Raw genomic sequence first — 230686 nt, 5'->3', positions numbered from 1 at the left:
ACTTCCATATTCTCGATATTTAGATAGTTTAAGTTTGTTATTACCAAATAACGCGTGCTCAAATGCAATCTTTTTTATTTGCTGTCCGCTATGATTGGATTGTACCCTGATTGCTGATAGCTTTTTCTTCCAGGCAGCCAAGTTGGTATCAGTAGTATAATCGAAAAATACGGTAACGTCCTTAGTTTTGATCTTGGAAATCAACTGTACAGTATTGCTATAAATGGGTTGGTTAGTGATATATTCATTCGTACCGCAACCACAATTATTAAATCCTGGCCCTCCAGTACCTCCTCCCATATTCCGTTTTACAAATTTCTGAGATTCGATTACCTGATAGGAATATTCGTATTCTTCATATTCGAATACAATGGAGTCTTTATGTGGTGTTATTATTTTTATGAGCTTCCATGCTACACGTGCCGCCATAGCATTAAATGCCTGTGCATAGTATTTACCATTATGCTGCACACTATTATAATCGTATTTAGCCCCAAAAAAATATTTGACCCCTTTATCATCTACGATCATAAAGCTATCCAGGTGATTATTGAGTTTTTTGATCTTTACCTTACTGTGTTGCTTATCAGGATAAAAGTTACCGGTTTTAGTAAGGATCATTCCATCGCTTATACCTGGTAAGGTATAGTAGTAATTGTCTGCCGAAAAATCCCTTATCCCGCCTGCAATCTCTTCGAACAAGGTTTGATTATTGTGTGAAGTTGAGTGCGCATTGATGTTGTTTATGTAAGATGGATCCAGGCGGTATAAATTATTTATGAGATCATCTTCATCTATCAATCCATTTACCTTCCTGTTTATACTTCCGCCAACATTCAGGGACCATTTCAGTCCCACAGAAGAATGCACATCATCGAATTTAACGCCTGAGGCCTGGTAGCTAATACTTATAGGTACTGAGACACCATCAAGTGCGACTGTATATAAATTAAACTGGATATCCGGCAAACCCGATCCAGTGTTAATGGGTATGTTACCATAAGCCCCCAGCGAAGCATTTTCGGGGATTCCTTTAAGTACATTCCTGTAATCAAAGCTATAGCTGAAAGCATCGTTGTTAATTCCAGGTTGCGCATGCAAGACGAAGGAGTGGCTAATACAACACAGCAAAAGGAGAATAAGTCTGGTTTTCCTCATAGCGATCTTAGTTTAAGGTAAATGGTTAGACCATGAATTTATGTAAATCGCCCGATCAAAAAAAGAACAAACCGATATTCGCGCAGAATCAGGTATTAAGTGTGCAGGTTTGGGCCAAATTCGTGCAGGGGCAGTAACAAAAATGCCCCCGCTATCGCGGAGGCATTTTCTTTTATTTCTTATGAAACCCTTCCTGCTATGGGTTTGGCTGCATGTTGGGGTTAGCATTCAATTCAGCACGCGGGATGGGCAGCTGGAATTTAGGGCTTCCTACCGGCAGGTTGAGAGCAGAAGCCGGGGGCAGTGATCCTCCGCCACTGGCCTGATCACCTGAGTTGGGACGCGCAACAGGCAGATTTAGCCTTTTCAGGAAGAACAATCTGTCGCCTTCACCAAACAGTTCCAGCCTCCTTTGTTTGTAAATCTCGTCCAGCAGTGCCTGGCCTGTGAGGTTCAGGTTAACAAAGCCTGTATAGCGACTTGCCATCAGAGTATTGAGGTCGGCAAGGGCGCCCACCGGGTTGGCATTCTTGTATTTCGCCTCTGCCCTGCTCAACAATACTTCAGCTGTTCTAAGCACTTTACAATCAACAATGTTCAAACGCCCAGACAACCGGCGGGCATATTTGATCACATGGTTGTAAGGTGTATTGATGTAGTTACCTGTCAGGAAATACGCTGCTTTCCTCACATCATTTGCTGCATATTGTGTGAACAATTCATATACCGGTGCAAATTCGGAGCGGTATTCATTGTTAGTAAGCTGCTCATATTGAACTCCGATCGTAATATTATCCTTCTCCGTCATGCGGATCTTAAATAACACACCCTCTTCTTTATCGTCAACCCATATGTCTTTGAACGTAGTAAGCGTCCCCAAATTACTGTTGTACTTTAACGAGCTATCGGCCCATTTGGTAGTGTTGGCCCAGTCGGCCATATGTAAGTAAACCCTGCTCAACAAACCTGCTACCGCTGCCCTGTTGAGGCGCATTGTTTCAAAAGTTTGCTCTTTATTCAGAAGGTTTATTTTGGCATAGGCCAAGGTAAGGTCATTGACAATTGAGTCATACGTAACTTTCAACACAGGGCGGGCAGGCTTCAGCGAGAAATCAATGCCTGTCAGGTAAGGCATACCCAGGTCGGTGTTTGGATCTGAATTCGCATAGATCTTCGAATAAACCCTTGCCATATCGAAATGCACAAGTGCGCGAACAGCACGGGCTTCTGCTTCTGCATTGTTTTTAAAGGCTCCATCCGGCAGGTTATTAATATTGGTTATAATACCATTAGCGCGTCTGATGATATTATATCCATTTCCAAATAATCCAGAAGTAGCTTCTGCCGTGTACTGCCACAAATAATAGTTGGCCCCTGTACCACGTCCCGTTGAGTTTCTAATAAGGTTGTCTGCCACCAGATCGCCGAGTACAATCCATTCACCGCCGGTGTAGGAACCAGAAGTAACAAACCCTTTGTACATACCCCGTATTGCGTTGGTGAAATCGTTTTGTGTAACAAATGCCTGGTCTACCGGCAACTGGTTATAAGGATCCAGCTCCAACCTTTCTTTTTTGCAGGAGGTGAATAACCCTGTAGCCAAGGCTAAGGCCGATGTATATGTTAATATCTTATTCTTCATGTTTTGTTAGTTTAGAAAGTGACTTCAATACCTACTGACATTGTTCTTACCTGGGGATAAGAATAGAGTTGTCCAAGCCCCGGCACCGTGTTTAAAGATTCACCGTTACCAAGACCTACTTCAGGATCTCCTTTGTAGTTGGTAATGGTGAACAGGTTCTGTCCAGACACATACAATCTAACATTCTGTGTTTTTATCTTCTTCGCGATGTCAGCCGGGAGTGAATAGCCTAACTGGATATTGCGGAAGCGGATGTAGTCACCTTTCTGTAACCACTGATCGGTAACCTGTGAGCCAGGGTTCCAGGAAGCCAGCGGCCTTGGCAGGGAAGCTGTCTGTCCGGCTGTTTTCCAATAGTCAAAAGCGCGTACATCCATATTGTAGCCACGGTTTTGATATACGTTCAGGCGGTCTCTTTCCTGGTAGTTGTAGATATAGTTGCCACCGGAGTAGTAGAAGTCGGTAGTCAGTGAAAAGTTCTTGTAAGATACATCGACGCCGAAGCTACCATAGTAGCGGGGATCGGGCGCTTTGTTGTCCAGGAACACAGTATTGTCACCACTATAAGTGGTAGTGATCTTACCGTCTTTGTCGAGGTATTGTGGTGCGCCTGTTTGAGGATCAACACCTCCCCAACGAACGAGGTAATAGTTATAGAATGGTTTTCCTACCGATAAGCGGGCAGTAGTTACTGTAATGTCCTGATTATTGTACAGCTCAGTTATTCTATTACGATTGAAAGTACCACTTGCCCTTACTGTAAGTGTCAGGTTTTTATTGCTGATCACATCGAAAGCTGCAATGGCTTCAATACCCTTATTTTCCATTTCACCAATATTCTCCAGCCTTGTACCGAAACCATTGGTTTGTGAGTAAGGCACGTTCAGCAGCAGGCTCTTGGTTTTTTTGTTGTAGTAATCAACCGAACCTCTCAGGCGTCCTTTGAATGCTTCGAATTCCAGGCCAATGTTATAGGCCTCGGCTTTTTCCCAAGTGAGGCTATCATTGCGTACCTGCTCTGGGAATGTTGCCAGCAGATCTGAATAGGAGTTCACTGAATACAATTCGTAGAAACGGTAGTTACCAATGCCGAAGTTACCGGTGGTACCGATAGAACCTCTCAGCTTCAGGACATTGATAAAATCAACTTTAGAGAAGAAGTTTTCCGATGCAATGTTCCAGCCGAGACCTGCACTCCAGAAAGTACCATATTTATTGTCATCACTGAACCTGGAGGAACCATCACGCCTGATCGATGCGTTTGCAAAGTATTTATTATTGAAATCATAATCGGCCGTTGCAAACAGCGAAGCCAATGTCCAGTCGGTACGGGCTGTACCGTAGGATGTATTGGAGGCACCGGAATTCTGTGTAGTTGTGCTTGGAGAAGCGAATCCCTTCGAACCCATGGTATAGCTCTTGAACTTATCGCTGGTATATTCAGTACCGATCAATACACGCACATTGTGATCATCGGCAAAGGTATTCTGATAAGTGGCTGTGTTGGACCATACGTAGTTAAAAGTCCTGCTGCCATTGTCAATCTTGGAACCGGGGGCTAATGGATCACCCACTACCTGATCGAGGTAAGAACCGGGCCTTATGAATGATTCCCTTTCAAAAACGTTGTAGGTCAAACCGAGGTTGGTTTTCAGGGTAACATTTTTAATGAGTGACAGTTCAGCAAACATATTGGAAACGCCCATTACTGTCCAGGTATCTTCCGGATTGTTCTCGATGGCTTCGAGGATCGGGAAACCCGCGAAGAAACCAGTCAGGTTGTAGTTGGAAGTACCTGCCAGGTAAGGAGGTTCGTACGGGTTGTAGGCGTACATGGCATAGAAGGGGCTTTGTGCGTTGTAGCGATCACGCAGGAGTGAGTTTTGCGTATAGGCTACCGTTAAGTTGTTACCCACTTTTATCCAAGGCGTAGCCTGGTATTCGATATTGATACGGCCTTGTGTTCTGTTGAACTTGGAGCGCAGACCAATACCTTCTTCATTATATCGTTGCAGGGACATGTAATAGCGCAATTTTTCCGCACCGCCACTGAGGCTGATCTCATGAGTCGTTACTGGTGCATCACGCAGCAGGATGTCCTGCCAGTTGTTGTCGCCATTCACTTTGATCGCATCATCGATCACCAGGTCGAGCTGTTGTTGGGTGAGGTTATAAAAATTAGTGGTTCCCACAGGCAGTTGCCCCGCTGTTACGAGTCTTGCCATAGCGGCTCTGGCATATGAGTTACCGTTGGCGCCGTTGGTAGCGCCAGCATCTTTACCGATGTTGTATTCCCACTGAAACTTTTGACGGGAGTTCATCATGTCGTAATTGTCTGGTGTTTTGGACTTTACGGCATAGTTGAAGCGATAGGTAAGCTGAGGTTTACCCGCCTTACCTCTTTTAGTAGAGATCAGGATAACGCCGTTGCTGGCGCGGGAACCATAGATGGCCGAAGCAGAGGCATCTTTCAGTATGGAGATGTTTTCAATATCGTTCGGGTTGATGGCATTGAGAATATCGGCCGTTGTAGGCACACCATCAATTACATATAACGGGTCGGAGCTGGCGTTGATGGAACCGGTACCACGGATACGAACATAGGCATTGGCGCCTGGACGTCCGTTTACGGAAGTGATCTGAACACCGGGCGCTTTACCCTGCAGTATCTGGTCGATGCTGGCGATGGGAATACCGGTTACTTCTTTTCCACCAACGGTGGCAACAGACCCTACCAGGCTTGATTTTTTTACGGAGCCATAACCTACTACTACCACTTCCTGCAGATTGCTTTCTGCAGATTTCAGTTGTACAGCTATGGTTGATTCTGAACCTATCGACACTTCCTGGGTAGCTTGTCCGATAGCGGAGATCACTAAGGTTCTTGCAGAAGCCGGTACGTTGAGGGAGAAGTCACCGTCGGCATTGGTGGTGGTGCCTGTTGAGGTACCCTTGATGGTTACTGATGCATTTTGGACCGGTACGCCTTTGTCGTCCGTCACCTTACCGGTGATGGTACGGCTTTGGGCTAATACCTGTACAGTCAGCATGAGTATGCTCATGGCGAGCAATAGCATTTTTCTCATGTACAATTAATTTTTGTTTGTTTAGTGTTAATGGAAAAGACGCTACCTCAGGTAGCAGTAAGCCACCTGTGCAGTACGTTTATAATGATTATTGACAGCCTCTTTTTGCCACTAACGGATCAGCTAATAACAAGCACATTTATGGTTATGCGCTTGCATTCCTGCTCAGTCAGCAACAAGGGGAGGGGTCAATAAGATTGGTTGAGATTTCTGCCTTTCGTATAAAAGCAGCAATGGGCATACGTTTCGCTTGTGGTCAAGCCATGCCTGTTTACCGGAGGAAACCTTGGGCAATAGTTTTTTTCTCATACTTGTGACTAATCGTTCAAACGAAACCGGCCATTAGCTGGCTTACATTTTTATTGGACAACAAATATATAGTGTCCGCTGCTTACAATTTTTAGTTTTAATGTCATAAAAGACAGAAGTGGTTTTTTAGTCGACAAACAGCCATGGCTACCCGCCTTTTCGTATTTGTGCTAAAACATTCTGGATCAAATGAAAATGCTCCTGGCAAAAGAGCATTCTTATCACATTCTTATCTTGTTATTTTTTTGATCGTTTATTTTCTATTCAACTTTTTTTGTGGCAAGTCATAGCTCATTTGTCTCAATCTTTGTTGCACAAAGCATGACTGGTATGGGCATAAAAAAACATTGCGGGGATAAACCCCGCAATGTTTTTTTAGCGATTTAACTATTCGCTGATAATCTATTTTCCTACAATCATATCAAACTCTTGTTCGTAGAAGGCTGCGCTTCCCGGAGCTGGATAGTTGTTTACAATGATATCTACGTACAGGGTGATCTTGCTGTTGCAGGCAGAGAATTTGCTCACTTTGCCTGGTGAAGTGCGGATCATGAATGGCTGACCTGCAGCATATTCCTTATTGGTTTGTTGCAACGGAATGTTCACGATCGTGTTGTTAGGATCAGACCAATCGAACTCGATGTTTACAGCTCCGAAGTAATCCCACAGGTTAGCGATTGTACCGGTAGCTTTTTTAGTAACGCCTGCCGGATGAACCAGGCCAGCAACGGTTACGCTGTAAGGTCCATAAGAACCACCGCCTTCCATAGTACCAGGATAGGTGCCGTTCATTACTGTGATGGCTGAGATATCACCATCGAAGCAAGGACCGCGCATCAACAGTTTGTATACGTTGTTGGCGAGCAGGGGATCGATACCAGACTGGATGGTAAATACCAGGGTATCTTTGCGACCGCCCGTGTATTGACCATATACACCTTTAACGGTGATCGTTCCTTCTGTTTTACCAGCAGGGATGGTAACGGTATTGCTTGTTAAAGTGTACTGCGTGCCAGCCGTTGCACCTGTAGGAGAAGTAACGGTAAAGTTGATCGTTCTGTCAGCATCTGAAACAGTAGTAGTACCCAACTTGATCGTGAAATCAGGAGGAGTAGCAGTCAGGAGCTGATAAGTGCCACCAGTAGCAAAGTTAAAGTGAGCTTGTGCCGGGGGTATGGTTGTTTTTTCTTTTTTACAGCCAGCTACCAGGTAGCCCAAACCTGCCAGCAGCAGTAAAAAACAACTTATTCTTTTTATCATAATAAACGATATTGATATTATTAAATAAGTATCAGGTTATTGCCTGTAAGTCGGATTCTGGATCATGTTCTCATTGGCCAGGATCTCAGAATTCGGAATAGGATAATAATAAACCTTGTCGGTAGGATTTAACAATACGGCGCCCAATGCGTTTTCAGCATCTATTGCCAGCCTTGTTACCGGTAATAATTTGCGACGCAGGTCATGCATCCGTTGAGCTTCAAAAGCCAGCTCTTTAAACCTTTCATCCAGTACCGCATTTACGAGGGCATCTTTGCTGCCGAAAGTTTGGTTGGCATAGCCGGTGATCCTTGCAGCACGCAGTGCATTCAGGTCATCCCCACCCAGGCCAAGCTGTGTTTTTTCAGCGTAAGCTTCAGCTCTGATCAGGTACATTTCAGCCGTTCTAAACACCTTGATGTCTGCACGACCTTCCTCAGCCGCAGTTCCACCGATGTATTTGCCTACAGAATACCTGTTACCGCCACGATCTAACACCGTGCTGGCAAGGCGTACATCTGTAGCAGCGAACATGGTGCGCAGTTCATTAGATACTCCGTACATGATCTTGGCCTGAGAGCGGTCATAATAGGAATCACCAAGACGAGCCTGGTTGGCTGTTCTCTTATGCTTCCATACTACTTCCGCATCAGATTGGTCTGTCCAAATTTGCGGATACTGTGTCCTGGTTGCAAGCGGCAAAGCATTGATCACCTTGGTAGCGGCAGCGATGGCAGCGTCCCAGTTCTTCTCATACAAAGCTACCCGGGCCTGCATAGCGTTTACAGCTATCAGGGTAATACGAGTGCGATCGCCAAAGCTTGCCGGAATAAGACCAGCAGCGGCTGTAAGATCCTGGTTTACTTTCGTAAACACTTCACCCACTGTAAGACGGCTGGGCTTTTGAATGGTAGCTACTGTGCTATAAGGCACGCCCAGTGAACCTGATTGCAGGTTTTCTGCAAAGTTGATCAGCAGTTGAAATTCACAGAAAGCCCTCAATGCCAGCGCTTCGCCTTTGATCCTGCCTTTTGTGGCTTCTTCTGTAGCATCTTTACCGGTTATTTTATCTGCAGCGGTAATAACACGGTTGGCACGGTCAATGCCGAATGCATAACGTCCCCAAGTTGCGGTTACATCCCCGTTACCCGGATCTGTTTGCCAGCGATAAGCGATCACACCACGACCGGTATTGTTTTCCAGCGGCAATGTAGCTTCGTCTGAATATAGAGAAGTAGCATAGATCTCTGCATCGTATGATCCGTTGATGTTTGCATATGCACCCACCATGCCTTTATCGAGGTTTGGAACGGTTGTGAGTGCAAGGCTCTCTTCAACCGAGTCCGTAGGAAATATTTCCAGTTGTTTTTTGCAGGAAACACCTACTAAGGCCAAACCTGCAATCCATAATAATCTATTCATCTTCATATACTGAATTTTTTCTTAGAAGGTTAAATTAATACCGAAAGTGAATGACCGTTGTGCAGGATATTCAAACTGTGCGATGTTGTTGCTATCCTCCGGATCAAAGCCTCTCCAGCTGGTCCAGGTATACAAGTTTTGCGCCTGTACATAGATGGTAGCATCTGTAAATACATTGATCTGCTGCAGGTATTTCCTTGGTATATTATAGCCAACATTCAAGTTTCTGAACCTGATATAAGATGCATCCTGGATATCTTTTGAAGAGAACTGACGGGCAGTTCCGAACTTCTGGATATCAGTGATGTCACCTGGTTTTCTCCAACGATTCAGCATCCTGGTAGATTGGTTGCTGGTAGCAAAAGAAGGTGTTTCGTTGAAGAAGTCTTCGTTATTGTAACGTTTGTTACCGCCGGCAAAAGAGAAGAAAGCTTCTACATATACACCTCTGTAATTAAGGCTGGTATTAAAACCACCATTGTATTTGGGCAGGTAGCTGCCAAACTCTGCAACGCTCTGGTTGGCGCTGTTGTAAGAAGTGGTAAGAGAACCATCTCTGTTATAGTACAGTGGGTTACCTGTTGCAGCATCAACACCACCCCATTTCGGGATATAGTGTGTACCGAAAGGCAAACCTACGCGCACCATTGAAGTACCCTGAACAAACTCATTTACCTGACCCAGGCTGGTGATCTCGTTGGAGTTGAAACCAGCATTACCACCTACTGTCCACCTAAAGAAATTATTGGCCACCACATCTCCGCTCAGGTTTACTTCTACACCACGATTGCGCATTTTACCAGCATTGAGTTGTAATGAACCAGCACCAGAAAATGCAGACAATTGCTGACCAATGAAGATATTGTCAGTGAGCTTATTATAAAACTCAACAGTACCTCTGATCCTTGAGTTCAGCAGACCGAAATCGAGGCCAATGTTGGTAGTAGTTGTGTATTCCCAATCGTAATCAGGGTTTGCCAATTGGTTTACTGCAAAACCAGCTACGCCATTATAAGGAGTTGAATTTGTATACAGGGCAGGATAACCAAATGATATGCCGAAAGGGCTGGCAGATCTACCATAGCTGGCTCTCAGTTGCAGATCATTTACAAAATCCAGCGGTTCCATAAAGTTCTCCTTCGCGATGTTCCAGGAAGCACCGAAGGCATAATATCCAATGGACCTGTTCTTTTCAGGAACTGTAGAAGAACCGTCTATCCGGTAGCTTCCGTTGAAAGAGTATTTACCGTCATAAGTATAACGTGCAATACCGATCACAGACTGGAGGAACTGCCTATCTCTTGAACCACCAACTGTAGGAATAAATCCTGAAGCAGAGCCGGCAGTAATAGCAGCGGGCGTATTAGGTAATAATGGGTTCAATCCGAAGCCTGCGTAGTTAAAGTTCCTGGCTGTATACTTATTAGCTTCCACTAAAGCTGTAAGATCAAGCTGGTGCTTTTCAGCAATTGTCTTATTATAGTTCAGACCAGCGTTACCGAATAAACGAATAGTCCTCGCTACGCTTTCAGCAAAAGATCCCTGGTTACCAGCTACCTGACCACCTGTGTAAGTGGTAGGATCGATAAAACGATCTGTCATCAATTCACGGAAATCGAGACCCAAAGTGGAGATAATTGACAAGCCGTCTATGATCTTATAGCGGAAGTTAGCGCCTAATACAGCTTTGAGCTCATTTCTCTTACTGGTAGTGGATAATAACCTTTCGAGGGCAGTAGTACCTTCGCGTTGGTCATATACCAGCGTACGGGCAGGGTTGCTAGGCAATAACGGATTGGCTGCACTTGGACCTGTTGAAAGACCTGGGTGTACCAATACGCCATTTATATAAGGCACCTCATAGGGCAGTGCATAATAAACAGACGCAAACGGGTTGGTTACGGCTGTTGTATTTTCACTTTCAATGAAGCTGCTGCTAGCATAGTTCAAGGTGCTGCTGATGCCTACGGTCAACCTGTCTGTCTTAAAGTCAACATTCGTTCTTAATGAAATCCTTTCAAGGCTTGAACGAAGGGCAACACCCTCCTGCTTGAAGTAGTTCAAAGAAGAATAAAAGCTGGTGCGTTCGTTACCGCCAGTTGCACTAACCTCATGTTCTTGTGTTTTACCGCGACGGAAGAAGATATCTTCCCAATCGGCATTTGTATTGCCAAGGCTGTCTCTTACTCTGTCATAAGCTACGAGGGTTGCTTCAGGCAATCCTGCGTTGGCTGGATTTTTTCTGGAGAATCTCCAACCTGGTCCGATGTTCAGACCATTTTCAGCGCCTACTTCTTCTTCATACTGGATACGCTGTTTGGAATTCAACATATCGAACTTAGGTCTTGTGCGATCGGAGAAACCCAATTGTGATTTCACACCTAAAGTAAGCTTACCACCGGTTTTACCTCTTTTGGTAGTGATCACAATTACGCCATTAGAACCGCGGGAACCATACAATGCTGTAGCTACCGCATCTTTCAATACGTCTACAGAAGCGATGTCACCGGCGCTCAATGCAGAGAATGCGGCTGCCTGGATAGGAACTCCATCCAGGATATATAAAGGCTGAGTGCCACCGCTGATAGAAGTAACGCCGCGGATGATCACGTTGGCTGCAGCACCGGGCTGACCGGAACCGGCAGTAGAGTATAAACCAGCAGCACGACCTTGCAGAATCTGGTCAAGGCTGGCCTGGGGCACCTGGTTGATGGCCTTTGCTTCAACTTTGGAAGCCGCACCAGCGTACTGGGAGCGTTTTTGGTTTCCATAACCAGTTACAACCACCTCATCGAGGCCTTTTCCTTCTACTGTCATTGAAACAGTGAAAACGGTCTTGCTACCGAGGGAGAGGTCCTGATCGGCATAACCAATTGCAGAAATAGCGATGCTTTTAGCAGATGCGGGAACTTTGAATGAGAATGATCCATCGGCACTTGTAGTAGTACCTAATGAAGATCCTTTAACTGTAACAGACGCTCCTACTACCGGTGCACCGGCTGCATCTGTTACCTTTCCTGAAATCGTTCTTTCCTGTGCCTGTGCCACCATCTGACCTAACATCAGTAGGGCGCATAGCAACGTACATAGAATTTTCCTCATGAACGTTGATTTTGATTTTATGATAAAAAGAGATTATTAAAATTGTCTTAAAACAGGGACACCTACTGATCGTTGTTTGCTGCTTTTGAACCTAATTATTCTCTGTTTTTGCTGATCTTATCATGAATGCCTGAACATATCGGTAAATCCTGTAATTCAATAGATTGCCCGTGTTGCTACTACACAGAGACCCTGGTACCTGCAGCTTTTACCTGCCTATACAATTTGTATTATTAATAGCTGATAAGGAAAATAAGTCCGTGAGGGGTGGTTTTACGGACATAAGTGGAGGCAAAGCTTTTCTCATATAAATAATGGGTTTAAGCACTGGGGTAATTGGTCATAAACAGTTGTTAAAGTTGTAAAGATATTATCAACACCTCTAAAAAATAGTATTTTCCGAAATTAAAATAGATAACATTAGGATAATACCCACTTTTGGGTATGTGCTTGCTAAAACACATTAGCATTGATTTCGCTATGATGGCGCTTCAAGATAAGAACAGGCTAAGAAGCCTTATTTCCTGCGCTCTTTTTTGACAAAACTCATGAGCAATGTGGGCAGGAAAATAAGGTTGGTGAGGGTAGCCAGCACCAAGGTCAGTGAAGTAAGCCAACCCAATGCCTGCGTGCCGCCAAAACCGCTAAAGCAGAAGATCACAAACCCCGCTATCAACACCAGTGATGTATAAATAATACTGATACCTGTCTTATGGATGGTACTGATCACAATCTCCTGCGCTGATTTGTCACTGTTTTGTAATTCCTGTTTATAGTTGACCAGGAACCGGATGGTAATATCGATGGCGATACCAAGCGCCACAGAAAATACCAATACGGTAGAAGGCTTGATGGCAACACCTGTCCATCCCATTACGCCCGCCGTGATCACCAGCGGAATAACGTTGGGCACCAACGAGCACAGCAATATTTTAAAAGACCTGAACAGGTACAGCATGCAGAGAGCGATCAGGAGGAAAGCCCATCCGATACTTTCTTTAAGTCCGTTGATGATAAATGCACTGCCCTCCAGGAAGGTAACCGTAGTACCGGTGAATTCAACTTTGTATTTAGTGGTATCGAACAGCTGACCGCTTTTTGCTTCTATATTGCTGATGAGCTCCGGTAAACGCTTGCTGCCTACATCGGCCATGTTAACGCTGATGCGGGTACGCTGGCGTGTGGTATCCATGAAGCTGCTTACTATCCGGGTAAGGTTATTCGCTTTACCCGTGCTGTCGCCTGATTTAGTAGCGAGGTACTGGGCCAGGAAGCCAATGTCGAAGCTGGTGGGCAGTCCATACTGCAGGCTATCGCCTTCATAATAGGCCTGACGGGCAAACTTCAACCCTTCTACTATCGAAAGCGGGCGGGCCATTTCGGGTTGTGCGGCTATATAGGCCGACAGGGAATCCATTTTACCGAATGTTTGCAGCATGTTGGCGCGAAGACCATTCTTTCTTTTAGTATCTACCACTATTTCCAGCGGCATCACTCCTTTGAAGTGCTTTTCGAAGAATTTGAGGTCTGTATATATCTTATCGGTCTTGGGCAGATCATCCACCATAAATCCTTCGGAGCGCAGGCGCAGAATGCCCATCACCGCCACCACCAGCAGCACGCTGGTAAACGCATAGATGGTTTTGCGGTGGCTCACCGACCATATTTCCAATCGGTCTAATACAGAAAGCATCCACTTGTTATCGAGGTAACGGGTGTGCCGGGGTTTAGGCGGCGGCAGGAAGCTCAGCATTACCGGGATGAAGATGATGGAAATAAAGAAAAGGGCCATAATGTTGATGCCGGCTACAAAGCCAAACTCTTTCAACACCGCGCTTTTGGTAAGTGCGAAAACACCAAAGCCAATAGCAGCTGCAATGTTACAGAACAACGTAACTATGCCCATACGGCTGATCATTTCTGTGAGGGCCGTATATTTTCTTTCAGCCGGATCGGCTATGCCTGCTGTATCATTCCAGGCCGTATGGAATTTATTTAAGAAGTAAATACAATTGGGTATACCGATCACCACTACTAATGGTGGAATAAGTGCATTCAGGATCGTGATCTTGTAGCCCATCAGCACCATAGTGCCGAGGCTCCACAGCACACCGATGATCACCACTGCCAGCGACATCCCCATCGCACTAAAGCTGCGGAAGGAGATGAGCAGCAATATGGCGGAAAGTATAATAGACCCGAGGAGAAACCACTGCATTTCGCGGGCTACCTTGGTCGCAATGTTAGTACGAATGAGTGGAAGTCCACTGTAATGCATTTCCACGGAATGCTTTTTTCCAAAAGCATCGCCTACTTCTACCACTTTTGCCACTACATCATTTCTCTTTTTCGAGTTGAGCACATCCTTATTGATACGAATAGCCATCATGTAGGTATTCGTCTCCGGATTATAGAGAAGGCCCTGGTAAAACTTCAGGCTGCGAAATATGGCGGCGCTGCTGTCGATGGTGGCCTGAGAGAGACGTCCGGGCGGAAATACCAGGGAGGCGTTGAGTTTTTCGGCAGCTGAATCCCTGAGCAGGTTGCTGGCTGCCGGCACACTCAGCACATCTTCCACGGCTTCCACCTTTTTCATATCGGCCGCGAGGGCTGTATAGTCGTTGAATATTTTTTCTGTGAAGAGTTGATCGGTTTGCACACCTATTACCAGCAGGTTGCCGTCTTCGCCAAATTGCTGGCGGAATGCCTGATAGGTTAGGTACTTGGGATTGTCGGTAGGTATGGCCCGCGTGAATTCATAACTCAATTGCACTTTGGAGGCGTAGTAGCCGAGGTAGGCGGTAACTGCTAATAATATACCCAGTAACAACCAGCGAAATCGCAGAATGAATCTTGCAAGGGTTCCCCACATGAGTGATCAACAATTTAATGAAGAATAATAACGGTCAAAACTCACTTAAGCGTATGTTTTGGGAGGCAAGCCCGGTGGTGGGCGAGGCTCGGCTTCGGCGAGCGAGGCAAAGAAACTTAATTTGAAGGGATTAATGAAGTTTTCCCGGTTTTAATTCGTGCTGGCATTCAATTAACTTTGAATATTATGCCGATCCGCATTTTCGTTTTCTATTGCCTGGTATCGCTGCTTCCCGCTCATGTATGGTGCCAGGCGCCGCCGGTGGGGCAGTGGAGGGATCACTTACCTTATCATCAATCGATTCAGGTAGCAGCCAGTGCCGATAAAATATGGTGCGCCACGCCCTGGAGCCTGTTCTCCATCGACGTTTCCGACAATTCCATCGAGCGGTTCAGCAAAACAAACGGTCTCAGCGAAACGGGCATCACCGCCATTGGCCTTCAGCCAACGGGTAATAAACTGGCCGTGGCTTATTACAACAGCCGGGTAGATGTGTTGCAGGGTAATGACATTTACACGATCGATGCCATCCGGACCTCGCCGGTGACTGGCGATAAATCTATTCATCATATTTTAATGCGCGGGCAGGAAGCTTTCCTGAGCACCGGCATCGGTATTATCGTTATCAACCTCGACAAGTACGAAGTCAAAGACACGTATATTATCGGCGGCACAGGTAATAAGGTTCCGGTGCAGGCTGTAGCCGCAGATGCGCAGTTTTTTTATGCTGCTACCGCCGAAGGGTTAAAGAGAGCTCCTGTTAGCGGCAGCAACCTGGCCGATTTCCGCAACTGGCAAAACTTATCGGGCAGCAATGGATTGACTACCGGCGAAGTGAGCTCCATCGCAGTTTGGGACAACAAGCTGGTAGCACTGAAGAACGATTCTGTGTTTGTATCCACCAATGGTAACTGGCAATTTCTATACGCCAATGAATGGCGCATTCAGCACCTCGATGTTTCGGGTAATAAGTTATTGCTGAGCGAAGAACTCAATACAGCCGGAAGGGTAACGGTACTTGCTCCGCAGGGCACTGTTGACGAGCGTATTCAACATATTTCTTTTACGCGCCGCCCCCGGCAGGCTATTTTCGCCGCCGATCATTACTGGATTGCCGACACGCTGTCGGGTTTATCGCAATATGCTTCCGGCCGATTCGAATCTTTTGTGCCTAATTCCCCCTACTCTATCGCGACAGGACCATTACAAGTAGTCAATCATACACTTTGGGTTGGCGCCGGCGGCGTTACTGCCAACTGGCAGCCTACCAATAACAAAGATGGTTTGTATTCATTCAGCAACGATAGCTGGACCAACTTCAACGGCAACTCTATTGCAGCACTGGATAGTTTCCCGGATGTGGTATCGCTGGCAGTAGACCCATTGGATGAAAGTGTGTGGGCGGGTTCTTTTGGTGGGGGCCTGTTGCACATCAAGCCTGATCGTACGCTGGAGCTTTTCAAACAAAACTCGCCACTGCGGCCTGCTTATTTTTCACCCGGCAGCTATCGCGTGAGTGGTTTGGCTTTTGATACGGAGAATAATTTATGGATCGCTAATTATGGTGGTCTGCAAAATATAGCTGTGCGCAAGAGAGATGGCAACTGGCGTTCTTTCTTTGTACCTTATTCTGTTCCTGAAAGTGGTGTTGGCCCCATCATGATCGATGATGTGAATCAAAAATGGATCATTGGCCCCAATGGCAATGGCCTGTTTTGTTTCAACCACGGTCAATCGATCGATAACCCGGGTGATGACTTGTGGAAGTGGTACCGCGCCGGAAAAGGCAATGGCAACCTGCCTGATAATAATGTATTGAGTGTTGCAAAAGATAAGAGTGGTTTCATCTGGGTGGGCACCCGCCAAGGCATCGGTATTATTCAATGTCCGCAGGAAGCTTTTTCTCCCAACTGGTGTGAAGCTATTTTACCCGTGGTGCAGCAGGATAATTTTGCCGGCTATTTGTTTAGTGATGAGCAGGTGCAATGTATTGCAGTAGATGGCGCAGATCGTAAATGGATCGGCACTAAAAACGGCGTGTGGCTGATCAGTCCCGATGGCGCCAAAACCCTCTATCGTTTTACGGCTGCCAACAGTCCGCTGTTGAGTGATGATGTGCAACAGATCGCTATCGATGGCAATAGCGGTGAAGTTTTTTTCGCGACCAATAAAGGCATGTGCTCCTTCCGCAGCACCGCCACGGAAGGCGCCTCATCGAATAGTAGTGTATTGGTGTTTCCCAATCCTGTGCCACCCGGTTACACCGGCACTATTGCCATACGTGGTGTCGCTAACAATTCGATCGTGAAGATCGCTGAGATGGATGGCCGGCTTGTTTATCAAACCAGGGCGCTGGGCGGGCAGGCTGTATGGAACGGAAAGGATTACAAAGGGCGCACCATCTCTACAAGTGTATACCTCGTTTTGGTGAGCGACGATAATAAACAGGAGAAAACGGTTGGTAAAATTGTATTTATAAAAAAATGATCCACTCCACCAAAGGTATTGTATTGAGAACCGTGAAGTATGGCGACACGAGCATGATCGTGACCATCTATACTGAGTTGTTCGGTATTCAATCGTACATGGTGAATGGGGTGCGCGCTTCTTCTAAAAAGGGACCAGGCAAAGCGAATTTGTTTCAACCCTCCGCCATCCTCGACCTTGTGGTGTATCACAATGAACTCAAGAACCTACAACGCATCAAGGAATTCAAGTGGGGCCATATCTATCAGCACCTGTTCTTTAATGTGGTAAAAAATTCGGTAGCGCTGTTCATGGTAGAGTTGCTACAGAAAACATTGAAGCAACCTGAAGCCAATACCGATCTATTTCATTTTATTGAAGATGCTTTCATTCACCTCGACGAAGCTGATGAACAGGTGACGGCCAACTTCTCCCTTTTCTTCGCTTTACATCTTACCAGCTTTTATGGTTTCCGGTTTAGTGATGAATATTCTGAAGAGCATGCTTTCCTCGACCTGCAGGAAGGAGAGTTTGTGCGGGAGCATCCTATCCATCCTTATTTTCTGCAAGGACAGTATAGTTTTATCACTTCGCAACTGCTGAAAGTAATGCAGCCGCATGAATTGAAAGAGGTACGGCTAAACCAGGAAACAAGAAGGATCTTATTACAAGCTTATCAAACTTTTTATGCTTTGCATGTGCCTGATTTCGGGGCCATGAAAACGTTGCCGGTGTTGCAGGAGGTACTGGGATAATTATAATAACCGTTGTACTTCGGAAAGGTCATTTGACAACAGTAAAACGCCGGGTGTTTTTCCTTTTTCAAAGCTGCCAAACTGTTCCTGGATGTTCAGGGCTTTTGCGCCATTGAGGGTAGCCCATTGGAGTAATTCCTCAACAGGTATCTCCGGATAATGCTGCCGCAAAGTATTGATCTCTGCCAGGATGCTCAGCTGGTGGTTGGAAGCAAGACTGTCGGTGCCCAGCACGATATCGACTTCGTACCGGCGCAACAATTCAACATCGGGCAGCCCATTACCGATATACAGGTTGGCATTGGGACACAGGCAAAAATAGCAATGCGGAAGTATTGCCTGCCGCTTTTGAATAAACTGCAGGTCCTCTTTATCGGTCATTACATTATGGACCAATATCAGCGAGCGCCTCCCGCCAAACCAGGAAAGGCTGGTTTGCAGGCTGCTATTGCCAGCGGGCCGGTAGAAGGAAATATCCAATCCAAGCGCCTCATATAGGCGTCTGAAACCACCGGTTCCTGTTCTGATAAATGCTTCTTCATCCCTACTTTCCTGGTTATGCATCGTGAGCAGATCATCATTATCCCCAAAATCTGTTATAAGTTCAAATAGAGCAGGTGAAACTGAATAGGGGGCATGGGGCACTATAGTAGCGCGGCCAACTATTGCTTCTCCCGCTGTCTCGAATTGCTCCCAGGTGTTGATGGCCGTATTGAACCGACCGTGGGCGGTGGCCGCGACAAAGCCGGTGGCCTCTATAAAGTTTTGGTAATGCAGCCGTTGCCGTTGTTTTTGAGGGATGGTATTGGGCGTGTTGCAAATATCCCCTACCGCCACAATGCCATTTTGGAGCATGGCTGTTTCGGCGGCGTCAATGGCCGACAATACCTGCTCTTCCGCCACAAACCGGCGCCCCATCACACCCAGCAGGAAATCGATCATGCCGGTACCGGGCGCTATCACGTCTTTCAGGTGGCTGAGTTCCAGGTGACAGTGGGCATTGATGAACCCGGGGGTTATGATACCCGGCAAGGTTTGCACCTCATCTCCCGCCTCAGCAGCCGGAACAATGGCCTCTATCCTACCTTTCTCATCAGTTATCAATACCTGGCCGGCCAATAGCTGGCTACCCGTAAATAAATGGTCGGCAATGAATTTTCTATACCTCATGTAAGCGTTGAAACGATTAACTTTGCAAACCCTTTTTTAAAGAGTCGAGTGTCGAAAGTTTAGCGTTGGGAGTTAACAACCACCGCTTCTTAAAGTCTCATAGAAACTTAACTTTCAACTTCCTGGCTCTACAGGGCATAAAAATACAGCAAACATGTTAGACAAACTGGAAGCGATCAAGGCTCGTTTTGAAGACCTGGGTGTAGCGTTGACCAACCCTGCTATTGTAAGCGATAACAAGAAGTTTACAGAGCTGAGCAAGGAGTACCGCAGCCTGGAAAAGATCGTTACAGCCCATACTCAATATAAAGAGGTGTTGAATGACCTGGAAAGTTACCGGGGCGCCATGAAGGGTGATGACGAGGAGCTGCGCGAGCTGGCCAAGGAAGAACTGCCTTTGCTGGAAGAAAAGAAAGAGAAGATGGAGGCTGATATTCGTCAACTGCTGATACCGAAAGACCCGCAGGACCAGAAGAATGTGATCCTCGAGATCCGTGGAGGAACGGGAGGTGATGAGGCCAGTTTATTTGCCGGTAATCTGCTGCGTATGTACCTTCGTTATTGCGAACGGAGGGGCTGGAAAACAGCTATCCTGAGTGAAACGGAAGGAACTGTAGGTGGCTACAAAGAGGTGCAGCTGGAAGTGGTGGGCGATGATGTGTATGGCACCCTGAAATTCGAAAGTGGTGTTCACCGCGTACAGCGGGTTCCTGATACAGAAGCTTCGGGCCGCGTGCATACTTCAGCTGCTACAGTGGCTGTGATGCCGGAAGCTGAAGAGGTGGATTTCGAATTGAACCCCAACGATGTAAAAATGGAAACCGCCCGAAGTGGTGGCGCCGGTGGACAGAACGTAAACAAAGTAGAAACTAAAGTATTGCTGACGCATATTCCGACTGGTACTGTAGTAGTTTGTCAAACGGAACGCTCCCAGCTGGGGAACCGTGAGAAGGCGATGCAGATGCTCCGTACCAAATTGTACGAAGAGCAGGTACGCAAACAGGAAGATGAAATAGCCCGGCACCGGAAGAGCCTTGTAAGTACAGGCGACCGGAGTGCCAAGATCCGCACCTACAACTATCCGCAGGGCCGGGTAACTGATCACCGTATTGGTCTGACCGTTTATAACCTCGACGATGTTATGAATGGCAATATCCAGGAGTTTCTCGAAGCGCTGCAGTTTGCAGAGAATGCAGAGAAGATCTCCAAGCAGAACTAACGGTCAGCGTATCAACATTAAGTCATTACCGCCTCGATTCATATAGCATTTTGTGTTTGGGCTGATGCTGCAAACATGTTCTGTATATTCCCCCATGTATACAGGCTAAGATGTATTTCATTTCATCATTTTAAATATTAACGCTTATGTTGGACAATCTTATCAACCTGGTACGTGAGCAGGCAGGGGATGCCGTTATCAACAATCCTACGGTTCCCAATGACCGTAATGAGGAAGTAATTGCTGCCACTGGCGAGTCAATGGCAGGCGGCCTGCAAAATATCCTTGCTTCAGGCGGTTTAAAGGATGTACTGAAATTGTTTGGCGGCCAGGATCAGGCTACAGCCGGTAATCCAGTGGTACAGAACCTTTCAGGAGGTGTCATTCAACAGTTGATGAACAAGTTTGGCTTCGACCAGCAATCAGCTAATGGCATTGCAGGCAACCTGGTACCGGATGTTTTGCAAAAGCTGGTGAGCAAAACGAATGATCCCAACGACAGCAGCTTCGACATTCAGGGTATTTTCAATCAGCTTTCGGGCGGCAAATCTCAAAGCATTAACATTCAGGGCTTATTGGGCAAGGTAACGCAAGGCGGACTGGATAAAGATGGTGACGGCGATACTGATCTGCAGGATGTGATGGCTATGTTCTCGGGTGGTGGACAGGGTGGCAACCTGTTAGATTCGGTGAAAGGTTTGTTCTCTCGTTAACGATGGGTTAATATAACCAGGAGGTTTAATATTCTTTTAATAGAATGGACTATAAAAACCAGGCAAAATAGCCTATTACTGGCCGTTTTTGCTACTGCTGAATGTTAACATTTTGAAAAAATCGATGCGAGGGAGTGGAATATATGCGCGGGGGTCGTTCCTTTGTGATGTCAAGTAAACAAGCTCTTTTCTTTCGATCTTCTCGCAAATAACTGGTCCCAGGTTTTAAACCTTTCTTAACGGTGGGGATCATACCAGTGGCACCGGTTTTGCGTTACTATATTTGAAGTTCTTTTATAAAGACTTTTATAAAGCAGTCAATTTTCTCATAAGCAGTTAGTTTTGGTTACGGCCCTTGTTTCTACAAGGGCCATTTTTTTGCAATAAACTGTATATCAATTCTTAGCTAATCTCCGGGGAACCCATAGGAACAGGAAAACCAGGGCAATTATGGCACCTGCAGTGTCTGCCACTATATCACCTCTGTCAAAACTGCGTAGTGGAATGAAGTAAAACTGTACATATTCAAGGACAATTCCCAATGCAATGCTCAAAACGGTCCATAGTATAGTCAGCTTGCGCCAGTTGGCCGGCTGTGCTGATCCAAAGGCATAATAGCCTCCCCAAAACAGTACGATGCCGCCAAAAAGGCCCACATGCACTACTTTATCGAAGTGGGGAATATTGAAGAAGCTACCGTTGCCGGGCAGGGCAGAGCCGGGTATACACAACAGGCCAATAGTCAAAATGGTCCAACTGATAGGGAATAGTTTCCGGGAAGAGAGTCTTTGGATTAGTGATAGCATACTGCCCGAAAGATAACCATGATTTTTAGGATTTGAAAACTAAACCGGCTGCCTTTTGAGGGGCAGCCCGGCTTTTATTATGTTTTTGTAAGGGAGCCTTTTATAAAGGCGCCTTTGTTCGCCCTGAAGACTGCATTTTTTCCAGGGTGGGTGATTGGGTGCCACCTTTCTGTTCGATGGTGATGGCAAAGGCGTCGGCTTTCTTCGTGTTCTCCATTTTCAGGATCACGTTGTTCTGGAGCGAGTCGAATACACCCAGGCTTTTGGGCTGACCGTCGATGAGGGCCCACAGTTGGTATTGCTCATTGGAGGGCAGCCGGGGCATGTTCTTAACCATGATGTAAACAGCTGAGGAGGCTGAATCCCAGAATACATTGGCTGAAGATTCGGGGGTTGCTTTGGAGCCCACCATGTTGACCACTGTTACATTTTTGTCTTTGATGAGGTTTTGTTCATCAATGATCTTGTTGAGGGTACCTTCTGATGAGTCGAGTCTTGTTTGCAGATCTTTGTTGGCTGCCCGCAGTTCATTGGACTGGCTGTAGAAGCGGTAGGCAAACCAACCACAAGCAATTAGCAATACCACAGAGGCCGCGGCCATAAAACGCAGACCACTGTTTTTTCGAACAGGTGTGTTTGAGTGTTGTTCCATTGTGATGACTTTAGATTGATTTATAGAAGGGTTCTGAATTGCTTCTAAAAATCCGTCCTTAACCTGTCGCGGTGGTACAACCGCATTTTGCAAAGCAAATTTTTCGAGTGCATCTTCGAAAGCTTTGCGTTCGGCAATAAGCTCGGGGTATTGGGTGCAGAGCCGTTCAAACTCGGCACGCTCGGCCGGGTCTGCCTGGTCCAATACATAGCTTAGTACTATGCCACTTGATATGTAATCTTTTATATTCACTTTAAAAATCCCCTTAGTTGCGTCAGTGCGGCCCTGATCCGTGTTTTAACAGTGCCTAATGGAAGGTTTTCCATGTCGGCAATTTCCTCATGTGTGTATCCTTTAAAATATGCCAGGTCGATCAACTGCCGCTGGTCCTCTTTCAGTTCCTTCAATACTTTCCTGAAGCCGATATTGTCGACATTCACTTGGGTAACAAGTGCTACCAGGACGTCTTCTCCCTGGTTGTCCATAGGCTGATTTTTCCGGTCGTTCTGATAGGTCTTGGAACGCAGCGTGTCGATAGAAGCATTACGGGCAATGTTCAGCATCCACGTAAACAATCGTCCTTTTGTGGAGTCGTAGCTTTCAATCTTTCGCCAGATATTGATAAATACGTCCTGCAACACATCGTTGGCAAGTTCTGAATCGTTCAATATCTGTAATATAATACTGTATAAAGCGCCTGAATAATGATCGTAGAGATAACCAAAAGCCTTATTATCCCTGTTCTTAAGCAGGGAGACCAGTTCCTGTTCCGTGTATGTAGGAATGGCGCTCAAATGTGTGTTTTACCCGAAGAGTAGCTCTATAATAACGAAAAAAGAGTGGAATTAACCACTCTTTTATAAACGAAATTAGATTCTCCTTGGATTTCTAAGCGCCAACTATTTTTCCGTAAGCGGCTGCATCCAGCAATCCGTCTACATCTGCGGGGTTGCTAACGGTCAGTTTTACCATCCATCCTTCGCCATAAGGGTCGCTGTTTACCAGCTCGGGAGACCCCTCCAATGCGGGATTTACGGTAGTAATTGTACCAGCTACAGGCAGGAAGAGGTCGGAAACGGTCTTAACCGCTTCTACTGTCCCAAACACTTCTTCGGCACCCAACGGCTTGCCCACGGTATTAATGTCCACATATACAATATCGCCCAATTCGCCCTGTGCAAAATCTGTAATGCCTATCGTTGCTGTATTGCCTTCCAACAAAACCCATTCGTGGTCTTTTGTATAGCGGAGATTAGCTGGGATGTTCATGCTGTTGATTTTTGTGCTGCAATATTAGGAAAAAGTCCGAAGCACCAAGTCAGAAATCTGTTGGCGCAATCGGGGGTATCAATGTCTTTTCACCAGCCTTGCTTTAATGATCCGAACGTCCTGCAAAGGCCGGTCGCCACCCTGGCGGCCGCTTGTGGGTACGGTAGCAATGCTGTCGACCACCGGCAGTCCTTTTATGACCTCTCCAAAAATGGTATAGTTCTGATCGAGGTGGGGGGCGCCACCGAGCGTTTTATATACTTCGCGGTGGGCGAGCGGCAGTTTCCGGCCTTTCAGCCTGAACTTTTCTACCGAATCGAGCCCCACATCCGTAAAGACCTTTCCCTGTACAATATAGAACTGGGCACCACTGCTGGCCCGCTGGGGGTTCACATCGTCGCCCGTACGGGCAGCGGCCAGCATACCTTTTTTGTGGAACATACTCGTCCTGAACTCAGCCGGGATGGTATATTCCGGGCCGCCGTCGCCATAGGTCTCTCCCTTTACCGGCTTTTTGCTGTTGGGATCGCCAGCCTGTACCATGAAGTTTTTGATAACCCGGTGAAACAAAATGCTGTCGTAAAACCCTTGCCTTACCAGTTTGAGGAAATTATCGCGGTGGAGCGGCGTACTGTCCGACAACCGGAGGATCATGGTTCCTTTATCGGTGACCATCTCTACGTCTTTACGGACATCTTTCTTACGTAAACCGTTTCCCAACCAGGGATTGCAGGAAGCCACCATTGCAGTCAGTCCTGCGAGTATGAGTAATTTGTACATCGAGAATTAGCTGTTGGCTTTTAGGTGTTAGCTTTTAGTGCCTTTGCTTCGCTAACAGCTAATGGCTAAAGCCTAACGCCTGAACATGTTAGCGGTGCACGGAAGGATTACTGGAACCCATTCTCCTGAAAGTATAATAAAATATGGTCTTTCAGAAAATTTTCCTGTTCTATCATGTTGAATTCCGGCAGGTTCTTCAATTGTTTGAAGTGTGGCCAGCCATCTTCATCCACCGCCTCCAGCTCATAATAGCCGCTTTGCGATAGCAGGGAGCATACTGCCACGTGCATGAGGTCTTGTTTTTGTTCTTTGGTAAACTTGGGCCGTATATCTCCAAATTCCTGTATCCCGATCAGGAATAAGATCGTTTCCATATCGGGCTTTTTCCCGAACCGCTCTACCAGGCTGGCTTCCAGTGTCCACCAGCGCGACTGCAGATCATCCTGTATTTGCATGGCGCAAAGATAAGAAATGCGAGTCGTGCGTGGTGAGTAGAGAGTAGTGAGTGGGGCGGTAGCTTATTTTTGTAGAAATTTCACAAAGCCATGATTATTACAAAAGACGGGTATTCTATTTCCACGGACAAAGACACATTAAACATTCCCTACATTCATTCATTTCTCAGTACTACTTATTGGGCCGAAAACATTCCAGTGGCCATCGTAGAACGATGCATAGCAGGTTCGCTGTGTTTTGGGGTTTATAAAGGCGGACAGCAGGTTGGTTTTGCCCGCGTGATCACAGATAGCGCCACGTATGCTTACCTGGCCGACGTATTTATCGATGAAGCAGAACGGGGCAAGGGGCTGTCCAAATGGCTGGTAGAAGTGATCATGAAACATCCGGAACTGCAGGGCCTCCGCCGGTTCGAGCTACGTACCCGTGATGCACATGGGCTGTATGCCCAGTATGGGTTCAAACCCATCGACAATCCGGATAACTATATGTCTATCGCCTTTCCCAACATATATAAACAGTCTTAGAGTTATCTTTGCCCACAAATTTTGTATTGCGATGTTACAGGTAACATTTATTCGCCAGCAAACCGAGCTGGTAAAAGAAAGATTGGCCGTTAAGAATTTTAAAGAGTTGCAACTGGTGGATGAGATCATTTCGCTGGATGATGAACGTAAAAAGCTACTGCTGGAATCGGAAAACACGCAATCGAAATTAAACGCCTCCGCCAAAGAGATTGGCGCCCTGATGGCCAAAGGCCAGAAAGCCGAAGCGGAAGCTAAAAAGCAAGAGGTGGCCACCTTAAAGTCGTCCCTGCAACCTATTGCCGACAGACTGGCCGTTGTGGATCAGCAATTGAACGATACCATTGTAAGATTGCCCAACCTGCCTTCGGCTAAAGTGCCCAAAGGCAAAACACCGGAAGAAAATGTGACGGTGCGTGAAGGCGGTCAAAAGCCTTCATTGCACAATGGCGCCGTTCCTCACTGGGACCTGGCTAAAAAATACAACCTCATCGACTTTGAGCTGGGCAACAAAATTACCGGCAGTGGCTTTCCCGTGTATATTGGCAAAGGCGCCAAACTGCAGCGGGCATTGATCCAGTACTTCCTGGATTATAATACGGCCGCCGGCTATCTTGAAGTGATGCCTCCGCATATGGTGAACGAAGCTTCTGCTTTCGGCACCGGTCAGCTGCCCGACAAGGAAGGCCAGATGTATTTTGTAACAGAGGATAAGTTTTACCTGATTCCCACTGCGGAAGTACCGGTGACGAATATTTACCGCGATGAGTTGATCAAAGAAGCTGATCTTCCTGTGAAGATGACTGCTTATACACCTTGCTTCCGCCGTGAAGCTGGCAGTTATGGCAAGGACGTGCGTGGCCTGAATCGCCTGCACCAGTTTGATAAAGTAGAGATCGTACAATTGGTACACCCCGATAAAAGCTATGAGGTATTGGAAGAAATGGTGAACCACGTAGAAAAGCTACTGCAATCGCTGAACCTGCCTTACCGCATCCTCAACCTCTGTGGTGGCGATATGGGTTTTGCTTCAGCGCAAACATACGACTTCGAAGTGTTCAGCGCTGCCCAGGAAAAATGGCTGGAAGTAAGCTCTGTATCCAACTTCGAAGCGTATCAAACCAACCGTCTGAAAGCACGTTTCAAAGACAGCAACGGCAAGAATCAGCTGCTGCATTCGCTGAACGGTAGCTCACTGGCCCTTCCCCGTATCCTGGCCTGCCTGCTGGAGAACAACCAGGCAGAAACAGGCATACAATTACCAGCTGTGCTGCACAGTTATGTTGGATATACATCTATCAGTTAAGTGCTTTAACATTCAGTTTTAGTTAACATAAATCTGTGTGAAAGGAAGTAAGGTCTATACTTTACTTCCTTTTTGCTTTACATATTTGCATCAAACTAAAACGCACACGTATGAAAAGAAAAGTTCTACCCTTTCTTACTCTTGCTATTATTTCCACCACTTCTCTTACAGCACAAATCAAAAAAGGTGATTTATTATTGGGCGCTTCTGTTGGTTTTAATCGCAACGGCAGCAGTAATTATGCGAGCTCTAACAGCAATATCTCTCCACGCATTGCTATTGGGGTAGGCAACAATTCAGTATTGGGGCTCAAGACCAGTTTGGGATATTATACCTCCAAAAACGACAACCTTAATGACAAACTAACTAACTTCAATGTAGTCGGGTCCATATACTGGAGAAAGTATATGTCGATAAAAAACAAGATTGGCTGGTACCTGGAACCCAGCGCAGGCGTAGGTACTGGCAGAAGTGTAAACAAGAATCCCAATGGTGAAACGAAAAGTACAGTAGCCACCTATACTGTTGATGTAGTACCAGGCCTGTACTATCAAGCACTGCCTAAGTTATTTATCAATGCCGATTTTGGTGGATTGGGCTATAGGCATGACAGGAACAAAAGTGCAGGGAATCCGGTAGGCAAATCATCGAGTGTACGTTTTGACCTCCTCAACAATTTCACATTTGGTGTTGACTTCGTATTGTAAAATATACCAGGCGCTTTGGCAGACACATTTTAAACTTCTTGCAAGTTCTATAGTCCGACTGTCGAAGCGCCTTTCTACTTATGTGCTTACCTCTGTAATTATATTCTACCGTATCAGCATAAAGGTGCCTTTTTTCTCATGCACCTGACCGGCAAAGTCTTTTCCTTTAACCATCCACACATAGGTACCTGTAGGTTGGGGCTGGCCATTGATGGTTCCGTCCCATCCATCTTTTGAGCTGGTGCTGTTATATACCAATTGGCCGTAGCGGTTGAAGATGCGGAAGAAATAGATTTCAGTAATACCCGGGGCCGTTACGCGGAAGCGGTCATTGCGCCTGTCGCCATTGGGTGAAAACGCATTGGGCACATAGATAGCCGGCCCTTTAAACACTTTGATGTTGATGGTATCCATAGTAGCACAGCCCATCGGTGTATAAGCGGTGAGCACATAGGAAGTGCTTTTTTTGATCAGCGCCACGGGGTTAGCGATGTTGGGATCACTCAGCCCATCCGCTGGCGACCAGCTATAGAATATACCACCTGAACCATTCAACGGCAATGGCTGGTTATCGGTAACCAGGGTATCATTACCTGCAAAGGCGCGGGTCTCATAAATATTGATCGTTTCGTCTATTGTATCGGAGTGACAGCCGTTATCGGCCACTGCATATAGCTTCACATTAAAGGGGCCGCCTTTAGTATAGGAATGGTAAATGCTGGAGGTACTGTCCCTCGTGCCATCGCCCGGCGCCCAATACCATTGCCGTATAGGGATAGCAGGAGAAAGATTGATGCCGGTAAACAGTACCGGCACGCGGAAGCAGGTATCGGAAAAAGTCATGTCTACCTGCGGCGAAGACGACATTTGCAGTGGCTGGCTTACCGGATCGGATACACATCCCTCTTTCGTTCTCACCTGCAACTGAATCGTATGCTGTCCCAACGTAAAAGGTTGTTGATACCCCGGAGTGGTATTGGTCACAACTGTTTGCCCATTATCGATGTTCCAGTTCCAGTTATTGATACTGCCATAATCTACTTTGGAGGCATCCTTCAATGCTACTATTTGCTCATTACAGTAAGGGGGCGGCGGTAATTCAAACCCCGCCACGGGCTTAGAGCCTACTATGATCTTCTGTTTAAACGTATCGGACACACAGCCATTATTGCCCAGGATATTCAGCTTCACCTCATAGTTGCCGGGCGCAGGATATACGTGAGGAGGAGGCGTTTGCACATCAGCCGTAGTGCCATCACCAAAATCCCAAAACCATTTTACAATGGTGCCAAAGGAAGCGGAATTATCGCTGAACTGTATAGGTGTAGGGAAGCAGGTGAGTTGATTGGCGCCGAGCGCGAATCCCGGGTTGAGCGATGTACAAAAACGCTGGCGGTTGAAAGAACCACCTGTACCGGCTGTAAATCCCCAAAACACAAGCGGATTATTGCCGAATACGTTTGGCACCAGGTCGATGATGGCCTGTACCCTGTCTACCCCATCTATCTGGGCCGACAATGTTTTGGTGGTAGCGTTCCATATTACACGGAAAGTGTGCCATTGCCCGTCTTCTATATTGTCCCTGCCGGAGATGGCAGATACAGGACCGGCCAGGTTATTGGCCGAGGTATGGTTCATATCTCCATCGCGGTTGATAGAAATATGATCATAAGCAGGATCATTGTGGTTACCATTTTGCCAGGTATCGATGGGAATACCAATGGAAGGCGTAACGCCGCCAAAGCCCATCCCTTCGCCAGTGGTACCTACGCTGATATCGATGTTCTGTAATACGAATACCATCCCATCGGCCCCATCCGCATCGCGGGAGCCGAGGTTGATGTTGAACTTATAATCGAATGATTGATTGAGGTCTATTTTATTCTTGTTCCAGACAGAGCCGGATTGGGTAGTTTGTTCGTTGGTCAGCGTGTAGCAGTTACAATTCTCGCTAAAAGCTGATCCATTAGTGTGGTAGGGATTGACAGGTTGTGCCATCAGCACATTACTGAAACATAGCAATAGCAACGCATATAGCAGTCGAGACCTCATATAGCAGATATCCCCCGAACAGATTAGTGTTAAATTACATTCATGTGCCCTGACATAAAGAAAACACGGCCTGTCCAGTAACGATCAGACCGTGTTTCTTTTTTTGATCATTCGCCGCTTTTACACGGTATCATGATCTTAGTAAGCCAAAAACTTATATACTACATACAGCTACCCGCCCCATGACGGAGTAACCGGTTAGTTATTCCCAACCTTGTTTTGCAACACCAGCTTGAATGGCAGCCAGTGCTTTTTCCTGACCCAGCAGGGTAGTCAGCTTGTTACCTTTACCATCGTGACCTTGTGCCATATAAGCCCCTTTCGCGGTTTTGGTGATCACTGCATCCTGAATAGGAACTCCTTTCTCTTTGGTCTTAACATTGTATGCGGTCAATTGTACATCTGCCATAATAAAACATTTATCGGTTAGTAAAATAAACTTATCTCTTCAAAAATGTGACCGGTTTGGGCTTAAAAGATCAATAAATATACAGCTTTTTATAATACAGCCTTATACGTATTGATTTTCAACCATTTGAAATAATCATTTACTTTCTGCCGTTTTTCGGGTGAAAGGTTTATTTTGATGCATCATAAGTCAAAAACAACCCACCAACATGAAAAACGTTATCCTGCAACTGTTGGCTGTGGCAGCCCCCTTCTTCCTTTTTGCCCAGCCTCAAAAGTCCCTGAATGCTTTCAGCAAGGTAAGCCTGGCCGAAAAACCATTTACCGTCATGGGTACTTTTGTGGGGTATGACCCCGCAGTTGATTCCTTCCAGTTCTGCAAAGTCGTCTATAACCACCTATATAAAAATGACCAGCAAAACCATGTGGGTGAAGTTGATAAGAAGGGCAACTTCAGCATTACTTTTCCGCTCAATCGTCCACAGGAGATCATGTTCCTATTTGGCGAAGAGCTGGTTATGTTTTACGCGGTACCCGGCAGTTCCCTGGATATAAAACTCGATCTGCCCGCGGTTAAAACACTTGCCAAACTGCCTTACGTTGAACAACTCAAGCAGCGCGAGCCTATGACCTTTGCCGGCCAGTATGCCCAATTCAATAAGGAGTATAATGCTTTCCGGCCAACCCTTAATACAATCCTGAGCTATAAAGTCCATTATGATCTTATAGACTCGCTGGATCAAATGGCCTATAAAAGATACCGCCTCGATGTTATGGATCGCATGTTGCAGGCGCTTGCCAGCTTCAACGAGAAGAACAATACCAGTTCAGAGTTCCGGCAACTGATGACCCAGTATATCCGCTACTATGCTGCCGAAGACCTGCTTCGTTACCACTGGATGCACGGTATGGTAAAAACAAGGCGGCCAGAGACTAAGCTGACACCTGAATACATGAGCTTTTTAGAAACTATGCCGGTAGACAATGAAGAAGCAGTGATCACGGAGACCTACAGCAACTTTTTAAGAGAATATGCCAGCTTCTATAAAACACAAGTACTTACCCCAAGAACCTCCGTAGACGACCAATATTTCATTGCTTACCTGAAACAGCATGGAACAGCAGTCTCTGCAGAAGAGCAGCAAGCTGTAGAAACACCGGCTGCCAGCAGAAATGCAACGCAACAACAACTTGCCGATTCCTTCATTAAAAAGCATGTCGCAGCCAGAAACGAATTGATCTCCACGATGAACTTTAGCCGTTCACTCGACTCGCTGGAAGCAGCCCTGCGCCCCGGCGTAAGCAGAGACCTGTTGTATGCACGGATCATTACAGGCTTTTTAAACGATTGGCGTGCACCTCTCGATGAAAATGAAATGAATCAACTATCCGGCGAGATGACCAATGCGGATGTGAAAACCCAGATCAAACGAGACAATCAACGCTTACGCGATGTGCTGGCAGGCAAAATGAGCAATGCCACTCATGTGCGCACTGCCCTGCAGGTAAACAGCGATAAGTTCTTTGATGAACTAATGAAACCCTACAAAGGGAAAGTTATCTATATCGATTTCTGGGCACCCTGGTGTGGCCCTTGCATGGGCGAAATGCCTGATTCGAAGGAATTGCAAAAAGAGCTCGCAGGCAAGGATGTAGTATTTCTCTACATTGGCATCAGTTGCACCAAACAATCGTGGGAGAATACGATCAAAGACAAGGGCATCGAAGGCGAGCATTACTTTGCCAATGACAGAGATGGCAAACTGCTATCTGAGAAGTTCAACATCTCAGGTATTCCACATTATGTGCTGGTAGATAGAACCGGTAAAGTAGCCGATGACCGTGCAATGAGGCCCAGTGATAAAACCAAGCTGCTGAGAAAAATCAATGGCTTGTTGAAATAAATACCTGATAGTTTTTCCCTAAACAAACGAGGCGGCACTTTTGAATGTGCCGCCTCGTTTGTTTGAAATCCAGCTGATTTCTTCGTTACCATTATCTTAAGCTGCTGGCATCCACGCGTGATGGCGTATCCTTACCAGCCACAATAGAAGTAGAACTGATGGCGATGGCCTTGATAATCTCTGTCATGTTCTTCATATCCAGCGTCTCAAATTCATCATCGAGCGTATGATAGAATTTTTCGCTATCCATTTTAGAAGTAGAGATCGTGTGTGCCGGAACACCGAGACGCGCCAGTGTTGCATTGTCTGACCGGTAGAACAACTGCTGCTGGGGATAAGGATCGGGATAGAACTTAAAGTTGGAACCTTCCAGGTTCTTCTCCAGGATCTTTCCCATGTCTGTCTTTTCATACCCGGTGATGAATGCAGAATTGTTACCCCATTTGCTATCGGTACCGATCATTTCGATATTGAACATCGCCATTACTTTAGCGGGATCGTATTGCTCTGAAAAATATTTTGAACCAAAACCGCCGGACTCTTCCGCAGTAAAGGCGGCAAATATGATGGTGCGCTCATTATTCTTTTGCTGTGCAAAGTAATGCGCCAGCATGATCACCGCTGTGGTGCCGGCAGCATCATCATTAGCCCCGTTATAAATAGAATCCTGGGCCGCATTGGGTTTGCCAATACCGAGGTGATCATAGTGACCAGAGAAGATCACGTATTCTTTCTTCTTACTTTTACCAGGCAGAATACCTACCACATTCTTCAATGGCATATTGGTCACTTCCTGGTTGAACTCGATAGCATAAGTAGCAGGTTCTTCAACAGTAAGCACACCAATGATATTGGCTGTGGGCGGAAAAGAAGAAGAGCGGCGCTTCAGGTTATTGAACATACTTCTGGCAGCAGTATCCACCACCAACAGATAATTGCCGGAAGTTTTTGTCAGTCGGGTATATACAGCATACAAGCTGTCTTTGCTTGCTTTGACTATCTTATACTTTGATTTCTGGGTGATCTTCAGCTTTGACTTTGCAGTTACGCCGATGATATCTTTCTCTTCTACCGGCTTGCCATTGAGCGTGCCGGACGCCGACAGGAACTTTGTGCGCAGCATAGCAAATTCCTGCAGGTACGACCCACGCTTTACAGGCTTCAGGCCGGCCTTCTTAAACTCCGAAGCGATGAAGTCAGCAGCCTTGTCGATGCCGGGCGTAAATGGCTTACGGCCTCCCATATCGTCGGCAGACAATATGCGCTCCACGCGTGCTACCTCAGTTTCATTGATGATTTGGTCGATGGATTGTGAATAACCAAGGCGACCCATAGCAATAAGGGCCGCAGGTAATAGTAGTTTCTTAATCATGCAGTAAATATAGGCGTTAAGGTGTATGCACCAGGGATTACAGGCTCATCATTTCTTTGAACTTCACGGTCTGCCTGCGACTTACCTCGATCTTTTCACCGCCCTTCAATTCCAACAGCAGGCCGCCATTGAAATAAGGTTCAATTTTATCGATGAGGCGAAGGTTGACAATATGTTTTCGGTTGGCCCGGAAGAAGGTTTTCTCATCCAGCCTTTCTTCCAGCGCATTGAGCGATTTCAGAATGAGTGGCTTGTTGGGACCAAAATATACTTTGGCATAGTTGCCCACACTTTCAAACAGGCGGATATCCGACAGCTTCACAAACCAGCAGCGCTCTCCATCTTTCACAAACACCTGGTCGCTTTCACTCAATATGGAGCGGTTCATATTCAGGGGTATGGGACTGGCATCTCCGCGCTCGTCCTGCATGTGCAGCTTCTGAATAGCATCCGCCAGGCGCTTGGGCTCCACAGGCTTCAGCAGATAATCCAGTGCGTTCACCTCGAAAGCTTTCAGTGCATATTCATCGTAAGCGGTGGTAAAAATCACGTTGGGCGTTCTGTCCAGTTCGGACAGCATATCGAAACCTGTTTTACCAGGCATTTGAATATCCAGGAATACGAGGTCCGGATTAATGTGTTCGATCTTCTCGATACCCTCTCCTGCATTAGCTGCCTCTGCTACCACTTCGATCTCCGGAAACTCCATCAACAGCTTTTTCAGTTCATTCCTTGCCAGTCGTTCGTCGTCGATAATAATCGCTTTGATCATACGTCCATTTATTTTATTTCAACAGGAATTAGCACCCTCGCCTCTACCAGTCCATCTACCTGCTTGATCTCAAAGTTAGCTTTTTCACCAAATAATAGTTGCAGCCTGTTTTTGGTGCTGGACAGGCCAAAACCATCGCCATTCATGTGCCCGTTGAGGGAACCGGAGTTCAGTACAATGAGTTCATGGAAGTCGTTCTTGAAATCGGAAACCACTTTTACAATACCACCGCTAATCTGCTTGCCAATGCCATGCTTGATGGCGTTCTCCACCAGCGTTTGCAGCATCATGGGCGGCACAGGCTGGTCGAGCGTATCTTCATCGATCTGGTACTCTATACGCAGGCGATCTTCAAAACGGATGTATTCAAGCGCGAGGTAATCTCTTACTATGTTCAGCTCTTTCTCGAAAGGAACTGTTTCCAGCTTTTCGGCCTGCATGCTGCTGCGCAGGATATTGCTCAACTCGGTGATGGCATTCCTTGCCCGGTTGGGATTCTCGTCGATCAGGGCGCGTATGCTATTGAGGGCATTGAAAATGAAATGCGGATTGATGTGGGACTTGATGGTCTTCAGCTCCAGTGTTTTCACCAGTGCTTCCAGCTTCAAAGTATCCACCTGTTGGCGACGGCTTTTCTCGATGTAGTGGTAGAAATAATAAAGCAGCGTCCAGGGGATCATGAAGATACCGATGTTCAATACATTGGCGAAGAGCCGGGTGGAGAAGTCGAGCTTATTCTTGTTCTCAAATTGGAAGATCTCGTACGCCCCCAACACCAGCAAGCCATACAGAATACTGGTAATGATCACAGCGGCACCCAGCCGGGTAGCCATCTTTTCGATGGGCAGCAACAACCAGTTGGTGCGTTTAAGAAACTCCCGCAGTATATGGGTGCTTGCAATACCCGACACTACATAAATGAGTATCCGGTACAGGTACGCATTGGATATTTCTTCTTTGAACGTAAAAGCATAAAACAACATGGAAAGACCTACCAGGCCCCAGCCACCTATCTGGCAAAGCCAGTAATATGAATTTCTTTTCGCCATCTCAGAATTTGGGTCTTAGCAAATCTATACATTTGGTTAGCCCTCCTATGGTATTTTGGATATATGGCTTAAAAGCCGGGCTATCGGCAGACTCATTATACCCACTTTCCTGTATTATGCATCCCATCAGGCTAATAATCAACACAATACATAAATATCCGGGTTATAAAGTAGCCTTTGCCTGTGATGGTGCCAGCCCCCGGCGGCAAGTTACCCGCCACAAAAGCCGGAAACCCTGAATTTCAAGCCATAAAGTAGTACTTTTGATACATAAATTTTCTCCCGATGGAAATTGCTCCCGGCCCCTTGCTCAAAATGATCCAATCACCGGCAGATGTAAAACAACTCAGCAGAGAACAACTGCACCAGTTGTGTGACGAACTGCGTCAATACATCATTGATGTGGTGAGTGTTCATGGGGGTCACTTTGGCGCCAGCCTTGGCGTAGTAGAACTGTCTGTAGCGCTCCACTATATTTACAACACTCCTTACGATCAGCTGGTATGGGACGTAGGCCACCAGGCTTATGGCCATAAGATCCTTACCGGCCGCAAGGACAACTTCAGCACCAACAGGAAGTATAACGGCATCAGTGGTTTTCCTAAACGCAGCGAAAGCGAATACGACACGTTTGGTGTAGGTCACTCCTCCACTTCTATCTCTGCCGCACTGGGCATGGCCATGGCCGCCAAGTACAAAGGCGAGAACCGCAAGTCGGTAGCTGTGATCGGCGATGGCGCCATGACGGCTGGCCTGGCGTTCGAAGGAATGAACCATGCAGGTGTAACCGATGCTGACATGTTGATCATCCTGAATGATAACAACATGAGCATCGACCCCAACGTAGGTGCATTGAAAGAATACTTGACTGACATCTCTACCTCACATACCTATAACCGCCTGAAAGATGACATCTGGAAGGCCTTGGGCAAACTGCCGGTAGGAAAGAACTTCTCCCGCGACATGGCCAGCAAGCTGGAGCACAGCATTAAGGGATTTGTGAACAAGAGCAGCAACCTGTTTGAAGCACTGAAGCTCCGCTACTTTGGTCCTATCGACGGACACAATATCACCAAGCTGGTTGATACTTTACAGGACCTGAAAAAAATACCCGGCCCCAAACTGTTGCACATCGTAACCGTAAAGGGCAAAGGATATTCACTCGCTGAGAAAGACCAGACCAAGTGGCATGCGCCCGGTCTGTTCGATAAGATCACTGGCGAGATCTATAAGAAGACTTTCGAAACCAAGCAGCCACCCAAGTACCAGGATGTTTTTGGTCATACGATCATCGAGCTGGCCGAGATGAATAAAAACGTGTTTGGTATCACACCGGCCATGCCTTCCGGCTCCTCCCTCAAATTCATGATGGAGAAAATGCCTGACCGCGCTATCGACGTAGGTATCTGCGAGCAACACGCCGTAACCCTCAGCGCTGGTATGGCCACGCAAGGCTTGAAAGTATTCTGTAACATCTATTCTTCCTTCATGCAGCGTGCCTACGACCAGGTGGTGCATGATGTAGCCATACAAAAGCTGCCCGTTATCTTCTGCCTCGACCGTGCAGGACTGGTAGGAGAAGACGGACCTACGCACCACGGTGCATATGACATTCCTTTCTTCCGTTGTATACCCCACATGGTGATCAGTGCGCCGATGAATGAAAGCGAACTGCGTAACCTGATGTATACAGCCCAACTGGAGAGCAACGAAACCCATCCTTTCGTGATCCGCTATCCACGCGGAGAAGGCGTGATGCCCGAATGGAGGACGCCTTTTGAAGAAATAACAATTGGTAAGGGCCGAAAGCTGAAAGACGGAGACGATATTGCCATCCTTTCACTGGGACATCCCGGCAACTTTGTAACCACAGCCATCCGCGAGCTGAAGACAGAAGGCTTGAATCCCGCGCATTACGATATGCGCTTTGCCAAGCCACTGGACGAAGCCATGCTGCACGAAGTATTCAGCAAATTCGAGAAGGTAGTTACCGTTGAAGACGGCACTATCGTTGGAGGATTTGGCAGCGCTATATTGGAGTTCATGGCACAACATAACTACCGCGCCACCGTGAAGATGCTGGGCATCCCCGACCGCCTGGTAGAACACGGCACGCCCAAAGAACTGCACCGCGAATGTGGCTACGATGCTGCAGGCATCGCGAAAACGGTTCGTGAAATGATGAAAGACAAGGTAACAGTAGGGTCGCTGCTGCAATAACATTCAGAAATCTTTAACAGCACTTTACACCCGTTCATTTATGGAGGGACGTTATAATGGCATCTGATGAGGTGTCATAACCCCCTTCCTGCATGAAACGTTTATTGCTCCTTTCGCTCGCTATAATAGTACTGTTCCTATTGGGCAGCGCCACCTGGTATTATACCAAAATGAAGCCTGTTTACAGGACAGTTAACCGCGACATCAGTGCCACGCTCCGTAAAAAACTGCTGCTCAAACTGGAATCGCGCGCAGCCAAAGCCAGGGAATACGCTATCCGCAATAAATACAATACAGACATTTGCTTTTTGATCGATATGAGTATCGAGTCCGGCAAGAACCGGTTGTTTGTATACAACCTGAAGAAGGACTCTATCACCGATGCCGGGCTGGTAACTCATGGCCGCTGCAATGAAGACTGGCTCAACGGCCGCCGCTATGGCAACGAAGTGGGTTGCGGTTGCACCTCACTGGGTAAGTATAAGATAGGAGCTGCCTACAAAGGCAAGTTTGGCCTGGCCTATAAACTACACGGACAGGATTCTACCAACAACAATGCATTTAAAAGATTCGTGGTACTGCACTCACACGGATGCGTACCCTACGGAGAAGTGGACCCATATCCTATTTGCCAGAGTGATGGCTGCCCTACTGTGGCACCGGCTTTCTTAAAGAAAATGGCCGCAACGATAGATGCATCGCCACGGCCAATACTGTTATGGATATTTGAATGACCACATTGTCACCCTGAGCTTGTCGAAGGGCTTCGACGGGCTCAGCCTGACATCAATAATCAAGTATTCCCATTTTTCCAATCTCATACTTCCTGATCGCTTCCTGGATCTCTTCAAAACTATTCATCACAAAAGGTCCATAACTAACAACCTTCTCTTTCAAAGGCTCTCCGCCAAAAACAATAAAGTCAACATCACTGGTGGCGGAAAGAACGAGCTGATCACCATCGATATGAAAGTCGACCAACTGGCCGGCAGTCACATCCTGTCCTAACAATTTAATTTTTCCATCCAATACATATAAAGCCGAAGAGTACGAATTATCAACGGGCAAGGTAAACAAGGCGCCGGCTTTCAGTTTCACATGGTGCAGGAACATAGGCGTATGCGTTGCAATGGGAGAAGATTGCCCATTATAACTGCCAATCAATGTCTTTACCCATACACCATCGCCGGATTGCCCGGGCAACGTTGCAGCAGCATAGTGCCGGAAAGAAGCATCCAGTGTTTTCTTATCAGCCGGTAAGTTGACCCAGATCTGTAACAACTGTACAGTACCGCCTTGCTTCAAAAAAGCGGGGGTAGGACCTTCTGAGTGAACAACACCATTACCGGAAGTCATCCAGTTGATATCGCCACCAGTCGCTACCTGGTCGTGCCCCTTGCTGTCACGGTGAAAGAACTCACCATCCAGCAAATAGGTCACTACTTCAAAGCCGGCATGTGGGTGAGGCGCCAACCTCACTTCGGAACCAGCTTTCAATACACTAGGTTTCATGTGGTGAATCAACAGGAAGGGATCTACCTGTCTCAAAGTACGGGTAGGTAAAACGTTCTTGATCTTGAACGGACCTACCATCTCATTGGTCGCATCAATGATTTGCGACACCGTTCTGGTAGTCATAAAAACTCCTTTTTTTGGTTAAATAAAGCAATAACAATACAATTGGCGTTTAAACACCAACTATTGTACCCATTCGGTTATGGCAGTATTAAGGGAGTATTTTAGGCCGTTTCGTCAGTAGACGGCTCTTCGTCAGACGGTTCGTCAGCAGAGGGATAGGTATCGCCAAACAAACCGCCAATAGGCGTTTCTTCGGCAGAAGTGTCCTCAACGGCAGAAGGAGGTTCAAGCCCCAGCGTTTTTGCATCCCAAACGGGATCTTCTTCGCGGTTCTCGTTGAATTCAAGAATAAAATTATTGCGGCCTTCACCTACCATCAGGGTCATGTACTTCATTTGTACCAACTCCAGGATGGAAAGGAAAAGGAAAATAGCATGAATGCGGTCCTCACAAACCTCAAATACCTTTTCAAAAGACACTACCTTTTCCTTCTTCACACTACTCAGCATAAACTCACGGCTGCCCTCCATGGTATAGTTATACCTTACCACGGTGTGTACAGGCTTCACGGCATTGCGCTGCTCCATCTTCTTCATCACCCGCTCAAAGGTCTTCATCAGCTTGAACAATGTGATCGTTTGGATCTCAGTGCCCTCACCGGTTTCTTCACCAATGTGCGACAACTCTTTCTGGAGGTTACCACGCCTTACCATCAACATGCGGATGGCCTCCATTTCGGCCATCTTTACGGAAGCTTCTTTAAAGCGCTTGTATTCAAGGATCTTGTCGATCAGTTCCTGGCGGGGGTCGATCTCATTACCCTGCGCATCCAGTTCCTTGCGTGGCAACAGCATCTTGGCTTTGATACGCATCAGGGTGGATACGAACAAGATGAACTCGCTCGATAATTCAATATTCAATTCACCCGATCCATGGATATAATCCAGGAAATCCTTGATGATCTTGGTAATAGGTATATTATAAATATCCAGCTCATCCCTTTCAATAAAGAATAACAGGAGGTCGAAAGGGCCTTCAAACTGCGGCAACTTGATCTGGTAGCTGGATTGATTCACTGAGTATAGTTTTAATAGTCGGAAAGACCGGAAGTCCGGAAGACCGAAAGAAATACAGTAATTACTTACCGACTTCCGGACTTTTCTGACTTTCGGTCTTTCAACCCCGCTTCCGCGGCCGACAAATGTAAGGAAATCCCTGATTAGAATTTGGCAGAAAAACCCACAGCCAGCAGCGACCTTATCTGGGTGCCGGCAGACGTTTTATTGGGGCCAAATTGCCGCACATCATCGTCATATATAAGATCAAGACTATAAGTAACATTCAGAAACTTATTCACTTTCATTACGATGGCATTGGTCCAGAACACATCCACGTTCTGCGGCTTGGCGCTGACCTTATCCACCTGCAACTGATCGGGCCCCGTGGGGGTAAAACGATACGTTGCCAGGTAGTTGGAATACAGGTCAAGACGGCTTTTGTACGACACATTCTTCAATATCTCCTTATTGAAGTTCACGGAAGCATAAGCGCCCGCTTCAGCTTTTACTTCACGGGCGGGATCCACACCATAAAAGGTGGACAGCGGCGCTTCGAAACCACCACCATCGGCGCCCGGATCACCGGCCGGATAGTAATAACTCTTGGGCTCATTGGTTACGATCACCAAACGCGTAGAGATAGGAGAAACGAAGATGCTGAAATAGTCTACAGGATGCCAGTCGATACCCGGCGCTACCACCAGGTAAGCAGGAGCGAAGAAACCTGATATCCTGCGTTTGTATCCTTTGCCACGGTAGTTATAATCGAAACCGTCATAGAACTGTGTCCTGAAGTTGACGACACCTGCCACACTTATTTTATCAGTCAGTTCATAACCGGCTTTGCTATACAAGTCTATCTTATCATCGGTCTTACGGTTACCTAAAGAGGTGGTATTCACCATGGCATATCCCAGGTCAAGCGTGTTGTCCCAAAAGAACTTCCCCGACTTCAGGTTGGCAAAGACACTCAGGTAAGCCGCTGTGGAGAAGGAGAACTTTTCTGCACCGGCAGCCCAGTTCCTGCTACCACCCTGACCTACGTTGAGAGAGAAAACGCCGCCCTTCTTCCAACCCGATTTGTGGGCTGTATCGGAAGCCAGTTTTTTCTCGGATTGGGCTTTCATATCCTTGACACCTGCATCCTGGGCCCAGGTGGCCAGAAAGGACACACTGAATACCGTTAGTAAGAACGATTTTCTCATAGTTAAGTAGTTTGGTTAATTAGAATAAGGCTATTCTGAAGATACTCAAAATGCAGGAGAAACGATAACCCTTAGCCTTTTTTCTTCAACTCGTCGCGTATCTCCATCAACAGCTTTTCGCTTGTGCTTGGTGCTGGAGGTGCAGCTGGTGCAGCTTCTTCTTTCTTCTTCATCCTGTTGATACCTTTGATCAGCAAGAACAACACAAAGGCTATGATAATAAAGTTCAATACAGCAGATATAAACAAGCCGATCTTTACCGTACCAAGCACTGTAAAATCTTCCAGCCTGGTTAGGTTAGCGGCCTCTAATGCAGGTTTCAGAATCAATGGCGTTATCACATCATCAACGAGGGAGCTGACTATTTTTCCAAAAGCAGCGCCTATGATAACACCTACGGCAAGGTCAACTACATTGCCTTTCATTGCAAACTCTTTGAATTCTTTCATCATGCCCATAATCAGTTGTTTTAAACGGTGAGGAGAATAAAAACTATTGCAAATTAACTATTATATATAAGAGGGTTCAATGATACCCATTTACCCCTCTTTCTTCAAACCAGGAAACTGCATATTTAGTTTCTGCATCGTATCCAGCAGTGTCGAAGCAATCACATATTCCTTGTACCAGTTCTGATCGGCGGGTACAATAGTCCAGGGGATGTCACTACAGTATTCAAAGCAATCTTCATACGCCTTCCGGTAATCATCCCACAACTTTGCTTCTGCGAAATCATTTTCGTTGTACTTCCATTGTTTGGTACGGTCATGAATACGTTCCTGCAACCGCTCCTGCTGTTCTTCTGGAGATACATGCAGGTAGAATTTCAATATCTGTGTATTGTTATGTTCTTGCAACAGCTTCTCGAAATCGTTGATGGCCTTCATCCGTTTTTTCGCCATCCCGTCATCGATCCATTTATGTACACGCGTGATCAATATGTCTTCATACTGTGAGCGGTTAAAGACCTGTATCATGCCTTTGGCAGGTGCAGCTTCATGTATGCGCCACAAAAAATCGTGGCTCAATTCCTGGGCAGTAGGGGTTTTGAAGGATTTGACAGTAATGCCCTGCGGGTTCATGGAGGTGAATACATTGCGGATAACACCATCTTTGCCACTGGCATCGAGCCCCTGGATGATCACCAGGATGGCATGTTTGGATTCGGCATACAACAGGTTCTGCAAATCATCCAGCTTAGCCAGTATTTGCTTCGTTTTCTCTTTGGTGCTCTCCTTGTCTAAGTCTTTAGGTGCCCTCGTGGAAATATCGTCCAGCCTGATCCTGCCCATAGGTTACTGTTTGGTACAATTAAGGTATTATATTTTACTCTTATAAAAAAAGACTTGTATACACAAAAAAGCCACTCCATAATGGAGTGGCCAATATTATAATCTCAACTTATAGAATAATATCTATACAGTCATGATCTCTTTTTCTTTAGCAGCAAGGTGCTTATCCACGAGGGTGATATACTTGTCGGTGCTGTCCTGTATGCCCTTTTCAGCATCCTTGGCAATATCCTCACTCAGTCCATTCTTTTGAAGCTTCTTGATCTGCTCCATAGCATCACGGCGGATGTTACGGATAGCGACCTTGGAATGCTCACCCTCACCCTGCGCCCGTTTTACAAGTTCTCTGCGACGCTCTTCTGTTAAAGGCGGCATGAACAGGCGGATGATATTACCATCATTTTGTGGAGTGATACCAATATTGGCATTGATGATGGCGCGCTCGATAGGTTGCAGCATATTCTTTTCCCAGGGCTGAATGTTCAGCGTACGCGCATCAGCCACGGTAATGTTTCCTACCTGGTTGATGGGCGTGGGCGTTCCATAATAATCTACTACGAGACCGTCTACCAGGTTAGGGTTGGCTTTACCTGCCCGCACCTTGATCAGTTCAGTTTCCAGGTGATTAATGGCCTTGTCCATGGCTTCCTGGGCCTGTTCTTCAATAATATTTAACTCGTCTGACATAATGTATGAATAATTGATTGCGCTGCAAATGTAGGAAGAATAAAGAATTCAGGCGTTAGCTATTGGGTATTAGCCCTTAGCTAAAGGCTAAAAGCCAATCGCTAATACCCTTCTCTAATTTTTTTGCTCTAAGATCGTGTCCTTGGTAAGCGGTACGATCCGGGATTTCTTGTTTTCGGGGTCTGTGGTGCGTGCCACAAACAGGCGGGGCTTCGGACGGGTATAATATAAAGCGGCAATGCCGGTAAAAAAGGTGAGTACAATAGCCAGGATGATCCAGGTACAGCCCGAATCGCGGAAGGCATAAGCCAACACAACAGCCAGCAGGTTGATCGACACCAGTGTTAAAGTAATAGCGCGGTGCGAAAGGCCTTTATCCAGTAACAAGTGGTGAACGTGGTTGCGGTCGGGGCTGAAAGGAGAGCGGCGGTTTACGATACGGATAGCAAATACCCGTAATGTATCCAGTAGTGGGATCATCAGGATGGCGAATCCGATGGCCGGTGAAGGCACGATAGGATAGGGCACATTCACTGCATTGGCCACCTCGATGAACTTCACCACCAATATAGAATTGATCAACCCTATCAATAGCGACCCCGTGTCGCCCATAAAGATCTTGGCAGGGTGGAAATTAAAGATGAGGAAAGCAGCCAGACTACCAGCCAGCCCAAAAGCCAGGATGGAATAAGCCGGCATATTCACCTGCAGGAAGTAAAAGCCAAAAACCACTGTAGCCATCAAGCCAAGGCTACCAGCCAACCCGTCGATACCATCAATCAGGTTGAAAGAATTGATGATCACAATAACTGTAAAATAAGTCAGCAGCAGGCTAAAAGACTCCGGCAACTCATGGATGCCCATGAAACCGTGCATGCTTCTGATCTGTACATTGCCCTTATAAATGATCAGGAAAGCGGCCAATACCTGGCCAATGAATTTCTTTATAGGAGAGATGACGAGTATATCATCTTTTAAACCGAGGAAAAAGATCACGAAACTGGCAGCGAGGAAATATTGAAATTCCGGAGAACCGTGAAACTGAATGGCAATGAGGCACGCCATCACAAAGCCGGCAAAGATGCCGAGGCCTCCCAGTGAAGGAATTGGATTCTGATGGATCTTCCGCTCATTGGGAAGATCAAAAAGCTTCTTTCTTTCCGCTACGGTAATAATTACCGGAATGGCTAAAAATGTGATCGTGAAAGAAATAGCTATTGATAGTAATACATCGAACATTTAGCCTGGTTTTGGTGACCAAATTTATCTACGTGCTGCTAATCCGGGCCGTTGGGGGCAAATTTGGTGCCGGCAGCAAAACTACGGCCTATTTCCGAAATAACAACTTATGTTATAGCTACTTTATTGTAAATAAGAAAGTTTGAGATATAAAAAACAATAAAAAAATCAGTCCCATCAATGGGTCAAAAGTAAATTCATGTAGTTTTGCTTCCACATTTAAAGACCAGCTTATGCCCGCATTAAAAGACATTGCTTCACAGATCAGGCGCGATATAGTTCGAATGGTTCATGGTGCTGCCAGTGGCCACCCCGGAGGTTCCCTCGGTTGTACAGATTACTTTACAGCTCTCTTCTTTAAAGTAATGCAGCACAACCCGCAATTCAATATGGACGCCACCAACGAAGACGTTTTCGTATTGTCCAATGGCCACATCTCCCCCGTATATTACTCTACATTAGCCCGTGCTGGCTACTTTGATATCAAAGAACTGGCCACCTTCCGTAAACTGGACTCCAGGTTACAAGGTCACCCTGCTACCCACGAGCACCTGCCCGGCATTCGTATGGCCAGCGGTTCCCTGGGTCAAGGTATGAGCGTAGCCCTTGGCGCTGCCCTCACCAAAAAACTGAACGGAGAGAAAAACCTTGTGTACTCTTTACATGGTGATGGTGAGTTGGACGAAGGTCAGAACTGGGAAGCCATCATGTTTGCAGCCCACCATAAAGTAGACAACCTGATTTCTACAGTTGACTGGAACGGCCAGCAGATCGACGGACCTACCAAAAAAGTAATGAACCTGCTCGACCTGGGCGCTAAGTTCGACGCATTTGGATGGGAAGTGATCAGGCTCGAAAAAGGCAACGATCCGGAAGAAGTAGCAGCTACACTGGAAAAGGCCAAAACATTCGTAGGCAAAGGCAAGCCGATCGTTATCCTCATGACCACTGCAATGGGTGCCGGCGTAGATTTCATGCAAGGCTCTCACGAATGGCACGGTATCGCTCCCAACGACGAACAACTGGCCAAAGCACTGGCTCAGCTTCCTGAAACACTGGGAGACTATTAATAATAGCCGCAATCACTAAGTAAGGATTGCTTATCAAATAAAAAACCGGAATGCGAAGTGTAATTCGTGTTCCGGTTTTCTCTTTTAGAGAGGTATACGGTTTTTCCTCGTTGCCTTCCTGCCTCGTTGCCTCTAACTCTTCAACTCTATCGGCTGCAGCGCCGCCTTACGCGAAGGGAACCAGGATGCTGTCAAAGCGATGATAAATACGGTGGCAACAATCAGCAAGAAGTCGCGCGGCACCAGCTGAACGGGATAATAATTGATCAGGAACGTCCCCCCTTCAAGTTTGATCAACTCAAACTTCACCTGCAGCCAGCAAAAGATCACGGCCAGGATAATGCCGGTAACGGCGCCGATCCCTGCCAGCAACAACCCTTCACTCAGGAATATCTTTTGGATCATCCCGTTATTAGCACCCATTGCCTTCAACACCTGGATATCTTTTTGCTTTTCCAGCACCAGCATGGTCAAACCACCAATCATGGTAAAAGCAGCAACGATCAACATCAAGGTCATAAGACCATAAATGGCCCACTTCTCCAGCGTCATCACACTATACAGGCTTTTATTCTGCTCATACCGCGTTTCCACCACATAATTATTATTACCGAAGATCTGCCGGATACTTTTTGCGACAGCATCCCCTTTATTTTCATCACTCAGCGCAATCTCGATACGGCTCACTTCATTATCTTTCAACGCCAGCATCTGGCGCATGAAATCGATATTGGTAACAGCATACTTATTATCGATATCAGCCTGGATAAAGAAAGTGCCGCCGGTAATGATATTGGCCGCAGCAACAGAACCATACAAGTCGGCCACATTAACCGATTCACCGCCTTTAAATATATAAGCAGTGATGGGATAAAGATTCTTATCCGACTCGATCTCCAAAGCCCCTTCCACACCATTGCCCAATACGATCACGGGCCTGTCGGCTGTGCCGGTAGTGTATTTACCACGGATGATCTTCTGCGCCACGCCCGTTACCTGCTCGTAGCCATCATCTACCCCCTTGAGCAAGACAGGCACCTGGATATCGCCATTCTGCAGTAAGGTCTTTTCCTCTATAACACGGGAATAGTGTGTCACATCCTTTACACCCGACAATTGCTTCAACTGTTCAGGCGAGACAAGAATAGTTTTATTACCAGCTTTGGGAGAAATCAGCACGTGCGGATAGAAAGAAGAATACAAGGATTTGACCAGCCCTTCAAAACCATTGAACACACTGAGCACAACGATAAAAGCAAACGTGATGCTCATAATGGCCACCATGCTGATCCATGCTATGACATTGATCGCATTGGTCGACTTCTTTGCTTTAAAATAACGCCAGGCGAAAAGAAAATTCATTTTCGGATGCAGGATTTAGAATTTCGGATATTGCCGTGCTCTGCTGACCACTCACTATTCGCGCCCTTCTTCCTTCTTCTCGTCGTTGATCTTCTTAAACAGGTCTTCCATCTTGAACACATGGTCCAGCGTATCGTCCAGGTAAAACTTTAATTCAGGCATACGGCGCAGCTGTTTGCCTACCCTGAGGGATAGCTCTTTTTTGATCTCCCAGGCCCTTTCCTCTATTTTCTTCAGGGCAGCCTGCGGATCACCTACCTGGAACAAACTCAGGTAGATACGGGTCTCCAGCAGGTCGGGCGTAATCTTCACGGAAACGATCGACACCATACCCCCATTGATCATGGTAAGCCCCAGCCGCTGAAATATAGCATTCAATTCTTCGTTTAAAAGGCCGGCAATCTGCTTTTGTCGCTTCCCTTCTTGCATATCATTAACGATTTAATCGTTGTAAAATTAGTTACTTTGCGCTGTTTATGGCCATTCCGGGTACAGAATAGCACCAATAACCGATGAAAAAGAGGTGAAAGACAGGCCAATGACGATATTATCTGATCTATTTTAACATTTCATGAAGCGATTTTCGACGATTCTCTACTACCTCCGGGACCAGAAAGGACAAATGGCCTTATACTTTTTCTATAACTTCCTATCTATAGTTTTTTCGCTCGTTTCCCTGGGTATGCTGGCCCCCTTCCTCCAGATGCTGTTCGCACCCGATCAGATCGTAACCCAGGAGCCGGTATTTGAATTCAATTCCACCGGCATTATGAATTACCTGAAGTACACGCTGGGGAAACTGATCACAGAGCATGGACAGGAACGTGCATTGGCTATTATATGTATTGTATTGATTGTTTCGATTCTCTTCAAAAATTTGTTCATCTATCTTTCTTACCGGGTGATCATCCCGCTTCGCAACCGGGTAATGACGAGGTTCCGCGCCGATATGTTTACACAGATCTTGCACTTGCCCATTGGCTTCTTCACCGAACAGCGTAAAGGCGATATCATTTCGCGCATGAGCAATGATATGAACGAGATCGAATGGAGTATCATTGGCACCATGGAAGGTCTGATCCGTGAACCACTCACCATCCTGATCATTTTAACCAGCCTCATATTTTTAAGCCCTGTACTTTCCCTGTTCCTGGTAGTATTACTGCCATTGATGGGATTCATTATCGGCCGGGTAAGCCGCAGCCTTAAAAAACAATCTACCGTAGCCCAGGAACAACAAGGATTGTTGTTATCCGTACTCGATGAAACCCTGACCGGCTTACGCGTTATCAAAGCGTTCAACGCAGAAAAGCTATTGAGCAACCGCTTCTTTGATACCAACAATTTTCTTAACCAGGTGCGGGTGAAAATGGCGTTCCGACGTGATCTTGCTTCACCACTGTCAGAATTCCTGGGTGTATTGACCCTGAGCTGTATACTATGGTTTGGCGGCAAGCTGGTATTTGATCATACCATCGAATCAGCAGCATTCATTACCTACGTGGTATTCTTCACCCAAATCATTAACCCCGCCAAATCATTATCAACAGCCTTCTACAATGCACAACGCGGATCTTCAGCCATACAACGAATAGAAGAGATACTCAAAGCTACCAACACTGTTAGCGAATCCCTCAACCCCAAACAACTTACCAGCTTTAAGCATAACATTGAATTCCGTAACGTAACCTTCAAATACGAGGACGTTACCATCCTGGACAACATCAACCTCACCATCGAAAAAGGTAAGACCATCGCCTTGGTAGGCTCATCTGGTGCGGGTAAGTCAACCCTGGCCGACCTGGTGCCCCGTTTTCACGATGTGACCAGTGGAGAGCTGTTGATCGATGGGGTGAACATCAAAGAATATTCTCTGCTTTCGCTGCGCGACCATATGGGCATCGTAACGCAGGAACCCATCCTGTTCAATGATACCATTGCCAATAATATTTCTCTGGGCAATCCGGTAGCTTCGATTGATGAAATTGAAGAGGCGGCCCGCATTGCCAACGCCCATGATTTCATCATGAGCAAAGACGAAAATTACCAAACCAATATTGGCGACCGCGGCGGCAAATTGAGTGGTGGAGAACGTCAGCGCGTAACCATTGCCCGCGCTGTTTTAAAGAACCCGCCCATCTTAATATTGGACGAAGCCACCTCTTCGCTCGATACAGAAAGTGAGCGACTGGTACAAGATGCCATCAACAAGATGATGGCCAACCGCACCAGCATTGTGATCGCCCACCGCCTCAGCACCATTCGTCATGCCGACGAAATTATCGTACTGCAAAAAGGTAAGATCGTAGAGCGCGGCACCCACGATCAACTAATCGACCAGGACGGCTTTTACAAAAGGCTCGTAGATATGCAGGAAGTCAAGTAGAGTAGAGAGTCGCCAGTCGTGAGTTCAGGGTCTATTTATAGAAACAAAGACATAGCAATACTAAAAAAGCAACACCGAAAGTGTTGCTTTTTTATTTAATGATATCGTTGTTGAAGTAAACGGGCTCTGAACTCTCTACTCTGAACTCACAACTTACTTCTTCGGAAGAGCGTACAAATTGAAATGCGTCCAGTTCGTCATATCCGTACGCTGAATAGGCTTGGTTTCAGCCTTGCTATCGAAATCGGCAAAGTAGAAAAGATCATACCCCTTATCAGCAATCACATCATACAGTTCGTTACGCTCTTCTTTAGTCAGCTGCGTAAACACTTCTGAAATGATCACGGGTTTGTATTTTACAATAAGGCCGGCAATAGATTTAACGATCTCCTTATCATACCCCTCCGTATCGATCTTGATGAAAGAAAGCTTGTCGAGCCAGCTACCGTAATTCTTCTCGAGGTACTGTTGCAGGTTCACACCCTTCACCTTTTGAGACAAGGTAAAGTTGCCATGCTTTTTATCAGCCTCGGAGCTGATGCCGCCATTGCTGTAAGAAGCTTCAGAAGAGCCATAATAAAACTCCCCGTCCTCATCAGAAATAGCATAAGGCAACGCTACAATATTGGTTTTATCTTTATTTAAACCAGCGTTGTTTTCAAGTACTTTAAACACGTGCGGATTGGGATCGAAACCCAATACCAGTCCTTCCTTACCGGCAGCCAGCCCCATGGGCACGGTGGTATCGCCCGTGTTGCCACCAATATCGATAGCCAGGCTACCCTTAGGAATAAAACGCTTAAAGAAATCCACCTCAGTTTGCGTGATCACCTTTTCACCAGTCAATGGATTCATCCAATTGCCAAACTGTATCGTGCCCTCATCTGCCAACTGGTAATTCGATACCTTAATCGGGTATTCGCTAAACACCCGGCGCGCCTTTTTACGGGCAAAAGATTCTCTCAAATATTTGAATATCATAATGGTTCGTCTTGTTTGGGTAGCGACAAAATTAGGGCAAATTTTCCGTACATTCACCGCTTCAATATTTCCATTACATGAGAAAGCAAATTCTATCAGGCACCGCTTGCCTGCTGCTATTGACGGCAGCACTTTCATCAACAGCTCAAAAGAATTTCACGTACGACCAGGTATTCAAAAATGCGTCTCCCAATATGACCAAACCACTCCCCTCGATCCGGGGATGGGTAGATGATGACCACTACATCGAATTACAAAAAGACGCAGCAGGGAAAACGATCTTCCTCGCCGTAGAAGCGAAAACAGGCAAATCAAAAACGTACGAAGGACAGGTTCCTTCCGAACCACGCCAACAGGCAATGCCCGCTATCGGCATTTCTGACGCCCGCAACATTACCATTTCACCCGACGGAAAATGGGTGGCCTATACAAGAAAAGACAATAACCTCTATGCCATGGAGCTGGCCACCAAACAAGCGGTGCAGTTCACCAAAGATGGCTCAGAAACGATCCTCAACGGATATGCATCCTGGGTATATTATGAAGAGATTCTCGGCCGCGCCAGCCGCTATAAAGCATTCTGGTGGAGCCCCGACAGTAAACGTATTTGCTACATGCGCTTTGATGATGCTAAAGTACCAGTGTTCCCCATTTATGTACTCGATGGTCAGGATGGCTACCTCGAAAACGAGCGTTACCCCAAGGCAGGAGAAAAAAATCCGGATGTAAAAGTGGGTATCGCCAACATTGAAACTGGCGCTACCACATGGGCTGATTTCAATCCGAAAGACGACCAATACTTCGGCGCCCCTTTCTGGACACCCGAAGGTCAGCTGTGGGTACAATGGATGAACCGCGGACAGGATAACCTCGTTATCTACAACATCGACTTTGCCAGCGGCGGCAAAAAAGAAGTATACAACGAACAACAAAAAACATGGATCGACCTCGACGAAGGCAGCCGCATCGAGTTTCTGTCTGCCGGCAAAGGCTTTATCCTGAAAAGCGATAAAGACGGTTGGGAAAACCTGTATTACCACGATGCTACCGGCAAACTGATCAACCAGATCACCACCGGCAACCTGTGGGGCACTTCCATCACCAAAGTAGATGAGAAAGCAAAAGTCATCTACTTCAGGGCACGCAAAGAAAATTCTGCCCGCTTCGACTTCTACAAAGTAGGGCTCGATGGTAAAGGCTTAACCCGCCTGAGCTTTGGAGAATATTCCCACGACCAGATAAACCTTTCACCCAACGGAAAATACTTCATCACAACCTATTCCAATCTGTCTACCCCCACCACGATGGCGCTGGTAGATGGCAAAGGAAAGCTGATCCGTACACTGGGCGATACTAAAGGATCCGATTTCGATGCCTACACAGTACCTAAAACAGAACTGGTACGTGTAAAATCAGGCGATGGTGTGTTCGACCTGCCGGTAGCGATCACCTATCCTATCAACTTCGATCCCAACAAGAAATACCCTGTAATCATCAGCATCTACGGCGGCCCCAATGCAGGCACCGTGTACGACCGTTGGAGACCTGCCGGTGGCGCAGCACAATGGTGGGCACAGGAAGGCGTGATCCAGGTAGCATTCGACAACCGCAGCAGCGGCCACTTTGGAAAAGTAGGGTTGAATTACATCCACCGCCAGCTCGGCAAATGGGAAATAGAAGATTACATGACCTGCGGCAAATGGCTGCGCAAGCAAGCATGGGTAGATACAACAAAAGTAGCTATGACCGGCGGCAGCTTTGGCGGTTACATGACCTGCATGGCCCTCACTTATGGAGCTGATGTATTTACACATGGTATTGCCAACGCATCCGTTACCGACTGGCATTTCTATGATACCCATTACACCGAGCGTTTCATGGATACGCCCAAAGAAAATCCTGAAGGCTACAAGAATACAGCAGCAGCAACCTATGCTGAAAAATATAAAGGATTGTTGCGCATCGTACACGGCACTTCCGACGACAACGTGCACATGCAAAACAGCCTTACCCTGATCGATAAATTACAAAACCTGGGTAAGCACTTTGAGTTCATGGTATATCCCGGAGAAAGACACGGCATTGGTGGCAACAACATGAAGAAAGGTCAGCACAACCGCAACGAGGCTTATGCCTTCTGGTACCAGTACCTGCTGAATAAACCGTTACCAGCAGCTTTCACTGGCACTACTACACCCCAGAGAGGATTCTAAGACAAAAACAGTATAACAATACAGGCCCTATAGAATGTGCTATTCTATAGGGCTTCTTTATTTAGAATTAGTCAGCACATACAACTTAGGGTAACTATACAAAAAAGTATTTCCGCCGTCTTTATACAATGCATGCAAATTCCCTTTAAAAACAGCTACCGGCGTATCCTTCCCGTTCTGATCGATCTTCCGCAGTGAGTTATCAGTCAATCCAAAAAGTATATTACTGCTGCTATCAATGATCAGGTTCGTGGCAGTATGAGCCTTTAGATCATACTGACGCAAACGCCTACCACTGTAAACAGCGTACGCCGATATACGCCTGCTCTCTTTACAATACAATACACTATCCCGCACAACCATTGAATTATTCCACACACCAACCTCCTTATCTACCATCGTTCTCCAGAGCTGTTTGCCATTACCGACATCGAAAGCCGTCAAAAACTGTGGCATCCGTACACCTGTCGACAACACAAAGATCATGTTGCCCTGCGACCCACAAAATACCAGGCTGCCCAAACTATCCTTCACCGGGACCTCCCAGTTTAATTGCCCACTTGAAGCAGCAACAGATTGAATACGCTTGTTATCCAGAATACAAAACACACTACTATCATGCAGCAATAGTTGTCGCATATTCATCTCCCCCTGCTGAGGATTCGCCCACAATGGCTGCAAAGACCGTGTATCAAAACATTTGAGCCCTGTACCCTTTTCCTGTAAAATGACAGTATTTCCATATCGCACCGGATTGGTCGTACACTTGTTTTCCAATTTCAATATCCTGTAATTGCCCAATGAATCGATAACATATACAGAGTCGGACGATGTAGGCATCACATATTCACCGGCAGATGTAATAACACCTTTATAGCCTCCCATTCCCTTTATTCTAATAGACCAGACAAGCGTGTCTTTTTCCAGGGAGTAACACTTGAGCGCATAACTTCCATTAGTCTCCATGGCCTTGTAATACACCAACCCATTGTTGACACACAAAGAATGCTCATCGGCAGTACCAGGCAGTTTATATTCCTGCTTAGACTCTATAGACAGGAAGCGATCGGCGCTTTTGGGAGTGGTGCTGCCGCAGCTATACAGGCAAATGGAGGCAACGACGAAGAATGAATAATAAAAAAGTCTCATCGGTCAAGGTTATTATTTGTCAATTCCATCCTTGATTACAATAACCGCAAATTCCATAAAAGCCCCACACATAAATCCAGAACTTGTACATTTTAAGCCCCAAACGAACCCTTTTCCTATAAGATAAGCTCACAACTCACCGTTCACAACTCACTATTCCGCCCCTTAATCCGACAACTCGATGGAAAAACCTTCGCCTGCCGACCCTCCTGCTGCAATTTGCAGCCATGTCACAGCTAACCTATACCATTATCACAGGAGCCAGCTCTGGTCTTGGCAAAGCATTGGCTATCCAATGCGCCAAAGCAGGCATGAACCTTATCCTCATCGCGCTGCCCGGAGGCCACACCTCATCAGTAGCAGAAACGCTTGCTATCAGCTACGGCGTCTATGTACATGCATTTGAATTCGACCTTACCGACAGCACCATACTGCGGCAACAACTCGACTACATCAGAGGCCGCTTCAGCATCAACTTCCTCATCAACAATGCAGGCATCGGTGGCACGGCTTCCATCCGCGAAACATCGGCAGAGAAGATTGACCAGATCATCCAGCTGAACGTACGCAGCACTGTCCAGATCACCCACCTGCTGCTACCCAACCTGCTGGAACATCCACGCAGCTATATCATGAACATTTCCAGCATGGCAGCCTTTACGCCCATTGCCTACAAAACAGTGTATCCGGCTACCAAGGCATTTATATCCTCCTTCTTTCACGGCTTGCGTGAAGAACTGTCGGGCACAGGACTATCTGTTAGTGTAGTATACCCTGGCCCCATCATGACCAACTCCAACACGAGCCGGCGCGTTATCAGTCAGGGTATCAAAGGCAGGATGGGACTATTACCCACCTCAGTAATCGCCCGGATAGCCCTGCGTAAAACAATGGCCAACCATCCCATCATCATACCGGGCATTATGAACAGGTTCAACCTTATGCTGATGAGGTTACTGCCGCTGGGATTAAAACTAAAGATCGTATCGAGAGAAGTGAGAAAAGAAATACAATACTCCCCCGCATAAACCCCATGAAAAAGATACTGATCACAGGCGCCAACGGCTTCCTTGGTTCCAACCTAACCCGCGAACTCTTCAGGCTTGGCTACGAGATAAAACTATTGGTACGTCCCGGCGCCAACCTCAAAGGCCTGGATGATATCCCTGCCGCCGTTTATTTCGGCCACATCGACAATGCAGCACAGGTGAGCGAGGCAGTAGCAGGATGCTCCATCGTGATCCATGCGGCCTCTATTACGGACCAATGGGGCATTGGCTTTGCTGAATACGAAAGGATAAACTTCACCGCCACCCAATACATGGTAGAAGCCTGCCTCCAACACAACGTAGAAAAGTTCATCTACGTAAGCACCGCCAATACCATCGAGCCCGGCAGCAAAGAAAACCCCGGCACAGAGCTCAACGGCTTCTCCCTCTTCAAAGCCAACTCGGGCTACATCAACACCAAATACCTCGCACAGCAATATGTGCTGGAACAAGTGCAGGCCCGGCAGCTACCCGCCATTGTAGTAAATCCTACCTTTATCATCGGGCCCAACGACAGTAAGCCCAGCTCAGGCAAGCTCCTGTTATACGGATTAAACAAGAAGCTCTTGTTCTATCCACCCGGCGGAAAAAACTTTGTATACATCCACGATGTATGCCACGGAATAGTGAGCGCATTGACGAAAGGACAAACAGGCAACTGTTACCTGCTGGCAGGGCATAACCTTACTTACCGGGAATTCTTTAGCTTGCTGAACAGCATAGCACGGCAAAAGAAGATCATGATCAAAATACCGGCACCCGTACTGAAACTGGCAGGTATGATCGGCACCCTGAAAGCAGCGATCACCCGCAGGCCCGGCAAACTTACCTGGTCGGCAGCCTACCTGCTAAGCCTGGATAATTACTACTCAGGCCAAAAAGCAGAACGAGAGTTAGAGATACGCTATACCCCCATGGAAACAGCCATCAGCAAAGCATTGAACTGGTTCAAGGAAAACCATTATTACTAACACATGGATTTCAGCCGAAGCGAAAAAATATTCAACAGCCGAACCTTCCGCTACCTGTCGCGGGCACTGGTACTATACCTGTTCAGCACCATTTTCAAATCTTTCGACCTGACCTTCATCCATGATATAGGCACCTTCAACCTGCGTTCGCAGGTATTCAGCCTCTTTTATATCCTGTTGGGATTGCTGGTTTGGGAAGGCGCAATCCTCCTCTCCAAATACATGGAAAGGCGCAGACACAACATCCACCCCATCGGACGGCTGGCGATCGTATGCGGCAGCCTCATCCTGTATGGTCTGTTAGCTTCCCTCGCATTCGGGTTCGTATATGGCATCATTGACATTGTCTTCTTCAACCGTTATGAAGCATGGCAAAGCTTTACCGCCGTTAGCTACAACATGCTGGCAGGCACCTTCCTCTTCTACATGATGATCCTTTCCTTCAACGGGATCGTATTCTATTACAAAGGCTGGAAAGAATACCAGGTACAGACAGAGCGCCTCATGCGCGAAAACATACAGGCCAAGTACGATGCCCTGCGCAACCAGATCGACCCCCATTTCTTTTTCAACTCCCTCAGCGTACTCACCAACCTCGTATATAAAAGCGCCGACCTGTCGGCCGACTATATTACCCAGCTCGCCAAGATATACCGGTATATCCTCGATAAAAAATTTGAGAACCTGGTAACTATACAAACCGAACTCGACTTCCTGGAATCATACCTCTTCCTCATCGGTATCCGTCACCAGAACAGCATCCGGTTCAGCGCAACCGTCGATGAACGAGCCCGTACCAAAGGCATGATACCACCAGCCACCCTGCAAATGCTCATCGAGAATGCTATTAAACACAACCGTTTCTCCATCAATGAACCGTTGGAGATTACGGTAACAAGCGAAGGCGGATTTCTGCTGATCAGTAATATTGTACGAAAAAAGTTCAACCCTGAACCATCTTCCGGGATCGGACTTGAAAACATCAGGAAGCGCTATGAGCTTTCCAGCGGACAAGGGATCACCGTTACCCAGAACAGTGACACATTCACCGTAAAAGTGCCTATAATAGAACAACCATGAGAGTAGCCATATTTGAAGACGAAGTACACAACTCAGAGCGGCTGGTGCAGCTCCTCAAAAAGTGTGACCCTGCTATAGAAATCATTGCCGTGATCGATTCGGTGGCAGCAGGCATTGAATGGATGGAGCAACACAACACTGCCGACCTGATGATGATGGACATCCAGCTCTCCGATGGCAACTGCTTTGAAATATTCAAACAAACAGACGTCAAGACACCCATCATATTCACGACAGCCTACGACAACTTTGCCTTACAGGCGTTCAAGGTCAACAGCATCGACTACCTGATGAAGCCGATAGATGGAAAGGAGCTAAAGAAAGCATTGGACAAGTACCAGCAGTTTAAACCCGTAGAGCGGCCTGTGATCGATATAGCCTCCATTGCTGAAGAGTTTATGAAGAGAGATAGTACGCGGTTTATTGGCAGGCTCAACAACCAGCTCATATATGTGAAGGCAAAAGACATTGCTTACCTGCAATTCATAAAAGGCGTTACCTATGCAACGACCAACAACAACCAGAAGCTACCATTGGATTATTCACTGGACCAGATAGAAAAGATGCTCGACAAGCACCTCTTTTTCCGCATCAACCGCCAGTTCATTATACAAATAGACTCTATAAAGAAGATACTTACTTATTACAACAGCAGGTTGATCCTGCAATTGCAGCCCGATGCAGGCACAGACGTGATCATCAGTCGCGAACGCGTAGCCGATTTCAGGAGCTGGCTCGAAGGGAGGACGTGAAACGTCAGAGGTGAAACGTGAGACTGTAAACCAGAGAGCGAAATCACCATATCACGTCTCACTTTTCACGTCTCACGCCTCCCGATCTCATCACACTCCCCTTCTATAAAACGAAAAAAGGTCGCTTTTCAGCAACCTGTTTTATAGGCTAATAATGTTAATTACACATTATTTATTCATCATCTGCTTGGCTTCGATGCTCAGCGTCGCGTGCGGTACAGCTCTCAACCGGGCCTTGTCGATCAGCTTTCCGGTTACACGGCAAATACCGTAAGTCTTGTTCTCGATACGCATCATCGCCTTCTCCAGGTGATCAATATAATTGATCTGGCGGCTGGCCATCTGGGCAAGCTGTTCCCGCTCCATGCTCATGCTACCATCTTCCATGGTCATGTAACGGTTCTCAGTTTCATCTCCACCCATTTCATCCTTGCGGGTAATCAAACCCTGCAGATAAGAAAGCTCTTTCTTAGCCTGCTCCAGTTTCTTTAAGATCAGTTCTCTGAACTCTCCTAATTCGGCATCGCTGTAACGCATGGTTGGTCCTGTTTGAGTGTTTTCTGGTTGATCCAATACGGATTTCGTGAACTCCGGCTCGTATTTACGAACCGTTTTAGTTTTAATCTCAGGTATTACAACCTTCACTGGTTTAGCGGGCACGGCCGGCTTTTTGGGCGGCGGTGGGGGCGGAACCGGATCGGGCTTTTTTACTTCTTCCTTCGGTACTTCGGGTTTCTTTTCAACTTTCACGGGTTCTGGAACAATTTTCTTCACTAAAGGCTTCGGTTCAGGCTTCGCCGCCACTTTGGGGACAGGCGCAGACTTGGCAACAACCACAGGTTTGGCAACCGGCTTCGCTACAGGAGCAGCTTTACCGCCATTCGATTTAGCAGGCTTAGGCGCCGGCTTTGCAGTCTTGACAGCTGCTTTAGGCGCAGGCTTACTAACCTTAGCAGCAGGTTTGGCAGCAGGCTTCTTAGCCGGCGCTGCCTTCTTAGGTGCAATCGTTTTTTTAGCTGGCTTAGCTGCTTTCTTCTTGGTTGCCATACTCTTAGGCTTTTTTTGTAACGTACACTTTTAGTGAAATATCGTTGACCTCAATTTCAGTGCCATTGGGCAATTCAGGTACCAACTCCAATGTATCTGCCAAAATTTCGGCGCAAATATAGTTATTAAATTGGGCTATAGACTGCTGTAGATCCTGGTTTTCGGTTACCTGTACTGCAATCCTGTCAGTCAGCTCATAGCCATTGTCTTTACGGATTTTTTGGATACGATTAACCAGTTCGCGGGCATTGCCTTCGTTGATCAACTCGGGGGTTACGGTTACGTCGAGTGCTACGGTCAGAGAGTCCTTGTTAGCGACCAACCAGCCGGGAATTTCCTCACTGGCGATCTCCGTTTCATTAACCTGTAATATTAAGGGTTCGTTATCAATAAACAATGAGATAGAGCCTTCTTTTTCTAACAAAGAGATCTGATCCTGTGTAAAACTTGCCAAAGCGGCAGCTACGGCCTTCATTTTCCCCCCCAGCTTCTTGCCCAGGGCTGTATAATTAGGCTTGATCTTCTTTTTGATGAATCCGGTGTCCTCCGTCAGATACTGGATCTCTTTCACATTTACTTCGCTCTTGATCAGGTCTTCCACCCGTGCTATCTGCTCTTTTATTGCCGGATTGAATACCGGGATCAGCACTTTTTGAAGCGGTTGCCGCACTTTGAACTTCGAAGTCTTCCGGAGCGACAAAACGAGTGACGAAATGTCCTGCGCCAGCTGCATCCGCTCCTCCAAAGAGCTGTCGATAGCCGCCTCATTCACCTTGGGATACAAGGCATGGTGGATCGATTGTTCCCCATTCCGGCCGGTAACCGCATTCAGGTTCCTGAACAGCATATCGCTGAAGAAAGGCGAGATCGGCGCCATCAGTTTGGAGATGGTTTCCAGGCACTCATACAGCGTTTGATAGGCACAAACCTTGTCGAGCTCATACTCTCCTTTCCAGAAACGGCGGCGACAAAGACGCACATACCAGTTACTAAGGTGCTCATCCACAAACTCTTCTATCACACGGCCGGCCTGTGTAGGCTCATAATCGTCCATATACTCACCCGCCTTCCTGATCACCGTGTTCAGTGAAGAAAGGATCCAGCGGTCGATCTCAGGACGTTGCTCCAGCGGAACATAAGCTTCCTTGAAGGCAAAACCGTCTACATTGGCATATAGCGCAAAAAACTGATACGTATTATATAAAGTACCGAAGAACTTACGCTGCACCTCCTTGATACCCTCCATGTCAAACTTCAGGTTATCCCAGGGAGAAGCATTCGTGATCAGGTACCAGCGGGTAGCATCGGCGCCAAACTTATTGATGGTCTCGAACGGATCAACCACATTACCCAGGCGCTTACTCATCTTGTTGCCGTTCTTATCGAGCACCAACCCGTTGGAAACGCAGGTTTTATAAGCCACTCCACCATACAGCAGTGAAGAGATGGTATGGAGCGTATAGAACCAGCCACGCGTTTGGTCAACCCCTTCCGCGATGAAGTCAGCCGGGTAGTTCTGGTCGAAAGGCGCCTTGAACGGGCGTGGGTCGCCAGCCGCCAGCTTATCATAATCCAGGCCCCACTGCGCATAAGGCATGGCGCCACTGTCGAACCAAACGTCGATCAGATCGGGTACCCGCTTCATGGGCTTGCCCGAAGGGCTCACCAGCACGATTTCATCCACATAAGGCTTGTGCAGGTCCAGGATGCCCTCGTGCAGGTAGTGCTTGTTCACATCACCTCCCAGCACCTCGTTGGCCTTCTTGATCTCGGCATTCAGCTCACCGATTGAGCCGATACAAACCTCTTCCTGCTCATCTTCTGTCCTCCACACGGGCAACGGTGTACCCCAGAAACGGCTACGGCTCAGGTTCCAGTCCACCATATTCTCCAGCCAGTTGCCGAAACGGCCCTCGCCGGTAGATTTAGGCTTCCAGTTGATGGTCTTATTCAATTCCACCATCTTATCCTTCAGCGCCGTGGTTTTGATGAACCAGGCATCCAGCGGATAATACAATACAGGCTTATCCGTACGCCAGCAGTGAGGATAGTTGTGTTCGTATTTCTCGATCTTAAAAGCACGGTTCTCTTTCTTCAGCTTCACGCAGATGTCGACATTCACATCCACGTAGTTCGGATCATCCTTATAATTCTTTACATAACGATTACTGAACTCACCCAAACCATTCACAAACTTGCCCTGCTTGTCTACCAGCACCAGTTTTTCACGCTTGCCGTATTCATCGATATAAGTGAAGTAACCAATGCCATACTTTGTACCCACACGATAGTCATCGGCACCAAAGTCAGGAGCCGTGTGCACGATACCCGTACCATCTTCCGTAGTCACAAAATCACCCACCAGCACCTGGAAAGGCTGGGGATTAGGCATGCTATAACTGATCGACTCCGGTGAATTGGCTTCATAAGGCAACAACTGCTCATAGCGGGCGCCCTCGATAGCTTTACCCTTGAACTCGGTCAGTATCTTCCAGGGCAACAGTTTATCACCTTCCTGGTAAGCACTGAAATCAGCTGTTTCCCCTTCAGGCTTGAAGTATTTGCCCAGCAGGTCTTTGGCCAGTACAATGTTTACCGGCAGGTGCGTATAAGGATTGAAAGTTTTTACCAGCACATAATTGATGTTGCCACCCACCGTCAGGCCCAGGTTGGAAGGCAGGGTCCAGGGAGTGGTCGTCCACGCCATGAAGAACACCTCGGAGCCATCGACTGCCGATTGCTGATTGCCGATTGCCGAAAACAGAAACTCCGTCTTCTCATTCTTCACCGCCTTAAACATCGCCACCGCCGAAGTATCCTTTACCATTTTATACGTACCCGGCTGGTTCAGCTCATGCGAGCTTAAACCCGTACCGGCAGCGGGCGAATAAGGCTGGATGCTTACGCTCTCATACAGCAGGCCCTTTTTATAAAGCGTGCTCAATATCCACCACAGCGTTTCAACATACTTATTATCGAACGTGATATATGGATCATTCAAGTCTACCCAATAACCCATCTTGCGGGTAATGTCATCCCACTTGTCCTTGTAGCGCAATACCGCTTCCCGACACTTCTGGTTGTATTCCTCAACGGAGATCTTCTTACCGATATCCTCTTTGGTAATGCCCAATTCCTTTTCCACTCCCAACTCGATCGGCAAACCGTGGGTATCCCAGCCACCCTTCCTTTTTACCTGGAAGCCCTGCATGGTCTTGTACCGGCATACCAGGTCCTTCAGCGTACGGCTGATAACGTGGTGAATACCAGGCATTCCATTCGCACTGGGCGGCCCCTCATAAAACACGAAGGGAGTAGCACCATCCCGTACGGACATACTCTTTTCAAAGGCCTGTTGCTCATTCCACAAAGCCAGTATTTCCTGCTCCATGGCAGGCAGATTCAGATGCGAAAACTCTCTGTATTTGGACGACATAATATTCTTGGCGTAAAACCGGGTAAAATGTAGTTAAAAAGTGTGCAAAGTTACAGAAATATACCTATATAGGAGCCTCTGTTCGATCCTTGTATCAGGGATGTGCCAACCATGTGTCAAATACCCCCTTTTACCAATGAAGCACACATGTTTGACACATGCCTCACACATGGACGAAACCATTTTTGCAAAAGGTTCACTTTTTAGAAAATATATTTTGAAGCGCGGATGAGCAGGTTCTAATGCAGGTTCAGCCAGTTTTTCAGTAATTTTAAGGTAACCAGCGCTGCATGAGAAAGCTACGCCTGGCTACCCTTGTGGTAGTCATAACCTTATCCTGTTATTCATCCGCATGGGCCGATACCTTTATGGTAACCAGTGCCCTCGCGTCCGGGGCTGGCAGCCTCCGGGAAGCTATTGAAAAAGCCAACGCCAACGGCACCACCGTTACCGATTATATCCTCTTCGACCTCCCCACCCGCCGCGGCCCCGTTACTATCTTATTGAATCCCAATATGCCACTCCCGGGCCTCACGTCCAACATCATCATCGACGCCAGTTCACAACCGGGCGATCCTTTAGGCGCCACGAGTGCTAAAGTAGCAGTAGCCATACAGGGTTTCTTTTCCAATGATAACAATGACCATTACATCTTCCAGGCCAGCAATGCCACCAATATCCAGATCTACGGTTTCTTCCTTTGGGCCCAGGTCGGCGACCGGAATACGGGCATGCCGCCAACAAACCTGTATGCTATCCACCTGCGCGCCTGTAGCGAGGTGATCATCGGCGCCCCGGGCAAAGGCAACCTGATCAGCGGCTGGAAGCGAGGCGTATCTACCGAATACTTCCGGGGGCAGGCAAGCCACCACATTACCGTTCAGTCCAATACGATGGGCGTGAATACCGACGGCATTTCGACACTCCTCGTTGCCGGCACCCGCCCTGGCGATCCCGGCACGCCCGCCACCAACCAGTATGGCGTCTACTTCGACCGGGCTACCGACATCTTCATAGGAGGTGAGGCACCCGGACAAGGCAACTCGATCAACGCACAAAATGACATCTTCTGCACCGGTCACCCCGATCCCGCCATCAACGACAGCATACTCATCATCAACAACAAGCTGGGCATCGATATCAATGACGATATGATAGCCGCCAACTCACAGACAGGCATTACGGTGCAGGATTATCAAAAACTCAACTCTACCAACAGGGCAAACGCCGGCCTCCTTATCCGCAGGAATTACATAGCCGGCCGTTCACGCTTCAATGCCATCTCACTGGCCAACATACAAAGCTATTTCGCCATCGAACAAAACCTCCTAGGTGGTGAAAAGCGCAATGTCCCCTTCCGGAACACCACACTGGAATCAGGCATCATGATCATCAACTGTCCCGCAGGCATCATCGGTGGCACGGCGCCCGGCAATGAAAACTATATCCGCTATTGCAGCCGAACCGCCCTGATGCTCAGCAGCACCTCCAACATCACTTTCCGCTACAATAGCACTTACTGCAACAACCAACAGCCGATCACCATCAACAACTGGGCTGCCGCCAACGGAGCAAGGCCACAACCATTCATTACGATCAACGGCCTCAACCAGGCCACAGGCACTATACGCGGTACAGCACTACCCGGTTCCATTATCGATCTTTTTGCAGATGATAATTGTCCGGGCTGCGAAGGCAAAACACATCTTGGCCTGGTAATTACTGCCGATGCCAGCGGCCAATGGACCTTTACTGATCCTGCGCTCACCGGTAAAAGCATCGTAGCTACCGCGACCGATGTACAGGGAGCTACTTCAAAATATTCAGCACCACTAATAGAAGACGCCAACGTACGTATCACGGGCGTCAGTTGTACTGCCTTGGGAGCCATATGTGGCGTTAAGATCATCAGCGGAGCAGAGTGGGAGTGGAGAGATGAAGCAGGAACAGTAGTGAGCCGCGACACCTGTCTTAGCAACGTACCTGCAGGCACCTATACTTTGTGGCTGCCTGTTGGCACAGGCACCTGCGAATCTACCTACACTTTCATCGTTCCGGATAATTCACTCAACATCGACTCGAGTGCCGGCATCGTCATCACCAATGCACGATGCAATAAAAACAATGGTTCCATCTGTGGCATCAACCCCGTGGGAGCAACAAACTGGGGATGGGAAGACGCCGCCGGTAATTTCATCACCACAGCTGCCTGTCTCAGAAATGTATTACCAGGCCGCTATCGCTTCAGGGTAACCGATGGAGCCTGCGACAAATACACCCGCTATTATACGATTACCAATACTTCGCCCGACGTAGATGCTGCCAATCTGCAAACAACAGCGACTACTTGTAGTCAGCCCAACGGTTCCATCAGCGGCATTACCTTATCGGGGATGAGCTTCTCGTCCCTGCAATGGATAAATGAAAATAGAAATATCGTAGGCACTGCTGCCGATCTTGCAAACATACCTGCAGGCCGTTATAAGCTCATTGCATTGGATAATACAGCAGGTTGCGGCGACTCTACCGATTGGATTAGCATAACAGCTACACCGGCACTTGCACTAAACACCACCACAGCACAGATCAGCAATGCTACCTGTGGACAAACCAATGGTAGTATCCGCAACATTACATTCACGAATCCCGATGGAATGGTTGCCACAATTTGGGTAGATGAACAAGGAACAGTAGTAGGCAACAACCTTGACCTGCAACCAATAAAAGCAGGAAAATACCGGTTGAAAATAAAAGACAGAAGCACTTGCGACACATTGATATCATCAGTCTTTGAAGTATTGGGCTATGCGCCTGCAGCATTGCTGGTAACACAGGCAATAGAAAAAGATGCAACTTGCAATCAACCCAATGGCAGCATCCAGATCAACCAGCTCAACAACAATGCTACACTGTATACTTTCCGTTGGTTACTGGATAGCGTTACCCAAATCGGGTCAACACTTTCAATTTCCAACCTGAATCCGGCCACCTATCATCTCATAGCTATCGATGCCAACGGTTGCGGGCAATCGATCTACAAAAAAATAATTCGCATGCAGCCCCTTCCGGCCATGAATGAAGACAGGGCACTTATACAACCCGACAGATGTGGATTTGGCACCGGTAGCATTACGGGCATCACTGCTACCAGTGCTGCCGGAGCTCTGCAATATCAATGGTTTAACAGTAATAACCAGGTAGTAGGGCAGCAGTCAATCATCAGCAATTTGCATGAAGGAAACTACCACCTGCTTATAACGGACATAAATGGCTGTGAGCTACGTAGTGCCGACTATGCTATTACACAGGTTATCAGCACCTTACCGGCGCCCCAATACGACAACATCACCATAGCCCGGCATACAGATGGCATCCTGAAGGTGAAGAATCCACAAGCAGGCGCCACCTATATATTATATAATGCAGCAACGAATACAGTAATTGAAGAAAATCAAACTGGCATCTTTACAGTAAGAAAAGTTCCGGAGGATACGCATTATTATATAGCGTACAAAGCGGGCCCTTGCAACAGTGACCGTGTACGGGTAAGCATCAAGGTCATAGATATGACCAAATTAGATATCCCTAATACGTTTACACCCAACAACGATGGCATCAACGATGAGTTCCGCATCCATATTACAGGGTACTTCAAACTAAATGGATTGAAGATCTTCAACCGTTGGGGACAGTTAGTGTTTGAGACGAAAGACCCCAACTTTGTGTGGAATGGGAAAAAAAATGGACACAATGTCCCTGTAGCAACTTACTACTGGGTCATTGAAGGAATTGATCTAAACGGTAAATTTTTGCGCCAGGCAGGCTCTGTTACATTGATTCGTTAAAAAGACATTAAAAGCCTTAACAAATCTTATGATTGAAAAAATGTTTTTCGTCAAACATCACATTTGGCATAATTTATGGAAATATATTTCACGTTACGATGATACAGTAACTGCAATTAGTGAAGAGTAGAGAAGGTGGTTTTTACGAAAAGAAATTGCAGCAAATTCTAAGAAGATTTACTGTTGTTATTTAAGATATTTGATTTATTTTTATAATGCATTACATGAAAAACCTTTTCTACGGTTTAGGGTTTAGGGGTTAAAAAGGGGAGTATTCCTGCTCCCCTTTCCTTTCAAAACTCTACAGGCGTCGGAAAGGTTTTTCTCTTTTATATTCTTCCCGTTTTTCTTAATCCCATTATCTTATTGTCTTTCAGTTGATTACCTGTAATTGCCAGGCATTTTGTGCTTTGGTGTTGCAAAGGATATTCAACAAAAGCAATTAAATAGTTAAGGCCGCCCGTAAGCGGCCTTAACTATTTATATCTAAAGAAGCGAATTACTTTGACAATATCAATCTGCTAAATCATTGACAATCAGATAAGAATCAAAGATTCCGGCTTCTTCTCTCGTTGCCTCGATGCCTCAAAGGACTTCGACGCCGAACTCACTTCTTTTCCCGCAAATACTTGTAGATTTTGATCGCACTCATCAGTACGATCACAAAGAGGATCAAACCTGTAATGCCCCACACAAAGCTGAGACTTTGCTTTACCACCACCAGCATTACGATCGCTACCAAAAAGATAGTAGCTACTTCATTCCAGATGCGCAGCTGCTGCGAAGTGAATTTAAAAACACCACGTTGTTGTTGCTTGAAAATAGCATGTAATGAAAAATGATAAGCATATAACCCAACAACAAATACTAATTTAATAATGAGCCACGAGGGTGTTACACCGAGCAGATACCATGTAGTAGTGCCCAGTATTAATGTTAATACAGCAGATGGCCACGTGATGCCATACCACAGGCGTTTCATCATAATGCCAAACTGTTCCCTCAATGCATCCCTGACCGGCTCAGGCTTTGCAGCCACTTCTGCATTATAGATGAACAACCGTGGCATGTAAAACATACCCGCAAACCAGGTTACAATAAAAATAATGTGGAGCGCCTTGATGTATAAATACATAATGCTATTGATCAATTAAACAGCCTGGTCCAACAAGCCCTTCAACGCTTTCACCCAGGCAGGATGTACATTCAAACAAGGGATCAACGTAAACTCCTCACCACCTGCATGTAAAAATATTTCTCTTCCTTCCTCACCCATCTCTTCCAAAGTTTCCAGACAATCACTTACAAAAGCAGGACAAAGTATCGCTAACTTCTTGATGCCCTCCTTAGGCATTTCGGCCAATCTAACAGCTGTATAAGGCTTCAACCATTCATCACGCCCCAGTCGCGACTGAAATGAGAAACTAAACTTCGAAGTAGGAATTTGTAAAGCCTGCGCCACGCGATTAGTAGTCACAATACACTGATGCCGATAACAGGTCTTGTGCGCTTCAGAATCTACTGCACAACAATTGTCCGACTTCAGGCAATGCTTTCCGGTAACATCACTTTTATGAACATGCCGTTCAGGAATACCATGATAACTGAATACAACATGATCGTACTCCTTTTGCAGATAAGGCTTGATGCTCTCCACCAATGAGTCGAGGTAAGCAGCGTCATCATAAAAAGGAGGAACAACAGTCAACTTAAAAGAATACTTCCCCTTGCGGTGCATTTTCTTTGCATACTCTACCGCCGTTTCATAACTCGACATAGCATAGTGCGGATACAGCGGCACCAATACCACTTCCTCCAGGTCAGGTTGCTTTTGCAGCAATTCATCATACGCCGTCCAGGGAGCAGGGCTGCCATAACGCATAGCCAGCGCCACGGGCTCATCTACCTGCGCCTGCAATGCCTGCTGCAGTTGCTTGCTGATCACAATAAGCGGAGAACCATCTTTGGTCCAGATACTCTTGTATGCTTCGGCCGATTTAGGAGCACGAAACGGAACAATAAGCCCTTTTACCAGCAATGCACGCCAAAGTAGCGGCGTATCAATGACCCTTCCATCCATCAGAAACTCATCCAGGTACCGGCGTACATCCTTTACTTCAGTAGAATCCGGAGAACCAAGATTCATCAGAACAATGCCTCTTTTAGTTGCACTCATATCGATAAAATAGTTTGCAAAAGTAATTCAGTAAGCTGCCCCAACAATTATTTTTTCCTGACCACAATAACATCAAAACCACATCATCCTGTACAAACGACTGTTCGTATCACTTAACATTCCCACACCCGGAAACGTTTGCATCCAATCATTTCATTCGCCCGAAAACTTATCCCATGGCTAATTTCGGTATACATATCACCAAAAACGGTTGACTTTTCTCACCCATTTATGTGACACTAATCAGCAGGTAAAATGACAGAGGAATGACAGATAGATTAGGTGGTTGACGCTTGCGAAACTAACTTTGCGATGTCAATTCTCTGAACCATATTCCACATGCACGGACATAGTAGCAAAGACATATCAAAGTTTTTTATAGCCGGGATCAACTATAAGAAAACCGATGCAGCGATCAGGGGCCAGTTTGCGATCAACGATGAACAATACGCCTCCCTCCTTGCCCTCGCACCGTCTTATGGTTTACACGAACTATTTGTTCTTTCTACTTGTAACCGCACCGAAATATATGGATTCGCCGAACATGCAGGACAACTCATTCAGTTGCTTTGCGCACAAACCGAAGGCGACCCGCAAACATTTTCCCAATTAGCTTACGTTAAAAAAGGCCCCGAAGCAGTAGAACACCTCTTCGCAGTAGGCGCCGGGCTCGATTCCCAGATCCTTGGAGATTATGAGATCGTAGGCCAGTTGAAAGTAGCCGTAAAGTTTGCCCGCGAAAAAACATTTGTAGGCACCTACCTCGACCGCATGGTCAACGCAGTGCTGCAAACATCCAAAGCAGTTAAGAACCACACAGCCCTCAGCGATGGTACGGTATCCGTTTCCTTTGCTGCTGTACAATACATCAAACAAAAGTTCAATACCCTCGCGGGTAAAAAGATACTGTTGCTGGGAATTGGTAAGATTGGGCGTAGCACCTGTAAAAACCTGGTAGACTACCTCGAAACTACCGCCATCACCCTTATCAACCGCACCCCGCAAAAAGCCGCAGAACTGGCCAACGAACTGGGCCTCCAACATGCCCCCATCGACCAGTTGGCCGATTACATCGACAATTCCGACATCATACTGGTGGCCACCAACGCGGCACACCCAACCATATTAAAAACGCACCTCGAAGGCAAGACAGATAAACTGATCATCGATCTGTCTATCCCCTACAATGTAGAGATGGCTGCTCAGGATTTACCCAATGTACATTTGGTAAACGTAGATGAACTATCAAAACTGAAGGACGAGACACTGCAGAAACGTGAAGCGGAAGTTCCCAAAGCCAGGCTTATCATCGATGAGCACATGGCCGAGTTCATGGACTGGTTCGAAATGCGCAAGCACGTACCGGTATTGAAAGCGGTAAAAACCAAATTACAGGAAATCCAGGCATTCCCCCTTTACCTACAGGGCCTTTCTCCCGTTTCAACAACCTGCACCATCGATGCTGATGCAAAAATTCAGCGCGTGATCAACGGCATGGCTTCCAAAATGCGCCAGGTAAACCAACGTGGCTGCTATTATATTGAAGCCATCAATGAGTTTATTGCCACGGGTTCTAACTAATTTTGCGGCATGAAACAAGCGATTCGCATCGGCACCAGGGAAAGTCAACTGGCCGTGTGGCAGGCTATGCAGGTAAAAGAACTGCTGGCAGGCCAAAACGTAGCAGCCGAACTGGTATACATTAAAAGTGAGGGAGATATCGACCTCAAAACCCCATTATATGAAATGGGCGTACAAGGCATCTTTACCCGTAGCCTCGACATTGCCCTGCTCAACAACCGGATAGATATTGCCGTACACTCTATGAAAGATGTACCCACGCAATTACCTGCCGGCATCATCCCCGCCGCCGCCCTCAAACGCGCCTCCTGGAAAGACCTTTTAGTATACAAAGGAGATTGGCAGGAACTAAGCAGCCAACTCGGGTACGCTGATGGCCAGTGGACGAACCCACTCACAACTCACAACTCACAACTCACCATCGCCACCAGCAGCATCCGCCGCAAAGCCCAATGGCTCAACCGCTACCCACAACACAACATAGATAACCTGCGTGGCAACGTAAACACCCGCCTCGCCAAAGTAGCAGAAAGCAACTGGAACGGCGCCATCTTCGCCGCCGCCGGCCTCGAAAGAATTAACCTGCGGCCCGAACAATCCATCGAACTCGATTGGATGTTGCCCGCACCCGCACAAGGCGCCATCATGGTGGTGTGCAGAGCCAAAGACAAGGAGATCGCGGACATTTGTGCCGCATTCAATGACGCAGACACTGCATTGTGTACCCAAATAGAACGCGACTTTTTAAGAGCCCTGTTGGGTGGATGCTCTACCCCCATCAGCGCATTGGCAGAAGTGAAGAATGGACAAGTATCTTTCCAGGGCAATATTCTCTCAGTAGATGGCAAACAAAAAGCCGCTATTGAAAAAACAATAGCTTTTGATGCAGCCACCGGAGCAGGAGCTCTTTTAGCAAAAGAACTGTTGGCCAATGGCGGGCAGGCAATAGCAGATGGCATTCAGAAAAAAGAGGTAACCAATTAATATGGCTCACCACACCATACTCAGCACCAAAAAAATGGATCCGGCGCTCAAAGCAGCCATGGAACAAAAAGGTGTGGAAGTATTGGAAGAGGAGTTCATTACTACCAAAACGATACTGACCATGGCCAAATACCAGGAGATATGGCCATGGATAAATACCAAGAGCGACATTACGATAGTGTTTACGAGTCAACACGCAGTAGCTGCTGTAGACAAATATTTACATGGAGGCGATGCCTTGTACGTACCTGGTCATTGGAATGCATTCTGCTTAAACGGCGCTACGAAGGAAGCAGTAGTGCAATTGCTGTCCGAAGAGCAGATCATCGACACAGCATCCAATGCCACCGAACTGGCCGCGAAGATCATTGCCAACGGTCAACACAAACAAGTGGTATTCTTTTGCGGCAATCAGCGACGCGATGAACTACCACACCTGTTAAAAGAAGCCGGTATGGAAGTAATAGAGATAGTCGTGTATGAAACCATTGCCACACCAGTGTTGACACCTAACAATATTGATGCGGTATTATTCTTTAGCCCAAGTGCTGTAAAGAGCTTCTTTTCGATCAATAGCCTGAAGAAAGACACTGCCTGCATTGCTATCGGTGACACCACCGCAGCAGCGATAGGCGAGTATACAAGCAATAAAGTAATCACCAGTGAAGCACCCACCCAGCAAAAGATGCTGGACAGTGCCTGGCTTTACCTACAAAATATCGATTTACATAAATAGCAAGAACCTATAAATATGACATCATCCATCCAGAACACATCAGCAACAACAGCAGGCACGAAATTGCAGAATGACCTGATATTACGCACCCTGCGCGGAGAACAAACAGAACGTACACCTGTATGGATGATGCGTCAGGCAGGCCGCTACCTGCCGGATTATATCAAGCTCCGCGAGAAGTATTCTTTCTTCGAACGTTGTGAAACACCTGAGCTGGCCACAGAGATTACGCTCCAGCCCATCGACCAGATAGGTGTAGATGCCGCTATCATCTTCTCCGATATATTGGTGGTGCCCAAAGCCATGGGACTGGAAGTACAACTGCTGGAAGGAAAAGGCCCCTTCTTACCTGATCCCATCAAACAAGCCAGCGACCTCAACAGAATACACATTCCTGATGTACAGGAAAAGCTGGGTTACGTATTCGATGCCCTGCGCTTAACAAAAAAAGAACTCAACGGCCGCGTGCCCCTCATCGGTTTCGCCGGCGCTCCCTGGACCTTGCTGTGCTACATGGTACAAGGCAAAGGCTCCAAAACATTTGATGACGCAAAAGCATTCTGCTACACCCAACCCGAAACAGCCCATCGCCTCCTGCAGATGATCACTGATACGACGATCGCCTACCTGAAAGAACAGGTAAAAGCAGGTGCCGATGTAATACAGATATTCGATAGCTGGGGCGGCTTATTGAGCCCCGCCGACTTTGAAAACATTTCACTCCGTTATATCCGCCAAATTGTGGCAGCATTGAAAGAAGAAGTGCTCACCATCGTATTTGCGAAAGGCGCCTGGCACTCACTGGAAGGGATGGCTGCCACCGGCGCACATGGCCTGGGTATCGACTGGTGCATCACACCGACCCTCGCCCGTCAGTTGGCAGGCTCCAAAATAGTATTGCAAGGAAACTTCGATCCTGCCAAACTGTTGTCGCCCATCCCCGTCATTGAGCAGGAAGTGACACAAATGTTGCAGGCATTCGGTGGCCACGGACACATTGCCAACCTGGGGCATGGTATTTTACCGAATGTTCCGGTAGACCATGCAAAAGCCTTTGTGAATACGGTAAAGAACTACCGGCACAAAGCATGAACTAAAAACATGCGCACATGAAAGCACAACTTGTAAAGTATATAACCGGATTTGCAATCCTGTGTTTATCATTCACCACAACAGTTGCCCAATCACGAAAAGCATTGGGCCTCTGTCTGGAAAATTATGAGTATCCCTTTCCGGTACAATACATCAGCCTCACCATACAAGGCCAGCCGGTAAAGATGGCCTACATGGATGTGCAGCCTGCCAGTGCCAATGGCAAAGTAATATTGCTGTTACACGGCAAAAACTTCAATGGCGCTTACTGGCGGCAAACAGCACAGGCATTGACAGAAAAAGGATACCGGGTAATCATCCCCGATCAGATTGGCTTTGGCAAATCATCCAAGCCCACTGCCATCCAATATACTTTTCAGTTGCTGGCGCAAAACACCAAAGCATTACTGGACACTTTACAAATAAACAAAGTATCAATACTGGGGCATTCCATGGGAGGCATGTTGGCAACACGCTTTACGTTGATGTATCCCGATAAAGTAGAGAAGTTCATCCTCGAAAACCCTATTGGCCTGGAAGATTGGAAACTGAAAGTGCCTTACCAACCGGTTGAAACATGGTACCAGTCAGAATTGAAACAGAACTATAATAGCATCAGGCAGTACCAGCTCGACAATTACTACGGTGGCCAATGGAAACCCGCTTATGATGAGTGGGTAAACCTGTTGGCAGGCTGGACCCTGAGCCCCGAATACAACCGCATCGCCTGGAATGCCGCCCTTACCTATGATATGATCTTTACCCAACCGGTGGTATACGAGTTTGAACAGATTAAAGCGCCTGCCTTATTGATCATTGGCCAGCGCGACCGTACGGCACTGGGCAAAGCACAGGCGCCGGAAGCAGTAAAGAAAACACTGGGCGATTATCCTGCATTGGGCAAGCAGACCCGTGATAAAATAAAGAACGCTAAACTGGTGGAACTGGACAATGTGGGACACCTGCCCCATATCGAAGCCTTCGACCGGTTTATACAACCCCTTTTGCAATTTCTTCAATCATGAGCACAGAGACAACATCCACCGCAAGTATCAAAGAGAACTGGATAAGTTATGTCCACGACTTGCAAAACCGTATCTGTCTTGGCCTTGAACAAGCCGATGGAGAAGCAACTTTCAAAGAAGACGAGTGGCAACGCCCCGAAGGCGGCGGTGGCAAAACAAGGGTCATTGCAAACGGTAAAGTATTTGAGAAAGGAGGCGTGAATACTTCCGTTGTCTTTGGTCCGGTTACTGACCTCATGCGCACACAACTCAAGATCAACGGCGACAACTGGTTTGCCTGTGGTCTCTCACTGGTGCTGCATCCCAATAATCCATTTGTGCCAACTGTACATTGCAACTATCGCATGTTTGAACTGTACAACGCCAATGGAGAAGCCATTGACCGGTGGTTTGGTGGCGGCACTGATCTTACACCTTACTACCTGATTGAAGAAGATGCAAAACACTTTCACGGTACTTACAAAGAAGTATGTGACCGTTTCGACACTGCCTTCTACCCCAGGTTCAAAAAAGAGTGCGACGAATATTTCGTGAACAAACACCGCAATAATGAGCGCAGAGGCATTGGGGGTATCTTCTACGATTACCAGCGTCCTAATGCACAGCAGGATGTTGATTACTGGATGAACTTTGGCAAAGCGTGCGGAGATTCATTCTTACCAGCATACCTTCCCATTGTTGAAAAAAGAAAGAACACACCTTACACCCCAGCCAATAAATACTGGCAGGAAATCCGCAGAGGGAGATACACCGAGTTCAATCTCGTACATGACAGGGGCACTATCTTTGGCCTCAAGACCAACGGACGCATCGAGAGCATATTGATGAGCCTGCCCCCAACCGTACGATTTGACTATAATTACCAACCTGAAGCGGGATCAGAAGAATATAACCTGCAACAAGTATGTTTGCAGCCGGTTAATTGGGTCTAATAATTGCCGGTCCCGGAACACCCCGGAACCTTAAAATATAAAGTATGTACTTACAAAGAAGAAACAGGATACTGCGTCAATCACCAGCCATCCGGTCATTGGTAGCAGAAACCATCCTCACACCGAATGATTTTATCGTGCCGTTGTTTATCGTGGAAGGAACAAACGTGAAGGAAGAGATTTCCTCTATGCCAGGCTATTACCGCCTGAGCCTGGACAATACGGTGAAGGAAGTGAAAGAGCTCTGGAACATGGGTTTGAAAAGCGTATTGCTTTTCATCAAATGCAAAGACGAGCTGAAAGACAATAAAGGAACAGAAGCAGTAAACCCACAAGGTTTAATGCAAAGAAGCATCAGGGCTATCAAAGATGCCTGCCCGGATATGTTGATAATGACCGATGTGGCACTGGACCCCTTCTCTTCTTTTGGACACGACGGTATTGTAGAGGGAAGCGAGATCGTGAACGACGCCACAGTTGAAGTGTTGGCCAATATGAGCGTGAGCCACGCACAGGCAGGCGCCGACTTTGTAGCCCCCAGCGATATGATGGACGGACGCATTGGCGCTATCCGTCAGGCGCTGGAAGAAAACGGCTTTACAAAAACAGGCATCATGAGCTACAGCGCCAAGTATGCTTCCTGTTTTTATGGTCCCTTCCGCGATGCACTGGATTCTGCACCCGGCTTTGGCGATAAGAAAACCTACCAGATGGATTACAGCAATCGCACAGAAGCCATCAAAGAAACACTGATGGATGTGCAGGAGGGAGCAGATATTGTGATGGTGAAGCCAGCATTGGCTTACCTCGATATTATTCGTGAAGTAAAGAACAATGTAGATATTCCCGTGAGCGCTTACAACATCAGCGGAGAATACGCCATGATCAAGGCTGCTGCCAAAATGGGCTGGCTCAATGAAGACAAAGCCATCCTTGAAACCCTAACTGCCATCAAGCGTGCCGGCGCAGACCTGATCGCCACCTATTTTGCCAAAGACGCAGTGAGGCTGATTGGCTAAGAGCAACAACGACAATCCGATCTAACAATTATTACCGAATACAGAGCCATACCATGAGCATCAACAAAAGCATCGAACTATTCCAACGTGCCCAGCAATCCATACCCGGCGGCGTTAACTCTCCTGTACGTGCCTTCAAAAGCGTAGGAGGAACACCCTTATTCATAAAGAAAGCTGAGGGACCTTATCTGTACGATGCAGATGACAACCGGTATATCGATTATATCGCTTCCTGGGGCCCCATGATCCTGGGCCATGCCTATGCACCGGTGATCAAAGCCATCCAGGAGCAGGCTGTGTATTCAACTTCTTATGGTGCTCCCACCGAACTGGAGATCAGGATGGCAGAGCTTATCAAAAGCATGGTGCCCAATGTAGACCTGATCCGCATGGTGAGCAGCGGCACCGAAGCCTGCATGAGCGCCATCCGCGTAGCACGTGGCTACACAGGCAGAAATAAGATCATCAAGTTTGAAGGCTGTTATCATGGCCATGCCGACTCATTCCTGGTGAAAGCCGGCAGTGGGGTAGCCACCTTCAATATTCAAACCGTGCCCGGTGTAACAGCAGGCGTGGCAACAGACACACTTACCTGTGCTTATAACGATCTGGCTGCCGTTGAGAAACTGGTCAGCGAACACAAACAACAAATAGCCGCCATTATCATTGAGCCGGTAGCCGGTAATATGGGTTGTATCTTACCAGCCCCTGGTTTTATCGAAGGGCTGCGAAAAATATGTAACGAAGAAGGTATCCTGTTCATCTTCGATGAAGTGATGACAGGCTTCCGTCTGGCTAAAGGCGGTGCGCAAGAACGTTTAGGCGTTGATGCCGATCTGGTAACGTATGGTAAAGTGATTGGAGCAGGCATGCCCGTAGGCGCCTTTGGAGGAAAGAAACATATTATGGAAGTTGTTTCTCCTTTGGGCAATGTATACCAGGCAGGAACATTGAGCGGCAACCCCATTGCCATGATCGCCGGCTACACGCTACTCTCTATTTTAAATGAGCAGCCACAGTTACTACAAGAGATTGAAGACAAGACTATTTACCTCAGAGATGGACTCAATAAAATATTGGCAGCTTCCGGCACACCATATGTGATCAACCAGCTGGGCTCTATGATCAGCATTCACTTCAGTGATCACCCGGTAACTGACTTTGCATCGGCAGCATCTGCCAACAATCAATTATTCAACAAGTTCTTCCATGCTATGCTGAAAAGAGGCGTTTACCTGCCTCCTTCAGCCTTTGAAAGCTGGTTCCTCAACAATGCATTGACACAGCAAGACCTCGATGCCACTTTACAGGCAACGAAAGAAAGTCTCACAGAGATCTTATAACGGAGAATTACAGGGAAGCATTTAAGATACTGCCCGAATCAAGAAGGGAATTAACACCACTCATCAGGGAGGAAGAGGAGCGCAATGCGTCCAGGTGGCGTTCATGGTGAAGGTCTGTTCCTAACAGATTGATGTATTTCTTTTTGATAAGATAATGAGCCAGGTCATTAGTCCCTTTACCGTAATAACCGGTAAGCGATAGGAGATTTAGTTGAAAGTGACAACCTGCCTCTTTCAGCTCATCATACATCTCTTTATTGGATACCAGGTAACTATAACGTTCCGGGTGAGCAAGAATAGGTTTATACCCTTTTATCTGCAATTCGAATAAAGTCTCCTTTAAGTTTCTGGGAGGAGCTATAAATGAAAACTCTACAAGCACCCAATTATCCTTTATCGTGAGCAAAGGAACATTCTGCTCAAGCAGCCTGTCGAAATGATCATCCAGGAAATATTCGGCCGCCGCCCGTATGGGAGTATTTAGTCCGTCTTGTTGCAACGCCAGTTCCAGCTGCTTATGAGCGTTGCCAATAATGGTAGCATCATTCTGATGCACATCCCACATAATATGGGGAGTAGTAATAAAACGACGGTAGCCTAACTGTTGCAACCCCTTCATCAGCATGAGAGAAGTAGCATCATCAGGACTACCGTCATCGATCCCCGGCAACAGGTGCGAATGCATATCTGTACCCAGGGCACTTAGATCAACATTAACAGCGCTCTTTTTTTTGAAAATAGAGAACATGCTACTGTTACAGATAATTAGTTTGGCGGAAAATCAATATCATTATTGGGCTACAGCTTCAGCCTTTTCGAATTCCTTGTATACGTTCTTAATACCTTCATACAACCCGATCTTTGCTTTCCAGCCCATGCTATGCAACTTCGTTACGTCCATCAGCTTACGGGGAGTTCCGTCTGGCTTGCTAAGATCATGTTGTATCTCACCTTTATAACCCACAATATCCTTCACCATCAGCGCCAATTCCTTGATCGTGACATCATCACCTACGCCCACATTCACCAATCCTTCTTCATTATAGTTTTGCATCAGGTAAAAACAGGCATCAGCCAGGTCATCTGCGTGCAGAAACTCGCGGCGAGGGCTTCCTGTTCCCCACATTACCACTGCCGGATCATTTTTCACTTTAGCCTCGTGGAATTTGCGGATCAGGGCAGGCAATACATGTGAGTTGTTAAGGTCGTAATTATCATTAGGGCCATACAGGTTAGTAGGCATCACAGAAATGAAATTGCAACCATATTGAGCCCGGTAAGCATCACACATTTTGATACCAGCGATCTTTGCAATAGCATAAGGCTCGTTGGTTGGTTCCAGCAAACCAGTCAACAGGTAATCTTCTTTCAGCGGCTGCGGCGCCAGTTTGGGATAAATACAGGATGATCCAAGGAACATGAGCTTTTTAACACCCTGCACATAAGCAGCGTGGATCACATTGCTCTGGATCATGATATTCTCGTAAATGAAATCGGCTCTGTAAATATTATTAGCCTGGATGCCGCCAACCTTGGCAGCTGCCAGGAAAACATAGTTAGGTTTTTCCTGCGCAAAGAATTCATCTACAGCCTGCTGGCTACGCAGATCGAGCTCTTTGGATGTACGTACAACCAGGTTGGTAAAACCTTCAGCTTTCAGTTTACGAACAATCGCTGAACCTACCATGCCGCGGTGACCTGCTATATATATCTTATCTGACTTATTCATAAGTTGAAAAAGCTTGTAATACCTACAAAATTAGCTCAATTATTATTCAAACTGGTTACGCACATAATAGCCTGAATCCTTCAGCAGCACCTCTTTTCTGAACAGCTCCACATCATTGGCAACCATCTCTTTAACCAGGCCAGCCAGATCATATTTAGGTTTCCAGCCCAGTTGGGTTTGAGATTTGGTAGGATCACCGATCAGCAGGTCTACTTCTGTTGGACGGTAATAGCGGGCATCTACAGCCACTACCTCTTTACCGATTTCCACCTGGAAGTCAGGATTCTTGCAGGCAGTAATAACACCCACCTCTTTTTCATCCTTGCCTTTGAATTCTACCGTGATACCTACTTCGTTGAAGGCCATGCGTACAAACTCGCGTACAGGAGTAGTCACGCCGGTAGCAATTACATAATCTTCAGGTTTAGGTTGTTGCAGGATCAGGTACATAGCCTCTACATAATCTTTGGCATGTCCCCAGTCACGCTTGGCATCGAGGTTACCCAGGTATATTTTATCCTGCAATCCCAGGGCGATCTTCGCCACACCACGGGTGATCTTACGGGTCACGAATGTTTCACCACGCAGCGGAGATTCGTGGTTGAACAGAATACCGTTTACGGCATACATATCGTAAGCCTCACGATAATTCACCGTTATCCAGTAAGCATACATTTTTGCTACCGCATAAGGAGAACGAGGGTAGAAAGGAGTTCTCTCAGATTGAGGGATTTCCTGCACCTTTCCATATAATTCTGAAGTAGAAGCCTGGTAAATCTTGGTTTTTTTAGTCAGACCCAGTAAACGCACGGCCTCCAGGATACGCAACGTACCAATACCATCGGCATTAGCAGTATACTCAGGAGTCTCAAAGCTCACAGCCACGTGGCTCATAGCCGCCAGGTTATATATTTCATCAGGTTGAGTTTCCTGGATGATCCGTATCAGGTTGGTGGAATCGGTAAGATCACCATAATGCAGTTTCAGCTGCACGTTTTTCTCATGAGGATCCTGGTAAAGGTGGTCGATACGTTCAGTATTAAACAGCGAACTTCTGCGCTTAATACCATGTACAATGTATCCTTTCTTTAACAACAGGTCGGTTAAATAGGCTCCATCCTGACCGGTAACGCCGGTGATCAAAGCTACTTTTGGCATAGTGTTTATCTGGTTATAAATTGAATGATCTTACGCATAGGTTTTAACCATGTCGTAAAAAAATATGGTTTCAGCTCATTGAGGGTCCAGGCCTTCCTGTCTTCCCTGTTGGCCCGCAGCCTGTTCTTCAAAGATGCATTACTCATACCCCCAGCCCGCATTTTCACCAATACATGAGGCACATAACTTGCGCGGGCATTATAGCGCACCAGGATGCGAAGCATCATTTCATAGTCGGCTGCAGATCGTAAATCAGTGTTGAAAAGTCCTACCGCTTCATATATCTTCCGCCGAACAAAGAAGGTCGGATGCGGGGGCATCCAGCCATAATAAAAATATTTTCGTTTGTATCGGCCGCTTTTCCAGTTACGGGTGACAACATAAACGTCATTTTTCTTAACATATTGCAAGTCACCATATACAACATCTACAGAAGGGTCATTAAAAGCAGCCATCACTTGCGAAAGCACTTCCCCATTGTCGTAAAAATCATCCGAATTCAATATACCAACCACCTCTCCGGTGGCCATTTGTATGCCTTTATTCATGGCATCGTAAATGCCTTTGTCCTTTTCAGATACTACCCGTGCCACATGCGGGAACTCGTTTACGATATCCAGGGTATTATCCTTCGATAGCCCATCAACAATGATGTGCTCGACGGGCTGATAAGATTGCCCGGCAATACTCGTCAGGGTGTCTCGTACAGTAGAAGCACTATTAAAAGTGGCAGTAATGATGGTTACTTTCATATTAACCATTCCTTGTGATCACACAATTCTCCAATACCAACATATCCATATTGGTTCGAAGGAAACATTCAAGCGCGTTTTCAGGAGAGTTTACAATGGGCTCATTTTCATTGAAGGAGGTATTGAGCAGAATAGGAACGCCCGTTTTCTTGCGGAAAGCATCGATCAGCGCATAATAGCGGGGAGTGACTGCCTTGTCTACCGTTTGCAGGCGGCCTGTACCGTCCACGTGCGTTACAGCAGGGATGGAGGCATGCTTTTCCTGTTTGATGGGAAACACTTTCTCCATGAAAGGCACATCATCATTCACTTCAAAATACTCTGAAACATATTCTTTTAAAATAGAAGGAGCAAAGGGACGGAAGCTTTCCCGGCGTTTGATCTTCGAGTTCAACAGCTCTTTGGCATCCTGCCTGCGCGGGTCGGCCAGGATAGAGCGGGCACCCAATGCCCGGGGGCCAAATTCAGCCCGCCCATTGAACCATCCCACCACGCCAGCATCGATTAAACGGTTGGCAACTTTTTCATATAACTCTTCATCTGAATAACGGGTATAAGCAATATTCCTCGACTTCAGGTATGCTTCGATAGCTTCATTGGTAAACCGGCTGCCGGTATATGCCGACCAGATAGGCGTCGCCCTCGGCTGGTGCAGCAGTTGATTATGAACATACAAAGCAGCCCCCATGGAGATGCCGGCATCATGACCCGCCGAAGGAATGTACACCTGCTTAAAGCCGGTATTGCGGGTGATCTTACCATTAGCTACTGAATTCTGTGCCACCCCACCGGCAATACATACGGTAGATAAACCGGTCTTCTTCTGCAGATGATTCAATATATGGAAGATCAACTCTTCGGTGATCCGTTGTATGGATGCCGCCATGTCTTTATGGTATTGAGAAAGCGGCTCTTCCTTTTTACGGACAGCACCAAATTGTTCTTCCATGTAGGGAGAATAAAGAGGGGCCACTACAGGAATATGGTCGTCGCCATACGAAACGATCCCCTGCTTGCCCGAACGGAAATATTTAAGGTTCAAGGTAAACAACCCATTACTGTTATCAAAGCAAAGCACATCCCGCAGCTTATCGACATATTTGGCCTCCCCATAAGGCGCCAGCCCCATCACCTTGTATTCATCACCATAATGCGGGAAACCCAGTAACTGCGTAAAAGCCGTATAAAACAGACCTACCGAATGAGGGAAGTCTACAGAATCCAACACCTCGATCTTATTTCCTTTACCTACACCGATCATAGTAGTGGTAAAGTCACCAGATCCGTCGATAGACACCAGGGCTGCCTCTTCAAAAGGAGAAGCAAAAAAGGCAGACGCCAGGTGGCTCCGGTGGTGCTCTACCTGGTGTATCTTACTTTTGATCACCGCTTTATCAGGTGCTCCCTTGAACATCATGAACTCATCTTCCAGCGACGACACCTTACGCGCATTCTTAAGGCGATCAATTACTGCATTCCAACCACCACCCGGGTTCTTTAGCAGGTACAAGATCTTATTGCGGAATTTTGCAGAAGGATCGCGACCAATAGCAATATGATCTACCTCGGCCAAAGTAATACCTGCTTCATCGAGGCAAAACTGCACAGCCATTGAAGGAAAGCCCGCCCAATGTTTAACCCGGCGAAAACGTTCCTCTTCCGTAGCAGCAATCATAATTCCGTCCTTAAAAATAGCAGCTGAAGAGTCAGCGTGGTAAGCATTAATTCCAAGTATGTACATCTCTTAGTTAAATAACTTTTGATAAATTATTTTTAGCTCTTCTTTATTGATCGTGTTCTCAACATGTTGCCAGGCAGCCAATGACCATTGATCATATTCAGCCTGTTTAAAACCAATAGCCATTTGCAATGCCGCTACAAATTGCTGCGGTTCTTGCAAAGGCAGGTCCCAACCAGCCTTCACAGCCTGCAGGTTTCTCCACGGAGTCTGATCACTGATCAATACCGGTTTACCACCCGCCAGTGCTTCAAAAATGGCATGCCCAAAGTTTTCACCCTGCGTAGGGAGGCCCATAATATGATGTTCAGCAATAATGGCTGGCAAATTACTATTAGGTATTTCGCCTTTGAAATCAACCTGCACGCCTTCCGGCAACGATGCTGCCATTTCCCTGCAACGGACAGCATAAGCCTTATCCTCTTCACTGCCTACCACCGTCAATAAAACATTTCCCTGCACCTGTTGCAGACACTCCAGTAAGAAATCAAGATTCTTGATGGGATGCAGCCGGCCTATGAAAATGACTTTTAACTCTCCGGGCTTTTTAAGCAAGCTGCCTGTGTAGGGAGGCACATAACCCGGCCAGTTGGGAGCCAGCAGCCCTTGAGCGCCGGCACCAAATACCTTTTTTATATCCGCATACTCGGTCGCATCCGTTGCCTGAAAGTCAATATGCCGGTGAAAACCAAGTATTTTAAACACACGCAGGTAAATCTTCTTCTTTGTTGATTTGAACTGAAGAGCACTTCTCCTCAACATACCTCTTGGCGCCAGTACCACCTTTGCATTCCACTGATTACGTCTGCTCACCAGCAAAGGATAGATCGTGAAAAACTTCGAGAACATGCTGTTGAGGTAAATAACGGTAGGCCTCAGTTCGTCAATCACCCTGGTAACCGTCGACATATTAAGAAGATCGGGCGTGCAATAAAAGACCTTTACCCGCTCATCATACGGAAGCCATTTATTTACCTGAACGCCCTCATAAGGAGCGGTAGCCCCCAGGTCTCTGTCGCCTGTGAAAACATATACATCACAATCATGCTGCATATGCTTTGCAAAGTTCACAGCAGAACGGATTGGTCCGCCGGCCTTATAACCAGGGTCGAACCAATCTATAAATACCAATACGATCTTACGCACAACCTTTACTTAAGAGGAAATAAAAATCAATTGAACCCATTCTTCTCCATCCAGTATTCCAACACCACAAACAGCCACAATTCCATCCATCTCACTTCCGGGTCACCTTTCTTAAAACGTGCCCAATAATCCAACAGCGGCTTCCCTTGTATAAAATCACGCTGAGCCATCCGTTGCAGGCGCAGATCGCAAAAATCATGCAGTTCGCGCTTCATCCACACAGCCCAGGGAAACAGGAACCCTTGCTTACGGCGGTGAACGATCTCTGGAGGCAATAACCCCTGCAAAGAATCCACCAGCAAGCTTTTCGGAGTATGAGGGAACTTCAGATCATCAGGAATACCCAGTACATAAGTAACAAGGTCATGATCAAAAAATGGCTCACGAACCTCAAGAGAAACCGCCATACTCATCTGGTCGGTATCTTTCAGCAAGGTATGTTGGGTATATCCAAGATATTCAGCAATAGAAACCTGGCTCAATGCAGGAAACTTTTCAAAACTGCCATTCAGGCCCTGCAGGTTCTGTTCAAGCGCAGTGGTGCCACTCAGATGAGTCAACTTTGATAGTAATGATGGGGAAAATATCCTCCTGAATTCAGGATAAAAAGAGGCGATCGAACAGGAGGGAGCCCGCAACAATTGCTGCAGCCTGCCTGCTTTGTTAGACCCCTTGAATGAATAAGCAGCAGCAACCAGTTGGCGCGCCAAACCAGCAACGCCCCATACCTTATTAAACTTTCTTAACTGCAAATATTGACTAAAGAATGGATAACCGGCAAATAACTCATCACCTCCTACCCCCGATAATGCAACAGTGAGTCCACTTTGCCGGATGGCTTTCGATACCACATAAGTATTGATACCATCTCCGCTGGGAGTATCCATAGCATCCAATGCATTGGTAAGCTCATCGAGAAAAACCGAAGGCTTCAGCAATACCTGGTTGTGACGGGTATTAAACTTCCTGGCTATTTGTGCGGCATACTCCGATTCATCAAATTCTTTCTCACTAAATCCTATGGTAAAAGTGTTTGGCCTGGATTCACTTACCTCTGCCATCAAGCCAACTACAGCACTTGAATCGATCCCCCCCGACAAGAAAGCACCGATAGGTACATCACTTACCAGCCGCCGTTCTACCGAGTTCCTTAACAGATTACGAATATTTTGCAATACCTGCTTCCTGTCGTGATAGTCCCCCCCGGTATCAGTAGCCTTGATATCCCAATACTTTTGAGTGCTTGCTTTTTTACCGCGAATGGTAATACAGGAACCAGCATCAAGCTGCACAATATTTTCAATCACCGATAAAGGAAAACCCACTGATTGATAACTCAGAAACTCCCTCACTGCTGCCGTATTAAGTCTGGCAGGGACAAGACCGCTGGCCAGAATACCCCTTATCTCAGAAGCAAAAAGAAAATACTCATCATTTATAAAGTAGTAAACCGGCTTTACGCCCATGCGATCCCGCGCAATAAACAACTCTTCAGTCACAGTATCCCAGATCACAAAGGCAAACATCCCTTTCAAATAAGTAAGGCTGTCTACCCCCCACTTTATATAAGCAGCCAACAGTACCTCTGTATCGCCATTGGTGGTAAATGGGTAATCTGTAAGCTTGGCTTTGATTTCCTGAAAATTGTATATCTCACCGTTGAATACAACCCTGTAACGTCCTGTATGATCAGCAAAAGGTTGATTAGCTGCATCAGACAGATCGATAATGGAGAGCCTGCGATGACCCAATGCAATCCGGCCCTGCACATAATCATTATGAGCATCTGGTCCGCGATGCGCCATGGCATCTGTCATTTTTTTAATAACAGACTGCTCAGGCACGGGCCTATTAAAATAAAGGATACCGGCTATGCCGCACATGTGGTAATAATGATGTTATGGAAATAGATAGGCGGCAGGATATTGGCATCAACTGGCCAAAGCCGCTTTCCTTCTTCTGGCCTTTATGAATGAATTGGTGGTAAACAGGCACACCAATATATAGGCGCCAAGAGTAATATTAAATAAGAGATTGTATTTCTTTAAACCAAGACTACGGAGAGAATAACTATCCGTTTTTTCCTTACCCATCGTCCAATACAGTATGTTTTTGATCAGGGGCATCAAAACCGGGATTTTGTCCCAATTAGTATAGCGTACCCCTTCGTACCGATAAGACATATCATAATCGACAGGCAACTGACTGCTATAATTAGCCCAATCCGACTGTACATCAGCAAAACTGGCCAACTCTCCGTTTAGTTTTCTGAAAAAAGTATTAAACGAGGCATCTAAAATAGCCCACCCGTAAGAGGTTTTGGCTTCGATCAGAATATGCCCTGCATTTTGACCATTTACTGTCATTTGCGGAAAGCGCACTTCAATATTCATTTCTTGTAACAAGCGCCCTAACACGTAAGCGTTGCTACCACAGGCGCCCTGCCCCGTCATCAGATCAAAACTCACAGGTTGAATATAACTGGCTTTTATTCCTTTCACCGGATGCTGACCAAATATAGCCGCCCTTTCTACACTCAACTCATGTACCAGGCGTACACTCCTGGTAAGAATACTGTCTTCCGTTGGAGCGGCAACTGAATTTTGGATATAAGCGGCTAAAGAGGAAAAAAGCCTTCGTTCGTATTGTTTTTCGGTATAGAAGTGTAAGAGACATGCAATAAGAAACCCATTCAGAAAAATAAGTATATACTTTTTTCTTCGTACAAGAAATGAATTCGGCCGGATTATGCGATGAATGAATTTCATGAGATAGCGACAATGCACATATTGGATTTACTGTCGGTATCGGATTTAGGAGTAGCACAATCGTACCTCTAAGCATAGCACAATAATGGTTGAGCATCAATGTGAGATGTAAAATTGCGTTCTGCATAATTACTAAAAAATAACCGGGCGTATTCAATCTATAATTAAAATAACATTAAAGAACAGACTATATTTAAATAACTGAAGTGAAACTTGGTTTCAACTGCTGCAATAAACTTTCAACTTCGGTTATGACTCGTATTGGTGATATATCCTGCATGCATATGTTATTTTTACATGTTTCGCTTAGGCACAGCGAACAGTGAACATCCGGGCTTCTAAAAACCCGGTTAGAGGGATTGTCAGGCGGAAACCACTTTCCCGGAAAATCGCGTGAGCTAAATAAAGCAATAGTAGGCGTACCAACTGCGTAGGATAGGTGCATAGGGCCGGTATCATTGCTGATGGTCAAACAGCATTTACTCAATGCCAACGTGCTTTGTATCGGTGTAAAATACCCGCAACAGTCAAAAATATTTTCCATCCCTTTGAATGCAACTGTTAATGCCTTGTCCTCTGGCCCGCCAACCAAAATAATATGATAATCTTTATTGAAGTGATCAATTACCGCTTTAAAATAATGGATCGGCCACCGGTTTTGCGGGCGCTTAGCCCCTACCACCACCGCAATATTTTTTCGCTTGTCGCTAATACCCTGCTTTTCGAAATACTCATCTACGTATTGCTGGTCAGCTTGTTGAACATACAGCGGGAAATCATTATCATTAACCTTAATGCCATTTTTCGTTAACAACGTATTCAAACGCGTTATTTCATTTTCAAATGCAATAAACTTCTCTTGCGTTTGCCGCCAATAATTAACCTGCGACTTCTCCCAGCCAAAACCACTGCGGGCAACGAATCGGAAAAAAAACATATCCCGGATCAATCTGAAAAAGGTAATACCCGTTTGCGGCAGATAAATGATAGTATCATACCTTTTTTGCCGCAATATAGAAAAGAGGCTCTTTTTACTATACCCGAAATAGTCAATAATAGAGTCGTAACTGGCCGGATTCAATAACTTTTCCAGTGTAACGAGGTTTGCTTTACCGGCATTAGCCAATATATCCAGTTGCGCTGTTGGGAACTGCCTACGGATAGCTATTATCGCAGGCATAGCACACAAATTGTCTCCCAGAGAGCCAGTTCTAAAAACAAGGATCCTGCCCGGCGCTTTGGGTTTATTAAATAAGAGCTTACGAAAAACATTGACTACCCAATTGCTTACACGGTAATCCGCTAATACAATCCATAATTTAATGGCTGCACCCAGAGATCTTTTTTCGCTGCTGACTCGCACTAATAGATATTATTTCTTATACAACCACCGCTGGATCCGGGGAAATATGGTTCGGCTTATCGCCCAAAACACCAGGAAAGTGATCAACAACCGCCCTATTACAATGATCCCGTCCGATTCAAAAGAAGTAAAGTTGAATAAACAAACATTGATTAACGCGTAACGAAACAGGATATTCAACGAAGAAAAATTATACAATACCCTGTATATCATTGTTACAAAAAGAGCGATCAACGCCAGCGGTATTACCATACCGATATATCCAAAATCAATGTAACAATCTGCAAAGTATCCAATACCAAAAGAAGTTCCTTTGGTATAACCACCATAATTTAATCCCGTGTACTTATTGGTTTTCTGGGTAGCATCGAAAATAGGCTTATTAGGAAAGAGGATCCTCGGCAGCAGAATAAAGCCAAGGTTGCTGGCCCAAAGCTTCCCATTCTCATGAGGTAGTATTTTAGGTACCCGGTCCATGGTACGCGCCAGGTGGAAAATATATTGCACCCGGTATAGTGTTATCATTATAGCAAACTGATACCGCTGCGCAGTAAGGCCCGACACCTCCTCGCCAATCTTACTAAGCGCATCCTCCCGGCTCACCACCACCACCTGTTGTTTTTGCCCCCCACTCACATACTTACGATAATCGCTTTTTATAGCCGACCAAGTTACCCCCATGAAGCCAAGCAACAACATTACGATCAACGAGTAAAAGATCTGCCGCAGTTTAATAGTTGCGATAAAAGTGATCGCCAGGATAATGACGATCAGAATTACCTGCTTAAAGCTGGAAAAATAAGAATACAGAGAAGTGGCAAACTCATAAACGATCATAATGCCCAGCACAAGCCGGTTCTTCTTATTAAGCCATGCTACATACCCATATACCAGGAAAAATATCCATTTGAGAGAAGATAAAGTAACGAGTATCTGGGTCAACCCACTGGAAGCTCCCAGAATAAAGCCGATTGAACTGAGAAAAAGCGTAGAACCTAAATAAAGGAACAATATCTTCCTTTCATTGATCCTCGAAGCCTCTTCTGCGAGCTTTTGACGCGAAGGCACCGGCAGATTCTTAACACCCCTTGAAACGATTGCTGCCATCGCCAATAGCCCCAGGCAACTCACCACAACAGCAATATCAGCATGAGGCGACAGAAAATTAATGTCTACCCCCCGCACATTCATCCACACCACATACGCTATGATCTGTGTCCATTGCATCACAAAAGCAAACAGCAGGACACCAGGCCGGTTATTACGCCACAACAATAAGAAGATCAGGATAAGAGTAGACATGCAGGTAAACAGGTAAACCCCATTCTTCAGCATGAGCATGCTGCCACATAGAAGCAATATCAGGGAAATAACAGACCATGATATCTTCCTTTTCTCCTTGATTGCTACATTCATACGTTCTTTTCTATTATTTCAGCGTTATCCCGGAAAGGAGAATTGTATCTGGCGCGTTGAAAGACGCGTTGCCTCAAAAAACTAAACGTTAGTGCTCCCATATTGTCAAAAGCAGCCAAAGACCCATAAAACCGGGAAAAAGTTTTAAACCGGCCCTTCAGCAAAGCTTTTACCATTAACGTATAATAAAACAACAGCTTAAAATTACGCAATAGCTGGCGGCCCTCCACCCGTTCATCAGGACTCACATAACCAAGCAGATAATCATATACCTGCAGGTCTTCTTTTAAATGAAAAACGTAATACTTCTCTTGCCGGCTAAGCTGATTTTTATGATCCCGCAATTGTATCAATGGCTCATTGATGAATCCCGTCTCATGGTCACGTGCAAGCCTTACCCACATGTCGAAGTCGCCACTTATCTTCATGCCCTCATTAAATAATCCTACTTTATCTACAGCAGCCCTGCTTAAAGTTACATTAGCAATATTACCGGCGATAGAACCCGTATAAAAAGCGATCCGGCTATGTAAAGTAGTTGAAACGATCTCAGGAGTCCGGTCTACGACTTCCTGATTCATAAATGCACCATCACCATCGATATAATGCCTGCCGGAATAGCTAAAACCAATTTGAGGATATTGTTGATGAAAACTAACCGTCCTCGCCAGGCACCCAGGATACATAATATCATCCTGCGACCAAAGTTTGATAAGAGAAGACGTGGAGTTTTTGATCAGAAAATTAAGATTATAAAAAAGTCCTCTATTTTTTTCGTTCCGGAATAGCTTGACACGTGTATCCTGCAGTGAGTTCAGGTAGGCCCAGCTTTCATCGGTGGAGCAATCATCTAATATATAGAAGGCAAAATCCCGAAATGTCTGATTCAATACAGACTCTACTGAAAGCTTCAAATACTGCCCGCCATTATACACAGGCAATATCACAACTATTGGATGCATCTATACAATCCTTTTTTTACTGACATATAAAATCCTGTAAACCTTTGCAACAATGTACAATTGATCGGTTTTAACCTCATGGAGTGTACTCACTTCTCAACTTTTAGAATGGAATAAATAGAGTTCGTGATCCCAGTAAAGTTCCATGAAAGTATAAGGGCTTCAGAACGCTTACCCATCGGCTTAAAGTTCGAACACGCTTTCAACAACTGCTCGTATAAAGCATCAACACTTCTATTAGAAAAGATATATCCGTTTTCGCCAGATTGGATGAGATCAATGGCGCCTCCCACCTTATCGCTGGCAATCACAGCACGGCCTGCCGCCATGGCTTCATTAAGTGCCAGCCCCCAGGTTTCGCCTGGTCCAACAGAAGGAAGAAGAAAAATATCGCCCAGCCTATACACAACAGGCATCAATTGTTGATTTTGAAAATCCAGGAATCGGACATTGGATAACGCAGCAGCTTCTTTTTTAAGCTCCTCCTCCAATTCCCCATTCCCTACCAGTAAGAACTTTAACCTTATATCACTTACCCTGGCAGCTACTTTTAAAATTATACCAGGATTCTTTTTAGGTTCCAGCTTACCGGCAAATAAAACAACGATGTCGTCGTCCTTGAATCCCAGCTCCTTTCTCCAATCCCTTGCACGCAAAGCATAATCCCCTTCTTCATCTATAAAACGACTATTATCTATTGCATGAGGAGAAAAAACAAGCTGATTGTCCTTCAGCCCCAGTGCTTTGAAGTACGCCTTATTATTAGTCCCAACATACAACGCATGATCGATATGCCTGTATACCCATTTCAGAAAAATGCGCCGAAGGAGTTTTTTTATACCCGTCTGTTCATCCAACAGGGTAGAATCACCCCTGAAAAGAACAGGGACTTTCCCGTGGAAAAAACGCATGGCGCCCAAATGACTCTTGAAGCTCCAGCCAAATACCAGAATGGCCTCAGCTTTCCAGGCCACAACCTCAGAGATCAATGAAGGATTGATGATCCCTTTAAAATGATGGGTGCCGGGATCTGTTGATATATTTTTTACAAAAGTATACTCATAGCCATCTAACAAAGGGATATCCCATTTAATGACTTTCCCGAAACCAGGGTCATGATTATCTCCTTTCGCAGACTGTTCCCAGGTGTAAAAAACCTTGACTCTTACTCGCCCGGTTTGAGCCAGCAACCGGAACCAGGGTGCGTTGTATTGAATAGGGTGTGAGGTAATAATAGCAAGCCGCATATCAACAGGGAATACAAAGTACCATGTGAGGAACACCTTCAACTTTATTGAAGTCTTCCCTTGACCGTATCTCATTCTTTATATCAGGCATCTCATGCAAAAGCAATCCCTTATAATTATACTTTTCAAAAAACAACCCGGCGGCTTCTTTTGTCTTTGGCCCGTGCAGTTCAAGCAATATGACAGGCCGTTTTTCTTTAAATACGCGATCCCCGTTGTGTAGTGCGAATTCTTCAGCGGACTCCAGATCAAACTTTATAAAATCAGGCATATCAATTCCCCTTTCAAACACCAACTCATCTACCCCACTACAAGCCACCTTCGATAAACTAAGCTCAGCCGCAGACTCACGGTAGTTTTTCCCCAGTCCATAAGGCCCTGAAGAACCCTGCAAATTATTCACAAACTGAAGCTCGGTATGATCAGGCCCAACCGCCAGATAATGGATGTTGACATTGGACCATTTGTTATTTCCGGGTAAAGCCTTCAACGTTTCATAGTTGTCAGCCGATGCCTCAAACGTATGCACCTTACCCTTTTCACCAGCTATCTTTCTGAAAGTAGCTGTATAATAGCCTACATAGGCGCCACAATCCCAAACCACATCTCCAGGCTTAATGTATTGATCAAACTTGACCCGGTCAAAGATCCATTGATCATAATTACCTAACCAATAAGATCCATTGACCCGAACATCCAATCGGAGTATTGCTCCTTTGGCAGGTCCTGACATTACCCTCAAATCACTGAACCCATTCTTTTTTGGCACAAGCAAATACACCAATTGCTTTACGGCAGTCTTAATCATGGACATAAATAATATTTTGTAGCCTTTATTTAATTTTCTAATGCAATTTTATTTACTAACCTGTAGGCTAAAGCCAATACAGTAAGCGTAGGATTCGAATGTGAAGCAGTCGGAAACACAGCAGCACTGCACACATATAGATTTTTATGTCCCCATACCTGCAGGTCCTTATCAACCACACCATTGCTTGCAGCGCCACTCATCCGCGCTCCTCCCATGTGATGATTGACATCAGTCAAACAACTTTCCCAATCAGGATTGTCCTTTGTGATATAAGCCTCGGGCTTTACTTGCCCAAGAGAAAGCCGGCTTATTTCCTCGCCAAGTACAGTAGACATCCTCATGACGGTATCCCAGGCTTTATGATTTAACTTCCAATTGATCAGCGCTTGTGGAATACCAAACTGATCACGTTTTTCTGATAGCCCAATATAGCTATCTCGTATAGGCTCTTGCTCCAGCATCAATACCAAACTTCCGTTCGCCCGGTGTTTATAAACAAAATGACCGGAAACATATGCGAAAGCGCTAAACAAATAACTGTTCGCACTCCCCGCTAACGTTTTAACAGAGCCTATTTTACGGCTTTGCATGAACCGTCTTATTTCTGCATACGGATCGAAACTTTCGCCAGGATAATCAAACATAATACTCGCCGACCCGTTCAACACCCGATTCTGTTGTTGCAACCCTTCCGCAGCACTTATCCTTATAGAATATTTTCTCCCGCCTTTTACATGCGTATTGAATAATGACTGTAGCCTGTAAGGATGCTTTGTTACCACCGTACCCACCTTAATACAAGGATGATCCATAAAACACTTACCCAACCAACCGGAATGATTCCCGATACCGCTGGGAGTCTGGTGTCTGTTACTTAAAAGAATACGATTTGTTTCAATACCACCGGCCGCAATGATTAACCTATGAGCCTTGATAACATACACCTTCTGCTTGAAATTGCTGACCTCAATGCTTTCAATCCCTGCGGCTGCATCAAAATTAATCCTGGTCAATACGGCATTGTATACAACAGTGACGGATGTTTTCAGTTGCTCCCAATACAATTGTTTAAAATTGGGCTGTGGTGCCCACTTGGAAAAGTGATACTTTAATAGCTCATCCTTAAAAGGAGGCTTCTTGATACCAAACAAGTTCAAAATATCATCTTCATAATCTTTAGTATCGATCTTCATGAACTCATTGGCCTTCGTATAATAATCGTGCAGGTCATTGTATGTGATCGGCCACCCACTGTTATTCACCCAATCCCTGATCGTGAAATCCAATGGAGAAAAAGGAAGAGACTGCCCGCCCCAGGCAATCGTAGTGCCACCAATTGCCCGCTTACGGCCCCAAACAGCGTTTGATAAATTCTTACCCGTTTGTTCTACCGTATTCAATTCCTGCCGCTGTTCATCTTCCGAAAAATGTCCGGATTCTAATAACAATACCTTTTTCCCTTTCTTCGACAATTCGATGGCCAATAATATACCGGCAGCACCGGCGCCTGTAATGACAACATCGAACAGAACATCCTGCGAAAACTGAATAGGCTCGTTATTTAAGTCGATAGCTGGCATCCAAAAATCAAATTACTATTGCGTGTTAGTGTTGAACCCTTCCAGGTTCTGCTTCAATATTTCTATTCTTCTTGTCGAAAAGATCAATTTACTATTCAAAGGATCTTTTGCATACGTAGCAAGCCGGTGCCCTCCTGCATACTGAGTAGTCTTAGCTCCAGCTTGCTTATGCAAGCCTTTCATACAACTATGCAAAAAGTGTTGCTTACCGGGAAATAGCTGCAGGAGCTGCGCCCCACCATCACCAGCTTCGTATTGCAAAACATCCCATTTGCTTAGTTCCTCAGGTTTTTGAGTAAGCAGGTTATGGCTATTGGTTGCCACTCCCAGAAAACGGATGATCCCTTGTTGTCGTCGGTCAAATAAATATTCCCTGGCAGCAGGCTCCAGAAAACCCGGAAGTCCTTCATGCAGGAAATAATAATCGATATAATTTGTTCTTAACCGCTGTAAGCTTTGTGTCAGGCTATTCCTGACATCTGCGGCTGATATACTTCGATAAGATAGCAATTCCGGAGGCGCATCATCCACCGGCAACTGTTGAACAGCAGGAGCCTTTTTAAGCGCTTTCCGGTAGTGATTTAATGTTAAGGCTATAGTGGCCGGAACAGTCAACCGCTTAATAGCGCCCAATCCAAATTTGGTAGTGATCGTTACCCGATCCCGCTTGTTCTTTATAAACCGGCCTGTAATATCTTCCGCATATCCCTGTCCATACAGGGGTGCTGTATCGAAATGGGTGATGCCACCATCGAATGCTGTTTCCAGCAACCGTATCACAGCCCCATAACTCTTCATGCTTGTTATGCCGGCAGTCCCAAACCCCAACTTATGACGCAGGTCAGGCATAAGCTTGATCTAATAAGTTTGCGAGTGTATGAGTGACAGAGGCTGCAGAGTATTGTTCTAAAGCATCCATTTTAACAGATGCAGGACGAAAACCCTTTATCCAGGATGTATATGCTTTATAAGTTTCAATAAATCCTTGAGGTAATTCGTCCAAATGCTCAGGGTCGATAGGATAGCAAATCCCGGCACCCGTACTTTGTATAACCTGTAAGGCAGTTGAATCTTTATGCAAAAGCGCCAGCAATGGCTTGCCGGACAATATGCCCTGAAAGACCTTCGAAGGCGTGTAATGCCTTTCCGTGCTTCCTAATATAAAAATACCACTGGCGATGTTCAGGTGCACCAACACATCCAAATAAGGAATACGTTTAGGATACTCGAATATGACCTTACCCCACAATCCATACCGCTCAGCCAGTAGTTTTATATTATACCCTTCAGCATCATCAGGCGTTTTACCTGTACCAATGAAATGGATTTCCAGGTTTTCAAAAACATCAGGGACCGACGATATGGCCGCGAACATTTTCTCGAGCGGCTCATAAGCCTTGGGCAGCATAGCGCCAGCATACACCAACTGCAGCTTGTCAGGCTTTGCGTCAAATAAGTAAGGCCGCAATCCGAGCTCTTTTACCTTTTCATGGTCCCTCTTCTCACCACCGTAAGGCATGGCGCCAAACACACAGGTTTTGATCAAATGAGGATTACGCTCTTTAACACCGGTATAATAACCCTCAGCGACACCGGTTATCAGCGAAGCATTTTTTACAGCAATGGGTTCCAGCCAGCCAGCCAGTTTAGTACTGAACCAATGGCGGGAAAATAATTTGTCGCTTCCTGGAAAACGATGCACCCACGGATCGATATAGTCTATCCCATACGAAACACCTGTTGAGGCATGAAGCCATCTTCCCAGCAGCGCCACATAAAATGAGGGAATAGGGATATATAGAAAGTCGATCTGATGAGATCTGATGATCCTTTTTGCCTTTTTATATAACTGAAAAAAAGAACGCAAACCAATATCTCCTACTACACGGGGGCGACCGACCTTAAATGCTTTTACCTTTTCAATAAGTAGGTCATCAGGCAACAGCCTGGCAAGATTGGGATCCAATGCCTCCTCATAATAATCCTCGTGAACAGTTAACACAACTGGCTTCCATCCAAATGCAGGAAGGTGCTGAGCAAACAATCTTGAACGATGAACCGCCGCCAGGTTAGAAGGAGGGAAATGCGGAGATATGATCAATACATTTTTCAAATTAAAGCTCATTCTTCACCGCTCTGAGTACACGTTTTATCTTTTTGGACAGCCCGTTCCCAAAACTTCCAAGGTTCTTTTGTTGCCTGGAAACAAAATAAACTGCTCCATCACCAAAGTACTGTACCTGCACAGTTGCCAACCCTTCAAAATCTTTCTTTGTCCAGTGAGAAACGTGGTTCTCATACTCACTTTCATACAACTTTTGCTCAAAGAAATCAAGCGGAGTCGAGATCAGCACACTACTTCCCTGCGATAAAAAGTGCTGCAGCATAGGGATTGTAGCCGCCTTTTCAATATGCTCGATGATATCGATCATGATAATCAGCTCATAACGGGGAAGCTGTTTGTATATCTCCAACACGTTGCCGAAATGAATTTTATTATAAAAATGATCGAGATGTGGCAACATCAGATCAGGATCAACCTCTACAGCATCGATGGAGATGTTGCTTTGCTCCTTCATCTTTTTAGAAGGGTCCAGTCTCTTCTTACTGTCAATACCAATATATTCATGCAATAAAAACCCATATTTCCCGAAACCTTTTCCGATATCGAGGACGGTACCAGGACGGATCGTAGAAATAAGATTCACTATACATGGTATTTGACTAACAAACGACGAAGCCATAAAAAGTAATTATTAATGTTAGGTTTGGTATATAATGACTGAACCCCTAATTAAGTACAACACGCACCTCCTTCAATAGCAACTCTTCCTCCATCTCCCAGTTGTATTTTGCCTTCGCTATAGAGTAAGCCTGCTGACGGCATTGATACAAATAATCCCGGTCACGATACAAGCTGTCCAGATATCCCGCAAGTTCATGAGGATTGTTATAAGCATATAAATATCCGATCCCCGGGTGCTGGCCCATAAATAAACGTTGCGCTTGTGTATCGGATGCCAGTACGCAGACGCCTGACGTGAGATACACAAAAAGCTTATTGGTCAGGCATTTGTCCCTGTTTTCGTTATGAGGCACCTCAGCCGCCATGCCAATATCATAAGAGGCAGCGATACCGAACAGATCATCGGCTGGCACAGGTGGCAAAAACTGAACAGATTCTTTCCGGACAGCCAAGTTACCGAGCTTTTGCCGGTACTCATCTGAACAATCACCTATAAGATGGAAGCAGATGTCACAATCAGGAAGCAGGTTAATGGCCTCAACAATAGTTTCAAGCCCTCTGTTCTCACCTACAGTTTGAGAAAACCAGAACAGGTGCAAACCCTTATTCGTTTTCTTTACAGGCTGCTGTAAAAACGATCGCTCAAATACATTATTGATAACGGGAATAGGCTTGTTAACAAAAGATTGATAAGCTTCCGCGATAAGAGGAGAAGCAGCTATGAGGTAGTCGCAGGCAGGCAGGTATTTCTTTTCGAGATATACTGCCATAGCATGCAGGGGATCCGCTGGGTCGAACTGACCACTATAAAGATCTTCAAGATCAAATCCACAGGCGCCCTTGTATTTACGAGCAGCCCATACGGCAGGCGCCAATGCTCCAAGATTATGAGCGATGTAAAGATCTGCCTCCATCTTTCGCAAAGACCACCATAAGAAAAAAGCAGGTCGTGCAATAGCAAACGCAGCAAACCCTCCCTGCCAGTAGTGGGCAATAGACCTGCTCAGTTTATGCACAACCCGTGACAGCCAATATTGTCTTTTGTCCTGGTACGGGCTGCCGCCAGCCAATGTAAAATCATGCCGGTTCAAGCCACCCTTTTCCCAAAGCACCTGGTCTGTTTTCACAGCCCAATCAGTCCAGTATGCATATACAACACGAACATCAAAACCAGCCCGGATCAACGTCTCATATTCTTTTACCATCCGCGGGTTGGTCGAAGGCTGCCCGGTAGTCACGATAACAATTCGCTTACGCATACCGCTTGTCAGCCCTCAATGCAGAGTTTTCCTTTACAAAGATCAGATCAGTTTGCCACAGCGCCTGATCCAATGGCCGCCTCGCAGAAACCGAGCAAATATCATAAGTAACGAATCCGTAGTCGTACATAAAATTGATAACATCTCTGAAGAGCGGTACCCCTTTATGGATGTCCAGTAAGGATACCTCTGTTACGATCACATCAACGGTAGGCAGGTATTTTTCAAAACCTTTTAATATTTCCACTTCATATCCCTGCACATCCAGTTTGATCATATCTACCTTGCCAACACCTGCCGCCGTAAAAATATTATCAAGCGTTTCTGTTTTCAACACCACCGTAGGAGCGTGCTGATCAACATGCTCATCCAATACAGAGCTGGCCGTTTCCATCAGGTGGAAAGACACTTCCTGGCCAGCCTTGCTACCCAAACAGTTCATGTGCAATTTGGTGTGTTGCGGATATTTTGCCAGCACACTCTTCAGCCCTGCCTCTTTTTGAGGATTCGCCTCAAACATGTGGAAAGTAGCATCAGGAAATGTTTTAAGCACTTCGGTAGTAAACTCACCTTCATAAGCACCTACATCAGCAATTACCTTGGGTGAAAACCCATTACGCTTTAGGTTATCGATACTCCAATATATATGTGGCGCGCCCAGTTGTAATTTGATCTTACGTTTTACTGAGTCTGGTATCAGAGATAATAATCTGGCCATTTATTACAATTGTTGTGAGTAAATATTTAGATAGTCGAGAGCTATACGATGATCACTGTATTTTTCTTCGGCTTCAGTCCGGCATTCAGTCCGGCTGATAGAACCAAGTTGCTTAATAAAGGAAGCCATTTCTTCAGGAGTATCACATAAGAAGCCAGTTTCACCATGCCGGATACCTTCAGGCACTCCACCATTGCGAAAAGCGATAATAGGCGTACCACAGGCAAAGGACTCTGGTAATACTACCGGGAAAGGCTCATACCATTCGATAGGCAACAACATCGCAGCAGCCTGTCCCAGCAACTCATTCTTCTGCACGTTATTAACTACACCAATGTATTTGATTTGATCGCCATCAAACTGCGGCTTCAATTCCTTTTCAAAATACTCCTGCTCTTCCTTCAAAGGCGATATATTACCGGCGATAATAAGCTTACGGCCCGTCAACTTAGCCGCCTTGATAGCACTGTGCGCACCCTTACACCTTTCCAGCCGGCCAAGAAAAACCAACGGTGCATCATTAGTATTTACAACAGGATTGAATGTAAACTGACTTATCGGAGCACAATTGTATACCGTTTTCCAATCACCACCGCCAGGTTTACCGGTTTTGACAATCGCATCGGAAACCGCCGTGTAAGTAAGGTTGCGTACCCGCATCCGGTTCAAGCCACTTATATTGGAAGGCGTAATATACCGCATGTAGGTTTGTACTTTTCGTATGCGTGACCAGGCAATGGGAAACAACCATGCCAACCTTCCGAAATTATGGATCACATCATGACTGCCGATCTCTTTATACAATATACGTGCAACTTTACCGAGCAATGAATAATCGATCTTGATAGACTGTATATCCTCATTTTTACCATACTCGATCAATCGTCCGGGCGATTTGGAATTGGGGCCGGCTACCAGGGTAACCTCATGCCCCATCTCTGCGTACTTATTGGCAATATCTGCAATCACACGCTCTATTCCTCCATAATGAATAGGGGGCACAGGAATAGAAGGGTCCATTAACAACAAAATGCGCATATTACTCTTTAAATATGATTATTATATAGTTCCAAATATTGTTTACCTACACTATCAAAAGAAGCAGGGGGCAGCACGTTACTTTTCAAAGAAGGCAACAACTCTTTTTCAGCTATCAGACGAAGCACCTGTTTCCGGAAACCATCCACAGACTTAAATGGAAACAACAATCCATTCTTTCCATGCTGTATCAATTCCGCATTCCCATATACTTCGCTGGCCAATACCGGTATTCCTGCGGCAAAAGCTTCCTGTATTACAAGCGGCGACATTTCAGAGAACGCAGAAGCAAGACATAACATATCATGCTGACCAAAAGCCGATAATATTTGTTGCCGCGGCAACAATCCTCTCCAATGCACATTTTTCATGCCCTTCGACAGCGTGCGACAATGCACGTAATACTCGGAGCTCTCTTCTTTGCCATATATGCTCAACTCAACCTTGTCGGCGGGTATAGATTGAAGCGCTTGCAATATCAGATCGATACCCTTTACCTGGTTAATGCGTCCTGCAAAAACCAGTTTGATCGAAGCCGGTTCGTTGAATGAAACCTTTGCTGGCTGACTATCCCCATCGCTATAAGGTAATGCTTGTTTGATAGAAGCTAACTGGTCTTCCGGAAAACCATTCAACAACATCATCTTCTTAAACCAATCCGTGAGCACGATTACCTTTTTGCAGGCTTTGGCTATACGGACCAATTCATCCTCAAGCCCATGTATTCTGTTCACGATAGACAACCCTGTCCCTAAAGGATTGTTCCAATAACCAGCATCGATACCTACCGTAGCAAGACCACTCCCCATCACAGCCATCAGATCGGCCATCCACATAGGCTTGTGTTGATGTACCATAACACAAGCGGCGCATTTCCGGGGCTTTATAACACCATCACACAGTTCCCTTTCCTTATATACAAGAGTTTGAGCCCTGCACACCTGGCCAGCCAGGTGCATGGTATAATAAGTGTTGATCCCCAACTCCTCACTCACTTCAATATGTGATACGGAAATACCACTTCCGCCATTTATATCATGAAAATGCACCACATCAGGTTCCACTTTTTGAAGATACTCCCGAAAGTGGACCAACCCATCCGGTTTAGCGATACCAATTTTATGCAAACGTCCAACCTTGGTAGGCTCCGGATACTTCGTCACTTTGATACCATCGTGGGTATACGTGTTATACTCATTCGTAAAGTAGTTGGGTATCAAAACCTCTACTTCTATATTATATTGCTGCAGGTATTTGCACAGCGACCATACATATACTTCGGTACCTCCAACAGAATGCGGCAAGAAAAAAGGCAATACCTGAACCACTCTCATACACTACGAAGATTATCCTGCCAGTCTGTTTGCCACATTTTATGCCGTACTACAGAGACAAAATGACGCATGGCTATTCTATCGGGGTTAAAATCCATACCAAATTTAAAACTGTCTGATCCACTTAAAACGAAATACCGGGGATCTAAAATTCCTTTATTCCTATCTGCCTGAAACATGTAATGTATGGATGCCTGCTCTGTAAAATGTTCCCAGGTATTACGATCGTCCCTGTTAAGAATATATTGAACGGCAGACTCCCAATCAGGCCGTTCATTAAAGATCAGGAACCCGGCATTCAAAAAAGGGGCCTGGGGAGCACCGAAGCGATCAGTTAAATAACGGTCGAAATGTGGTGCTCCATCGGCAATGAACCAATTCTGCTTATTAAGCGTAGGAATGAAGTCACCAAACTTTTTATAGAAAAGGATGTCGGAATCTGTAAATATCGTGGTCGTGGTTATTGGATGATTCAAGTACGCATGCAATCGGTTGCCCCAGATGTTATACTGGCCAAACCGCAAAAGCCCATCAAACCTTATTGCCAGATTGTGGTCCCAATGCAAAACTTTCAGACCGGGGATCTGTTGTAGTAATGCAGTTTCTTCAGCAGTATGCGTTTTATCCGAATAAACTGTCCACGAGTTAGGTATTCCAACATTATAATAGAAAGACAGAACTGAGTATAGTTGCTCAACAAACGTTTTGGAGCCGGAAAAAGAAGCCACATTGATCGCTCCGGAACATTCCTTCCTGGGAATGCCTGCAATCAGGGAGGGTATATGCTTTTTAAGATCTTCGAAAACAGCCTTACCACGTTTCTCTGAATACCATTTTGCCAATCTTCCGTAACCAGGAATTCTCATCACAACTACCCCAAACGATGTTTTAATTTACGTATACCAGCTCTTATAAACGAGGGAACAACAGGATGATCAAGCAAGCCGCCATAATTGATAAACTTCCGGCGCGCAGGCCGCTTAAACTCACTGTACCTGTTGAATAAAGCTTCGTATTGACGCACACAATATTTGATATCATATTCAGTCTCCACCTTATTTCTACAAGCACCACTCATCTGTTCCAGTAGATCACCTTTTTCGTACAAAGTACCGATAGCTTCGGCAAAAGATTGCTTATCGCCAGAAGGAATAATGAACCCTGTCGAAGTATCGATAATCTCAGTTATACCCTCATTGAATTTATAAAGTATAGGCACACATCCCACACTCATAGATTCCAGCATGGCAACTGGCAGACCGTCCAGGTAAGAAGGAAGGATAAACACATCATTCTCCGCCATGATCTTTCTCACTTCCTCGTTGCCTTTGGGATTGGCAAACCTGATATTGGACTTGCTACTCAGCCTTTCTTTCAACTCAGGAGTAGAAGGCCCGTCCCCTAAAATGGTCCATTGTATGGACCCATATGCGCGATCAGCAAGCTCTATAATTTCAGGCAGGTCTTTTATACCCTTCTCCTGCACATGCCGTGCAGCAAATATCACATGAAGCGTGGAGGACGACCTTACCTTTCGCTGATACGAAGGGATCGTTACCCCATAAGGCAGGTAAAAAATTTGATCGGCACGGTGAGGGAACAAGCGTTTAAGCTCTTTGTAAAACTGAGGATTATGAGCTATATAAACGTCAATCAGGAATTCATACATCTGGGCCTGGCTCAGGTATAACTCATCATGACATACAAAATAAATAGTCTTATTTTTTTTGCGATACAAATGAAGCATACCCAACTCCAGGTAAAAGTTGGTGACTATCAATCCAGGCCTGTCCGAAACGTATTCAGACAACGCCTTAAACCTATCAAACAGGGAAGTAAATTCCGGGCGGTCGCTTTCAAAGATGACCTCTTTACAAATATTATACGGTTGAGCTAATCGGGCATTTTTCTTATCGGCAGAATCGTCAAAGATCCAAAGCAGATCGAACGCCCCGGGTGTAAGATTTTGAAGGATGTTGTAATGAAAGTTTTGCACACCACCCAGCCGGTATTGAGCAAATGCTATCAGTTCAGGCTTTTGTACCACTCAGCAAGTTTTTGTATTCCTGTCTCAAAATCGAATGAAGGAGTAAACCCTTTAGTCGACAACCTTTCCACATCAGCCCGCCAGTTGAGCGGATCGCCTGCTCTGGTCATATTGTTGAAGCTTATTACTGTGTTTTTGTCGATATGCATGAAAAGCCCTTTCACGGCTGTTGCAATAGTAGTTTCTACACCCGAGGCAATGTTATAGACACCACCATTAAAATCGTCATGAAGAATGATATTGTGAATAGCGCCAACAAGATCTTCTACAAAAACAAAATCACGACTCTCTTTGCCGGTTCCCCAAACTTCAATTTGACGGGGATTAGCTTTGTACTTCTGGAAAAGATCCCAAAACAGCTGCTTTTTTAATCCTGGCCCATATACAGAAAAAGGGCGCACAATTGCAATCCCCAGCTTATAAATGGTGCTATATTCCCGGCAAACAATTTCTGCCATCCACTTATGGTGACCATAAGGAGAAACCGGGTTACAAGCATCTTTTTCATTGATTGGTAATGCAACAGGATTACCATACACTGCAGCGCTGGACAACTGTATATAACGACAGGCTGGTTGCCATTTTCTCAGGGCATCCAAAATCCTGATCACATCCAATGTATTAGCTTCAAAATCAATAACAGGATGCGTCACCGAATAAGAGACGTTGCCGCTTCCTGCTGCATTGATACAATAGTCGAATGGATGTTGCTGCATGAGTTCATCCAGTTCGGGCGAAAGTCTGGAGAGCTTTACATAGCTATAGCTAAGAGAGGCAGCTTCAAACAGGTCAGCGCCATAAACACTCCAGCCAAGCCTTTGATAAAACTGAACAGTATGCTTGCCTATAAAGCCTTCAGAACCTAATATTAAAACAGTCACGGTTTAAAAATAATGCCTTGTGAGGTGGGTAATGAAAGGATAGAAACGCCTTTTCTTTTCGCGAATTCGTCGAAAGCCAGTTTTTGATGAATATGCTGTGGAAAGCCATAATCGTCCAGGATCATTACAGCACCACTCACCATTTTATCCCAAAAAAAATCCGCAGCAGCGATCTCGGGCGCCACACAGTTCATATCGATTGATAAATAAGCTACTTTGTCTCCTGTAAATGCCGGCAAAGTATCAGGAACAGGCCCCTTCACAATGTTAGTGTTAAAAGGAGCAAAAGTCTGCTTCACCTGGTCGTATACATTTTTATAGTTACCGAAATAGTAACTAATGCCTACCTTCTTTTCCTCTTCGCTTACCAGGTTTTCTACCATTCCCTCATAAGTATCAAAAAGGTAGAAAGTTTTATTGAGTTTATTAAAGTCAACATAGTCGATGACAGCCCGAGCATACGCACCCGTGTTTACACCACACTCTACAAAATCACCTTCCAGGTCTTTTACCATATTGGCAAACCAGCAAACGATGTACACCCTCCACTGCAAGGTGAAGCCGGGCCATGGGTTGGTAGCAGCCGCAGCAGCATATGCATGCGCAAATTGGGGATCCCTGATAAAATCACTATTGGCACTGGTCGTTAAACCATCTGTATCATAACTGATTGGTCCATGATAATGCGTTCCCCCAATCCGGGAGAACTTTTTAATATCACGGTAGTTATGAAAGAACCAATAGATTTTATGGTAGATGGATTTTATGCCTTTGGGAAAAAGTGCTTTAATAGCCATTAAATTTTCTCGATTTGATTGTTTTCAATATTAACAACCGGCATATTTCTAATCAATTCAATCCGGGCCTTACCACCAACTTTTTCTCCATTCTGATCTGTATACTCCCGAAACTTTGATTCAACAAATCCTTCCTTGCATGTCAGTGGCTTTAAATCCTTTATTTTATCCTTACGAACAAAGTAGGCATTATTACCACTACTATTACACCCAATAAAATAATACCCCTTTTCTTCAGCCAGCGTACAAAAAGCTTTCAATGATGCGCCCCAGTACTGATAGCTTTTGTGCGCATCCAACCTGTAAAAATCAGACTTATAAGGAATTGACCATGCTTTTTCATCACCAAAAACTGAATTGAATTCGGTTATTACTATAACTGGATTAACTACATTAATTTCTTTCCAAATCCAGTAATCGTTACCATCGATATCAACGCTCAAAATGCCGATTTCTTTATTATATCCTTTGCCAATAAACTCTGACAATAGACTATTAATATTTTCTTTAGTTATAAAAGCATGTTTGGCATGCAAGTCGAAACCCCAGGAAAGAATATCTTTTTTAATAAAGTCAATGTGTTCCTGAGACCCATCCATTACCAGTCCACTCCAATTATTGTTAATCAGCAGGAATCTGGTATTAGATTCTTTATAATTCTCAACACCAAATTCTACAAATATCTTATGAGGAATATCCAGTTTATTAATAAGATATTGAATAATTCCATCATCTCCCCATTGAGAAAAAATCTGAAACTCTACTTCGTGAATTGAGTTGATCGAAGATCTTTGGTTATTCAAATGAGCTTGAATCTGGCCCAGATTTATTTTAGGGCTTTTCATATCATTATCTAACCGTTCAATTACAGTAGCAATTTTATTTACCTGAGCTTTCCTAAACTGATATTTCCTTCTAAGATTCGAGAACATTGTAGGAAGATTTAGTTATCCTTACTAATTACTTAACACAAACAAACCATTTGCCTATTGAAACGCCAACATGTTTATAGCCTGACCCTATTACATATACTTGAGAGAAATACTTCTCATACTTAGGAAGCCACCATTCTACAGAGTTATTAAAATAGCTTTGATTAGTTCTGATCCATCCCTCATCTTTTCCAGACTCAGAAATAGGTATCATGTGAAAGGCAGTATTGGATGTATACCTGCTACACTCCTTTAGAAAAAGGTCTATACCTTCTTCAGTAAAATGCTCTAATGATCCGATCGAATAAGAATAATCGAATGAATTATCTGCATAATTTGTTTTAGTGCCATCCTGAACACTTAGCTTATCAGCAGATATGCCTCTTTCAATTGCTTTCTTTATAAGAAAATCGGAAATATCAAAACCATGTATATCAATATTTTTAAACCTGCTCATTGCCTTAATATTGACACCCGTACCACAAGCTATATCCAATACTTTCCCTCTGCAATTGACAAGCAAACATTCGATTTCAATCCATGTATGATCCTTTCCCCAGGTTTCAAGTTGATTGGCCATATCCTCTGTCCAATAAACATCCAATTCCTGGTTAGATGAATCATCCAAATACCTGGTTTTCGCCTGAGAGCCTTTTACTTTCCTTAATACACTAAGAATAATAGGTGGAACAAATTGTTTAATTAAGCTACCAGCCATAATATATTTATAAAATTTTCCAATCAACATTTAAGATAACACTGCCGTAATTGACCCCTTCATATTTCGAAAGGCTTGTGCCAGTGTCTATTACCCGCACACCACAGATATTTTCTATCACTTCAAAATGTGAACTGTCATTGAATAATGCCAACCTAAAATAATAAGTATTGGGAGCAATCAGGTTTGCAGGAAACTTAACCTGAAATGAAACACGGTTATCTTTTACTGAACTGCTCTCCAGATCAATAATAGAAGTCGAAACGTAATAACCGTGAATGTTCTGTAATGTTATACCAAGCTTTAAATTAAATGGGAAGCTTTTTACAACAGCTTCTCCACTTACAACAATACATTCATCGAACCTGAACTCTTCAGTCACCTGACCTCCTGCATTAGCCGTGTATATCTGTTTGAAGTAGACATTGGCATTATCCTTTTCCGCCACATATTCATTACCCCCTTTTGCATTATTATTGCTCACGTATTCCTCAATAATCTTGGCAGTATTCCCATGTGATATTAACTTACCTTTATTCAACAAGATGGCCTTATCACATAGCTGAGCAATAGTCCCCATTTGGTGGGACACGAACAGGATAGTTCTCCCTTCATTTTTACTTACATCCTCCATTTTACCCAGACACTTCTTCTGAAACTGCGCATCACCTACAGCCAATACTTCATCTACTACCAATATTTCAGGTTCAAGGTGAGCAGCTACCGCAAAAGCCAGTCGCACATACATACCGCTACTGTATCTCTTAACGGGCGTATCCAGAAATTTCTCTACTTCAGCAAAAGCCACAATTTCATCAAACTTTTTTCTGATCTCGGAGCGGCTCATACCTAAAATAGCACCGTTCAGGAAAATATTCTCCCTACCAGTCAGTTCAGGATGAAACCCCGTTCCCACTTCCAATAAACTCGCTACCCGTCCACGTATTTTTATCCTTCCTGCTGTAGGCTCTGTTATCCTGCTCAATATCTTCAGGAGTGTACTTTTACCAGCGCCATTCCTGCCAATGATCCCCACCCGGTCGCCCTGGTGAATATCGAAGCTAATATCATGCAAAGCATAAAACTCTTCTTTTGTAGCAACCTGCCGGTTACCGCCTCTCACTATCTTTTTAGCACTATTGGCAATCACATCCCGCAACGATTTATATCGCTCAGGCGCTTCATGAGAGATAACAAACTTCTTAGTAACCTGTTCTACACAAATAACGGGATCAGCCATGGAAATTAAATATTATCTGCAAACGATTTTTCTGTCTTACGGAAATACCATATACCCAGCCACAGGAAAAAGAGGCCAACAAATATGGATAGAAATAATCCCGGGAAATAGATGGGTTCACCTGTAATGCACCATCGGAAGCCATCGATTACACCGACTACAGGGTTTAAAGAATACCAGAACCGCGCCTGCTCCGAATACTCTTTGGCGATTATTGTACTACTGAATCCAACTGGTGATATATATAAACCAAATTGTACAATAAAAGGGATTATGTAGCGAAAGTCACGATACTTCACATTAAGTGCTGTAATATATAATCCAGAACCAAAAGCAACTATAAATGCCAGTAACACAAATAAGGGCAATAATAATATTTGTAAAGGGGGCGCATACTGAAAATAAGCCATTACGATTAATAACAACCCAAACGTAATCGCAAAATCTACCAGCGTTACAATAATAGCACTGGCTGGTATGATGAGACGTGGGAAATAGATCTTCGTGATAAGATTCGTGTTGCCGATCAGGCTCGAACTGGCCTCTGTAAGGGCGGAAGAAAAGAACTGCCAAGGTAGAAGCCCGGCAAAAACAACAATAGGATAAGGAGGGCCGCCCTCTTTCGCGAATCCGGCAATACGGCCATAGAAAAAAGAAAATATCAGCATGGTAAGCAACGGCCGGATTACTCCCCAGGCAGCCCCTATCACAGTTTGCTTATACCGTACTTTGATATCACGCCAGCTCAGGATATAAAATAACTCCCGGTATCTCCAGAGATCATTCCAGTAATTCTTTTCAGCCTTTCCAGGCTCTATAATCAACTCATCCTGTATGAGTTGAGGCTCTTGATGGATTTGTGTCAATTGATTTTTGCTTTATTTCTTTGAACGACCTAAACCCCACTTTTTCTTCTTGCCATCCTCAAAGTATCCGCCCTTCCCATTCGAACCTCCATAGCCGTATCCATAACCATAGCCATAACCACCATAGCCATAATACCCACCATAACCTGCACGCTTGTTGATGTCATTGATAATGATGGAAAGATGGGGCAGTTTACTACCCCTATGAATATCGTCTATAAGCTGAATCTGTTTCTTCAGGGTATAATTATGACGTACTATGTAAATAGCAGCATCCGAAAATCTACCCAGAGTTATCGCATCACTCACCAGACCTACAGGAGCAGTATCAACTACAATCGCATCAAAACGCTGCTGGAGTTCACGGAACAAGCTCACTATCCGGTCATTCAATAACATCTCGGATGGATTTGGCGGCACAGGACCGCAAGGAATTACGTAAAGATTTTGTACTTCCGGAACAGGGTGAATAATATCATCGATCCGGATATCACTTACAATATAGTTGGTGATACCTTTCCGCTCCTGTAAACCCAGCCCCTTCATAATCTTAGGCTTACGGATATCGAATTCAAGGATGACTGTTTTCTTACCCGACAATGCCAATACAGAACCCAGGTTTGTACTGATAAAAGATTTTCCTTCTCCACTAAATGATGAGGTCACCAGGATTACCGGCTTATCCACCTTGGGCAAAATGTACTGCAGGTTGGATCGAATGATACGAAACTGTTCGGCCAGGAACTGCCTGCTGTTATTAGTTACAACCAGTGCAGAAGCCTGATCGGCATGACCAACCTCACCCAGGATAGGAGTAGAGGTAAGCTGTTCAATCTCGCGCCTCGATTTTATTTTATCATTAAGGTACTCTATGAGAAATATAATACCTGTCGGCAAACCTATCCCTAACAGAATAGCGATAATGTAGGAAAGTTTTCTGTTGGGACTTATTGGAACACTCGAGGTCATAGCGGGTTCCATCACTTTAATATTGGAGATGGTAGAAGCTGAGGAGATAGCTGTTTCCAACCTTTTCTGTAAAAGATAAGAATACAACTCCTGCAGGATCACCTGCTGGCGTGTTACTTCCAGTAGTTGTTTTTCTTTTGCAGGGATAGAACTGATCATCCGGTCAGCCTCTTTACCCTTATAACTCAATTCATTTAATGCCAGCAGATTCGTTTGCCTTACATTTTTAAGTCCTTCCAGCATGTCCACCCGCAACTGCTCTATGCCAGATTCCATTTCCAGTATACGTGGGTTGCCGGCCGGAGTGGTTTTCAAAGCTGTTTCCCTTTCCACCTGCAGCCTGTTAAAGCTGGTAACCTGTTGCAACAACGCGGGCTCCTCAATACCCAACATAGACGACACAATCTTATAGCGATTATCGGCATCGGATAAGTATTTGATCAGATGATCAACTACACGTAACCTTACATTCAGCGTCACCAACTCCTTATTGCTTTCACCCAGCTCATCGAAGAACAACTTGGTTTGCGCCTCTGCATTGAAAACCCGGTTACTTTCCCGGTACCGTTGCAAGTTCCTTTCCACGCCACCCAATTCACTAAACACAGTATCCAGTTGATCATCGATGAACTCCAATGTCCGGGCGGCTATTTCTTTTTTATCTTCCAGGCTACCTTGTTGGTATTCGAGCATGTATTGATTGACAATATCGAGGCCCATTTTGGTATTCTCCGATTGATAAGACAGGCCCAATACACTTGTGTTATCATTGATCCTAACAACGTTTAAGCTACCACTCAGCCCTGCAGCTACCTGCTCCAAAGGCTGCCAGGAAACAACAAATTCATTACTCTTGAAAAGCTGCCAGTTTTTGTTGGGCAAGCTTACGCGGAAAGAAACGCCAGGCAAGTTTATGGTCTCATTAAAAAAGTATTTCTGCGTACCCTGATTGATCTTAAACTGATCATTTTCGATAATGAGCAGCACGCTGAATCCCTGCGTTGAATCAGCAATGGACAATATTTCGAAATTGAAAGGGACATTGGCGGGATAAACGATAGAGGAGCGAATCTTTCCGACGTTGTATACTTGTTTTTGCAGCCCCAAACTACGAACAACCCGGCTCGCCATTGAACGTGATTTGATAATCTCAATTTCATCATTGATCTTATCCATACGCTGCGTCATGAAGATATCGTCAAACTTCTCGCCGCCACCACCGTAAGGTGATTGCGTAGTTACTAAAAGTTTACCAGCCGTATTATAAATAGGAGGTGAATACCTCAATTTTATATAAGCGCCAACAAACATAAACACCACAGACACGATGATCCACGGCAAATAATGTATATACTTGAATATTAGCTCACGCGGGCTTACAGAAGCCTTGCCCACTTTATTTTCAATTATTTCTTCAGTCATAAATTAGAATATGGCTTATCTTCTGAAAACGTTTATAAATATGGCAATGGTAGACAATATACTCGCTGCAACAGTTATATTCCTAACAGTAATCTGATCATTGACAGCCCCTTTATTCTTGGCTACATCAACAATAACCATATCATTCGGCTGCAAATAATAGTAAGGGGATGCAAATACCTCAGGCTTGCTTAAGTCCAACTGGGCAAACTGGCGCTTGCCATCTGCTTCCCGTACGACCATTACGTTATTGCGTCTTCCATAAACGGTGATATCACCTGCCAGCCCAATCGCCTCAAATACACTTACCTTTTCCGTTGGAATGCTATAAGTACCCGGGCGCGATACTTCTCCTATGAGAGTAATTTTATAATTCTGTAGCCTCACTTCAACATAAGGATTTTTAAGAAGATCGTTGCGTACATACAATTGCTCAAGCGTATCTGCAAGTTGACCTTTCGTCAACCCTTCTACATGTAGCACACCCAATTTATATAATTGAATATCGCCGGTCATGCTAACCAGGTAAGTTGGCTGGGCCGAAGAGGCCGCCGATACAGGAGAAGCACCTCCATTATCTACACCGACGCCCGCAGGAGCAGGCTGCTGTTTTATTACTGCAGATGTTGCCTGTGGGTTATCACTGTATACAGCTATGCTGAGCAGATCTCCCTTTTGGATCAGCGGTTCTGTAAATTGTATCTGGCTTAGCCTGGCCGTATCAAAAGAGCCTTGCACATATTGCAGGTTCTTTACATTGCCACAGGAACTGCCAAACACTATGACAATAATCACCAGTAAAATGCCGGAAAGGCGTTGCATGAAGGTTATTTTATTATGTATTATCAAATCTACTGTTTTTCAATTACTACCACTTTCGATTTATCGATGTAAGCAGTAAGGACAAACCCAATGCTCTCGATCAATACTTCTACCTTTTTACGTAATACACGTTTTACAGTTCCTTTCTTCCCCATCAGCACACCTTGCTTTACCACCACAACATCTTCCGCAGCAACATCCAGCTGCCTCACCTGCACATCATCATATTCATTCAGGAACTTACGGATCATTACGATCTCTTTATCTTTGATCACGGCTGGCTTCCCTTGCCAGTATACAAAGTTCACTACACCACTTGCCATACGTACAGGCGTTTTCTCTTCTTCACTTACCCGCACAAATACATAAGACTTGAACAATGCTTCCTCTACAATTTTGATGCGGTCACTCCATTTACGGTGTACTTTATTCAATGGACAATAACACTCGATACCTTTCTCACTCAGTAAGGCATGCACTTTTTTTTCCCATCTGGGTTTGGTATACACTGCATACCATTTCTTCACTGTACCATTAGTAGCCATACTTTTTCACCTCTTCATTTTCCAGCCTGTATGTCTGTTGACTTTCTGGGCAAACTGCTATTCCTTTTTCATCAAATTCCAGTTGGTGACCGTACTCACTTACCCAACCCACCTGCCGGCCAGGATTTCCTACAACCAACGCATACGGTTTCACTTCTTTTGTTATCACTGTGCCGGCGCCTATTAACGCGTACTCACCAATAGTATTGCCACATATAATAGTGGCGTTAGCGCCAATAGAAGCACCCTTTTTCACCAGCGTTTTCCGGTATTCATGTTTACGAACAATGGCGCTTCTTGGATTGATCACATTGGTAAATACCATGGACGGCCCCAAAAACACATCATCTTCACAGATCACCCCAGTATAAATTGACACATTGTTTTGGACCTTTACGTTATTGCCCAGCACCACCTCAGGCATTACCACAACATTCTGACCCAGGCTACAATGCATTCCAATAACACAATCAGGCATTATATGGCAAAAATGCCATATGCGAGTTCCACTTCCGATCACACATCCCGGGTCAATAATAGCTGTATCATGTGCTAAGTAATCCATGTCCTTATCAAATAAACGGGCACACTTTCTGGCAAAGCTTCGCCACCTCAGTCACATATTTTCATCACAAATGACTGATTAGTAACGCATTAAAATTAAAACACCATTCCCCCGACAAGCGAAAAGGGTATAAGAGAGCCTTCATACGAAGTACCCCTTATACCCTTCCACTATCTTGATAATAATGTTCTTTGTTGGTGTTTTTCACAGATATTGTCCCAGGTCGCCAAATCAATCGACTGACAACTTTTCGTTTGACGTTTGCAAATATAGGAGATTTTTTATGCGCAAAATCATGCATTAAAAATACTTAAACCATTATTTTTCAATAAAAAATATCAACTCCTCAGTCCCAATTTAACCAAAAGACCATATGGCAGATATGGTTATTGGAAATAATCTATTATCTATATATTCAACCTATGCAGAACATTACACAGTTGATGACAACTATCTCACAGATTAAAACACGATTAAAGCAAAATGCTCCAACAGGAGTGAGCTCGCTTTTCGAACAGTCAGGCACAAGCGGTAATAAATGACCGGTTCAATCTAATGCAGTCCACCAATTACAAACCACAGACCAAAGTCACCATCATGTATTAATTTGTTCTAAACTGTGCAGGTTTCTGCCTGTACCAACTTCTTGCTCGTTCAGGCTTGTTGCTTATCTTTCCCAATAAAACTAATTGCTTTGACCCAACGCTTCTACTCCCTTGATGTATTCCGCGGTGCAACGGTTGCCCTGATGATATTGGTAAATAACCCTGGTAGCTGGAGCCACATTTATGCCCCGCTCGGGCATGCTCCCTGGCATGGCTGTACGCCCACCGACCTGGTATTTCCCTTTTTCCTTTTCGCTGTAGGCAATGCGCTATCCTTTGTAATGCCAAGGCTTGAAGCTGCGGGAACGCCGGTTTTCCTCAAAAAAGTATTGACCCGTACACTGCTCATTTTTGCTATTGGCTTGTTCCTCAACTGGTCTCCCTTTGTAAGATGGGTTGACGGCGCCTTGGCATTCAGGCCATGGACAGATCCCATTGTTGAAGGACGTACGCCATCCGGCGTTCGTATATTGGGGGTGCTGCAGCGTATTGCACTTAGCTATTGTTTTGCTTCGCTTATCATTTACTTTTTTAAAATACGGGGAGCGTTCTTTTCTTGCATTTTATTACTATTAGGATATTGGGTACTTTGTCTGCTGGGCAATCCTGCTGATCCTTTTAGCCTGCAAGGATATTTCGGCACGCAGGTAGACAAGAACATTTTGGGAGAAGCACATATGTACAAAGGAGAAGGTGTTCCCTTCGATCCCGAGGGAATTACCAGCACCCTGACGTCCATTGTGCAGGTAGTATTTGGGTATTTTGTGGGACACTACATTCAGCAAAAAGGAAAGACCTACGATATGCTTGCCCATCTTTTTGTAGCAGGTAGCTTACTCGTATTCGCCGGCTTTGCCTGGGACATGTCATTTCCCATCAACAAAAAGATATGGACAAGCTCTTTCGTACTGTACACGACCGGTCTTGGTATTTTTGTACTGTCCCTGCTCATCTTCCTCATAGAGTTTAAGCAGGCCCACATTAAAAGCACTATTGGTAAAGCGGTAGCTAAATTCTTCGATGTTTTTGGCAAGAATCCTCTCTTCATCTTTGTATTGAGCGGCTTCCTACCCCGGGCCCTGGGCCTTTTCCGTTGGGTAGACCACGTTTCAGAAAATGGTAAGAAAGTATACACCAGCGCTTTCCCCTGGTTCTATGAAAATATTTGCAAGCCGGTTTCCGACAATTTAAAAAATGGCTCCCTGTTATACGCTTTGTGTATGATCGCTTTCTATTGGTCCATTGTGTACTGGCTCGACAGGAAGAAGATCTACATTAAGGTGTAAATGATATCCTATGTACATTGATGAGTCAAGTTTTCGAAGAGACAGTAATAATTTTGACTTCCTGCGCCTGCTGGGTGCTTTCCTGGTATTTTATACCCACTCATTCGGAGATAATGAATTCCTTTATAGAATCACCAACCGTGCTTATAATATCGGCACCTGGGGAATGTATACATTCATTACCCTAAGTGGCTTTCTTTTATGCAGAAGTATCACGAAAATGCCTGTCAGGTATTTCCTCTGGAACCGCTTTTTACGACTCTGTCCGGCAATAGCAGTTTGCTCGATATTGACAGCATTTATACCAGGTTGGATTTTTACAACGCTGCCGGACAAAGCTTATTTCTCTCATCCTGAAACCTGGTATTTTATATTGCAGAATAGCTTCCCGGTAAGGATGGTGATGTCGCTACCCGGCGTCTTTAATGGCAAAGCCATTAATGCATCATTATGGACAATACCATTGGAGATAAAGTTTTATGCATTGCTTATTGTTGGCGCTATATCAGGCATACTCAATAAACGGCTCATTCTGGCTATCCTATGGCTCTCGCTATTGTTGTTAAACACAATCTTTAATAAGGAAGTAAAAAGCCTGGACGGCATGCTTAATCATTTTCATTCACTGGCTTATCTGGGTGTATTTTTCTTCGGCGGAGTAGTATTCTATTTATACAGAGAAAAAATCCCCATGAGGTTTTCGATATGGCTACTGTTCCTGGCTGCATGGCTGCTCACCTGGAAATTTTACGCACCGTATGTACAAATCCCCGCAGCCTTCTTTTTTATCTATACCATCATTGGTATTGGGACAAGCAAAATCCGGATTCCATTTCCACATGCTGATATCTCTTATGGATTTTATCTCTATGCATATCCCGTTCAGAGCAGCATACATTATGCCTGGGGCGATGTGCTCAGTTTTTGGCAATACTTCTTTCTCTCGCTCCTTATCATTATTGCACTGGCAACAGCATCATGGTTCTTGATAGAAAAGAAAGCGCTGGCCTTAAAAATACATAGACGCCCCTTTCCGGCTGAACAACTTGTTACCCAGCCAAAAGATTAGACATACGAGTATAAACAGCAGACATAGTATAATAATAGAGAACTTGGAAGCGGCCATATCATAAGCAAGCGTTACATTCCAATGAGTAACAACACCGAGAAGGCTTCTGGTCATAGCCACATTTTCAATAACATCGCAAACAGTTGCAATGATTAGCAACCACGGAGCGCCTTTACCTGCCCGGATAAGGATTTCGTGTCCTGTCAATCGGGACAGATATACACAAGCTACAGACAAACCAGCAACGTATAAAATAATAAAAACGTAATCGATATAAATACTTTGAATCGCTTTATCAAATTTACCAGCCAGCTTCCATTCCTGTATAATACCTTCCGCTACACTGGTTTCTTTCGCCACTTCAAAGCGAACGATTTCCCCGGAAGTAAGTGGATGAAAATAAAAACGGGCACCAATAATCAACATGATATTAATCAGCAATAACCACCAGAATAAGCGCTGCAAGGCAGGAGTGGGAGCTGCATAAGTAATCTTCATGGTAAGATGAATTAATGGCAAGCAGTTACTACTGCAGGACATACCTTTGCTAAAAGTAATCAATTTTCATGAAAAAGGTCCTCCAATGGCTATTCAGAAAACCGGTTGCCTGGCTGGCAGAAAAAGTTTCTTCATCGCCGGATAAAAAGGCTGTATTCGATTCCCTTTCAAAGTTGCAGCAGGACATCGTGAATAAAAAAGGGACCAATGGTGTTGTACTCCCCTTCGACATCGATAGTGCCAGGTTTATTATATTCTCCGATCAGCACAAAGGCTGCAGGGACCACGCCGACGACTTTGCTCCGGCAGAAGTGAACTACAGGAAGGCGCTTCAATACTACTACGACCACGAGTTCACTTTTATCAATATTGGCGATTGTGAGGAGCTATGGGAAAATACACCCAAAGCAGTAATAGAAACGAACAGACTCACAATGCTGGAAGAAGCCAGATTCCTGCAGGAGAACCGCTACTACCGCGTTTTCGGAAACCATGACCTGGAATGGAACTACCTTATTCAACAGAACCAGTATTTAAAACCCATTTTTGGCGACCAGCTTAAAGTATATGAAGGCGTTCTATTGAAAACAATACACAATGAACAGGAGTATTCGGTTTTCCTCACACACGGACATCAGGGCGATAAAAAAAGCGACGGCAATCCATTCAGCAAATGGGTTGTAGCTGCCATCTGGACACCCATTCAACGCTTTCTTGAGATCAGCATCGATACCACTTCCGATTGTTTTGAACTGATCAATCACCACAACATCATGATGTATGAGTGGAGCGCCACACAAAAAAACCTCATCTTTATCTCAGGACATACACATAAACCCGTTTTTGCCTCTCTTGATCATATAGACCGGCTTACCAAACAATTGGAAAAAGCCATTGCTATAGGAGATGAAGCAGAAGCAAAACGAGCTTCAGAAGAAATAGAAAAAAGGAAACTGGAATACGCCGGTAAGAAATTCGTCAAAACCATGGCGCATCCCAGTTATTTTAACAGCGGTTGCTGTTGTTTCAGTGATGGAGATATAACCGGCATCGAAATAGCCGAAGGCTTTATCCGCCTTATCAAATGGGAAACATTGGATGAAGGGCCGGTACGTAAAGTGTTGGAAGAATCACCGCTTTACTACATCTTCGATTCACTTGTATAATTATTCCCCCAGTACTTCACCACCCTTTTTCATCCATGGCTTAGGCGCTGTACCATCCATTTTCACGATCTTAGGATAAAACAAGCCCACAGTATCTACCAGATGCTGCTGCGCATTCATCACGGCATAGATGTCCTTGTAGGCATGAGGCGCCTCATCCAGCCCACCACCCAGCAACTTTACTCCATGTTTGGTTAGCATTTCTTGCAAAGCATTCTTGGTGATAGCATTCAAGGCAGCTGTCCTGCTCATTTTCCGTCCAGCTCCATGCGAAGCAGAATTGATCGCAGCCAGCTCGCCTTTACCCTTTACAATAAAACCAGGCGCCGTCATGGAACCAGGAATGATACCCAGCACATTTTTACCAGCTGGCGTAGCACCCTTTCTATGCACGATCACTTCACGCCCTTCATACATTTCTCTCCAGGCAAAGTTGTGGTGGTTCTCTACCATTTTCAACGGCTGCCGACCCAATTGCTTCGCGATCTTGGCATGGATCACATGATGACAGGCACTTGCATAATCACCTGCCAGGTTCATGGCCATCCAGTATTCTATCCCTTCCTGTTCATCCATAGCCAGCCACGCCAGGTTGTTGACCTCTCCCGGCAAACGCCTTTTCTGTTTAGCCACCCTGGTATAATGATTGGCGATATTCGCACCCAATGCACGCGACCCTGAATGTGACAACAATCCCAAGTAATTTCCCGGTGCTACACCCAACTGCTCATCCTTCTCTTTCACCTCTACAATCCCAAACTCCACAAAGTGGTTTCCTGATCCTGAAGATCCCAATTGCCTGGCAGCCTTTCCCTGCAATCCTTTCAACAGAGGAAGCTGATCAAACTCCGGACGATCTATCACCGCATGCGCTGTTGATTGTTCAAACTGTCTTCCTCCACCAAACAAAGTAGCCTCATTCAGTTCACGGGTAAAATACTGCTCACGTTGTGTCAGCTCCTTCGGATCTATATCAAAAATGGATAAGCACATCCGGCATCCGATATCAACACCCACACCATAAGGTATCACAGCATTTTCAGTAGCCAATACACCACCGATCGGTAAACCATATCCGGCATGAGCATCAGGCATCAAAGCACCCGCTATTGACACAGGCAATTTAGCCGCCTGGTACATTTGATCCATAGCCCCGGGTTCGATATGCTCACCTCCAAATACATTGAACTGGATGCCAGTTGTATTCAGCGATATTTCCACGCCCTCAGGTACCGGTTTAGGCAATAATTGTTGCGCCACGGGCGCCAGTATAGAATCCTCCGCATACTCAGCTGGAGTAGCCAATACGTTCTTTAATATTTCTATTGCCTGTTCGGTAGTATGATGCTTGTAATTACGCTCCATTATATTCATGGCAATACTGATCACCGGTCCTTCCGGATAACCTATTGCCCTTAATTCTTTTCCTTTCAATTTTAACTTAGACATATTACTTAATTTTCAACAACAGCCCTCCTGAATCCAATTACCTGCACTTGTTGTTGCTGGCTTACCGGTTCACCAGGATTGGTGATCTCAGCAATGGTCATAGGCTGTTTTATTAATGTATCAAATCCCAGGTGATTGCTCAATCTTTGCGCTTTGGGAATACTCAATTTACCAAATTCGTATCGGGCAATCAACCTGCCCTTCCGCATCAGCGCACTATCTATCATCGTCAACGAACTATTAAATGTACAGATCAATTGTACATTCAAAAAGTCAGCCAGTAGCCCATCGGAGATATTCAGCAGGTTGGAGACTGACGAATGAGGATTGTTTCTCCTGTCCATGATCACATTTTCTGCATCCTCGATGATCACCACACTATTCGGATTATCGATGAGCAGATCAATGAAATCAGGATCGGTGAGGCTTCCTGCAATATTGGGCGACAAAAACATTACTTTCTTTTTGATCCGCCCAATTAAGTGACGCAGGTAGGTAGTCTTACCCGATCCCGGCACTCCATGCAGTAATACGATCCCTTTATCATCCTTCTGGTTCAACCGTTTCCTGATATGTGCATCCACCTCTTTGAAATCATCTTCATAATAGAGGTCGAGGTCCAGTTTTGTACGTTTGATCTCCATTGCTTTCAATTCGAGATAGTTACCGCTCTTAACGATCAGGTTGATCTCCAGCGGCTTTCTGCGTTGCCTTTCTTTGAATTGACGCAGGAAGACAATCAATTCCCCGATCAGCAGTTCGTTGGCGCTATCATAAAGAAGCTCACAATAGCCTTCCGAAAACTCCAGCACACAACGATCTTTCAGGATTACGATCGTATCATCAAAATCGACTTTTTTATTGCCGCGTTTGAATTTACGATACGTGTGCACCGACTCGATGAGCCTATTGTATTTTTCCCGGAAAGCCAAAAATGCTTTTTCCCCTTCGATATCATCTACAAAGCTGATACAAGGAACGGCAGCAAAACAGTACATATATAAGGCTTTGCTGTCTATATAATAATTGTCAAAAATGCTATTGGCATTAATGATCCGCTGCTCTAAAGCGTTGTCCATTGTTTTAAGTTGAAATAGTTAAAAAGTCATTATACTGTTTGGCTGTTGCCACACAGAAGATTAAAACACTTCTTTACTACTTCATTACACGAGTGCGCATAACATTTTATTTTAAAGCGGGAACAGGATGATTCGAACATCCGTCCATCCGTTAACAGCGGAGCGTTCTGCCATTGAACTATATTCCCAATAACAGGGTAATGAATCGAAAAGTGCACATATGCCTATTGCTCTAACCAACTGAGCTACCGGCCCATTTCATGTTCCGGGCTGGACTTGAACCAGCGTCCCATAGATTAACCGAAGTAACACTTCTCTACGACACCTGTTGACGGCTTAAGAAGACTCGAACTTCTATCTGTACGTTCGTAGCGTACTATTCTTCCTTTGAACTATAAGCCGATGGTTGTCTTTGGGCCTCGAACCCTGTTCTCCTCATTCACAGTGAGGTATTTTACCTGTTAAACTAAAGACAACATACTGATACCGGGCTCAGATTCGAACTGAGAACATCACAGTCAAAGTGTGATATGTTAGCCGGTTACACTACCCGGTATTGTTGGCCCGGTGAGAGTCGAACTCACAACCCAGGGAGTAAAAGTCCCTTACTCTGCCTGCTTGAGCTACGAGCCAATATTTGTTCTGTTGACCTGCCGGGATTTGAACCCGGAACTTTCTGCGTATAAGGCAGCTACTCTTACCGTTGAGTTACAGGTCAGGCTGTTGCGACCTTCAGATTCGAACTGAGATCTTCACCTTATGAGGGTGATATGCTACCCTTACACCAGGTCGCAATAAGTATAGCGGTAACAGGTTAACAGTGTTTGGCTTTGATCCTCTGTCGAAGTATCACTGCTTTACGACACGCTATGTATAGCAGGCAGGACTCGAACCTGCACCCTCTTCGTTCCAGGCGAAGTATCCAACCAATTGGAATGCTGCTATATTTTTGGAAAAGCAGCCTCCCGCAGCATCGCGGAAGGACTACTATATCCTCCTTTCTGCACCTAATATATTTACAGCTTGATGCTGTTGATCATCTTCAAGGCATCACTTCCCTGATCCACGGCATTCAATACATCAAACACTTTATCACTCCAACCGGCTATCAGGCATATATCGTCGCGTTGAACGTTCAATGGCGCCATACCATAACCGATCAGGTCAAACAGGTACAGCTTTGCCTGCGGCGCTATACGCTTGTATTGGCTCCACAAGTTGCCGATGTTTTCAGCACCACTGTTACTGTTCCACAACTGACAGTCGGTAAAGACCATTACTTTATCTACGCGCTGTCTTCGGTCTAACAGGTCTTTGATTACCAGGTAACCGTTGGTACTATACCCCACTTCTCCTTCACGACGATGAAACTCTTCTACGTTCGCCAGTACCTGGTTACGTGGCAGGTTGATCACTTTCCACTTATCGCCAAACATACCCGTGATCACATTACCACAACGGTGTTGCAGCAACATCGCCAGCATAAGGCCGATATCATAGTTCTGCACCTTGCTCTTTGCACTGATCGCTCTTTGCATACTTCCACTTACATCGGCAGCTATTACTACACGGGTATCTTCGTCATAGCCGACAATGTTTGCTGCACTGTGCAACACCGCTTTCTCCAATGCTTCGAGCACCTTACTTACCAACCCATGTTGTACGCTCTTCAGTTCACGATAAGCACTCAGAAAACGGAATGGCAGTTGCCGGCTCTTTGCCACAGCTTTTGCATCAGACAGATAATCACACACTGCATCGATAGCTTCCCGGCTAACATCCGCTTCCAGTATGTTGCGCAGGTTACGCAAAGTGGCCATGTATCCCAGCCGCTTGCTGAAGATCAACTCTTCCCATTTTTCTGTAAATGCAGAACGCTTCACCTCTTCACTCACATACCGAAGTTGTCCCAGACCGCTCAGTTCAGTTTCCCAGGTGTAAGGAATAGCCAGCTCACCCTGTGCGATCTTATCAAACAAAGCTTGCTGTGCTTCATCCCTTGCCATAGGGTGCACCAGGAACAATGCGTCCTTCAAAGTAACCTGTGCAGCCCGGTTGTATTTGGCAAACTGGTATTCATCAAACATATTGAAGGATATAGCCAGCCCCTTCTGCACTTGCTTGCTCAGTTTGTTCAACTGTTTGAAGCCAGTGCGGCTGTTGGCTTGTCCATACAGCGCCAGCAATTCTGTGATCTCATCTGCACGTTGTACCACCCGGCTTGTCAGCCTGCTTATCAGGTTATCTCCCTGGTGCAACTTTGCCAGTTCCACCACCAACACCAGCGGTACACTACGCAGGTTCATTACTTCCCGTGCATACACAGCCAGCCTGGCTACAAACACAGCATCACATTGTCCGATCAATGAGCGGATACGATCCAGACGCTTATCGCTCTTTTCGTAAAACTGATCACTCAATGCAGTAGTCACTACTGCTGTGTACAACTCCATTTCAGGGGTCAATACAAAGGCCTTTTCTCCTTCATAGTTGATCACCAGTTTTGTTTTACGTATACTGATGTTGAATCTCATGGCTATACTTTTACACTTTTATCATTGCTGCAGCATTACTGCAGTTATCTTGTTTTTATTTACCGCAATGCATATTCTGCCGGGTGTTGCGTTTTGTCGACGACTGTATTGTCGATTGTCTTTTTATTGCCGGTCTTCTTTTTCGTTAGCAGTTCCATGATGAACTTTATCGCCAGCACGATCAATATCAATTTCATACGTACCTCCTTCATTGTTGCTTATACGGGGCAACAAAAAACCCGGTCAGTGTATTGACCGGGTTTGTATTTTTCGCAACACAGGATCACTCCTGTATCGGGATACATTCCGGTCGTTTTCTTATCTGCTGTTGATCATTACGTTTGCCAATACTGCCTTGTATGTTTATCGCATAGCAAGGCCTGTTGGACAGTTCACAATGATCTGCCAATACCATAAATCGTATGGTCGTTGTTTTTTTCTGCATAGTGTAAAAACAAAAAACCCCGCGTGGAGCGGGGCTTTCGTTGTATCTCGGTTTCGTAGTTCTCTACAAATTACCTGGTAACATAACATGCCCCGCATAGCTGGTATAATCCTCGCCGGGATTAAACCATTTCGCTGTTTCAATATGCATCTGTATGCGTAGCATGATCTGTGTTTTTAATTTTTTTGTCACTGCAAAGGTGTAATTATTTTTTTATTCCCACCAACTTTTTCTAAAAAATATTTTTAGGAACATAAATTTCAGCCGCGGAATACCCTATACTCTACCGGGCTTGTACAAGTGATGCCGGATGGCGTAAATGATGATGCCAGCTGTATTTTTCACATCCATCTTTTCCATGATCTTCATGCGCAATCCTTCTACTGTACGCACGCTCAGGAATATTTTCTCAGCGATTTCTTTGCTGGTGAGTCCATTACAGATGTAGGTAATAATATCTAATTCACGCTCGCTGAATTCAGGTTTATTCTGCAGCTTGTGGGGATTGAACTTACTCTTCGCCACCATCTGCGCTAACTTGTTGGAGGTATGACGACAATAATAAGGCTGCTGGTTATATACCGATTTGATCGCTTCTACTATTTCATACTTATCTGCATTTTTCAGCAGGTAGCCTTTAGCACCGGCCTCCAGCATGTCAATGATAAGATCCTCTTCATCAAACATGGTCAGTGCAATAATGCCAACATCGGGATGATGTTCTGCCAGGTGGCGGGTAGCAGTAGCTCCATCCATATTAGGCATCTTTACGTCGCTGATCACAATATCTGGATGCAGGGCCTTTACCTGATCTATCAGTTCTTTACCATCGGCGGCCTCACCTATCAGCTCTATATCTGGCTGCTTTGTAATCACCATGCGTAGGCCGTCGCGGTATATTTCATGATCATCAGCAATAATCACTTTAATATTGCCGTGTACTTTCATACGAATAAGTTAGTTTCAAACAGGAATTTCAAATGTGTACATCGTCCCCTTGCCTGGCTCCGACTGACAGGTCAATTCTCCACCCATCACCTCTGCCCGGCTTTGCAAGTTACGAAGTCCGAGGCCCGGATTGTCTTTTACCTTTGTAAAATAATTGAATCCTTTTCCATTATCTGCGGTCATTAGTAAAAGACGGTCCACTTCGATCACTATTTTTATCATTAGCCAGGTAGCTTCTGCGTGTTTTACGGTGTTATGAAGTACCTCCTGGATAATCCTGTAAATATTGATCTCTTTATGCTGGTCGAGATGCAGCTCCTGTTCACAAAGGAACTTGATCTGCAACCCATACACCTGCTGGTTGTTGCTCACCAATTCTTCAATGGCCTTCTGCAACCCCTTTCTGACAAGTGTATTCGGCATCAGGTTATTGGATATCTCCCTGAGCTTACCAATAATAGTATCGATATGCGTGCTGGATTTGCCAATCACTGCCTGGTCACCGGGATCATTGGTGTCGAGACTGTTGATCTGAAGCTTAACTGCTGATAACAGGGGGCCCAACTCATCATGTAGGTCGGAAGCGATACGTTTACGCTCCTTTTCCAGGGTATCGATCTCAGCCTGGATCTTTTCCTTGTGCATGCGAAGGCTTCTTCGTTGGTAGCGGATAATGGTAATGATATAGTACAGGAGAATGGTACCTACCACCGCTACTACGATCAGAAGGGAGTCGTAAAGTTTTGCTTCCGAGGAATCCATAGTATCGCGACTGCGTATAGAATATTAACCAATAGGTTCGAATATACGTTTATTTCCTGCAGGTTAGCGCGAAATAATCTGGTTACACTCTGCCTCACTACTGACAAGCTTGTGACACACACCATTACAAAAAAAGTATAGAATATAATTATTCCGAGGCAGATGAGGAACTTGGGATTGCGGAAAATATTCCCCCGCTCATGCACCACTACTTTATTGAAGGTGTTCACACTAAAAAATATCAGCGCGAACGAGTATACGATGAGGAAGTAGAAATTGGTCTCTTTAATTCCATGGATGAATACAGAGCTGATCAGCCACAAAACAAAAAAAGTACCTACTATGGCATAGAAGACGTTTTTTCGCCTGTCAAAAAGGCCCCAGTTGTGAAATAGCCAGATGAAGAGATAGGACTCTATGAGAGAATAAATATGCAGAGAAAGAAAATGCGCCGTACGCAATTCGTTGATAGTAAGAATACGCACGACCACCTCCATGGTAAACGAAAGCCAAGTATAATAGAGGAAGGGATAGTAAGCCGGGTCTATCTTCCGGAACCTTACTATCCCGATTATTACTGCAACAATAATGCTCAGACTCAGTATAAAGCGAACAGTATTATCCATTAGTAAAATATCACGGGGTATTAATTAATAAGTAACTGACATGACGAGCCGGATTAAGGCGCAGAAGAATCTTTGTAGCAGGGAGGCGTACACTGGCCATATTCGAAGCCACCTTCACCGTCGTCTCCATCTTTCGCTGCAAGAGTAGAGCCACGTCTAACATACAGGTCTCCGCCTTTTTTGTCCACGCCTACAAGGATCAATCTTACATCCTGTTGACCATTTTTCTCCATTCCGGTAGAACCGTAATAAACCCGGATACCGATGCAATTGGAATCTTTCAACAGGTCAATAATACTTTTTTTGTTGAAAGCCTCTGCAAGGGGAATAAACAAATAGGGCACCTTGTTCTTAATGGTATCCCTGTCCTGGATGAAACGCTTCCTATAAACAGCAATGGAATCCTTGGGAATGTAGTGATCCCTCATCCCAAGTTCAGTCGTGTCTTTGGGAACAGGGATCCATACGCCATCCCCTTTAGGGCCGCCGCAGGAAACGAAAAATAAGGTTAAACAAACGGCCCCGGTAAAAAAAAGGGCTAAAGGGATCGATCTTCTGAGGTTAGTTGTCATAAAAACTGAATTTTGAGGTTTAAACAGTCAAACAGTGGCTAAAGATATTCGTAAACACACTGCAACCCCTCACGTAGAACTACTTATTTTACCTACACGCAATACGATACACATCCGGTACTTCATCGCTTGTCCCGCTTGGTTATTTATAACAACTTTGGTAACCTTAACTTTTTACCCCCGCTAACCTTATACAACCTTGCATCCTAAACCGTACTTTTTCTTAACTGTGTGATTTCGTAAACCACTTAAAACCTCGTATCATGAAACGCGAATACCCGGCGATTACGAAAGACGCTCCCATGCTTACTTTCATTGAAAACAGCACACCCTCCGTTGTGATCAGAATGAGCAGCTCCTGGGAGGTTTTGCAAGGCTATTACCTGGAGAAAATTCAGGAGCTCAACAACAGGCTCCGGGAATTGAATATAATGGAAAATGCCCGGGAGATCTCAGGGGTCTGCCATGAGATCATCCGGGCAAAAAAAGCATTACAAAAGCTCAATACAAAGACCGGCTATCTGGCCTGACCGGCACTGTTTACACAAAATTAAAATAGCCTCCCTTGTTCACCGGGCCGCCTGAACTGTGAACAATCCAGTTCCAGCCGTTCGTGGTTCAACCCATACTTGTTGGTATACTTCCGGTATTGCATGCTCACCATTTCTGCAATATTACCCTCGCCGCGCATACGCACGCCAAAGCGGCTGTCATTCACCTTTCCGTCGTGACTGGCCTCGATCATATGCCAAACCTTGTCGGCCCGGTCGGGGAAATTCTTATACAACCAGTCGTGAAAGAGCAGCTTGATCGCGCCATTCAACCTGATAAAGGTATAGGCAGAGAAAGTGGCGCCGTTCTCACTGGCCTTTTTGATGATGTTGTGCATGTCATGCTCGTTGAGCCCGGGTATCATTGGCCCCAGCATTACCCCCATGCGCACCCCTGCATCGCTGAGCTCCTTAATTACCCGGAATCGCTGGGAAGCAGTGGTAGTACGGGGTTCCATCACCCGGCGCAGGTCTTCATCAAGTGAGGTAATGGATATCAATGCAGTTACGAGATTCTTTTTAGCCATTTCCTGCAGCAGGTCTTTATCCCGCAGTATTCCTGCATTTTTGGTAATAATGCCTACCGGCTGGTTAAATTCGAGGCATACCTGCAGGCACTGACGGGTAAGCTCAAACTTCTTTTCTGCAGGCTGGTAGCAATCGGTATTTCCGCTAAGGCTCAGCGGAACACATTGCCATTTGGGATTCATGAGGAACTTGCGCAACAGCTCAGGCGCGTTTTTCTTCACGATGATCTTCCGCTCGAAGTCGAGCCCCGCACTATAGCCCCAATACTCGAAGGAGTTGCGCGCATAACAATAGATGCAGCCATGTTCGCATCCCTGGTAAGGATTCATGCTATAGTACATGCCTACATCAGGACTGTCTACTTTATTGACAAAGCTTTTGGACTGTTCTTCGAGGAATTGGGTAGCTACGTTGGGATCACTCCAGTCGTCGATGGATTCTATATGCTCTCTTACCCTTTCATTTTTCAGGAACCTGTTCTTAGTATTGATCTGCGCGCCGCGTCCTTTAAAATAGGCATCAGGTCTCTCTTCTTGTGGCGTTTCCATAGTCTAATCTCATTTAGTGGTCACAAAAAAAACAACACACCCTCCTGTCCCGCAGACGCCTGTGGAAACAGGTACCATAAAGGGACAGGAATCAGGTGGGTGTGCATGCTGCTGAAAAAGCTCAGACAAACAACTCCCCTTGTTTGGTACTTACAGGCAGATTCATAAACTCAAATCGCTGTGCGATCTGCCATGATTTATCCCCTGCCCGTCTTTTCAGCAATAACATGCTATCCGCAATGAACCGGCCGGTAAAATGCCGGTGAGAGTACTCAAGCCATCCCTTTTCGTATTGCCACGGCAATAATTTGCGGGCAATATGGATATGCGGATCATCGATAAAATAAGGTTTATGCTCATTGTCCAGCTTCATGAGGCGCTGAGATACTTTGATCTCCCGTACGAGGTTTTGAACGGGCTCTTTAGTGGTAACATTGATGAATAACGTATGACTGGGAAAGCTGCCATAATCCTTTAGCTCCACCTTGAAAGGGTGGTAGCCCATGGCTACTGTTTTGAGGCGGTTAACGATCCTTTCTTCCAGCATTTCCAACTGGGTAAAGGAGGCCAGCGTCAGGTCTACTTTGGCGCCCAACGCAGAGGTGGCCTGGTAGGTTTCGTAAAAGTCTTTCCTCACCTGCAGCACCCGGTTGCGCAGCTCCTCATGCGGCAATAACACCAGCATGTATTCGCTCAACCTCAGCTGACTGGTATAGTCGTCATAAAAAGCCCTGGGTGTTCCATGAACTTTTTTACCGGGTAGTACTTGCATATTCTTTTTCATAATTATTTTTTAAAGATGTTGATCAGGCCACTTCCGACCAGGGTTGCCTGCTGGGAGAAAATGGAAACACATTGACTGTTTTGCAGTTGTCGAACTGATGGGCCCTTCTTAATAACCTGAGTTCATTGACCATGAAGGTTTCATGAAAGGTTTTTTGCGAATAATTGAACATGGCCCTGGTATAAACAGTTTCTGGCAGGCGGCGGGCAATACTAAGATGTGGTTTGGCAATAAGCCTTACCGGTGGGCAGGAAGAAGAACGCACCAGGTCGTCCACAGCCTTCAGCTGATGATTGAGTTGCAAAAAGGGCAGCGGGTCCTGCACCCTTAAATAAATAGTATGCGGCGGAAAACCACTGTAATTATTAAGCGTCACCTTGAAAGGCTGTTGCAGGTCGCAAATGCGCTGTATCCAGCGTATGAGTGTCCCCTCCATGGCTTCGCGGGCAAGGAAGCTGGCCACTATAATATGGTGCCCCGTTTTGATAGCCGCCTTCTCCCGGTACTCCTCATAAAACTCCTGCTGCTGCGCCAACACTTTATGCTGCACCGCCACATCCGGGTCCACCACCAGCAGGTACTCGTAGAGGCCATGTTCAGTCCATCCGGAGTGTGTATTATTTTTTGCCGCTTCCATGAATAAAATTTTACCTGATCATTATTTTAGCATAAATTTACTAAATAATTTAGTAGATCAAAATTAATTTTATGGACGAGGATGTTTATTACAACCCGGCCTACAGGGGTTCGAAACAATACAACCAGTGGGAGGTGAAGACGGCCGATGCTACCGGGTTTGGCGCCGCAGCAGATGATTACATGGAAAGAGGTATTGACCTCAACGAACAACTGATCCATAATAAACCAGCTACTTTTTTCATGCGCGTGCGAGGTAATGCGATGGTGGATGCGGGCATACATGATGGAGATATTGTAATTGTAGACCGCAGCATCAAAGCGGCGAGCGGCAAAGTGATCATTGCAGTATTAAATGGCGAGATGTTGATCCGCCGCATGGAAAAAACATTCAACAAATTGCGACTGGTGCCAGATACACCCAAACTGGCCCCCATTGAAATAGATGCCTCCTGCGATTCTTTTGAAGTATGGGGCGTAGTAACCTGGGTTATCCATGCACCATAAATAAACATACTGTCCATGCCATTAAACCTATCCTAAGGGCAGGGGCCGGTCGAAAACGTAAAGGATCATAACAGATAAGTGTAGCAGAAAAGCATCACTCTTAATTACCCGGAGGAAAGAAACTGTTTATCCGGATACCTGACCGGCCCATTTTTTTATACAAACAAAGTATGGCATGAAAGCAATCGTTGACTGTAACAGCTTCTATTGTTCCTGCGAAAGGCTCTTCAGGCCCGACCTCATCAGGAAACCGGTGGTAGTGCTTAGCAATAACGATGGCTGCATCGTATCCCGGAGTGATGAAGCCAAGAACCTGGGCGTACAAATGGCAGGGCCTTATTTCCAGGCCCGTCCCATTATCCAACAACACAACATTGCTGTCTTTTCTTCCAACTACAATCTTTACGGCGACCTGAGCTGGCGGGTAATGGAAACCTTGCGCACCCTTTCACCCATGGTTGAAGTATATTCAGTAGATGAAGCTTTCCTGGACCTTAGCCAGGTACCAGCCGATGAGCTGGAAGCAACAGCCCTCCACATTCGCCAAACTGTTGAGCAATGGACAGGCATCTCCGTCTCCATTGGTGTAGCCCCCACAAAAACGTTGGCCAAGCTGGCCAATTACCTTGCCAAGAAAAACAAACAAGCTACCAATTGTATCAAGGTACTCGCCACGCCCGAGCAGATAGCACCTGCCCTTCAGAGTACGCGTGTGAACAATGTGTGGGGCGTAGGGCGAGCCTTTGCCAATAAACTGATCAACCAGGGCATCACCAGCGCCTGGGAGCTTAGCAATATGCCCGAAGAATGGGGCCACCGGCACATGGGCGGCATCACCGGAGTGCGCCTGCTAAGAGAGCTGAAAGGTATTCCGGCCATCGACCTCGAAGAACCCTTGAAGGTGAAAAAGATGATCGCCACGACTCGCATGTTTGGTGAACCGGTAGGAGATATCGAATCCATCAAAGAAGCAGTAGCCACTTATACTACCCGCGCAGCCGAGAAACTACGCCGCCAGCACAGCGCTGCCAAAGTAGTCAGCGTATTCATTGTAAGTAAGGAACAGGATCACCTGATCGATTTCAATTACGGGCCCTCCATCAGCTCACATACCACCCTGCCCTCCGCTACCTCCATCACACAAGAGCTGATCAAACCCGCCGTAGGGCTCGTAGAACAACTGTACACACGCGGCAAAGAATACAAGAAAGCCGGCGTGATGCTCAGTGGACTGGTTCCTGACAACTCTATACAAGGCAACCTGTTCGTTGCACCGGAAAAGAACAATAACCGCTTCCTCATGGAAGTACTGGACAATGTAAACTTCAGCATGCGCAACGATATTTTAAAGTTTGGCGCCGTAGGCAGCGACCGCAACTGGAAAATGCGGCAGGAGCTGCACAGCTCACGTTATACCACCCGGTGGGATGAATTATTTGAGGTAAGGTAGTAACTTGGCAAAAAACTATTCATGCGGGTTGCCTCCTTATTCCTGTTATTGTTCTGCCTCAACGCTGCCGCTCAACAACGGCCCAATATCCTTTACATCATGAGCGATGACCATGATGCAGATGCCATCAGCGCTTACAACAAGACCCTAATTTCCACCCCCAATATCGACCGCCTTGCCAAAGAAGGCATGCAGTTCAGAAAAGCCTTTGTAGGCAATGCCATTTGCGGCCCCTCCCGGGCTACGCTGCTCACTGGTCAACATTCACACAAGAACGGTGTATTGAATAATCGCAACCGTTTTGATTCCTCACGCAGCAGCCTGCCCAAATTACTGCAACAAGCCGGCTACCAAACCGCCGTCATAGGCAAGTGGCACTTGCACTCTTATCCCACTGGCTTCGACTTCTGGAAAATACTCCCAGGCCAGGGATTGTATGTCAATCCGCGCATCATCGATATGAATGGCGACACCACCACTTACAAAGGATATGCAACAGACGTGATCACCGATGAAGCGTTGAACTGGCTGCGCAACCGCGACAGCAACAAACCTTTCCTGCTACTCCTGCACCACAAAGCGCCACACCGTTATTTCCTGGCGCCACTCAAATACATTGAACAGTTTAAAGACAAAGCATTCCCGGAACCACCCACCTTGTATACTGACACTGCCGGTCATGGCGCCGCCTGGCAACTGCAAACGATGAGCATCCTGCCCGACATGAAGCTGTCCAGCGACCTGAAGGTTGACCCGAAGTATTTGATGAACATTCCCGCACTTAAGCCCGACTCTGCTGAGATCGCTTACTACAATAGCATCATGAACCGCATACCGGAGCCAGACCGCAACCGGATTAAAGCGATCTACGCAAAACGCGGCGAGATCATTCAACGGGAACAGCCCTCCGGCAAGCAGTTATTGAAGTATAAGTTTCAGTGGTACCTGCAGGATTACCTGGCTTGTGTTGCGAGTATCGATGAAAACATTGGGCGCGTACTGGACTATCTCGACAGCTCACGCCTGACGAATCAAACAATGGTGATGTATACCAGCGACCAGGGCTTTTATCTTGGCGAAAATGGCTGGTTTGACAAACGATGGATGTACGACGTATCCATGCAAACGCCGCTGCTGGTAAGGTGGCCAGGGCATATCAAGCCGGCATCGGTGTCTGATGCCCTCGTACAAAATATAGACTTCGCGCCTACCATGCTGCAAGCCACCAATACAACCACTCCTCAATGGATGCAGGGATTGAGCCTGTTGCCTGTTCTTACCGGCAAACAAAAGACCTTGAACCGGCCTCATCTGTATTATCACTTCTATGAATATAAGGCCGATCACACCGTATTGCAGCATTTCGGCATACGCGGCGAACGTTACAAGCTGATCTACTTTTATATAGTAAAAGAGTGGGAGTTTTATGACCTGCAACAAGACCCGCAGGAGCAACGTAACCTCATCCGTTCGGCTACACACCAGACCATGATCACAAAGATGAAGAAAGACCTGGTGCAGTTAAGAAAGCAATACGAGGATAATGAACCGGTATTGGAATAGCCATTAATCAAAGAAACTAATCTGAGTCCCCCCGACAGGCTTGCCCGGTTGAATAAACTGCGGCTTTTGAAGATGCAGATCGCAAGCCGGGTTGAGCTTATCGATCAGATAAGCGATCAATTCAGGACAATACATTTCATCGGGCATGTGCACAAACATATATAACTCCTCCAGCCCATTGTTGATCCAATGTGTGATACGTTCTACCCAGGCGTCACTACGGGTATAATCAGTAGGATGTAACAAATTGCACACAAACCGTACAAATGTTTTGGGAACAGTCAGGTGCATATGAGCGCAATCCCTTCTGCCAGACGTATCGGTGATGACAGCCCCTATTTTCAACGTACGTAAGATATCGAAGAGTTCTTTCTTAATAACGGGATCGGAGAACCACTGGGGATGCCGCACTTCGAGGAAGAAGGTAAGGTCAGTTGGCAGGGAGGCCAGGTATTTAAAGAGAGGCTCCCGACGGCTGGGAGCATAGCTTTCACTCACCTGCAAAAAGATGGGGCCCAGGTGTTCTTCAAACGCCAGCACACCTTCAAGAAAAGCAGAGGTCTGATCGAAGACATTGGCAAAGTTGCTGTAGTGGCTAATGAGCTGCGGTACTTTGGGACAAAACTTAAATTCCCGGCCTTCGGCCCTCACTGCCCATTTACCGATCTCGGCAGGGCTGTATATCTTATAGTGGGTAGCGTTGAGCTCTATGCAATTGAAGTGCTTCACGTATTGCTCCATGAAGCCAGCTTCTTTGGTGCCTTTTGGGTACACCCTTCCTATCCAGGATTTGTCGCCCGAACGGGGTACACCCAGGTACACTTGCGGTTTACCGGTCCTTTTACCGGGCAATACAAGGCGGTTGTCTACCGGTTCGGCGGGGAGGGTAAAATCAACACTGTTCAACTGTTCCTGAGGCAACTTCCCAAAATCCATGGCAATATTTTGTGGCTTCAAATCTAAATCATAATGTTTTAGCGTACAATTGTTTAGCCAATGTTTCCAGGTAGAAGATAATGGTCAAACAATCAATTCGTTAGCATTTTTTCGCATCTTTAAAATATACAAGGGCTTTGCGCGTCTACCTATTTATACAATGCAGAAGACCCTGACGATAACACCGGGCATGGCTGGAGAAACGAAACGCAATATCACCCAGGTCATCAATGACTACAGCAAAAGGCTGATGGGCTTTATTCGTAAGCGGGTAACTAATGAAGCTGATGCAGAAGACGTGCTACAGGATGTGTTTTACCAGTTTATGGGTAACACGCAGCCCATCGAGCAAATGAGCGCCTGGTTGTTCACAGTGGCCCGCAACAAGATCACCGACCGGCAGCGGAAGCACAAACCGGAAGCATTGGAAGACGTATTCAAGGATGAAGAAGGCGAGGATTCTATCAACTGGAGTGAACTCTTGTTCGATGCCAGCAACAATCCCGAAAAGGAGTACCTGCGCGCTTTGTTCTGGGAAGAGTTGAACGCAGCCCTGGCGGAGTTGCCGGCAGAACAAAGAGAAGTGTTCATTCGCCATGAGCTGGAAGGCGTTTCCTTTAAAGAGATGGCAGAAAAAACCGGCGAGACGGTGAATACCTTGATCAGCCGGAAACGATACGCGGTACTGCATTTGCGTGAACGTCTTAGTGTATTGAAAGATGAATTATTAAATTATTAACCCTATAAATGAGTGTTATGAGAGGTAGAAGATCCAAACCGGCCAAAGGATTTATTATCCTTGTGTGTATTGTAGGTTTCATTTCGTTATTCAGCTTCATTGTGATGAAGTTGTGGAATGCTGTTTTACCAGATGTTTTACATGTAAGTACGATCAACTTCTGGCAGGCGATGGGCATCCTGGTGCTGTCGAAAATATTGTTTGGCGGCTTTGGCCCCTGGGGAGGCAAGAAGCATGAATGGAAAAAGAAGATGCAGGACAAATGGCAACACATGACCCCTGAAGAAAGGAGCCGCTTTAAGGAGACACTCGAAAAGCGTTTTGAAGGTCGCTTTGGCCGCCGCTGGTGTGTTCCGGATTTTGACAAGGAAGAGAAACGCAAAGATGAGTCCGCCAACAACCAGGCTAATGCCGAGTAAATGCTATTCCTGATTCAACTGCTAAATATGGACATCCTCGTTTTTAAAACCAATTTGCGCTACCGGAAGAACATCAATCACATTGGTGCGCACCTGGATAACCTGCAAGGAATGATACGATGGAATGTAGACCTGCACGACAAGGACAAGATCCTGCGCATTGAATCAAAAGACCTGAGCCCGCGTGTAGTTGAAAATACCCTGAGCCACGCGGGCTACTCCTGCAAAGAACTGGAATAGCCCCTTACCTGATCTGCGGAAAAGTGATGCCCGTTACTTTTCGGAAAATATCTACTGCATAGAGGTCGGTCATACCGGAAATAAAATCCACTACAGATTGCGTATCCTCATAAAGCCTGTCCGGCTCGCCGGTAACACCAAACTGTTTAGAGATGAGTTGTAACAGCTTACTCGACTTGGGCGATTTGGGCGTTATCACAGCAGTAAAGAACTCTTTCAGCAATTCCCCGATCACATTATACCCTGCGATCTCGATCTCTACTACCGAACGGTGATTATAGATATGCTGCACTGAAAAGGCATCGATCTTTTTAATAAGTTCCAACTCACGTGGCGGCAGGTAATCGATGAGTGCTTTACCCACTGTTCCGTTAAGCAACTCCGCTTCTTTTTCCATGAATACACTACGTACACGATTGATCAGGAAGTTGATCAGCCTTGCCCGTAAAAACTCTACCTTACGGTTGGCATCATGGATCTTATTGAAAGACTCTTCAACCCGCTCCCGGGAGTCATAATCCTTTCCTTCATCAAAGAAGGCCAGAAAAAGGTCTTTAATGGTATCGATAGAAATGATATTAAGGCGGTGCGCATCTTCAAAGTCGATGACCCGGTAGCAAATATCGTCAGCTGCTTCCACGAGGTACACAAAAGGATGGCGGGCAAACACATTTCGTTGAGCATCCTGTTGCGGAATGCCCAACTGCTGTGTAATATGTTTGTAAGTATCTATTTCCGAATCAAAAAAGCCAGACTTTTTAGTGATAAGCTGCCCCTTGGTAAACCCGCTCAGCGAATCCGCGGGATACTTGACAATAGAAGCCAGCGTGGCGTAGGTTAGCCGGAAGCCGCCAGGGGCATCTTCTCCAAACCTGTGCGTGAGTGTGCGGAAAGCATTGGCATTACCCTCGAAATACAGGAAATCCCGTTGCTGGTTGGGCGTAAGCTTCTCTTCAAACATTTTTTTGGCGTCACCCGTAAGCTCCCGGAAGAAAGTCCGGATCGCCTCTTCACCGGAATGCCCAAAAGGCGGGTTACCTATATCATGCGCCAGGCAGCCCGCAGCAATTACAGCAGGCAACTCATATTTATAAAACTCTATGAACTCCTCTTTTTCGCCGGGATATTTTGCTGCAATGGCCTCTCCCACAGCTTTTCCCAAAGAGCGGCCAACAGAAGCCACTTCGAGGCTATGCGTTAACCGATTGTGTACAAATACCGGCCCGGGCAGGGGAAATACCTGTGTCTTATTCTGCAACCTGCGAAAAGCAGAGGAGAATATAATACGGTCATAATCCCGTTGAAAGGAAGTCCGGATGGCATCCGTATAAGTAGCTGATGAATTTTCGGAACCTGTGCGGCGGGCACTGTAAAGTTGTTGCCAGTTCATGCGCGTAAAGATAAGGGAGGTACAGACGTGAAAAGTGCAGTGTTAGCACCACGTTGATAACCGCCTTATTGATACTTTTTCATCAATTGATATAAGACCTTGTCGTCGGGCGCAGTGAGCGTGCGGCCAAGGGTATCCTGCAGGAAGTGCCTTCTGAAAGCCCGGATGGCGGCTGTTGTATCAGCCATATCGTACCCTACGAGGCGCAGGGCGGTCAGGTGATCGAACGACGGCGGCATCATCACGTTGGTTGTATCGTCGTACCACATGCCAAAGCCCCGCTGCGCCAGGCGCTGCCAGGGAAAGAATACATTGGGATCAACCTTGCGCTTGGGAGCAATATCACTATGGCCGATAAAATTGGCCGCAGGGATGGTATACTTTCTTTTGAGCGTGTCCAACAGTTTGAGCAGGCTCACGATCTGCGGTTCAGAAAAAGACTCATACCCGTCATTGTCCAGCTCTATACCAATAGAAGAAGAATTGATGTCGGTGTTATTACCCCATCTACTTACACCGGCCTGCCACGCACGCAGGTAATCGTTGAGCATATGATGAACAGTGCCATCTTCGCAAATAACATAATGCGCACTCACTTTGGAACGCTCAACAGTAAATGTCTTCAGCGTTTGCTCGCAGGATTTCTGTGCCGTATGGTGTATGATGACAAAGTTAGGCTTCCGCAGATCGAAGTTGACAGTACCTACTGCATAAGGTGGTGTTACAGCGGAGTCCAATGCCATTGGCGGAGGCAGGGGCTGCAAGCTTTTGGACAGGCTTTTAGACTGTTTCTTATAAGTCTTATTAGTTGCAATGTAGGGATTACGCGAGCAGCTATGAATGGCTGCTGCGAGAGATAAGCAGATGGCGATAACCGGGATTAATCGGGTAAAGGCTTGCATAAACGATTTGATTGAGGAGCCTTCGACGAGCTCAGGCTGACAACTACTTCCTACGTTGGGGAGGACCGTATCTTCTTTTCTTCTTTTGTGCCGATCTGCCTGGATGTTGGGCGCGATAATCAGGCACGGGTCCCAGTTCCTGGGGCACCATGGCCTTTTTAACCGGCTTACCCAGCAGCGCTTCAATATCTGCAAAACGGCGTTGCTCTTTTTCACTTACGAAGGTGATGGCCATTCCATCCGATTCGGCACGTGCAGTACGGCCAATACGGTGAATGTAGTCAGCCCCGTCATGCGGCACGTCATAGTTGATCACCAGGTCGATATTATCGATATCGATACCCCGTGAAAGAATGTCGGTAGCCACCAGGATAGGCACCTTACCGCTTTTAAAATTCAACAACACATCTTCACGTTCTGCCTGTTCAAGGTCAGAATGTATCTCTGCTATTCTGAAGCGGGCCCTTTGCAGCTCACGGTTCAGTTGTTTTACGTTCTGTTTGCGCGAGCAGAAAATGAGCACCATTTTGAAGTTGGTACTCCGCAATATGTATTGTACCAGCGGCAACTTCTGAGGCTCGTATACGATGAATGCCTCCTGTACGATCTTTTCCGGAGGCCGGGAAATAGCGATGTTCACTTCTTCAGGCTCGTGCAGGATCTTCCGGGCCAGGGAACGGATCTTCTCGGCCATGGTGGCGGAGAAAAGCAGGTTCTGACGTTTGACCGGCAGGTGAGAGATGATCTTCATGATATCGTCATGAAAACCCATGTCCAGCATACGATCAGCCTCGTCGAGCACCAGGAATTGCAGGCCCGATAGCTTGGCATAGCCCATATTGAGGTGGGCAATGAGACGGCCAGGGGTGGCGATCACAAAATCCACACCTTTAGAAAGTGCATTCTTTTCGGTAGCAAAGTTCATCCCGTCATTACCTCCATACACGGCAATAGAGCTGATGGAAGTAAAGTACGACAGCCCTTCCAGGTTCTGGGAGATCTGGATAGCCAGCTCCCGGGTAGGAACGAGCACGATGCAGTTTACCTGTCCGTCATTACTATGTTGGAGAAGCCGGTGGATGATGGGGAGCAGGAAAGCGGCCGTTTTACCGGTTCCTGTCTGGGCGCATGCGATGATATCCCGGCCCTGTAAGATCTTAGGGATTACCTGTTCCTGAATGGGGGTAGCAACCTCATACCCAGTCGATTCTATGCTTTCCATCAAGGCAGGATCGAGTCCAAATTCTGTGAAATTCATTGAATAATTACGATGTTATCTAAAAAACCAATTCCTGTAAAGATAACATAAAAAATCCCCCTTTGTGAAAAAGGGGGATTTAAGGTAAAATGCGACAGGAATAATAATCCGGTTAGTTACCGCCGAGGCCGCCGCCACCGCCGTTAACGCGCTTGTTCTCGTCTTCGAGACCAGTATTGCGCTGGCGGGCTGCTTTCACCTCATTGCTACCGAAGCGGTAGGTAAAGTTGATTTTGAACTGGCGGCTTTCCCAGTTTCCATTAGCCCTTGTGTATTGGCTGCCATAATCACTGGTACCTTTCCATTTCATGGTTTTGAAGATATCGCTCACAGCCACTTTCACAGTTCCTTTATTCTTCAACACTGTTTTTGAAAGACCACCATCGATGCCACCCAGGCCGATACTCTTGAAAGTACCCTGCCAGATAGAGGGGGCAGTATAGAATCCGCTGATCTCACCGATCCAGCCCTTGCCGAAACGGAAAGTTTGCTGAGCATACACGTTGAAAGAGAACACGTCCAGGTCAATGGCGCCCAGCGGGCCTTCATCCGACTGGTATTTGGAATAATAAGTATTGATGTTGGCAAACACCCCATACCATTTGTACTGGAAGGGATAGCTTACGTTAAGGCTGATGATATCCTGCTTAGCCAGGTTCTCAGTAGTGATGTAGCCTTTTGACTTTTCAGTCACACCCAGTATCTGTGAAAAGATGTCCTGCACGTGGCTATAGTTCAGGGTGGTGGTCAAAGTATACTTCCACACGTGCGTCAACCCAAAGCTATTGGTGTATTGAGGCGTCAGCATGGTATTACCCTTCTGGTAAGTGTACTCATCGAGCCTGAACTCGAAGGGGTTCAGGTTCTGGTAGGCCGGACGGTCAATACGACGGCTATAAGTCACTGTCCACTGGCTCATCGGGTTCTTGTTGAAGGTCACCGCTGCACTTGGGAAGAAGTCGGTGTAGTTACGCTTGAAGGTAGAATCGTAAGTAACATAGTTGTTGTTGTTATCCAGCTTCAGACCGGTAGAATGGCCTTTGGCATTTGTATTCTCGGCACGTACACCTACCTGGATCATAAACCCTTTGAATCCCTTGTTATAGTTTACATACAGGGCATTGATGTTTTCCTTATAATCGAAATCGTTGCTGCGGTCCTTATCCAACTCTTTACCACTGTTCAACACATTATAGGTAGCGAAGTCATTGGCTGTTTGTACATAAGAGAATTTACCTCCTACACCCAGTTTACCACCTTTAAGATTCTGCTCATAATCTGCCTTGAACGAATAAATATCGATGTCTGTAGGCGCCACCATATTATACACCCTGTTGGCGATGATAGCCGTTTCAGTTGGGTTATAATAAGTGTTAGGCTGCATCTGATCATTCTTGATCCGGTACAAACCGTAGTCGCCATCTAACGATAATGACCTGCCGGAAGTATCGGTATAGCGATAGTTCAGGTTGAAGTTCGCATTATCTCTTTTTGAATCGCTGGTATTGTTGGCCACCAATATCCTGTCAACAGTCTTGGTAGGTATGTAACTGATCGGCGTGCGGCTGAAGTTATCGAAACCATTCTTGGAGAAGTTACCATTGATCATCGCACCGATGGTACTTCTTTTGGAAAGCGTCATGTCGGCGCCTACTTTGAATACATGGCTCTCATTGAACCCATTCATTTTGGTAGCACCGTCAAAAAGGGTGTCTTTGTTGCCATCAGCCGGTGCCACATCCACTTCACGATACAGCCACATGTTGTTCCTGTTGTCGCTGTGATTGTAGTTGTAGTTACCATACACGTTCAGAACTTTGTTACGGTTGTTCAGAGAAATACCACCATTGTATTTAGGGAACACACCGATGGCATAACCACCGTTGATAGATCCGTTGGTTCCGTATGACTTATTCTTTTTGAGCCTGATGTTGATGATACCACCATTACCTGCCGCTTCATATTTGGCAGAAGGGTTGGTGATGATCTCGATAGCTTCAATAGAAGAAGACTGCATGGTCTTGAGGTAGTCAGACAGGTCTTTACCAGATAAAGGCGTTGGACGGCCATCGATGAATACCTGTACACCGTTCTTACCACTCAGGCTCAGGTTATCATCTTTGTCCACCAGTACACCAGGCGATTTACGCAACAGCTCCAGGGCATCCTGGCCTACTGCATTCACGCTACCCTCTACATTGAGAATAGTTTTATCGGCTTTCACTTCGATCACTGGCTTGCGATAGGCAACAGTTACTTCTTTGAGGTTACCGGTTGCTTTGCTCAAACCAAAATCGGGACCTTTCAGGTCGCCGCTGCCGCTGTAATCGAAGGAAGGGGAATTTTTACCGTCATGCCCCACGAAGGAAGCATATACAAAATACTGTCCTGCGGCAATACCTGTGAAACTGTATTGACCAGCAGTGTTTGTAACGCCCAATTTAACAGTGGAGGAATCTTTTACTTTTTTAAGTGCTACAGAAGCACCGGATAGGTTTTTACCCTGATCATCCTTTACGTTACCCGTTATATTCTGTGCCTGGGTCATGGCAACACATACGGATAACAGTAAAGTCAATAGGCTCAACTTTCTCATGGCTATTTTTATTTTAAAATTTGGTCGGCAAAACTATCAGGACGTTACAGTTTTATGACAATCTATACATCAGCGGTAAATAAAGCCCACCAGCGGCAAAGGGTGTTTGGCCATCATTTACTTTTCACTGAATTTATTGGCTATTAATAGGTTAAGCGGGCTAAATGCGACTCGGCAGCCCATTTGTTCGGATCGGGTCGGAGGTCTTTGAAGCAAGACTGTTACAAGCCTTGTCAGCCTCAGGTCAGCCGCAAGTGTTTCTTCCATCCTGGGGTCATCTTAGGGTCATCCTGGGGTTTTCTTAGGGTTATTGGAAGCTTTTAACCCTAAGATAAACGGAGGATAACCCTGGCTTAATCTGAAAAAGAGTTAATGAAGAAGCCTTGAAGGCTGAGCGATTAAGGGTGGGTGGCACGAAACACCGTTTACGGGTGGTACCGTTTTTGAAACATTTATCTCAACAAACACGATTGTATCACTTTTAAAATATTGTTTTATGGCAACGTTAACCGGAAAAAGGGTAGCCATCCTGACCGAAAATGGCTTCGAAGAAACAGAACTCACCAGTCCTAAAAAGGCGCTGGAAGAGGCAGGCGCCAAGGTAGATATCGTATCACCCCAGGCAGAAAAGGTCAAAGCCTGGGACCATGACCATTGGTCTATCGACCTGCCGGTGGACATACAGGTGGAGAAAGCGAAGGTGGAAGACTACGATGCGTTGGTGATTCCGGGTGGGGTGATCAATCCCGACCAGATGCGTATCAATAAACACTGTGTGGAATTCGCACAACAATTCCTGGAAGCAGGCAAACCAGTCGCAGCCATTTGCCACGGACCTCAATTGCTGATCGAAACAGGCATGATCGATGGCCGCAACATGACATCGTACCCATCCATTAAATCCGACCTCCAAAATGCGGGCGTGATCTGGGTCGATAAAGAAGTGGTAACCGACAATGGCCTTGTGACGAGCCGCAGTCCCAAAGACCTGCCGGCATTCAATAAAAAGATGATTGAAGAAATAAAAGAAGGAGTTCACTCACCTGCAGCCTATACACCAGGCCCTGCACATTAAGATCTTCGGGCATGAACAGAAAGGACAAGCCATGGTTAGCAATAGCCATGGCTTTCCTGTTTTATAGATCGCTCATTTCAATATCCAACCCTTGGTATCATCTGCGCTTACATAGTAATAGTCATTAAACACACCAAGTACCTGCACTGTTTTTTCTTTGGCGATGATGGCCTTGGAAGCAGCAAGGATATCAGGCTTATCCAACAGCCTTTGTGTTGAATCAGTTTTATGCGCTCGTAATGGTGTAGCAATTGACTTGACCGCGTTGCCTGCAACAAATCCTTCACGTCCATCAGGCAGTCTTACCTTATACCAATCGCCGGTGGCTGATTGCAGCTGCAACAATGTACCAACTGGCGGACTTACTAACCGGGCCGATTGTTTATCAGGTGAAGTATGTACGACGGCATTGCGTTCACTGCGCCTGTATGTTTTCAGGTCATTGGCCGCCACCTGCACTGCAGCAGGCTCAGGTCGCTTAATATCAACAAAAGGCAATGGATCGATGGCGCCACCTGCTGCATAAATGCCAAAGTGCAGGTGCGGCGGTGTGGTACGCGCATTACCGGTATTGCCCATCAAGCCAATGGTATCGCCCGGCAACACGCGCTGTCCTTCCGAAACCATTTGCGAATCGAGATGCGCATAGTACAGTACAAAGTCTTTTCCTTTTGGCCGCATGAACACTACTTTACCACCCAGGTTGTTGTTGGTAACCGAAGTCACCGTTCCTTCTGCAGATGCCAGTAAAGGAGTACGGAAAGCGCTGAAAATGTCGATGCCTTCATGACTGCGGGCGCCTCCATCACGGTCCGCGCCCCAAAAGCTGCTGATACGTGGCCGGCCAGCGGCCGCTACAGGAAAATCAAGACTGGGACCGGTTCGGATCTCCAACGTATACTCACCACCTGCGAGTAATTCGGGTTGCAAACGCAGCAGGTATTCTCCATCTTTTGTAACCTCATAATTCAACCCTGCTGCTGCAGTGTCTGCTGCTGCCATCAATTTAGGTTGTTCGTTTGCTACAGGTTGCCAGAGGTCAAGGAAAAGCGCAAAACCGGCAGCCGGTTTTTTGGTGAGTAGTATGAGGACTTTATCACCCCGCCGGGCGGTGAACCGGTATCCTGCGGCGGCTGGTTCTGCCGCATCAAAATAACCGACTTCCTTGTAAGGCAGTTTGATGGCAAGCGGTTGAGTTAACCCTTTGCCGGCAGCGGTAAACCAATTCTGTCCCAGGGAAGTTTCTTTGAGACCCGCGTTACTGATCTTATCTGCATAACGCTCGTGGGCAGTTTTCCCCGCAAATAAGCCACGGTTGGGCGTCGAACAAGCGATGAAAAAGACGCATGCCAGCATGAATACCAGTACGGTAGCGGGAAGCCAGCTTTTTATTGTATGGGATACCATGTACGTTCTTTTACCTGATAATAGCCATAAAATTCTTGTGCCGCAGCACCTGCAATGTGATTTAGTAGATTTTTAGGAATTGAGAAGCGTGGCGGCTGTTTTGCATTAATAAAAACAAACATTCGAAACATGCCTGAAGGTCCCAGCATTGTGATCTTAAAGGAGGAATTACAGGCTTTTAAAGGCAAAAAGATCCTGGACGCGGGCGGCTATGGAAAGATAGACGCAGAGAAACTGATCAACCAACTGGTGGTGGACCTAAAAACCTGGGGAAAGCATTTACTGATTTGTTTACCCAAACTTACTGTCCGCGTTCACCTGCTGTTGTTTGGCAAATACACGATCGACGAGCCTAAGAAAGTCAATCCTACTTTATTCCTAAAGTTCAGGAACGGCACGCTGTACTTCTATACAGTGGCGGTAAAACTGATTGAAGAAGACCTTGATACAGTATACGATTGGTCGGCTGATGTCATGAATAAATATTGGGATGCTGCGGCCGCCCGCAAGAAGTTAAAAGCAAAACCAGATATGCTGATCTGCGATGCCCTGCTGGACCAGGATATCTTTGCCGGCGCCGGCAATATCTTTAAGAATGAGGTCTTGTTCCGTACACGCGTACACCCTAAAACTAAAGTAGGAAAGATACCGCCACGCAAGCTCACCGCCATCATTAACGAAATGCCTGTTTATGCTTTCGATTTCCTGAAATGGAAAAAGGCATTGGTACTTCAAAAACATTGGGAAGCACATACAAAGAAGATATGCCCACGCTGTGATATCCCGCTCGTCAAAGAGTACACCGGTAAGACAAAGCGCAGGAGCTTTTATTGCAGGAACTGCCAGGTGTGGTACAAATAACTAAACTGGCACGACTTTTATGACTTCTTTCCCAAAACCTTTTACTTATGGATGGGAAAGAAATATGCGCCGCCTATGCAGCTGAAATGAAAGCGGAATCTGTAGCTACCCGGAAATGTCTTGAACGCATACCCGAAAGTGTATACAAGTTCAAGCCACACGAAAAGTCTATGGAAATGGGCTACCTCACCTTGCTGGTAGCAGAGATTCCCAAATGGGTCAGGGATATGATCGAAGGAAGTGTTATCAACTTCCAGTCGTATAGCCATTTCCAGTTAAGTACTACGGAGAAGCTGCTGGCCCATTACGATGAAAATATCGAAGGAGCTATCAAATCCCTGTCGAATATTACTGATGAGCAAATATCCAAACCTTTCGAATTGAAGAATGGTGATCAACTATTGTGGACTTCACCTATGGTGGAGGCCCTTGGCAATACCATCAACCACTGGGTCCATCACCGTGGGCAGCTTACCGTATACATGCGCCTCAACGATATTGCTGTGCCTTCTATTTATGGACCTTCAGCAGACGACAAGGGCTTTTAGAAAAGCGTCTGACACGTAAGAAGTGAAGCAAAATATTTACGCAATAAAAAAGGAGGGTTATAGCCCTCCTTTACATATTTTACTTACTTGTTTATATATTCCCCCTTAAGCTCTGCGAGGCTTGCAGCCTCGCAATTCTATTCCCGGGCCTTGGGCCCGTCTCAAACGCTACATATTCCTCCGGTACTGTCCCCCAACCTGGTAGAGCGCATTGGTGATCTGACCCAGTGAACAGTATTTCACTGTTTCCATGAGCTCAGTAAAAAGGTTGCCATTCTTGATAGCTACTTGCTGTAACTTGTTCAACATCTCAGCACACTTTTGCTCATTCCTCTTCTGGAATGCCTGAAGGTTTTGTATCTGTTGTTCTTTTTCTTCAGTAGTACTGCGTATTACTTCCTGTGGAATAATGGTAGGGCTTCCCTTCTTATTGAGGAAGGTATTTACACCTACGATGGGCAACTCACCACTATGCTTCAGGCTTTCATAATACAGGCTTTCTTCCTGTATCTTGTTGCGCTGGTACATACGCTCCATAGCGCCCAACACACCGCCACGGTCGGTAAGGCGTTCAAACTCTGTCAATACGGCCTCTTCCACCAGGTCAGTCAACTCCTCAATGAGGAAAGAGCCCTGTATGAAGTTCTCCGTTTTGGCAGTACCCAGCTCTCTGTTGATGATGAGCTGAATGGCCATTGCGCGGCGCACACTTTCTTCAGTAGGTGTGGTAATGGCCTCGTCATAGGCGTTTGTATGCAGACTATTACAGTTGTCGTAAATAGCATACAGCGCCTGCAGCGTAGTACGTATATCGTTGAAGTCGATTTCCTGTGCGTGCAAGCTTCGTCCCGATGTTTGAATATGGTACTTCAGCTTCTGTGAGCGGTCATTGCCTTTATATTTATCCTTCATGGCCTTGGCCCAGATACGACGCGCCACGCGGCCGATCACACTGTACTCTGCATCCATACCATTACTGAAGAAGAATGACAGGTTGGGCGCAAAATCATCTATGTTCATACCCCGGCTCAGGTAATACTCTACATACGTAAATCCATTAGCCAGTGTAAAGGCCAGCTGCGTAATCGGGTTGGCGCCGGCTTCAGCAATATGGTAACCGCTGATGCTCACGCTATAGAAGTTGCGCACCTTTTGGTCAATGAAATATTCCTGTACATCGCCCATCAGCTTAAGTGCAAATTCGGTACTGAAGATACAGGTGTTCTGCGCCTGGTCTTCTTTCAGGATGTCCGCTTGCACAGTACCGCGCACCTGCGATAGCGCTTCGGCTTTCAGCTTTGCATACACATCAGCGGGCAACACTTCATCACCGCTCATGCCCAGCAGCTTCAATCCGAGTCCACTATTGCCTTCTGGCAACCGCTCGGGGGCAGAAGGATTGTAATAAGCAGGCTTGGGCAGGTGCTTGAACTTATCTGTCATCTTTTTATTGACCGCATCCCACTGTCCATTGGCTTCTATCCACTTTTCACACAACTGGTCGATGGCAGCGTTCATGAAGAAAGCCAGCAGGATAGGAGCAGGGCCATTGATGGTCATGCTCACCGATGTTTTAGGATCGCAGAGATCGAAACCACTATATAATTTCTTGGCGTCATCAACAGTGGCGATGCTCACACCGCTGTTGCCGACCTTACCATAGATGTCCGGACGATGTGCCGGGTCCTCCCCATACAGCGTTACGCTATCGAAAGCGGTAGAGAGACGCTTGGCCGGCTGATCCACCGATACATAGTGAAAGCGTTTGTTGGTACGCTCAGGCCCACCCTCTCCCGCAAACATACGGGTAGGGTCTTCGCCCTGGCGTTTCAGTTCAAACACACCAGCTGTATAAGGAAATTCGCCGGGCAGGTTTTCCTGCAATTGCCAGCGAAGAACATCACCCCAGTCTTTGAATTTGGGCAACACTACTTTAGGGATACGGATGCCGCTTAATGTTTTTGTAGTTAGCGGTTGTTTGATCACTTTATCCCGTACCTGGTATTCAAAAAAATCAGCCTTGTATTTCTTTACGATGGCCGGCCACTGATCGATCAGTTGTTTACAGGCAGGGTTGAGCTTTGCTTCAAAATTCTTTTGCAGCTGCTGAAGATCGGTGATATAAGAAGCGTTCGTACCGGCAGCCTCTATCACACCATTGAGCTGATACAGTTTCGAAGCAATAGTACATTGCTCCTGTACCCAGGCATCATAACTGCGGCTGGCTTCAGCAATCTCAGCCAGGTAGCGCACCCGCTTGGGAGGTATGATCTGGCTCTTGGTGCTGGTATCTTTAGTATGAGGATGCAGGGCAATCGTTCCAAACTCTACACCGGTCTTTTTCTTCAGCGCGATCATGAGCTTTTCAAACAGCTCATTCACACCGGCATCGTTGAACTGTGCAGCGATGGTTCCTATTACCGGTATCTCCTCATCTTTTGCCATGAAAAGATTGTGGTTGCGCTTATATTGCTTGCGCACATCGTGCAAAGCGTCGAGCGCCCCGGCTTTATCGAATTTGTTGATGCAGATAACATCTGCGTAGTCGAGCATATTGATCTTCTCCAGTTGAGAAGCGGCGCCATACTCCGGCGTCATTACATAAAGACTCACATCACAATAATCGAGGATGCTCACATCACTTTGCCCCACACCGGCACTTTCAAGAATAATGAAGTCGAACCCGGCAGCCTTGCAAATGTTCACAGCATCCAGTACGTACTTACTCAGCGCCACATCACTTTCGCGGGTAGCGAGAGAACGCATGTAGGCACGGGGTGAGTGAATACTATTCATGCGGATACGGTCGCCTAATAGCGCGCCGCCTGTCTTTTTGCGGGAAGGGTCTACTGAAACAACAGCAATGGTCTTATCGGTAAATGTATTGAGGTAGCGACGCACGATCTCATCGGTGACAGATGACTTACCGGCGCCACCGGTTCCGGTAATGCCTAATACAGGAGGTTGCGTAGTAGTCGTAGCTACAGCTTCCTCATTACCATTCCTGTTATTCTCTGCATTGGAAATACTGCGCGCTATACGGCGGATATCTTTCCACTCACCCAGCTTCATGGCTGTTTTGAAGTTGGCGGGATCACCATTCACGGGAAAGTCACACATCTTCACCACCTCTTCGATCATCCCTTCCAGGCCGAGTTTGCGGCCATCATCCGGACTGTATATTTTGGTAATGCCATAGCGGTGCAACTCTTCTATTTCCTGTGGCAGGATGGTGCCACCGCCACCGCCGAATATCTTAATATGCCCACAGCCATTCTCGTCGAGCAGGTCCTTCATGTATTTGAAAAACTCTACGTGGCCACCCTGGTAACTGGTAATGGCGATACCCTGTGCATCCTCTTCAATAGCACATTCCACTATTTCAGCAACAGAACGGTTATGACCCAGGTGAATGATCTCAGCCCCTTTAGCCTGCATGATGCGGCGCATGATGTTGATAGCAGCATCGTGTCCATCAAAGAGAGACGCCGCCGTTACAATGCGAACAGTATTATTCGTGAAGCTCATATTGATGTAGTAATTACGATCCAGGGGCGAAGTTAGTTCAAAAAACTAATGAGTGTTAGCCATTTCGCAATTTGGTTCCCTAAACGGTTAAAATGGAGTAGCTTAGAGTATCGGGGCGAGCATGCAAAGGTGGAGTTTGGAGCCCGGTAACGTAATAAGTACAACAAATTAAAATATTGGATACATATGGTCATTGATGCGCATGTACACTTCTGGAAATTCGACAAGAAAAGAGATGCCTGGATCACCAATGATATGAAGATCCTGCAACAGGATTACCTGCCCGAACACCTGGCGCCTACCCTCAAAAGAAATGGCGTGGATGGTGTGGTAGCAGTGCAGGCCAGCCAGGAAGAAGTAGAAACGAGGTTCCTGGCCGAACTGGCCGTTACCCATCCGATCATCAAGGGTGTGGTAGGTTGGATCGACTTGCAGGCAGATAACATTGCCGAGCGACTGGAGCATTTCACCCAGTATAGCAGCATCAGGGGTTACCGCCATGTGGTGCAGGCCGAGCCGGACGACTTCTTATTACGTCCCAACTTTCAACGTGGGGTACGCGCATTGAAGCCTTACAACTATACATACGATGTACTGATCTATCATAACCAGCTGAAACCGGCCATTGAGTTTGTATCCCAGTTCCCCGATCAAAAGCTGATCATCGACCATTGCGCCAAGCCGGATATCAAGCACAAGAAGATAGACGAGTGGAAAGTGCTGATGAAAGAGATCGCACAACAGCCAAATGTATATTGTAAGCTATCGGGCCTCTTTACAGAAGCAGCCTGGAAAACCTGGAGCTCCGCTGAGTTCTATCCCTACCTCGATGTAGTATTTGAAGCATTCGGAACCAACCGCCTGGTATTTGGCAGCGACTGGCCGGTAATGCTGTTAAGCGGCATCTATGTGCAATGGAAGAGCCTGCTGGAAAAGTATATGGAAAACTTCGAAGCGGAAGAAAGAGAGAAAGTGTTTGGGCTGAATGCACAGGCGTTCTACAATTTATAGGTCCGTAGATAGTATAAAATATAGGGTAACGTTTCCCAGGCGAAGCGCGAAGCTCTGCGAGACTTGTAGTCTCGCAGTTCTATTTCAGAGCCTTGGGCCCTAACAAACGACAAGGAATCACTCAATACGCCCATACAGTCTCCTTGTCCAAACGGTGCTGGAATGCAGGCCCAGCCTAAAATATTTTATACTTTCTAATATTAATCCCTTATATTGTGTATGGTTCACACTAACGACTGCTTTGAAAAAAATCGCTGCCATACTACTAATGGGAATGCTATTCTTCAACTGGTTCGGCTACCGCATCTTCGCAGATATTTTACAGCAACAAGCAGATACACAACTCGAAGCACGCCTCGATCAAAATGATTACGACGAATCCCAATTAATCGAATTACGCGTAACACTCGACTTACCCTATCAAACCAACTGGACCGATTTCGAACGTGTAGACGGAGAAATAGAGATCAACGGTATTCACTATAAATATGTAAAACGCAAAGTGCAGGACGGACAATTGGTGCTGATGTGCCTGCCCAATGAAGAAAAGATGCGCCTGCAAACAGCCCGCGACGATTTCTTCAAGCTGGTCAATGACCTGCAGCATCCCTCACAAAGTAAAAAGTCAGACAACCATTCGCTATCCTTTAATAGTTTCTCTACGGAGTATTGGTCGCAAAAGAACGATTGGCACCTTGCCAGCTTTTCGGCAGCACCATTGCATTACCGCAATGCCAATGCCATCCTGAAAACAAACAACTTCACCTCCACACCGGAACAGCCTCCGGAAGCCTGAGTTATTGCCTTTTCCCCCACAACACGCCCGGCATCAATCTGCCCGGCTACTATGTATTATTATTCAACTGAAGTTATTGTTTAAACACGCCGGTGTTTCACGTCTGACATTTCACTTCTCACGTGTACTCCCCGGCCATTCACCAACATCCGTTTCTATTCATGCGCAAGATCGTCCATGCTATTATAGTGTTGGCTATAGCCACATCCTGCAACCGTGCCAATGATTATGAAAAGGTTATTCACGATCCGGGTCTGTACAGCCACCTCACCGGGCAGCTGACAGAAGTAATGACCTTCAACATCTTTACGCCGCCTGTAGCCAGCCGGGTATATGCTTACTCACACCTGGCCGCTTACGAAGTAATGGCGAAAGGTGATAGCAATTATATATCACTGGCTGGTCAGCTGAAAGGCTTTGACGAAGTCCCTGTACCCGCAGCCGGTGCACAGATCGACTATCCTTATGCATCCATGATCGCTTTTATGGAAGTAGGTAAAACACTCACCTTTTCCAATGCCACGATGGACAGCATTGTCAACTCCCTTCAACTGCTGGCAGCCGATCATGGCATGCCCGATTCCATGGAAGCACATTCCAAAGCCTATGGCCTCAGCGTTGCCAAAGCCGTATTGGCCTGGAGCAAGAAAGACAATTACGCACAAACCCGTTCAGCCGCCAAATACACCGTACCAGAAGAAGAAGGGAAATGGATTCCTACACCACCTGCTTATATACAAGCCGTGGAGCCACATTGGCGTACCATCCGCACGATTGCGATGGACAGCGCCAGCCAGTTTGCCCCACCACCGCCAGCATCATTCAGTAAGGATAGCACCAGCGCATTTTACGGTTGGGCAAAACAGGTATGCGACACCGTAAACAACCTCACCGATGAACAAAAAGCCATTGCCAGCTTCTGGGATTGCAATGGGTTCAAAGTAAATGTCGTTGGCCATGCCATGTTTGCCACCAAGGCCATGACGCCCGGTGGCCACTGGATGGGCATTGTAGGCATCATCTGCAAAGACAAAAAAGTTGATTTCTCTAAAACCATTCATACCTACGCCAATGTATCCTTCGCATTGATGGATGCATTCATTTCCTGCTGGGATGCCAAATACACCTGGAACCTGATACGGCCCGAATCAGTCATCAACCAATACATCGATCCCAACTGGAAACCATTCCTGCAAACACCACCCTTTCCTGAATATACCAGCGGTCACTCCGAAATATCCAGTGCTGTTGCCACTGTACTGGAACATATGTACGGAACAGAAGTTGCTTTCCGCGATTCTACAGAACGCGCTTGGGGCTGGCCCGACCGCAACTTTCAATCCGTACGACAAGCTGCCGACGAAGCCGGCATCAGCCGGTTTTATGGAGGCATCCATTACAGACAATCTATAGTCGTTGCCAGGGACCAGGGCATCCGCCTCGGCAATCACGTCATGACCAAACTGCAAACGACCAAAACCAAAACAAAATTGGCTGCTCAGTAACCAAACAATTAAACCAACACTGCCTATATGAGAAAAACACTTGCCATATCGATCATCCTGCTATTTGCAGCCATACTTCGCACGCACGCGCAAGGCTGCGTGGCCATCCGTAGCACCGGAGCCATCTGCGCTAAACCAGATGCCACCGCCGAAGCCCAACATGGATGGCAGCTAAACACCTCTTACCGCTATTTCAGATCATTCCGCCATTTTGTAGGAAGAGAAGAACAAAAAGAACGACTGGAGAAAAATACCGAAGTGATTAACTGGTCGCACAACCTTGATCTTTCACTGGTGCGCCATTTCAACAGCCAATGGTCGCTGGCCATGAACCTGCCAATCATCTCCAACGTTCGCTCCTCGCTCTACGAACACGGAGGCAATAATGTCAAAAACGCACGCCACAAAACAAGCTCTTTCGGCATAGGCGATATCCGGTTCACAGGTTATTACTGGCTTTTCGATCCTTTGAAATCATCAAAAGGGAATATCCAGATAGGGTTGGGCATTAAACTGCCTACCGGCGATTATGAATATGAAGACTTCTTCATCAAAAACGATTCAACCAAAATACTGGGTCCTGTAGATCAATCCATCCAACTGGGCGATGGAGGCACGGGCTTCACCACAGAGATAAATGCTTATTATAATTTCTCAAAGCACATCGGTGTATACGGTAGCTTCTACTATCTCTTCAACCCAAGAGAACAGAACGGCGTATCCACTGGCCGCGGCAGCCCTGTTGCTGCAACCGCCATTACCTACGGCAGCAGCGTAATGAGCGTTCCCGATCAATACATGATACGCGCAGGTGTCAATATTTCCTTCGACCGGCTTTCTATTTCCGCAGGCGCGCGCATGGAATGCGTTCCCGCAGAAGACCTCATTGGCGGCAGCAGTGGTTTCAGAAGACCGGGCTATGTAGTCTCCCTCGAACCCGGCATCACTTACCGCTTAAAAGACATAACCGCTTTTGCAACCGTTCCGGTTGCTCTCAGAAGAGATCGCACCCAAAGCTATGCCGATAAAGAAAGGACCCGCATCACCGGAATATATGCACAGGGCGATGCAGCCTTTGCAGATTACTCGATCAACATTGGCCTTGCTTTCAGATTATAGAATGGAACCTCCTTTAGGGTGGGTCGCCCTTAAAGGGCGGCTCGTCCGGTTCAAAAAAACTGTCGAAGGGTACATTAACCTTACTAACTGCTTAAACCATTATATGAACTACTGCCAACGTCTCCTTATCGCCGCAAGCTGCCTCGCACTGCTACATGCTCCGGCCAGTGCACAGACAGACATTGACGGCATCATGATGACTAAAAATAATTTCTGCTCCGGTGTAATGTACAGCAACAGCAGCTGGACCAACTACTGGGAAGGAAAACTGAAACGCGACAATGAAAACCTCGGCCGCGTATCTACCCAGATGATCGGTGTGATGGGCAACTATGGTATCTCCGACAAACTGAACGTCCTATTTAGCGTCCCTTATGTATCTACGAAAGCATCCGCTGGCACCCTGCATGGAATGAAAGGCGTGCAGGACCTGAGCCTCTTTGTAAAGTGGATGCCCATCGAAGCGAAAGTAGGCAAGGGCGATTTCTCCGCCTACGCTATTGGCGGTTATTCATTTCCTTTAACCAATTATGCCGCTGATTTCCTGCCCTTGTCTATTGGCCTGCGCAGCCGCAACATTTCCTTGCGTGCCATGGCCGATTATCAACTGGGTCGCGTATTTGTAACCGGCTCCGGCACCTGGGTACAGCGCAGCAACATCACCATCGACCGCACTTCCTACTACACCACCGAAATGCACATCACCAATAAAGTAGATATGCCCGATGCCGCATCATTCAATGTGCGGGCCGGCTACCGGTATGGAGGCATCATCGCCGAAGCAGTGCTGGACAACTGGACCACGCTGGGCGGCTTTGATATCACACGCAACAACATGCCTTTCCCGAGCAATGAAATGAACGTCACACGCCTGGGCGCCAACTTCAAATACGAAATGAATAAAGCGGTACCCGGTCTGTCACTCATTGGCGGCGGCAACTATGCCATCGCCGGCAGAAACATGGGACAAGCCACTACCGTATATGGTGGCATCTTCTACATTGTCAATTTCAAGGGTAAAAAATCATCTGCTCAACCATCATCCCCAAAAACAAACTGACATGAAAAAGCTATTGATCATCTCCGCTGTTGTAGTAGCTGCAGGCATCACCCTGCCCCTCGCTTGTTCCAAGGATGTAAAAGGCCGAACAGATGACCTGGCACCATTACAACCTGCCAAAACTGATATCGACGGCGGCACCTGGAAACCAGTGTTACTGACATCTCCTACCGAATTTGCGGTGCCAGCCCCAGCAGCTACCAACACACCCGACTATATTGCACAGATCAATGAGATCAAGACCTGGCAGGCCGATCTTACTGCTGCTGAAAAAGCCATCGTGAAATACTGGAGCGCCGGCGCTATCCTTCGCTGGAATGAGATACTCCGCGAACTGGTGGCCAAGCACAACCTCCCACCTTATCAGAATCCGGATAACACTTATCCAATACCGAATGCCAATAATCCATTGGCCTATCCACAATTCCCATTTGCCAATCCACCATATGCATCGCGCGCCTATGCTTATGTAAGCGCTGCACAATATGATGCACTTGTAGCAGCCTGGCATTATAAAAAACTCTACAACCGCGCAGCACCTTATAAAGCTGATGCAACGCTGCAGGTATTGGTTCCTCAAACCGATCTGCCATCCTATCCATCAGAAGATGCGGTAGTAGCAGGCGCAGCGGCAGAAATGATGAAGCTGCTGTTTCCCGGCGACCAGGATTTTATACAGCAAAAAGTAGAAGAGCACAAGCGTGCCCGCATCATTGCAGGCGCCAACGTACGCAGTGATATAGAAGCCGGCGAAGCGCTGGGCAAAGCGGTAGCACAAAAGTTTGTGACCCGCGCCAGAGGTGACAGGGCTGGTGCTGCAGTAGGTACTCCTGCACAGTGGGCGCAGTTGGAAACGGATTGCAAAGCCCGGGGCGAAGATCCCTGGTACAGCCTCGAATCGCCCAAACGCCCGCCAATGCTCCCCATCTTTGGAAAAGTAAGAGCCTTTCTGTTTGATTCACTCACCTGTATTGCACTGCGTCCGGGACCTCCACCGCTAACCAGCAGCCCCAAGATGAAACAGGAAACCGATGAGATCTACGAATATGTAAACAACCCCACGCGTGAACGTTTGCGCATCGTGCATTTCTGGGCCGATGGTGTAGGCACTTACACACCACCGGGCCACTGGGATGCCATCGCTGCAGAAGATTTCATCACCAAAAACTATAGCGAGATACGCTGGGCGCGTAACATGGCCCTACTGAATATGGCACTGATGGACGCCGCTATCGTATGCTGGGATACCAAGTACTTCTATTTCAATCCACGTCCCACGCAAATGGACCCACGTATTAAAACACTTACTGGCATTCCCAACTTCCCGGCCTACATATCCGGCCACTCCACGTTCAGCGGAGCTGCCGCAACCGTTTTGTCCCACATCATTCCGGAGAAAGCTACAGCGTATAATGCCATGGCGAGCGAAGCATCGCTCTCCCGCATGTATGGCGGCATACACTTCCGCGCTGATTGTGAAGTAGGATTACAGGTAGGAAAGAATGTAGGCAACTACGCAGTAGAACGCGCCAAAACAGACGGCGCAGGCAATTAAACCTTTAAAAACTCATGTTGAAACGTTCCATTAACCATAGCACCATTAAGCACCTGCTGGCAACAGCAGGATGCTTACTTGGTCTTACCTTATCCGCCCAGCAAACACAACCAGATTCACTGAAAGCAAAAACGCTGGACAGCATTACCATCATCGCCAACCTGAAGCAGGTGGTGATGCAATCCATGTCTTCTATCAAGGGCACCTACATGTATGCAGCCAAGAAAACAGAAGTAGTGCAATTGGATAAGCTGGATGCCAATCGCACTGACAACAATCCACGGCAGATATTTGCCAAAGTGCCCGGCGTATTTGTGTATGAAAACGACGGCACCGGCAACCAGGTCAATATCGCTACCCGTGGCCTCACAGCACACCGCTCCTGGGAAATGAATGTGCGGCACAATGATATCATGACCAACTCTGATCTGTATGGCTATCCTGCCAGCCACTTCAATGCCCCCACGGAATCTATCGAACGCATCGAGATTGTACGTGGCAGCGGCGCCCTGCAATACGGCGCCCAGTTTGGCGGCATGATCAACTACATCACCAAAGAAGCAGACAGCAGCAAAAAGATGTCCTTTGAAACACAAAATGCTGCCGGCTCTTATGGACTCCTCAGCACCTACAATGCAGTAGGCGGCAAAACCGGCAAGTTGCAGTATTACGCCTACATGAACTACCGCAAGTCAGATGGATACCGGGAGAACAGCGAGTATCGTTATTTCGCTACCCACGCCCATCTTTCTTATCAACTCAGCAAACGATTAAAGCTGCGTGCAGAATACAATTACATGGACTACCGCAACCACGTGAATGGCGGCCTCACAGATGCACAGTTTTATGAAAACTCGCGGCAATCGACCCGCAAACGTAATTTCTACAGCCCTACGATTCATGTGCCCTCTATTCAATTGGATTATGTGATTGGCAAAAACACGACACTCAATTTTGCCAGCTCCGCCATCCTCGGCTCCCGCAATAGCGTACAGTTCATTGCACTGAGCACAGTAAAAGACACTTTCAATACCACGCTGGGATCTTACAACCCACGCCAGGTAGACATTGACAAATACCACAGCTATTCCAATGAGCTCAGGCTGCGCCATCATTATAGCCTCCTGGGCAAGCCCAGCACCCTCGTAGCTGGCGTGCGGTACATCAACAACGATCTCCACCGCATGCAATTAGGCAAAGGCACAACAGGTTCCGGTTATGACCTCACGCTCACCGATCCGGAATGGGGCCGCAACCTGCACCTCAAAACGCAGAACGTATCTGTATTTGCAGAAAACCTGTCGCAGCTTTCTTCTAAACTATTGCTCACCGCCGGTATACGCTACGAGAATGGCGAAACGAAAATGAGCGGTACCATCAAGAACTACACAGCAGGAGAAATACCACTCAACATACCACACCGCTTTGCCTTACTGGGTGCGGGACTGCAATACAACCTGCAGGAAAACATTTCCCTGTTTGCCAACTGGGCACAGGCATACCGCCCGGTGATCTTTGCAGACATTATTCCTACCACCAACCTCAATAAGATCGACCACAATATAGAAGATGCTAAAGGCAGCAATGCAGAACTGGGCATCCGTGGCAGGATCAATCAATACCTGCACTTCGATGTTACGGTCTTCAACATGGTCTACCGCAACCGCACCGGCAGCATTGCACGGGTGGAGAACAACCAGACATACCTGTACAGAACAAATGTTGGTGATGCACGTACACAAGGCGCAGAAGTATACCTGGAGTTCCAGCCACTACAATGGCTCACGAATTACCGGTCGCCCTTCCTGCTCTCCGTATTTACGTCTACCGCCTATATCCATGCCACTTATTCAAAAGGCCGCATAGGAGTGAATGGTACCAATATCGACGTAAAAGGCAACTGGATTGAAACCACCCCACGGTGGATCAGCCGCAACGGCGTGCAGATGGCTTATAAAGGATTGTCCTCTACGATTCAGTACAGCATTACGGGCAAATCATACGCCGATGCACTGAACACGGTGACACCCAATGCAAGTGGCACGATCGGGTTGGTGCCCGGTTACCAGTTGGTAGATTGGAACTTTACGTATCGCTTTGCAAAACACTACAATGTAAAACTGGCACTGAACAACCTGTTCAACAAACAATATTTCACGGAGCGTCCGCCATTCTTCCCCGGCCCCGGAGGATTATACCCTTCCGATGGCAGGTCGGTGATCTTCTCCATCGGCGCCACGCTTTAAAAGATAGTTATCTTTTTAGTCTATTAGTTAGTTATAAATGGCACCACCCCCGTTTCCACGGGGGTGCATTTTTATGTGGCAGATATAATGCTTAATTTAGAAGTGTCCAAACCGGTCGGCGTATGAAAAAAACGATATGGCTTTTTTCGTTGATAGCGTATGTACTTACGGCAACAGCCCAATTGCCCGCAACTCCCGATAAGATCTATGGCGAGTTGTTTCACCAGGTACAGATGAGCAAAATATTCCCGGATGGAAAAACCTTCGTGGATTGCATTCCCAAACGCGCTCCTAAAGACATCATGTACGATTATGGCCTGCGCAAAGGACCACAATTCGACCTGAAGAAATTTGTAGAAGAGAACTTCGACCTGCCCCATACACCACAGATCAACTATATAACCCGCGAGAAAGATGTAGTAGCCCACATCAAAAACCTGTGGGGCGTATTACGCCGTGAACCGGATATCACGCCCGGCTCATCCGCAACAGGCAGCACCATTAAAGAAGGCACCTCTTTATTGCCATTGCCTTATCCCTACATAGTACCAGGCGGTCGCTTCCGCGAAATATACTATTGGGATTCTTATTTCACCATGCTGGGACTGAAAGAAAGTGGCGAAACAGCCATGATCGAAAACATGGTCAAAAACTTCGCTTACCTTATCGACACCTATGGCCACATTCCCAATGGCAACAGGACCTATTACCTCAGCCGCTCACAACCACCCTTCTTTGCATTGATGGTAGAACTATTGGCCGAAATAAAAGGAGATTCTATTTATGCCAACTTCCTGCCCGCATTGGAAAAAGAACATCGCTACTGGATGGATGGTGCTGATAAACTGGCGCCGGGCCAATTCGCTAAACGCGTGGTAAAGCTGCGCGATGGCACTATCATGAACCGCTACTGGGACGACAATGCAGCACCCCGCCAGGAAAGCTACCGCGAAGACATAGAAACAGCTGAAAAGTCAAAACGCAATAAAGCAGAGATGTACGTGCACCTGCGCGCAGGCGCAGAGAGCGGTATCGATTTCAGCAGCCGCTGGTTTGCCGATGGCAAAAAGCTGACTTCCATTCAAACCACCCACTACATACCTGTTGACCTGAATGCCCTGCTATACAAACTGGAAATGGTCATCGTGAAAGGCAATATGGTAAAACACCAGGACAGCATAGCCGCCCTGTTTCGCAAGAAAGCAGAGAAGCGCGTGTTGGCCATCGACAAATATTGCTGGAGCAAGACCCTCAACTTCTATACAGATTACAACTACCGCACCCGCAAGCAGTCAGACATTGTATCACCGGCAGGCATGTACCCCTTCTGTTTCTTCCTGGGCAAACCAGATTATATGAGCCTGCTGGCACGCAGGGTAGGAGAAGTGGTCCGTGAAAAGCTCCTGAAAGATGGTGGCATACAAACCACGGCCAACGCTACCGGCGAACAATGGGATGCACCCAATGGATGGGCGCCACTGAACTGGATGGTGATCTGGGGCCTCGACCGCTGTGGACAGCGTGAACTGGCGCGCGATATTGCCGATCGCTGGATGAAACTCAACATAGAAGTGTTTCAGCGCACGGGCAAACTGATGGAAAAATACAATGTGGCAGATACCAAACTGGAAGCCGGTGGCGGTGAATACGCGGGTCAGGACGGCTTCGGCTGGACCAATGGCGTACTACTCAAACTCATTGGCAAATATGGTATGCCGAAACAGTAATTGTCACCGTTCAACCGAAACAGCTTGCCTTGCCCCTTTTTAAACAGTATGTTGCCATTTAAAACGGCAACATGAAGCAACTCTTGGTGATCATTGGCATTTTGCTCACCGGCACAGCAACGATAGCACAGGACATCCCTAAATTTCCCGCCAGCTTTATCGGCCATTGGCAAGGCACCCTCAACTGGTACACAGAAGGCGCCGCCGAGCCCAAGCTCATCAACATGGAGCTGCACATTCAGCCTTCCAAAGACAGCGCAGGCCAATACACTTGGCACATCATCTATGGCAAAGCCACCGAAGACAATCGGCCCTACCTGCTCAAAGCAGTTGATAGCGCCAAAGGACATTGGATCATCGATGAAGTAAATGGCATTCTACTCGACCAATATTGGAAAGGAGGAAAATTCGCAGGTGCCTTCACTGTAGGCGGCACCACCATCATCAACAGCTACTGGCTCGAAAAAGGGCAACTCCACCTGGAGTTCTTTTCCCATCCTGCCAGGCCCCTCGCCACCACGGGCCTGGGCACGGAAGATTCGCCCAAAGTAGACAGCTATCATATCCGCTCGTACCAGAAGGGAGTGCTCAGCAAAAAATAATAGGAACAATTGAAATACCTTCGCACAAATTTTTACCATGACCCGTTGGATAGCCGGAGCCCTGTTGCCCCTCCTCTTTGTTGCCTGTTCGCCCAATAATGTAACTGTAGACAATGACCTGAAGAAGTATTTCGACCAGCATAAAGTAGATGGCACATTCGGACTGTTCGATAACGGTCAGGGCCACTTTAGTGTCTACAACCTGTCCCGCTTTACAGATAGCGCTTACACACCTGCCTCTACCTTCAAGATCGTCAACTCCCTCATCGGATTGGAAACAGGTGCAGTACTCGATAGCAGCACAGTCATCACCTGGGACAGCGTAAACCGCGGCCGTACCGAGTGCAATAGGAGCATGAGCATGCAGGAAGCCTTCCGCCTCAGCTGCCCGCCATGGTATCAGCAAATGGCCCGCCGCATTGGCAAGCCCGCCATGCAGAAATGGCTCGACACTCTGGGATATGCACAACGCTATGGCAAGTTTACCATCGGCAACAACATCGATACCTTCTGGCTCGACAACTCAGCCAAAGTAACAGCCGATGAAGAGCTGGGTATCGTGAAGAAACTCTATTTCGATCAGCTCCCATTTCAGAAACGCTCTCAGCGTATCGTTCGCGATATGATGCAGTGGGAAAAGAATGACAAATATGCTCTGTACTACAAAACAGGCTGGGGCTTCACAGATAAGGGCAACGCATTAGGTTGGATCGTTGGCTGGATTGAAGAAAATAACCACCCCTACTTCTTTGTATTACAACTGGAATCAGCCGATCACAATTTCGACATGAAACCCGCACGTATTGCAATATTGAAAGATATATTGAAGCAGTATGGGTTCATGGAAGGAAAGAGATAAGCAGGTTTGGCTTTTATTTTGCTATGTTATACCGTAAATTACTTGTTATCAGGTAGTTTTACCCTGAAATCATTTGATAATCATACCATTTAGTGATACGGTTCCAATACATAGAATACCTCATTGGGCTGGCGGCCATTCCGCTGGTCATTTTCCTCTTTTGGTGGACGCTCCGCTGGAAAAAGAAGACCGTCAAAAAGATCGGCGATGAAAAGCTGGTAAGCCAGCTGATCAGCAACTATTCACCCTTCCATTTCCAGCTCAAATTCTTACTCCTGGCTGTAGGCCTGGCAGCCATCATCGTGGCCGCCGCCAACCTGCAAAAGCCTGGCGAAATGGAGCAGGTACAACGCAAAGGAGTGGACGTGGTAATTGCCATGGACGTGAGCAAAAGCATGCTGGCAGATGACATCAAGCCCAACCGCCTCGAAAGAGCCCGCCAGATGGTGTACAAATTGATGGACCAGTTGCCCGACGACCGCATTGCCCTCGTATTATTTGCAGGCAGGGCCTACATGCAAATGCCACTGACTACCGACCACAGTGCCGCCCGCATGTTTGTACAACAAGCCGGTCCGGATGTGGTGCCAGCACAAGGCACAGTGATCACCGACGCACTGCGCATGAGCAACACCGCCTTTAACAGCAAAGAAAGAAAGTTCAAGTCTATCATACTCATTACCGATGGCGAAGACCATGACCCCAATGCGGTGCAACTGGCACAACAACTGGCCCAGGATGGTGTCATGATCAACGCGGTGGGAGTTGGTTCACCAGATGGCGCACCGATCATGGACCCGGTGACCAATGACTATAAAAAAGATCAGGCCGGTAATACAGTAATTTCAAAGCTGAACGAACAGGAATTACAACAACTGGCCGCAGCTACCAAAGGCGTATACGTGAGGCTGGCTGATACGGAAGCTGCTGTTACTGCCATGAAAAAGCAACTCGGCACCATCGAACAAACGTCTATGGAAGACAGCGCCTTCAAGAACTTTAAGAATTATTTCCCTTGGTTCCTGGGTCTGGCCATCTTCCTATTAGTCTTGGAATTCTTTTTTCCTGAACGCAACTGGAAAACCAAATGATCAGGCAATTTATCATAGCAGCATGTTTAAGCACCCTTGTGATTGCAGCACAGGCACAAACGGAAAACAAAGCCATCCGTAGTGGCAATAAATTGTACAAAGAAGGCAAGTACGACCAGGCCCAACCTGAATACGAAAAAGCCATCACCCAGAACCCCAACAATCCCGTTGGCCGTTTCAACCTGGGCAATGCAAAATTCCGGAAAGAAGACTTTGCTGCATCCGAAAAAAACTATGACGAAGCAGCCACTGCATCCAAAACCAATGAGATCAAACAAAAGTCGCTCTACAATAAAGGCGTGTCCCTTTCCAAACAAAAGAAACTCCAGGAAAGCATCGACACCTATAAAAGATCACTGCGCCTGAATCCCCAGGACCAGGATACCCGCTACAATCTGGAAAAGGCACTGGCAGAGCTGAAAAAGCAAAACGAGGCCGAAGACAAGAAAAAACAGGAACAACAGCAAAAGCAGGATCAGAAAAAGCAGCAGCAAAAACAGCCGCCCAAACCACAGCCCAGGAATAACCTCGACAAGAAAAAAATAGAGCAATTCCTCAAATCACTGGAACAAAAAGAGCAGGAAGTACAGCGCAAGATGCAGCAAAGCCGCACTCCCGCCGCCGGCCAGCAGGAAAAAGATTGGTAAATCAGGTATTAGCTTTTAGCCGTTAGCTATTAGTTGACTTTCAAGCGTATAGTAGGCTTTCGCTAAAAGCTAAACCCTAATAGCTAATAGCTCTTTTTCCTCCTTACCTTTGCCCCTCAATCAAACAAGAACATGCAGCTTTACTGCGAATCACTGACCGAATATAAGCGCCTCCCGACCCGTGAAGTAAAGATTGGAAACCTGCTCCTGGGCAATTTCCACCCTATCCGGACGCAGACGATGACGACCACCGACACTATGGACACACTCGCTACCGTGGAACAATCCATCCGTTGTATCGAGGCCGGTGCAGAACTGGTACGCATCACAGCCCCCAGCAAAAAAGAAGCAGAGAACCTCCTCGTCATAAAGAACGAACTACGCAAAAGAGGATACGATACACCACTGGTTGCCGACATTCACTTTACCCCCAATGCGGCTGAAATTGCAGCCCGCATCGTGGAAAAAGTACGTGTCAATCCCGGCAACTATGTAGACAAGAAGAAGTTTGAACAGATCGATTATACCGACGCAGAGTATGCAGAAGAAATAGAACGCATCCGTGAAAGATTCACACCTCTCGTAAAGATCTGTAAGGAATACGGCACGGCCATGCGCATCGGCACTAACCACGGCTCGCTGAGCGATCGCATCATGAGCCGCTATGGCGATACAGCCATCGGCATGGTAGAAAGCGCCATGGAATTCCTGCGCATCGCACGCGATGAGAGCTACCACCAGATCATCCTCAGCATGAAATCCAGCAACCCGCAGGTAATGGTACAAGCCTATCGCCTGCTGGTACAAAGCATGACCACCGAATTTAGTGAATGCTATCCCTTGCACCTCGGCGTCACAGAAGCCGGCGACGGAGAAGATGGTCGTATCAAATCAGCCATCGGCATCGGCACCCTGCTGGAAGACGGCATTGGAGATACCATTCGTGTATCACTCACCGAAGACCCTGAGTTTGAAATACCGGTATGCCAGGACCTCGTGAAGAGATACAGCCTTGGATACACAAGCAGCACAACATCTAAAGTGCCTGCTATGGAGAAGATCACTTACAGCCCATTCGAATACCAAAGAAGAGAAACCTTTACAGTAGACAATGTGGGCGGAAAGCAGGTACCGGTTGTCATCGCCGATCTGAGCAAACTGGACAACATTACGCCCGAAAGTCTGCAAAGCATCGGCTATGCCTACGATGAGCCATCCGACAAATGGAACATTAGCGATGCAGCAGCTGACTATATTTTCACCGGCAACAAGATCGTTCCTTTCGCCTTGCCCGGCACCCTCAAAGTGATCACCTATCCCGCTGCCTGGGAAGAAGCCGAAGATAAAACCAAGTACTTCCCCATCTTTGGCGATAGCGGATATGTAGAAGCTGCAGCCAAAAGCAATCACCTGAACTTTGTAATGATAGATTGCTTCAACGACGAAACCCCGATCAACAACTATACCCACCTCGATACACTGGCCAACGATCCTACAGTAGTACTCTGCCTCAGCAGCACCAACCAAAACGCGATGCAATCCGTTCGCCGCATGATGGTAGAGATCCAAAGCAGAAAGATCAAAAACCCGGTTGTATTGATCACCGATAGCAACTGGCAAACACCCGATGAACACCTGATCCATTTTGCTACCGAAACCGGCGCTTTATTACTCGAAGGATTCGGAGATGGCATCTGCCTCGGCTACGGCAGCAAGGCCCAAATGGAAAACATACAGGTTACTGGTCGCACGTATTTGCCACTCAAAGACATTTACCAGTTTACCAACAATACGGCCTTCTCTATACTACAGGCCACCCGTACCCGCATCTCAAAAACAGAATACATTTCCTGCCCCTCCTGCGGTCGTACCTTGTTCGACCTGCAGGAAACCACTGCTAAGATTCGCTCCGTTACCAATCACCTCAAAGGTGTCAAGATCGCCATCATGGGATGCATTGTAAACGGTCCCGGCGAAATGGCCGATGCCGACTTCGGTTATGTAGGCAGCGGTCCCGGAAAGATCACCCTGTACAAAGGAAAAGAAGTGGTGAAGCGGAATGTAGACAGTAATATTGCTGTAGAAGAACTGATCAACCTGCTGAAAGACAACGAAGCCTGGGTAGAACCGTAGAAGCGATCAGCCGTTAGCCTTTAGCAGTTAGCTATTAGCCCCTGTATTCGCTAACAGCCAATGCCTAAAAGCTAATAGCTTGCAGTAAACCAAAACTAAAACGAATTCGCTTTGAACCGCATAGACCGATTGCACGCAATCCTTACGCACCTGCAAAGTAAAAAGCTGGTGACAGCACAGGAAATTGCCGACCGTTTCAACATCAGCCTGCGTACCGTATACCGCGATGTAAAAGCCCTCGACGAAAGTGGCGTACCGGTGATCGGTGAAGCCGGCAACGGCTATACCATTATGGAAGGATATCGACTTCCGCCGGTCATGTTTACCCAGGAAGAAGCCGCCGCCCTGCTACTCGGTGGCAAGCTGGCCGCCCACATGACAGACGACTCCGTTAAAAAACACTTTGAAACAGCCCTCTTCAAGATCAAGGCAGTACTCCGTAGCACCGACAAAGAGCAGATGGACATACTGGCCGATCATATCGAAATATTACGTTCCCGTGTGCCGGAAGAAGATGCCCCCAGTCAACACCTGACAGCCCTGCAAAAAGCCATTGCCGACAAGCGCGCCATCTTCATGCTGTACTATTCCAGCTACAATGAACAGGTAAGCGAACGCATCATCGAGCCCATTGGCCTTTGTCACTACAGCGGCAACTGGCACCTTATCGGCTGGTGCCGCCTTCGCAATGGCTACCGCGACTTCAGGGTCAACCGTATCAAACGCCTGCAGGTAAAAGACGAACAATTCGACATTTCAGTCCACCCTTCCCTCAAAGATTATATCGACACCATGACCAAAGGCCACGACCTGCAGGAAGCAGTGCTCCGCTTCGATAAAGACGTGGTCAGGTACCTCGAAAACCAGAAATACTGGTACGGCTTCGTACGGGAAGAAGAAGCTGGCGAGCAGGTACGCATGTATTTCGTGACCGGCTCCCTGAGCGGCCTGGGCCGCTGGCTCCTGACCTATACCAACGGCGTTCACGTCGAATCCCCCGACTCCCTCAAAACCCAGATGCAGCAATTCGCTGCCGAAATAAAAGACCACTACCAATAATTTTCTGTCTCCCTGCTGACATAGGGCTGTCACTACCCGGTAGTTGCTTTGTGTAAACAAAACGATACCGATATGCACGTTAAAACACATCCCCCGGTCACCGTACTGTACAGCAGGCACCAGACCACCATACCACAACTCAATCAGTTTGTGGGAGTTGTAGTGAAAGACCTGTATGCGGAAGCGGTGCAGAACAATGCCCTCATCAGTGGCGCTCCAATATGGATCTACCACGGCGCCGATGGCAAACCGGATACGGTTTTCACCCTCGACATTGCCATACCTATCCAGGGCCATGTAGAATCCACCCGCTTTGCCGTGAAAGAGCTACCAGCCTTCAAAGCCCTCACCACCACCCACGAAGGGGCCTGGAACACCCTGTCGAGGACTTACCAGGACATCATGCAACACATCGACAAGAACAAAATACCCATGAACGAGGAATGCCGGGAAGTATACCTCAATATCGACTTTGAAGAACCTGAATACAATGTGACCCAGGTACAAATGGGCGTGATCTAAATTAAATAGCCATGAAAAAACAATTCTATAAGTGGACAGGCATAGCATTGGTGATCGTACTCTTCGGCACACAATGCAAACAAGACGAAACAAAAACACAACCGCCCGCCACCACATCAAAAACCGACACTATTAAAAAACATCGTATGAAACTGAATGCAGGAGTGATCACTACCAAACTGGCCGAAAGCAAAGAATTCTATCAACGCGTACTCAACTTCGGCGTCACCTTCGAAAACGAATTCTACCTGTTGATGCACACCCCCGACCAACAAACCTCCTTTGCATTCCTGTTGCCGGACCATCCGTCCCAACAGCCAATATTCCAAACAGCCTTTAATGGAAAAGGGATGTTTCTCACCATTGAAGTAGACGATGCTGATGCCGAGTACAAGCGCATCAAAGACCTGGGCGTAACCATTGCCGTGCCCATCCGCGATGAACCCTGGGGCGATCGCCACTTTGCCTTCTACGATCCCAATGGAATCGGGATCGATATCGTGAAATATTCAGCACCACAATAACATAGACTGCTACAAAGCAGTAAAACTATAGCCATGAAAAAAGGGAGCGTAACCGCTCCCTTTCTCTTATATACTTCAAAAAAGAATTAAAATCTAAGTTGACTTCATGCTGAATACTGGATTCTGAATGCTGTATTCTTCCCCTAAATCGCTTTCGCACCATCCTCGATCTGCGTCACATACACATGCGGCACTACTTTGAACAACTGGTTAAAAGACGCCTGGATCTTATTCGTGAAATTCTCTACAGCCTCCTTCTTCACGATATTGATGGTACAGCCACCAAAGCCACCACCCATCATGCGCGAACCAACCACACCCTCGATAAAGCCGGCACGCTCAGCCAGAAAATCCAGCTCCGTACAGCTCACACTATATTGCTTGCTCAGGCCCTGATGCGTAGCATTCATCATCATACCAAAAGTAGCGAGGTCACCTTGTTGCAGAGCAACACAACCCTTGGTAAGACGCTCCTTCTCACTCACCACATACCAGCAACGATCATATACAATAGCAGGTAACTCCTGTTGATGCAGGTTTAATACATCCAGGCCCACATCACGCAGTGACTTGATATCGGGATAATGCTTTTTAAGGATAGCTACACCTTCTTCACATTGCTGCCTGCGCACATTGTACTCAGACCCTGCCAGCGAATGACTCACCATACTATTCACCAACACAATATTGTAATCAGGAAAATCGAAAGGAATATACTCATACTCCAGGCTGCGGCAGTCCAGCTTCATCACATGACCATCCTTACCATGCAAGCTGGCAAACTGGTCCATGATACCGCACATCACCCCAACAAAAGTATGCTCCGTCTTCTGGCCAATGAACGCCAGGTCCATCCGGCTGAAGCCAAGCTTGAAAATTTCATTAAGCGCAAAACCATAAGCAGAAGTAAGTGCAGCAGAAGAACTCATACCAGCACCTACCGGCACATCACCATCGATGATCACATTCACGCCACGGATCGTTTTACCACGGTCCTGAACATGATACGTTACACCCAACAAGTAGTTCATCCAACCATCCACCGGCTGAATACCGGTGAGACCAAAAGAATAAGTTTCCTTGAACTGGTTGGCATATACGTTGATCGTATCCGTATTATTTTCAGCCATGGCCACATACATCTTCTTATCAACAGCACCAGGCAACACGAAACCTTCATTATAATCCGTATGTTCACCGATCAGGTTCACACGACCAGGAGCGGCAATGATCACGGGGTCACTATTGTACATTTCCCGGAACTGCCGGCGTAATTGTTCTGCGATCATAACTTCAAAAAAATTAATTTTAATCCCCTATAAACAACAGTATGAGTTTTGCAATTGACAGGTACCAGATTAACGGCTTATCGTTATTGCGGCTGCAAGATAATGCAACAGGAGCAATGGTAGCCATTTTACCCGATTATGGAGCATTATTACATGCCTTCGAAATTCCCCTGGCGGGAAAAAATTTCAACATCATCGACAACTACGCCAGCAAAGAAGAGGCAGACCAGTTCATTACCAAATCCTACAAAAGCGCCAGACTGTCACCCTTCGTATGCCGTATCGCCGGAGGCAAGTACGAGTTTGAAGAACAGGAGTATACCTTCAACCACAAATTCATGGATGGCACTGCTATACATGGATTACTGGCCGATAAACCCTTCAGACTGTTAAGTCGCTTTGCCGACGACAAACTGGCCTCGGTCACCTTGCGCTACCATTACAACCGCGACGATCCGGGCTATCCCTTCGACTACAATTGCGAAGTACGCTATACCCTGCACCCCAACGCCGTATTGCAGGTAGAGACCATCCTGCTGAACCTCGACGACCACACCATACCCATTGCTGATGGTTGGCATCCCTACTTCACACTGGGCGACACCATCGATGACTGCGAACTACAATTTACTTCCCGCACCATGCTGGAATTCAGCGAACAGCTGATCCCCACAGGCCAGCTCCTCCACAACGACACATTCATGGAGCCCGCCAGCCTGAAAGGACACACACTCGATAACTGCTTTGCACTCGAGATACAGGAAGGTTCACCCTGCTGCCAGCTACACAATCCGCAAAATGGACTCACACTCACCATCTACACCAATGCACAATACCCTTACCTCCAGGTCTACACCCCCGATGACCGTAAAAGCATTGCCATCGAGAACCTGAGCGGCGCACCCGACTGCTTCAACAACGGTATGGGACTCACGCTGCTGGAGCCGCGACAAACGACGAGTTTTAACGTATGGTACCAGTTGAGTGTGGAATAAAACGACTATTTTGCCCCCTCAAATACCGAGTATGAAGACCCTGAGATTTGCCCTTGTCCTTGTGTTTTTAGGATTTCTGGCCAGTTGCTACGAAGTAAATGAAGAGATCACGATCAACGAAGACGGCACCGGCGCCTTTGTTACTAAAATGGACATGGGTCAACTCCTCGAAATGATGCAATCGTTTGCGGGAGAAGAAGAGCTGAGCAAAGAAGGACTCGACAGAGCCATCGACACTACCATACGGATGGTTGATATGATCGACCCGGGCAAAGACTCACAAGAACAAAAAGCCTTACTGGAAAAAGGAACATTGAAGATGCAAATGAACATTAAGGACAGACTGTTCAAGATGGACATGAACATCCCCTATACCGGGTACAGCAACCTGCAGAAGCTGATGGAAGGGAAAGGCAACAGTGGAGCAGGACTTACCGATGCATTCAAAGGCATCTTCGGCGATAATAAAACACCCGAACGCGATACCACTAAGATCATCGATGAAGCAAGAGAACCCGACATGCAGGACATTGCCGGCATCTATGACGTTACCGTAAAAAATGGCCTGATCAGCAAAAAGACCAACACTGAAAAATACAAAGCCCTGCTGGCCCGGCCGGAAATGGACCAGGTAAAAAAACTGGCCAGCTCAGGCATGGAAATAAAATATACCACTACGATCAAATTGCCACGCCCGGTAAAGAAAGCCGACAATACCATTATCAAACTTTCTGAAGACAAGAAAACCGTTACCATGCAGTACAACCTCCTTGAGCTGCTGGAGAACCCCGAGAAATTTGCTTACACGTTGGAATATTAATTGCATAATTTTGGCGATTCTAATCGCACAATATGCAAACAGACTTCTTAGTAATAGGCTCTGGTATTGCCGGACTCACCTTTGCGCTGAAAGCAGCCCAGCAGTTTCCGGATAAAAAAGTATTGATCGTCACCAAAACACAGGCCGACGAAACCAATACCAAATACGCACAGGGAGGCATTGCCGGCGTTACAGACTTTGAAAAAGACAGTTTCGACAAGCATATTGAAGACACCCTCATTGCAGGCGACGGATTGTGCAACAAAGCAGTAGTAGAAATTGTGGTCAAAGAAGGTGTCGACCGCATCCGCGAGATCATAGAGTGGGGCGCCCGTTTCGACAAAGAAGCCGATGGAGATTACAAGCTCGGCAAAGAAGGCGGTCACAGCGAGTTTCGCATCCTGCACCACAAAGACGTTACCGGCCGTGAAATGGAACGCGCGCTGTTAGACGCACTCAACACCTACAAGAACATCGAGATTATAAAACATTGCTTTGTTGTAGACCTCATCACTCAGCACCACCTCGGATACCTGATTACCAAATCCACCCCCGATATTGAATGCTATGGCGTGTACGTGCTGAACCGCGAAACCAACCAGATCGAAAAGATACTGGCCAACATTACCCTGCTGGCAACTGGCGGCAATGGACAGGTTTACCGCTCCACCACCAATCCTTACATTGCTACCGGCGACGGAGTGGCAATGGTATACCGCGCCAAAGGCCGTATCGAGAACATGGAATTTATCCAGTTCCACCCCACAGCGTTATATGAGCCCGGCGTACGCGGACAGTCGTTCCTGATCACCGAAGCCGTGCGCGGCGACGGAGGCATCCTTCGCAACAAGAACGGCGAAGCCTTCATGGAGCGGTACGACAGCCGGAAAGACCTGGCCCCCCGCGACATCGTAGCACGCGCCATCGACAGCGAGATGAAGATCACAGGTACCGAACATGTGTACCTCGACGTACGCCATATTCCACTCGAAAAGTTCACAGAACACTTCCCCAACATCTATGAAAAATGTAAATCCATTGGCATAGATGTGACAAAACACCTGATACCGGTAGCACCTGCTGCTCACTACAGCTGCGGCGGTATCAAAACCGATGAGTGGGGCCGCACCTCCATCAACAACCTGTATGCAGCCGGCGAGTGCGCCAGCACAGGACTGCACGGCGCCAACCGCCTGGCCAGCAACTCCCTGCTCGAAGCAATGGTATTCTCCCATCGTAGCTTCATGGATGCCACGCAGAAAATACAAACCAAGAGCCTGTCCCTTGTCACAGCAATCATTCCCGACTGGAATGCCACCGGCACCACCCAGCCCAAAGAAATGATCCTCATCACCCAAAGCCTCAAAGAAGTACAGCAGATCATGAGCGACTACGTGGGTATCGTGCGCACCAACACCCGTTTGGCCCGCGCCCTCAAAAGGCTTGATCTCCTGTGGGAAGAAACAGAATCACTGTACCAAACCACCACCTTATCACCACAGCTTTGTGAACTGCGCAATATGATCACCACAAGCTACCTCATTGTAAAATGCGCCAACTTCCGCGAGGAAAGCCGGGGGCTGCACTTTAACACAGATTACCCCCAAAAGAGCGAGCTGGTACAAAATATTGTGCTGTAAATACGTTATACAAACATGAACAAGATAACGCAGGCCATGATCTTCGCGGCAGGACTGGGCACGCGGTTCAAACCATGGACCGACAAGCATCCCAAAGCACTGGCCGTCATCCATGGCAAAAGCCTTCTACAACGAAACATAGAATACTTACAACAATATGGCATCTACCAGGTGGTAGTGAATGTGCACCACTTTGCAGAACAGATCACCGACGCCCTCCACCAAAACAAAGGCTGGGGCAGCGACATCACGATCAGCGATGAAACAGACGTCGTACTCGAAACCGGCGGCGGCCTCAAAAAAGCAGCCCCCCTCTTCCAGCCTTCACCCATAGTCATCATCAACGTAGACATCCTTACCGATCTGGACCTGGGCGCCATGATGCGCTTCCACCAACTGGAAGCCCCGCTGGCCACATTGGCCATCACCAACCGCGTTACTTCCCGCTATTTCTTATTCGACGAGAACAATACCCTTTGCGGATGGCAGAATACTAAAACCGGCGAGCAAAAGATCAGTCGCACAGTAACGCCCATGATACCCAAAGCCTTTAGTGGTGTACACATTGTAGAACCTGCCTTGTTTCCCCTGATCACACAAGAGGGAAAATTCTCTATGGTAGACGTTTACCTGCAACTGGCAAAACAACACACCATCAAAGGATACGACCATAGCTATTCCAAATTCATCGACGTTGGAAAACCCGAAGCAGTAGCAACAGCAGAAAGTATGTTCCCACAGTGAGCATATTTTTGATATCGCCCTGCTTCCATTATATTTACTGACTATACCACCCACATGCAATCCATTATAGAATCGATAAAAGAACTTTATACCACCTGGAGCGGCAAACCCTGCGACCAGGTAGAAGTATTGCCACAGTCGGGCTCCGACAGGCGTTACTTCCGTATCCATGAAGGCGGCCAAACTTTCATCGCCACCTTTGGCAACAATATCCCGGAAAACGAAACCTTCATCTACTTCTCCGACCATTTTAAAGAAAGAGACCTGCCGGTGCCGGCTATCCTCGCACTCAGCGAAGACAAGACGATATACCTGCAGGAAGACTTTGGCGATGTATCTCTGTTGAACCGGCTTGAAGCAGAAGGCTTGTGCGACGCTGTATACGCCCTCTTCCGCGATAGCCTTCATCAACTGGCCACATTACAGGTGAAAGGACACGAGGGGCTCGACTACACCCGTTGCCTCACCAACCAGGAATTTGGCAAGCAGGCAATCCTGGCCGACCTGCTTTACTTTAAATATTATTTTCTCGATGCCTTGCGCAAGCCCTACGACAAGCAAAAGCTCATCGACGATTTTGAAGCACTGAGTACCTACCTCACCTTCACGGAATACAAATACTTTATGTTCCGCGACTTCCAAAGCCGCAACATCCTGGTGAAACCCGATAATACCGTTCACTTTATCGACTACCAGGGCGGCATGCGAGGTGCCCCACAATACGATGCCGCCAGTATGATCTGGCAGGCACGCGCTAATTTGCCAGATGACTGGAAAGCAGGCCTGCTTGAAGATTACATGGATTCATTCGAATCGATCATTGGACAACCATTGGACAGAGGCATTTTCAAAAGCCAATACAACGGCTATGTGCTCATCCGTCTGTTGCAAGTGTTAGGCGCCTACGGCTTCCGTGGCTTGTTCGAACGCAAAGCCCAGTTCCTCACCAGCATACCACAGGCATTGTACAACCTCAAATGGTTTATAGAAAACCAAAGCCTTGGCATCGCCGTGCCTGAGTTCAAAAAAGTACTGGAGATTTGTGTGGGCGATGACATCATAGAGCGGTTCACCCCGCTTACTGCCAACGATGAAACACCCCTCGTAGTAAACATCAGCAGCTTCTCCTACAAGAAAGGCGGCATACCAGCCGACACCAGCGACAATGGTGGAGGATTTGTATTCGACTGCAGAGGCATCCTCAACCCCGGCAGACTTGAAGAGTTCAAAACGCAAACCGGGCGCGACAAAGGAGTAAAAGACTTCCTCGAACAGCAAACCCGCATGCCCGAATACCTCAACAGTGTATTTGATATTGTCGATATCTCCGTAGAAGATTATATCCGTCGTGGATTCCAGAACCTCATGATCAACTTTGGATGCACGGGAGGCCAGCACCGCAGCGTATACGCCGCAGATGCCCTGGCCCGTCACCTGCGCAACAAGTTCAAGGTCAAGATCCAACTCAGGCACCACGTACAAGACGAAAAGAACTGGATAAATACGTAAACGGCTTCTGCCAACCATTTACCCCTTTATCTGTTATAACCGGTATTACGTAATGAAAACATGTACTACCTCGTCTACATTCCTTTATACCTGATGTCCCTGCTGCCCTTGCGGGTGCTGTACCTGCTGTCGGATTTTCTGGCCGCCCTCACCTGGCATGTCATCGGGTACCGGAAGAAAGTAGTACTGGATAATTTACGGATAGCCTTTCCCGAAAAAACAGAACAGGAACGCAAGACCATCGGCAAAAAGTTTTACCGGAACTTTGTAGACAACTTCATCGAAACCATCAAGCTGCTCTCTGCGGGCCGCAAGTTTATTACCAAACACTTCGTATTAGACAGCGACCCCTTCAAGCCCTTCTTTGAAGCAGGCCGTAAATGCCAGCTTCACCTGGGGCATAATTTTAACTGGGAGATCGCCAATGTTGTCATGCCCTTTTATACATCCTACTCTTTTATGGTAGTGTACATGCCCATTAAGAACAAAGCAATGGATAGACTATTCATGCACCTTCGCACCCGTACAGGGTCTACTATGCTACCCGCAACAGACATGCGCAATGCAATTGTTCCTTACCGTAATACACAATATATGCTGGCGCTGGTTGCCGATCAGGCGCCATCCGATCCGGCCAGAGCTTATTGGCTCAACTTCCTGGGCAGGCCTACAGCCTTTGTACGTGGCCCGGAAAGCGGCGCACGCGTGGGAAACATACCAGTGGTTTTTGTACAGATCTATAAAGTGAAACGCGGCTATTACCGCGCCCACCTCGAAATAGGCGCCGAAAACCCACACGAACTGCCAGAAGGCGAACTCTCCCGCCGTTATATTACCTTCCTGGAAAAAGCCATCCGCCAACACCCCGACATGTGGCTGTGGAGCCATAGAAGATGGAAGCATCACTGGAAACCCGAATATGCTAAAATGTGGATTGGCACAGAAAACGTGCAAGACCTGTAGAATATCTAAAAAATTAGATCGCGGCAGACCCTCTATGCTTACGTCCATTGTTAGAAGCGTTATGCCCTACTGTTCTGCCGCCACCATTCTCTCTTTTAAAGGACATCTGCTCTTTGGCTTCCTGTACCTTTCTGTATATTTCAAGCAATACCTCAGCAGCATCACTTTCAAGCATTTCCTGCAATTCATCCAATGATATCCCCCTGAGCCTTTCTGAATCGACCTCGATCTCCAGTTTCACTTTCCCATCACCCGGCTGAAAAGCAGACATAGACCTTACGGTTCCGTTAAAAGGTATTTCATTCTCGAACACACTATCAACCTCCGTTGCCCAGAAAAAGTTAGGCGTTTGACCCGCACTTGCAGGTATCCCCGATGCAATAGCATTGAAAAATTCCCGGTGATTACCACTGAATGCACCATTATTCCATACACGCAACAATTGTTCTGTAAAAGTTCCATTATCACCCCTTCCATCTCCGGCCAGTTGATGATCCTGGCAAGCAGCCAAAAGAAGTACACTTGCCTCTACCTTTTGATCAATGCCCCTGGATATCGAAAACTTAATACCCTCATACAACACCTTGTTATCCGAAACAATTTCCCGGGCTCTGAATTCAGGTAGTAACCGCGAGCTACCGGTAGCAAGTTCAGTCCGCCTTGATTTTGTGGTTGCCATTCTTGCTACTGTCCCACTGTGGCAACTATCCGAAATAACAAGAATCCTGACACCACGCTTAAACGCCGACCAGCACCTATACAATTCATCATCCAAAACCATCCTGTCATACAGGCACCATATTTCATCGGTCTTATCATCTTCATCCTTCTCCCTCATGTCATTTACCTTCGAACCATGACCAGAATAAGTAATCAAAAAAGTATCCCCCGCCTCTAAGACATCAGCCGCATGCTCGATCTCCCTGAAAACCCTTGCAGCGGTTGCATCCTTTGTAAATAAGGGCATAGCTTCATACCCTGCGCATTTAGCTAATTTCATCATATCCCTTACATCGTTTTCTGGATTTTTTAAGAACCCATCTTCACCATAGTGATTCCGGTCAAACTCATTAAGACCAATGTGAAGCGAAAGTGCCTTTTTCATTTCAAAAAATTATAGGTTAAATAATATTTCCGCCGGTTAAAGGTCAAAGAAAACAACTGCCACAAATAGAAGATTAACCCCGTATATCTCTACCGTGTTTTAACGGTTATATGCCATACAAGCTTTAATTACGGGAAATAAACGGGAAATAAACAGGTGATTTAGCAGGCATCTTTAAGTGTAAGCCGCTTTTTTATAAAAGCCATTACAATGAATTTTGGCAAATCATTTCACCAATAAAAAGCAAACTTATGCCAGCTAACACACCAAAGACTTTACCAAATTCGTTTCTCGGCCAGGTCTTAGCCAATGAAAGAATTAAACGCTTTCAGGAAGGAAAACTAAAATTACTATCCAACGACCTGCAGAAAGAGGATACAAAATCAGTCTGGTTTTCTTTCGAATCCATTGAAGGAATATACAAAGAGTTAGTATATTTAAATGCGAATGGCCTTAGGGTTTACTTCGGGACTTACGAAAATGAATTAACCGCAGGGAATGCTCAAGGCCAACTGACTGTTATCTTCGTTGCCACTGCGCTCAATGCTAATAACCTGAATGAGGATATTATTTTAGAAACGTTACCCGATTTTGCAGAAAGGCAAACAGCGACTAAAGCAGCAGTAGAAGCCAAAAAAGCAGTGGAACAATTAGGTATAAAAAAAGAATTTGACTTTGGCTCGCCCTGCCCACCAGATTGCGGAGAACCAGACCCTTCCAAATTCCCTCAACCATGACTATAAAAGACATTTACATCTTTTTCATTTTTTTAAGTTGCATATCCAGCCTGCTCAGCTTCAGGCTGGACATGCAACGTCCTTTTAAATTATTTGCTGCCTTTCTTTTCCTGACCTTGGCAGTAGAATGCACAGCCATGTACTTTGGGAAAGCACTATTTAGACAAAATCTGTGGTTATATAATGCCTTTCTCATTATTTATTATACTTTCTACTCATATTTTTTTAGCCATTTCCTTCAGCCCGCTCTAAAAAAAGTTATAACAGTGTCATGTATACTGTTAATCGCTTTTTCCTTAATTAACCTGTTTTTTATTCAAGGCCCTAATTTCTTCAATAGCTACACAATGGCAGCAGCAAGCATCCTAATGCTTACAATGTCAATACTCTACCTGAAGCAACTCCTCAACGAAAACAAAGTCATAAAACTATCGCGCGATTCCTTATTCTGGATATCGATAGGCATCCTTATCTTCCACCTCGGAGCATTACCCTATTTTAGCCTGCTCAATTATTTGAACAAAAACTTTTTATCGTTATCTTACTCCTTGTTATTAATCATTAAGGTGTTGAACATTGTCATGTATTTGCTTTTTTCCGTTAGTTTCCTATGCCGGATAAATACTCGGAAGTCCTAATACTCATCATTACCACAACCTGCCTATTACTTCTGCTTGGAGGAATAATAATAGGCTTCATATTGCTTTTTCGAAGTCGTCAACAAAAATACTTTCGCGACACACAGACCCTGCAATCCCAGTTCGATCAAACCCTCCTCCAATCACAACTCGAAATACAGGAACAAACCCTCCAAAATATCTCTCAGGAAATACACGACAATATCGGGCAGGTATTAAGCCTTACCAAACTCAACCTTGGCACCATGGACATCGATAAGCCCGATCAATTACAACAAAAGATAGAAGACTCGAAAAAGCTGATAGGTAAAGCCATTCAGGATCTGCGCGATCTTTCCAAAAGCCTTAGTACAGACTATGTATCAGCCATGGGCCTTACAGAAGCAATAAATTATGAGTTGGAGATGATCCGCAAAAGCGGCGTCTATACAACCACCCTCGAAACAGAAGGCTCACCCATAAAGCTGGAAGCACAAAAAGAACTCATTATCTTTCGCATCGTCCAGGAGATCATCAACAACATTATCAAACACGCCAAAGCCACTACCATTATCATACAACTCAACTATGGACCGGAAGCCTTCAGTATAATCGTAAACGACAACGGCAGCGGCTTCGACCTTACCCCCCTCAATGCCGGAGACAACAGCAAGTTTGGTCTCGGCCTCCGTAATATGTACAAACGCGCCCGGCTGATCGGTGCCCAATTTTCCATCACCAGCACCCTTGGAGCCGGCACTACGGTAACACTGATACTACCACATGACCCCAATCACGTTGTCAGTGCGTAAAGGGTCGCCCGATACTGTTCAGAGATTTCTACAAACAACATAACAGTGCGTCTTTCAGCCTATTATGAGCAAGGTGTTTTTCTCGTATTTCCAGCAAAAAAACACGGTATTTATATGATATAGGTCAAACCACAGACTCAATTCGTAAATTACACTACACATCTTTCGTATCAAATGAAAAGAAATGGGGATCATACATGAACATGAGATAATTAAAACGAAACTTGAAATACAGGAGCAGGCACTGAAAAATACCGTACAGGAAATACATGATAATATCGGCCAGATACTAAGCCTGGCAAAATTACATTTAGGTACCCTGGATTTTTCAAAGCCTGAAGAAGTAGCTCAAAAAACGTTAAACAGCAACCAGCTGATAGGCAAAGCGATTAAAGACTTGCGCAAACTGGCAAAACACCTCGATGCCAACTACATCTGCCAGGGAGGGCTACTCAAATCAATTGGCTATGAGCTTAGCCTTATGCCCAGAGACAGGGCAGCAGACCCGCAATTGACTATAACGGGCAAAATAGCGCCATTGAGCAAAGAAGAAGAACTAATGCTGTTCCGCATCGTACAGGAAGGCATTCAGTACTTTCTTGAAAGCAGCAGTACATCGCAAATTTCGCTGAGGATCAACTGTCAGGAAGACACATTAGAGATCAATATACACAACAGAGAAACACAACACGATGAACAACAGGCAAGTAATATATCCGACAAATACATACCCATGATCCAAAGCCGGTCGGTCATGATTGGCGCCCGGCTGCAGGTAAGCCATATGTTAAAAAACGAAACAACAATAAACATTACCTTTCCATACACAAACCACTAAACTAACTATGGTAAAAGTCAAAACAACCCGCGTAGCACTTATCGACGACCATGTACTATTGCGCAATGGGTTGGCCAGCATGGTAAAAAACTTCGATGGGTATACAGTGCTGCTGGAAGCCAACAACGGCAAGCACTTCATCGAGCAACTCAAAACCAACTCAGCTCCCGACCTCGTGCTGATGGACATCAATATGCCCGACATGGATGGCTTTGAAACCACCCTGTGGTTGAAACAAAACTACCCCGACGTACGGGTGCTGGCCCTTTCCATGTACGACAATGAACAGTCCATCATCCGTATGTTGAAAAATGGCGCAAGAGGCTATATACTGAAAGAAACAGAACCCAAAGAATTCAAGTGTGCGTTGGATTCGGTAATAGATAAAGGCTATTACTATTCCGAAATGGTGACCGGCAAAATGATCCACGCACTCAACAACCTCGAAGACGACAACAACAGCATTAAACCCCTGATCTCATTAAACGACCGGGAAATAGAATTTCTGAAACTGGCGTGCACAGAACTTACCTATCGCGAAATAGCCGACAAAATGCACCTGAGCCCGCGCACCATAGACGGCTACCGGGATGCACTGTTCGAAAAACTCAACGCCAAAACAAGAGTAGGACTGGTCGTCTATGCAATACGCAACGGAATATTCCAGGTTTAGTCCAATAAACAAAAAGACCAGCTTTCCAGCTGGTCTTTTTTTATAAGCTATAATTGATACGGCTTAATTCAACACACTATTTTCCTTCACTACCTCGATCCCCTTCTGCTCTTTAATAGCACCCCAGCCACCCAGCACATTGTGCAGGTTATGAATACCCTGGCGCTTGAGCAGCGAAGCAGCGATGATACTACGGTATCCACCGGCACAATGCACATACAGGTTTTGGTGCTCCTGTATATTAGCCATGCTACCGGGATCAGTCATTTCATTCAAAGGAATATTCACCGCACCGGCAATGTGGCCATCAGCAAATTCAGTTTCGCGGCGCACATCAACCACTATGAGGTTTTTATCATAAGGCAGGTCCATCGCCAGCTCATCAGCTTCTATGTCGATGATCAGATCGATCTGTTCACCCGCAGCCCTCCAGGCTTCGATGCCACCTGCAAGAAAACCCTGCATTTGAGAGAAGCCTACACGCGCCAGCCGCACAACACTCTCTTCCTCCATGCCAGCTTCAGTTACCAGGATAATGGGTTTATCGAAAGGCAACAGACTGCCAGCCCACTCGGCAAAACGTCCTTCCAGACCAATGCTGATAGAACCCGGCACAAACTGTTGTGAAAACTCATTCGCCTTGCGTGTATCGAGTACGATCACTTCCTCATTGTTCATCCACTCTTTAAACTCAGCTACAGACAATGGAGTGAGTCCTTTCTTCAAAATACCATCAAGGCTATCATAACCCTCTTTATTGATACGCGCATTGATCGGAAAATATTGCGGAGGCAAACCCAACCCATCGGTCACCGCCTTGATAAAATCTTCGCGTGACTGTGGCTGTAAGGCATAGTTGGTTTCCTTTTGCTCGCCGATTGTACTATGCGTCTCAGGCCCCAGGTTCTTACCACAGCTACTACCCGCACCGTGTGCAGGATACACAATAACAGAATCAGGCAACGTAGCGATCTTCTGCTGCAGCGAATCGTACAACATAGAAGCAAGATCTTCCTTGCTAAGGTTACCACTGCTGAGATCGGGACGACCCACATCACCCACAAACAACGTATCGCCGGTAAACAAAGCATAAGGAACATTATGCTCATCACGCAGCAGGTAACAAGTAGATTCGAGCGTATGACCAGGCGTATGAATCACTTCAATCGTCAGGTCTCCTAACTTAAACACCTCGCCGTCCTTCGCAAGATGGATCGGGAAATTAGTTTCCGTGGATGGACCATACACGATCGGTGCATCAGTAGCCTTTTGCAGATCGAGATGACCACTCACAAAGTCCGCATGAAAATGTGTCTCAAAAATATACTTGATAGAAGCGTTACGTTCTTTCGCCAGGTCGAGGTAACCCGCAATATCCCGCAAAGGATCGATAATAGCAGCCTCGCCATTACGCTCAATGTAATAGGCTGCTTCACTTAAACAGCCTGTGTATAATTGCTTTATAAACATATTGCAAAGGTAGTCCTTAAATGTAAAAAGCAGAACATGGTAGGCCATGTCCTGCTTTGAAGCAGATTATCAAAAGGTTAAACCGGATAATCAGGTGTTCAGATCCTCTACACACTCCATGATGTGTGCCACACGGGCACTATTCACGGAATAATAGATGAACTTGCCATCCCGCTCTGTTTTTACAATCCCAGCCCTGCGAAGAATCGCAAGGTGTTGTGAAGCTACCGACTGTTCAAGTCTAAGCCGCACATAGATTTCAGTTACGGTGAGGCGCTTTTGCTCATCTATGAGCTTAAGGATCTGCTGGCGCAACTTGTGGTTAAGTGCGCGTAAGATCATCGCGGCCTTTTTTAGGTTTAGGAAGTCAACCTTGACGGAATCCCCATGTACGCCGTCTGCATTCAGCACCATGGAGTAGTTGCTTGTTACGTTCATGTGCACATCAGAGCTTTTAAAAATTTAATAGGATAAGCGTGCCAAATTTACAAGAAAAAAAATACTATGTGAATTAAAGGTCTATAAAAGTTTCACTTAGTTTAAATTTTTATATGAGAGTAGAATTCCTTGAGATAAGCGGGCTCAGTGTAAGCAAGGTCAGCCCACAATTGCCGCTGGAACTGCTTTTCAGCCAGGTAAGCAAGGTCGGAAGCAGAATAATCACCCGCGTAAAACATTGCATTTGAATGATTAGTTAGGGGTTTCCACTTATCCATTCCATTCCCACAGAAAATTATGCGATTATTCTCTAACTCTTTGTTAAAAGAATTATTGTCTAATATACGCGCACCACCCGGAATTATTACCTCCAAGTCTATACTATAGACGGCAGTAAACACTTCCATCCTGCGCGCATCAATCATAGGACATAATAAGGCAGGTAACAGAGGAGATTCGCCCGATGACAATCCCATCGCTTCGCGCGTTGCATAAGCAATCACTTTTAATGTACTCTCCGTAATCAACGGAATACTAAGCGCATAACACAAACCCTTTGCTGTAGCCATTCCCACGCGCAACCCGGTATAAGAGCCCGGCCCGGCCGTAATAGCCACCGCCTCCAACTGCTGCATGCTGAAACCCGCATCCCGCACAGCCTCCGCAATAGCAGGCTGGACCCAGCTCGCATGATCCTTCTGCTCACGGTTTACCATAGTCGTGATAGCCACACCATCCTTCGCCACACATATACTCGCATATTCAGTAGCAGTATCGATATTCAATAACAGTCCCATGAGCTTAATCCCTCCTTTTGACGACAACCTGCACAAATACATGTGCAATAAGATGCTGTCGTGGTTCTATTTACATAACAATCAATCAAAAAGGTTGGTGGTCCTCACCAACAACTTCCACCATCCTTTACAAGTCAGCCCAGTTCCTGCACCAGTGCAGGCGCCGGTGTATAACGAGCGTCAGACCTTGCAAGCTCCTGCAACAACTCGCCAATATTGCGCAAGCCAATAGCATCGCTCCATGCAAATGGTCCAAAAGGATAGTTTGTGCCAAGTTTCATGGCCACATCAATCTCTTCTTTAGAGCTTACACCAGCCCCCAGCGTATAATAAGCTTCATTAACAATAGCAGCCAGCACCCGCGGCGTGATCATTCCACACACATCCGGCACCACCTGGTAGCGCCATTGCAAAGCATTAAACACGAGCTGCACCCCTTCCAGTTGATCCCTATCCGTTAGGGCAACTTCAATTAAGGGTCGACGTAATAAACCAGGCCATGCATTCACCCGGATAAGCTGCTTGCCAATTACCTGTCCGGTCCAAGGTACTGCGTTCACAAACAACGGTTTACCATTCACAGGCTTCAGCCGTGCAGTCCTTTCAGGGTCGGCATCAAACAACAAGTCGAAATAAGCATCCGCTTCCACCATCAACAAAGAACTCACCGAGTCAACCCACATAAACTCCACGCCCGCAGGAACTTCCTTCTCCAGCCACTCATTCTTCAAAACATCATTCGCCAGTATGGCAATGGTCATGACAAAAAATTTACGCAAAGAAAGAGCATTGTCACCAATTGCCCGCTACCAGTTTAGTTAACGGAAATCCGGAATTGCCCTATTTTTGGTCCATGGAAAAAAAGATCATCAATACCAGCAATGCGCCCGCTCCCATTGGTCCCTACAACCAGGCCATCCAACTCGGCGGCTTACTATTCGTGTCCGGACAGATCGCCATCAACCCGGCCAACGGCAATATAGAAGCAACCGACATCCATGCAGAGACCCACCAGGTAATGCACAACCTCAAAGCCATCCTGAGCGAAGCAGGCATGGACTTCAGCAATATTGTAAAAACAACCATCTTCCTCAGCGATATGTCACTCTTTGCTACAGTAAATGAAGTGTACGGCAAATACTTTCAAAGCGATTTCCCGGCTCGGGAAACAGTAGCAGTAAAAGGGTTGCCCAAGAATGTGAACGTAGAGATCAGTGTGATCGCAGGCAAATAAGAACACAATAAGAAGCCGGAAGCCCGATGTCAGCCATGCTTATTATACAATGACTAACAACAGACTTCCGGCTCAATATAATTTATGGGAAGGTTCCCGATTCAAACGTTCAACGCTGAACGCCCGACTCTCAACTATTTCAATACGCCCAGTTCCTTACCAACCTTCGTAAAGGCAGCAATAGCTTTATCAAGATGTTGTTGCTCATGACCGGCACTTAGCTGCACGCGAATACGCGCCTGGCCTTTCGCCACCACCGGGAAGAAGAACCCAATTACATAAATACCTTCCTCCAGCAGCTTCGACGCAAAATTCTGCGCTACCACAGCATCATACAACATGATCGGAACGATCGGGTGATCACCAGGCTTGATATCGAAGCCGGCCTCCGTCATCTTACTGCGGAAATATTTAGTGTTATGCTCCAGCTTATCGCGCAGCGTGGTCGTTTCAGTCAGCAGGTCCAGCACCGCAATAGAAGCGCCCACAATACTTGGCGCCAGCGTATTGGAAAACAGGTAGGGCCTTGAACGTTGACGCAGTATCTCGATCACTTCTTTGCGCCCACTGGTAAAACCACCGGAAGCTCCGCCCAACGCTTTACCCAGCGTACCGGTAATGATATCTATCTTACCCATCACACCCCTGTACTCATGCGTACCACGGCCTGTTTTGCCAAGGAAGCCACTGGAGTGACATTCATCGATCATAATAGCCGCATCATACTTTTCAGCCAGCTCCACGATCTTGTCGAGTTGCGCAATAGTACCATCCATACTGAAAGAACCATCAGTGATGATAACACGGCTGCGTTGCGCCTGGGCCTCTTTCAGCTTGGCTTCCAGGTCCTCCATATTATTGTGCTTATAACGATAGCGCTGCGCTTTACAAAGACGAACGCCATCGATAATAGAAGCGTGGTTCAGTTCATCGGAGATCAACGCATCCTGCTCATTATACAAAGGCTCAAACACACCCCCGTTCGCATCAAAAGCCGCAGCATAAAGGATCGTATCCTCTGTACCCAGGAATTGAGAAATCTTCGCCTCCAGTTCCTTATGAATATCCTGCGTACCGCAGATGAAACGCACACTGCTCATACCATAGCCACGATGATCGACAGCCTTCTTGGCTGCTTCGGTCACCTTGGGATGAGAAGACAGGCCCAGGTAATTGTTGGCGCAAAAATTCAGCACCGTCTTACCGTTAACTACAATTTCAGCTCCCTGAGGAGATTCGATGATACGCTCCGTTTTGTACAATCCGGAAGCCTTGATTTCTTCCAGTTCAGTAGCCAGCCTTTTGACTAAATTTTCATTCATGGAAAGAGGAATTTTTTAGATAAGGGCACAAAAATAATGATTTGAGGTGCTGCTTATTTGAAATTTTCAAATGCTTAATATCACTATACTACCATCACCTAAGAGGAGACTGCACAGATAAAAATGTGTTCACCAGGGCTTAAGCCGTACTTATCCCGTATACAAGCCGGAGTTAAGCCGTACATAAGCCGCACTAAAGGCGCACTTTCATAAAAAATATGGTGTAATTATATTACCCTCGCATGCCTCACCCAAACCTTCAAGCATCTAAAAATCAGCGACTTACTCATCTGTAAAAGCATTTCACTATATCTATGTAGTAAAGCTGCAACCCTCATAAACCCTTAGTGGATTTATAGTAAGGGAAAAAGCCCCGGCAAGGGCCGATTACGTCAGGAGGATTGGGTATTTTTTGCCGGTAACAAGCTTCATTAACCAAATTTCAGATTAATTAACCATTCCTGTAACATTTTGGTTATAACTTCGTCTTATTAACAAATAGCCATGCCATGCGTAAGAAATTCTTCCTCCGCACATTCATTATACTGGTAGTCCTCACGGGAGGCATATTGGTAGTTGCCGCCACCCGGGCAGGCAAAACAACAGAAGAAGAAGTGTGTAGCGAGTCAAAAGACCAGCCTGAAAAGCCCAAAGCACAGGGAGAGTTTATCATCCTCGAAGCGCTGAACCGTGCTGTAATGGTTACAGCCAGGTAGTTAACTTTTGAATATCAACGATTTACAATATTACTAAGAGGCCCTTGCGGCCTCTTTCTTATTTTAGATAAAAAATTTCACCGGTAGCTGTAACATTTCCTATCCCTGTACGCTCTTACCTTATATACAAGCATTAAGAGAACGGACTATAGCTTATGACCGAAAAAGAGTATAACCAGTGTGTAACAGAGTACGCGGATAACGTGTACCGCTTCGCCCTTAAAAATCTTCGCAACACCGAAGATGCCAGGGATGTGGTACAATCGGCATTCGAAAAAATGTGGGTCTACAAGGCAGACGTAGGAGATGGCAAAGGCAAAAGCTATCTGTTTACCATCGCCTACCACCTGATACTCGACCACGTACGAAGAGTAAAAAAGAAGACGAGCATTGAAAGTGAGATGAAAAAGGATTATCCGGAGGAACCTCAGTCGTACGACCGCCCCATGAACAACACCCGCAAAGTGCTGGAAGCGGCACTGGCACAACTGGACGAAACACAACGGTCATTGGTATTGCTGAAAGATTATGAAGGATATTCTTATGTAGAGATCGGGCAGATTACCGGTTTGAACGAAAGCCAGGTAAAAGTGTACTTACACCGCGCCCGCGTGCAGTTGAGAAACTATTTGGTCAGCCCTCAAAATGTGATATAGCATGAACATTAACCGCCATAATTACGAAGAATACTTTCTGCTGTATGTGGACAATGAGCTGAACATTGCCCAACGCAAAGCAGTAGAAACATTCGTGGCAGAAAATCCTGATCTGCGGGCCGAACTGATCATGTTGCAGCAATCCGTACTACCGGCAGATAACACCATATTCACCGGTAAACACAACCTGTTGAAGAATACAACAGCGCCCAATCCTGTCAATGAAACCAATTGCGAAGAATACTTTGTGCAGTATGCCGATGATGAACTGAATAATGAGCAGAAAGATCAGGTGGAACAATTCGTATACAGGAACCCACAGCACCAGGCAGCATTCGAATTGCTGCAACAGGTAAAGCTGATGCCCGATACTTCCATCGTATACCCGGATAAATATGCCTTGTACCGCCATGAAGAAGACGAAAAGGCGCCGGTGATCAGGATGCGCTGGTGGCGCATAGCTGCCGCAGCAGTGGTGCTGATCTTTGCAGGAGCAATGGGATGGAATATGGTTACGAATGGAGGAAAAAAGAATAATACCGATCAGCCCGGTAATCAGGCAGTAGCAGTGAACGATAAAGATTCAGGTAAAACAAACCAACCGGCAACAACTGTACAGGAACAAACACCCGACAACCTTGCCAGCAAAGACAAAACACCTGTTACAACACCTGATCAAACGCAGAACCTGGCGGTCAATAACGACAAGACCAATAATAAAGACAACAGGAAGGACAATCAATCTTTACCAAAGGTAACAGTGCCTGTTGATCCGACACCTGAAGACAAGATGGCTGTCAATAACGGCAACGAAAGAAAGAACAGTGATACAGAGCCTAAAGTGCCCATAGTTCCAAATACGCCGCAAAAGCAGGATGTAGCAATTAAAACACATGACGTAAAAATTGTAGACCCAACCGACCGTGGCACTATAAATACCGACGTAAAGAATAATGACCTGGCATTAACTACTCCCAAGGTTAATCCGGAGCTAATCAAACAGACTGTCGTTACCGAGGAAATTGACCCCGATGTAATATTCGCAGCGAATGACAACAACAACGGTAAGAAAAACAAATCACGCGGCTTCTTCCGGAAAGTATCCCGTGTTTTCGATAAAGCCACCAATGCAGACCCCGACCACGAAAAGTCGAGCATACGCATCGCCAGCTTTGAAATAGCATTAAAATAATCTCCAATTACACAGTAAATACAGAAGTATGAAAAGGATGTTAGCCCTCCTTGCAGGGATAAGTGTAGCATGTTCAGCCCTCGCACAGGATTCAACACAACAACAAAAAACAGATACCCTCCGCATCGGCAAAATGATCATCGTGCGCGACCCCAACAGCCGTAGCGCCAAAGAAGACAATGACCGGGAATACTCCCGTAGTTATCGCCGGAAGTACAAGCCATCTAATCTCACCACCAACTGGTTGATATTCGATATTGGCTTTACCAACTTCAACGACAAGACCAACTACCTCAGCGCAGAAACACAACTCTTTGCACCTGGAGCAAATGAAGATTGGTTTAAGCTCAGAGCTATCAAGTCTACCAATGTCAACATCTGGCTCTTTATGCAGCGCTTCAACATGATCAAACACGTCGTGAACCTGAAATACGGCTTGGGCATCGATATGAACAACTACCGCTTCGAGGAACCCATTAAGTTCCTGACAGAACCCAAGACTACCGTAATACAGGACCTCACCACTAATTACAAGAAAAACAAGTTGGCGGCCGATTACGTAACTGTGCCCATGATGCTGGAATTTAATTTCACGCCCCACCGCGAAAGAGGATTCAGCCTCGCCGCAGGCGCCAGTGCAGGATACCTTTACTCCAGCCGTCAGAAAACCGTTACCGATGCAGATGGCAAACGCAAGAAACGTGACGACTTCGACCTCCGTCCCTGGAAAATATTGTACATCGCAGAAATGGGATTAGGTCCGGTAAAATTATACGGCACCTATGCACGCGAAAGCATCTTCGAAAAAGGCCTCGACTTTACACCCTATAGCGTAGGCGTAAGGATCAGCAGCTGGTAGAAATCATTGGAGAATATAGCCATGAATTAACTCATTATTTCCTGTTCACCAGCCACGCGCCTACGATCAGACACACAAGCCCGATCATCTTCTGTAAGGTGATCGGGCTTTCTTTCATACCCAATACACCAAAGTGATCCATCAACACCGCAGTGAATAACTGCCCCGCAATAATGAGCACAAACATATTGGAAGCGCCGATCTCCTGCACCGATAACAACACCACCGTTACTACAAATACCCCCAACAGGCCACCCGTAAACTTGTACCAGCTGATATCACTATAGGCCGACAAAGAAGGAAAAGCCTGCTTCGAAAATAAAAGCAGCACAGCCAGCGCAATAGTTCCACCCACAAAAGAAATAAAAGCCGCCAGAAATGGATGATTAATAGCTGCCCTGAGCTGAGCATTGATACCAGACTGAACTGTCATAGCCACACCGGCCATTATCGGCAGAATATAAAAAAGCAGTTTCATGAACATTCCCAATTTGGGTAGCAAGTTACAACAGTCCGTTAACCAGAAATGGCAAATAAATTGCTTATAATAAATCAATAATCCATTGTCTATGTGCTATTGCCTCTTTACCATGTTAAAATTATCCCCATAAAAAATATTTTTATTTCCATATACGTTAATACAGGAGGTCGCTCCATTAAAACATTCTATTCATTTTAAACCACTTACCATCGCCTGGTCTCTACGCAAAACCACGGTTAATATGAAACGCCAACACATCGTCGCGCTGCTCCTCATTTCCTGTGCAGGATTAGCTGCCTTTAAAACCATCGAAACGAGAGTCATCAAGAAAAGATTCTTCCACAATGAGCCTACCGGAACGGTATACGTCATTGTAGATAAGTCCGACTATGAATTGCAGGTATATGATGATGAAGGTTGGTATGCAACCTATCCCGTTGTGTTTGGCAACAAAGACCAAAGCGATAAAATGATGGAAGGCGACCGGAAAACACCCGAAGGAACCTTTAAGATCATCTCCAAAAGACCCCACGAAAAGTGGCATAAAATGCTCATGCTGGATTATCCCACACAGGAAAGCCAACAGAAGTTCAACCAGCGCAAAGCCAAAGGCTCTATTCCTAAAAATGCCAAGATAGGTGGCGGTATCGCTATCCATGGCACCTGGCCCAATGATAATATTGTAGTAGACGATTTTACCAACTGGACCAATGGCTGCATCGCATTAAAGAACGAAGACCTCGATGAGCTGGAAACCTTTCTGCCCATTGGTACCAAAGTAGTCGTGCGCCGCTAACCGGTCACTGCAGTAAAAATTCTTTTATTTCCAGTTTCCATTTTGCAGGCTCCCGCTTGCACAAGGACTCATGCTTTGCAGTTTCATACACCACCAGCTTCTTATGCTGATGCGGAATATTGTTGTAGATAGCATCCGTCTCCGCCTTCGTTACCCGTGGATCCTTGGCACCATGCTGCACCAGCACCGGGCAGTTGATCTTTTTTACATACTCCGCCGGATTGAGACCAAAAGCCCAGAAGCCTCGCATGGTGCCGCCCCAGAAAGTGAGCAACCCCGAAATAGGTTGTTCAGGTAGCCCCATCGTGCGCACCCTTCCCTTTACAGCAGCCGTTAAAGTGCCGTAAGATAATTCCATGATCACCTTCTCTGGCTTGATATCATATTCAGCGATGACATGCGCAATCGTAGCAGCACCCATCGATACGCCCCACAGAACAATGTTCTTTTCACCTTTGGCGCGCACATGATCATAAGCCGCTTTCACATCAGCCGATTCACGATAGCCAATAGTAGACACATTTCCTTCACTGCTGCCATGCGCCCTGAAATCAACCAGCAGCGTATTGAAGCCCAGCTCGTGCATATAGTAGGCCTCTTCCAATACACCTGATCGCGAAGACGCGTGACCATGACATAAAATAACAGTACCCTTCGCACTGTCGCGCGGCATATACCAGGCAGCCAGGTGCATGCTGTCATTAGTGGTTAAAGAAAGTGTATCATAAGGAATCGCAGGCAAGCCCTTAATGACCGACTTGGGATATTGCAAACCAAACACGAGCATCTTTGCTTTTTCCCAGCCCGACATTTGCTCCGGCTTCTTTACAACAGCCGAAGGTTCATCATAGAAATAAGTAAACTTATAGGCATGAAATGCTGCCAGGATATTAAGCAGTACCACCAGGATAAGCAGTACCCGCAAGGCTCTTCGTAATAGTCGCATGAGGGGTTTCGTAGTTTTACTGGAGCAACCCTTAACACTTCAAAATTGTCATATAGCGGGGTGCCCATGGCCAACGAATCTGGCATGAATATCGTACATAATTATGGTACCCCATATCCTTGAAGAACCCAATACACATTGGGAGATAGAACAAAACATATAACATTGGTAATCAGAAAACGGCCAATGTTTTCCGTCTCTATGAAAACCCCATATTACTCCAGCCATGGGGTTTTCTTTTTATATAACCCCTTATAACTTGCCTTTCTTGATCTCGTCTACCACTGCAGGATCCAACAGCGTTGAAGTGTCACCTAATTTATCAGTTTCACCCTCTGCAATTTTACGTAGTATTCTCCGCATGATCTTACCACTCCTGGTCTTGGGAAGACCGCTTACAAACTGAATTTTATCAGGCTTGGCAATAGGTCCGATGATGCGTGAAACGGTTTGTGTGATATCCTGCCGTGTCAATTTCTCATCCTTCATATCACCCTGGAAGATCACGTAAGCGTAAATGCCCTGTCCTTTGATATCATGCGGATACCCAACTACAGCACTCTCTACTACACCCGTGTGCATGTTGATGGCATTTTCCACTTCTGCTGTACCGATACGGTGGCCGCTCACGTTCAACACATCATCCACCCGGCCGGTTATACGATAATTGCCTTGCTCATCGCGCAGACAACCATCACCAGTGAAGTATAAGTTTTCGTACGTAGCAAAATAGTTCTGGCGACAACGTTCATGATCACCATACGTGGTGCGCAGCATGCCGGGCCAGGGGAATTTGATACAGAGATTGCCACTCACGCCATTACCCTCTACCTCTTTACCATTCTCATCTACCAGGATGGGTTGCACACCCGGCAGCGGCAGCGTAGCGAAAGTTGGTTTGGCCGGCGTCACGCCCGCCATATTGGAGATCAACATACCACCCGTTTCTGTTTGCCACCAGGTATCGACGATCGGGCATTTCTTCTTACCGATATGCTCATCATACCAATGCCAGGCCTCTTCGTTGATCGGCTCACCTACCGTTCCCAATACCTTCAAGGAACTGAGATCGTGCTTCTGCACAGGGTCCAGGCCAAAGCCCATCAGGCTGCGGATAGCAGTAGGCGCCGTATACAGGATGTTCACTTTGAACTTGTCTACGATATCCCAGAAGCGGCCGGCATCGGGCCAGGTGGGCACCCCTTCAAACATCAGGGTAGTAGCACCCGCACTCAGCGGGCCATACACGATATAGCTATGACCAGTGATCCAACCAATATCTGCTGTGCAGAAATACACATCACCTGGCTGGTATTGGAACACATTCACAAAAGAGTAATTGGCATACACCATATAGCCACCGCAGGTATGCACCACACCTTTGGGCTTACCGGTAGAACCGGAGGTATACAGGATAAATAGCATGTCCTCTGCATCCATCACTTCAGCAGGGCAATCAGGATTGCCCATGGTTTCCACCTTCTTCACTTCATCTTCCCACCACACGTCGCGACCTTTGATCATGGATACAGCTGTACGCGTGCGGGTCAACACGATCACACGCTTTACAAAAGGACACTGTACCAGCGCATCATCGATCACACCCTTCAAAGGGATCTCTTTATTGCCACGGAAAGCACCATCACAGGTTACTACAAACTCGGCCTTCGCATCCTGCAGACGGTCGGCAATACTTTGTGCACTGAAACCACCAAACACCACAGAATGAATAGCGCCAATGCGGGCGCAGGCCAGCACAGCAATAGCCAGCTCGGGCACCATGCCCATATAGATACAAACACGGTCGCCCTTGCGGATACCGTTATTCTTAAGCACGTTGGCAAACTGCACTACTTTATTATACAGCTCACGGTAGCTGAGCACACGATGATGCTCTTCGGGATCATTCGACTCCCAGATGATGGCAGGCTTATTGCCCAGCGTCTCCAGGTGACGGTCGATACAATTCTCTGTAATATTCAGCTTGGCTCCGCTGAACCATTTAATGGTAGGCTTCTTGAAATCCCACTCCAACACATTGTCCCAGGGCTTGCGCCATTGAAAGTGAGCAGCAATATCACCCCAGAACGCTTCGGGCTGTTCCACACTCTTTTTATAGGCTGCCTGGTATTGTTCTGCTGACTTTATCTGGTAGGGATATGACATAAACGATCGTTTTCCTTTGATTTGGGGCTTAAAAATACAACAGATTAAATACGAAAATGAGCTTATAAGAAAATTTGAAAATTATTCATACGAATAGTCCGGTTAATGCACATTCGGGTTACCACGCACAGGGAAAAAGAATAACAGCATAGCAAACTCCTGCAATTGCGTAGACTATTTGGTTTCGCATTATCAAATTTGCATTACCGTCTCTTCAGATTACCACAATTTCAAATTATCAATTATCTTCCGTGCATGAATCAAACGACTGCTGCTCCTTCTAAGATAATCCGTCAGGTTATCGTTGCATCCTCGGTAGGCACCATGATCGAATGGTACGATTTCTACATCTTCGGGATGCTTGCCAAAACGATCAGCACACAATTCTTTCCGGAGGGCAATGCTACAGCCGCCCTGCTCAGCACGCTGGCCATCTTTGCTGCCGGTTTCATCATCCGTCCTTTCGGCGCATTGGTCTTTGGTCGTCTCGGCGATATGATCGGCCGCAAATACACGTTCCTGCTCACCCTCATCCTTATGGGAGGTTCTACCTTCCTTATTGGTCTTGTACCTAATTATAAAAGTATTGGTATGGCAGCGCCCTTATTGGTACTGGCACTAAGACTGGTACAAGGGTTGGCGTTGGGAGGCGAATACGGAGGAGCAGCCACTTACGTAGCAGAATATTCACCGGCCAATAAACGCGGCTATTACACTAGTTGGATACAAACCACTGCCACCCTCGGCCTCTTCGTAGCACTGGGCGTTATCATGCTGGTAAAACTCAATATGACCGATGATCAGTTCAACGCACCCTGGGGCGGCTGGCGCTATCCCTTCTGGGTTTCCATTCTGCTGGTGATCGTTTCCATCTACATACGGATGAAGATGGAAGAGTCGCCCATCTTCAGCAAACTGAAAAAAGAAGGCAAAACATCTTCCAACCCGCTCAAAGAAAGCTTCCGCAACAAAGCCAACTTCAAAATGGTATTACTGGCTTTGTTTGGCGCCGTAATGGGGCAGGGCGTGATCTGGTACACCGGCCAGTTCTATGCACAGAGCTTCCTCGAAACGAAATGTGGACTGGAGTTTGAACAAAGCCGCACCATCATGCTATGGGCTATTGCCTTTGCCACTCCTTTCTTCCTGCTTTTTGGATGGCTCAGTGATCGCATCGGCAGAAAATGGATCATGCTCACCGGCATGCTGCTGGGCGTTGTCTTATACTACTTCATCTTCACAGCCTTCCTGAAGGACACCGATATCAGTGAATGGAAACAGGACAATCCTACTATGATAAAGCAGGATCGCAAAGTGTCGGTATATGGAACAGGTTCCATTGTGCAGGTATCCTCACACTTTCAAACACAGGACGGCTCAAAATTTACCCAGGTAGAAACTGACACGCTAAGCCAGGCAAGCAGTGGTACTGGAGGCCCGCGGAGCTACAGCTCAGCCTCAGCGAAACCTGTATACACGAACAAACACGTAAATAACACCACTTACATTAAGTTCATTTTCCTGGTGTGGATAATGGTCGTCCTGGTGACCATGGTATATGGACCTATCGCCGCTTTCCTGGTAGAAATGTTCCCTACCAAGATCAGGTACACATCTATGAGCCTTCCTTACCATATTGGTAATGGCGTATTTGGCGGACTGGTTCCCTTCATTGGATTGCTATTGACAACCAGCTTTCCTCAATACCCGTTGGTGGGCCTTTGTTATCCCATTGGCATTGCTGCCCTCTGCTTTATCATTGGCAGCATTTACCTGAATAATAAGATCGACAAAGACGTAACAGATTAAAACGCATTCTATATGAGCCAATTGAAGAAAATATTAGGAGTTGTATGGTTTTTACTCGGTCCGGCAGTCATTTATTTCCTGCTCCAGGGTGCCATCACCCATATTGACCCGGCCGGGAAAAAGGATATCAACAATCCGGTTATTTGGGTGATTATCATAACCATATTCACCCCCATTGCCATTGGCCTTATGATCTTTGGCTATTACGCCCTGAAAGGAGAATATGGACACCTGCCGGAGAATTCGGAAGAAGTGTAAACCATACATAAATAACTATTTAATTAGTGCGCAATTCCACCCCTTTATTGGCCGTCAAACCGGGTGATAACACACTGAACTTGATCAGGATAAAAAGAACTGTCTTCCCGGCGTCATCAAATTGTTAAAAAAAACCAAACGTCCTAACAATTCCGGGGTTCGGGAGTTATATTTGCGTACGTCCAGTCAATTGATAATGAAGCAGGCAAGCAAGAAATACCAGGCATTTTGGCTCCGGAAGACCATCCCGGCTGTCGCCATGATGCTGCTATTGCTGCTGCTCACCAGCATGAACTTCTTTGTTTATGCTTCTCCCGACTCAAAAGAAAAGACAAACTGGACAGCCTCCAACGAAGAAGAATCACCGGAAACGAACAATCCCTGCTCACCCACGGGTCCCGATGAAAAAGCTCCTAACAAACCGGTTTCAGTAAACGAAGAATATATTCACGAAGGTCCTGAGATGGATCATCCTTCCGGAATAGAATCTATACTGGCGCATAAAATGCATGCAGCAGAGAAGCTGCAGATCGTTCATTTCGAACTGCAAACACCGCCTCCCAAAGCATAAGCTTTCCCCCTTTGTTTTTTTTGACATTTCCAACATTCTTATTAATCTCTTAACCCCTTTCTGGTAACAGGAAAAGGTATCAGTTGTCGATGCAATTGGCAATAAGAATCGCGCACTTATGCGGTTTTTATTTACCAATTGGGCATTACAACTCGTATCTCATTCTCTCAAAAACTTATTGGTTATGGTGAAAAAGCCTACAAGCTATTTACGTTCTCTCGGTTCCGATCTGCCATCTTCAGTTGTGGTATTCCTGGTAGCGCTGCCTTTGTGTTTGGGCATCGCGATAGGATCAGGTGCACCTCCATTCTCCGGTCTGATAGCCGGTATTGTGGGCGGTATCGTGATTGGCGCATTAAGTGGCTCCCAGTTGAGCGTAAGTGGTCCGGCCGCCGGCCTTACAACCATCGTACTGGCAGCGATTACCAAGCTGCAGGTATACGAGGCTTTTCTGTTGGCAGTAGTACTGGCTGGCCTTATCCAGATCGCTCTCGGATTCCTGAAAGCCGGTATCCTGGGTGATTACATTCCCGGCGCCGCTATTAAAGGTATGTTGGCCGCTATCGGAGTTATCCTCATCCTCAAACAAATACCTCACCTCGTAGGTGATGAGGGCGACTTTGAAGGCGATGAAGCATTCCAGCAGCCAGATGGTAAGAATACCTTTACACAGGTGTTCTACGCCTTTAAGAACATCATGCCGGTAGCATTGGGCATTGGCCTGCTCTCCTTGGGTATTATGATCGTTTGGGAAAAGATATCCAAGAAGTCAAAGGTGCTGCAGCTCATTCCTTCTGCCATGATCGTGGTGGTAACGAGCGTGCTGATCAACGAGTGGCTTAAAACCAACAAGCCCGATCTCGCACTGGGTGCAGCGCACCTCGTAAGCATTCCCAAGGCCAGCACACCTAAAGAATTCTTATCGTTCTTCACCCATCCCGATTTCAGTCACCTGGGCAATATCGCTGTATGGACCAGCGCCTTCACCATAGCCATCATCGCCAGTTTGGAAACCCTGCTCAACATCGAAGCATCGGATGAGCTGGACCCCTACAAACGGGTTACACCAACCAACCGTGAGTTGAAAGCACAGGGTATGGGTAACCTGGTATCAGGGTTGATCGGTGGTTTGCCGCTTACTTCTGTAGTAGTGCGCACCTCTGCCAACATCAACTCGGGAGCCAAAACCAAAGTATCTGCTATCACCCACGGCGTATTGCTGTTGGCCTGCGTGGCATTGATACCAGGTTTATTGAGCCTCATCCCATTCTCTGCATTGGCAGCCGTATTGATCTTCACCGGTTACAAACTGACCAAACCCTCACTGTACAAGAAGTTTTACAAAAAAGGCTTCGACCAGTTCCTGCCATTTGTGATCACTGTTATTGCTATCCTCGTTACCGACCTGCTGGTAGGTATCCTGATCGGTAGCTGTATCGGATTGATCTTCGTATTGCGCAGCAACTTCAAGTCGGCCGTATTTGTAGTCAACGATGAGAACAGATACCTTTTCCGTCTGCGGAAAGATGTTTCCTTCCTGAATAAGCCAATCGTTAAGAGAAAGTTGGAAGAAGTACCGGAAAATTCTTATGTACTGATCGATGCTGCCAGGGCCGATTTTATCGACAAGGATGTAATTGAAGTAATAGAAGACTTCCAGAAGCATGCTCCGTTGAAGAATATTACTGTGGAGCTAAAAAAAAGTGTGTATAAGGAACAGGGATTTGCCAATGCAACCCCTAAAGAACTTGTTTTATCTAAAAACTAATTACCATGAACTCGTTTGAAAAATTACTCCTTCAAAATAAAGCGTGGGCGCTTGAAACCCAGTCAGAAGATCCCGGTTATTTTGACCGTTTGTCCAAAGGACAGTCACCGGAATTCCTGTGGATAGGCTGCAGCGATAGCCGTGTACCAGCCAACCAGATCACCGGCACCAACCCCGGCGACATTTTCGTGCACCGCAACATTGCCAACCTCGTAGTGGAAGACGACATCAACATGCTAAGCGTGTTGGAGTACGCCGTGATACACCTTAAAGTAAAGCACGTGATCGTTTGTGGTCACTATGGCTGCGGTGGCGTGAAGGCAGCGCTGAGCAGCGACAGCTACGGACTGCTGGACAAATGGCTCATCAACATCAAAGCTGTTTACCAGGAAAACAGGGAAGTGATCGACAGCATTGGCGACCAGGATGCGAGGGCCAACCTGCTCACAGAATTCAGTGTACGTCAACAGGTGATCAACCTGTCTAAGACGGATACTATTCGCCGGGCATGGGAAAAAGGCGCCCGCCCGCATATCCATGGTTGGGTATATGGTTTGAAAGATGGCCTGCTGAAAACAGTATACGACATTGCACCGCCGATCAAAGAGCCGGCGTATGCTATACTATAGTTTATAGTTTGGTACCCATGTAAAAGTGTAAAGAGCAGAGCCCGGTTGGTTTTTCCAATCGGGCTCTTTTGTTTTATGGTTTCCCCGCTCCCGGATACTTACTCGTCACCAGCAATTCATACTCATCCCGTGCTTTCAGTTTTTTGATCAATTGGTGTAGTTCTGCCGAGTCATTGCTATCATCATATACCTGGTCGTGGGCCAGGATCACCAGGTGTTCCGGTATCTTCGTTTTGTTGGTGGCAAACAGGCTGTCGATCTGCGCCAGCAACTCATCCGACTTATTCTTCAGCGAAAAGCTTTTATGATCGTAATGCCATTCAAGGTCCCAGCCAATGATCACAAAGCCCGCCTGCTGTAAGGAATCCGCCGCCGCTGCGCTCCTCTTTAAATCAGTAAAGCTCAGTGTATCCACCCGCCAGATGTTGCGCCCGGGTGTTCGACTGATGGTATTGTTCAGCTCCAAGCTGTCGTGGCAGCGCTGAAAATCTTTCACTACCGAATCCGGTCGCTCATAGAATTTGTTGTAACGGTTGTTCCACGCATGGGTGTGACTGTGATTACACAGTTCGATGGAACTATCTACGCGCAGGCTGTCCCAGGTAGCGCGTTGTGAAGTGCTGGCGAATACGTGCTCGCCAATGAGAAAGAAAGTAACAGGAACCTGTTCCTGTTGCACAATGCCTAATACTTTACGCGTGCCTTTATTGGGCCCGTCGTCGAACGTAAGATAGATCTTCTTCTTTTTCTTCTTACGTGGCGGTGGCGCTTCCTGCTTAACCACCTGAACCGTGTTTTTGGAAGGTAATGCAATGTTGTTGGCGTCGCTTTTGCGGGTTGTTTTGGCACAGGCCATCAGCACCAGCAAAAGAAAGAGCGGGCGGTAGCTTGCAAAGGTGGTGGGACCACCTTCGTCATTGTTGGTTTCCATACTTGTTTAGGGGAAATTTTATGACTATGAAATTATAATAACAGATACCCCTAATGCAAATACTTTTGGTTAAAGATTGTTTAAATGCGTGAGAGAAAAGCGGTCTACCAACTTTTCCGGGTCATCAATTAATTATACTAAATTTACTGGTACAACATTTTCCAATGACCCGAAAAGAAGAGGTACTGCAGGAAGTGGTGATCAAGTTTGCCGGCGACTCCGGCGACGGTATGCAGTTAACTGGCAGCCAGTTTACCAACAACACTGCATTGTTGGGCATCGACCTGGCTACCTTCCCGGATTTCCCCGCCGAGATCCGTGCTCCGCAAGGCACCCTGCCCGGGGTGAGCGGTTACCAGCTCCGTTTTTCCAGCGACCGCATATTTACTCCTGGCGATGAGTGTGATGTACTGGTGGCTATGAATGCCGCCGCACTCAAGACCAACCTAAAGGCATTGAAGAAGGGCGGAAAGATCATCGCCAATACGGATGGTTTCGATACCAAGAATCTGCGCCTTGCCAATTATCCCGATGGCATCAATCCACTGGAAGATGGCAGCCTTGGCAATTATGAGGTCACTAAGATGGATGTGACCAAGATGACGCGGGAAGCGCTGAAGGATATTGCCATGGGCACCAAGGAGAAAGACCGCGCCAAGAACATGTTTGTATTGGGTTTTCTGTACTGGATGTACAACCGTGATATGGAAAGTACCATCCAGTTCTTCAAAGATAAATTCGGTAAGAAGCCGGATATACTGGAAAGTAATATTCGCGTGCTGCAAGCGGGTTATAATTTCGGCGACACTACTGAAACGTTCACTACCCGCTTCCGCGTCGAGAAAGCGAAGATGGAGCCGGGCGTATACCGTTCTATCATGGGCAACCAGGCTTTGGCCTATGGACTGATTGCCGCTTCCCAAAAAAGCGGCCTGCCGCTTTACCTCGGCTCTTATCCCATTACACCCGCATCGGATATCCTGCACGAGCTAAGCAAGTATAAAGTCTTTGGCGTAAAGACCTTTCAGGCAGAAGATGAGATCGCTGCTATTACTTCCGCTATCGGCGCTTCGTATGGTGGCAGCCTGGGCGTCACTACTACCTCCGGCCCCGGTATGGCGCTCAAAGCAGAAGCGATGGGCCTTGCGGTCATGATGGAAATACCGTTGCTGATCTGCGATATTCAGCGCGGTGGTCCTTCTACCGGCCTACCCACCAAAACAGAACAGAGTGATCTCTTGCAAGCGTATTACGGGCGTAACGGTGAATGTCCTATGCCCATCGTATCAGCATCCACCCCCAGCGATTGTTTTGCAGCCGTGTATGAGGCTGTGCGGATAGCTATACAACACATGACCCCCGTGATCTTCCTCAGCGATGGGTATATAGCCAACGGTGCAGAGCCCTGGCGCTTTCCCCAAAGCAATGACCTGCCCCCGATCGAAGTGAAGTTCAAAACAGACCTGGGGCATCATGAAAGCACCTTCCAGCCTTACCTCCGCGACGAAAAGCTGGTGCGCCCCTGGGCCATTCCCGGCACACCCGGACTCGAGCACCGTGTTGGCGGATTGGAAAAGCAAAACATTACTGGTAATGTAAACTATGAACCAGAGAACCACCAGCTGATGGTGAAGATCAGGCAGGAGAAAGTAGATAAGATCGCCGATCATATTCCCGAACAAAAGCTGGACAGTGGTCCCGACAGTGGCAAACTGCTGGTATTGGGCTGGGGTAGTACTTATGGTGCTATCAAAAGCGCCGTAGCTGAGTTACAGGCTGAAGGCCATGCTGTAAGCCATGCCCACCTGCGCTATGTTCGTCCTTTCCCTAAAAACCTCGGTGATATGCTTAAGCGCTTCGACCAGGTATTGATCCCAGAGATCAACAATGGCCAGCTCATCAAGATCATCCGCGACTTATATTTTATAGATGCCAAAGGCTACAACAAGATCATGGGTGTGCCCATCACCAAAACGGAACTGGTGATGAAGCTGCGTGAAATACTGGGAACCATTAATTAGTTGGCTGTTGTAGTCTTGTCCGACAGGAAGAACGCAATGCCAAATGCGATGATGGCTATGATCAATCCAAACATGAAGATATTGTAGCTGATGCGCAGGAATTTGTATTTGCGCGCCAGTACCACGCCGAGGAAGTAAATATCCTTGATCATGCTACTGTTCAGGTATTCGCTGTCTTTCATCATTTCCTTCATCGCCCAGTCGTATTCATGGAGCGACATATTGTAAAAGTTACCGAAGAACAGCAGGTTTACTTTCTTATTCTTAATGTCTTCTTCTGTGAAAGTGCCCTTGGTAATATTGGGCCGGGTAGCCAGGATGGCGTATACCACAGCACTCAGGCACACCACCAGCAGGATGATAGTGGGGGCAATGAACTCGGGGTAGAATTGCAGCTTGCCCAGTAGTACCGATACCATGATGGACATGACGATCGTGTTTACCGAGATCATGATATTGGCCTTGCTGTCAGCCATCTGGCTCAGGTTCACATGGTTTTCGGACATGATGCGGAACATGGTCGCAATGCCCCGCTCTGTGCGGCTGATCTTCGCTTTATTCTCTTTGGCATTCTCCTTGGCCTCTGCTTTTGTATCCACCTGACCAATAGGATCCTCCTTTTTAAGCGCCAATACTTTAGGAGCCGGGGCCGGAGTTTCCTCCTGTTGGTCGCCGTCTTTGTTCTTATCCAGCAACTCCTGTAAATGCTGTTGTTTTACCGGCTGCAGGTTCTTCCGGGCATAGTCGGTGAAATACCGGTGCTGCTGCAGGAAGACGATATTCTTTTCACGCCATTCTTTTTTGCTCAGCTTCTTATCGAACAGGGCATTCAACTCTTTGCGAAGCTGTTTGTTCTTTTCTTCGAAGGCATCTGTACCGAGGTGAAACAGGTCGGCATCGCAGAGTATCTGCTCGGTGAGGTTCACCGGGCACTGGGGCCACTGGGTGGCCATGATGCAGTTGCCTACCTTTTCAATGGTGGCAGCATCCACCTCGTGCTGTTGCAGGAAATCGGTGGCTACTTCTTTGCTTATTTTTTCATGGGAGCGAGCAGAGCCACTGGAGTAACCTGTGTCATGGAACCAGGCAGCGATGAGTACCACCTGCCGGTCGTCGGCCGGTATTTGGTAATAGTCGGCCAGGAAGGTAGCCGCTTTGACTACATCCTTCGTATGGTCAATATTGTGAAACAGGAATGCCGGGCTGATACGGGTGGCAAAAAAGTGGGTCACAAAACGCTCTGTTTCCTGCAATAGTGCTTGACTGTCCATTGACATACATGGGTTACTTTAACAGGTCTAAATTAAGCAATAAAAGATTGTATATTTAGAAGAATTAATTGTCAACTTTGCGGCATTAATTGCATCAACGATATGAAGTTCAGGTACGTTACCGGTTTGTTGTACATATTCATGTTTTCCTGTCTCACCGGCTGTAGCCGGCAGGGTAAGTCTTTTGTGCCTGACATTCCAGGCTACTCTGCCACCAACCACCAGTTGATCATACTCGACAAGGAGTTGCTGGAAATATCGGGCATGTACTATTTACCTGATTCAAGGCTTGCAGCTATCAACGATGAAGACGGCAAGGTATTCCTGATCAACAGTGCTAATGGTGATTACACCGTTACCAAGTTTGGCAAAAAGCGGGACTATGAGGATGTAGTGGCAGTGGGTGATTATTATTATGTATTGGAAAGTAATGGCAATATCCATCGTGTGCCCGTAGCCATGGCTAATACGGAAGAGGAGTTCGAGTTTCCCCGGGACAAGAAGATCGAGTTTGAAAGCCTGTATTATGATCCTTCCCTGCAAAAGCTGGTACTCGTTTCCAAGGAGCAGCGGGAAACCAAAAAAGGGGTGATCACGTACACGTTCTCGATGGACAGCCTGCAGTTTTCCGACGATATTTTATACGAGATACGCCGTAAGGAGATTCATTTGCACATGAAGGACAACAATGCCGAGTTCAAACCTTCCGCGGCTGCTATTCACCCAATCCTTAAGAAGCTTTTTATTGTAGCTTCAGTAGGCAAGGCAATGCTGCAATGCACGCTGGACGGAAAGATTGAGGCTACCTGGCAGCTGAATCCTGATCAATTCCCTCAACCGGAGGGGATCGCTTTTGCGCCTAATGGCGATATGTTCATCTCCAATGAGGGGGTAAACGGGAAAGCTACTATATTACGATTTCCTTATACGCCGGGTGCACCGGCAAAGTAGCACTGCTACTGGTTTACACGTTGCGACGCCATCACTGAAGATTAAATAGCTAATAAAAAATCAACGGCAGGTCAAACTTGACGCAGCTTATTTTCACATAATTAAGACCTTCACTCTGTGAATATCCGTAACGAAGCATACAACAAAGCATTTGGCGCCAACCTTAAAAGATTGAGAACCGCCAAGAAACTTTCCCGCGAGGCACTGGCAGCTCAGGCAGGCATTGAACCCAAGCAAGTGTACAGGATCGAGGTAGGGGAAAGCAGCCCCACTATTGCTACAGTGGTTACCATCGCTACCGCCATGGGCATGCACCCCAAGAAAATGTTCGACTTTGACTTCGACTTTAAAGCTGGCGGTCTCCAGTAACTAAACAAAGGGAAATAAAAAATCCCGGCTATGGGTATAGCCGGGATGGAATGTTATGCTGATCCATTAATTGGTGAGGCTGGCTGACTTCTTATCGCCTTTCTTAGGCTCATCCAGTGTTTCTTCTTCCAGATTAATCGCTACGCGCAATCCTTTCAGACCACTCACGCCTTGCAGCTCTTCGAGGTCAAACTTCTGGATCTCTCCTTTCAGCAATCCCTGGTTTTGCAGGAACTCGATGTATTCCATGTATTCCTGTGCTTCCTGTGGCTGTGAATATACGATGGCAATCGTGCCGGGCTGGGTAAGCCTTTCGTTCGAATCTTTCACATGTACTTTGTCGATCCGCTTTTTGATGATCTCATATCGAATGTTGTAAGCGCCATCCACATCGAACTTGCGTTCTGCTGTGCGGAAGCTGATGGAGATCGGGTGGCTGTGCGCCAGTATCAACTGACTTGTTTGCAGCCGCAACGGCAGTTCCTTTTCCAGTTGATGGGTAAGACGTGCTGCTTTGGCCAGTGTGCTCAGTTGCCAAATCTTCAGGTTCTTCAGGTAAAAGAAGTCGAACTTCTTATCCGGGCTGATGGACTGTCCGATGTAAATATTGAAATCCACCCCATCGGTCACAAACCGTTCGAAGTAATGGGGGAATATTTTCTGTGCTGCTTCCTGCTCTTTGTCGATGAACCGCGCTACTGCTGTATTAATAGTAGTAATGCTGTCTTCGTATTCCTTCCGGTGGTGATACACCATTTCAACGGGCGAGTTGATCGCGTTGAAATACTTGTTGATCTCCTTGTTCAGGTTGGGCAATATGCTTTGCAGGTGTTTGAAGAGGTTGATCAACTCCACTTTCAGGAATTGCATGATGGCAATCTCTTCATCGGCAAACAATATATTGGATACCGAGTGGGTGTATTTCTGCAGCTTGAAGGAGGTTTCATCCAATAACGGGAAAGGATGTTCCTTACGCGCCAAAGCAATAATATCTCTTGCCAGGTTCAACTGTTCCAACAGATCGAGCTGGATGGCATTGTTACGCTCCACTGATGAGTTCCTGATATCGATGGCCCCGTACATCGGGTACACGTTCTGGAACACGATCGGTTCTATTTTCACCTGCTCTCCCTTACTCTTGCGGGTCAGGTAGCGCAGGGCTTCTTCTGTAAATCTCCACTCTACAGCGTCCTGTACGGCAGTGAACTGGTCTTTGATCACGCGGTCTACCTGGTGGTCCAGGTTTTCCTGGCTCTTTTCCATGGCCAGTTTAAACAGCGGGATGGCTGGTTCTATTTTAGCAATGTGCGCGCCGCTAAAGGTGCCTGGCGTTTCGCTAACCACCAGTAGCACTCCCAGCATATCGTGGTTGTCGGCAAACAAGGGTGCGATGATCGCGCTCTTGTACCCAAACTCGGCCAGCATCGTGATGAAGGGGTAACGGATCACCATTTCATCATTGATGTGGGGTATAAGCAGCGCTTGTTCTGTACTCTTGAAGGCTTTCACCACCGCCTGATATATATATTGTAGCTGTTCAGGCGTGGGATCTTTCTTATTGGGCAGGTTTGAGCTGGTATAAATCTCTGAAAGCACCAGGTGATTGTTTACCCGGAAGAATGGCTTGATGGCGGTACTGATACCTGGCAAGCCAATCAGGTTCTGTACCTGCTCCTGTAGTTCACGGAACACGTTGGAATCGGAGAATGTATGCAGATCAAGCAGGTGATTACGGATACTGTTCAATACTTCACGCTCTGTTACATCGCGTAACCGCAGCAACACCATGCCTTCAAACTCAAACAGTGACAGGGGTAATACGTCCATCAGTGACGACAGTGGCATTACGTCTGTTACTTCGTGGTTATGTGCATTGCAATCGATGTTGAGCTTGGGCAGATCGCCTTTTGTTTTTACATCGATAAAGCGGGAATCCAACTCCAGTTCCATGTAGCTCTCCAGACCAGTCGCTTCATCTTTATAGTTATATACCGTGGTTATAACGTCATTATTAATATTGGCGTTGAAGAACCGGTTCAGGATCATCTGGTAAGCTCCTTCCAGTTTTTCCTGGATTATCTTTTCGTCGGTAGCGCAATCAGGTGCTTCGATATGGGTGCCGTCGGCGCTCATAAAATCCTGTTGCATCTTGGCAGAAGCATGGAACATTCTGTACTGGAATGGCACTGCCGCTCCATACAGATCATCTTTTTCTGAAAACGTAACAGGAAACACTGTAGCCATCAACTGATCGATCAGTACGCGGTGTTTATCAAGTAGTTCAAGATCGTGGATAGGTTGCAGTAATTCGGGGTGCTGGTACACTCTGTCGAGGAGTTCCTTATACCACTGTCCAATGCCCTTCCGTCCCTCTTTGACCGTTTTCTCCAGGGCCCTGATCAGCGGAACAAACGACAGGGCTGAGGTGATAGTGAAATTATATGTAGAATTTCTTTCCATTTAAATGCTTTTGTTTTTCTGGCTTATACTTGTTTCTATTCAGGTAGACGGTTCAAAGGGTAGGATATTTTGCAAAAGTATTTCTTTTTCTATGGCTGGCTTATCCCCGGTAGTGGGGTATTTTAATCGTGAATTAATAACATAGGTAGACAGGTAAAAGTTGCAAGTTGTTGCTTCTTTACAGGTATCACGTTGTATATCAGTACCGGGTAGGTGTTACCAGCCCACACAACAATAAGATAATCAATCGCTTTTCTATTTGGCGGCTTTAGCTACGTTCTTTTGGTAATACTTGCAGGCGGGTGTCAATCCGCATTGGTCGCATTTGGGGTTGCGGGCCACACAAACGTACCTACCATGGAGGATAAGCCAGTGGTGGGCAATGTAAACCAGGTCTTTAGGGATAAACTGCAGGAGTTGTTTTTCGGTAGCCAGCGGGGTTTTGGCTGCTACGGTGAGGCCAATGCGTGCCGACACACGGAATACGTGGGTGTCAACAGCCATATTGGGTTGCTGATCAACCACTGAGGTGATCACATTGGCTGTTTTACGGCCTACGCCGGGCAGCTGCACCAGCTCTTCTACAGTGAGGGGTATCACGCCATTGAACTTCTCGATCAGCATGTTGGCCATGCCGATGAGGTGCTTCGTTTTGTTATTGGGATAAGATATGCTCCTGATCAGCGGAAAGAGTTCGTCAAAAGTGGCTTTAGACAAGCTGGCCGCATCCGGGTATCTGTGAAAGATAGCCGGCGTGGTCATGTTGACCCTTTTGTCGGTACACTGTGCTGAAAGGATAACCGCCACCAGTAGCTGGTAGGGATTGTCGTACAGTAACTCCGTCTCCGCGTTGGGGGCGTGTTGCTGGAAATAATTGATAACGAAGCTGAATCGTTCTTTTCTCGTCATTCTTATAAAAGGAATGACGGCGAAATTACGGGAAGAGAATCAGGCAATCAATAAAAGCTGGGAGTGTTTTACTCTACAGATTCCGTGGCTGATTCGCGGGCGTAGTTCAAAATATTAAGAATAACCTGTGGCCGGGGTGATTCAACAATCCGGTCAAGGCTTTCCCTGGAGGCTTTTAATACTTCCAATTTCTCGCGAAGTGTCCAATCGTCCTGTAATGCGGCTTCTATTGCTGCGGTCTTTTCGGGAGAGGTTTCTTGATACAAATACTGTATGAGCTCCTCTGGTGTAAAGAGAATAGTCATAGGCAAAACCATTTATGTCCTTATAAAATTTCCGAAAGAGTCAATTTCGGAGTCCGTCCGTGTTATAAACGCTGGTTGGGTTTGTCTTATTGTATAGGATATGGAAATTGGAGGAGGAGTTGCGTAAATCTGGTTCAAGGTAGAAAAAATAATTCAAATATACCAACAACCTAATGCCCGGATCGGTTCACAAGGCAGTGCGTCTGGTGCTCCTGATCAGTGGCAAAACAAACTTCCAAGGCATGCAATAGCATGTCTTTCAATTCATTGCAAAACAATCAAATTAGAGGGGAACGATCTTTTACTGCTTTTCGGGGAGTGCGGGCATGATGAAGAGGTCTTCATTGTCGCGTTTCATCCAATACTTTTCCCGGGCATATTTCTCGAGCGTGGCGGGGTCTGACTTGAGCTGTTCCAGTTCTTGTTTTGTGTTCTCGATCTGGCCCAGGAAGTAGTCGCGACTTTTTTCCAGCTTGTGGAGTTCGTTCTTATGCTTAAAGTGGGTGGTAATGATATCCTGGTCATCAAAGAAGCAAATCCATACACCAAATACCAGGGCGGTGAGCAGGTACTTATTCTTAAGCCAGGCGGGTATGTGTTGTAGTAGCTTCACTGAGTTGTTACAGGTTTCAAGTTGCAGGTTACAGAGTACAGCAGACCGGGTGTATTGCCCTTGTAACTGTACTCTGTAACTTGTAACACTATTCTTTATCTACCAAATTTAATCTTTCCTTTAGGATAAACAGCGTTTCCAGCCAGTAATTCTTCGATACGGAGCAACTGGTTGTACTTGGCCATCCGGTCGCTACGGCTTGCAGAACCAGTCTTGATCTGTCCGCAATTGAGGGCAACTGCCAAATCAGCGATGGTAGTATCTTCTGTTTCACCGCTGCGGTGGCTCATGATGGTATTGTAACCACTGTTCTGTGCCAGTTGTACTGCGTTGATGGTTTCTGTTACTGTTCCAATCTGGTTTACCTTGATCAGGATGCTGTTGGCAATTCCTTTGTCGATGCCTTCCTGTAAACGTTTTACGTTGGTAACAAACAGGTCATCGCCTACGAGCTGGCATTTGCCGCCGATCGCAGTAGTAAGGTTTTTCCAACCAGTCCAGTCGTCTTCTGCCATACCATCTTCAATAGAAACGATGGGGTATTTCTTCGCCCAATCGGCCCAGAAGGCTACCATTTCATCGCTGCTGATGGATTTGCCTGAGCTCTTGTGGAATTTATAGCTGTTTGTTTTTTCGTCGAACATTTCTGTAGTAGCAGCGTCCATAGCGATACCAATTTGCTCACCGGCTTTGTAGCCTGCGAGTGTGATGGCTTCGAGTACGGTTTCGATGGCTTCTTCGTTGCTCTTGATATCAGGAGCAAAACCACCTTCGTCTCCTACGTTGGTGCTGTATCCTTTTTTCTTCAATACTGTTTTCAGGTTATGGAAGATCTCAACACCCCAGCGAAGGCCTTCGCTGAAAGAGGGTGCGCCAATGGGAACAACCATAAATTCCTGGAAGTCGATCTTGTTATCAGCGTGCATACCTCCGTTGAGGATGTTCATCAAAGGCATGGGAAGTACAGTAGCGTTAACGCCACCGAGGTAGCGGAACAAGGGCAGGTTGCTTTCCTGTGCAGCTGCATGAGCTACTGCCATAGATACTGCGAGGGTAGCGTTAGCACCCAGCTTGGCTTTATTTTCAGTGCCGTCGATCTTGATCAGCTCGGCATCGATATGAGCTTGTTGTACTACTTCTTCTCCGATCAGTTTATCGGCGATGATATCGTTTACATTTTTTACGGCTTGCAATACGCCTTTTCCTACATATACTTTCTTATCGCCATCGCGCAGTTCTACGGCTTCGTGTTTTCCGGTAGAAGCGCCACTGGGTACTGCAGCACGGCCTATAATACCATTTTCGGTAACTACATCTACTTCAACTGTAGGATTACCGCGACTATCTAATATTTGTCTTGCATGGATGTCGGCAATGTAACTCATGATTCTTTGTTTGTGTGTATTTGCTGTTGTTTTTAATTCGCCTGGCAAACGCTCGTTAGCAAAAACGCAGGTTCTCTGCGGGGTTTGCGGCCCGGCAAAGAAACGAAGTTTATATTAATTTATTGATCTCAGGTTTTAGCTAACCCGATTTTCGAGGTCGCTCAGTACAGCGAGCCATTCAGCGGGTTCATTGCCTTCCTCCTGCCAAATATCACGGAGTCCTGAATTGTTCCTGACCCGCTCAATTACTTTTGTAATGGTAGCTTTATCGTATGAGGATAATGATCCTGTACCGGTTTTCTGCAACCAGTCTTCAGCATCTTCCGGAAAATCTTCAGATTGTTTCCCTTTGGCAGCAGCGACGTATTCAATGGCAGCCAGTGCTGCAACGCTGTCATCCGCATTCAGGAATTCTTCTTCAGGATAGTTGGCTACTACCTTGATGGCTTCTTCAATTCTTTCAATTCCACGTTCTCCTACTTCTTCTATAAAATCTAATGCATTGTCATTTTCAAAGTTTCTATGTCCCCAGGTCCCCATTGTTGTTATTATTATTGTTATTGTTTGTTAATGCTCTGAACACTTCTTCGAGGCTTTGACCGCCTGATTGAAGTGACACGATATTTAGGTTTTGTTGCAAGGCCAGTTCCAATAGTTGCCGTTTGGCATCCTGTGCATCGGTGCAGGTCAGTTCCCATTCATGGGTGCTTATTTTATTGACGCTGCGTACGCTGCTCAGTCTTTCGAGCCAGGCGGCTTCGAGTGGTTCGCGGAAGGAAACTTTCAGCACTTCATTGCCTGCAGTTTGTGTGCGCAGGTTGCTCAGTGTATCATCGGCCACCAGTTTGCCACGATTGATGATGACCACCCGGTCGCAAATGGCTTCTACTTCCTGTAATATATGTGATGAAAAGAGTACTGTTTTGTGTTGGCCCAGCTTCTTGATCACTTCCCGGATCTCTACGATCTGGTTGGGATCGAGGCCTGTAGTAGGCTCATCGAGGATGAGTACTTCAGGATCGTGTATCAAGGCTGCAGCTAACCCAACACGTTGTTTGTATCCTTTTGACAGTTGGCCTACACGCTTCTTGCTTTCGAGGGTAAGGCCCACTGTTTCTATAGCTTCTTCTATTTTTTTCTTCTTGTCGCTTACGCCGTGCACATCGGCTACAAAATCGAGGTATTCCCGCACGTACATATCATAGTAGAGAGGGTTGGCTTCGGGCAGGTAGCCGATCTTCTTTTTGCTTTCGAGGGGTTGTTTTTGTACGTCAATACCGCAAACGACCGTTGAGCCCTGATCGGGCTGCAGGTAGCCGGTAATGATCTTCATCGTAGTGGACTTACCGGCTCCATTAGGACCGAGAAATCCTACGATCTCGCCCTTTCCGACTTTGAAGGTGATATTATCTACAGCTTTTTGTTCACCATATAACCTGGTAAGCTGGGTTACTTCAATTGACATGCGGCAAACCTACAAAAAGCAATTTTAAGATTTTAAAATTTCAGGGGGCTAATTGGCTTTTAACCTTTAGTTGTTGCGCCCCTGCTCCGACAACGCTGGCCGACCGAAAAAAGTATCAGAGATCGTCATATTGATACACAGGGTCGAGTTCGGAGCCGGGCGACATGTCCAGCAGGGGCTTGATAATGCCGTCGCTCAACCGGTATACCCACCCGTGCAAATCGGGGCGATTGCCTTCTTTCCAGGCTCGTTGTATGATGGAGGTTTTGGCGAGGTTCTTTAGTTGTTCTATTACGTTGAGCTCTACCAGTCTGTCTACACGCGGCTCTTCTTCTTTAATGTTATCCAGTTCCTGCCGATGCAGGCGGTATACGTCTTTGATGTTTCTCAACCACATGTTCAGGACTAATTTAAGGTCGTGGTTGGTGGTGGCTGCTTTGACGCCGCCGCATCCGTAGTGGCCGCATACGATCACTGCTTTTACTTTCAGGTGGTTCACGGCATAATCGAGTACGCTGAGCAGGTTCACATCTGTATTGACTACCAGGTTGGCCACATTGCGGTGTACGAATAGTTCGCCCGGCAATGTCCCTGTAATCTGATTGGCAGGTACGCGACTGTCGCTGCAACCGATCCACAGGAATTCGGGTGTTTGTATTTTCTCCAGCCGGCTAAAGAACTCAGGGTCTTCGTCTACTCTTTCGGCCGCCCAGGCTTTGTTCTCCAGTAACAGGCGCTCAGCAAGTTTCATAGTAATGATTTTAGGTTATGAAATTAACATAAAAACCAGGCCCGGGGCCTGGTTTTATTATCTCTTTTTCTGATTCGTGTGGACACGAACCTATGCAAACGTGTTAGCGCAACAATGCCTGATAAATGGCTTCGTGTACTTTGGGGCGTATGTTCATTCGCCCAAATTTGTTAGGATCGGGGCTATTGACACGGTTCGACAGGAAGATATAGGTCAGGTTGTGCTGGGGATCGATCCAGAAACAAGTGCCGGTAAATCCTGTATGTCCGTAAGTAAGGGGTGAGGCCGACAAAGTGGGGTAAGGTTCTTTGCGGGTAGCATTGTCCTTTTCCGGCTTGTCGAAGCCCAGTCCGCGGCGGCTGATGTCGCTGTGGTAGGCGGTGAAATAATCAACAGTTTTCTTGCTGAAGAAGTTTTGTCCACCCAACACACCGCCATTGAGGAGTACCTGTGACAGCACCGCCAGGTCGTAGGCATTGCTAAAGAGTCCGGCATGACCAGCCACACCACCAAACATCGCGGCGCCCGGATCATGTACATCGCCATGGATCAGCTGCTGGCGGAACATTGCTTCTTTTTCTGTAGGAGCAATGTAATCGAGTGGGAACCGCTCTCTCGGCCTGAAGCCTGTGGAGGCCATTTTCAGTTTATCGTAAAAAGTGGTTTTCACATATACTTCCAGCGGCATGCCTGTAATGGCTTCTACTATTTTGCCGAGGAAGATAAAGTCGTTATCGCTGTAGATGTATTTATTACCGGGCTCCAGAGCGCTGGTGAGGATGCGGCTGTAAATGGTATCTACCCAATCGTTGCGCATGAACATGTGGTCGGCAACGCGCACGCGGTGTGCTGAGTCGGGCTTCTGTGCATAGAAGCTCCAGTTGGGGCTGAGGCCATCGGCCACATTTACTGTTTCTCTATAGAAAGGAATGAAAGACTTCAGACCGGCCTGATGCAGGATAACATCCCAGAGTTTCAGGTTTTCTTTGTTGGAGCCTTTTACCCAGGGCAAGTAATCGCCGAGTGTTTTTTGCAGATCGATCTTGCCTTCGTCGTATAGTTTCATCACAGAAACTGTGGTGGCCATGATCTTGGTAACGGATGCCAGGTCGTAGATGGTTTCGGGGTATACTGGTTCTGTGCTATCGTAGGTGAGGTAGCCGTATGATCTTTCAAAAACTATCTTACCGTCTTTTGCTACCAGCACTACTGCTCCGGGAATGGCCTGCTGCCTGATGGCGTCGGTTACGATAGAGTCAATCGCATTGTTCATCTGTGCCTGTTTAAAGCCCAGTTTAGCCGCCGGCACAATGGGCAATAAAGGGTTCGCGGCAATTATTCCGTCGCCATATTTGAAGGACTCGCACACTGTTACCGGCAATTTTCCTTTGGCTTGCAGTCTACCGTGTATCAGGTCGGCAGCAACGGTTTGTGTAATGTCGTCATCTTCGTAGCAGGCTACCAGCACTTTGGCATCACAGAAGTTTTTGATCACGTATGGGTTACCGAATGCAAGGGTTATAGCCCTGTGCTGTTTTTGTAATCCCTGGACCAATGCCATTGCGGCGTTGCTGATGCCAAAGTTGTTGGCGGGATAGCGCGCGTAGTTGTGCATGCCAATGATCACAACATCATAGCGGTCTTTGAACAGCTGCAACATGGGCTCTACTTTGGCGGAGTCGAGTTTGTAATCGAAGTAGTATACCTGTGCGTCGTAATCTTTACGTACCTGTTCGGCAAACACATTGTCTTTGGTGAGTCCGAATCCTACGTACGCCACTTTTTTCCCTTTGGTGAGCGGGAAGATGCTGTATTCTTCATTACGCAGGAGGGTGAGTGACTTCTCCGCAATCAACCTACGCATCTCGTTTACTTTGCTGTTGAGGTCTTCTGTTAAGTTCTTTGTATTGATCGGCGTCCAGTTGGCCAGGCCATACTCATATTTGGCGTGTAATACTTTCTTTACGTGTGCATCGATCGCTTTCCAGGAGAGCTTGCGCTTTTTGATGGCCTTGAGGATCTTTTCCAGGCTGCCGGGGATATCACCAGGCAGACAAAGCATATCATTTCCTGCGATCAACGCCTGCAGGGATATTTCTCCGTCGGGATAGTACTTGGCTACACCTTTCATTTCGAGTGCATCGGTGAAGGTGAGGCCGTTGTAGTTCATCTCCTTGCGGAGGAGATCGGTAACATTGTTCTTAGAAATCGAAGTGGCCCTGTTGGCTGTATTGTCTATCGCCGGTACTGACAAGTGGGCAATCATCACACTGCCGATACCTGCTTTGAATATTTCGTTGAAGGGATAGAGTTCCAGTGAATCCAGTTGTTCTTTCGATTTGTTAATGATCGGCAGATCGTAGTGTGAGTCCACATCCACATCACCGTGACCGGGAAAGTGTTTGGCGCAGGCCATCGTGCCAGCATCCTGCATGCCCTTCATGTATTGAATGCCGTATTCGGCTACTTTGTATTTGTCTTCTCCGAAGGAGCGATCGTTAATAACGGGGTTGTTGGGATTGTTGTTGATGTCAACTACCGGTGCGTAGTTTACCTGGATGCCTACGCGTTTGCACTGTTCGCCTACTACGCGTCCGTATTGATAGATCAGGGCGGGGTCTTGCACAGCGCCCATCATCATTTGGCGGGGCAGTCCCAGTACGCTGTCCATTCTCATGCCCACACCGTTCTCACCGTCGATGGCCACCATGATCGGTGTTTTGGCGATGGTCTGGAAGTAGTTGATCAGGTTGGCTTGCTTCACCGGTCCACCCTGGAAGAGGCAGATGGCGCCGATGTTGTATTTGCGGATGGCTTCTTCTACTTCTTTCTCGTAGAAGGTGATGGTGCGGTTGGGTCCGATGGAGGACAGGCGCAATACCATCAGCTGGGCGATCTTCTGCTCGGGTGTAAGAGTTTTGAACACACTGTCGACCCACTGGGTAGCAGGCAGGAAGGATGTGCGTTGTGCCTGTGTGCCGGTAATGCTTAGTAGTACGATGGCAAATGAAAGGATTCTCTTCATGATGATGATGTTCTTAAAAAGCGATTTTAGCCGCTGAAATTAAGAAGAAACGCTCATAAAACGGGGGAACGGGCCCTTCGTTAATCGCAATTTTAACGAATGTGCAATGTTGTGAATGAAGGGTTTTTAAATGGTCGGCTCCTGATTGTGCAACGTGCAGATTAACGCATGCATATTGGGCTAAAGCCCAAGACAGGTGTTGGTCACTTGTGTTCCCGGCCCTAAAGGACCGGGCAATTCCGTTTGCTTCGACTGTTCCGTTTGCTTCGACAACTCTGTTTACATCGTCAGTTTCGTTGGATTAGTCTGGCCGCTTTGAGCGGCCTGACTGGTGGGAGTAGTTTACCTTTTTAAAGCCAGATTCCCAGTTAGAGAAAACGACTCCTGTGGTGGGAACGATTTACAGGGAAAACAGGCTGTTTCCCGTTTAAAAATTATTGGCACGCGGGTTGAATATCCTATATCGGTTTTTCATAGGATAATTGGATTATAAAACGGGGTTGAATTTTTATTCTGACCCTTTTTTTATTTTATACCCTTCCTGATAGCTTTCCTACTCTCGCAAACTGTCTATATCCCCTATAGCTGCCTGATAATTAGGCTCGAATAATTCCTGCTGTAACTGGGCTTTTTAATTGTAAATTTGAGCTATGTCTATTGCTGATAAATACAGGCCTCAATATACCTACACTGACTATGTACAGTGGAAAGGTGAATGGGAATTAATCGATGGCATGCCATATGCCATGAGCCCTTCGCCTGTTAGACAGCATCAGGTGGTCAATGGCAATCTTTATATTGCGTTTAATAATGCAATACTTCCTGAGTGCCAACCATGCAGTGTTTTTATGCCTCTCGACTGGAAGGTTAGCGAGAAAACTGTTGTGCAGCCTGACCTAATGGTCGTTTGCAAGGAATTTGAGACAGACTTTCTCGAGTTTTCACCAACGATCGTTGTTGAAATATTATCCCCCTCCACAGCATTGAAGGATCGGAATGAGAAATATGAATTGTATGAGCAGGAAGGTGTTCGTTATTATTTAATTGCAGACCCAAAGTTTAAAAAGATCGAGGTTTACGAATTAATTGAAGGGAAATATCAACCTGTTTCTATAAATCCTCAACAGTTTACTTTTCACCTTGATGGTGGTTGCCAAATCACCGTTGACTTTCAAGGTATTTGGGCGTAAATACGTCCTATAAACCATGTCTGCATCTGCCCCAAATTATTCCCGTATTTTCGCTGCCAAATAAGGAGACTGTAGATTGCCAGACATTATTCAATTATTGCCCGATAATATTGCTAATCAGATCGCTGCCGGTGAGGTGATCCAACGGCCGGCCAGCGCGGTGAAGGAGTTACTGGAGAATGCCGTAGATGCCGGCGCCTCTTCTATTAAGTTATTGATCCAGGATGCCGGTAAAGCGCTGATCCAGGTGATCGACAACGGTAAGGGGATGAGTGAGACGGATGCCCGCATGTGCTTTGAGCGGCACGCTACTTCCAAGATCCACCAGATAGATGATCTTTTCCGCATACGTACGATGGGTTTCCGTGGTGAAGCGCTGGCTTCCATAGCTGCCGTAGCGCAGGTGGAACTTAAATCCAAAAGGGCTGATGATGTTGCCGGTACTTATATAGAGATCGAGAATAGTGTGGTGACCAAGCAGGAGCCCATCGCCATGAATACGGGCACCAGCATCGCTATGAAGAACTTGTTCTTCAACATCCCGGCGCGCCGTAACTTCCTCAAAAGCAATGCGGCAGAGATGCGGCATATCGTAGATGAGTTTATCCGCGTAGCGCTTGCCTTCCCGGAGGTATTCTTTTCACTGTCGGCCAATGGCCAGGAAATGTTTCACCTGGAGAAGGGTACGCTCAAGCAGCGTATCGTTCAGATACTCGGCAGCCAGTATAACGCGCGACTCGTAACCGTCCAGGAAAAGACGGACTACCTCAATATTTATGGTTTTGTTGGTAAGCCCGAGACGGCCAAGAAAACCCGGGGCGACCAATATTTCTTCGTCAATAACCGCTTCATCCGCAGTCCTTACCTGAACCACGCGGTGATGAGTGCCTACCAGGCGATGATTGCGCCCGACAGTTTCCCGCTGTATGTGTTGTTCATCGACCTCGACCCTGCGCAGGTGGATATCAATGTGCATCCTACCAAGCAGGAGATCAAGTTTGAGGATGAGAAGATCGTGTATGCGTTTGTGCAGGCGGCGGTAAAGCATGCACTCGCGCAGTTCAGTGTGACGCCCACGCTCGAGTTTGACCTCGATCCCAATATTCAACAACTGGATGCTATCAATAAGCCTTTTACCGGTGACCAACAGGAGGCTGCTACCGCTTCGCCACTGTTCAAGAACTTCACAGAGAAGCACCAGGCGCATTTTATTCAGCCGACGAATAAGAGTGAGCTGAAGCATTGGAAGGACTTTTATGAGGGAGGACAGCCGTCGGAGGTAGGAGGTCAGCAGTCGGCAATCGGCAATCGGCAATCGGCAACTGATGGCCAGTCGCTTACTGACAATCAGCAATCGGCGATGCAGGGGGAGAAGAAGTTTACTTCTTTGCTGGATCAGTTGAGGAAGGATGAGCCGGCGGATCAGGCGCTGTTTGCGCAGCACTCTCCTCTTTCTGCGCATAGTAATCAATCAAGACTGGAATTGATCGTGCATGATAACGCTCCGTTATCGCAGATGCACAATTTATATATTGTAGTTCCTACCAACAGGGGGTTTATCCTCGTGCATCAACAGCTGGCGCATGAGCGCATCCTGTATGAACGGTTTGTAGCTGCCGCCAGCGATAAAGCCATGGCAACGCAACGCAGCTTATTCCCGACAACGCTGCAACTTTCTGTGCAGGACGCTGTGCTGATGAATGAATTAATGGGTGACCTTAATCTGCTCGGTTATCTTATCGAGCCTTTTGGCAACCAGGCGTTCGTGATCCAGGGCACTCCCGCCGATCTCGAACAGGGTAATGAAAAGATGATCATCGAGAACCTGCTGGAGCAGTTCAAGCACTTCAGCAGTGATCTGAAGTTCTCTAAACGTGAGAAGGTGATCCGTTCGCTGGCATGGCAACAAGCCATCAAACCCGGCACTGCTTTGACGGAAAAGGAGATGCGTACGCTCGTGGATGACCTGTTCAAGTGCAGGCAGCCGAATGTTACCGCCGGCGGCAACCCCACGTACATTGAGTTCAAGCGTGATTATCTCGAACAGTTATTTAAGCGCTAACACTTTTTTACCTATACCAGCAGCTTTTTTCTTTTCTTCCCAGAGGTTGTACCGCAGGTAAAATTGCAGTGCCCTGTTTTTATCAAACGTGTATGGTACATTGGGCGACACCTGGAAGCTGATGTAGTTGCTCAATGCCTGGTTGTATCTCAACCCCACCGTGAAGCGGTTGAAAAAGTAGTTGGCATCCAGCAATACCCTGAACTCGTTGCCATTGATGCGGCTCGACAAGGTATCGTTCCTAAAGCGTGAATAGGTTTCTCTTATCAGTGTTCCATTGCCTCCTGACGTCCACTTTTTCTCTTCTGTCAACGCTACTCCACTGAGCATGGAGGAGAACTGGATACCTGTGCCCATATAGAATCCGGGGAATGGGCTATGGTGTATGCTCACGGGTATGTTGAAGTAGTAGAGCTTTTTGGCGTACACCGAATTGGTGGTGTATCCTCCGGCTACTACCGGGCCTTTGGTTTCATACAACAGGGTGGATCGTACAAACTGGGGCGACGTGAATTGTGCCTCTGTTTGCAGGAACGTTTTGCTGCTCAGGTGGTACTGTAAATGGGGTGAGGGCAGGTAATCCGACACGGTATTGTGTCCGGCCCATTGGTTGTATCCCATTGCGCGCTGATCGCCCAGCGGGAAGGCCAGTGGCAGGGAGAATCCCAATGCGAATACGCCGGCCTCGCGGGTTTTAAGCAGCTTCTTTCTTGCAGCATTCTTAGCTGGTGGTTGTGGTAATCGTGCGCTCTTTTGCGCATAGTCTTTCTGAATGGTAGTTCCGGGGGCAAGCACAGGCCTGAGTTGATCGTCGTAGCCAAAGGGCGCCTGCACCGCTGTGGCTTCTACTGTATGTAGGGTTGGCGATGGTGTCGTTACCATATTGCCTCCCGTTTGTTGTTGGCTGCCATCGTTAGTTGGTCCACCAACTGTAGTGTTACTACTGGTATTACTATTATAGCTGTCGTCTTTGCCTTTCTGCCGGTCGCGTGATGGTTTAGTTCCTACATCGCGACTCTTGTTGTTTGGTGTACGCCTGCCTGCAGTTGTATTTCTGTCATTGGCTGGCGGCGTAAGGCTGTTGTTGTTCTTCTTGTCGTTCTTATTGTTCTTATTTGCTGTACGGTTATTCTTTAGAGTAGAGCTTTCGTCATCGGCGTTGGGTTCGGAGTTGTCTATGTTTTTATTGTCTTTGTTATTTTCTGCGGGTATTACGATTACCATTCCTTCATCTTTATCTGATGATGGATTGGTGGCAGTGTTGGGCTCTCCGCGGCTTTGGCTTTGGGCCACACCTTTATCGGCAGTAGCCGACGGGTTGTTTTCGGTAGTGGTTCCATTGCTTTGGTTGGCGGGAGGCAACGTTTGGGAAGCTACGTTTGTCTTGTTGCTGTCCATGAATGGCCCTCCTGATAGCCAGGTGGCGAGGAAGAGGATGCCTATGGCAATTCCAAATAGCCACCAATTGCGGCGGCCAGGCAATCCCCCTCCACGGGGCATTTCCTTCTCCAGCAATATTCTCATCTGTTCCCAGGATTCGTCTACCGCTCCCGGAGGTGGCAGGTTCTGCAGTTTGTCTGCCAAGTGTCGTTCGTATGTGTGTCGTTCGTTCATTACGGTTACACTTGCATGGTTTGTAATAAATGTTGTAATTGTTTTCGGGCTTCACTCAGGTGCCATTTGCTGGTTCCCTCACTGATCCCCAGCAGGGTGGCTATTTCCCGGTGGTTGTATCCTTCCACTACGTAGAGGTTAAAGACTCCTTGTGTGGCGGGCGATAATTTTCGTACAAGTTGTAATAATTCCTGGGCACTCATGCGTGTGATGGCGTCCGCTTCTATGGCAGGCTCTTCGGCTTTTTCCAGTTCGATCTTTGTATAGAATTTTTCCCGTTGCCTGATGAAGTCGATGGCAGTATTAACGATGATCTTTCGTATCCATGTATATAAGGATGCCCTGGTAGCGTCGTACGTATGTATGTTCTTATATACTTTCAGAAATCCATTGTGTAATACTTCTATCGCGTCTTCCTGGCTTCGGGTATAGCGTAGGCAAATAGCTGTCATCGGCCCATAGAACTGTTTGTATAACTGTTCCTGCGCACGGCGGTCGTTGTTTATACAACCGTTAATTAACTCAGTATCGGCAATGCTGTTTGCCAAATATGCCCCTATTATTGGTTACGTAATGCTTTATCCGGCTATAGTAATTTATGTAATTGCTGTGGAGTATTTCAGGAACGGGTTTCCAACAGCAAATATTGCGGATATAAGCATTGCGCCTGCCTTTCAACCTGCCTTAAACTGTTAATTAATACGTAAAATTAGATTGGGAGCGTTGGGGTGGTTGGAAAATTTATGTTGCTCTTAACTGTTATTCAAAGACAAAGCCCTCTATTTCGTAGGCAAAAAGAGGGCTTTGGCGGTGTATATATAATAAATATTAAGAAACGATGGGTTGTTTTTGCAGGGCTTTGGTGAGCTCGGCTTCGTTGGTGAGGTCGAGGCGCAGGGGGGTGATGGATACGTAGCCGTTTTCTACTGCGTAACGATCGGTTCCTTCTTCTGCTGGTTCGAGCGGGAAGACCGTGAACCAATAGTGTTTGCGGCCCATTGGGTCGATGCCAGGGACGATCTTTCCGTCGTAGAGGCGCACAGATTGTCTTGTCCACTGTATTCCCTGTGGATTTGGGGGCAAGTTGATATTGATGAGGCTCAGGTCTTTATTGTTAATTACCGCATTCAATGCTTTTTCTACCCAAGGTTCCAGTTGGTCGAAATCGGGTTCCGTTTTACCGGCTGGCGTACTCAGGGCTATGCCTTTCATGCCGAAGAGTACGGCCTGTTTGGCGGCGGCCAGTGTACCGGAATGCCACATCGCATTGCCGAGGTTGGGCCCCATGTTAATGCCCGACAGGACCACATCGGTCTTTGCCCACAGGTGGGTGCCGAGGGCTACGCAATCGGCAGGTGTGCCATTGACTCTGTAAGCATCAATGCCTTCGAATGTTATGGGTGATTTCTTATAATATAGTGGGCGTGTAGCCGTAATGGCGTGGCCCATCGAGGATTGTTCCACATCGGGGGCCACTACCTGTACTTCTCCAAATCGCTGTGCTACTTTGGCCAGGGCCATGATGCCCGGGCTGTAGATGCCGTCGTCGTTGGTAACTAATATTCTCATACTGTTACTGCCAACAACATTGTGCCAGGCATAGGTGGTACGTATTTGTTAGGGGAATGGGTATAACAACAATCAACTTCATGAAATACGTCAAACTCCTGCACAATCCTACGGCTGGCGAAGAGGACCATACGAAGAAGGAACTGATCCCTCTCATCGAAGCAGCAGGCTGGGAATGTAGATATTCATCTACAAAAGAAAAGGGATGGGATAAGATCGAGCCCGATACTGATTTCGTGGTAGTAGCTGGTGGGGATGGCACCATCCGGAAGGCTGCGCTTACGTTATTGGAACGCAAGTTCTCGGATAAGAAATTACCTATTGCCATTTTGCCGCTCGGCACTGCTAATAATATCGCCAAGGCATTGAATCTCAGCAAAGATGTTCCAGCTATCATCGAATCCTGGAAGTCGGGATCTATCAAGAAGTATGATATCGGGCGGATCGATGGGTTGGACAGGCCGTATTTTCTGGTGGAGGGCTTTGGTTATGGTCTTTTTCCGCGGCTGATGAAGGTGATGAAGAAGGTTGAGAAGGAAAGAAAGGATACGCCGGAGAAGGCTTTACAAACAGCGCTGGAGGAATTGCATCATCTTATTCTTTCTGCAGAAGCACGTCATTATCACTTAGTGGTTGATGGTAATGAGCATTCGGGTCGATTCCTGATGGTGGAGGTCATGAATAGCCGTTCTATTGGTCCCAATCTCGAGTTATCGCCCAATGCAGATCCGGGCAATGGTCAGTTTGATGTGGTGCTGATACCGGAAGATAAGCGTGATGCGCTGGCTGCATGGATCAAGCAAAAGATGAATGGTGAGGAGACTGTTTTTGATATTGTTACTATTCCGGGCACTAAGGTAGAAGTGCATACAGAGGACACGCTGCTACACACTGATGATGAACTGATCAGTCTGGAAGAGCCTACCAGTGTTTCTATTGAATTGCAGGCAGGGGTGTTGGAGTTCCTTGTGAGTTCAGAGTCGTGAGAGAACGGCAATCGGCAGTCGACAATCGGCAATGCGTTTACTTCGATAATGAGTTACGCTTCGCTGACTTTGTGTTTGATGACGCGGTGACCGATCAACAATATCAATAGCGCCAGGAGTGCGCTGGCAGCCATCACCACTACCATGGGGATGGCTGTTCCATTTTGGACATAGCTGAGTATAATGCTTACGCCTGCTCCTATTCCCATTTGTAATGCGCCCATTAAAGCAGAGGCACTGCCAGCTCCTTTGGTGAAGGGAGACATCGCCATGGCAGATGCATTGGGCAATATGTATCCGAGGCAGCTGAGGTAAATAAATTGCAGGATCAGCATGATGGGTAGTGTTACCAATCCATTTCCAGCTGTTACTATCAACAGTATGCCGGTGATGCTCATGCTGATGAGTGCTGTGGTTATGATCTGTTCTGTACGGTAGCGTTTCAGCAGGAAACGATTGATCTGGCTGGCCAGTATCAACCCTCCTGCCAGTAAACCGAATACCAATCCATATTCCCGATCTGACAGTTTAAATAGCTCCATGTATAAATAGGGCGAGCCTGACAAGAAAGCGAATAATCCGGAGAAGGCTACAGCGCCGGTGAATGTGTAGGTATAGAATACAGGTTCTTTAAATACTGCGAGGTAGCTGCGGGTAATGGCCGCCGGCTTCAGGGAGTAGCCGGGATCGGGCTTGCTGCTCTCGGGCAGGGCAATAGCAATGGTTATTAAAATGATCGTAGTTATTATAGCCAGTATAAAGAATACTGCCTGCCATCCCAGTGTGGAGGTAATGTAGCTTCCTACTGTAGGCGCCACGATGGGTGACACGCCCAGGATGAGCATGAGCATGGAAAATACTTTGGCGTTTTCTTCCACCGGAAACAGGTCGCGCACCATCGCATTGGCTGCCACTGTAGCTGCACAGGCGCCCAGGGCTTGTATAAGGCGCATCGCCACCAATATATCAAGGATGGGGGATACTGCACACCCTAATGTTGCCATAATGTACAGTATCAGTGCGATGATCAATGGCCGCTTGCGTCCAAAGCGATCCATCAGCGGGCCATATAGTAACTGGCCGATCGATACACCTACAAAGAAGCCTGACAGGGTCAGCGAAACTTCCGCTACTGTAGTGTCGAGGTCTTCGGCAATGGCCGTGAACCCCGGCAGGTACATATCTATCGAGAATGGTGAGATGGTGGTGAGTGCTCCCAGCAACACTACGAGGAAATAATATCTTTTTTTGGTCATTGTTTAACGTTGTGAAATCCGGTTGAAGGGAATGCGGGTGCAAGTTATTGCATTGGTCTGTACTTCAGTTCACTAAAACCAGGGAGAGGGTGATAACAGTTGTGGGGAGAAATTGTTTATTTTAGTGGTTACCATTAACCAACCTATGGACAAACTGCTTACATCTGCGCTTCTTAACTGGGTGCCTTATAAGTTATCGACCAGTGATGGTTCTCCGCATTGTCATTGGTTGTATACTGATACTCAATCGTACACTGCTCCGTTTTTTGATGATACTATTAGTGCGTGCATGGGCCTGCCGGAGAATTCAACGGGTTATAAAAGTGTGAGCTCTGTTGATGTATTGCCTTTATGGGCCAATGAATCGTTGGCAGTGCCCCCGTCTGCTTTTATTTTTCATGTTTCGCGTTGTGGTTCTACGCTGATCGCGCAGCTGCTGGGTCTTTGTGAGAAACATATCGTGTTGGCCGAGACGCCTTTTATCGATCAATTACTACGCTTCCCTTACGCTCACAGAGATAATAGTTCTATCGTTTTGCCGAAAGCATTGCCTGCTGCTATTCAATTATATGGACGCAAACGAAAGGGTGATGAGTCGCACTTATTTATCAAATCGGATAGCTGGCATCTTTGTTTTTATCAACAGCTGAGGTTGTTGTATCCTGCTGTTCCTTTTATTCTGTTGTACCGTTCTCCTGATGAAGTATTGCGCTCTCAACGCAGGCGCCGGGGTATGCAAGCTGTTCAGGGAGTTATCGAGCCGGAAATCTTTGGGTTTGACAGGAACGTGATTAAAAGTTGGCCGCTGGATGATTATATGTGCAAGGTACTGGAGCGTTATTTTACCATCATGCTGGAAATAGCCGACCGTGACCCGCATGTTCTCCTTGTGAATTATAATGAGCCTGTGTTGTCGATCATGCGAAGGATAGCTGGCGCTACCGGTATCACTATCGATGATGCTATGTTGCAGCTGATGCAGGAGCGCAGCCGTTATCATGCCAAATATCCGGACCAGGTTTTCCAGGAGCCTGTAGCTGACGATGAGCTGCCTGATGCTTTGGAGCCGGTGATGGCGTTATATCACTTGTTGGAAGCAAAGCGTGTGGCTTTATAATCCTGTTCGTAGCATATTGTCTATAATAAATGCGAAGAGCCTCAATGAGGAGGTTTCAAGGTCTTCGGTGTGGGTGTAGATCACCAGGTCGGCTCTGATGGGGATGTCATAAGAGTCATTGACGCCTGTGAGGTTATTAACCCTGTCGGGGTGCCCGATGGGCAGTAAGGCTTTTTTGTACAATCCTTTCGTATCTCTTTCTACCAGTATATCGAGCGCGCAATGTATCCACACCGTGCGGGCATCGTATTTTGTTCTCAATTCCTGTCGTACATCATCGTAGGGATTGATGGCTGCAATGATCGCTATCGTGTTCTGCTGTACCAGGTCATGGGCAATGGCGCCCAGTCTGCGTATGTTCTCACGTCTATCGGCAGGGGTAAAGCCGAGGTCTTTGCACACTGTCTTGCGGTATGCATCGCCGTCGATTATTTGTGCGGCAATATCTTTCTGCAGCAATAGTTGTTGTACGCGAAAGGCTATAGAGGTTTTACCGGCTCCGGAGAGGCCGGTTAACTGAATCAGTAACATGATGGGAAGTTACGTCTGTTCGAGCAAACTATGTTCGAGTTCATCGGCGAGCCGGTTGGTAACGGCTGTATTCTGGAGGCGTAGCTCGAATATCATTTTCAGCAGTTCTCCTGCTTTGCGTTCTTCGGCTACATAGTTTTTTTGTGCGTGCTCAAAGAGCTCCCGCAACCAATCGTTGACTACGCAGTCGATGACCAGGTGGATGCGGTCGCTGGGACCATGGTTGGCCACGCGGTGGGGCAGGTTGGCATTGATGTACCAGCATTCGCCGACTTCCATGGGTATGCGTTGGTTCTGTATCCAGAATTCGACCTGCTCGTTGGTAAAGATGGGGATGTGGAGCCGGGCTTCGCCGTGCTCAAAGGCCAGCTCATGATCACGGTGTTCTTTGATGATGGCGCCGCTTTTAAGGTTGAGCAGCCGAACCGCGCCTATGGGGCATTGAAAGCTGGCAAGGAGCTGCTGTACCGAAGGGCAACTTTGCATGAGGGGGGTATCGAGGTAGGTATCCTCGCTCATGAGGTCGGGTACGATGCGCTCGTGGTGGCCGCCGGGTGCACGGAGGGGCAACACGGTCCATTCGCCTTCGTAGTGATATGTATTAAAGTGGGGAGCCCAGGTGTTGGGCAGGAGAAGGACATCCTGCCGAAGTGAAAGGATATTGATTGACAGGTCTATTTTTGCCGATTGGATCATAAGAAAGGCACTCATTGGTTTAACGGTCAAACGAATATAACGTTTTTTTGCCATAGCAGGTTCAGGGTCTATTATTTAATATAGAGAATCCAGACAGGTTGTCACTTTTTTTCGTATTTTCCTATGGATGTGTTTTAGTTTACCATATCAATTTTCGTGTCACCCGGCCCAATTATCCCACCTCTTAATGGCCTGCAGGCATGTTTTACCCGCTTTCCCTGTGCTGGCATCCTCTACCTCATTTATGGCCCAAAAAAGTGGTCCGCTTAGCTTTGGTTTAGCTTAAGTCTGGCTTTGGTTTAGTTTTGGTTTAGCTTTGACCAACAGCATCCCTTCTTTATCTATACAGCAGCCACGACGCACCTTATCTTTAATCTTCCAGGAAAGCAAGCCGAACCGGTTGGTTAAATAATGGGCGAGCAAATACGACACATTGTCAGCAAAAGCTATATATTTCCTCCCTTAAGAAGGTGAGCCGTTCTTTGAGGGGTGAGCGATCTTGTTTGTTTTCCCACCGGGATGGTCGAAGTACAACTGAATCTTATCAGCGGGCATGTCTTCTTTTTCCCATAATGGGAGGATTGCGAAATAGAGAAGGAACCCGGGCTACCCTGAGGGCCTGAAACCGGGTTGTTAATTGTGCCGGGGCGCCCTAAAAACACCAGAAATCCACAAAAAACACGGGGTTTATACACTATTTTTGCAGTCTGATTTCAGCTTTTGGCGCCCAAATTTTGCATGTTTTGAAAATTTTGGGGTACGCCGATTGTTTGTGTCTGTAAATCAATGTGATTACGATTTATAGCTATAACTTGCGCAGGCAACTAATAGCCTCCTGTATTGTTATATTGGTAATCATCTCATCAAAGCATTCAAAATGATAACAATAAGCAATAACGCTCAAGCATACATCCTTCAACAGATGGAAAAAGAGGGTCACGGTGAAGGCAGTTTTGTGCGTGTAGGTGTGAAGGGTGGCGGCTGCTCGGGCCTGTCTTACGAAATGAAGTTTGACAAGGAAATGCGCGAAAGCGACCAGGTTTTTGAGGACAAGGGAGTGAAGCTGGTGGTGGAAATGAAGAGTTTGTTGTACCTGTATGGTACTGAACTGGATTATTCCAGCGGCCTCAATGGCAAGGGTTTGTTTTTCAATAATCCGAATGCTTCCCGGACTTGTGCGTGTGGGGAGAGCTTTGCGCTTTAGGCACAAGTACGCCAGGCAAATAGCTAAGCCGCATACTTGCGCCAGTATATAAGGCGGAAAATCATCAACGGTTATTTGACTTAACCAAGCGAAGAAGAACATGAGTACTGATTTAGATATTTTAAAGGATGTTTCGACGGAGGAGTACAAGTATGGCTTTACTACCAACATCGAAATGGAGTTTGCCCCGAAAGGGTTGAATGAGGATACGATCCGGTTTATTTCGGCCAAGAAGAATGAGCCGGAGTGGCTGTTGGAATGGCGCCTGAAGGCTTACCGTCATTTTGAAAAGATGGAATGGCCTACCTGGCAGAATTTCGAGATGCCTAAGATGGACCTGCAAGGGATCTCTTACTATGCCGCTCCCCGCAAGAAGGCAAAGCTGAACAGCCTGGAGGAAGTGGACCCCGAATTGCTGGCTACTTTTGAAAAGCTGGGTATCCCGCTGACTGAGCAGAAGATGCTGGCTGGCGTTGCGGTGGATGCCGTATTCGACAGTGTATCGGTTGCCACTACTTTCAAAGGCAAGCTCAAGGAGATGGGCGTTATTTTCTGCTCGTTCGGTGAAGCTGTGCAGGAATATCCCGACCTCGTAAAGAAATACCTCGGTACTGTTGTACCGCATACTGATAATATTTTCGCGGCGCTGAATGCGGCCGTGTTCTCCGATGGTTCTTTCGTGTACATTCCCAAAGGTGTACGCTGCCCCATGGAGCTTTCTACTTACTTCCGCATCAATGCCGAGAATACCGGCCAGTTTGAACGTACACTGATCATTGCCGATGATGATAGCTATGTGAGCTACCTCGAAGGTTGTACTGCCCCCATGCGTGATGAGAATCAGCTGCATGCTGCGGTGGTAGAACTGATCGCCCTGGACAACGGTGAGATCAAGTATTCTACTGTTCAAAACTGGTATCCTGGTGATAAGGATGGCAACGGCGGTATCTACAACTTCGTAACTAAAAGGGGTATCTGCAGGGGTGTAAACTCCAAGATATCCTGGACACAGGTGGAAACCGGCTCTGCTATCACCTGGAAATATCCCAGTGTGATCCTGCGGGGCGATAATTCTACCGGTGAGTTCTATTCTGTTGCGCTTACCAAGAACAAACAAATTGCCGACACTGGTACCAAAATGTACCATATCGGAAAGAATACACGCAGCCGTATCATTTCGAAGGGTATTTCTGCCGGCAACGGCCAGAACAGTTACCGCGGTTTGGTACAGGTAGGCAGCGGCGCCGACAACGCCCGGAACTTTACGCAGTGTGATTCGCTGCTGATCGGTGACGAGTGTGGTGCGCATACTTTCCCGTATATCGAGTCGAAGAACAACTCAGCGATGGTAGAGCACGAAGCGACTACTTCGAAGATCGGTGAGGACCAAATCTTCTACCTCAATCAACGGGGTATCGATACGGAGAAGGCGGTAGCACTGATCGTGAACGGATATGCCAAGGAAGTGTTGAATCAACTGCCTATGGAGTTTGCCGTTGAAGCGCAGAAGTTGCTGGCGATTTCGCTGGAAGGTTCTGTGGGATAAAATAGCTTTTAGTGGTTAGGTGTTAGCTTTTAGCTGTAAAGCTGTAATTAAGAAATTTATCAAAGCGTTAATAAATGTTAAGTATTCAGAATTTGAAGGCGTCTGTTGATGGTAAGGAAATCCTGAAAGGGTTGAACCTGGACGTGAAGGCAGGCGAGATTCATGCAATCATGGGACCTAATGGTGCTGGAAAAAGTACCCTGGCTTCTGTACTGACTGGTAAAGACAATTATGAGGTTACTGGTGGACAGGCTTTGTTTGAAGGAAAAGACCTGCTTGAGCTGTCTCCCGAAGACCGCGCAAGGGAAGGTGTGTTCCTGGCTTTTCAATACCCTGTTGAAATTCCCGGTGTTTCGAATATAAACTTTTTAAAGACCGCTCTGAATGAGATCAGGGCTTATAAGGGTCTGCCTAACCTGGAAGCGAAAGAATTCCTGAAGTTGTTGAAGGAAAAGCAGAAGTTGCTGGAATTCGATGCTGCTTTGGCTAACCGTTCTTTGAATGAAGGTTTTTCCGGTGGTGAAAAGAAGCGGAACGAAATCTTCCAACTGGCTATGCTGGATCCCAAGCTGGCCATCCTGGATGAAACTGACTCTGGCCTGGATATCGATGCGTTGCGTATCGTATCGCGCGGTGTAAACAAGCTGCGTAATGGCAAGAATGCTTTTATCATCATCACTCACTATCAGCGTTTGCTGGAGTACATCGTTCCGGATTTTGTGCACGTGCTGTACAAGGGTCAGATCGTTAAGTCTGGCAATAAGGACCTGGCTCTGGAACTTGAAGAGAAGGGTTATGACTGGTTGAAGGAGGATTCCAAAGAAACTGAAGCGGCTGAAATTTTACTGCCCCGCTAATCCCGGCTCAACAGTACCCGTTTTTTAAGAACCAGCAGAAAAAGAACCGGAATGGAAAACAGAATTACTCAAATTAGCAGTTCTTTATACGATCAGTGTATTGCTGATTATGAAGTTCGCACGTCTCTCTTCTCCGCCGAAGCTCCAGAGATCAATTCTCTGCGCGCTCAGGCTTTTCAGCATTTCAAGAATCTTGGATTCCCTTCTACAAAAGTGGAAGACTGGAAATATACCAACCTTGTGCCTATCCTGAAGGAGGGTTATGCGCTGGAGCAGGACGAAGAAGTTCTCTCTATCAAGGAGGCTGTGATCGCTAAAGTCAAGATCCAATTACTGGATTGTTATCATATTGTTCTCGTTAATGGTAAATACCGCGCCGACCTTTCGGATGCGGTGAATGTAGAGGGGCTTTATATCTCTTCTATCGCTGACGCTGCCAGCAGGCCAGCTTTCAAACAGCATTTTGGCAAATACATCGACCTGGAGAAGTTTCACTTCGCTGCGGCCAACTCCGCGTTGTTCCGCAATGGTCTTTTCATTGAAGTGAAAAGGAATACCATTGTTGAGAAGCCTTTGCATTTGATCCATATTTCCACTGCCAACGAACCTACTTATTTTCAACCGCGGCAGTTGTTTGTGATCGGCCTCAGTGCTTCGATCCCTGTTATTGAAAGTTATGCTACTGATACAAACGGCTCTCCCGTATTTATCAATAATGTAGCGGAAGTGGTGTTGCAAGAGAATTCTCAAATGCAGCATTTCTATATTCAGGCTGGTGATGTGAACGCCCGTTATGTTCACCACACTGAAGTGTACCAACAGTCTAATAGTATTTATAATAACTATAAGGCTTCTTTCCCCGGCACCAGCCTGTGGCGCAACAACCTGAACGTAGCGCTGGATGGCGAGAACGTGGAGAGTCACTTATATGGTTTATATCTTGCTGGTGGCCACCAACTGGTAGATAATCATACTATCGTTGACCACCGCAAACCTCATTGTAATAGTAATGAGCTGTACAAGGGTGTGATGAAGGATGATGCTGCCGGCGTTTTCAACGGTAAGATCTTTGTGCGCAAGGATGCGCAAAAGACGAATGCCTTCCAGCAGAATAACAATATGCTTCTTGGCAAAAAGGCCGTGATAGATTCCAAGCCTCAGCTGGAAATCTTTGCAGATGATGTTAAGTGTAGTCACGGTTCGACCATGGGTCAATTTAACCAGGATGCGTTGTTTTATCTGAAGTCGAGGGGTATTGGTGAAGAGAAGGCGCGCGCTTTGCTTATTCATGCTTTTGCTTTCGACGTAACTGAGAAAATTCCTATTCCTGAGGTTCAATCGCATATCAATGCGTTGATCGAGGAGGGATTAAAGGGGAGTTGAGACGTTGAATAGTTGATAAGGAAATACATTATTATACTCAAACTACCCTGTCCTCGTGAGTGGCAGGGTAGTTTGTTTAACCAACATACGCTCCGTAAGGGTCCCTTAGAACACTCATCGTTAATCATTAATTTTTAAAAACATGAGTACTGACGTTATGGTAGCTTCCACCGGTCTGGATATTGAAAGGATCAGGAAGGACTTTCCTATTCTGCAAACTTCTGTGTATGGTAAGCCGCTGGTTTACCTGGATAATGGCGCTACTGCGCAAAAGCCCTGGGCCGTGCTCAAGGCCATCGAAGATTATTACACGCACCTGAATAGTAACGTTCACCGTGGCGTTCACCACCTGAGCCAAAAAGCGACCGACGCCTATGAAGCTTCGCGCAGAAAGGTTCAGGCTTTCCTGAATGCCCGTCATGAGCATGAGGTGATCTTTACCAAGGGCACTACCGACAGCATCAACCTGGTTGCCTATAGTTTTGGTAAACAGTTTGTGAAGGAAGGTGACACTGTCCTTGTTTCTACCATGGAGCACCATTCCAACATCGTTCCCTGGCAGATCATGTGCGAGGACCGTAAGGCCAACCTGAAAGTTATTCCTATCAATGAGAAGGGGGAATTGCTGATGGATGAATTCAGCGCTTTGCTCAACGACAAAGTAAAACTGATCTCTGTAGCCTATATCTCCAACACGCTGGGCACTATAAATCCTGTGAAGGAGATCATTGCGCAGGCTCACCAACATAATATTCCTGTTTTACTGGACGCAGCACAGGCTGTTCAACATATACCTGTGGATGTGCAGGAGCTGGATGTAGACTTCCTCGTGTTCTCCGGTCACAAGGTGTATGGTCCTACCGGTATCGGTATTTTGTATGGCAAGGAAGAATGGCTCAACCAGATGCCTCCTTATCAAGGCGGCGGCAGCATGATCAAGCAGGTAACTTTTGAAAAGACCACTTACCACGATCTGCCTTTCCGTTTTGAAGCTGGCACTCCGAATATTGAGGCATGTATCTGTTTGGGTACCGCCATCGATTATATTACTGCGATCGGCTTACCCGCTATTCAGCAATATGAACATGAATTGCTGGAGT

201 protein-coding genes, 6 tRNA genes and 1 pseudogene (2 of these 208 only partly in view) are annotated in these 230686 nt (G+C 46.5%); 88 read left to right on the top strand and 120 right to left on the bottom strand.

Annotation, left to right across the window (positions count from 1 at the left end):
• From AC5JBY_RS07085 to AC5JBY_RS07055, 7 genes are all read right to left on the bottom strand, one after another.
• On the bottom strand, positions 1–1158 hold the 5' portion of the coding sequence (locus AC5JBY_RS07085) for a hypothetical protein (protein WP_495903865.1). Its footprint begins 1827 nt before the window's first position; only the first 1158 of its 2985 coding nucleotides appear in the window; its start codon is at positions 1156–1158; the stop codon falls past the left edge of the window.
• A gap of 196 nt (positions 1159–1354) precedes the next feature.
• Positions 1355–2800 (bottom strand): RagB/SusD family nutrient uptake outer membrane protein, encoded by a 1446-nt coding sequence (locus AC5JBY_RS07080; RefSeq protein ID WP_495903864.1) that lies wholly within the window; start codon positions 2798–2800, stop codon positions 1355–1357.
• Between the two features lie 11 nt (positions 2801–2811).
• A complete protein-coding gene (locus AC5JBY_RS07075) occupies positions 2812–5886 on the bottom strand; it encodes a SusC/RagA family TonB-linked outer membrane protein (protein WP_495903863.1) in 3075 nt (1024 codons plus the stop codon).
• 711 nt (positions 5887–6597) lie between these two features.
• A complete protein-coding gene (locus AC5JBY_RS07070) occupies positions 6598–7455 on the bottom strand; it encodes a hypothetical protein (RefSeq protein WP_495903862.1) in 858 nt (285 codons plus the stop codon).
• 36 nt (positions 7456–7491) lie between these two features.
• Positions 7492–8883: a RagB/SusD family nutrient uptake outer membrane protein gene (locus AC5JBY_RS07065; protein ID WP_495903861.1), complete on the bottom strand. Its 1392-nt coding sequence runs from the start codon at positions 8881–8883 to the stop codon at positions 7492–7494.
• A 15-nt stretch (positions 8884–8898) separates the two neighbouring features.
• On the bottom strand, positions 8899–11979 hold the full coding sequence (locus tag AC5JBY_RS07060) for a SusC/RagA family TonB-linked outer membrane protein (protein WP_495903860.1): 3081 nt from the start codon (positions 11977–11979) through the stop codon (positions 8899–8901).
• A 517-nt stretch (positions 11980–12496) separates the two neighbouring features.
• Positions 12497–14851, bottom strand: coding sequence for an efflux RND transporter permease subunit (locus AC5JBY_RS07055; protein ID WP_495903859.1), 2355 nt, complete (start codon positions 14849–14851; stop codon positions 12497–12499).
• A 186-nt stretch (positions 14852–15037) separates the two neighbouring features.
• Here AC5JBY_RS07055 and porZ point away from each other — a divergent pair, with 186 nt between their 5' ends.
• Entirely contained in the window at positions 15038–17338 is a 2301-nt protein-coding gene (gene porZ, locus AC5JBY_RS07050; RefSeq protein ID WP_495903858.1) for a type IX secretion system anionic LPS delivery protein PorZ, read from the top strand.
• Positions 17335–18072 carry a DNA repair protein RecO gene (recO, locus tag AC5JBY_RS07045; protein ID WP_495903857.1) on the top strand — a complete coding sequence of 246 codons (738 nt, stop codon included), beginning with the start codon at positions 17335–17337 and terminating at the stop codon, positions 18070–18072. Before porZ ends, recO begins: the two co-directional genes overlap by 4 nt.
• Here the strand turns inward: recO and AC5JBY_RS07040 are convergent, their stop codons facing one another.
• The gene (locus tag AC5JBY_RS07040) at positions 18073–19242 is read right to left on the bottom strand and encodes an amidohydrolase family protein (RefSeq protein WP_495903856.1); all 1170 of its coding nucleotides are present in this window, start codon (positions 19240–19242) and stop codon (positions 18073–18075) included.
• Positions 19243–19396: 154 nt separating this feature from the next.
• On the opposite strand from AC5JBY_RS07040, the gene prfA reads away from it, so the two are divergent.
• Together prfA and AC5JBY_RS07030 are read left to right on the top strand one after the other, a co-directional pair.
• Complete coding sequence (gene prfA, locus AC5JBY_RS07035) at positions 19397–20461, top strand: peptide chain release factor 1 (RefSeq protein ID WP_495903855.1); 1065 nt, start codon at positions 19397–19399, stop codon at positions 20459–20461.
• 146 nt (positions 20462–20607) lie between these two features.
• The gene (locus AC5JBY_RS07030) at positions 20608–21174 is read left to right on the top strand and encodes a hypothetical protein (RefSeq protein ID WP_495903854.1); all 567 of its coding nucleotides are present in this window, start codon (positions 20608–20610) and stop codon (positions 21172–21174) included.
• Between the two features lie 395 nt (positions 21175–21569).
• Here the strand turns inward: AC5JBY_RS07030 and AC5JBY_RS07025 are convergent, their stop codons facing one another.
• The 6 genes from AC5JBY_RS07025 to AC5JBY_RS07000 all read right to left on the bottom strand — a co-directional run bounded on the left by AC5JBY_RS07025 (position 21570) and on the right by AC5JBY_RS07000 (position 25136).
• Positions 21570–21980: a VanZ family protein gene (locus tag AC5JBY_RS07025; protein ID WP_495903853.1), complete on the bottom strand. Its 411-nt coding sequence runs from the start codon at positions 21978–21980 to the stop codon at positions 21570–21572.
• 100 nt (positions 21981–22080) lie between these two features.
• Positions 22081–22884 carry an anti-sigma factor gene (locus AC5JBY_RS07020; RefSeq protein WP_495903852.1) on the bottom strand — a complete coding sequence of 268 codons (804 nt, stop codon included), beginning with the start codon at positions 22882–22884 and terminating at the stop codon, positions 22081–22083.
• A complete protein-coding gene (locus AC5JBY_RS07015; protein ID WP_495903851.1) occupies positions 22881–23426 on the bottom strand; it encodes an RNA polymerase sigma factor in 546 nt (181 codons plus the stop codon). The genes AC5JBY_RS07020 and AC5JBY_RS07015 overlap by 4 nt, the downstream gene beginning before the upstream one ends.
• A 94-nt stretch (positions 23427–23520) precedes the next feature.
• The gene (gene gcvH, locus AC5JBY_RS07010) at positions 23521–23901 is read right to left on the bottom strand and encodes a glycine cleavage system protein GcvH (RefSeq protein WP_495903850.1); all 381 of its coding nucleotides are present in this window, start codon (positions 23899–23901) and stop codon (positions 23521–23523) included.
• Positions 23902–23979: 78 nt separating this feature from the next.
• On the bottom strand, positions 23980–24681 hold the full coding sequence (locus AC5JBY_RS07005) for a peptidylprolyl isomerase (RefSeq protein ID WP_495903849.1): 702 nt from the start codon (positions 24679–24681) through the stop codon (positions 23980–23982).
• Positions 24682–24788: 107 nt separating this feature from the next.
• A complete protein-coding gene (locus AC5JBY_RS07000; protein ID WP_495903848.1) occupies positions 24789–25136 on the bottom strand; it encodes a hypothetical protein in 348 nt (115 codons plus the stop codon).
• Positions 25137–25226: 90 nt separating this feature from the next.
• Between AC5JBY_RS07000 and AC5JBY_RS06995 the strand changes: the two genes are divergently transcribed.
• From AC5JBY_RS06995 to AC5JBY_RS06985, 3 genes are all read left to right on the top strand, one after another.
• Positions 25227–25664 carry a GNAT family N-acetyltransferase gene (locus AC5JBY_RS06995; RefSeq protein ID WP_495903847.1) on the top strand — a complete coding sequence of 146 codons (438 nt, stop codon included), beginning with the start codon at positions 25227–25229 and terminating at the stop codon, positions 25662–25664.
• Positions 25665–25695: 31 nt separating this feature from the next.
• Complete coding sequence (gene serS, locus AC5JBY_RS06990) at positions 25696–26967, top strand: serine--tRNA ligase (RefSeq protein WP_495903846.1); 1272 nt, start codon at positions 25696–25698, stop codon at positions 26965–26967.
• A gap of 110 nt (positions 26968–27077) precedes the next feature.
• Complete coding sequence (locus AC5JBY_RS06985; protein WP_495903845.1) at positions 27078–27674, top strand: hypothetical protein; 597 nt, start codon at positions 27078–27080, stop codon at positions 27672–27674.
• A 105-nt stretch (positions 27675–27779) separates the two neighbouring features.
• Here AC5JBY_RS06985 and AC5JBY_RS06980 read toward each other — a convergent pair whose 3' ends face one another.
• Together AC5JBY_RS06980 and AC5JBY_RS06975 are read right to left on the bottom strand one after the other, a co-directional pair.
• Positions 27780–29726: a lectin-like domain-containing protein gene (locus AC5JBY_RS06980; protein WP_495903844.1), complete on the bottom strand. Its 1947-nt coding sequence runs from the start codon at positions 29724–29726 to the stop codon at positions 27780–27782.
• A gap of 202 nt (positions 29727–29928) precedes the next feature.
• On the bottom strand, positions 29929–30135 hold the full coding sequence (locus AC5JBY_RS06975; protein ID WP_495903843.1) for a hypothetical protein: 207 nt from the start codon (positions 30133–30135) through the stop codon (positions 29929–29931).
• A gap of 208 nt (positions 30136–30343) precedes the next feature.
• Here AC5JBY_RS06975 and AC5JBY_RS06970 point away from each other — a divergent pair, with 208 nt between their 5' ends.
• Complete coding sequence (locus AC5JBY_RS06970; RefSeq protein WP_495903842.1) at positions 30344–32038, top strand: TlpA family protein disulfide reductase; 1695 nt, start codon at positions 30344–30346, stop codon at positions 32036–32038.
• 91 nt (positions 32039–32129) lie between these two features.
• On the opposite strand, the gene AC5JBY_RS06965 is transcribed toward AC5JBY_RS06970, so the two are convergent.
• Genes AC5JBY_RS06965 through AC5JBY_RS06955 form a run of 3 tightly spaced genes read right to left on the bottom strand, consistent with a single transcriptional unit; the run spans position 32130 to position 35231 of the window.
• Positions 32130–33410: a M20/M25/M40 family metallo-hydrolase gene (locus AC5JBY_RS06965; protein WP_495903841.1), complete on the bottom strand. Its 1281-nt coding sequence runs from the start codon at positions 33408–33410 to the stop codon at positions 32130–32132.
• A 37-nt stretch (positions 33411–33447) separates the two neighbouring features.
• Positions 33448–34182 carry a LytR/AlgR family response regulator transcription factor gene (locus AC5JBY_RS06960; RefSeq protein WP_495903840.1) on the bottom strand — a complete coding sequence of 245 codons (735 nt, stop codon included), beginning with the start codon at positions 34180–34182 and terminating at the stop codon, positions 33448–33450.
• Between the two features lie 8 nt (positions 34183–34190).
• Complete coding sequence (locus tag AC5JBY_RS06955; protein WP_495903839.1) at positions 34191–35231, bottom strand: sensor histidine kinase; 1041 nt, start codon at positions 35229–35231, stop codon at positions 34191–34193.
• 285 nt (positions 35232–35516) lie between these two features.
• Between AC5JBY_RS06955 and dxs the strand changes: the two genes are divergently transcribed.
• Together dxs and AC5JBY_RS06945 are read left to right on the top strand one after the other, a co-directional pair.
• Positions 35517–37451: a 1-deoxy-D-xylulose-5-phosphate synthase gene (gene dxs / locus AC5JBY_RS06950; RefSeq protein WP_495903838.1), complete on the top strand. Its 1935-nt coding sequence runs from the start codon at positions 35517–35519 to the stop codon at positions 37449–37451.
• Between the two features lie 92 nt (positions 37452–37543).
• Entirely contained in the window at positions 37544–38185 is a 642-nt protein-coding gene (locus AC5JBY_RS06945; protein ID WP_495903837.1) for a murein L,D-transpeptidase catalytic domain-containing protein, read from the top strand.
• A 52-nt stretch (positions 38186–38237) separates the two neighbouring features.
• Here AC5JBY_RS06945 and AC5JBY_RS06940 read toward each other — a convergent pair whose 3' ends face one another.
• From AC5JBY_RS06940 to AC5JBY_RS06910, 7 genes are all read right to left on the bottom strand, one after another.
• Positions 38238–39089, bottom strand: a complete 852-nt coding sequence (locus tag AC5JBY_RS06940; RefSeq protein ID WP_495903836.1) for a pirin family protein — start codon at positions 39087–39089, stop codon at positions 38238–38240.
• 101 nt (positions 39090–39190) lie between these two features.
• Positions 39191–40105: a segregation and condensation protein A gene (locus AC5JBY_RS06935; protein WP_495903835.1), complete on the bottom strand. Its 915-nt coding sequence runs from the start codon at positions 40103–40105 to the stop codon at positions 39191–39193.
• A gap of 143 nt (positions 40106–40248) precedes the next feature.
• The gene (locus AC5JBY_RS06930) at positions 40249–41292 is read right to left on the bottom strand and encodes a DUF3078 domain-containing protein (protein WP_495903834.1); all 1044 of its coding nucleotides are present in this window, start codon (positions 41290–41292) and stop codon (positions 40249–40251) included.
• Positions 41293–41363: 71 nt separating this feature from the next.
• A complete protein-coding gene (mscL, locus tag AC5JBY_RS06925) occupies positions 41364–41744 on the bottom strand; it encodes a large conductance mechanosensitive channel protein MscL (RefSeq protein WP_495903833.1) in 381 nt (126 codons plus the stop codon).
• An 87-nt stretch (positions 41745–41831) separates the two neighbouring features.
• The gene (locus AC5JBY_RS06920; protein WP_495903832.1) at positions 41832–42584 is read right to left on the bottom strand and encodes a PPK2 family polyphosphate kinase; all 753 of its coding nucleotides are present in this window, start codon (positions 42582–42584) and stop codon (positions 41832–41834) included.
• Positions 42585–42707: 123 nt separating this feature from the next.
• The gene (frr, locus tag AC5JBY_RS06915; RefSeq protein WP_495903831.1) at positions 42708–43271 is read right to left on the bottom strand and encodes a ribosome recycling factor; all 564 of its coding nucleotides are present in this window, start codon (positions 43269–43271) and stop codon (positions 42708–42710) included.
• Positions 43272–43385: 114 nt separating this feature from the next.
• A complete protein-coding gene (locus AC5JBY_RS06910) occupies positions 43386–44510 on the bottom strand; it encodes a glycosyltransferase family 4 protein (RefSeq protein ID WP_495903830.1) in 1125 nt (374 codons plus the stop codon).
• A 233-nt stretch (positions 44511–44743) separates the two neighbouring features.
• Here AC5JBY_RS06910 and AC5JBY_RS06905 point away from each other — a divergent pair, with 233 nt between their 5' ends.
• Positions 44744–45580 carry a transketolase gene (locus AC5JBY_RS06905; RefSeq protein WP_495903829.1) on the top strand — a complete coding sequence of 279 codons (837 nt, stop codon included), beginning with the start codon at positions 44744–44746 and terminating at the stop codon, positions 45578–45580.
• A 132-nt stretch (positions 45581–45712) separates the two neighbouring features.
• Here the strand turns inward: AC5JBY_RS06905 and AC5JBY_RS06900 are convergent, their stop codons facing one another.
• Positions 45713–46942, bottom strand: coding sequence for an FtsX-like permease family protein (locus AC5JBY_RS06900; RefSeq protein ID WP_495903828.1), 1230 nt, complete (start codon positions 46940–46942; stop codon positions 45713–45715).
• Positions 46943–46996: 54 nt separating this feature from the next.
• On the bottom strand, positions 46997–47371 hold the full coding sequence (locus AC5JBY_RS06895) for a ribosome-binding factor A (RefSeq protein WP_495903827.1): 375 nt from the start codon (positions 47369–47371) through the stop codon (positions 46997–46999).
• Between the two features lie 142 nt (positions 47372–47513).
• On the opposite strand from AC5JBY_RS06895, the gene AC5JBY_RS06890 reads away from it, so the two are divergent.
• Positions 47514–49328, top strand: a complete 1815-nt coding sequence (locus AC5JBY_RS06890) for an ABC transporter ATP-binding protein (protein WP_495903826.1) — start codon at positions 47514–47516, stop codon at positions 49326–49328.
• 153 nt (positions 49329–49481) lie between these two features.
• Here the strand turns inward: AC5JBY_RS06890 and AC5JBY_RS06885 are convergent, their stop codons facing one another.
• A complete protein-coding gene (locus AC5JBY_RS06885; RefSeq protein WP_495903825.1) occupies positions 49482–50309 on the bottom strand; it encodes an FkbM family methyltransferase in 828 nt (275 codons plus the stop codon).
• A gap of 77 nt (positions 50310–50386) precedes the next feature.
• On the opposite strand from AC5JBY_RS06885, the gene AC5JBY_RS06880 reads away from it, so the two are divergent.
• Positions 50387–52522: a S9 family peptidase gene (locus tag AC5JBY_RS06880; protein WP_495903824.1), complete on the top strand. Its 2136-nt coding sequence runs from the start codon at positions 50387–50389 to the stop codon at positions 52520–52522.
• A 57-nt stretch (positions 52523–52579) separates the two neighbouring features.
• Here AC5JBY_RS06880 and AC5JBY_RS06875 read toward each other — a convergent pair whose 3' ends face one another.
• Complete coding sequence (locus AC5JBY_RS06875) at positions 52580–53671, bottom strand: outer membrane protein assembly factor BamB family protein (RefSeq protein WP_495903823.1); 1092 nt, start codon at positions 53669–53671, stop codon at positions 52580–52582.
• 227 nt (positions 53672–53898) lie between these two features.
• Here AC5JBY_RS06875 and AC5JBY_RS06870 point away from each other — a divergent pair, with 227 nt between their 5' ends.
• From AC5JBY_RS06870 to AC5JBY_RS06855, 4 genes are read left to right on the top strand one after another with little or no spacing between them, the layout of a single operon-like run.
• Positions 53899–54699 carry an SDR family NAD(P)-dependent oxidoreductase gene (locus AC5JBY_RS06870; protein WP_495903822.1) on the top strand — a complete coding sequence of 267 codons (801 nt, stop codon included), beginning with the start codon at positions 53899–53901 and terminating at the stop codon, positions 54697–54699.
• Positions 54700–54704: 5 nt separating this feature from the next.
• Positions 54705–55691 (top strand): NAD-dependent epimerase/dehydratase family protein, encoded by a 987-nt coding sequence (locus AC5JBY_RS06865; protein WP_495903821.1) that lies wholly within the window; start codon positions 54705–54707, stop codon positions 55689–55691.
• Positions 55692–55694: 3 nt separating this feature from the next.
• Positions 55695–56771, top strand: coding sequence for a sensor histidine kinase (locus AC5JBY_RS06860; RefSeq protein WP_495903820.1), 1077 nt, complete (start codon positions 55695–55697; stop codon positions 56769–56771).
• On the top strand, positions 56768–57523 hold the full coding sequence (locus AC5JBY_RS06855) for a LytR/AlgR family response regulator transcription factor (protein WP_495903819.1): 756 nt from the start codon (positions 56768–56770) through the stop codon (positions 57521–57523). Before AC5JBY_RS06860 ends, AC5JBY_RS06855 begins: the two co-directional genes overlap by 4 nt.
• A gap of 168 nt (positions 57524–57691) precedes the next feature.
• Here the strand turns inward: AC5JBY_RS06855 and AC5JBY_RS06850 are convergent, their stop codons facing one another.
• Entirely contained in the window at positions 57692–58570 is an 879-nt protein-coding gene (locus AC5JBY_RS06850; protein ID WP_495903818.1) for a TraR/DksA family transcriptional regulator, read from the bottom strand.
• A gap of 4 nt (positions 58571–58574) precedes the next feature.
• Positions 58575–62006, bottom strand: a complete 3432-nt coding sequence (gene ileS, locus AC5JBY_RS06845; protein WP_495903817.1) for an isoleucine--tRNA ligase — start codon at positions 62004–62006, stop codon at positions 58575–58577.
• Positions 62007–62296: 290 nt separating this feature from the next.
• Here ileS and AC5JBY_RS06840 point away from each other — a divergent pair, with 290 nt between their 5' ends.
• Positions 62297–65851: a T9SS type B sorting domain-containing protein gene (locus AC5JBY_RS06840; RefSeq protein ID WP_495903816.1), complete on the top strand. Its 3555-nt coding sequence runs from the start codon at positions 62297–62299 to the stop codon at positions 65849–65851.
• 607 nt (positions 65852–66458) lie between these two features.
• Here the strand turns inward: AC5JBY_RS06840 and AC5JBY_RS06835 are convergent.
• Together AC5JBY_RS06835 and hemH are read right to left on the bottom strand one after the other, a co-directional pair.
• Positions 66459–66986 (bottom strand): CopD family protein, encoded by a 528-nt coding sequence (locus AC5JBY_RS06835; protein WP_495903815.1) that lies wholly within the window; start codon positions 66984–66986, stop codon positions 66459–66461.
• 15 nt (positions 66987–67001) lie between these two features.
• Positions 67002–68027, bottom strand: a complete 1026-nt coding sequence (gene hemH, locus AC5JBY_RS06830; RefSeq protein ID WP_495903814.1) for a ferrochelatase — start codon at positions 68025–68027, stop codon at positions 67002–67004.
• Positions 68028–68366: 339 nt separating this feature from the next.
• Between hemH and hemA the strand changes: the two genes are divergently transcribed.
• Genes hemA through hemL form a run of 8 tightly spaced genes read left to right on the top strand, consistent with a single transcriptional unit; the run spans position 68367 to position 76739 of the window.
• Positions 68367–69608 (top strand): glutamyl-tRNA reductase, encoded by a 1242-nt coding sequence (gene hemA, locus AC5JBY_RS06825; RefSeq protein WP_495903813.1) that lies wholly within the window; start codon positions 68367–68369, stop codon positions 69606–69608.
• 9 nt (positions 69609–69617) lie between these two features.
• Positions 69618–70592 (top strand): hydroxymethylbilane synthase, encoded by a 975-nt coding sequence (hemC, locus tag AC5JBY_RS06820; protein WP_495903812.1) that lies wholly within the window; start codon positions 69618–69620, stop codon positions 70590–70592.
• 1 nt (position 70593) lies between these two features.
• Entirely contained in the window at positions 70594–71328 is a 735-nt protein-coding gene (locus AC5JBY_RS06815) for a uroporphyrinogen-III synthase (protein ID WP_495903811.1), read from the top strand.
• Positions 71329–71343: 15 nt separating this feature from the next.
• Positions 71344–72420 carry a uroporphyrinogen decarboxylase gene (gene hemE, locus AC5JBY_RS06810; protein ID WP_495903810.1) on the top strand — a complete coding sequence of 359 codons (1077 nt, stop codon included), beginning with the start codon at positions 71344–71346 and terminating at the stop codon, positions 72418–72420.
• A gap of 17 nt (positions 72421–72437) precedes the next feature.
• On the top strand, positions 72438–73445 hold the full coding sequence (locus AC5JBY_RS06805) for an alpha/beta fold hydrolase (protein WP_495903809.1): 1008 nt from the start codon (positions 72438–72440) through the stop codon (positions 73443–73445).
• Entirely contained in the window at positions 73442–74377 is a 936-nt protein-coding gene (gene hemF, locus AC5JBY_RS06800) for an oxygen-dependent coproporphyrinogen oxidase (protein WP_495903808.1), read from the top strand. The genes AC5JBY_RS06805 and hemF overlap by 4 nt, the downstream gene beginning before the upstream one ends.
• Positions 74378–74421: 44 nt before the next feature.
• Entirely contained in the window at positions 74422–75396 is a 975-nt protein-coding gene (hemB, locus tag AC5JBY_RS06795) for a porphobilinogen synthase (RefSeq protein ID WP_495903807.1), read from the top strand.
• 53 nt (positions 75397–75449) lie between these two features.
• The gene (hemL, locus tag AC5JBY_RS06790; RefSeq protein WP_495903806.1) at positions 75450–76739 is read left to right on the top strand and encodes a glutamate-1-semialdehyde 2,1-aminomutase; all 1290 of its coding nucleotides are present in this window, start codon (positions 75450–75452) and stop codon (positions 76737–76739) included.
• 7 nt (positions 76740–76746) lie between these two features.
• Here the strand turns inward: hemL and AC5JBY_RS06785 are convergent, their stop codons facing one another.
• From AC5JBY_RS06785 to AC5JBY_RS06620, 34 genes and pseudogenes are all read right to left on the bottom strand, one after another.
• Positions 76747–77487, bottom strand: a complete 741-nt coding sequence (locus AC5JBY_RS06785) for a tyrosine-protein phosphatase (RefSeq protein ID WP_495903805.1) — start codon at positions 77485–77487, stop codon at positions 76747–76749.
• Between the two features lie 42 nt (positions 77488–77529).
• Positions 77530–78468, bottom strand: coding sequence for a GDP-L-fucose synthase (gene fcl, locus AC5JBY_RS06780; RefSeq protein WP_495903804.1), 939 nt, complete (start codon positions 78466–78468; stop codon positions 77530–77532).
• A gap of 42 nt (positions 78469–78510) precedes the next feature.
• Positions 78511–79626 (bottom strand): GDP-mannose 4,6-dehydratase, encoded by a 1116-nt coding sequence (gene gmd / locus AC5JBY_RS06775; RefSeq protein ID WP_495903803.1) that lies wholly within the window; start codon positions 79624–79626, stop codon positions 78511–78513.
• Positions 79627–79631: 5 nt separating this feature from the next.
• Positions 79632–80378 (bottom strand): glycosyltransferase family 2 protein, encoded by a 747-nt coding sequence (locus AC5JBY_RS06770; RefSeq protein WP_495903802.1) that lies wholly within the window; start codon positions 80376–80378, stop codon positions 79632–79634.
• A gap of 1 nt (position 80379) precedes the next feature.
• Positions 80380–82119: a carbamoyltransferase family protein gene (locus AC5JBY_RS06765; RefSeq protein WP_495903801.1), complete on the bottom strand. Its 1740-nt coding sequence runs from the start codon at positions 82117–82119 to the stop codon at positions 80380–80382.
• 3 nt (positions 82120–82122) lie between these two features.
• The gene (locus AC5JBY_RS06760; RefSeq protein ID WP_495903800.1) at positions 82123–83262 is read right to left on the bottom strand and encodes a glycosyltransferase family 4 protein; all 1140 of its coding nucleotides are present in this window, start codon (positions 83260–83262) and stop codon (positions 82123–82125) included.
• A 26-nt stretch (positions 83263–83288) separates the two neighbouring features.
• On the bottom strand, positions 83289–85145 hold the full coding sequence (gene asnB, locus AC5JBY_RS06755; protein ID WP_495903799.1) for an asparagine synthase (glutamine-hydrolyzing): 1857 nt from the start codon (positions 85143–85145) through the stop codon (positions 83289–83291).
• Positions 85146–85193: 48 nt separating this feature from the next.
• A complete protein-coding gene (locus AC5JBY_RS06750; RefSeq protein WP_495903798.1) occupies positions 85194–86030 on the bottom strand; it encodes a transglutaminase-like domain-containing protein in 837 nt (278 codons plus the stop codon).
• Positions 86031–86223: 193 nt separating this feature from the next.
• Complete coding sequence (locus tag AC5JBY_RS06745; protein WP_495903797.1) at positions 86224–87210, bottom strand: glycosyltransferase family 9 protein; 987 nt, start codon at positions 87208–87210, stop codon at positions 86224–86226.
• A 192-nt stretch (positions 87211–87402) separates the two neighbouring features.
• Complete coding sequence (locus tag AC5JBY_RS06740) at positions 87403–88809, bottom strand: hypothetical protein (RefSeq protein WP_495903796.1); 1407 nt, start codon at positions 88807–88809, stop codon at positions 87403–87405.
• Positions 88806–89771 carry a glycosyltransferase family 2 protein gene (locus AC5JBY_RS06735; RefSeq protein ID WP_495903795.1) on the bottom strand — a complete coding sequence of 322 codons (966 nt, stop codon included), beginning with the start codon at positions 89769–89771 and terminating at the stop codon, positions 88806–88808. Before AC5JBY_RS06735 ends, AC5JBY_RS06740 begins: the two co-directional genes overlap by 4 nt.
• Before the next feature lie 89 nt (positions 89772–89860).
• Positions 89861–90961: a glycosyltransferase family 4 protein gene (locus AC5JBY_RS06730; protein WP_495903794.1), complete on the bottom strand. Its 1101-nt coding sequence runs from the start codon at positions 90959–90961 to the stop codon at positions 89861–89863.
• Positions 90962–91019: 58 nt separating this feature from the next.
• The gene (locus AC5JBY_RS06725; RefSeq protein WP_495903793.1) at positions 91020–91832 is read right to left on the bottom strand and encodes an FkbM family methyltransferase; all 813 of its coding nucleotides are present in this window, start codon (positions 91830–91832) and stop codon (positions 91020–91022) included.
• 23 nt (positions 91833–91855) lie between these two features.
• Complete coding sequence (locus AC5JBY_RS06720) at positions 91856–93409, bottom strand: GMC oxidoreductase (RefSeq protein ID WP_495903792.1); 1554 nt, start codon at positions 93407–93409, stop codon at positions 91856–91858.
• Positions 93410–93424: 15 nt separating this feature from the next.
• Positions 93425–94258, bottom strand: a complete 834-nt coding sequence (locus AC5JBY_RS06715; RefSeq protein WP_495903791.1) for an aldo/keto reductase — start codon at positions 94256–94258, stop codon at positions 93425–93427.
• Positions 94251–95522, bottom strand: coding sequence for a glycosyltransferase family protein (locus AC5JBY_RS06710; RefSeq protein ID WP_495903790.1), 1272 nt, complete (start codon positions 95520–95522; stop codon positions 94251–94253). Before AC5JBY_RS06710 ends, AC5JBY_RS06715 begins: the two co-directional genes overlap by 8 nt.
• A 1-nt stretch (position 95523) precedes the next feature.
• Positions 95524–96117 carry a hypothetical protein gene (locus tag AC5JBY_RS06705; protein ID WP_495903789.1) on the bottom strand — a complete coding sequence of 198 codons (594 nt, stop codon included), beginning with the start codon at positions 96115–96117 and terminating at the stop codon, positions 95524–95526.
• An 82-nt stretch (positions 96118–96199) separates the two neighbouring features.
• Complete coding sequence (locus AC5JBY_RS06700; RefSeq protein ID WP_495903788.1) at positions 96200–97414, bottom strand: glycosyltransferase; 1215 nt, start codon at positions 97412–97414, stop codon at positions 96200–96202.
• Positions 97407–98132: an FkbM family methyltransferase gene (locus tag AC5JBY_RS06695; protein ID WP_495903787.1), complete on the bottom strand. Its 726-nt coding sequence runs from the start codon at positions 98130–98132 to the stop codon at positions 97407–97409. The genes AC5JBY_RS06700 and AC5JBY_RS06695 overlap by 8 nt, the downstream gene beginning before the upstream one ends.
• 3 nt (positions 98133–98135) lie before the next feature.
• Positions 98136–99170, bottom strand: coding sequence for a glycosyltransferase (locus AC5JBY_RS06690; protein ID WP_495903786.1), 1035 nt, complete (start codon positions 99168–99170; stop codon positions 98136–98138).
• A gap of 8 nt (positions 99171–99178) precedes the next feature.
• The gene (locus AC5JBY_RS06685; RefSeq protein WP_495903785.1) at positions 99179–100504 is read right to left on the bottom strand and encodes a glycosyltransferase; all 1326 of its coding nucleotides are present in this window, start codon (positions 100502–100504) and stop codon (positions 99179–99181) included.
• Positions 100501–101373 (bottom strand): hypothetical protein, encoded by an 873-nt coding sequence (locus AC5JBY_RS06680; protein WP_495903784.1) that lies wholly within the window; start codon positions 101371–101373, stop codon positions 100501–100503. The genes AC5JBY_RS06685 and AC5JBY_RS06680 overlap by 4 nt, the downstream gene beginning before the upstream one ends.
• Before the next feature lie 2 nt (positions 101374–101375).
• Positions 101376–102551 carry a glycosyltransferase family 4 protein gene (locus AC5JBY_RS06675; RefSeq protein ID WP_495903783.1) on the bottom strand — a complete coding sequence of 392 codons (1176 nt, stop codon included), beginning with the start codon at positions 102549–102551 and terminating at the stop codon, positions 101376–101378.
• Positions 102530–103432, bottom strand: a complete 903-nt coding sequence (locus tag AC5JBY_RS06670; protein WP_495903782.1) for an NAD-dependent epimerase/dehydratase family protein — start codon at positions 103430–103432, stop codon at positions 102530–102532. The genes AC5JBY_RS06675 and AC5JBY_RS06670 overlap by 22 nt, the downstream gene beginning before the upstream one ends.
• Complete coding sequence (locus AC5JBY_RS06665) at positions 103429–104229, bottom strand: TylF/MycF/NovP-related O-methyltransferase (RefSeq protein ID WP_495903781.1); 801 nt, start codon at positions 104227–104229, stop codon at positions 103429–103431. Before AC5JBY_RS06665 ends, AC5JBY_RS06670 begins: the two co-directional genes overlap by 4 nt.
• Complete coding sequence (locus AC5JBY_RS06660; protein WP_495903780.1) at positions 104229–105161, bottom strand: hypothetical protein; 933 nt, start codon at positions 105159–105161, stop codon at positions 104229–104231. The genes AC5JBY_RS06665 and AC5JBY_RS06660 overlap by 1 nt, the downstream gene beginning before the upstream one ends.
• A 28-nt stretch (positions 105162–105189) precedes the next feature.
• Positions 105190–105879, bottom strand: coding sequence for a class I SAM-dependent methyltransferase (locus AC5JBY_RS06655; RefSeq protein WP_495903779.1), 690 nt, complete (start codon positions 105877–105879; stop codon positions 105190–105192).
• A gap of 7 nt (positions 105880–105886) precedes the next feature.
• The gene (locus AC5JBY_RS06650; RefSeq protein ID WP_495903778.1) at positions 105887–107119 is read right to left on the bottom strand and encodes an ABC transporter ATP-binding protein; all 1233 of its coding nucleotides are present in this window, start codon (positions 107117–107119) and stop codon (positions 105887–105889) included.
• 5 nt (positions 107120–107124) lie between these two features.
• Entirely contained in the window at positions 107125–107985 is an 861-nt protein-coding gene (locus tag AC5JBY_RS06645; RefSeq protein WP_495903777.1) for an ABC transporter permease, read from the bottom strand.
• 12 nt (positions 107986–107997) lie between these two features.
• Positions 107998–110376, bottom strand: a complete 2379-nt coding sequence (locus AC5JBY_RS06640; RefSeq protein WP_495903776.1) for a GumC family protein — start codon at positions 110374–110376, stop codon at positions 107998–108000.
• Between the two features lie 15 nt (positions 110377–110391).
• Complete coding sequence (locus AC5JBY_RS06635; RefSeq protein WP_495903775.1) at positions 110392–111198, bottom strand: polysaccharide biosynthesis/export family protein; 807 nt, start codon at positions 111196–111198, stop codon at positions 110392–110394.
• A gap of 29 nt (positions 111199–111227) precedes the next feature.
• The gene (locus AC5JBY_RS06630) at positions 111228–111743 is read right to left on the bottom strand and encodes a UpxY family transcription antiterminator (RefSeq protein WP_495903774.1); all 516 of its coding nucleotides are present in this window, start codon (positions 111741–111743) and stop codon (positions 111228–111230) included.
• On the bottom strand, positions 111733–112122 hold the full coding sequence (locus AC5JBY_RS06625; protein WP_495905585.1) for an acyltransferase: 390 nt from the start codon (positions 112120–112122) through the stop codon (positions 111733–111735). Before AC5JBY_RS06625 ends, AC5JBY_RS06630 begins: the two co-directional genes overlap by 11 nt.
• Positions 112123–112308: pseudogene (locus AC5JBY_RS06620) on the bottom strand (N-acetyltransferase); the annotation flags it as partial.
• A gap of 694 nt (positions 112309–113002) precedes the next feature.
• On the opposite strand from AC5JBY_RS06620, the gene AC5JBY_RS06615 reads away from it, so the two are divergent.
• Together AC5JBY_RS06615 and AC5JBY_RS06610 are read left to right on the top strand one after the other, a co-directional pair.
• On the top strand, positions 113003–114199 hold the full coding sequence (locus AC5JBY_RS06615) for an acyltransferase family protein (protein WP_495903773.1): 1197 nt from the start codon (positions 113003–113005) through the stop codon (positions 114197–114199).
• 10 nt (positions 114200–114209) lie between these two features.
• Positions 114210–115268: an acyltransferase family protein gene (locus tag AC5JBY_RS06610; RefSeq protein WP_495903772.1), complete on the top strand. Its 1059-nt coding sequence runs from the start codon at positions 114210–114212 to the stop codon at positions 115266–115268.
• Here the strand turns inward: AC5JBY_RS06610 and AC5JBY_RS06605 are convergent.
• On the bottom strand, positions 115209–115766 hold the full coding sequence (locus AC5JBY_RS06605) for a hypothetical protein (protein WP_495903771.1): 558 nt from the start codon (positions 115764–115766) through the stop codon (positions 115209–115211). The genes AC5JBY_RS06610 and AC5JBY_RS06605 overlap by 60 nt on opposite strands.
• Before the next feature lie 68 nt (positions 115767–115834).
• Here AC5JBY_RS06605 and AC5JBY_RS06600 point away from each other — a divergent pair, with 68 nt between their 5' ends.
• On the top strand, positions 115835–116932 hold the full coding sequence (locus tag AC5JBY_RS06600; RefSeq protein WP_495903770.1) for a metallophosphoesterase: 1098 nt from the start codon (positions 115835–115837) through the stop codon (positions 116930–116932).
• Here AC5JBY_RS06600 and AC5JBY_RS06595 read toward each other — a convergent pair whose 3' ends face one another.
• From AC5JBY_RS06595 to AC5JBY_RS06530, 14 genes are all read right to left on the bottom strand, one after another.
• On the bottom strand, positions 116933–118381 hold the full coding sequence (locus tag AC5JBY_RS06595) for an RtcB family protein (RefSeq protein WP_495903769.1): 1449 nt from the start codon (positions 118379–118381) through the stop codon (positions 116933–116935).
• 5 nt (positions 118382–118386) lie between these two features.
• Entirely contained in the window at positions 118387–119460 is a 1074-nt protein-coding gene (locus AC5JBY_RS06590; RefSeq protein WP_495903768.1) for an AAA family ATPase, read from the bottom strand.
• Between the two features lie 117 nt (positions 119461–119577).
• Positions 119578–119648, bottom strand: a tRNA-Asn gene (locus AC5JBY_RS06585).
• Between the two features lie 143 nt (positions 119649–119791).
• Positions 119792–119862 (bottom strand) — tRNA-Arg (locus AC5JBY_RS06580).
• A 157-nt stretch (positions 119863–120019) separates the two neighbouring features.
• Positions 120020–120093 (bottom strand) — tRNA-Lys (locus AC5JBY_RS06575).
• A 12-nt stretch (positions 120094–120105) separates the two neighbouring features.
• A tRNA-Ile gene (locus AC5JBY_RS06570) sits at positions 120106–120178 on the bottom strand.
• Positions 120179–120183: 5 nt separating this feature from the next.
• Positions 120184–120254, bottom strand: a tRNA-Met gene (locus AC5JBY_RS06565).
• Positions 120255–120332: 78 nt separating this feature from the next.
• Positions 120333–120405, bottom strand: a tRNA-Pro gene (locus AC5JBY_RS06560).
• A gap of 71 nt (positions 120406–120476) precedes the next feature.
• Positions 120477–121994 carry a TROVE domain-containing protein gene (locus AC5JBY_RS06555; RefSeq protein ID WP_495903767.1) on the bottom strand — a complete coding sequence of 506 codons (1518 nt, stop codon included), beginning with the start codon at positions 121992–121994 and terminating at the stop codon, positions 120477–120479.
• A gap of 59 nt (positions 121995–122053) precedes the next feature.
• Complete coding sequence (locus tag AC5JBY_RS06550) at positions 122054–122191, bottom strand: hypothetical protein (RefSeq protein ID WP_495903766.1); 138 nt, start codon at positions 122189–122191, stop codon at positions 122054–122056.
• 524 nt (positions 122192–122715) lie between these two features.
• Positions 122716–123387, bottom strand: a complete 672-nt coding sequence (locus AC5JBY_RS06545; RefSeq protein WP_495903765.1) for a response regulator — start codon at positions 123385–123387, stop codon at positions 122716–122718.
• Positions 123388–123402: 15 nt separating this feature from the next.
• On the bottom strand, positions 123403–124149 hold the full coding sequence (locus AC5JBY_RS06540) for a sensor histidine kinase (protein WP_495903764.1): 747 nt from the start codon (positions 124147–124149) through the stop codon (positions 123403–123405).
• Positions 124110–124775 (bottom strand): hypothetical protein, encoded by a 666-nt coding sequence (locus AC5JBY_RS06535; RefSeq protein ID WP_495903763.1) that lies wholly within the window; start codon positions 124773–124775, stop codon positions 124110–124112. The genes AC5JBY_RS06540 and AC5JBY_RS06535 overlap by 40 nt, the downstream gene beginning before the upstream one ends.
• Before the next feature lie 53 nt (positions 124776–124828).
• Complete coding sequence (locus tag AC5JBY_RS06530; protein ID WP_495903762.1) at positions 124829–125347, bottom strand: hypothetical protein; 519 nt, start codon at positions 125345–125347, stop codon at positions 124829–124831.
• A gap of 263 nt (positions 125348–125610) precedes the next feature.
• On the opposite strand from AC5JBY_RS06530, the gene AC5JBY_RS06525 reads away from it, so the two are divergent.
• Positions 125611–125877, top strand: coding sequence for a hypothetical protein (locus AC5JBY_RS06525; protein WP_495903761.1), 267 nt, complete (start codon positions 125611–125613; stop codon positions 125875–125877).
• A 20-nt stretch (positions 125878–125897) separates the two neighbouring features.
• Here the strand turns inward: AC5JBY_RS06525 and AC5JBY_RS06520 are convergent, their stop codons facing one another.
• The 3 genes from AC5JBY_RS06520 to AC5JBY_RS06510 form a co-directional block, all read right to left on the bottom strand.
• Positions 125898–126974 (bottom strand): PA0069 family radical SAM protein, encoded by a 1077-nt coding sequence (locus tag AC5JBY_RS06520; RefSeq protein ID WP_495903760.1) that lies wholly within the window; start codon positions 126972–126974, stop codon positions 125898–125900.
• A 121-nt stretch (positions 126975–127095) separates the two neighbouring features.
• Positions 127096–127758 carry a 2'-5' RNA ligase family protein gene (locus AC5JBY_RS06515; RefSeq protein ID WP_495903759.1) on the bottom strand — a complete coding sequence of 221 codons (663 nt, stop codon included), beginning with the start codon at positions 127756–127758 and terminating at the stop codon, positions 127096–127098.
• Positions 127759–127780: 22 nt separating this feature from the next.
• Positions 127781–128395, bottom strand: a complete 615-nt coding sequence (locus tag AC5JBY_RS06510) for a 2'-5' RNA ligase family protein (protein ID WP_495903758.1) — start codon at positions 128393–128395, stop codon at positions 127781–127783.
• Positions 128396–128466: 71 nt separating this feature from the next.
• Between AC5JBY_RS06510 and AC5JBY_RS06505 the strand changes: the two genes are divergently transcribed.
• From AC5JBY_RS06505 to AC5JBY_RS06495, 3 genes are all read left to right on the top strand, one after another.
• Positions 128467–128901 carry a LexA family protein gene (locus AC5JBY_RS06505; RefSeq protein WP_495903757.1) on the top strand — a complete coding sequence of 145 codons (435 nt, stop codon included), beginning with the start codon at positions 128467–128469 and terminating at the stop codon, positions 128899–128901.
• 175 nt (positions 128902–129076) lie between these two features.
• On the top strand, positions 129077–130351 hold the full coding sequence (locus AC5JBY_RS06500) for a Y-family DNA polymerase (protein ID WP_495903756.1): 1275 nt from the start codon (positions 129077–129079) through the stop codon (positions 130349–130351).
• 21 nt (positions 130352–130372) lie between these two features.
• Positions 130373–131914 (top strand): sulfatase family protein, encoded by a 1542-nt coding sequence (locus tag AC5JBY_RS06495; RefSeq protein WP_495903755.1) that lies wholly within the window; start codon positions 130373–130375, stop codon positions 131912–131914.
• 3 nt (positions 131915–131917) lie between these two features.
• On the opposite strand, the gene AC5JBY_RS06490 is transcribed toward AC5JBY_RS06495, so the two are convergent.
• Entirely contained in the window at positions 131918–132850 is a 933-nt protein-coding gene (locus AC5JBY_RS06490; RefSeq protein ID WP_495903754.1) for a DUF72 domain-containing protein, read from the bottom strand.
• 160 nt (positions 132851–133010) lie between these two features.
• On the opposite strand from AC5JBY_RS06490, the gene AC5JBY_RS06485 reads away from it, so the two are divergent.
• From AC5JBY_RS06485 to AC5JBY_RS06475, 3 genes are read left to right on the top strand one after another with little or no spacing between them, the layout of a single operon-like run.
• Complete coding sequence (locus AC5JBY_RS06485; RefSeq protein ID WP_495903753.1) at positions 133011–133589, top strand: RNA polymerase sigma factor; 579 nt, start codon at positions 133011–133013, stop codon at positions 133587–133589.
• 17 nt (positions 133590–133606) lie between these two features.
• Entirely contained in the window at positions 133607–134008 is a 402-nt protein-coding gene (locus AC5JBY_RS06480) for a hypothetical protein (protein ID WP_495903752.1), read from the top strand.
• 27 nt (positions 134009–134035) lie between these two features.
• A complete protein-coding gene (locus AC5JBY_RS06475) occupies positions 134036–134248 on the top strand; it encodes a hypothetical protein (protein WP_495903751.1) in 213 nt (70 codons plus the stop codon).
• Positions 134249–134252: 4 nt separating this feature from the next.
• Here AC5JBY_RS06475 and AC5JBY_RS06470 read toward each other — a convergent pair whose 3' ends face one another.
• From AC5JBY_RS06470 to AC5JBY_RS06455, 4 genes are all read right to left on the bottom strand, one after another.
• The gene (locus AC5JBY_RS06470) at positions 134253–135638 is read right to left on the bottom strand and encodes a deoxyguanosinetriphosphate triphosphohydrolase (protein WP_495903750.1); all 1386 of its coding nucleotides are present in this window, start codon (positions 135636–135638) and stop codon (positions 134253–134255) included.
• Between the two features lie 65 nt (positions 135639–135703).
• Positions 135704–136540, bottom strand: coding sequence for an N-acetylmuramoyl-L-alanine amidase (locus AC5JBY_RS06465; RefSeq protein WP_495903749.1), 837 nt, complete (start codon positions 136538–136540; stop codon positions 135704–135706).
• A gap of 43 nt (positions 136541–136583) precedes the next feature.
• Positions 136584–137798, bottom strand: coding sequence for a DEAD/DEAH box helicase (locus tag AC5JBY_RS06460; RefSeq protein ID WP_495903748.1), 1215 nt, complete (start codon positions 137796–137798; stop codon positions 136584–136586).
• Positions 137799–137910: 112 nt separating this feature from the next.
• Positions 137911–140394, bottom strand: a complete 2484-nt coding sequence (locus tag AC5JBY_RS06455; protein ID WP_495903747.1) for a TonB-dependent receptor domain-containing protein — start codon at positions 140392–140394, stop codon at positions 137911–137913.
• Between the two features lie 496 nt (positions 140395–140890).
• On the opposite strand from AC5JBY_RS06455, the gene AC5JBY_RS06450 reads away from it, so the two are divergent.
• Positions 140891–141469, top strand: coding sequence for a type 1 glutamine amidotransferase domain-containing protein (locus AC5JBY_RS06450; protein ID WP_495903746.1), 579 nt, complete (start codon positions 140891–140893; stop codon positions 141467–141469).
• Positions 141470–141541: 72 nt separating this feature from the next.
• Here AC5JBY_RS06450 and AC5JBY_RS06445 read toward each other — a convergent pair whose 3' ends face one another.
• Positions 141542–142876, bottom strand: coding sequence for a peptidoglycan DD-metalloendopeptidase family protein (locus AC5JBY_RS06445; protein ID WP_495903745.1), 1335 nt, complete (start codon positions 142874–142876; stop codon positions 141542–141544).
• A gap of 129 nt (positions 142877–143005) precedes the next feature.
• Here AC5JBY_RS06445 and AC5JBY_RS06440 point away from each other — a divergent pair, with 129 nt between their 5' ends.
• Together AC5JBY_RS06440 and AC5JBY_RS06435 are read left to right on the top strand one after the other, a co-directional pair.
• Positions 143006–143737, top strand: coding sequence for an endonuclease (locus tag AC5JBY_RS06440; protein WP_495903744.1), 732 nt, complete (start codon positions 143006–143008; stop codon positions 143735–143737).
• Between the two features lie 47 nt (positions 143738–143784).
• Positions 143785–144285 carry a DinB family protein gene (locus tag AC5JBY_RS06435; RefSeq protein WP_495903743.1) on the top strand — a complete coding sequence of 167 codons (501 nt, stop codon included), beginning with the start codon at positions 143785–143787 and terminating at the stop codon, positions 144283–144285.
• Between the two features lie 168 nt (positions 144286–144453).
• On the opposite strand, the gene AC5JBY_RS06430 is transcribed toward AC5JBY_RS06435, so the two are convergent.
• Positions 144454–147813 carry a methylmalonyl-CoA mutase family protein gene (locus AC5JBY_RS06430; RefSeq protein WP_495903742.1) on the bottom strand — a complete coding sequence of 1120 codons (3360 nt, stop codon included), beginning with the start codon at positions 147811–147813 and terminating at the stop codon, positions 144454–144456.
• A 186-nt stretch (positions 147814–147999) separates the two neighbouring features.
• Here AC5JBY_RS06430 and AC5JBY_RS06425 point away from each other — a divergent pair, with 186 nt between their 5' ends.
• From AC5JBY_RS06425 to AC5JBY_RS06350, 16 genes are all read left to right on the top strand, one after another.
• The gene (locus AC5JBY_RS06425) at positions 148000–148824 is read left to right on the top strand and encodes an amidohydrolase family protein (protein ID WP_495903741.1); all 825 of its coding nucleotides are present in this window, start codon (positions 148000–148002) and stop codon (positions 148822–148824) included.
• Positions 148825–149065: 241 nt separating this feature from the next.
• The gene (locus AC5JBY_RS06420) at positions 149066–149620 is read left to right on the top strand and encodes a hypothetical protein (protein WP_495903740.1); all 555 of its coding nucleotides are present in this window, start codon (positions 149066–149068) and stop codon (positions 149618–149620) included.
• A gap of 161 nt (positions 149621–149781) precedes the next feature.
• Positions 149782–151125 (top strand): vanadium-dependent haloperoxidase, encoded by a 1344-nt coding sequence (locus AC5JBY_RS06415; protein WP_495903739.1) that lies wholly within the window; start codon positions 149782–149784, stop codon positions 151123–151125.
• Between the two features lie 27 nt (positions 151126–151152).
• Positions 151153–152244, top strand: coding sequence for a hypothetical protein (locus AC5JBY_RS06410; RefSeq protein WP_495903738.1), 1092 nt, complete (start codon positions 151153–151155; stop codon positions 152242–152244).
• A 103-nt stretch (positions 152245–152347) separates the two neighbouring features.
• On the top strand, positions 152348–153304 hold the full coding sequence (locus AC5JBY_RS06405) for a hypothetical protein (RefSeq protein ID WP_495903737.1): 957 nt from the start codon (positions 152348–152350) through the stop codon (positions 153302–153304).
• Between the two features lies 1 nt (position 153305).
• The gene (locus AC5JBY_RS06400) at positions 153306–154859 is read left to right on the top strand and encodes a vanadium-dependent haloperoxidase (RefSeq protein ID WP_495903736.1); all 1554 of its coding nucleotides are present in this window, start codon (positions 153306–153308) and stop codon (positions 154857–154859) included.
• A 14-nt stretch (positions 154860–154873) separates the two neighbouring features.
• Complete coding sequence (locus AC5JBY_RS06395) at positions 154874–157105, top strand: TonB-dependent receptor family protein (RefSeq protein WP_495903735.1); 2232 nt, start codon at positions 154874–154876, stop codon at positions 157103–157105.
• 122 nt (positions 157106–157227) lie between these two features.
• On the top strand, positions 157228–158832 hold the full coding sequence (gene treF, locus AC5JBY_RS06390; protein WP_495903734.1) for an alpha,alpha-trehalase TreF: 1605 nt from the start codon (positions 157228–157230) through the stop codon (positions 158830–158832).
• Between the two features lie 71 nt (positions 158833–158903).
• Entirely contained in the window at positions 158904–159434 is a 531-nt protein-coding gene (locus AC5JBY_RS06385; protein WP_495903733.1) for a hypothetical protein, read from the top strand.
• A gap of 37 nt (positions 159435–159471) precedes the next feature.
• Entirely contained in the window at positions 159472–160293 is an 822-nt protein-coding gene (locus AC5JBY_RS06380; RefSeq protein WP_495903732.1) for a penicillin-binding transpeptidase domain-containing protein, read from the top strand.
• 92 nt (positions 160294–160385) lie between these two features.
• A complete protein-coding gene (locus AC5JBY_RS06375; RefSeq protein ID WP_495903731.1) occupies positions 160386–161384 on the top strand; it encodes a vWA domain-containing protein in 999 nt (332 codons plus the stop codon).
• Positions 161381–162031, top strand: a complete 651-nt coding sequence (locus AC5JBY_RS06370; protein WP_495903730.1) for a tetratricopeptide repeat protein — start codon at positions 161381–161383, stop codon at positions 162029–162031. The genes AC5JBY_RS06375 and AC5JBY_RS06370 overlap by 4 nt, the downstream gene beginning before the upstream one ends.
• 132 nt (positions 162032–162163) lie before the next feature.
• Positions 162164–164164 (top strand): (E)-4-hydroxy-3-methylbut-2-enyl-diphosphate synthase, encoded by a 2001-nt coding sequence (ispG, locus tag AC5JBY_RS06365; protein ID WP_495903729.1) that lies wholly within the window; start codon positions 162164–162166, stop codon positions 164162–164164.
• 111 nt (positions 164165–164275) lie between these two features.
• On the top strand, positions 164276–165223 hold the full coding sequence (locus AC5JBY_RS06360; RefSeq protein WP_495903728.1) for a helix-turn-helix transcriptional regulator: 948 nt from the start codon (positions 164276–164278) through the stop codon (positions 165221–165223).
• Between the two features lie 72 nt (positions 165224–165295).
• Positions 165296–165745, top strand: a complete 450-nt coding sequence (locus AC5JBY_RS06355; RefSeq protein ID WP_495903727.1) for a GyrI-like domain-containing protein — start codon at positions 165296–165298, stop codon at positions 165743–165745.
• An 11-nt stretch (positions 165746–165756) separates the two neighbouring features.
• Entirely contained in the window at positions 165757–166269 is a 513-nt protein-coding gene (locus AC5JBY_RS06350; RefSeq protein ID WP_495903726.1) for a VOC family protein, read from the top strand.
• Between the two features lie 143 nt (positions 166270–166412).
• Here AC5JBY_RS06350 and galK read toward each other — a convergent pair whose 3' ends face one another.
• Positions 166413–167558 (bottom strand): galactokinase, encoded by a 1146-nt coding sequence (galK, locus tag AC5JBY_RS06345; RefSeq protein WP_495903725.1) that lies wholly within the window; start codon positions 167556–167558, stop codon positions 166413–166415.
• A 41-nt stretch (positions 167559–167599) separates the two neighbouring features.
• On the opposite strand from galK, the gene AC5JBY_RS06340 reads away from it, so the two are divergent.
• The 6 genes from AC5JBY_RS06340 to AC5JBY_RS06315 are packed head-to-tail and all read left to right on the top strand — an operon-like array spanning position 167600 to position 174229.
• On the top strand, positions 167600–168553 hold the full coding sequence (locus tag AC5JBY_RS06340) for an aldose 1-epimerase (protein WP_495903724.1): 954 nt from the start codon (positions 167600–167602) through the stop codon (positions 168551–168553).
• A gap of 31 nt (positions 168554–168584) precedes the next feature.
• Entirely contained in the window at positions 168585–169373 is a 789-nt protein-coding gene (locus tag AC5JBY_RS06335; protein ID WP_495903723.1) for a hypothetical protein, read from the top strand.
• A 32-nt stretch (positions 169374–169405) separates the two neighbouring features.
• A complete protein-coding gene (gene nadB, locus AC5JBY_RS06330; RefSeq protein WP_495903722.1) occupies positions 169406–171013 on the top strand; it encodes an L-aspartate oxidase in 1608 nt (535 codons plus the stop codon).
• A 15-nt stretch (positions 171014–171028) separates the two neighbouring features.
• Positions 171029–171757, top strand: a complete 729-nt coding sequence (locus tag AC5JBY_RS06325; RefSeq protein ID WP_495903721.1) for a nucleotidyltransferase family protein — start codon at positions 171029–171031, stop codon at positions 171755–171757.
• A 54-nt stretch (positions 171758–171811) separates the two neighbouring features.
• On the top strand, positions 171812–173266 hold the full coding sequence (locus AC5JBY_RS06320) for a RapZ C-terminal domain-containing protein (protein ID WP_495903720.1): 1455 nt from the start codon (positions 171812–171814) through the stop codon (positions 173264–173266).
• A gap of 60 nt (positions 173267–173326) precedes the next feature.
• Positions 173327–174229, top strand: a complete 903-nt coding sequence (locus tag AC5JBY_RS06315; RefSeq protein ID WP_495903719.1) for a lysophospholipid acyltransferase family protein — start codon at positions 173327–173329, stop codon at positions 174227–174229.
• 13 nt (positions 174230–174242) lie between these two features.
• Here the strand turns inward: AC5JBY_RS06315 and AC5JBY_RS06310 are convergent, their stop codons facing one another.
• Entirely contained in the window at positions 174243–175334 is a 1092-nt protein-coding gene (locus AC5JBY_RS06310) for a caspase family protein (RefSeq protein ID WP_495903718.1), read from the bottom strand.
• Between the two features lie 251 nt (positions 175335–175585).
• On the opposite strand from AC5JBY_RS06310, the gene AC5JBY_RS06305 reads away from it, so the two are divergent.
• From AC5JBY_RS06305 to AC5JBY_RS06290, 4 genes are all read left to right on the top strand, one after another.
• Positions 175586–176071 (top strand): hypothetical protein, encoded by a 486-nt coding sequence (locus AC5JBY_RS06305; protein ID WP_495903717.1) that lies wholly within the window; start codon positions 175586–175588, stop codon positions 176069–176071.
• 700 nt (positions 176072–176771) lie between these two features.
• Entirely contained in the window at positions 176772–177500 is a 729-nt protein-coding gene (locus AC5JBY_RS06300) for a sensor histidine kinase (RefSeq protein WP_495903716.1), read from the top strand.
• Positions 177501–177684: 184 nt separating this feature from the next.
• A complete protein-coding gene (locus AC5JBY_RS06295) occupies positions 177685–178338 on the top strand; it encodes a sensor histidine kinase (protein WP_495903715.1) in 654 nt (217 codons plus the stop codon).
• Between the two features lie 7 nt (positions 178339–178345).
• Positions 178346–179011, top strand: a complete 666-nt coding sequence (locus tag AC5JBY_RS06290) for a response regulator (protein WP_495903714.1) — start codon at positions 178346–178348, stop codon at positions 179009–179011.
• A gap of 63 nt (positions 179012–179074) precedes the next feature.
• On the opposite strand, the gene AC5JBY_RS06285 is transcribed toward AC5JBY_RS06290, so the two are convergent.
• The 4 genes from AC5JBY_RS06285 to AC5JBY_RS06270 all read right to left on the bottom strand — a co-directional run bounded on the left by AC5JBY_RS06285 (position 179075) and on the right by AC5JBY_RS06270 (position 182477).
• Positions 179075–180481 carry an MBL fold metallo-hydrolase gene (locus tag AC5JBY_RS06285; RefSeq protein WP_495903713.1) on the bottom strand — a complete coding sequence of 469 codons (1407 nt, stop codon included), beginning with the start codon at positions 180479–180481 and terminating at the stop codon, positions 179075–179077.
• A 90-nt stretch (positions 180482–180571) separates the two neighbouring features.
• Positions 180572–180919, bottom strand: a complete 348-nt coding sequence (locus AC5JBY_RS06280; RefSeq protein ID WP_495903712.1) for an ArsR/SmtB family transcription factor — start codon at positions 180917–180919, stop codon at positions 180572–180574.
• Between the two features lie 101 nt (positions 180920–181020).
• Positions 181021–181716 carry a tRNA (adenosine(37)-N6)-threonylcarbamoyltransferase complex dimerization subunit type 1 TsaB gene (gene tsaB / locus AC5JBY_RS06275; protein WP_495903711.1) on the bottom strand — a complete coding sequence of 232 codons (696 nt, stop codon included), beginning with the start codon at positions 181714–181716 and terminating at the stop codon, positions 181021–181023.
• A gap of 134 nt (positions 181717–181850) precedes the next feature.
• Positions 181851–182477 carry a 3-hydroxyacyl-CoA dehydrogenase family protein gene (locus AC5JBY_RS06270; protein WP_495903710.1) on the bottom strand — a complete coding sequence of 209 codons (627 nt, stop codon included), beginning with the start codon at positions 182475–182477 and terminating at the stop codon, positions 181851–181853.
• A 92-nt stretch (positions 182478–182569) separates the two neighbouring features.
• Between AC5JBY_RS06270 and AC5JBY_RS06265 the strand changes: the two genes are divergently transcribed.
• The gene (locus AC5JBY_RS06265; RefSeq protein WP_495903709.1) at positions 182570–182950 is read left to right on the top strand and encodes a RidA family protein; all 381 of its coding nucleotides are present in this window, start codon (positions 182570–182572) and stop codon (positions 182948–182950) included.
• Between the two features lie 134 nt (positions 182951–183084).
• Here AC5JBY_RS06265 and kbl read toward each other — a convergent pair whose 3' ends face one another.
• On the bottom strand, positions 183085–184272 hold the full coding sequence (gene kbl, locus AC5JBY_RS06260) for a glycine C-acetyltransferase (protein WP_495903708.1): 1188 nt from the start codon (positions 184270–184272) through the stop codon (positions 183085–183087).
• A 509-nt stretch (positions 184273–184781) separates the two neighbouring features.
• On the opposite strand from kbl, the gene AC5JBY_RS06255 reads away from it, so the two are divergent.
• The 4 genes from AC5JBY_RS06255 (at position 184782) to AC5JBY_RS06240 (ending at position 187695) form a co-directional block, all read left to right on the top strand.
• On the top strand, positions 184782–184988 hold the full coding sequence (locus AC5JBY_RS06255) for a hypothetical protein (protein WP_495903707.1): 207 nt from the start codon (positions 184782–184784) through the stop codon (positions 184986–184988).
• A 155-nt stretch (positions 184989–185143) separates the two neighbouring features.
• On the top strand, positions 185144–185644 hold the full coding sequence (locus AC5JBY_RS06250) for an RNA polymerase sigma factor (protein ID WP_495903706.1): 501 nt from the start codon (positions 185144–185146) through the stop codon (positions 185642–185644).
• A 1-nt stretch (position 185645) separates the two neighbouring features.
• Positions 185646–186836 carry an anti-sigma factor family protein gene (locus tag AC5JBY_RS06245; RefSeq protein WP_495903705.1) on the top strand — a complete coding sequence of 397 codons (1191 nt, stop codon included), beginning with the start codon at positions 185646–185648 and terminating at the stop codon, positions 186834–186836.
• 28 nt (positions 186837–186864) lie between these two features.
• On the top strand, positions 186865–187695 hold the full coding sequence (locus AC5JBY_RS06240; protein ID WP_495903704.1) for an outer membrane beta-barrel protein: 831 nt from the start codon (positions 186865–186867) through the stop codon (positions 187693–187695).
• A 34-nt stretch (positions 187696–187729) separates the two neighbouring features.
• Here the strand turns inward: AC5JBY_RS06240 and AC5JBY_RS06235 are convergent, their stop codons facing one another.
• The gene (locus tag AC5JBY_RS06235; protein WP_495903703.1) at positions 187730–188173 is read right to left on the bottom strand and encodes a DMT family transporter; all 444 of its coding nucleotides are present in this window, start codon (positions 188171–188173) and stop codon (positions 187730–187732) included.
• A gap of 244 nt (positions 188174–188417) precedes the next feature.
• On the opposite strand from AC5JBY_RS06235, the gene AC5JBY_RS06230 reads away from it, so the two are divergent.
• Positions 188418–188972 carry a L,D-transpeptidase family protein gene (locus AC5JBY_RS06230; RefSeq protein ID WP_495903702.1) on the top strand — a complete coding sequence of 185 codons (555 nt, stop codon included), beginning with the start codon at positions 188418–188420 and terminating at the stop codon, positions 188970–188972.
• A 4-nt stretch (positions 188973–188976) separates the two neighbouring features.
• Here AC5JBY_RS06230 and AC5JBY_RS06225 read toward each other — a convergent pair whose 3' ends face one another.
• A complete protein-coding gene (locus tag AC5JBY_RS06225; RefSeq protein ID WP_495903701.1) occupies positions 188977–189918 on the bottom strand; it encodes an alpha/beta hydrolase in 942 nt (313 codons plus the stop codon).
• Between the two features lie 252 nt (positions 189919–190170).
• Positions 190171–192084 carry an acetate--CoA ligase gene (gene acs, locus AC5JBY_RS06220; RefSeq protein WP_495903700.1) on the bottom strand — a complete coding sequence of 638 codons (1914 nt, stop codon included), beginning with the start codon at positions 192082–192084 and terminating at the stop codon, positions 190171–190173.
• 255 nt (positions 192085–192339) lie between these two features.
• Here acs and AC5JBY_RS06215 point away from each other — a divergent pair, with 255 nt between their 5' ends.
• From AC5JBY_RS06215 to AC5JBY_RS06195, 5 genes are all read left to right on the top strand, one after another.
• Positions 192340–193893 (top strand): MFS transporter, encoded by a 1554-nt coding sequence (locus tag AC5JBY_RS06215; protein WP_495903699.1) that lies wholly within the window; start codon positions 192340–192342, stop codon positions 193891–193893.
• A 12-nt stretch (positions 193894–193905) separates the two neighbouring features.
• Entirely contained in the window at positions 193906–194151 is a 246-nt protein-coding gene (locus tag AC5JBY_RS06210; RefSeq protein ID WP_495903698.1) for a DUF6814 family protein, read from the top strand.
• 196 nt (positions 194152–194347) lie between these two features.
• A complete protein-coding gene (locus AC5JBY_RS06205) occupies positions 194348–194722 on the top strand; it encodes a hypothetical protein (RefSeq protein WP_495903697.1) in 375 nt (124 codons plus the stop codon).
• Positions 194723–194906: 184 nt separating this feature from the next.
• Positions 194907–196490 carry a SulP family inorganic anion transporter gene (locus AC5JBY_RS06200; protein ID WP_495903696.1) on the top strand — a complete coding sequence of 528 codons (1584 nt, stop codon included), beginning with the start codon at positions 194907–194909 and terminating at the stop codon, positions 196488–196490.
• A 5-nt stretch (positions 196491–196495) separates the two neighbouring features.
• Positions 196496–197119, top strand: coding sequence for a carbonic anhydrase (locus AC5JBY_RS06195; RefSeq protein ID WP_495903695.1), 624 nt, complete (start codon positions 196496–196498; stop codon positions 197117–197119).
• Between the two features lie 73 nt (positions 197120–197192).
• Here the strand turns inward: AC5JBY_RS06195 and AC5JBY_RS06190 are convergent, their stop codons facing one another.
• The gene (locus tag AC5JBY_RS06190) at positions 197193–198050 is read right to left on the bottom strand and encodes a polysaccharide deacetylase family protein (protein ID WP_495903694.1); all 858 of its coding nucleotides are present in this window, start codon (positions 198048–198050) and stop codon (positions 197193–197195) included.
• A 164-nt stretch (positions 198051–198214) separates the two neighbouring features.
• Between AC5JBY_RS06190 and AC5JBY_RS06185 the strand changes: the two genes are divergently transcribed.
• Positions 198215–200071 (top strand): 2-oxoacid:acceptor oxidoreductase subunit alpha, encoded by a 1857-nt coding sequence (locus AC5JBY_RS06185; RefSeq protein ID WP_495903693.1) that lies wholly within the window; start codon positions 198215–198217, stop codon positions 200069–200071.
• Here AC5JBY_RS06185 and AC5JBY_RS06180 read toward each other — a convergent pair.
• Positions 200068–201342 (bottom strand): Pycsar system effector family protein, encoded by a 1275-nt coding sequence (locus AC5JBY_RS06180; protein ID WP_495903692.1) that lies wholly within the window; start codon positions 201340–201342, stop codon positions 200068–200070. The two genes, AC5JBY_RS06185 and AC5JBY_RS06180, sit on opposite strands and share 4 nt — an antisense overlap.
• A gap of 102 nt (positions 201343–201444) precedes the next feature.
• On the opposite strand from AC5JBY_RS06180, the gene AC5JBY_RS06175 reads away from it, so the two are divergent.
• Together AC5JBY_RS06175 and AC5JBY_RS06170 are read left to right on the top strand one after the other, a co-directional pair.
• Positions 201445–202293: a hypothetical protein gene (locus AC5JBY_RS06175; protein ID WP_495903691.1), complete on the top strand. Its 849-nt coding sequence runs from the start codon at positions 201445–201447 to the stop codon at positions 202291–202293.
• 117 nt (positions 202294–202410) lie between these two features.
• Positions 202411–202662 (top strand): helix-turn-helix domain-containing protein, encoded by a 252-nt coding sequence (locus tag AC5JBY_RS06170; protein WP_495903690.1) that lies wholly within the window; start codon positions 202411–202413, stop codon positions 202660–202662.
• A gap of 66 nt (positions 202663–202728) precedes the next feature.
• On the opposite strand, the gene AC5JBY_RS06165 is transcribed toward AC5JBY_RS06170, so the two are convergent.
• From AC5JBY_RS06165 to AC5JBY_RS06125, 9 genes are all read right to left on the bottom strand, one after another.
• Positions 202729–205122, bottom strand: coding sequence for a hypothetical protein (locus tag AC5JBY_RS06165; protein WP_495903689.1), 2394 nt, complete (start codon positions 205120–205122; stop codon positions 202729–202731).
• A 255-nt stretch (positions 205123–205377) separates the two neighbouring features.
• Positions 205378–206031: an endonuclease III gene (nth, locus tag AC5JBY_RS06160; protein WP_495903688.1), complete on the bottom strand. Its 654-nt coding sequence runs from the start codon at positions 206029–206031 to the stop codon at positions 205378–205380.
• Between the two features lie 68 nt (positions 206032–206099).
• Positions 206100–206336 carry an anti-sigma factor gene (locus AC5JBY_RS06155; RefSeq protein WP_495903687.1) on the bottom strand — a complete coding sequence of 79 codons (237 nt, stop codon included), beginning with the start codon at positions 206334–206336 and terminating at the stop codon, positions 206100–206102.
• Positions 206337–206637: 301 nt separating this feature from the next.
• Entirely contained in the window at positions 206638–206949 is a 312-nt protein-coding gene (locus AC5JBY_RS06150) for an FtsB family cell division protein (RefSeq protein WP_495903686.1), read from the bottom strand.
• Positions 206950–207044: 95 nt separating this feature from the next.
• Entirely contained in the window at positions 207045–208334 is a 1290-nt protein-coding gene (gene eno / locus AC5JBY_RS06145; RefSeq protein ID WP_495903685.1) for a phosphopyruvate hydratase, read from the bottom strand.
• Positions 208335–208469: 135 nt separating this feature from the next.
• Positions 208470–208874: a DUF4259 domain-containing protein gene (locus AC5JBY_RS06140; RefSeq protein ID WP_495903684.1), complete on the bottom strand. Its 405-nt coding sequence runs from the start codon at positions 208872–208874 to the stop codon at positions 208470–208472.
• Entirely contained in the window at positions 208855–209799 is a 945-nt protein-coding gene (gene gldA, locus AC5JBY_RS06135; protein ID WP_495903683.1) for a gliding motility-associated ABC transporter ATP-binding subunit GldA, read from the bottom strand. The genes AC5JBY_RS06140 and gldA overlap by 20 nt, the downstream gene beginning before the upstream one ends.
• Positions 209800–209914: 115 nt before the next feature.
• Positions 209915–210550: a carbonic anhydrase gene (locus AC5JBY_RS06130; protein ID WP_495903682.1), complete on the bottom strand. Its 636-nt coding sequence runs from the start codon at positions 210548–210550 to the stop codon at positions 209915–209917.
• 103 nt (positions 210551–210653) lie between these two features.
• Positions 210654–213575 carry a serine hydrolase domain-containing protein gene (locus tag AC5JBY_RS06125; RefSeq protein WP_495903681.1) on the bottom strand — a complete coding sequence of 974 codons (2922 nt, stop codon included), beginning with the start codon at positions 213573–213575 and terminating at the stop codon, positions 210654–210656.
• A gap of 650 nt (positions 213576–214225) precedes the next feature.
• Between AC5JBY_RS06125 and AC5JBY_RS06120 the strand changes: the two genes are divergently transcribed.
• Entirely contained in the window at positions 214226–214765 is a 540-nt protein-coding gene (locus tag AC5JBY_RS06120) for a Uma2 family endonuclease (protein WP_495903680.1), read from the top strand.
• A 76-nt stretch (positions 214766–214841) separates the two neighbouring features.
• Complete coding sequence (mutL, locus tag AC5JBY_RS06115) at positions 214842–216827, top strand: DNA mismatch repair endonuclease MutL (RefSeq protein ID WP_495903679.1); 1986 nt, start codon at positions 214842–214844, stop codon at positions 216825–216827.
• Here the strand turns inward: mutL and AC5JBY_RS06110 are convergent.
• The 3 genes from AC5JBY_RS06110 to surE all read right to left on the bottom strand — a co-directional run bounded on the left by AC5JBY_RS06110 (position 216813) and on the right by surE (position 220010).
• Positions 216813–218411 carry a hypothetical protein gene (locus AC5JBY_RS06110; protein WP_495903678.1) on the bottom strand — a complete coding sequence of 533 codons (1599 nt, stop codon included), beginning with the start codon at positions 218409–218411 and terminating at the stop codon, positions 216813–216815. The genes mutL and AC5JBY_RS06110 overlap by 15 nt on opposite strands.
• A 35-nt stretch (positions 218412–218446) precedes the next feature.
• Positions 218447–218989, bottom strand: coding sequence for an RNA polymerase sigma factor (locus AC5JBY_RS06105; protein ID WP_495903677.1), 543 nt, complete (start codon positions 218987–218989; stop codon positions 218447–218449).
• 280 nt (positions 218990–219269) lie between these two features.
• A complete protein-coding gene (gene surE / locus AC5JBY_RS06100; protein ID WP_495903676.1) occupies positions 219270–220010 on the bottom strand; it encodes a 5'/3'-nucleotidase SurE in 741 nt (246 codons plus the stop codon).
• A gap of 80 nt (positions 220011–220090) precedes the next feature.
• On the opposite strand from surE, the gene AC5JBY_RS06095 reads away from it, so the two are divergent.
• Positions 220091–220996 (top strand): diacylglycerol/lipid kinase family protein, encoded by a 906-nt coding sequence (locus AC5JBY_RS06095; protein WP_495903675.1) that lies wholly within the window; start codon positions 220091–220093, stop codon positions 220994–220996.
• 53 nt (positions 220997–221049) lie between these two features.
• Here AC5JBY_RS06095 and AC5JBY_RS06090 read toward each other — a convergent pair whose 3' ends face one another.
• Positions 221050–222252 carry a multidrug effflux MFS transporter gene (locus tag AC5JBY_RS06090; protein ID WP_495903674.1) on the bottom strand — a complete coding sequence of 401 codons (1203 nt, stop codon included), beginning with the start codon at positions 222250–222252 and terminating at the stop codon, positions 221050–221052.
• 145 nt (positions 222253–222397) lie between these two features.
• Here AC5JBY_RS06090 and AC5JBY_RS06085 point away from each other — a divergent pair, with 145 nt between their 5' ends.
• Entirely contained in the window at positions 222398–223369 is a 972-nt protein-coding gene (locus AC5JBY_RS06085; RefSeq protein ID WP_495903673.1) for a hypothetical protein, read from the top strand.
• Here the strand turns inward: AC5JBY_RS06085 and cysC are convergent.
• Entirely contained in the window at positions 223364–223900 is a 537-nt protein-coding gene (gene cysC / locus AC5JBY_RS06080) for an adenylyl-sulfate kinase (protein ID WP_495903672.1), read from the bottom strand. The two genes, AC5JBY_RS06085 and cysC, sit on opposite strands and share 6 nt — an antisense overlap.
• A 9-nt stretch (positions 223901–223909) precedes the next feature.
• A complete protein-coding gene (locus AC5JBY_RS06075; protein WP_495903671.1) occupies positions 223910–224611 on the bottom strand; it encodes an aspartyl/asparaginyl beta-hydroxylase domain-containing protein in 702 nt (233 codons plus the stop codon).
• 862 nt (positions 224612–225473) lie between these two features.
• On the opposite strand from AC5JBY_RS06075, the gene AC5JBY_RS06070 reads away from it, so the two are divergent.
• The 5 genes from AC5JBY_RS06070 to AC5JBY_RS06050 all read left to right on the top strand — a co-directional run.
• Positions 225474–225800 (top strand): HesB/IscA family protein, encoded by a 327-nt coding sequence (locus tag AC5JBY_RS06070; RefSeq protein ID WP_495903670.1) that lies wholly within the window; start codon positions 225474–225476, stop codon positions 225798–225800.
• A 100-nt stretch (positions 225801–225900) separates the two neighbouring features.
• Entirely contained in the window at positions 225901–227346 is a 1446-nt protein-coding gene (gene sufB, locus AC5JBY_RS06065) for a Fe-S cluster assembly protein SufB (RefSeq protein WP_495903669.1), read from the top strand.
• A 74-nt stretch (positions 227347–227420) separates the two neighbouring features.
• The gene (gene sufC, locus AC5JBY_RS06060; protein ID WP_495903668.1) at positions 227421–228203 is read left to right on the top strand and encodes a Fe-S cluster assembly ATPase SufC; all 783 of its coding nucleotides are present in this window, start codon (positions 227421–227423) and stop codon (positions 228201–228203) included.
• Between the two features lie 51 nt (positions 228204–228254).
• On the top strand, positions 228255–229586 hold the full coding sequence (gene sufD / locus AC5JBY_RS06055) for a Fe-S cluster assembly protein SufD (protein WP_495903667.1): 1332 nt from the start codon (positions 228255–228257) through the stop codon (positions 229584–229586).
• 142 nt (positions 229587–229728) lie between these two features.
• Positions 229729–230686, top strand: the 5' portion of a protein-coding gene (locus AC5JBY_RS06050) for an aminotransferase class V-fold PLP-dependent enzyme (protein ID WP_495903666.1). The gene runs 290 nt beyond the window's last position; the window shows 958 of its 1248 coding nt (coding positions 1–958); its start codon is at positions 229729–229731; its stop codon lies beyond the right edge, outside the window.

It is taken from the genome of Paraflavitalea sp. (assembly GCF_059502485.1).
Note: the sequence above shows the minus strand (reverse complement) of the source record. Positions and strands in the feature narration are given on the sequence as shown.

Excerpts from the sequence above, each read along its gene's own strand:
- gldA (WP_495903683.1), bottom strand. The coding sequence starts at position 209,799 with ATGTCAATTGAAGTAACCCAGCTTACCAGGTTATATGGTGAACAAAAA.
- ispG (WP_495903729.1), top strand. The coding sequence starts at position 162,164 with ATGCAGCTTTACTGCGAATCACTGACCGAATATAAGCGCCTCCCGACC.
- AC5JBY_RS06970 (WP_495903842.1), top strand. The coding sequence starts at position 30,344 with ATGAAAAACGTTATCCTGCAACTGTTGGCTGTGGCAGCCCCCTTCTTC.
- AC5JBY_RS07055 (WP_495903859.1), bottom strand. The coding sequence starts at position 14,851 with ATGTGGGGAACCCTTGCAAGATTCATTCTGCGATTTCGCTGGTTGTTA.
- AC5JBY_RS07040 (WP_495903856.1), bottom strand. The coding sequence starts at position 19,242 with ATGAGGTATAGAAAATTCATTGCCGACCATTTATTTACGGGTAGCCAG.
- AC5JBY_RS06865 (WP_495903821.1), top strand. The coding sequence starts at position 54,705 with ATGAAAAAGATACTGATCACAGGCGCCAACGGCTTCCTTGGTTCCAAC.
- AC5JBY_RS06520 (WP_495903760.1), bottom strand. The coding sequence starts at position 126,974 with ATGGAAACGCCACAAGAAGAGAGACCTGATGCCTATTTTAAAGGACGC.
- nth (WP_495903688.1), bottom strand. The coding sequence starts at position 206,031 with ATGACGAGAAAAGAACGATTCAGCTTCGTTATCAATTATTTCCAGCAA.
- AC5JBY_RS06600 (WP_495903770.1), top strand. The coding sequence starts at position 115,835 with ATGAAAAAGGTCCTCCAATGGCTATTCAGAAAACCGGTTGCCTGGCTG.
- AC5JBY_RS06090 (WP_495903674.1), bottom strand. The coding sequence starts at position 222,252 with ATGACCAAAAAAAGATATTATTTCCTCGTAGTGTTGCTGGGAGCACTC.
- AC5JBY_RS06595 (WP_495903769.1), bottom strand. The coding sequence starts at position 118,381 with ATGTCTAAGTTAAAATTGAAAGGAAAAGAATTAAGGGCAATAGGTTAT.
- hemF (WP_495903808.1), top strand. The coding sequence starts at position 73,442 with ATGAGCACAGAGACAACATCCACCGCAAGTATCAAAGAGAACTGGATA.
- hemC (WP_495903812.1), top strand. The coding sequence starts at position 69,618 with ATGAAACAAGCGATTCGCATCGGCACCAGGGAAAGTCAACTGGCCGTG.
- AC5JBY_RS06955 (WP_495903839.1), bottom strand. The coding sequence starts at position 35,231 with ATGGCGAAAAGAAATTCATATTACTGGCTTTGCCAGATAGGTGGCTGG.
- AC5JBY_RS06975 (WP_495903843.1), bottom strand. The coding sequence starts at position 30,135 with ATGGCAGATGTACAATTGACCGCATACAATGTTAAGACCAAAGAGAAA.
- hemA (WP_495903813.1), top strand. The coding sequence starts at position 68,367 with ATGCACGGACATAGTAGCAAAGACATATCAAAGTTTTTTATAGCCGGG.
- gmd (WP_495903803.1), bottom strand. The coding sequence starts at position 79,626 with ATGCCAAAAGTAGCTTTGATCACCGGCGTTACCGGTCAGGATGGAGCC.
- AC5JBY_RS06750 (WP_495903798.1), bottom strand. The coding sequence starts at position 86,030 with ATGAAATTCATTCATCGCATAATCCGGCCGAATTCATTTCTTGTACGA.
- AC5JBY_RS06155 (WP_495903687.1), bottom strand. The coding sequence starts at position 206,336 with ATGACTATTCTCTTTACACCAGAGGAGCTCATACAGTATTTGTATCAA.
- eno (WP_495903685.1), bottom strand. The coding sequence starts at position 208,334 with ATGAGTTACATTGCCGACATCCATGCAAGACAAATATTAGATAGTCGC.
- AC5JBY_RS06985 (WP_495903845.1), top strand. The coding sequence starts at position 27,078 with ATGAAAAGAAAAGTTCTACCCTTTCTTACTCTTGCTATTATTTCCACC.
- AC5JBY_RS06410 (WP_495903738.1), top strand. The coding sequence starts at position 151,153 with ATGAGAAAAACACTTGCCATATCGATCATCCTGCTATTTGCAGCCATA.
- AC5JBY_RS06945 (WP_495903837.1), top strand. The coding sequence starts at position 37,544 with ATGAAACGTTTATTGCTCCTTTCGCTCGCTATAATAGTACTGTTCCTA.
- AC5JBY_RS06855 (WP_495903819.1), top strand. The coding sequence starts at position 56,768 with ATGAGAGTAGCCATATTTGAAGACGAAGTACACAACTCAGAGCGGCTG.
- acs (WP_495903700.1), bottom strand. The coding sequence starts at position 192,084 with ATGTCATATCCCTACCAGATAAAGTCAGCAGAACAATACCAGGCAGCC.
- AC5JBY_RS06190 (WP_495903694.1), bottom strand. The coding sequence starts at position 198,050 with ATGGAAACCAACAATGACGAAGGTGGTCCCACCACCTTTGCAAGCTAC.
- prfA (WP_495903855.1), top strand. The coding sequence starts at position 19,397 with ATGTTAGACAAACTGGAAGCGATCAAGGCTCGTTTTGAAGACCTGGGT.
- recO (WP_495903857.1), top strand. The coding sequence starts at position 17,335 with ATGATCCACTCCACCAAAGGTATTGTATTGAGAACCGTGAAGTATGGC.
- AC5JBY_RS06555 (WP_495903767.1), bottom strand. The coding sequence starts at position 121,994 with ATGAGATTCAACATCAGTATACGTAAAACAAAACTGGTGATCAACTAT.
- AC5JBY_RS06655 (WP_495903779.1), bottom strand. The coding sequence starts at position 105,879 with ATGGCTGGTAGCTTAATTAAACAATTTGTTCCACCTATTATTCTTAGT.
- AC5JBY_RS06900 (WP_495903828.1), bottom strand. The coding sequence starts at position 46,942 with ATGAATTTTCTTTTCGCCTGGCGTTATTTTAAAGCAAAGAAGTCGACC.
- AC5JBY_RS06310 (WP_495903718.1), bottom strand. The coding sequence starts at position 175,334 with ATGAAAAAGGCACTTTCGCTTCACATTGGTCTTAATGAGTTTGACCGG.
- AC5JBY_RS06460 (WP_495903748.1), bottom strand. The coding sequence starts at position 137,798 with ATGAATTTCACAGAATTTGGACTCGATCCTGCCTTGATGGAAAGCATA.
- AC5JBY_RS06530 (WP_495903762.1), bottom strand. The coding sequence starts at position 125,347 with ATGACAACTAACCTCAGAAGATCGATCCCTTTAGCCCTTTTTTTTACC.
- AC5JBY_RS06745 (WP_495903797.1), bottom strand. The coding sequence starts at position 87,210 with ATGCCTGCGATAATAGCTATCCGTAGGCAGTTCCCAACAGCGCAACTG.
- AC5JBY_RS06840 (WP_495903816.1), top strand. The coding sequence starts at position 62,297 with ATGAGAAAGCTACGCCTGGCTACCCTTGTGGTAGTCATAACCTTATCC.
- AC5JBY_RS06085 (WP_495903673.1), top strand. The coding sequence starts at position 222,398 with ATGGACAAACTGCTTACATCTGCGCTTCTTAACTGGGTGCCTTATAAG.
- AC5JBY_RS06880 (WP_495903824.1), top strand. The coding sequence starts at position 50,387 with ATGAGAAAGCAAATTCTATCAGGCACCGCTTGCCTGCTGCTATTGACG.
- AC5JBY_RS06630 (WP_495903774.1), bottom strand. The coding sequence starts at position 111,743 with ATGGCTACTAATGGTACAGTGAAGAAATGGTATGCAGTGTATACCAAA.
- AC5JBY_RS06960 (WP_495903840.1), bottom strand. The coding sequence starts at position 34,182 with ATGATCAAAGCGATTATTATCGACGACGAACGACTGGCAAGGAATGAA.
- AC5JBY_RS06235 (WP_495903703.1), bottom strand. The coding sequence starts at position 188,173 with ATGAAACTGCTTTTTTATATTCTGCCGATAATGGCCGGTGTGGCTATG.
- AC5JBY_RS07075 (WP_495903863.1), bottom strand. The coding sequence starts at position 5,886 with ATGAGAAAAATGCTATTGCTCGCCATGAGCATACTCATGCTGACTGTA.
- AC5JBY_RS06735 (WP_495903795.1), bottom strand. The coding sequence starts at position 89,771 with ATGCATCCAATAGTTGTGATATTGCCTGTGTATAATGGCGGGCAGTAT.
- AC5JBY_RS06525 (WP_495903761.1), top strand. The coding sequence starts at position 125,611 with ATGAAACGCGAATACCCGGCGATTACGAAAGACGCTCCCATGCTTACT.
- AC5JBY_RS06075 (WP_495903671.1), bottom strand. The coding sequence starts at position 224,611 with ATGAGTGCCTTTCTTATGATCCAATCGGCAAAAATAGACCTGTCAATC.
- AC5JBY_RS06400 (WP_495903736.1), top strand. The coding sequence starts at position 153,306 with ATGAAAAAGCTATTGATCATCTCCGCTGTTGTAGTAGCTGCAGGCATC.
- AC5JBY_RS06385 (WP_495903733.1), top strand. The coding sequence starts at position 158,904 with ATGAAGCAACTCTTGGTGATCATTGGCATTTTGCTCACCGGCACAGCA.
- asnB (WP_495903799.1), bottom strand. The coding sequence starts at position 85,145 with ATGTGCGGCATAGCCGGTATCCTTTATTTTAATAGGCCCGTGCCTGAG.
- AC5JBY_RS06870 (WP_495903822.1), top strand. The coding sequence starts at position 53,899 with ATGTCACAGCTAACCTATACCATTATCACAGGAGCCAGCTCTGGTCTT.
- AC5JBY_RS06125 (WP_495903681.1), bottom strand. The coding sequence starts at position 213,575 with ATGAAGAGAATCCTTTCATTTGCCATCGTACTACTAAGCATTACCGGC.
- AC5JBY_RS06270 (WP_495903710.1), bottom strand. The coding sequence starts at position 182,477 with ATGACCATTGCCATACTGGCGAATGATGTTTTGAAGAATGAGTGGCTG.
- mscL (WP_495903833.1), bottom strand. The coding sequence starts at position 41,744 with ATGATGAAAGAATTCAAAGAGTTTGCAATGAAAGGCAATGTAGTTGAC.
- AC5JBY_RS06340 (WP_495903724.1), top strand. The coding sequence starts at position 167,600 with ATGAGTTTTGCAATTGACAGGTACCAGATTAACGGCTTATCGTTATTG.
- AC5JBY_RS07060 (WP_495903860.1), bottom strand. The coding sequence starts at position 11,979 with ATGAGGAAAATTCTATGTACGTTGCTATGCGCCCTACTGATGTTAGGT.
- AC5JBY_RS06725 (WP_495903793.1), bottom strand. The coding sequence starts at position 91,832 with ATGTCCATGATTAAGACTGCCGTAAAGCAATTGGTGTATTTGCTTGTG.
- AC5JBY_RS06335 (WP_495903723.1), top strand. The coding sequence starts at position 168,585 with ATGAAGACCCTGAGATTTGCCCTTGTCCTTGTGTTTTTAGGATTTCTG.
- AC5JBY_RS06440 (WP_495903744.1), top strand. The coding sequence starts at position 143,006 with ATGCCTGAAGGTCCCAGCATTGTGATCTTAAAGGAGGAATTACAGGCT.
- AC5JBY_RS06905 (WP_495903829.1), top strand. The coding sequence starts at position 44,744 with ATGCCCGCATTAAAAGACATTGCTTCACAGATCAGGCGCGATATAGTT.
- galK (WP_495903725.1), bottom strand. The coding sequence starts at position 167,558 with ATGATCGCAGAACAATTACGCCGGCAGTTCCGGGAAATGTACAATAGT.
- AC5JBY_RS06685 (WP_495903785.1), bottom strand. The coding sequence starts at position 100,504 with ATGAGAGTGGTTCAGGTATTGCCTTTTTTCTTGCCGCATTCTGTTGGA.
- AC5JBY_RS06980 (WP_495903844.1), bottom strand. The coding sequence starts at position 29,726 with ATGAGGTCTCGACTGCTATATGCGTTGCTATTGCTATGTTTCAGTAAT.
- AC5JBY_RS06545 (WP_495903765.1), bottom strand. The coding sequence starts at position 123,387 with ATGAAAGTACACGGCAATATTAAAGTGATTATTGCTGATGATCATGAA.
- AC5JBY_RS06230 (WP_495903702.1), top strand. The coding sequence starts at position 188,418 with ATGAAACGCCAACACATCGTCGCGCTGCTCCTCATTTCCTGTGCAGGA.
- AC5JBY_RS06510 (WP_495903758.1), bottom strand. The coding sequence starts at position 128,395 with ATGGAAGCGGCAAAAAATAATACACACTCCGGATGGACTGAACATGGC.
- AC5JBY_RS06245 (WP_495903705.1), top strand. The coding sequence starts at position 185,646 with ATGAACATTAACCGCCATAATTACGAAGAATACTTTCTGCTGTATGTG.
- AC5JBY_RS06395 (WP_495903735.1), top strand. The coding sequence starts at position 154,874 with ATGTTGAAACGTTCCATTAACCATAGCACCATTAAGCACCTGCTGGCA.
- AC5JBY_RS06095 (WP_495903675.1), top strand. The coding sequence starts at position 220,091 with ATGAAATACGTCAAACTCCTGCACAATCCTACGGCTGGCGAAGAGGAC.
- AC5JBY_RS06070 (WP_495903670.1), top strand. The coding sequence starts at position 225,474 with ATGATAACAATAAGCAATAACGCTCAAGCATACATCCTTCAACAGATG.
- cysC (WP_495903672.1), bottom strand. The coding sequence starts at position 223,900 with ATGTTACTGATTCAGTTAACCGGCCTCTCCGGAGCCGGTAAAACCTCT.
- AC5JBY_RS06195 (WP_495903695.1), top strand. The coding sequence starts at position 196,496 with ATGAACTCGTTTGAAAAATTACTCCTTCAAAATAAAGCGTGGGCGCTT.
- AC5JBY_RS06505 (WP_495903757.1), top strand. The coding sequence starts at position 128,467 with ATGGACGAGGATGTTTATTACAACCCGGCCTACAGGGGTTCGAAACAA.
- AC5JBY_RS06965 (WP_495903841.1), bottom strand. The coding sequence starts at position 33,410 with ATGATTAAGAAACTACTATTACCTGCGGCCCTTATTGCTATGGGTCGC.
- AC5JBY_RS06635 (WP_495903775.1), bottom strand. The coding sequence starts at position 111,198 with ATGCAACGCCTTTCCGGCATTTTACTGGTGATTATTGTCATAGTGTTT.
- AC5JBY_RS06350 (WP_495903726.1), top strand. The coding sequence starts at position 165,757 with ATGAAAAAACAATTCTATAAGTGGACAGGCATAGCATTGGTGATCGTA.
- AC5JBY_RS06920 (WP_495903832.1), bottom strand. The coding sequence starts at position 42,584 with ATGGGCAGGATCAGGCTGGACGATATTTCCACGAGGGCACCTAAAGAC.
- AC5JBY_RS06425 (WP_495903741.1), top strand. The coding sequence starts at position 148,000 with ATGGTCATTGATGCGCATGTACACTTCTGGAAATTCGACAAGAAAAGA.
- tsaB (WP_495903711.1), bottom strand. The coding sequence starts at position 181,716 with ATGGGACTGTTATTGAATATCGATACTGCTACTGAATATGCGAGTATA.
- AC5JBY_RS06540 (WP_495903764.1), bottom strand. The coding sequence starts at position 124,149 with ATGGATTCCTCGGAAGCAAAACTTTACGACTCCCTTCTGATCGTAGTA.
- AC5JBY_RS06185 (WP_495903693.1), top strand. The coding sequence starts at position 198,215 with ATGACCCGAAAAGAAGAGGTACTGCAGGAAGTGGTGATCAAGTTTGCC.
- AC5JBY_RS07070 (WP_495903862.1), bottom strand. The coding sequence starts at position 7,455 with ATGATAAAAAGAATAAGTTGTTTTTTACTGCTGCTGGCAGGTTTGGGC.
- AC5JBY_RS06470 (WP_495903750.1), bottom strand. The coding sequence starts at position 135,638 with ATGAACTGGCAACAACTTTACAGTGCCCGCCGCACAGGTTCCGAAAAT.
- sufD (WP_495903667.1), top strand. The coding sequence starts at position 228,255 with ATGGAAAACAGAATTACTCAAATTAGCAGTTCTTTATACGATCAGTGT.
- hemH (WP_495903814.1), bottom strand. The coding sequence starts at position 68,027 with ATGAGTGCAACTAAAAGAGGCATTGTTCTGATGAATCTTGGTTCTCCG.
- AC5JBY_RS06175 (WP_495903691.1), top strand. The coding sequence starts at position 201,445 with ATGAAGTTCAGGTACGTTACCGGTTTGTTGTACATATTCATGTTTTCC.
- AC5JBY_RS06765 (WP_495903801.1), bottom strand. The coding sequence starts at position 82,119 with ATGTACATACTTGGAATTAATGCTTACCACGCTGACTCTTCAGCTGCT.
- AC5JBY_RS06640 (WP_495903776.1), bottom strand. The coding sequence starts at position 110,376 with ATGACTGAAGAAATAATTGAAAATAAAGTGGGCAAGGCTTCTGTAAGC.
- AC5JBY_RS07025 (WP_495903853.1), bottom strand. The coding sequence starts at position 21,980 with ATGCTATCACTAATCCAAAGACTCTCTTCCCGGAAACTATTCCCTATC.
- AC5JBY_RS06940 (WP_495903836.1), bottom strand. The coding sequence starts at position 39,089 with ATGACTACCAGAACGGTGTCGCAAATCATTGATGCGACCAATGAGATG.
- AC5JBY_RS06290 (WP_495903714.1), top strand. The coding sequence starts at position 178,346 with ATGGTAAAAGTCAAAACAACCCGCGTAGCACTTATCGACGACCATGTA.
- AC5JBY_RS06465 (WP_495903749.1), bottom strand. The coding sequence starts at position 136,540 with ATGCAAGCCTTTACCCGATTAATCCCGGTTATCGCCATCTGCTTATCT.
- AC5JBY_RS06380 (WP_495903732.1), top strand. The coding sequence starts at position 159,472 with ATGACCCGTTGGATAGCCGGAGCCCTGTTGCCCCTCCTCTTTGTTGCC.
- fcl (WP_495903804.1), bottom strand. The coding sequence starts at position 78,468 with ATGAATAAGTCAGATAAGATATATATAGCAGGTCACCGCGGCATGGTA.
- AC5JBY_RS06650 (WP_495903778.1), bottom strand. The coding sequence starts at position 107,119 with ATGGCTGATCCCGTTATTTGTGTAGAACAGGTTACTAAGAAGTTTGTT.
- AC5JBY_RS06315 (WP_495903719.1), top strand. The coding sequence starts at position 173,327 with ATGTACTACCTCGTCTACATTCCTTTATACCTGATGTCCCTGCTGCCC.
- AC5JBY_RS06205 (WP_495903697.1), top strand. The coding sequence starts at position 194,348 with ATGAAGCAGGCAAGCAAGAAATACCAGGCATTTTGGCTCCGGAAGACC.
- AC5JBY_RS06445 (WP_495903745.1), bottom strand. The coding sequence starts at position 142,876 with ATGGTATCCCATACAATAAAAAGCTGGCTTCCCGCTACCGTACTGGTA.
- AC5JBY_RS06485 (WP_495903753.1), top strand. The coding sequence starts at position 133,011 with ATGCAGAAGACCCTGACGATAACACCGGGCATGGCTGGAGAAACGAAA.
- serS (WP_495903846.1), top strand. The coding sequence starts at position 25,696 with ATGTTACAGGTAACATTTATTCGCCAGCAAACCGAGCTGGTAAAAGAA.
- AC5JBY_RS06690 (WP_495903786.1), bottom strand. The coding sequence starts at position 99,170 with ATGCGCATTTTGTTGTTAATGGACCCTTCTATTCCTGTGCCCCCTATT.
- AC5JBY_RS06255 (WP_495903707.1), top strand. The coding sequence starts at position 184,782 with ATGCGTAAGAAATTCTTCCTCCGCACATTCATTATACTGGTAGTCCTC.
- AC5JBY_RS06665 (WP_495903781.1), bottom strand. The coding sequence starts at position 104,229 with ATGGCTATTAAAGCACTTTTTCCCAAAGGCATAAAATCCATCTACCAT.
- AC5JBY_RS06210 (WP_495903698.1), top strand. The coding sequence starts at position 193,906 with ATGAGCCAATTGAAGAAAATATTAGGAGTTGTATGGTTTTTACTCGGT.
- AC5JBY_RS06895 (WP_495903827.1), bottom strand. The coding sequence starts at position 47,371 with ATGCAAGAAGGGAAGCGACAAAAGCAGATTGCCGGCCTTTTAAACGAA.
- AC5JBY_RS06325 (WP_495903721.1), top strand. The coding sequence starts at position 171,029 with ATGAACAAGATAACGCAGGCCATGATCTTCGCGGCAGGACTGGGCACG.
- AC5JBY_RS06140 (WP_495903684.1), bottom strand. The coding sequence starts at position 208,874 with ATGGGGACCTGGGGACATAGAAACTTTGAAAATGACAATGCATTAGAT.
- gcvH (WP_495903850.1), bottom strand. The coding sequence starts at position 23,901 with ATGAACATCCCAGCTAATCTCCGCTATACAAAAGACCACGAATGGGTT.
- AC5JBY_RS06295 (WP_495903715.1), top strand. The coding sequence starts at position 177,685 with ATGGGGATCATACATGAACATGAGATAATTAAAACGAAACTTGAAATA.
- AC5JBY_RS06740 (WP_495903796.1), bottom strand. The coding sequence starts at position 88,809 with ATGAATGTAGCAATCAAGGAGAAAAGGAAGATATCATGGTCTGTTATT.
- AC5JBY_RS06500 (WP_495903756.1), top strand. The coding sequence starts at position 129,077 with ATGAAAGCAATCGTTGACTGTAACAGCTTCTATTGTTCCTGCGAAAGG.
- AC5JBY_RS06455 (WP_495903747.1), bottom strand. The coding sequence starts at position 140,394 with ATGAGAAAGTTGAGCCTATTGACTTTACTGTTATCCGTATGTGTTGCC.
- AC5JBY_RS06610 (WP_495903772.1), top strand. The coding sequence starts at position 114,210 with ATGTACATTGATGAGTCAAGTTTTCGAAGAGACAGTAATAATTTTGAC.
- kbl (WP_495903708.1), bottom strand. The coding sequence starts at position 184,272 with ATGAATGAAAATTTAGTCAAAAGGCTGGCTACTGAACTGGAAGAAATC.
- AC5JBY_RS06405 (WP_495903737.1), top strand. The coding sequence starts at position 152,348 with ATGAACTACTGCCAACGTCTCCTTATCGCCGCAAGCTGCCTCGCACTG.
- AC5JBY_RS06355 (WP_495903727.1), top strand. The coding sequence starts at position 165,296 with ATGCACGTTAAAACACATCCCCCGGTCACCGTACTGTACAGCAGGCAC.
- AC5JBY_RS06860 (WP_495903820.1), top strand. The coding sequence starts at position 55,695 with ATGGATTTCAGCCGAAGCGAAAAAATATTCAACAGCCGAACCTTCCGC.
- AC5JBY_RS06200 (WP_495903696.1), top strand. The coding sequence starts at position 194,907 with ATGGTGAAAAAGCCTACAAGCTATTTACGTTCTCTCGGTTCCGATCTG.
- treF (WP_495903734.1), top strand. The coding sequence starts at position 157,228 with ATGAAAAAAACGATATGGCTTTTTTCGTTGATAGCGTATGTACTTACG.
- AC5JBY_RS06415 (WP_495903739.1), top strand. The coding sequence starts at position 149,782 with ATGCGCAAGATCGTCCATGCTATTATAGTGTTGGCTATAGCCACATCC.
- ileS (WP_495903817.1), bottom strand. The coding sequence starts at position 62,006 with ATGTCGTCCAAATACAGAGAGTTTTCGCATCTGAATCTGCCTGCCATG.
- AC5JBY_RS06305 (WP_495903717.1), top strand. The coding sequence starts at position 175,586 with ATGCCAGCTAACACACCAAAGACTTTACCAAATTCGTTTCTCGGCCAG.
- AC5JBY_RS06225 (WP_495903701.1), bottom strand. The coding sequence starts at position 189,918 with ATGCGACTATTACGAAGAGCCTTGCGGGTACTGCTTATCCTGGTGGTA.
- hemE (WP_495903810.1), top strand. The coding sequence starts at position 71,344 with ATGACATCATCCATCCAGAACACATCAGCAACAACAGCAGGCACGAAA.
- AC5JBY_RS06885 (WP_495903825.1), bottom strand. The coding sequence starts at position 50,309 with ATGATATTCAAATATTTGAGAGAATCTTTTGCCCGTAAAAAGGCGCGC.
- AC5JBY_RS06605 (WP_495903771.1), bottom strand. The coding sequence starts at position 115,766 with ATGAAGATTACTTATGCAGCTCCCACTCCTGCCTTGCAGCGCTTATTC.
- AC5JBY_RS06165 (WP_495903689.1), bottom strand. The coding sequence starts at position 205,122 with ATGGAAAGAAATTCTACATATAATTTCACTATCACCTCAGCCCTGTCG.
- AC5JBY_RS06240 (WP_495903704.1), top strand. The coding sequence starts at position 186,865 with ATGAAAAGGATGTTAGCCCTCCTTGCAGGGATAAGTGTAGCATGTTCA.
- AC5JBY_RS06835 (WP_495903815.1), bottom strand. The coding sequence starts at position 66,986 with ATGTATTTATACATCAAGGCGCTCCACATTATTTTTATTGTAACCTGG.
- AC5JBY_RS06285 (WP_495903713.1), bottom strand. The coding sequence starts at position 180,481 with ATGTTTATAAAGCAATTATACACAGGCTGTTTAAGTGAAGCAGCCTAT.
- AC5JBY_RS06890 (WP_495903826.1), top strand. The coding sequence starts at position 47,514 with ATGAAGCGATTTTCGACGATTCTCTACTACCTCCGGGACCAGAAAGGA.
- AC5JBY_RS06785 (WP_495903805.1), bottom strand. The coding sequence starts at position 77,487 with ATGTTCTCTATTTTCAAAAAAAAGAGCGCTGTTAATGTTGATCTAAGT.
- AC5JBY_RS07065 (WP_495903861.1), bottom strand. The coding sequence starts at position 8,883 with ATGAAGATGAATAGATTATTATGGATTGCAGGTTTGGCCTTAGTAGGT.
- AC5JBY_RS06475 (WP_495903751.1), top strand. The coding sequence starts at position 134,036 with ATGGACATCCTCGTTTTTAAAACCAATTTGCGCTACCGGAAGAACATC.
- AC5JBY_RS06370 (WP_495903730.1), top strand. The coding sequence starts at position 161,381 with ATGATCAGGCAATTTATCATAGCAGCATGTTTAAGCACCCTTGTGATT.
- frr (WP_495903831.1), bottom strand. The coding sequence starts at position 43,271 with ATGTCAGACGAGTTAAATATTATTGAAGAACAGGCCCAGGAAGCCATG.
- AC5JBY_RS06515 (WP_495903759.1), bottom strand. The coding sequence starts at position 127,758 with ATGAAAAAGAATATGCAAGTACTACCCGGTAAAAAAGTTCATGGAACA.
- AC5JBY_RS06930 (WP_495903834.1), bottom strand. The coding sequence starts at position 41,292 with ATGAGAAAATCGTTCTTACTAACGGTATTCAGTGTGTCCTTTCTGGCC.
- AC5JBY_RS06770 (WP_495903802.1), bottom strand. The coding sequence starts at position 80,378 with ATGAAAGTAACCATCATTACTGCCACTTTTAATAGTGCTTCTACTGTA.
- AC5JBY_RS06910 (WP_495903830.1), bottom strand. The coding sequence starts at position 44,510 with ATGTTCGATGTATTACTATCAATAGCTATTTCTTTCACGATCACATTT.
- AC5JBY_RS06215 (WP_495903699.1), top strand. The coding sequence starts at position 192,340 with ATGAATCAAACGACTGCTGCTCCTTCTAAGATAATCCGTCAGGTTATC.
- sufB (WP_495903669.1), top strand. The coding sequence starts at position 225,901 with ATGAGTACTGATTTAGATATTTTAAAGGATGTTTCGACGGAGGAGTAC.
- AC5JBY_RS06695 (WP_495903787.1), bottom strand. The coding sequence starts at position 98,132 with ATGGCCAGATTATTATCTCTGATACCAGACTCAGTAAAACGTAAGATC.
- AC5JBY_RS06715 (WP_495903791.1), bottom strand. The coding sequence starts at position 94,258 with ATGCCTGACCTGCGTCATAAGTTGGGGTTTGGGACTGCCGGCATAACA.
- AC5JBY_RS06120 (WP_495903680.1), top strand. The coding sequence starts at position 214,226 with ATGTCTATTGCTGATAAATACAGGCCTCAATATACCTACACTGACTAT.
- AC5JBY_RS06280 (WP_495903712.1), bottom strand. The coding sequence starts at position 180,919 with ATGAACGTAACAAGCAACTACTCCATGGTGCTGAATGCAGACGGCGTA.
- AC5JBY_RS06430 (WP_495903742.1), bottom strand. The coding sequence starts at position 147,813 with ATGAGCTTCACGAATAATACTGTTCGCATTGTAACGGCGGCGTCTCTC.
- AC5JBY_RS07005 (WP_495903849.1), bottom strand. The coding sequence starts at position 24,681 with ATGTACAAATTACTCATACTCGCAGGACTGACTGCAATGGTGGCTTCC.
- dxs (WP_495903838.1), top strand. The coding sequence starts at position 35,517 with ATGGAAATTGCTCCCGGCCCCTTGCTCAAAATGATCCAATCACCGGCA.
- hemL (WP_495903806.1), top strand. The coding sequence starts at position 75,450 with ATGAGCATCAACAAAAGCATCGAACTATTCCAACGTGCCCAGCAATCC.
- AC5JBY_RS06320 (WP_495903720.1), top strand. The coding sequence starts at position 171,812 with ATGCAATCCATTATAGAATCGATAAAAGAACTTTATACCACCTGGAGC.
- porZ (WP_495903858.1), top strand. The coding sequence starts at position 15,038 with ATGCCGATCCGCATTTTCGTTTTCTATTGCCTGGTATCGCTGCTTCCC.
- surE (WP_495903676.1), bottom strand. The coding sequence starts at position 220,010 with ATGAGAATATTAGTTACCAACGACGACGGCATCTACAGCCCGGGCATC.
- AC5JBY_RS06495 (WP_495903755.1), top strand. The coding sequence starts at position 130,373 with ATGCGGGTTGCCTCCTTATTCCTGTTATTGTTCTGCCTCAACGCTGCC.
- AC5JBY_RS06250 (WP_495903706.1), top strand. The coding sequence starts at position 185,144 with ATGACCGAAAAAGAGTATAACCAGTGTGTAACAGAGTACGCGGATAAC.
- AC5JBY_RS06815 (WP_495903811.1), top strand. The coding sequence starts at position 70,594 with ATGGCTCACCACACCATACTCAGCACCAAAAAAATGGATCCGGCGCTC.
- sufC (WP_495903668.1), top strand. The coding sequence starts at position 227,421 with ATGTTAAGTATTCAGAATTTGAAGGCGTCTGTTGATGGTAAGGAAATC.
- AC5JBY_RS06490 (WP_495903754.1), bottom strand. The coding sequence starts at position 132,850 with ATGGATTTTGGGAAGTTGCCTCAGGAACAGTTGAACAGTGTTGATTTT.
- AC5JBY_RS06590 (WP_495903768.1), bottom strand. The coding sequence starts at position 119,460 with ATGGACAACGCTTTAGAGCAGCGGATCATTAATGCCAATAGCATTTTT.
- AC5JBY_RS07030 (WP_495903854.1), top strand. The coding sequence starts at position 20,608 with ATGTTGGACAATCTTATCAACCTGGTACGTGAGCAGGCAGGGGATGCC.
- AC5JBY_RS06450 (WP_495903746.1), top strand. The coding sequence starts at position 140,891 with ATGGCAACGTTAACCGGAAAAAGGGTAGCCATCCTGACCGAAAATGGC.
- AC5JBY_RS06995 (WP_495903847.1), top strand. The coding sequence starts at position 25,227 with ATGATTATTACAAAAGACGGGTATTCTATTTCCACGGACAAAGACACA.
- AC5JBY_RS06480 (WP_495903752.1), top strand. The coding sequence starts at position 133,607 with ATGAGAGGTAGAAGATCCAAACCGGCCAAAGGATTTATTATCCTTGTG.
- AC5JBY_RS06435 (WP_495903743.1), top strand. The coding sequence starts at position 143,785 with ATGGATGGGAAAGAAATATGCGCCGCCTATGCAGCTGAAATGAAAGCG.
- AC5JBY_RS06850 (WP_495903818.1), bottom strand. The coding sequence starts at position 58,570 with ATGGCAACCAAGAAGAAAGCAGCTAAGCCAGCTAAAAAAACGATTGCA.
- AC5JBY_RS06550 (WP_495903766.1), bottom strand. The coding sequence starts at position 122,191 with ATGAAATTGATATTGATCGTGCTGGCGATAAAGTTCATCATGGAACTG.
- AC5JBY_RS06700 (WP_495903788.1), bottom strand. The coding sequence starts at position 97,414 with ATGCGTAAGCGAATTGTTATCGTGACTACCGGGCAGCCTTCGACCAAC.
- hemB (WP_495903807.1), top strand. The coding sequence starts at position 74,422 with ATGTACTTACAAAGAAGAAACAGGATACTGCGTCAATCACCAGCCATC.
- AC5JBY_RS06180 (WP_495903692.1), bottom strand. The coding sequence starts at position 201,342 with ATGGACAGTCAAGCACTATTGCAGGAAACAGAGCGTTTTGTGACCCAC.
- AC5JBY_RS06720 (WP_495903792.1), bottom strand. The coding sequence starts at position 93,409 with ATGCCAGCTATCGACTTAAATAACGAGCCTATTCAGTTTTCGCAGGAT.
- AC5JBY_RS06875 (WP_495903823.1), bottom strand. The coding sequence starts at position 53,671 with ATGAGACTTTTTTATTATTCATTCTTCGTCGTTGCCTCCATTTGCCTG.
- nadB (WP_495903722.1), top strand. The coding sequence starts at position 169,406 with ATGCAAACAGACTTCTTAGTAATAGGCTCTGGTATTGCCGGACTCACC.
- AC5JBY_RS06805 (WP_495903809.1), top strand. The coding sequence starts at position 72,438 with ATGAAAGCACAACTTGTAAAGTATATAACCGGATTTGCAATCCTGTGT.
- AC5JBY_RS06130 (WP_495903682.1), bottom strand. The coding sequence starts at position 210,550 with ATGAAACTTGCTGAGCGCCTGTTACTGGAGAACAAAGCCTGGGCGGCC.
- AC5JBY_RS06660 (WP_495903780.1), bottom strand. The coding sequence starts at position 105,161 with ATGTTCTCGAATCTTAGAAGGAAATATCAGTTTAGGAAAGCTCAGGTA.
- AC5JBY_RS07000 (WP_495903848.1), bottom strand. The coding sequence starts at position 25,136 with ATGCAAATACAGGATGATCTGCAGTCGCGCTGGTGGACACTGGAAGCC.
- AC5JBY_RS07080 (WP_495903864.1), bottom strand. The coding sequence starts at position 2,800 with ATGAAGAATAAGATATTAACATATACATCGGCCTTAGCCTTGGCTACA.
- AC5JBY_RS06265 (WP_495903709.1), top strand. The coding sequence starts at position 182,570 with ATGGAAAAAAAGATCATCAATACCAGCAATGCGCCCGCTCCCATTGGT.
- AC5JBY_RS06535 (WP_495903763.1), bottom strand. The coding sequence starts at position 124,775 with ATGGATAATACTGTTCGCTTTATACTGAGTCTGAGCATTATTGTTGCA.